This window comes from Bacillus sp. HNG (assembly GCF_003400205.1).
GTDB lineage: Bacteria > Bacillota > Bacilli > Bacillales > Bacillaceae_L > Ferdinandcohnia.
Map to the genome: position 1 here is coordinate 57,672 of NZ_QUQV01000001.1, position 230,686 is coordinate 288,357.

The 230,686-nt window shown below is 37.1% G+C and carries 227 protein-coding genes, 1 tRNA gene, 2 pseudogenes and 2 riboswitches (2 of these 232 only partly in view); of the genes and pseudogenes, 171 read left to right on the forward strand and 59 right to left on the reverse strand.

Features of this window, described 5'->3' with window-relative positions; translation table 11 throughout:
- From DZB84_RS00245 to DZB84_RS00315, 15 genes are all read left to right on the forward strand, one after another.
- On the forward strand, positions 1-954 hold the 3' portion of the coding sequence (locus DZB84_RS00245) for an NAD-dependent epimerase/dehydratase family protein (RefSeq protein ID WP_116350246.1). It extends 63 nt beyond the left edge of the window; the window shows 954 of its 1,017 coding nt (coding positions 64-1,017); its start codon lies beyond the left edge, outside the window; its stop codon occupies positions 952-954.
- Complete coding sequence (locus DZB84_RS00250; protein WP_116350247.1) at positions 954-2,009, forward strand: dihydrodipicolinate synthase family protein; 1,056 nt, start codon at positions 954-956, stop codon at positions 2,007-2,009. Before DZB84_RS00245 ends, DZB84_RS00250 begins: the two co-directional genes overlap by 1 nt.
- A gap of 21 nt (positions 2,010-2,030) precedes the next feature.
- Positions 2,031-3,035: a zinc-dependent alcohol dehydrogenase gene (locus DZB84_RS00255; RefSeq protein WP_116350840.1), complete on the forward strand. Its 1,005-nt coding sequence runs from the start codon at positions 2,031-2,033 to the stop codon at positions 3,033-3,035.
- 39 nt (positions 3,036-3,074) lie between these two features.
- Positions 3,075-4,241: an N-acetylglucosamine-6-phosphate deacetylase gene (gene nagA, locus DZB84_RS00260; protein WP_116350248.1), complete on the forward strand. Its 1,167-nt coding sequence runs from the start codon at positions 3,075-3,077 to the stop codon at positions 4,239-4,241.
- 47 nt (positions 4,242-4,288) lie between these two features.
- Entirely contained in the window at positions 4,289-6,172 is a 1,884-nt protein-coding gene (locus DZB84_RS00265; protein ID WP_116350249.1) for a beta-N-acetylhexosaminidase, read from the forward strand.
- Positions 6,173-6,200: 28 nt separating this feature from the next.
- Positions 6,201-7,544, forward strand: coding sequence for a GH1 family beta-glucosidase (locus DZB84_RS00270; protein ID WP_116350250.1), 1,344 nt, complete (start codon positions 6,201-6,203; stop codon positions 7,542-7,544).
- A gap of 48 nt (positions 7,545-7,592) precedes the next feature.
- Positions 7,593-8,576 (forward strand): Gfo/Idh/MocA family protein, encoded by a 984-nt coding sequence (locus DZB84_RS00275; RefSeq protein ID WP_116350251.1) that lies wholly within the window; start codon positions 7,593-7,595, stop codon positions 8,574-8,576.
- Position 8,577: 1 nt separating this feature from the next.
- Positions 8,578-9,552 carry a Gfo/Idh/MocA family protein gene (locus tag DZB84_RS00280; RefSeq protein WP_116350252.1) on the forward strand — a complete coding sequence of 325 codons (975 nt, stop codon included), beginning with the start codon at positions 8,578-8,580 and terminating at the stop codon, positions 9,550-9,552.
- 22 nt (positions 9,553-9,574) lie between these two features.
- Positions 9,575-11,152: an FAD-dependent oxidoreductase gene (locus DZB84_RS00285; protein WP_116350253.1), complete on the forward strand. Its 1,578-nt coding sequence runs from the start codon at positions 9,575-9,577 to the stop codon at positions 11,150-11,152.
- 26 nt (positions 11,153-11,178) lie between these two features.
- On the forward strand, positions 11,179-13,020 hold the full coding sequence (locus DZB84_RS00290) for a hypothetical protein (protein ID WP_116350254.1): 1,842 nt from the start codon (positions 11,179-11,181) through the stop codon (positions 13,018-13,020).
- 16 nt (positions 13,021-13,036) lie between these two features.
- Positions 13,037-14,626, forward strand: coding sequence for a hypothetical protein (locus DZB84_RS00295; RefSeq protein WP_116350255.1), 1,590 nt, complete (start codon positions 13,037-13,039; stop codon positions 14,624-14,626).
- A 13-nt stretch (positions 14,627-14,639) separates the two neighbouring features.
- Positions 14,640-15,257 carry an SGNH/GDSL hydrolase family protein gene (locus DZB84_RS00300; RefSeq protein WP_116350256.1) on the forward strand — a complete coding sequence of 206 codons (618 nt, stop codon included), beginning with the start codon at positions 14,640-14,642 and terminating at the stop codon, positions 15,255-15,257.
- A gap of 166 nt (positions 15,258-15,423) precedes the next feature.
- Positions 15,424-15,981, forward strand: a complete 558-nt coding sequence (locus DZB84_RS00305) for a hypothetical protein (protein WP_116350257.1) — start codon at positions 15,424-15,426, stop codon at positions 15,979-15,981.
- Positions 15,982-16,515: 534 nt separating this feature from the next.
- Positions 16,516-17,244, forward strand: a complete 729-nt coding sequence (locus DZB84_RS00310) for an ABC transporter ATP-binding protein (protein ID WP_116350258.1) — start codon at positions 16,516-16,518, stop codon at positions 17,242-17,244.
- Positions 17,241-17,993: an ABC transporter permease gene (locus tag DZB84_RS00315; protein ID WP_116350259.1), complete on the forward strand. Its 753-nt coding sequence runs from the start codon at positions 17,241-17,243 to the stop codon at positions 17,991-17,993. The genes DZB84_RS00310 and DZB84_RS00315 overlap by 4 nt, the downstream gene beginning before the upstream one ends.
- A gap of 135 nt (positions 17,994-18,128) precedes the next feature.
- On the opposite strand, the gene DZB84_RS00320 is transcribed toward DZB84_RS00315, so the two are convergent.
- Complete coding sequence (locus DZB84_RS00320; RefSeq protein WP_116350260.1) at positions 18,129-18,830, reverse strand: cell wall hydrolase; 702 nt, start codon at positions 18,828-18,830, stop codon at positions 18,129-18,131.
- 178 nt (positions 18,831-19,008) lie between these two features.
- On the reverse strand, positions 19,009-20,580 hold the full coding sequence (locus tag DZB84_RS00325) for a glucose PTS transporter subunit IIA (protein WP_116350261.1): 1,572 nt from the start codon (positions 20,578-20,580) through the stop codon (positions 19,009-19,011).
- A 143-nt stretch (positions 20,581-20,723) separates the two neighbouring features.
- On the opposite strand from DZB84_RS00325, the gene DZB84_RS00330 reads away from it, so the two are divergent.
- Entirely contained in the window at positions 20,724-21,908 is a 1,185-nt protein-coding gene (locus tag DZB84_RS00330; RefSeq protein ID WP_189655096.1) for a helix-turn-helix domain-containing protein, read from the forward strand.
- A gap of 47 nt (positions 21,909-21,955) precedes the next feature.
- Here DZB84_RS00330 and DZB84_RS00335 read toward each other — a convergent pair whose 3' ends face one another.
- Positions 21,956-23,116: a M20 family metallopeptidase gene (locus DZB84_RS00335; protein ID WP_116350263.1), complete on the reverse strand. Its 1,161-nt coding sequence runs from the start codon at positions 23,114-23,116 to the stop codon at positions 21,956-21,958.
- 199 nt (positions 23,117-23,315) lie between these two features.
- Between DZB84_RS00335 and DZB84_RS00340 the strand changes: the two genes are divergently transcribed.
- The 12 genes from DZB84_RS00340 to DZB84_RS00395 all read left to right on the forward strand — a co-directional run bounded on the left by DZB84_RS00340 (position 23,316) and on the right by DZB84_RS00395 (position 34,503).
- Positions 23,316-23,456, forward strand: a complete 141-nt coding sequence (locus DZB84_RS00340; RefSeq protein WP_116350264.1) for a YjcZ family sporulation protein — start codon at positions 23,316-23,318, stop codon at positions 23,454-23,456.
- Positions 23,457-23,664: 208 nt separating this feature from the next.
- Positions 23,665-24,585: an NAD(P)/FAD-dependent oxidoreductase gene (locus DZB84_RS00345; RefSeq protein ID WP_116350265.1), complete on the forward strand. Its 921-nt coding sequence runs from the start codon at positions 23,665-23,667 to the stop codon at positions 24,583-24,585.
- 500 nt (positions 24,586-25,085) lie between these two features.
- The gene (locus DZB84_RS00350) at positions 25,086-26,441 is read left to right on the forward strand and encodes an aspartate aminotransferase family protein (RefSeq protein ID WP_116350266.1); all 1,356 of its coding nucleotides are present in this window, start codon (positions 25,086-25,088) and stop codon (positions 26,439-26,441) included.
- A 20-nt stretch (positions 26,442-26,461) separates the two neighbouring features.
- Complete coding sequence (locus tag DZB84_RS00355; protein WP_116350841.1) at positions 26,462-27,154, forward strand: CoA transferase subunit A; 693 nt, start codon at positions 26,462-26,464, stop codon at positions 27,152-27,154.
- Positions 27,139-27,780 carry a 3-oxoacid CoA-transferase subunit B gene (locus DZB84_RS00360; protein ID WP_116350267.1) on the forward strand — a complete coding sequence of 214 codons (642 nt, stop codon included), beginning with the start codon at positions 27,139-27,141 and terminating at the stop codon, positions 27,778-27,780. Before DZB84_RS00355 ends, DZB84_RS00360 begins: the two co-directional genes overlap by 16 nt.
- A gap of 14 nt (positions 27,781-27,794) precedes the next feature.
- Positions 27,795-29,066 (forward strand): peptidase, encoded by a 1,272-nt coding sequence (locus DZB84_RS00365; RefSeq protein WP_116350268.1) that lies wholly within the window; start codon positions 27,795-27,797, stop codon positions 29,064-29,066.
- Between the two features lie 35 nt (positions 29,067-29,101).
- Positions 29,102-29,959, forward strand: coding sequence for a putative beta-lysine N-acetyltransferase (gene ablB / locus DZB84_RS00370; RefSeq protein WP_116350269.1), 858 nt, complete (start codon positions 29,102-29,104; stop codon positions 29,957-29,959).
- A 57-nt stretch (positions 29,960-30,016) separates the two neighbouring features.
- Positions 30,017-31,393, forward strand: a complete 1,377-nt coding sequence (locus tag DZB84_RS00375; protein ID WP_116350270.1) for a sigma-54 interaction domain-containing protein — start codon at positions 30,017-30,019, stop codon at positions 31,391-31,393.
- 72 nt (positions 31,394-31,465) lie between these two features.
- Complete coding sequence (gene kamA / locus DZB84_RS00380) at positions 31,466-32,878, forward strand: lysine 2,3-aminomutase (protein WP_116350271.1); 1,413 nt, start codon at positions 31,466-31,468, stop codon at positions 32,876-32,878.
- A gap of 18 nt (positions 32,879-32,896) precedes the next feature.
- Positions 32,897-33,169 (forward strand): YokU family protein, encoded by a 273-nt coding sequence (locus DZB84_RS00385; protein WP_116350272.1) that lies wholly within the window; start codon positions 32,897-32,899, stop codon positions 33,167-33,169.
- A gap of 66 nt (positions 33,170-33,235) precedes the next feature.
- The gene (locus tag DZB84_RS00390) at positions 33,236-33,454 is read left to right on the forward strand and encodes a YozE family protein (protein ID WP_116350273.1); all 219 of its coding nucleotides are present in this window, start codon (positions 33,236-33,238) and stop codon (positions 33,452-33,454) included.
- Between the two features lie 356 nt (positions 33,455-33,810).
- The gene (locus DZB84_RS00395; protein WP_116350274.1) at positions 33,811-34,503 is read left to right on the forward strand and encodes a hypothetical protein; all 693 of its coding nucleotides are present in this window, start codon (positions 33,811-33,813) and stop codon (positions 34,501-34,503) included.
- Here the strand turns inward: DZB84_RS00395 and DZB84_RS00400 are convergent.
- Complete coding sequence (locus DZB84_RS00400) at positions 34,500-34,697, reverse strand: hypothetical protein (RefSeq protein ID WP_116350275.1); 198 nt, start codon at positions 34,695-34,697, stop codon at positions 34,500-34,502. The genes DZB84_RS00395 and DZB84_RS00400 overlap by 4 nt on opposite strands.
- Positions 34,698-34,843: 146 nt before the next feature.
- On the opposite strand from DZB84_RS00400, the gene DZB84_RS00405 reads away from it, so the two are divergent.
- Entirely contained in the window at positions 34,844-35,014 is a 171-nt protein-coding gene (locus tag DZB84_RS00405) for a YozD family protein (RefSeq protein ID WP_116350842.1), read from the forward strand.
- Between the two features lie 120 nt (positions 35,015-35,134).
- A complete protein-coding gene (locus DZB84_RS00410) occupies positions 35,135-35,905 on the forward strand; it encodes a sporulation protein (RefSeq protein ID WP_116350276.1) in 771 nt (256 codons plus the stop codon).
- A gap of 38 nt (positions 35,906-35,943) precedes the next feature.
- On the opposite strand, the gene DZB84_RS24740 is transcribed toward DZB84_RS00410, so the two are convergent.
- Together DZB84_RS24740 and DZB84_RS25400 are read right to left on the reverse strand one after the other, a co-directional pair.
- Entirely contained in the window at positions 35,944-36,090 is a 147-nt protein-coding gene (locus DZB84_RS24740) for a hypothetical protein (RefSeq protein ID WP_010281467.1), read from the reverse strand.
- Positions 36,091-36,104: 14 nt separating this feature from the next.
- Positions 36,105-36,239: a hypothetical protein gene (locus DZB84_RS25400; protein ID WP_262983756.1), complete on the reverse strand. Its 135-nt coding sequence runs from the start codon at positions 36,237-36,239 to the stop codon at positions 36,105-36,107.
- A gap of 130 nt (positions 36,240-36,369) precedes the next feature.
- Between DZB84_RS25400 and deoD the strand changes: the two genes are divergently transcribed.
- The 3 genes from deoD (at position 36,370) to DZB84_RS00425 (ending at position 39,651) form a co-directional block, all read left to right on the forward strand.
- Positions 36,370-37,074 carry a purine-nucleoside phosphorylase gene (gene deoD, locus DZB84_RS00415; protein WP_116350277.1) on the forward strand — a complete coding sequence of 235 codons (705 nt, stop codon included), beginning with the start codon at positions 36,370-36,372 and terminating at the stop codon, positions 37,072-37,074.
- A gap of 61 nt (positions 37,075-37,135) precedes the next feature.
- Positions 37,136-39,328: an amidohydrolase family protein gene (locus DZB84_RS00420; protein ID WP_189655097.1), complete on the forward strand. Its 2,193-nt coding sequence runs from the start codon at positions 37,136-37,138 to the stop codon at positions 39,326-39,328.
- An 83-nt stretch (positions 39,329-39,411) separates the two neighbouring features.
- Positions 39,412-39,651, forward strand: a complete 240-nt coding sequence (locus DZB84_RS00425; RefSeq protein ID WP_116350279.1) for a hypothetical protein — start codon at positions 39,412-39,414, stop codon at positions 39,649-39,651.
- 57 nt (positions 39,652-39,708) lie between these two features.
- Here DZB84_RS00425 and DZB84_RS00430 read toward each other — a convergent pair whose 3' ends face one another.
- Genes DZB84_RS00430 through DZB84_RS00445 form a run of 4 tightly spaced genes read right to left on the reverse strand, consistent with a single transcriptional unit; the run spans position 39,709 to position 40,743 of the window.
- A complete protein-coding gene (locus DZB84_RS00430; protein ID WP_116350280.1) occupies positions 39,709-39,945 on the reverse strand; it encodes a hypothetical protein in 237 nt (78 codons plus the stop codon).
- A 33-nt stretch (positions 39,946-39,978) separates the two neighbouring features.
- Positions 39,979-40,212, reverse strand: a complete 234-nt coding sequence (locus DZB84_RS00435; RefSeq protein ID WP_116350281.1) for a spore germination protein — start codon at positions 40,210-40,212, stop codon at positions 39,979-39,981.
- A 12-nt stretch (positions 40,213-40,224) separates the two neighbouring features.
- The gene (locus DZB84_RS00440; protein WP_116350282.1) at positions 40,225-40,476 is read right to left on the reverse strand and encodes a hypothetical protein; all 252 of its coding nucleotides are present in this window, start codon (positions 40,474-40,476) and stop codon (positions 40,225-40,227) included.
- A 36-nt stretch (positions 40,477-40,512) separates the two neighbouring features.
- Positions 40,513-40,743 (reverse strand): hypothetical protein, encoded by a 231-nt coding sequence (locus DZB84_RS00445; protein ID WP_116350283.1) that lies wholly within the window; start codon positions 40,741-40,743, stop codon positions 40,513-40,515.
- Positions 40,744-40,899: 156 nt separating this feature from the next.
- On the opposite strand from DZB84_RS00445, the gene DZB84_RS00450 reads away from it, so the two are divergent.
- From DZB84_RS00450 to DZB84_RS00465, 4 genes are all read left to right on the forward strand, one after another.
- Positions 40,900-41,367, forward strand: coding sequence for an Hsp20/alpha crystallin family protein (locus tag DZB84_RS00450; RefSeq protein WP_116350284.1), 468 nt, complete (start codon positions 40,900-40,902; stop codon positions 41,365-41,367).
- Between the two features lie 29 nt (positions 41,368-41,396).
- Positions 41,397-42,257, forward strand: coding sequence for a hypothetical protein (locus DZB84_RS00455; protein WP_116350285.1), 861 nt, complete (start codon positions 41,397-41,399; stop codon positions 42,255-42,257).
- Positions 42,258-42,351: 94 nt separating this feature from the next.
- Complete coding sequence (gene mutM / locus DZB84_RS00460) at positions 42,352-43,161, forward strand: bifunctional DNA-formamidopyrimidine glycosylase/DNA-(apurinic or apyrimidinic site) lyase (protein ID WP_116350286.1); 810 nt, start codon at positions 42,352-42,354, stop codon at positions 43,159-43,161.
- A 72-nt stretch (positions 43,162-43,233) separates the two neighbouring features.
- Positions 43,234-43,500: a phosphocarrier protein HPr gene (locus tag DZB84_RS00465; RefSeq protein ID WP_116350287.1), complete on the forward strand. Its 267-nt coding sequence runs from the start codon at positions 43,234-43,236 to the stop codon at positions 43,498-43,500.
- A 44-nt stretch (positions 43,501-43,544) separates the two neighbouring features.
- Here the strand turns inward: DZB84_RS00465 and DZB84_RS00470 are convergent, their stop codons facing one another.
- Complete coding sequence (locus DZB84_RS00470) at positions 43,545-43,778, reverse strand: hypothetical protein (protein ID WP_116350288.1); 234 nt, start codon at positions 43,776-43,778, stop codon at positions 43,545-43,547.
- 173 nt (positions 43,779-43,951) lie between these two features.
- On the opposite strand from DZB84_RS00470, the gene DZB84_RS00475 reads away from it, so the two are divergent.
- From DZB84_RS00475 to DZB84_RS00490, 4 genes are all read left to right on the forward strand, one after another.
- Positions 43,952-44,296, forward strand: a complete 345-nt coding sequence (locus DZB84_RS00475; protein ID WP_116350289.1) for a YojF family protein — start codon at positions 43,952-43,954, stop codon at positions 44,294-44,296.
- A 41-nt stretch (positions 44,297-44,337) separates the two neighbouring features.
- Positions 44,338-45,003, forward strand: a complete 666-nt coding sequence (gene bshB2, locus DZB84_RS00480; RefSeq protein ID WP_116350290.1) for a bacillithiol biosynthesis deacetylase BshB2 — start codon at positions 44,338-44,340, stop codon at positions 45,001-45,003.
- Positions 45,004-45,050: 47 nt separating this feature from the next.
- Positions 45,051-45,335, forward strand: a complete 285-nt coding sequence (locus tag DZB84_RS00485) for a hypothetical protein (protein ID WP_116350291.1) — start codon at positions 45,051-45,053, stop codon at positions 45,333-45,335.
- A 134-nt stretch (positions 45,336-45,469) separates the two neighbouring features.
- Positions 45,470-45,655 (forward strand): hypothetical protein, encoded by a 186-nt coding sequence (locus tag DZB84_RS00490; protein ID WP_116350292.1) that lies wholly within the window; start codon positions 45,470-45,472, stop codon positions 45,653-45,655.
- Between the two features lie 48 nt (positions 45,656-45,703).
- Here DZB84_RS00490 and DZB84_RS25405 read toward each other — a convergent pair whose 3' ends face one another.
- Positions 45,704-45,829: a hypothetical protein gene (locus tag DZB84_RS25405; protein ID WP_262983759.1), complete on the reverse strand. Its 126-nt coding sequence runs from the start codon at positions 45,827-45,829 to the stop codon at positions 45,704-45,706.
- A 293-nt stretch (positions 45,830-46,122) separates the two neighbouring features.
- On the opposite strand from DZB84_RS25405, the gene DZB84_RS00495 reads away from it, so the two are divergent.
- Entirely contained in the window at positions 46,123-46,953 is an 831-nt protein-coding gene (locus DZB84_RS00495; RefSeq protein WP_116350293.1) for a deoxyribonuclease IV, read from the forward strand.
- 412 nt (positions 46,954-47,365) lie between these two features.
- Here DZB84_RS00495 and DZB84_RS00500 read toward each other — a convergent pair whose 3' ends face one another.
- Positions 47,366-48,730, reverse strand: a complete 1,365-nt coding sequence (locus DZB84_RS00500; RefSeq protein WP_116350294.1) for an MATE family efflux transporter — start codon at positions 48,728-48,730, stop codon at positions 47,366-47,368.
- A 182-nt stretch (positions 48,731-48,912) separates the two neighbouring features.
- Here DZB84_RS00500 and DZB84_RS00505 point away from each other — a divergent pair, with 182 nt between their 5' ends.
- The 4 genes from DZB84_RS00505 (at position 48,913) to DZB84_RS00515 (ending at position 53,419) form a co-directional block, all read left to right on the forward strand.
- Complete coding sequence (locus DZB84_RS00505; protein ID WP_116350295.1) at positions 48,913-50,151, forward strand: DHH family phosphoesterase; 1,239 nt, start codon at positions 48,913-48,915, stop codon at positions 50,149-50,151.
- A 104-nt stretch (positions 50,152-50,255) separates the two neighbouring features.
- Positions 50,256-50,342: a putative holin-like toxin gene (locus tag DZB84_RS25595; RefSeq protein ID WP_223254366.1), complete on the forward strand. Its 87-nt coding sequence runs from the start codon at positions 50,256-50,258 to the stop codon at positions 50,340-50,342.
- Between the two features lie 265 nt (positions 50,343-50,607).
- Positions 50,608-51,492 carry an ATP-binding protein gene (locus DZB84_RS00510; protein ID WP_116350296.1) on the forward strand — a complete coding sequence of 295 codons (885 nt, stop codon included), beginning with the start codon at positions 50,608-50,610 and terminating at the stop codon, positions 51,490-51,492.
- Positions 51,493-51,502: 10 nt separating this feature from the next.
- A complete protein-coding gene (locus tag DZB84_RS00515; RefSeq protein ID WP_116350297.1) occupies positions 51,503-53,419 on the forward strand; it encodes a vWA domain-containing protein in 1,917 nt (638 codons plus the stop codon).
- Positions 53,420-53,471: 52 nt separating this feature from the next.
- On the opposite strand, the gene DZB84_RS00520 is transcribed toward DZB84_RS00515, so the two are convergent.
- Positions 53,472-54,335 carry a response regulator transcription factor gene (locus DZB84_RS00520; protein ID WP_116350298.1) on the reverse strand — a complete coding sequence of 288 codons (864 nt, stop codon included), beginning with the start codon at positions 54,333-54,335 and terminating at the stop codon, positions 53,472-53,474.
- A 211-nt stretch (positions 54,336-54,546) separates the two neighbouring features.
- Here DZB84_RS00520 and DZB84_RS00525 point away from each other — a divergent pair, with 211 nt between their 5' ends.
- Positions 54,547-54,945: a hypothetical protein gene (locus DZB84_RS00525; protein WP_116350299.1), complete on the forward strand. Its 399-nt coding sequence runs from the start codon at positions 54,547-54,549 to the stop codon at positions 54,943-54,945.
- A gap of 65 nt (positions 54,946-55,010) precedes the next feature.
- Here DZB84_RS00525 and DZB84_RS00530 read toward each other — a convergent pair whose 3' ends face one another.
- Positions 55,011-55,457, reverse strand: a complete 447-nt coding sequence (locus DZB84_RS00530; protein WP_116350300.1) for a cupredoxin domain-containing protein — start codon at positions 55,455-55,457, stop codon at positions 55,011-55,013.
- A 174-nt stretch (positions 55,458-55,631) separates the two neighbouring features.
- Between DZB84_RS00530 and DZB84_RS00535 the strand changes: the two genes are divergently transcribed.
- Together DZB84_RS00535 and DZB84_RS00540 are read left to right on the forward strand one after the other, a co-directional pair.
- Positions 55,632-56,744, forward strand: a complete 1,113-nt coding sequence (locus tag DZB84_RS00535) for a histidine kinase N-terminal domain-containing protein (protein ID WP_116350301.1) — start codon at positions 55,632-55,634, stop codon at positions 56,742-56,744.
- A gap of 80 nt (positions 56,745-56,824) precedes the next feature.
- Positions 56,825-58,996 carry a DNA topoisomerase III gene (locus tag DZB84_RS00540; protein ID WP_116350302.1) on the forward strand — a complete coding sequence of 724 codons (2,172 nt, stop codon included), beginning with the start codon at positions 56,825-56,827 and terminating at the stop codon, positions 58,994-58,996.
- Positions 58,997-59,109: 113 nt separating this feature from the next.
- Here DZB84_RS00540 and DZB84_RS00545 read toward each other — a convergent pair whose 3' ends face one another.
- Positions 59,110-60,936, reverse strand: a complete 1,827-nt coding sequence (locus tag DZB84_RS00545) for a M6 family metalloprotease domain-containing protein (protein WP_116350303.1) — start codon at positions 60,934-60,936, stop codon at positions 59,110-59,112.
- 252 nt (positions 60,937-61,188) lie between these two features.
- Between DZB84_RS00545 and DZB84_RS00550 the strand changes: the two genes are divergently transcribed.
- The 3 genes from DZB84_RS00550 to DZB84_RS00560 all read left to right on the forward strand — a co-directional run bounded on the left by DZB84_RS00550 (position 61,189) and on the right by DZB84_RS00560 (position 65,161).
- Positions 61,189-62,070: an aminoglycoside 6-adenylyltransferase gene (locus DZB84_RS00550; protein WP_116350304.1), complete on the forward strand. Its 882-nt coding sequence runs from the start codon at positions 61,189-61,191 to the stop codon at positions 62,068-62,070.
- 80 nt (positions 62,071-62,150) lie between these two features.
- Positions 62,151-64,517: a polyprenyl synthetase family protein gene (locus tag DZB84_RS00555; RefSeq protein ID WP_116350305.1), complete on the forward strand. Its 2,367-nt coding sequence runs from the start codon at positions 62,151-62,153 to the stop codon at positions 64,515-64,517.
- Positions 64,518-64,663: 146 nt separating this feature from the next.
- On the forward strand, positions 64,664-65,161 hold the full coding sequence (locus DZB84_RS00560) for a hypothetical protein (protein WP_116350306.1): 498 nt from the start codon (positions 64,664-64,666) through the stop codon (positions 65,159-65,161).
- Positions 65,162-65,382: 221 nt separating this feature from the next.
- Here the strand turns inward: DZB84_RS00560 and DZB84_RS00565 are convergent, their stop codons facing one another.
- Positions 65,383-65,823 (reverse strand): GNAT family N-acetyltransferase, encoded by a 441-nt coding sequence (locus tag DZB84_RS00565; protein ID WP_116350307.1) that lies wholly within the window; start codon positions 65,821-65,823, stop codon positions 65,383-65,385.
- A 162-nt stretch (positions 65,824-65,985) separates the two neighbouring features.
- Between DZB84_RS00565 and DZB84_RS00570 the strand changes: the two are divergent.
- The 5 genes and pseudogenes from DZB84_RS00570 to DZB84_RS00590 all read left to right on the forward strand — a co-directional run bounded on the left by DZB84_RS00570 (position 65,986) and on the right by DZB84_RS00590 (position 69,500).
- Positions 65,986-66,713 (forward strand): annotated as a pseudogene (locus DZB84_RS00570) (nucleotidyltransferase domain-containing protein).
- Complete coding sequence (locus DZB84_RS00575; RefSeq protein ID WP_116350308.1) at positions 66,703-67,458, forward strand: class I SAM-dependent methyltransferase; 756 nt, start codon at positions 66,703-66,705, stop codon at positions 67,456-67,458. The pseudogene DZB84_RS00570 and the gene DZB84_RS00575 overlap by 11 nt, the downstream one beginning before the upstream one ends.
- Positions 67,459-67,475: 17 nt before the next feature.
- Positions 67,476-68,156: an HAD family hydrolase gene (locus DZB84_RS00580; protein ID WP_116350309.1), complete on the forward strand. Its 681-nt coding sequence runs from the start codon at positions 67,476-67,478 to the stop codon at positions 68,154-68,156.
- Positions 68,143-68,532 carry a VOC family protein gene (locus DZB84_RS00585; RefSeq protein WP_116350310.1) on the forward strand — a complete coding sequence of 130 codons (390 nt, stop codon included), beginning with the start codon at positions 68,143-68,145 and terminating at the stop codon, positions 68,530-68,532. The genes DZB84_RS00580 and DZB84_RS00585 overlap by 14 nt, the downstream gene beginning before the upstream one ends.
- A 14-nt stretch (positions 68,533-68,546) precedes the next feature.
- The gene (locus tag DZB84_RS00590) at positions 68,547-69,500 is read left to right on the forward strand and encodes an MBL fold metallo-hydrolase (protein WP_116350311.1); all 954 of its coding nucleotides are present in this window, start codon (positions 68,547-68,549) and stop codon (positions 69,498-69,500) included.
- Between the two features lie 60 nt (positions 69,501-69,560).
- Here the strand turns inward: DZB84_RS00590 and pepF (DZB84_RS00595) are convergent, their stop codons facing one another.
- The gene (gene pepF, locus DZB84_RS00595; RefSeq protein WP_116350312.1) at positions 69,561-71,375 is read right to left on the reverse strand and encodes an oligoendopeptidase F; all 1,815 of its coding nucleotides are present in this window, start codon (positions 71,373-71,375) and stop codon (positions 69,561-69,563) included.
- A 751-nt stretch (positions 71,376-72,126) separates the two neighbouring features.
- Between pepF (DZB84_RS00595) and DZB84_RS00600 the strand changes: the two genes are divergently transcribed.
- A complete protein-coding gene (locus DZB84_RS00600) occupies positions 72,127-74,346 on the forward strand; it encodes a glycoside hydrolase family 3 protein (protein ID WP_116350313.1) in 2,220 nt (739 codons plus the stop codon).
- 57 nt (positions 74,347-74,403) lie between these two features.
- On the opposite strand, the gene corA is transcribed toward DZB84_RS00600, so the two are convergent.
- Positions 74,404-75,354: a magnesium/cobalt transporter CorA gene (corA, locus tag DZB84_RS00605; protein WP_116350314.1), complete on the reverse strand. Its 951-nt coding sequence runs from the start codon at positions 75,352-75,354 to the stop codon at positions 74,404-74,406.
- A gap of 114 nt (positions 75,355-75,468) precedes the next feature.
- Here corA and DZB84_RS00610 point away from each other — a divergent pair, with 114 nt between their 5' ends.
- From DZB84_RS00610 to DZB84_RS00630, 5 genes are all read left to right on the forward strand, one after another.
- The gene (locus DZB84_RS00610; RefSeq protein WP_116350315.1) at positions 75,469-76,803 is read left to right on the forward strand and encodes an MDR family MFS transporter; all 1,335 of its coding nucleotides are present in this window, start codon (positions 75,469-75,471) and stop codon (positions 76,801-76,803) included.
- Between the two features lie 117 nt (positions 76,804-76,920).
- On the forward strand, positions 76,921-78,687 hold the full coding sequence (locus DZB84_RS00615) for an ABC transporter ATP-binding protein (RefSeq protein WP_116350316.1): 1,767 nt from the start codon (positions 76,921-76,923) through the stop codon (positions 78,685-78,687).
- Positions 78,644-80,440: an ABC transporter ATP-binding protein gene (locus DZB84_RS00620; protein WP_116350317.1), complete on the forward strand. Its 1,797-nt coding sequence runs from the start codon at positions 78,644-78,646 to the stop codon at positions 80,438-80,440. Before DZB84_RS00615 ends, DZB84_RS00620 begins: the two co-directional genes overlap by 44 nt.
- A gap of 104 nt (positions 80,441-80,544) precedes the next feature.
- Complete coding sequence (locus tag DZB84_RS00625; RefSeq protein ID WP_116350318.1) at positions 80,545-80,991, forward strand: YndM family protein; 447 nt, start codon at positions 80,545-80,547, stop codon at positions 80,989-80,991.
- A 121-nt stretch (positions 80,992-81,112) separates the two neighbouring features.
- On the forward strand, positions 81,113-83,083 hold the full coding sequence (locus DZB84_RS00630) for a DUF4179 domain-containing protein (RefSeq protein ID WP_116350319.1): 1,971 nt from the start codon (positions 81,113-81,115) through the stop codon (positions 83,081-83,083).
- Between the two features lie 304 nt (positions 83,084-83,387).
- Here the strand turns inward: DZB84_RS00630 and mntR are convergent, their stop codons facing one another.
- Together mntR and DZB84_RS00640 are read right to left on the reverse strand one after the other, a co-directional pair.
- A complete protein-coding gene (mntR, locus tag DZB84_RS00635; RefSeq protein ID WP_411266249.1) occupies positions 83,388-83,810 on the reverse strand; it encodes a transcriptional regulator MntR in 423 nt (140 codons plus the stop codon).
- Positions 83,811-84,054: 244 nt separating this feature from the next.
- Positions 84,055-85,011 (reverse strand): hypothetical protein, encoded by a 957-nt coding sequence (locus tag DZB84_RS00640; RefSeq protein WP_116350320.1) that lies wholly within the window; start codon positions 85,009-85,011, stop codon positions 84,055-84,057.
- 134 nt (positions 85,012-85,145) lie between these two features.
- Between DZB84_RS00640 and DZB84_RS00645 the strand changes: the two genes are divergently transcribed.
- From DZB84_RS00645 to dacB, 5 genes are all read left to right on the forward strand, one after another.
- Positions 85,146-85,880, forward strand: coding sequence for an SDR family NAD(P)-dependent oxidoreductase (locus DZB84_RS00645; protein WP_116350321.1), 735 nt, complete (start codon positions 85,146-85,148; stop codon positions 85,878-85,880).
- A gap of 23 nt (positions 85,881-85,903) precedes the next feature.
- Complete coding sequence (locus DZB84_RS00650) at positions 85,904-86,659, forward strand: exodeoxyribonuclease III (protein ID WP_116350322.1); 756 nt, start codon at positions 85,904-85,906, stop codon at positions 86,657-86,659.
- A gap of 96 nt (positions 86,660-86,755) precedes the next feature.
- A complete protein-coding gene (locus DZB84_RS00655) occupies positions 86,756-87,370 on the forward strand; it encodes a DedA family protein (RefSeq protein ID WP_116350323.1) in 615 nt (204 codons plus the stop codon).
- Positions 87,371-87,396: 26 nt separating this feature from the next.
- On the forward strand, positions 87,397-88,227 hold the full coding sequence (locus tag DZB84_RS00660; protein WP_116350324.1) for an undecaprenyl-diphosphate phosphatase: 831 nt from the start codon (positions 87,397-87,399) through the stop codon (positions 88,225-88,227).
- 178 nt (positions 88,228-88,405) lie between these two features.
- Positions 88,406-89,821 (forward strand): D-alanyl-D-alanine carboxypeptidase/D-alanyl-D-alanine endopeptidase, encoded by a 1,416-nt coding sequence (gene dacB / locus DZB84_RS00665; RefSeq protein ID WP_223254351.1) that lies wholly within the window; start codon positions 88,406-88,408, stop codon positions 89,819-89,821.
- A gap of 33 nt (positions 89,822-89,854) precedes the next feature.
- Here dacB and DZB84_RS00670 read toward each other — a convergent pair whose 3' ends face one another.
- Positions 89,855-90,388, reverse strand: a complete 534-nt coding sequence (locus DZB84_RS00670; protein ID WP_116350326.1) for a YceI family protein — start codon at positions 90,386-90,388, stop codon at positions 89,855-89,857.
- 235 nt (positions 90,389-90,623) lie between these two features.
- On the opposite strand from DZB84_RS00670, the gene DZB84_RS00675 reads away from it, so the two are divergent.
- On the forward strand, positions 90,624-91,961 hold the full coding sequence (locus DZB84_RS00675; RefSeq protein ID WP_116350327.1) for a hemolysin family protein: 1,338 nt from the start codon (positions 90,624-90,626) through the stop codon (positions 91,959-91,961).
- 38 nt (positions 91,962-91,999) lie between these two features.
- Here the strand turns inward: DZB84_RS00675 and DZB84_RS00680 are convergent, their stop codons facing one another.
- Complete coding sequence (locus DZB84_RS00680; protein WP_116350328.1) at positions 92,000-93,343, reverse strand: sodium-dependent transporter; 1,344 nt, start codon at positions 93,341-93,343, stop codon at positions 92,000-92,002.
- A 310-nt stretch (positions 93,344-93,653) separates the two neighbouring features.
- Between DZB84_RS00680 and DZB84_RS00685 the strand changes: the two genes are divergently transcribed.
- Genes DZB84_RS00685 through DZB84_RS00695 form a run of 3 tightly spaced genes read left to right on the forward strand, consistent with a single transcriptional unit; the run spans position 93,654 to position 96,486 of the window.
- A complete protein-coding gene (locus tag DZB84_RS00685; protein ID WP_116350329.1) occupies positions 93,654-94,667 on the forward strand; it encodes an ABC transporter substrate-binding protein in 1,014 nt (337 codons plus the stop codon).
- An 18-nt stretch (positions 94,668-94,685) separates the two neighbouring features.
- A complete protein-coding gene (locus DZB84_RS00690) occupies positions 94,686-95,717 on the forward strand; it encodes an ABC transporter permease (protein WP_116350330.1) in 1,032 nt (343 codons plus the stop codon).
- Positions 95,692-96,486, forward strand: coding sequence for an ABC transporter ATP-binding protein (locus DZB84_RS00695; protein ID WP_116350331.1), 795 nt, complete (start codon positions 95,692-95,694; stop codon positions 96,484-96,486). The genes DZB84_RS00690 and DZB84_RS00695 overlap by 26 nt, the downstream gene beginning before the upstream one ends.
- 88 nt (positions 96,487-96,574) lie before the next feature.
- Here the strand turns inward: DZB84_RS00695 and DZB84_RS00700 are convergent, their stop codons facing one another.
- Positions 96,575-96,775 (reverse strand): hypothetical protein, encoded by a 201-nt coding sequence (locus DZB84_RS00700; RefSeq protein WP_116350332.1) that lies wholly within the window; start codon positions 96,773-96,775, stop codon positions 96,575-96,577.
- 179 nt (positions 96,776-96,954) lie between these two features.
- On the opposite strand from DZB84_RS00700, the gene DZB84_RS00705 reads away from it, so the two are divergent.
- The 3 genes from DZB84_RS00705 (at position 96,955) to DZB84_RS00715 (ending at position 98,643) form a co-directional block, all read left to right on the forward strand.
- Positions 96,955-97,173 carry a hypothetical protein gene (locus DZB84_RS00705; RefSeq protein WP_116350333.1) on the forward strand — a complete coding sequence of 73 codons (219 nt, stop codon included), beginning with the start codon at positions 96,955-96,957 and terminating at the stop codon, positions 97,171-97,173.
- A 155-nt stretch (positions 97,174-97,328) separates the two neighbouring features.
- A complete protein-coding gene (locus DZB84_RS00710) occupies positions 97,329-97,622 on the forward strand; it encodes a DUF6509 family protein (RefSeq protein ID WP_116350334.1) in 294 nt (97 codons plus the stop codon).
- Between the two features lie 88 nt (positions 97,623-97,710).
- Positions 97,711-98,643, forward strand: a complete 933-nt coding sequence (locus DZB84_RS00715; RefSeq protein ID WP_116350335.1) for a manganese-dependent inorganic pyrophosphatase — start codon at positions 97,711-97,713, stop codon at positions 98,641-98,643.
- Between the two features lie 47 nt (positions 98,644-98,690).
- Here DZB84_RS00715 and DZB84_RS00720 read toward each other — a convergent pair whose 3' ends face one another.
- Entirely contained in the window at positions 98,691-99,281 is a 591-nt protein-coding gene (locus DZB84_RS00720; protein WP_116350336.1) for a guanylate kinase, read from the reverse strand.
- Positions 99,282-99,589: 308 nt separating this feature from the next.
- On the opposite strand from DZB84_RS00720, the gene desA reads away from it, so the two are divergent.
- From desA to DZB84_RS00805, 17 genes are all read left to right on the forward strand, one after another.
- Complete coding sequence (desA, locus tag DZB84_RS00725) at positions 99,590-100,627, forward strand: Delta(5) desaturase DesA (RefSeq protein ID WP_116350337.1); 1,038 nt, start codon at positions 99,590-99,592, stop codon at positions 100,625-100,627.
- A 68-nt stretch (positions 100,628-100,695) separates the two neighbouring features.
- Positions 100,696-101,829, forward strand: a complete 1,134-nt coding sequence (locus tag DZB84_RS00730) for a sensor histidine kinase (protein WP_116350338.1) — start codon at positions 100,696-100,698, stop codon at positions 101,827-101,829.
- Positions 101,826-102,425: a response regulator transcription factor gene (locus DZB84_RS00735; protein WP_116350339.1), complete on the forward strand. Its 600-nt coding sequence runs from the start codon at positions 101,826-101,828 to the stop codon at positions 102,423-102,425. Before DZB84_RS00730 ends, DZB84_RS00735 begins: the two co-directional genes overlap by 4 nt.
- A gap of 84 nt (positions 102,426-102,509) precedes the next feature.
- Entirely contained in the window at positions 102,510-102,683 is a 174-nt protein-coding gene (gene tatA, locus DZB84_RS00740) for a twin-arginine translocase TatA/TatE family subunit (RefSeq protein ID WP_309534441.1), read from the forward strand.
- 268 nt (positions 102,684-102,951) lie between these two features.
- Positions 102,952-105,078, forward strand: a complete 2,127-nt coding sequence (locus tag DZB84_RS00745) for a YhgE/Pip domain-containing protein (protein WP_116350341.1) — start codon at positions 102,952-102,954, stop codon at positions 105,076-105,078.
- A 106-nt stretch (positions 105,079-105,184) separates the two neighbouring features.
- The gene (locus tag DZB84_RS00750) at positions 105,185-106,024 is read left to right on the forward strand and encodes an aldo/keto reductase (protein WP_116350342.1); all 840 of its coding nucleotides are present in this window, start codon (positions 105,185-105,187) and stop codon (positions 106,022-106,024) included.
- Positions 106,025-106,193: 169 nt separating this feature from the next.
- Complete coding sequence (locus DZB84_RS00755; protein ID WP_116350343.1) at positions 106,194-106,679, forward strand: DinB family protein; 486 nt, start codon at positions 106,194-106,196, stop codon at positions 106,677-106,679.
- Positions 106,680-106,741: 62 nt separating this feature from the next.
- Positions 106,742-107,191: a MaoC family dehydratase N-terminal domain-containing protein gene (locus DZB84_RS00760; protein WP_116350344.1), complete on the forward strand. Its 450-nt coding sequence runs from the start codon at positions 106,742-106,744 to the stop codon at positions 107,189-107,191.
- Positions 107,188-107,592, forward strand: coding sequence for a MaoC/PaaZ C-terminal domain-containing protein (locus DZB84_RS00765; protein ID WP_116350345.1), 405 nt, complete (start codon positions 107,188-107,190; stop codon positions 107,590-107,592). The genes DZB84_RS00760 and DZB84_RS00765 overlap by 4 nt, the downstream gene beginning before the upstream one ends.
- 156 nt (positions 107,593-107,748) lie before the next feature.
- Positions 107,749-108,186 carry a histidine utilization transcription antiterminator HutP gene (gene hutP, locus DZB84_RS00770; RefSeq protein WP_116350346.1) on the forward strand — a complete coding sequence of 146 codons (438 nt, stop codon included), beginning with the start codon at positions 107,749-107,751 and terminating at the stop codon, positions 108,184-108,186.
- A 148-nt stretch (positions 108,187-108,334) separates the two neighbouring features.
- The gene (hutH, locus tag DZB84_RS00775; protein ID WP_116350347.1) at positions 108,335-109,852 is read left to right on the forward strand and encodes a histidine ammonia-lyase; all 1,518 of its coding nucleotides are present in this window, start codon (positions 108,335-108,337) and stop codon (positions 109,850-109,852) included.
- A 20-nt stretch (positions 109,853-109,872) separates the two neighbouring features.
- Positions 109,873-111,528 (forward strand): urocanate hydratase, encoded by a 1,656-nt coding sequence (gene hutU, locus DZB84_RS00780; RefSeq protein WP_116350348.1) that lies wholly within the window; start codon positions 109,873-109,875, stop codon positions 111,526-111,528.
- A 32-nt stretch (positions 111,529-111,560) separates the two neighbouring features.
- Positions 111,561-112,817 carry an imidazolonepropionase gene (gene hutI / locus DZB84_RS00785; protein ID WP_116350349.1) on the forward strand — a complete coding sequence of 419 codons (1,257 nt, stop codon included), beginning with the start codon at positions 111,561-111,563 and terminating at the stop codon, positions 112,815-112,817.
- Complete coding sequence (gene hutG, locus DZB84_RS00790; protein WP_116350350.1) at positions 112,810-113,751, forward strand: formimidoylglutamase; 942 nt, start codon at positions 112,810-112,812, stop codon at positions 113,749-113,751. Before hutI ends, hutG begins: the two co-directional genes overlap by 8 nt.
- Positions 113,752-113,824: 73 nt before the next feature.
- Positions 113,825-114,613: a nucleotidyltransferase domain-containing protein gene (locus tag DZB84_RS00795; RefSeq protein WP_116350351.1), complete on the forward strand. Its 789-nt coding sequence runs from the start codon at positions 113,825-113,827 to the stop codon at positions 114,611-114,613.
- A gap of 101 nt (positions 114,614-114,714) precedes the next feature.
- Positions 114,715-115,083, forward strand: coding sequence for an ArsR/SmtB family transcription factor (locus DZB84_RS00800; protein ID WP_116350352.1), 369 nt, complete (start codon positions 114,715-114,717; stop codon positions 115,081-115,083).
- Positions 115,076-117,190 (forward strand): heavy metal translocating P-type ATPase, encoded by a 2,115-nt coding sequence (locus DZB84_RS00805; RefSeq protein WP_116350353.1) that lies wholly within the window; start codon positions 115,076-115,078, stop codon positions 117,188-117,190. The genes DZB84_RS00800 and DZB84_RS00805 overlap by 8 nt, the downstream gene beginning before the upstream one ends.
- 17 nt (positions 117,191-117,207) lie before the next feature.
- Here DZB84_RS00805 and DZB84_RS24745 read toward each other — a convergent pair whose 3' ends face one another.
- Positions 117,208-117,363, reverse strand: a complete 156-nt coding sequence (locus DZB84_RS24745) for a hypothetical protein (protein WP_189655098.1) — start codon at positions 117,361-117,363, stop codon at positions 117,208-117,210.
- Positions 117,364-117,516: 153 nt separating this feature from the next.
- Positions 117,517-117,654 (reverse strand): hypothetical protein, encoded by a 138-nt coding sequence (locus DZB84_RS24750; protein WP_189655099.1) that lies wholly within the window; start codon positions 117,652-117,654, stop codon positions 117,517-117,519.
- A gap of 180 nt (positions 117,655-117,834) precedes the next feature.
- Here DZB84_RS24750 and DZB84_RS00810 point away from each other — a divergent pair, with 180 nt between their 5' ends.
- The 6 genes from DZB84_RS00810 to DZB84_RS00835 all read left to right on the forward strand — a co-directional run bounded on the left by DZB84_RS00810 (position 117,835) and on the right by DZB84_RS00835 (position 124,052).
- The gene (locus DZB84_RS00810) at positions 117,835-118,956 is read left to right on the forward strand and encodes an NAD(P)/FAD-dependent oxidoreductase (protein WP_116350354.1); all 1,122 of its coding nucleotides are present in this window, start codon (positions 117,835-117,837) and stop codon (positions 118,954-118,956) included.
- A gap of 162 nt (positions 118,957-119,118) precedes the next feature.
- Entirely contained in the window at positions 119,119-120,033 is a 915-nt protein-coding gene (locus DZB84_RS00815) for a hypothetical protein (protein WP_116350355.1), read from the forward strand.
- 13 nt (positions 120,034-120,046) lie between these two features.
- Entirely contained in the window at positions 120,047-120,703 is a 657-nt protein-coding gene (locus DZB84_RS00820; RefSeq protein WP_116350356.1) for a DUF4129 domain-containing protein, read from the forward strand.
- The gene (locus tag DZB84_RS00825) at positions 120,690-121,817 is read left to right on the forward strand and encodes a DUF4350 domain-containing protein (RefSeq protein ID WP_116350357.1); all 1,128 of its coding nucleotides are present in this window, start codon (positions 120,690-120,692) and stop codon (positions 121,815-121,817) included. Before DZB84_RS00820 ends, DZB84_RS00825 begins: the two co-directional genes overlap by 14 nt.
- Positions 121,814-122,743 carry an AAA family ATPase gene (locus DZB84_RS00830; RefSeq protein ID WP_116350358.1) on the forward strand — a complete coding sequence of 310 codons (930 nt, stop codon included), beginning with the start codon at positions 121,814-121,816 and terminating at the stop codon, positions 122,741-122,743. The genes DZB84_RS00825 and DZB84_RS00830 overlap by 4 nt, the downstream gene beginning before the upstream one ends.
- Positions 122,694-124,052 carry a DUF58 domain-containing protein gene (locus DZB84_RS00835; protein ID WP_116350359.1) on the forward strand — a complete coding sequence of 453 codons (1,359 nt, stop codon included), beginning with the start codon at positions 122,694-122,696 and terminating at the stop codon, positions 124,050-124,052. The genes DZB84_RS00830 and DZB84_RS00835 overlap by 50 nt, the downstream gene beginning before the upstream one ends.
- Here DZB84_RS00835 and DZB84_RS00840 read toward each other — a convergent pair.
- Complete coding sequence (locus DZB84_RS00840; RefSeq protein WP_116350360.1) at positions 124,030-125,010, reverse strand: stage II sporulation protein M; 981 nt, start codon at positions 125,008-125,010, stop codon at positions 124,030-124,032. The genes DZB84_RS00835 and DZB84_RS00840 overlap by 23 nt on opposite strands.
- Before the next feature lie 102 nt (positions 125,011-125,112).
- Between DZB84_RS00840 and DZB84_RS00845 the strand changes: the two genes are divergently transcribed.
- The 3 genes from DZB84_RS00845 (at position 125,113) to DZB84_RS00855 (ending at position 128,518) form a co-directional block, all read left to right on the forward strand.
- A complete protein-coding gene (locus DZB84_RS00845) occupies positions 125,113-125,919 on the forward strand; it encodes an RDD family protein (RefSeq protein WP_116350361.1) in 807 nt (268 codons plus the stop codon).
- A gap of 177 nt (positions 125,920-126,096) precedes the next feature.
- Positions 126,097-126,771 carry an N-acetylmuramoyl-L-alanine amidase gene (locus DZB84_RS00850; RefSeq protein WP_116350362.1) on the forward strand — a complete coding sequence of 225 codons (675 nt, stop codon included), beginning with the start codon at positions 126,097-126,099 and terminating at the stop codon, positions 126,769-126,771.
- 151 nt (positions 126,772-126,922) lie between these two features.
- Positions 126,923-128,518 (forward strand): long-chain-fatty-acid--CoA ligase, encoded by a 1,596-nt coding sequence (locus DZB84_RS00855; protein ID WP_411266250.1) that lies wholly within the window; start codon positions 126,923-126,925, stop codon positions 128,516-128,518.
- A 43-nt stretch (positions 128,519-128,561) separates the two neighbouring features.
- Here the strand turns inward: DZB84_RS00855 and DZB84_RS00860 are convergent, their stop codons facing one another.
- Entirely contained in the window at positions 128,562-129,443 is an 882-nt protein-coding gene (locus tag DZB84_RS00860; RefSeq protein WP_116350364.1) for a DMT family transporter, read from the reverse strand.
- 426 nt (positions 129,444-129,869) lie between these two features.
- Between DZB84_RS00860 and DZB84_RS00865 the strand changes: the two genes are divergently transcribed.
- The 6 genes from DZB84_RS00865 to DZB84_RS00890 all read left to right on the forward strand — a co-directional run bounded on the left by DZB84_RS00865 (position 129,870) and on the right by DZB84_RS00890 (position 135,126).
- Complete coding sequence (locus DZB84_RS00865; protein WP_116350365.1) at positions 129,870-130,148, forward strand: DUF1292 domain-containing protein; 279 nt, start codon at positions 129,870-129,872, stop codon at positions 130,146-130,148.
- 232 nt (positions 130,149-130,380) lie between these two features.
- Entirely contained in the window at positions 130,381-130,929 is a 549-nt protein-coding gene (locus DZB84_RS00870) for a cysteine hydrolase family protein (protein WP_116350366.1), read from the forward strand.
- A 24-nt stretch (positions 130,930-130,953) separates the two neighbouring features.
- Positions 130,954-132,429, forward strand: a complete 1,476-nt coding sequence (locus DZB84_RS00875; RefSeq protein ID WP_116350367.1) for a nicotinate phosphoribosyltransferase — start codon at positions 130,954-130,956, stop codon at positions 132,427-132,429.
- 44 nt (positions 132,430-132,473) lie between these two features.
- Positions 132,474-133,292 (forward strand): ammonia-dependent NAD(+) synthetase, encoded by an 819-nt coding sequence (nadE, locus tag DZB84_RS00880; RefSeq protein WP_116350368.1) that lies wholly within the window; start codon positions 132,474-132,476, stop codon positions 133,290-133,292.
- A 111-nt stretch (positions 133,293-133,403) separates the two neighbouring features.
- Positions 133,404-134,306, forward strand: a complete 903-nt coding sequence (locus DZB84_RS00885) for a WD40/YVTN/BNR-like repeat-containing protein (RefSeq protein WP_116350369.1) — start codon at positions 133,404-133,406, stop codon at positions 134,304-134,306.
- On the forward strand, positions 134,299-135,126 hold the full coding sequence (locus DZB84_RS00890; protein ID WP_116350370.1) for a hypothetical protein: 828 nt from the start codon (positions 134,299-134,301) through the stop codon (positions 135,124-135,126). Before DZB84_RS00885 ends, DZB84_RS00890 begins: the two co-directional genes overlap by 8 nt.
- 31 nt (positions 135,127-135,157) lie before the next feature.
- Here the strand turns inward: DZB84_RS00890 and DZB84_RS00895 are convergent, their stop codons facing one another.
- Positions 135,158-135,373 carry a hypothetical protein gene (locus tag DZB84_RS00895; RefSeq protein ID WP_116350371.1) on the reverse strand — a complete coding sequence of 72 codons (216 nt, stop codon included), beginning with the start codon at positions 135,371-135,373 and terminating at the stop codon, positions 135,158-135,160.
- A 105-nt stretch (positions 135,374-135,478) separates the two neighbouring features.
- Between DZB84_RS00895 and DZB84_RS00900 the strand changes: the two genes are divergently transcribed.
- Positions 135,479-136,057, forward strand: a complete 579-nt coding sequence (locus tag DZB84_RS00900) for a GNAT family N-acetyltransferase (protein ID WP_116350372.1) — start codon at positions 135,479-135,481, stop codon at positions 136,055-136,057.
- A 93-nt stretch (positions 136,058-136,150) separates the two neighbouring features.
- Here the strand turns inward: DZB84_RS00900 and DZB84_RS00905 are convergent, their stop codons facing one another.
- Both DZB84_RS00905 and DZB84_RS00910 read right to left on the reverse strand, forming a co-directional pair.
- A complete protein-coding gene (locus DZB84_RS00905) occupies positions 136,151-136,723 on the reverse strand; it encodes a DUF502 domain-containing protein (RefSeq protein WP_116350373.1) in 573 nt (190 codons plus the stop codon).
- 115 nt (positions 136,724-136,838) lie between these two features.
- Positions 136,839-138,089, reverse strand: a complete 1,251-nt coding sequence (locus DZB84_RS00910) for an MFS transporter (protein ID WP_116350374.1) — start codon at positions 138,087-138,089, stop codon at positions 136,839-136,841.
- 211 nt (positions 138,090-138,300) lie between these two features.
- Here DZB84_RS00910 and DZB84_RS00915 point away from each other — a divergent pair, with 211 nt between their 5' ends.
- A complete protein-coding gene (locus DZB84_RS00915) occupies positions 138,301-138,567 on the forward strand; it encodes a phospholipase A2 family protein (protein WP_116350375.1) in 267 nt (88 codons plus the stop codon).
- A gap of 53 nt (positions 138,568-138,620) precedes the next feature.
- Here DZB84_RS00915 and DZB84_RS00920 read toward each other — a convergent pair whose 3' ends face one another.
- Positions 138,621-139,598, reverse strand: coding sequence for an aromatic ring-hydroxylating oxygenase subunit alpha (locus DZB84_RS00920; protein WP_116350376.1), 978 nt, complete (start codon positions 139,596-139,598; stop codon positions 138,621-138,623).
- Between the two features lie 274 nt (positions 139,599-139,872).
- Between DZB84_RS00920 and DZB84_RS00925 the strand changes: the two genes are divergently transcribed.
- Positions 139,873-141,210: a uracil-xanthine permease family protein gene (locus tag DZB84_RS00925; protein ID WP_116350377.1), complete on the forward strand. Its 1,338-nt coding sequence runs from the start codon at positions 139,873-139,875 to the stop codon at positions 141,208-141,210.
- A 183-nt stretch (positions 141,211-141,393) separates the two neighbouring features.
- Here the strand turns inward: DZB84_RS00925 and hmpA are convergent, their stop codons facing one another.
- Positions 141,394-142,614: an NO-inducible flavohemoprotein gene (hmpA, locus tag DZB84_RS00930; RefSeq protein WP_116350378.1), complete on the reverse strand. Its 1,221-nt coding sequence runs from the start codon at positions 142,612-142,614 to the stop codon at positions 141,394-141,396.
- A 172-nt stretch (positions 142,615-142,786) separates the two neighbouring features.
- Here hmpA and DZB84_RS00935 point away from each other — a divergent pair, with 172 nt between their 5' ends.
- Complete coding sequence (locus DZB84_RS00935) at positions 142,787-143,233, forward strand: RrF2 family transcriptional regulator (RefSeq protein ID WP_116350379.1); 447 nt, start codon at positions 142,787-142,789, stop codon at positions 143,231-143,233.
- Between the two features lie 125 nt (positions 143,234-143,358).
- Positions 143,359-143,805 carry an RlpA-like double-psi beta-barrel domain-containing protein gene (locus DZB84_RS00940; protein WP_116350380.1) on the forward strand — a complete coding sequence of 149 codons (447 nt, stop codon included), beginning with the start codon at positions 143,359-143,361 and terminating at the stop codon, positions 143,803-143,805.
- 47 nt (positions 143,806-143,852) lie between these two features.
- Here the strand turns inward: DZB84_RS00940 and DZB84_RS24755 are convergent, their stop codons facing one another.
- Positions 143,853-143,993 carry a hypothetical protein gene (locus tag DZB84_RS24755; protein WP_189655101.1) on the reverse strand — a complete coding sequence of 47 codons (141 nt, stop codon included), beginning with the start codon at positions 143,991-143,993 and terminating at the stop codon, positions 143,853-143,855.
- Between the two features lie 123 nt (positions 143,994-144,116).
- On the reverse strand, positions 144,117-145,169 hold the full coding sequence (locus tag DZB84_RS00945; RefSeq protein WP_116350381.1) for an alpha/beta fold hydrolase: 1,053 nt from the start codon (positions 145,167-145,169) through the stop codon (positions 144,117-144,119).
- A gap of 189 nt (positions 145,170-145,358) precedes the next feature.
- Between DZB84_RS00945 and DZB84_RS25410 the strand changes: the two genes are divergently transcribed.
- The 4 genes from DZB84_RS25410 (at position 145,359) to thiW (ending at position 147,816) form a co-directional block, all read left to right on the forward strand.
- Positions 145,359-145,490 (forward strand): hypothetical protein, encoded by a 132-nt coding sequence (locus DZB84_RS25410; RefSeq protein WP_262983767.1) that lies wholly within the window; start codon positions 145,359-145,361, stop codon positions 145,488-145,490.
- Between the two features lie 115 nt (positions 145,491-145,605).
- Complete coding sequence (locus DZB84_RS00950) at positions 145,606-146,268, forward strand: DNA alkylation repair protein (protein WP_116350382.1); 663 nt, start codon at positions 145,606-145,608, stop codon at positions 146,266-146,268.
- Between the two features lie 64 nt (positions 146,269-146,332).
- Positions 146,333-146,438, forward strand: a riboswitch (TPP riboswitch).
- Between the two features lie 91 nt (positions 146,439-146,529).
- Positions 146,530-147,291: a 3-oxoacyl-ACP reductase gene (locus DZB84_RS00955; protein ID WP_116350383.1), complete on the forward strand. Its 762-nt coding sequence runs from the start codon at positions 146,530-146,532 to the stop codon at positions 147,289-147,291.
- 21 nt (positions 147,292-147,312) lie between these two features.
- Positions 147,313-147,816 (forward strand): energy coupling factor transporter S component ThiW, encoded by a 504-nt coding sequence (thiW, locus tag DZB84_RS00960; RefSeq protein ID WP_116350384.1) that lies wholly within the window; start codon positions 147,313-147,315, stop codon positions 147,814-147,816.
- Between the two features lie 38 nt (positions 147,817-147,854).
- Here thiW and DZB84_RS00965 read toward each other — a convergent pair whose 3' ends face one another.
- The 3 genes from DZB84_RS00965 to DZB84_RS00975 all read right to left on the reverse strand — a co-directional run bounded on the left by DZB84_RS00965 (position 147,855) and on the right by DZB84_RS00975 (position 151,431).
- A complete protein-coding gene (locus DZB84_RS00965) occupies positions 147,855-149,270 on the reverse strand; it encodes a Na+/H+ antiporter NhaC family protein (protein WP_116350385.1) in 1,416 nt (471 codons plus the stop codon).
- 84 nt (positions 149,271-149,354) lie between these two features.
- Positions 149,355-150,062: a DUF421 domain-containing protein gene (locus DZB84_RS00970; protein WP_116350386.1), complete on the reverse strand. Its 708-nt coding sequence runs from the start codon at positions 150,060-150,062 to the stop codon at positions 149,355-149,357.
- 118 nt (positions 150,063-150,180) lie between these two features.
- Positions 150,181-151,431 (reverse strand): Nramp family divalent metal transporter, encoded by a 1,251-nt coding sequence (locus tag DZB84_RS00975; RefSeq protein WP_116350387.1) that lies wholly within the window; start codon positions 151,429-151,431, stop codon positions 150,181-150,183.
- A 180-nt stretch (positions 151,432-151,611) separates the two neighbouring features.
- Between DZB84_RS00975 and DZB84_RS00980 the strand changes: the two genes are divergently transcribed.
- Both DZB84_RS00980 and DZB84_RS00985 read left to right on the forward strand, forming a co-directional pair.
- A complete protein-coding gene (locus DZB84_RS00980) occupies positions 151,612-152,613 on the forward strand; it encodes an LLM class flavin-dependent oxidoreductase (protein ID WP_116350388.1) in 1,002 nt (333 codons plus the stop codon).
- Positions 152,614-152,731: 118 nt separating this feature from the next.
- A riboswitch (FMN riboswitch) is annotated at positions 152,732-152,861 on the forward strand.
- Positions 152,862-153,027: 166 nt separating this feature from the next.
- Complete coding sequence (locus tag DZB84_RS00985; RefSeq protein ID WP_116350389.1) at positions 153,028-153,600, forward strand: ECF transporter S component; 573 nt, start codon at positions 153,028-153,030, stop codon at positions 153,598-153,600.
- 341 nt (positions 153,601-153,941) lie between these two features.
- On the opposite strand, the gene DZB84_RS00990 is transcribed toward DZB84_RS00985, so the two are convergent.
- Positions 153,942-154,835 carry a nuclease-related domain-containing protein gene (locus DZB84_RS00990; protein ID WP_116350390.1) on the reverse strand — a complete coding sequence of 298 codons (894 nt, stop codon included), beginning with the start codon at positions 154,833-154,835 and terminating at the stop codon, positions 153,942-153,944.
- A gap of 104 nt (positions 154,836-154,939) precedes the next feature.
- On the opposite strand from DZB84_RS00990, the gene DZB84_RS00995 reads away from it, so the two are divergent.
- The 4 genes from DZB84_RS00995 to DZB84_RS01010 all read left to right on the forward strand — a co-directional run bounded on the left by DZB84_RS00995 (position 154,940) and on the right by DZB84_RS01010 (position 157,184).
- A complete protein-coding gene (locus DZB84_RS00995; protein WP_116350391.1) occupies positions 154,940-155,830 on the forward strand; it encodes a TIGR01777 family oxidoreductase in 891 nt (296 codons plus the stop codon).
- 59 nt (positions 155,831-155,889) lie between these two features.
- Positions 155,890-156,093: a zinc ribbon domain-containing protein gene (locus DZB84_RS01000; RefSeq protein ID WP_116350392.1), complete on the forward strand. Its 204-nt coding sequence runs from the start codon at positions 155,890-155,892 to the stop codon at positions 156,091-156,093.
- A gap of 25 nt (positions 156,094-156,118) precedes the next feature.
- Positions 156,119-156,514, forward strand: a complete 396-nt coding sequence (locus DZB84_RS01005; RefSeq protein WP_189655102.1) for a secondary thiamine-phosphate synthase enzyme YjbQ — start codon at positions 156,119-156,121, stop codon at positions 156,512-156,514.
- A 151-nt stretch (positions 156,515-156,665) separates the two neighbouring features.
- On the forward strand, positions 156,666-157,184 hold the full coding sequence (locus DZB84_RS01010) for a YfiT family bacillithiol transferase (protein WP_411266251.1): 519 nt from the start codon (positions 156,666-156,668) through the stop codon (positions 157,182-157,184).
- A 31-nt stretch (positions 157,185-157,215) separates the two neighbouring features.
- On the opposite strand, the gene DZB84_RS01015 is transcribed toward DZB84_RS01010, so the two are convergent.
- Positions 157,216-157,734: a TetR/AcrR family transcriptional regulator gene (locus tag DZB84_RS01015; protein ID WP_116350394.1), complete on the reverse strand. Its 519-nt coding sequence runs from the start codon at positions 157,732-157,734 to the stop codon at positions 157,216-157,218.
- Between the two features lie 106 nt (positions 157,735-157,840).
- On the opposite strand from DZB84_RS01015, the gene DZB84_RS01020 reads away from it, so the two are divergent.
- From DZB84_RS01020 to DZB84_RS01045, 6 genes and pseudogenes are all read left to right on the forward strand, one after another.
- The gene (locus DZB84_RS01020; protein WP_116350395.1) at positions 157,841-158,182 is read left to right on the forward strand and encodes a VOC family protein; all 342 of its coding nucleotides are present in this window, start codon (positions 157,841-157,843) and stop codon (positions 158,180-158,182) included.
- 112 nt (positions 158,183-158,294) lie between these two features.
- Positions 158,295-158,690, forward strand: a complete 396-nt coding sequence (locus DZB84_RS01025; RefSeq protein ID WP_116350396.1) for a VOC family protein — start codon at positions 158,295-158,297, stop codon at positions 158,688-158,690.
- Between the two features lie 14 nt (positions 158,691-158,704).
- Positions 158,705-159,181: a Cys-tRNA(Pro) deacylase gene (gene ybaK, locus DZB84_RS01030; protein ID WP_116350397.1), complete on the forward strand. Its 477-nt coding sequence runs from the start codon at positions 158,705-158,707 to the stop codon at positions 159,179-159,181.
- Positions 159,182-159,516: 335 nt separating this feature from the next.
- On the forward strand, positions 159,517-159,963 hold the full coding sequence (locus DZB84_RS01035; protein WP_116350398.1) for a DUF5392 family protein: 447 nt from the start codon (positions 159,517-159,519) through the stop codon (positions 159,961-159,963).
- 14 nt (positions 159,964-159,977) lie between these two features.
- Entirely contained in the window at positions 159,978-160,136 is a 159-nt protein-coding gene (locus DZB84_RS24760; protein ID WP_189655103.1) for a hypothetical protein, read from the forward strand.
- Positions 160,137-160,471: 335 nt separating this feature from the next.
- Positions 160,472-162,358 (forward strand): annotated as a pseudogene (locus tag DZB84_RS01045) (terpene cyclase/mutase family protein).
- Between the two features lie 13 nt (positions 162,359-162,371).
- On the opposite strand, the gene DZB84_RS01050 reads toward DZB84_RS01045, so the two are convergent.
- A complete protein-coding gene (locus tag DZB84_RS01050) occupies positions 162,372-163,157 on the reverse strand; it encodes a hypothetical protein (protein WP_116350400.1) in 786 nt (261 codons plus the stop codon).
- Between the two features lie 134 nt (positions 163,158-163,291).
- Here DZB84_RS01050 and pepF (DZB84_RS01055) point away from each other — a divergent pair, with 134 nt between their 5' ends.
- Positions 163,292-165,082, forward strand: coding sequence for an oligoendopeptidase F (gene pepF, locus DZB84_RS01055; protein ID WP_116350401.1), 1,791 nt, complete (start codon positions 163,292-163,294; stop codon positions 165,080-165,082).
- Positions 165,083-165,116: 34 nt separating this feature from the next.
- Here pepF (DZB84_RS01055) and fumC read toward each other — a convergent pair whose 3' ends face one another.
- Positions 165,117-166,505: a class II fumarate hydratase gene (gene fumC, locus DZB84_RS01060; RefSeq protein WP_116350402.1), complete on the reverse strand. Its 1,389-nt coding sequence runs from the start codon at positions 166,503-166,505 to the stop codon at positions 165,117-165,119.
- A 146-nt stretch (positions 166,506-166,651) separates the two neighbouring features.
- On the opposite strand from fumC, the gene DZB84_RS01065 reads away from it, so the two are divergent.
- Positions 166,652-168,850, forward strand: coding sequence for an ATP-dependent helicase (locus tag DZB84_RS01065; RefSeq protein ID WP_116350403.1), 2,199 nt, complete (start codon positions 166,652-166,654; stop codon positions 168,848-168,850).
- Positions 168,851-168,882: 32 nt separating this feature from the next.
- Here DZB84_RS01065 and DZB84_RS01070 read toward each other — a convergent pair whose 3' ends face one another.
- On the reverse strand, positions 168,883-169,209 hold the full coding sequence (locus DZB84_RS01070) for a LapA family protein (protein ID WP_223254352.1): 327 nt from the start codon (positions 169,207-169,209) through the stop codon (positions 168,883-168,885).
- A gap of 133 nt (positions 169,210-169,342) precedes the next feature.
- On the opposite strand from DZB84_RS01070, the gene DZB84_RS01075 reads away from it, so the two are divergent.
- Genes DZB84_RS01075 through DZB84_RS01085 form a run of 3 tightly spaced genes read left to right on the forward strand, consistent with a single transcriptional unit; the run spans position 169,343 to position 171,254 of the window.
- Positions 169,343-169,945, forward strand: coding sequence for a class I SAM-dependent methyltransferase (locus DZB84_RS01075; protein WP_116350404.1), 603 nt, complete (start codon positions 169,343-169,345; stop codon positions 169,943-169,945).
- Positions 169,946-169,948: 3 nt separating this feature from the next.
- Complete coding sequence (locus DZB84_RS01080) at positions 169,949-170,233, forward strand: DUF3219 family protein (protein ID WP_116350405.1); 285 nt, start codon at positions 169,949-169,951, stop codon at positions 170,231-170,233.
- A 13-nt stretch (positions 170,234-170,246) separates the two neighbouring features.
- On the forward strand, positions 170,247-171,254 hold the full coding sequence (locus DZB84_RS01085) for an LLM class flavin-dependent oxidoreductase (RefSeq protein ID WP_116350406.1): 1,008 nt from the start codon (positions 170,247-170,249) through the stop codon (positions 171,252-171,254).
- Positions 171,255-171,307: 53 nt separating this feature from the next.
- Here DZB84_RS01085 and DZB84_RS01090 read toward each other — a convergent pair whose 3' ends face one another.
- Complete coding sequence (locus tag DZB84_RS01090) at positions 171,308-171,772, reverse strand: low molecular weight protein-tyrosine-phosphatase (protein WP_116350407.1); 465 nt, start codon at positions 171,770-171,772, stop codon at positions 171,308-171,310.
- A 353-nt stretch (positions 171,773-172,125) separates the two neighbouring features.
- On the opposite strand from DZB84_RS01090, the gene DZB84_RS25145 reads away from it, so the two are divergent.
- Together DZB84_RS25145 and DZB84_RS01100 are read left to right on the forward strand one after the other, a co-directional pair.
- Entirely contained in the window at positions 172,126-172,317 is a 192-nt protein-coding gene (locus DZB84_RS25145) for a hypothetical protein (protein WP_223254353.1), read from the forward strand.
- Between the two features lie 190 nt (positions 172,318-172,507).
- Positions 172,508-172,750 (forward strand): spore germination protein, encoded by a 243-nt coding sequence (locus tag DZB84_RS01100; RefSeq protein WP_116350408.1) that lies wholly within the window; start codon positions 172,508-172,510, stop codon positions 172,748-172,750.
- A gap of 136 nt (positions 172,751-172,886) precedes the next feature.
- Here the strand turns inward: DZB84_RS01100 and DZB84_RS01105 are convergent, their stop codons facing one another.
- From DZB84_RS01105 to selD, 5 genes are all read right to left on the reverse strand, one after another.
- On the reverse strand, positions 172,887-173,987 hold the full coding sequence (locus tag DZB84_RS01105) for an AI-2E family transporter (RefSeq protein WP_116350409.1): 1,101 nt from the start codon (positions 173,985-173,987) through the stop codon (positions 172,887-172,889).
- An 87-nt stretch (positions 173,988-174,074) separates the two neighbouring features.
- On the reverse strand, positions 174,075-174,812 hold the full coding sequence (gene phnC / locus DZB84_RS01110; protein WP_116350410.1) for a phosphonate ABC transporter ATP-binding protein: 738 nt from the start codon (positions 174,810-174,812) through the stop codon (positions 174,075-174,077).
- A gap of 15 nt (positions 174,813-174,827) precedes the next feature.
- Positions 174,828-175,583 carry a phosphonate ABC transporter, permease protein PhnE gene (gene phnE / locus DZB84_RS01115; protein WP_116350411.1) on the reverse strand — a complete coding sequence of 252 codons (756 nt, stop codon included), beginning with the start codon at positions 175,581-175,583 and terminating at the stop codon, positions 174,828-174,830.
- Between the two features lie 11 nt (positions 175,584-175,594).
- Positions 175,595-176,488 (reverse strand): phosphate/phosphite/phosphonate ABC transporter substrate-binding protein, encoded by an 894-nt coding sequence (gene phnD, locus DZB84_RS01120; RefSeq protein WP_486187567.1) that lies wholly within the window; start codon positions 176,486-176,488, stop codon positions 175,595-175,597.
- A gap of 74 nt (positions 176,489-176,562) precedes the next feature.
- Complete coding sequence (gene selD / locus DZB84_RS01125) at positions 176,563-177,615, reverse strand: selenide, water dikinase SelD (protein ID WP_116350412.1); 1,053 nt, start codon at positions 177,613-177,615, stop codon at positions 176,563-176,565.
- 418 nt (positions 177,616-178,033) lie between these two features.
- Between selD and DZB84_RS01130 the strand changes: the two genes are divergently transcribed.
- Positions 178,034-179,059, forward strand: a complete 1,026-nt coding sequence (locus DZB84_RS01130; RefSeq protein WP_116350413.1) for a PTS sugar transporter subunit IIC — start codon at positions 178,034-178,036, stop codon at positions 179,057-179,059.
- A 78-nt stretch (positions 179,060-179,137) separates the two neighbouring features.
- Here the strand turns inward: DZB84_RS01130 and DZB84_RS24730 are convergent.
- Positions 179,138-179,234: transfer RNA gene (locus DZB84_RS24730), tRNA-Sec, on the reverse strand.
- A 421-nt stretch (positions 179,235-179,655) separates the two neighbouring features.
- Between DZB84_RS24730 and DZB84_RS01135 the strand changes: the two genes are divergently transcribed.
- The 5 genes from DZB84_RS01135 (at position 179,656) to htpG (ending at position 186,103) form a co-directional block, all read left to right on the forward strand.
- Positions 179,656-180,759: a type I restriction endonuclease gene (locus tag DZB84_RS01135; protein WP_116350414.1), complete on the forward strand. Its 1,104-nt coding sequence runs from the start codon at positions 179,656-179,658 to the stop codon at positions 180,757-180,759.
- 203 nt (positions 180,760-180,962) lie between these two features.
- Complete coding sequence (selB, locus tag DZB84_RS01140) at positions 180,963-182,846, forward strand: selenocysteine-specific translation elongation factor (RefSeq protein WP_116350415.1); 1,884 nt, start codon at positions 180,963-180,965, stop codon at positions 182,844-182,846.
- Between the two features lie 12 nt (positions 182,847-182,858).
- Positions 182,859-183,092, forward strand: coding sequence for a SelT/SelW/SelH family (seleno)protein (locus tag DZB84_RS25530; RefSeq protein ID WP_116350416.1), 234 nt, complete (start codon positions 182,859-182,861; stop codon positions 183,090-183,092).
- Positions 183,093-183,184: 92 nt separating this feature from the next.
- Positions 183,185-184,108 carry a CBASS cGAMP-activated phospholipase gene (locus tag DZB84_RS01150; RefSeq protein ID WP_116350417.1) on the forward strand — a complete coding sequence of 308 codons (924 nt, stop codon included), beginning with the start codon at positions 183,185-183,187 and terminating at the stop codon, positions 184,106-184,108.
- A gap of 114 nt (positions 184,109-184,222) precedes the next feature.
- A complete protein-coding gene (htpG, locus tag DZB84_RS01155) occupies positions 184,223-186,103 on the forward strand; it encodes a molecular chaperone HtpG (RefSeq protein ID WP_116350418.1) in 1,881 nt (626 codons plus the stop codon).
- 312 nt (positions 186,104-186,415) lie between these two features.
- On the opposite strand, the gene DZB84_RS01160 is transcribed toward htpG, so the two are convergent.
- A complete protein-coding gene (locus tag DZB84_RS01160; RefSeq protein ID WP_116350419.1) occupies positions 186,416-186,958 on the reverse strand; it encodes a transcription repressor NadR in 543 nt (180 codons plus the stop codon).
- Positions 186,959-187,094: 136 nt separating this feature from the next.
- Positions 187,095-188,774, reverse strand: coding sequence for a dihydroxy-acid dehydratase (gene ilvD, locus DZB84_RS01165; RefSeq protein WP_116350420.1), 1,680 nt, complete (start codon positions 188,772-188,774; stop codon positions 187,095-187,097).
- A 348-nt stretch (positions 188,775-189,122) separates the two neighbouring features.
- Here ilvD and gndA point away from each other — a divergent pair, with 348 nt between their 5' ends.
- The 8 genes from gndA (at position 189,123) to DZB84_RS01205 (ending at position 198,384) form a co-directional block, all read left to right on the forward strand.
- Positions 189,123-190,535, forward strand: a complete 1,413-nt coding sequence (gndA, locus tag DZB84_RS01170; RefSeq protein ID WP_116350421.1) for an NADP-dependent phosphogluconate dehydrogenase — start codon at positions 189,123-189,125, stop codon at positions 190,533-190,535.
- A 183-nt stretch (positions 190,536-190,718) separates the two neighbouring features.
- Positions 190,719-191,987: a nickel pincer cofactor-dependent isomerase, group 22 gene (locus tag DZB84_RS01175; RefSeq protein WP_116350422.1), complete on the forward strand. Its 1,269-nt coding sequence runs from the start codon at positions 190,719-190,721 to the stop codon at positions 191,985-191,987.
- Between the two features lie 73 nt (positions 191,988-192,060).
- The gene (locus tag DZB84_RS01180) at positions 192,061-192,831 is read left to right on the forward strand and encodes an SDR family oxidoreductase (protein WP_116350423.1); all 771 of its coding nucleotides are present in this window, start codon (positions 192,061-192,063) and stop codon (positions 192,829-192,831) included.
- A gap of 78 nt (positions 192,832-192,909) precedes the next feature.
- Positions 192,910-193,710: an ATP-dependent sacrificial sulfur transferase LarE gene (gene larE / locus DZB84_RS01185; RefSeq protein WP_116350424.1), complete on the forward strand. Its 801-nt coding sequence runs from the start codon at positions 192,910-192,912 to the stop codon at positions 193,708-193,710.
- A gap of 275 nt (positions 193,711-193,985) precedes the next feature.
- Complete coding sequence (locus DZB84_RS01190; protein WP_116350425.1) at positions 193,986-195,458, forward strand: gluconokinase; 1,473 nt, start codon at positions 193,986-193,988, stop codon at positions 195,456-195,458.
- 72 nt (positions 195,459-195,530) lie between these two features.
- Positions 195,531-196,286, forward strand: a complete 756-nt coding sequence (larB, locus tag DZB84_RS01195) for a nickel pincer cofactor biosynthesis protein LarB (RefSeq protein ID WP_116350426.1) — start codon at positions 195,531-195,533, stop codon at positions 196,284-196,286.
- Entirely contained in the window at positions 196,287-197,210 is a 924-nt protein-coding gene (larC, locus tag DZB84_RS01200) for a nickel pincer cofactor biosynthesis protein LarC (protein ID WP_116350427.1), read from the forward strand.
- Between the two features lie 190 nt (positions 197,211-197,400).
- Entirely contained in the window at positions 197,401-198,384 is a 984-nt protein-coding gene (locus DZB84_RS01205; protein WP_116350428.1) for a ring-cleaving dioxygenase, read from the forward strand.
- A gap of 346 nt (positions 198,385-198,730) precedes the next feature.
- Here the strand turns inward: DZB84_RS01205 and DZB84_RS01210 are convergent, their stop codons facing one another.
- Positions 198,731-199,897, reverse strand: coding sequence for an MGDG synthase family glycosyltransferase (locus tag DZB84_RS01210; protein ID WP_189655104.1), 1,167 nt, complete (start codon positions 199,895-199,897; stop codon positions 198,731-198,733).
- 828 nt (positions 199,898-200,725) lie between these two features.
- Between DZB84_RS01210 and DZB84_RS01215 the strand changes: the two genes are divergently transcribed.
- From DZB84_RS01215 to glgA, 10 genes are all read left to right on the forward strand, one after another.
- Positions 200,726-202,057, forward strand: a complete 1,332-nt coding sequence (locus tag DZB84_RS01215; RefSeq protein ID WP_142759822.1) for a glycosyltransferase — start codon at positions 200,726-200,728, stop codon at positions 202,055-202,057.
- A 45-nt stretch (positions 202,058-202,102) separates the two neighbouring features.
- A complete protein-coding gene (gene galU, locus DZB84_RS01220) occupies positions 202,103-203,011 on the forward strand; it encodes a UTP--glucose-1-phosphate uridylyltransferase GalU (protein WP_116350430.1) in 909 nt (302 codons plus the stop codon).
- 101 nt (positions 203,012-203,112) lie between these two features.
- Positions 203,113-204,429 (forward strand): UDP-glucose dehydrogenase family protein, encoded by a 1,317-nt coding sequence (locus DZB84_RS01225; RefSeq protein WP_116350431.1) that lies wholly within the window; start codon positions 203,113-203,115, stop codon positions 204,427-204,429.
- A 352-nt stretch (positions 204,430-204,781) separates the two neighbouring features.
- Entirely contained in the window at positions 204,782-205,171 is a 390-nt protein-coding gene (locus tag DZB84_RS01230; protein WP_116350432.1) for a hypothetical protein, read from the forward strand.
- Complete coding sequence (locus DZB84_RS01235) at positions 205,161-205,676, forward strand: hypothetical protein (protein WP_116350433.1); 516 nt, start codon at positions 205,161-205,163, stop codon at positions 205,674-205,676. Before DZB84_RS01230 ends, DZB84_RS01235 begins: the two co-directional genes overlap by 11 nt.
- A 289-nt stretch (positions 205,677-205,965) precedes the next feature.
- The gene (locus tag DZB84_RS01240) at positions 205,966-206,979 is read left to right on the forward strand and encodes a glycoside hydrolase family 15 protein (protein WP_116350434.1); all 1,014 of its coding nucleotides are present in this window, start codon (positions 205,966-205,968) and stop codon (positions 206,977-206,979) included.
- Positions 206,980-207,394: 415 nt separating this feature from the next.
- A complete protein-coding gene (glgB, locus tag DZB84_RS01245) occupies positions 207,395-209,338 on the forward strand; it encodes a 1,4-alpha-glucan branching protein GlgB (RefSeq protein WP_189655105.1) in 1,944 nt (647 codons plus the stop codon).
- Positions 209,335-210,492, forward strand: a complete 1,158-nt coding sequence (locus DZB84_RS01250; protein ID WP_116350436.1) for a glucose-1-phosphate adenylyltransferase — start codon at positions 209,335-209,337, stop codon at positions 210,490-210,492. The genes glgB and DZB84_RS01250 overlap by 4 nt, the downstream gene beginning before the upstream one ends.
- Positions 210,493-210,516: 24 nt before the next feature.
- Complete coding sequence (gene glgD / locus DZB84_RS01255) at positions 210,517-211,623, forward strand: glucose-1-phosphate adenylyltransferase subunit GlgD (protein ID WP_116350437.1); 1,107 nt, start codon at positions 210,517-210,519, stop codon at positions 211,621-211,623.
- 350 nt (positions 211,624-211,973) lie between these two features.
- Positions 211,974-213,410 carry a glycogen synthase GlgA gene (gene glgA / locus DZB84_RS01260; RefSeq protein WP_116350438.1) on the forward strand — a complete coding sequence of 479 codons (1,437 nt, stop codon included), beginning with the start codon at positions 211,974-211,976 and terminating at the stop codon, positions 213,408-213,410.
- 36 nt (positions 213,411-213,446) lie between these two features.
- Here the strand turns inward: glgA and DZB84_RS24765 are convergent, their stop codons facing one another.
- A complete protein-coding gene (locus tag DZB84_RS24765; protein ID WP_189655106.1) occupies positions 213,447-213,587 on the reverse strand; it encodes a hypothetical protein in 141 nt (46 codons plus the stop codon).
- Positions 213,588-213,632: 45 nt separating this feature from the next.
- A complete protein-coding gene (locus DZB84_RS24770; protein WP_189655107.1) occupies positions 213,633-213,797 on the reverse strand; it encodes a hypothetical protein in 165 nt (54 codons plus the stop codon).
- A gap of 130 nt (positions 213,798-213,927) precedes the next feature.
- On the opposite strand from DZB84_RS24770, the gene DZB84_RS01265 reads away from it, so the two are divergent.
- Positions 213,928-214,845, forward strand: a complete 918-nt coding sequence (locus DZB84_RS01265) for an SDR family oxidoreductase (RefSeq protein ID WP_116350439.1) — start codon at positions 213,928-213,930, stop codon at positions 214,843-214,845.
- 34 nt (positions 214,846-214,879) lie between these two features.
- Here DZB84_RS01265 and DZB84_RS25415 read toward each other — a convergent pair whose 3' ends face one another.
- Together DZB84_RS25415 and DZB84_RS01270 are read right to left on the reverse strand one after the other, a co-directional pair.
- Positions 214,880-215,014: a hypothetical protein gene (locus DZB84_RS25415; protein ID WP_262983770.1), complete on the reverse strand. Its 135-nt coding sequence runs from the start codon at positions 215,012-215,014 to the stop codon at positions 214,880-214,882.
- Positions 215,015-215,070: 56 nt separating this feature from the next.
- Positions 215,071-216,222, reverse strand: a complete 1,152-nt coding sequence (locus DZB84_RS01270; RefSeq protein WP_189655108.1) for a glycoside hydrolase family 18 protein — start codon at positions 216,220-216,222, stop codon at positions 215,071-215,073.
- A 278-nt stretch (positions 216,223-216,500) separates the two neighbouring features.
- Here DZB84_RS01270 and DZB84_RS01275 point away from each other — a divergent pair, with 278 nt between their 5' ends.
- On the forward strand, positions 216,501-218,990 hold the full coding sequence (locus tag DZB84_RS01275) for a DEAD/DEAH box helicase (RefSeq protein WP_116350440.1): 2,490 nt from the start codon (positions 216,501-216,503) through the stop codon (positions 218,988-218,990).
- Between the two features lie 56 nt (positions 218,991-219,046).
- Here the strand turns inward: DZB84_RS01275 and DZB84_RS01280 are convergent, their stop codons facing one another.
- Positions 219,047-219,679 (reverse strand): LysE family transporter, encoded by a 633-nt coding sequence (locus DZB84_RS01280; protein ID WP_189655109.1) that lies wholly within the window; start codon positions 219,677-219,679, stop codon positions 219,047-219,049.
- Between the two features lie 321 nt (positions 219,680-220,000).
- Between DZB84_RS01280 and DZB84_RS01285 the strand changes: the two genes are divergently transcribed.
- From DZB84_RS01285 to DZB84_RS01330, 10 genes are all read left to right on the forward strand, one after another.
- On the forward strand, positions 220,001-221,263 hold the full coding sequence (locus tag DZB84_RS01285; protein WP_223254354.1) for an HlyD family efflux transporter periplasmic adaptor subunit: 1,263 nt from the start codon (positions 220,001-220,003) through the stop codon (positions 221,261-221,263).
- Complete coding sequence (locus DZB84_RS01290; RefSeq protein WP_116350443.1) at positions 221,247-221,927, forward strand: ABC transporter ATP-binding protein; 681 nt, start codon at positions 221,247-221,249, stop codon at positions 221,925-221,927. Before DZB84_RS01285 ends, DZB84_RS01290 begins: the two co-directional genes overlap by 17 nt.
- The gene (locus DZB84_RS01295) at positions 221,924-223,135 is read left to right on the forward strand and encodes an ABC transporter permease (RefSeq protein WP_116350444.1); all 1,212 of its coding nucleotides are present in this window, start codon (positions 221,924-221,926) and stop codon (positions 223,133-223,135) included. The genes DZB84_RS01290 and DZB84_RS01295 overlap by 4 nt, the downstream gene beginning before the upstream one ends.
- A 91-nt stretch (positions 223,136-223,226) precedes the next feature.
- On the forward strand, positions 223,227-223,679 hold the full coding sequence (locus DZB84_RS01300) for a CBS domain-containing protein (RefSeq protein ID WP_116350445.1): 453 nt from the start codon (positions 223,227-223,229) through the stop codon (positions 223,677-223,679).
- Positions 223,680-223,772: 93 nt separating this feature from the next.
- Complete coding sequence (locus tag DZB84_RS01305) at positions 223,773-224,588, forward strand: alpha/beta hydrolase (RefSeq protein ID WP_116350446.1); 816 nt, start codon at positions 223,773-223,775, stop codon at positions 224,586-224,588.
- A gap of 194 nt (positions 224,589-224,782) precedes the next feature.
- Positions 224,783-226,069: an SPFH domain-containing protein gene (locus DZB84_RS01310; RefSeq protein ID WP_116350447.1), complete on the forward strand. Its 1,287-nt coding sequence runs from the start codon at positions 224,783-224,785 to the stop codon at positions 226,067-226,069.
- Positions 226,070-226,104: 35 nt separating this feature from the next.
- Positions 226,105-227,184: a TFIIB-type zinc ribbon-containing protein gene (locus DZB84_RS01315; protein WP_116350448.1), complete on the forward strand. Its 1,080-nt coding sequence runs from the start codon at positions 226,105-226,107 to the stop codon at positions 227,182-227,184.
- On the forward strand, positions 227,178-228,008 hold the full coding sequence (locus tag DZB84_RS01320; protein WP_116350449.1) for a TPM domain-containing protein: 831 nt from the start codon (positions 227,178-227,180) through the stop codon (positions 228,006-228,008). The genes DZB84_RS01315 and DZB84_RS01320 overlap by 7 nt, the downstream gene beginning before the upstream one ends.
- Before the next feature lie 406 nt (positions 228,009-228,414).
- Entirely contained in the window at positions 228,415-229,950 is a 1,536-nt protein-coding gene (locus DZB84_RS01325) for a carboxypeptidase M32 (RefSeq protein WP_116350450.1), read from the forward strand.
- A 219-nt stretch (positions 229,951-230,169) separates the two neighbouring features.
- On the forward strand, positions 230,170-230,686 hold the 5' end (the start) of the coding sequence (locus DZB84_RS01330; protein WP_223254368.1) for a Na+/H+ antiporter NhaC family protein. The gene runs 770 nt beyond the window's last position; the window shows 517 of its 1,287 coding nt (coding positions 1-517); it begins with the start codon at positions 230,170-230,172; its stop codon lies beyond the right edge, outside the window.

Genomic DNA, 230,686 nt, shown 5'->3' on the forward strand with positions numbered 1-230,686 from the left:
ATTCAACAACTTGATGGAGATATCATGATTTTAGGTGTAAGTGGGAAAATGGGACCGACTTTAGCCAAACTAGCGAAGAGAGCTGTTGATCAGGCAGGTTTACCAAAAAAAGTAATTGGTGTTGCGAGATTCTCAGATGAGAGTTTAATAGAAGAATTAGAGGTATCTGGAATTGAAACAATCAAAGCTGATCTTTTGAAGGAAGAAGACCTCCAAAACCTTCCAAATGTGAAAAACATTATTCTTATGGCAGGAACTAAATTTGGAACAGTCGGGAATGAGCATCATACATGGGCAATGAATGCTTATCTTCCAGGACGGATCGCTGAAAAGTTTAAGGACTCACGAATTGTTGCGTTTTCAACAGGAAATGTCTATCCATTAACCTCTGTATTAAGCAATGGTTGCACGGAGGACGTTTCACCAAACCCTGTAGGTGAATATGCACAATCCTGTTTAGGAAGAGAACGAGTGCTCACGTATTTTTCTCATAAATACAATACACCGGTTGTTCTTTTTAGATTAAATTATGCAATTGATCTTCGATATGGAGTTTTACTCGAAATTGCAAAATCAGTGTTCCAAGGTACCCCTATCGATTTAACAATGGGAAATGTGAATGTGATTTGGCAAGGTGATGCGAATGAATATGCAATTCGCTCCTTATTACATACAAATCATCCGCCACAGATCATCAATGTTACAGGACCTGAAACGCTATCTATAAGATGGTTGGCCAATGAATTCGGAAAACGAATGAAGAAGGACCCATTATTTGTGAATAGTGAGAGTCCTACAGCATTGCTGAATAATGCATCTCACGCCCATAAATTATTTGGTTATCCGAAGGTAACCGTTCAACAGATGATGGACATGATTTCTGAATGGGTTATCAGTGATGGGCAAACCATTAATAAGCCAACCCATTTCCAAGAAAGAGAAGGTGCATTTTAATGCTACAAGAGGCTGTTAAGAAAAAGCTTCATGAGGGCACGGTGATTCCAGCTCATCCGCTTGCATTGACAAAAGAAAGAAAGCTTGATGTAGCAGGTCAGAGAGCATTAACACGCTACTATATTGATGCTGGTGTTGGTGGAATTGCAGTAGGGGTTCATACCACACAATTTGAAATTCGTGATCCTGAATTCAATTTGTATCAACAGGTTCTATCGCTTGCGATTGAGGAAACGAGGAATGCCGATATTCCCGAAGGCTTTATTAAGATAGCTGGTATTTGTGGACCGACAGAACAGGCCATTAGTGAAGCAACGTTTAGTAAAGGGATTGGTTATGATTTAGGACTGTTAAGTATGGGTGGTTTAAATCATCTATCTGAAGAAGAATTACTCGAACGTGCCGAAAAGGTAGCGGATATTATTCCGATATTTGGATTTTATCTACAACCTGCAGTGGGGGGACGAATTTTCTCCTATGAATTTTGGGAGCGTTTTGCCTCCATCCCAAACGTGTATGCGATAAAAATTGCACCATTTGATCGATATTGTTCAATAGACGTTGTCCGTGCCGTTTGTCATTCACCTCGTAATGAGGAGATTGCCTTATACACTGGAAATGATGATAACATCATAAATGATTTACTCACAACATTTGAATTTACTGTTGGAAATCAAGTGGTAGAAAAGAAAATCGTTGGTGGTCTTCTTGGACACTGGTCGGTTTGGACAAAGCGAGTCGTTGAAACATTTGAGGAGATAAAAAAGGTTAGAGATCAGGAGTCTATTCCAAAGAAGCTGTTCACTCTCGGACAACAGATCACGGATGCTAATGCTCCGATATTTGATTCGCGAAATAGTTTTAAAGGCAGCATCGCCGGAATCAATGAAATCTTAGCTAGACAAGGATTGCTTCGAGGAAATTGGTGTTTAGTAGATCGTGAAGTGTTAAGTCCAGGTCAGGCAGAAGAGTTAGACCGTATTTATACTAGCTACCCACATTTGCATGATGATGAGTTTGTAAAAGCGAATTTATCAAAGTGGTTGTCTAAATAATTGACGGAAGAAGGATTTCAAATGAAAAGAATAGTCGCCCACAACAAGAAAGTTGAAATCATTGAGGATGAAATTCCAAGTATAGAAGGAAAACCTTCCTATATTTTAGTTAAAACATTATATTCAGTTATTTCACCAGGCACTGAGCTATCATTATTATCAATTAGTGAAAATAAGCAGGTTCATCTTGGCTACAGTGCAATCGGAGAAGTCGTTGATTGTGGTAATGACATTACCGATGTGAAAAAAGGAGATCTTGTAGCTTGTTACGGCGCACCATATGTTCACCATGATGAATATTTACGAGTACCGAAAACGTTGTATGCTAAGCTTCCCGAAAATCTCGATCCAAAGGAAGCAGCTCTAGGTGGACTTGGTGCGATTGCGATTCATGCTCTGCGTATTGCTAACCTTCAATTTGGTGAAACAGTTGTGATTGTCGGACTAGGCGTTTTAGGACAATTAATTGCCAAAATTGCTAATGCAGCTGCTTACAATGTGATAGCGTATGACCTTCACGAAAGTCGTGTAGAGATGTTAAAGAAAGAAAACATTAAATCATTTGCAACCGTAAAAGAGATGGAAGAAGCCATTCAGGTTGAAACGAAATCTCGTGGGGCAGATGCAGTACTATTGTGTGCAGGTGGAAAACGCTCACCACTCACTCGTGAATGTTTAAAATGGATACGCACCAAAGGCAAAGCAGTTATTGTCGGTGATATTGAGCCAGACTTCCCTAGAGACTTAATGTTTGGTAAAGAAGCTCAGTTGCTTATTTCACGAGCAGGCGGTCCTGGAAGATATGACAGTATATATGAAAAAGAAGCAATCGACTATCCTTATGAATATGTTCGCTGGACAGAAGGAAGGAACCTGGAAGAATATATTCGACTGATTAAGGAAAAACGGATTGATGTCGGACCATTTATTTCAGAAGTAGTCGAATTTGGAGATGCACCACAAGAATTTGAAAAACTATTAAACAAGGAATCTACCACACTAACCAAATTAATTCACTTTACGTAATTTGAGGAACTGGTTGAATATGGAGGATTTCGAAATCTAATGTTGCACAACCACTATTACTTACAAGGAAATGTTGTTTCCGATAAAAGAATATATAAGAATATGGCCATAGAAATTAAAGATGGAAAAATCATTTTCATTGGTAAGAAAGACACCATAAACAATACGGATCTGCCTATCTACCAAGTGGATGGGTGGATCTGTCCAGGTTTTATCGATACGCATATCCACGGTCTTAATGGGTATGATTTTATGGACCGTACAAAGGAAGGTTTTTATCGCATTCAAGATGGGCTCCCATCCTTTGGTGTGACAAGTTTCTTGTCAACATCAAGGGCAGCTACATTAGAGGATATTAAAACCTTCCTTTTATTAAGTAAACAAGTAGTCGCTGAAGAGCGTACTGGTGCCCATCTATTGGGTGTTCATTTAGAAGGACCCTGGATTAATCAAAAATATAAAGGTGCCCAAAAAGCGGAGTATATTGTAGATCCCGTTTTAGAGGAAATACAATCAATCCTTCATTTGTCCGAAGGTTTGATTCGAATTGTAACATTGGCTCCGGAGTTACCTAATGCAGTAGATGTGATTAAGTTATTGCACGAACAAAATGTTTCGATTTCAGCAGGACATACAGCTGCGACCTATGAGGAAGTGGAACAAGCGATTAAGTACGGTTTGTCGAGAGTTACACATTGTTTCAATGGAATGGGTCCGATTACACATCGCAATTTAACAATTTCTTTTGCAGCACTTGATTTACAAGAATTGCATTGTGAAATTATAGCAGATGGGTTTCATGTGCATTCAAAAATGATAGAAATGCTATACAAAATGAAAGGTGTCGATTACATTACATTCATTTCTGATTGTACTGGAACCAATCGATTACCAGATGGATGTCATCAAATTGGTGGGAAAACAGTCTACAAACAGAATGGAAAGGTAACATTGGCAAATGGTAGTCTTGCAGGTAGCTCTTTGACTCTAGACAAGGCGATTCAATTTAGTGTTCACAATTGCAACATTCCCCTTGAAGAGGCTGTGCAAATGGCAACTTATAATCCGGCAATTGTATGCGGGATGAGTGAACACAAAGGAAGAATTGCGGTTGGGTATGATGCAGACCTTGTCATCTTATCAAATGATGTAGAAGTAGAAAGTACGATAATAAATGGAAATTTTGTGTTCGAGCGTAGTGAATAGAGAGAACAACAATGATCGTTTAGTAAAAACGAAAAGAGGTATCGAATATGCAAATTAATTTAGTAGGTGAGATAAGTTCAATTTTGAAAGGATTAGAACTATTAGCCGATGAACTCAGTATTGAATTACATGAAAAAGGGTATCCGATTACCATTACACAAAGGGTAGGTCCGATCCATGTTAGCAATAAGAATGGGAAAGGTAACATCTTTTATCAGGAAAAAATCCATTTCTATCGCGCGATAGGGGTGTGGTTAGAAAATTATCGAAAGTCTGGTGACTTTGAGCTGACTGAACAACCTAATTTCCAAACGAGTGGAGTTATGCTCGATGTTTCTAGGAATGCCGTGTTAAAGGTAGATGAAGTACAAGGGCTACTTAGGAAATTAGCGATCATGGGCTTAAATGTCGTCATGCTTTATACAGAGGATACTTATGAAGTTCCAGATTATCCGTATTTTGGGTATATGCGTGGTAGATACACAGAGGAAGAACTGAGGACTTGTGATGAATATGCAGATCATTTTGGCATCGAAATGATTCCTTGTATTCAAACTCTTGCCCATTTGACAATGGCATTAAAGTGGGGATATGCAAAAGAAATTAGAGATACAGCTGATATTTTATTAGTAGGTGAATCGAAAACATACCAATTTATTGAAAGTATGATTGAGGCCGCTTCTAAACCTTTTAAATCCAAACGAATTCATATTGGTATGGATGAAGCTCATCAGCTTGGGTTAGGACGATATTTAGATTTAAATGGATATGAAAATCGCTTTAATATTATGAACAAGCACCTAGATAAAGTAGTTTCAATCGCTAAACGACATGGTCTGTCACCAATGATTTGGAGTGACATGTATTTTCGTTTGGGTTCAAAACACGGTGAATATTATGATAAAGACGTTCATATTCCAAAAGAAGCAATTGACTCCATACCAGAAAATGTTCAACTTGTTTATTGGGATTATTACCACGCAGATGAAGAGTTTTATCGATCTTATATTCAGAAACATAAAGAATTAGGGAGAGATACCCTTTTTGCGGGTGGCGCATGGACATGGAATGGAATTTCGCCAAACTATGGAAGAGCGTTTATGACAACAGAAGCTGCACTAGCAGCGTGTAAAAAAGACGGTCTCCAAGAAGTCTTTACGACATTATGGGGCGATAATGGAGCGGAAACACCGCTCACAACTGCGCTACCTGTTATTCAACTTTATGCTGAACATACTTATCACGAAACAGTGACAATGGAACAGTTAGCCCAACGTTTCTATTTCTGTACTGGAAATCAACTTGAGGATTTTCTCGTTCTAAATCAATTGGATGAAACGCCAGGTGTGATGAAAAATAATGTAAACTCATCCAATGCATCAAAGTTCTTATTGTGGCAGGATCTTCTTTTCGGCTTATTTGATGAAAATATCCGTGGCCTTGATATGAATGTACATTATCAGAAACTAATTCCAAAAATTACTGCGGCGAAGGAAAGAAATCCTAACGCAGTCCAAATTTTTGAGTTCTATGCGCAACTAGTAAACGTATTAAGTGTAAAGGCAGAGATGGGAATCCACTTAAAAGCAGCTTATGACCAGGGAGATAAGGATTCTATGACAACTCTTTTAAGCAAGATTAATTTATTGACAAACGAGGTTCATAAACTTCACCAAAAACATCGAGAAGTTTGGTTTTCTTTATATAAACCATTTGGTTGGGAAATTATCGAGTTCCGGTATGGGGGACTATCTGCCCGTCTAGCAACCACACAAGTACGGATTCAGCAATGGCTAGAAGGGACAATCGATCGAATTGAAGAATTAGAAGAAACAAGATTAATACATGATGGTCCAAATGGGATACCAGAAGGTTCCTTAGGAAACCACTTTTACCACCGAATCGCAACAGCGGGTAATTTTAATTGGTAAATAGAATGCACGTTAGGAGGTAATAGGTATGCCTATTATTCGTTTTCCGAAAGACATGAAATGGGGTACAGCGACTGCAGCGTATCAAGTAGAAGGTGCAGCATTTAAGGATGGAAGAGGGTTATCCATATGGGATACCTTTTCCCACACCCCTGGAAAAGTGAAGAATGGGGATAATGGTGATATCGCATGTGATAGCTATCATCGTTACCATGAGGATATAAAATTATTGGACCAACTAGGTGCCAAAGTGTATCGCTTTTCTGTTTCTTGGCCAAGGATTTATCCAAATGGAACAGGAAAACTTAACCCCAAAGGCTTGCAATATTATCAGAACTTGGTAGACAAATTAGTGGAAAAAGGGATTGAACCAATGCTTACCCTTTACCACTGGGACCTCCCGCAAGCCCTTCAGGATCAAGGTGGTTGGGCGAGTCGAAATACAGTTGATGCCTTTAGACAATATGCTGAAACTATTTTTAGAGAGTTTAATGGGAAAGTGAAATATTGGCAAACCATTAATGAACCTTTATGTGCCGCTTTTTTATCAAATTATCGAGGTGTACACGCACCAGGATATCAGGATTTACAGCTTGCTGTGGATGTTTCCCACCACTTGGTGTTGGCACATGGAAAAGCAGTTAAGGTATTTCGAGAACTAGGAACCGAAGGTCAAATCGGCACAGCAACGAATACCACATGGAGAGAACCTTTTAGTGATCGAATAGAAGACATCGAAGCTTGTAGGAGAGAAATTGGCCATAACATTGATTGGTTTCTAGATCCTATTTTTAAAGGTGAGTACCCACAATATTTAGTTGATTGGTTTGAAAAAAAGGGTGCAAAACTTCATGTTGAAGACGGGGACATGGAAATCATCCAACAGCCGATTGATTTTATTGGTGTCAACTATTATTCCGGTAATGTCGCACGATTTAAAGAGAATACTGGATTACTAGATATTGAGAATATTGAAATTGATTATAACCACACACATATAGGCTGGCCGATTTATGCAGACGGCTTTTATAAAGTTTTTCAATATCTCGCACAGCGATATGGAAATATTCCATTATTTATTACGGAAAATGGGGCTTGTTGTGTGGATGAACGTGTAAACGGGAAAGTGGATGATCAAGACCGAATCAACTACTACAAGCAGCATCTAACAGCTGTGAGTAGAGCTATAGAATCAGGGATTCCTATTCTTGGTTATCTAGCATGGTCATTATTAGATAACTTTGAGTGGGCAGACGGTTACGGAAAACGATTTGGTCTTGTTTATGTAGACTTTCAAACTTTGGAGCGCATTCAAAAAGAAAGTTACAACTGGTATAAAAAAGTAATTGCCAATGGATGGATAGAAATATAAAACATCTAAATACGCAACTTCCAGAATAAAAGGATAGAGGTGGATTGTATGCAAAACGTTTTATTGATTGGTGCAGGAACAATGGGGAAGGAGCATGCTAGTTCTTATTATGATATGGAAGATGTTCGTGTTGTAGGAATCGTTGACACTCGAATCGATCAAGCCCAGCAAATTATCGGTGAGCATGATACAAAAATTTTTCAAACTTTAGAAGAAGCGGTAAATAATCTCGAACAAATTGATGTGATTGATGTTTGTGTTCCAACTTTCCTGCATAAAGAGTATGTTTTGAAAGCTGCGGATTGTGGAATTGATGTAATATGCGAAAAACCATTAGCTTACACTCTTGAAGATGCACGTGAAATGATAGAGTACTGTGATGAGAAAAATGTGAAATTATTTGTAGGGCATGTTGTTCGTTTCTTCCCACAGTATGCAAAAGCAAAGGAACTTGTTGCAAATGGATCTATTGGTGATATTGGTGTCGTTCGAACAAGGCGCGGCGGGCATTTTCCGGCGGGATGGAGAGATTGGTATTCAGACCAAACCAAAAGTGGTGGTGTCATCTTAGATTTAATCATCCATGATTTTGATTTTCTGCGTTGGAACTTTGGTGAAGTGGAGCGAGTATATGCGAAAGGACTTCCTGATCTCGACTATGCCATTGTGACATTGGTTTTTAAAACAGGAGTCATCGCACATGTAGAAGGTTCATGGAGGCATCAAACGTTTTCCACACAATTTGAAATTGCTGGTAAAAGTGGGATTGTCGAATATGATAGTTTAAAAGAAGAACCGGTTTTACTTTCAATTAATCAATCAATTGATGAAAAAAGTGGAGTTGAAGTACCTCAAAGTCCTTTGAAAAAATCACCATATTATATTGAACTACAGCATTTCCTGAACTGTTTGAAAACAAATGAAACGCCAATTGTGACAGCAAAAGATGCGTATAAAGCAATGGAAATATCAGTCGCTGCCCTTCAATCTATAAAAACAGGTTTACCTGTCATACTAAAGGGGGAAAACTGACATGAAAATTGGAATCATTAGCTTCGCTCATATGCATGCAAATAGTTATGCAGCTGCCATAAATGAAATGGAAGGTGTCACATTAGCTGGAATAGCCGATGAAAATGAGGAAAGAGGGTCGAAAAGTTCACAGCTTTTTGACACAGTTTATTATAAAAATTATCAAGATTTACTTGACTCTGATATTGATGCGGTGATTGTGACATCAGAAAATAGTTTGCACCATCAACATGTAATTGCTGCTGCTAAAGCAGGCAAACATGTTCTATGTGAAAAGCCATTAGCTACCAATTTAAAAGATATCGAAGAAATGATTCGTGTTTGTGAACAAAATGGAATTCTGTTAGGAACAGCTTTCCCTGTCCGATTTAATACACCTATTCAACATGCTAAAAAAGTGTTGGAAGAAGGTGTATTAGGAGATATTTTAGCGATTAAGGGAACAAATCGGGGAACGAATCCAGGTGGCTGGTTTATTGATAAGGCGAAATCAGGCGGTGGAGCGGTACTCGATCATACGGTCCATGTTGTCGATATCATGAGATGGTTTACAGGGGCAGAAGTGAAGGAAGTTTACGCAGAAATTGGAAATATCTATATCGATCATCAGATTGATGATTGTGGGATCCTTACAATTGAATTTACTAACGGAATGTTTGCAACTCTAGATTGTAGTTGGTCAAGGAATAGCGCCTATCCTACCTGGGGCGATGTAACAATGGAAATTATCGGGACAAATGGCACTCTAAAAATTGATGCGTTCTCTCAAAAAATCGATTTCTATTCCAATCAGGAGGGTGTCAATTGGATTGGCTGGGGAGATGATATGGACACTGGTCTGATTGAGGATTTCGTTGCGAGTGTAAGAGAAGGTAGAGCCCCGCTAGCAACCGGGCATTCAGGAATGAAAGCGGTAGAAGTAGCATTAGCAGCCTATCAATCTTTCGAGAAAAAAGCACCTGTAAAATTGATTTAAATGGATAAAAAGAGGTGATAAAATGGCCGTTTCTCATGAACTACAAGCTGATATAGTGATTATAGGTGGGGGATTAGGAGGATGTGCAGCTGCATTATCCGCCTTACAATCTGGAAAAACGGTCCTCTTAACCGAGGAGACAAAATGGATTGGTGGTCAAATAACCAACCAAGGAGTGCCACCAGATGAGCATCCATGGATCGAAAGCTTTGGAGCCACAAGAAGCTATCGTACATTTCGAAAAAAAATTAGAGAATACTATCTTACGAATTTTCCAGTTAAGAACAAGGAACGAATAAATGATCTATTTAATCCTGGATCTGCCATTGTAAGTAAAATAAGTCATGAGCCAAGAGTTGCTTTACGGGTGCTTTACGATATGCTAGCACCCTATATAAGCAATGGGAAACTAACCTTATTATCAGAATATAAAATAATAACAGCTGAAACAGAACAAGATTACGTTCGAGCTGTTACCGTTCAGCATTCTAGTTCAGGAAATACCTACCATTTAAAGGGAAAGTATTTCTTGGATGCAACAGAAATTGGGGATGTATTACCACTTGCTGGTGTAGAGTATGTAATCGGTGCTGAGTCTCAGGATGAAACCGGTGAAGCTCATGCACCAAAGGATGCAGAACCCTTTAATATGCAGGCGTTTACATACTGCTTTGCCATTGATCATATAGATGGAGAAAATCATACAATTGAAAAGCCTGCTCAATATGAGTTTTGGAAAAACTATCAGGCTGAATTCTGGCCAGCCAAACAATTAAGCTGGTGGGGGGTTGTCCCTCATACATTGGAACCGATTGAGTATTCTTTATTTTACGAGCCTAATCGCTTTTCACTTTGGAATTACCGTCGCATTATCGATAAAAATAATTTTGAACAAGGTACGTTTCAAAGTGATATTACAATCGTCAATTGGCCACAAAATGATTACTGGTTAGGTCCTATCATCGACGTAACTGAAGAGGAAAAAGAAAAACATCTATATAATGCTAAACAACTTAGCTTGTCCTTACTATATTGGATGCAAACGGAGGCGCCTCGTCCAGATGGTGGAAAAGGGTATCCTGGAATTCGGTTAAGAAACGATATATTAGGAACAGAAGATGGCTTGGCTATGTATCCATATATCCGTGAATCGAGGAGAATAAAAGCCCAATTTACAGTAAAGGAACAACATGTCAGTGGTGAATTGGAAGGAAAAGAAAGTGCAACTTATTTTCCTGATAGTGTTGGAATTGGAAGTTATCGCTTAGACCTGCATCCGAGTACAGGAATGAATACATACATTGATTTTTCATCTCATCCATTCCAAATTCCACTCGGAAGTTTATTGCCTATTCGAGTTAAAAATTTGTTGCCCGCCAGCAAAAACATTGGAACTACTCATATTACGAATGGTTGTTATCGACTTCATCCGGTGGAATGGAATATCGGGGAAGCAGCCGGTCATTTAGCAGCATATTGTATAGACCATGAAATCATCCCACATGAAGTGAGGCATAAAGAAGAAAAGTTAAAGGATTTTCAATCACGTTTAGTGAAAGCAGGAATCGAACTGGAGTGGCCAAAAATTCATAAAATATGATTAAGAATAAGAGTGAGTGATACGGAATGATCGCACTAGTTGACAAAAGTATGGAAATGAAGAGTCAGGTTCTCTTCAATCATTATTTTTCAAATATCAAAGAACTTTTACATGAAGATCTCCATCAATATACATGTATTTTCATTAATGGTCTTAACAATGGAAAACCAATGAAATTGTCATATGAGATACTTGAAAAGCTATGGACCTTTGTAGAACAAGGTGGGATTTTGTATGGGGAGCTCATCAATTGTGATGACTTCCCATCCTCTCGTCTTTTTGGGTTCAAGCAAGACTTTACGGTAACAAATCACCGCTTAGAAAAACTGGTGATTTCACGTGATAATTCCTTTTGTAAAAAAGGGAAGCTGCTCGAATGGCATGGTCCCTTTTTAACTGGCTTTACATTCGACACCGAAAGACTGCTGAATATCGGTCATTTTAAAGAGACTCATTGTACGGAAGATGAAGGTAAATATCCTGGTATTGTTGTGAAAAATCATGGGGAAGGAAAAGCCATTTTTGCGACTTTTTCGTTTTTGGGCAATGACCAAAATTGGACGTTACGACCAAATTGGGTATGGAACCAAATTATCAAATGGTTGCAAATGGAGTATCACTTGCCACTTAAAAGCAAACATTTGGTTATTCAGCCCTCAAAGGAAAACAATCTTAAAAAAACAATTGAAAAGGGTATGAATTGGTTTTTAACCTCTGGAATTTTGCCGAAGGAAGATGGAAGTCTTGGAATATATGAAAATGTCCATTCCATTCGAAGCGATATTAGTAAGGATTTTCGACCGGATTGTCATGCGCATACGGCGCTTTTATTTTACCTATATGGAAAATATGCGAATGAACCTAAATGGATAGAGAGGTCTCAAAATTTACTAAACTACTTATTTGAAGCAGGGTATCAGGATACAGATTCTGATTCAGCTACGTATGGTTTCTGGAAATGGTTTCAAAGCCCGAAGGAAAAACCAGACCAACTATTTTCCGATGATAATAGTTGGGTAGCTCTTGTTCTATTATATCTATACCGTAAAACCGGTAAAACGGAATACAAAGAGAGAGGCTTATTAACGGCTTATGCTCTTTTACACACTCAAAATAAAAACGGACTTCGACCGGAGTGTATTCGGGAAAAAGAATTACTTGACCACGGCACCACATATTTCAAAAATTCAACCATGGCTAGTATGAATCCTCATTTTGAAGCGATCGTTCATTCGGCATTTATCCAAGCCTATCTTGTCTCAAAGGATGATACCTTTTTACAAACTGCATATCAAGGTACGGTATCATTGCTTGATAATAAACGAGATTTAAAGTTTATGTATAGTAAAACGGCTGGATATAGTAGATTCTTACTGTCCTTAGCACAAGTGTTTGCTGTTACAAAGGATGAAACCATTCTAAAAGGGCTACATGAAGTAATGGATTACTTAGCTAAAAATCAACATGAATTAGGTGGGATTGAGGAACATGATAATCCAGATCCTGATCGCTATGGCACAGAGGACACAGGAGTGTTCCGAATGAACGGAGAAGGAATTGCGGATCAATTGTATACGAATAACTTCTTACTCATGAATGCATGGGAGGCTTGGAAAGCTACGGGCGACCCAACAGTGAAAGAGTTTTATGAAAAGCTTGTTCGTTTTTTATCTAGCATTCAAATTACTTCTCCAAAACTGGAATTTGATGGTGGCTGGATGCGTTCTTTTCATCTAGAGAGTGGGGAGTATTTTGGCAATAATGGTGACACTGGCTGGGGAGCATATGTGATAGAAAGTGGATGGACGAATGCAATCATCCTTTCAGGCCTTATTTTAAAAGAAATAGATCAATCATTACTGGATTAGTGTGAGGAGGTGCACAATGTCGGTTACATGCAGCATTCTTTCTGATAACATATCTGTCGTATTTGCAAAAGAAGAGTTGATCAAGTACATCCAACAAGTCGAGCAGCCCATTCCTTATTCTTTTGTGTTGGGGTTGGAACAAGAATTTATTGAAAAGGGCTTAGTCGAACAAACAACATTAGCGGAAAATCCAACAGTTGATGCTTTTCAAGTTGTACAAAAGGAAAACGAAATTTATATCATCGGTTCAAATCCTAGGTCCGTGCTTTATGGTGTTTATCATACTTGTAAAAAACTGTTTGGATATAAATGGGTTCATTTTTTATCTGAAGAAAAAGTTGAATATAAAGATGTTAGTTTTATAAATTCTTCAAGTCACCGTGGGAAGATGGTTAGAAGAGGCCTAGTTATTGAAAATTATGAAGACACTTCATTCCTGTTACAGATGATCGATTGGGCAGCGAAACACTATATAAATGAGCTGTTTTTTACTTTTATGCTATGGGACAAGGTAAAACCAGGAATAGAAAAAGAGATAGAAAAGCGTGGGCTAACCATTACAATCGGTGGTCATAGTATGCACTACTTATTAAGTGATATCTCAATTTTGGATAAAGAGCAGATTAATTACTCAGATGATAGTTGGAAAGATTTACTGATTGATAAAATAAAAGACGAAATCGACAAGACTTCTTCTATTAAAAGAGTATCCCTATGGCCAGCGGATATAGGGATAAAGGATGACCAAGATTTCTTAACAACATACGTTACATTTACTGAACAATTAAAAAAACAAATTCCTCGTATTGAAGTAGAACATATAGCTTACAATGCCGGATTATCATGGGATATGTTAGAACTACCAGACGGTTTCGATAGTTCGAAAACGGTTGATACGTTATTCGCATTCTGGGGTAGAAACTATCAGCAATCTTTTAAAAATGAGGGAAGAGGATTTGAGGCTTTACATAAATGGTGTCAAGCGACGAAAACTACTCAAAAGGATATAACTATTTTTGAATACTACAGTGACCATTTTATGTTGGGTAATCTATTTCCACCATTATTTCAACGAATTCATGAAGATATTAATCTGTTTTCGAAGTTGGGAATCAACCAAATAGTTAATCTAATCGTTCCATACATTCCTAAAGAAAATGCAAATGAATTAGATTATAAGTATCCATGGGAATCAATACAGCTAATGAATAACTACTATTTTGCACGATTAACATGGGGCGATGGCTTTGATGAAATCGAAGGGGACTTTTACTCTATCTTTAATGAACATCAAAATGTGGCTAAAAAATTACTTAAGAAAATGGAGTCGGTACTATCAGAGGTATCGAAATGGAACTTCCCTTTATTTCCTAGTCGGTTAATAGATCCTGAAAAAGTAACAGAATGTGATGACTTACATCTTATTATCTCCGACCTTAATAAATGGAAAAATGAACTTGAACCATTTAAAGGCGATTTCATATCAGAAATTAAAGATCCATCCAGTATGATAACTTTTTATATTTATTATGTGTGTGAAATGCTAGAACATTACTTAGCTGAATGGACGAAAAAGGTAGAGCAAGTGTCAGATAAACTACAGTAATATGGGGGAAAGTATGAAACAGCGAATTGTTTTAATTGGCGATAGTATTACGTGGTGGGGAATGAGTGAGAGTGATTCGATCGGAACTGGCTATGTACGTTTGCTACATGATTATTTGAAGGTTACCTACCCAAATAGGGATATGGACATTATAAACAAAGGGATTAGTGGTAATCGGATAACAGACCTAGCTGAGCGATGGGACAATGATGTAATTTCCTATCAACCGGACTTTGTTTCGATCTCCATTGGGATCAATGATGTTTGGAGGCAAGTGGATTCTCCTGACATAGAACAAGTTTTACCACATCGGTTTGAAGAAGTGCTTGAGCATCTTCTTATAAATACCAAGCAAAAAACCAATGCATCTATTATTTTAATGGAACCCACTGTTATATCAGAAGATATTCAGGGAAAAGGAAATATGATGTTAAAACCATATGTAGAAATTATCCATGAACTTGGAAAAAAACATAATGCAGTCGTCGTTCCAACCCATCAAGCGTTTCTTTCATTTTTAAAATATAAGAAGGAATTTCCGCTTACTATAGATGGTGTTCATATGAACACGACAGGGAATATGCTCATGGCAAAAACATGGATACAAGCAACAAAAGAGCTACTAGCGTAACCTATGAATATCAAGGAGTAACTTTCTATTTGTGGTAGAGTTACTCCTTTTTATTTGTTTTACATTCTCCTAATTATAAGTTTCATATGTTACCCAGAATCTAACACTTTTCGACACCTCCAAAAAGGTATAATGAGAAAAATGATTGAAATGGGAGGTTCGATTCTTGCTAGATTCTAGTCATGAGTTCTATTTAAGCAGTGCAGAAAAGCAGTTAATTTTAAAAGGGATCAGAAATGGATTAGAGCGTTTTTATAAAGATAGAGAGGGGAAATCCGCCCTCGTCACCGAAAGAAACTTCATCTCTAGACAACGCGCCTCTTATGTTTTCGACTCCGTCTACCATATCGCGAATCAACACCCAGAATTAAATGTATCACCCGAAATTCGAACAGCAGGTCTATCCTATGAATATGTGTCGCTATTTTTTGAAACTCGAAAAATTGTCGTCACCTTCAGCCAAGTGAAGAGACCAGAAGATCTACCAGAATACAGTGAATACCGAAATGAGTACACTGAAGGAAATCGCCTATACAATCCACAGCTTTCCTTTTTTCGGGAAGAGGATGAGTTTAATCTTAACATCTACAAACATCTTGTCGTCACCTTTAATGGTTCTCACGGACCGGATCCATTATTTGTATGGATTGGTGCGACAACTCCTGAACAGAATGCGTGGATTTATCATGAAGAACTAACAGTAGATGTTAGTGTAGGTAGGTAACCTGTGTAACCTTCAAAATCTTACATAAAAACTGGTGTTAAATAAGGGTTTTGGGATTTACCTAGTAAAAGTTACAAAACTAAATTCGTTTATGATAAGGCTTTTGGATGAACCTGGAAAAAGCCACAGCATAAAAGCAGTTTATGATAACACTTTTGGATATGCTTGGAAATAAACCTTACATAAATGGTGTATTTGAAATGACTTTTGGTGATTATTGGTAAAACTTCGATTATAAAAGCAAGTTATCATATAACTTTTGGGGATTTTTGGAAACAGCCTTATTATATATGGCTAATATAAGACGGTTTTTGGGTATTTCTGGTAAATCCGTTTACATAACTATTACCCATTTCCCAACTGTTTCACACCAATAATGAAGGAGACTGTGTTTCATCACAGTCTCCGTTTTTTAGTCCAATTTTAAATTGTGTTTGACAAAAAAGGTACATAATATACAAAATGGATTGAAATTTTTCCAGTAAAGTGACCTATATGATATCTTATAGATATTGAGTTAAAGGAAGTGAACACGTGCAAACATTAAAACCAGCCATTCATTTTAACGGTGTGGATTTTCACGCGGACAATAAACATATTTTAAAAAAGATAACAGGTTCCTTTTACGAAGGAACCATTACGACCTTGGTTGGACCATCTGGAGCAGGGAAAACAACGTTACTAAAGCTTTGTAATGGTCTTTTGTCTCCAAGTAATGGTGAAATTTACGTAAAGGAAAAAAACATTGATACATATGATCCGGTGGCATTGAGGAGAATTGTAGGAATTGCCCTGCAAAATGCTCCAATGATAAACGGGACAGTTTTTCAGAATTTAGCTTTACCACAGACACTTCAAGGTGAAAAGTTGGAAGAACAAACAGCGAAGGATCTATTAGAGGACGTTGGATTAGAAGAGGAGTTTTTACATCGAGATGTTCGAGATTTATCAGGTGGACAGCGTCAAAAGGTATCTATTGCTCGCACGCTGGTGAATCATCCGAAAATCATGTTGTTGGATGAAATCACTTCGGCACTTGATCGAGTCTCTAAAACCGAAATCGAGGAACTGATTGTAAAAATTAATCAGAAGTACAAGGTAACCATGATCTGGATTACCCATAATCTCCAGCAAGCCATCGATATAGGGAACTATGTTTGGGTGTTAATGGAAGGGGAAGTTATTGAAACAGGGGAGAGTACCTTACTGAAATCTCCTACAACAGAAAAAGTACGACAATTTGTGAAGGGGGAGATGGCATGAGTACACTTGCATTGGCTATCGCTCTCATTTTTGTTCTCATCCCGATATTTTTATCGAAAACCTTTAACCTCGGCTTGGAAAAAGACACTACGATTGCAGTTGTTCGTTCCATTATTCAGCTTTTTGCAGTTGGCTATATTTTAAAATTTGTCTTCGAGACGGAAAGTCTAATTTATATTTTTCTGATGGTAGTTGTCATGATTGTTGCGGCTACACAAAATGCAAGGAAAAAGGGAAAGGCAATCAAGGGTATCACTTGGAAAATTGCTGCAACCTTGGTTTTTATGGAAGTTCTCACCCAGGCTATTCTATTAGGATTTAAGATTACACCGGCAACCGCGCAATATATCATTCCAATCAGTGGTATGGTTGTCGGAAATTCGATGGTGCTTGCGATCCTCTTTTTAAACAGATTCACAGCAGAGGTGGATGCACATCAAGAACAGACTGAGCTCATCCTATCCTTAGGTGGTACGCCAAAACAAGCGATTCATACACAGCTCATTACTTCAATTAAGGCGAGTATGATTCCAACCATCGAGAGTCAAAAAACAATCGGGCTTGTTCAGCTTCCAGGGATGATGAGTGGCCAAATTATTGCAGGCGCGAGCCCAATTCAAGCTGTTCAATTTCAATTGCTCGTTCTTTTTTTACTCTTAACAACAGCAGCTGTAACAAGTGTCATGCTCGGATTCTTATCCTATCCAACATTATTTAACCAGCGCTTGCAGTTTCTGAAGATGAGATAGAACAAATTTAAAAACCAAAAATGCCTGAACCCTAGTGATATGAAAGGGATCAGGCATTTAATCTATTATGTAACAGGCAACCTAATCAACCAACTAGGTTTCCTAGCTTATTTTCGAAAGTCAATGAAACACAATTTAATACTTAAACACATGTCGTCCAATTTTCACAGCAGTTGTCCTTGAATCCAGCCAACGACTTGTGGCAATGGTAGGGTTGTAGAAGAACAACGCTTCTTTCGCAATATATCTCATTTCAGTTAGTGCTGCTTGCACAGCTCGTTTCGATTCTTCATCTGCAGGTTTATTAATAGCACCATTTCGTACTGGTTGGAACTGACCACGCTGATAAATGACACCTCGAATTGTGTCAGGGAATTTTGGGCTTTCTAAACGATTTAATACGACCGCCGCCACTGCAACTTTTCCTTCAAATGGTTCCGCTTGAGCCTCAGCTCGTACAATTCTCGCTAATAAGTCTAACTCTTCAGTAGAAAAAGAATAACTACTTGAAACACTTTTAACCTCCGTCACAACTTGCTCTGTTTTTACCGTTTCTTTCGGTGCAACAACAACTTCTTCTATTTTCTCAACATTCATTCCTTCAAATAATGTTGGCCCATGATCATTCGTTACTTCCGTATTTATTTTCTCCCCGACAACAATCAGGTCTAAATTTTCTACTTGTGGGTTCATTACTGCTAATTCATTCAATGTCATACCATGCTTTCGTGCAATTTCAGACATCGTGTCACCTTTTTGAACTGTATAGGCAAACGCTTGATCCGCAAAAAATAGAGATGCTATAAAGATTGCTAGTCCAAATATTATTTTTTTCATAGTCATAGTCCTCCTAGTCATAGTATTACTGGGTAACTCTCTATGACTCATTTCTATGAACTAAAAAAGTAGATTAGTATTACAGTTTCGTTACAGGTAGATTACATCTTGTCTATCTTACAAAAACTAAAAAAAAGGATGGTTCTCTTATGATTAAGAGAACCATCCCAATTCGATATTAAATACTCAATTGTAACAAATCTTCTAACGTATTCACATTGTCCAATTTGGGAGCTTTAACATCCACATATTTTTCTGAGTTCGTTATGACTATAGGAGTGGTCGTTTCATAACCAGCTTCTTTGATTTGTTGTAAGTCAAAGGTAATCAGTAAATCTCCACGTTTCACATGGTCACCTTGTTTTACATGTGGTTGGTAATACTGACCTTTCAACTTTACGGTATCAATCCCGATACAAATTAAAATTTCTGCTCCATCTTTTGATGTGACTCCAATAGCATGACCAGTTGGGAAGATAGTAGTGACAATTCCATCTACTGGAGACACGACTTTTCCATCTTCAGGTTCAATTGCGACTCCTTTTCCGACAGATTCTGTAGAGAAAATAGGGTCTTTGATAGCCGTTAATGGTACTACCTTACCGTGTAATGGGCTACTAATCTTTTCTGGTCTTACAATAATTAAATTATAATTATCTCTTGCTTTTTCTGTTTTACCTTCAAATCCAAATACATAGGTGAAAATAAAACCTAATGCAAACGCAACAGCAATACCAATTAAAAATGGCAAGATAGGGCTGAAAGCAGGAATTGAAAGAACACTTGGAAGAACAAATGAATTCATTGCTACACCTAGGCTACCATTGATTGCCCCACCAACGGCTGATGCAATTAAGACATAAACCATCGTTTTTTTATAACGTAAAATAATTCCATAGTTGATTGCCTCAGTTGTTCCAGCTAAAGAACCTGGAACGATACCGCTTGCAGCAAGTGCTTTCAAATCTTTGTCTATTGTTTTCAGAAAGACCGCAATACCAATTCCAATTTGGGCAAATGGAGCTGCTGCAGCCATCCCGATAATTGGGTCTGGACCTGTTGCAAGGTTTGCGATTGCTAGTGGAATAATTGTCCAATGTAAACCTGCAATCGTTAAGAATGTCCAAGCTCCTCCGAGCACAGCACCTGCTAATAAACCGCTTTTATCACTTAGGAACGTAATCAATGTACCTAGACCTTCTCCTAGTAATGTCCCGATTGGTCCAAATACAATAAGGGTTAGGGGAACAATTATAACAAGAGATATCAATGGATTCATAAATAATTGAATATCTTTATAAATGACTTTTTTCAAGATTCTTTCTAGCCCTGCGTAAGCAAAAATGGCCATAAAAATAGGGAAGACAGTTGACGAATAATCAGAAAGTAAAACAGGTAGTCCAAAAAATTCAAGTGAGTCAACACCATTTTCAACAAGATGAACAATTTCAGGACTTAAAATTGAAACACCAATAACTCCACCCACATAACCGTTTGCACCTAATTTTATTGCGATTGAGATCCCAAGAAAAACGGGAAGAAAGTGGAACACTGCATCACCAGCTGCAGATAGAACAATGTATGAACCGTTTTCTTTAGAAAGCCAACCAAGCATGACAAGTACGGATAACATCGCTTTCAAAAGACCGGCACCCGCAAGAATTCCTATGATAGGAGCAAAGCTTCCGGAAATAACATCTAAAACCATTGATAATTTCGATTGTTCTTTATTTTTCGTTGTATGATTCATAGTAGTACCTCACAATTTTCTAAGATTATCAAGCGTTTTCAAAAGAATTGCTTCTTGTATTATGATATTAGTATAATAAATACGTCATGATACAATGTAGGATTATTTTGATAAAATTAGGACATATTGTGAGGATTCGTGTTTTGGAAACATCTACTATTATTTCAACAGCAATAAAGTTACATTATATTACAGATTTAAATAGTTATGTATTGGATGAGGAGGGCTCGTTGTTGCAGCGTCAGGAACTGGTGCAACTTCCTCTGTTTATGCATGAAACGCGTGATGCAGCTTTTAAAACGTTATCCACAATGAGGGAGAACCAGGTCTATATTTTGCATAATGAATGGGATCTTCAATTTTTCGGATATGCTCTTCGTGGAAATGGAGTGAAATGGTGTATTCTATTAGGACCTTTTTATGAAAAAGCGCCTGATTTTTTTAAGATATCGAGAGAACATCATTTATCTCGAACCGAGAGTGAAGAATTGCGGAATGTTGCTAACAAAATCTCAATTCTTACAGGAGAGAAAATTAAAAGCTTTACAAGTGTTTTACAGCAATTTCGAAGTTTGATGGAGAAGACAGCTCCAGTAGTCATTGATTATAGTCATAAACAAGAGCGGAATGTCAGCCAAACAACAAAGGAGGAAATCAACCAAATTGAATTGGTTGAATTACGCTATAAAATTGAAAAGGATTTTGTGCGAGCGGTGGAAACGGGGAACAAAAAGCAAGCCTTACAATTAATCAATTCAAATAATCTCCTATTTTCGTTTGCAGAGCGATTTCCAAATCAACCAATTAGAAGGGTTAAAAATAATCTAATTGTCTTGAATACACTATTACGTACGGCTGCGAGAAAAGGGCAAGTGGCATCTATATTGGTCCATCGAATTTCTGAGGACTATGCTCTTAAGATAGAACAGGTAGATCAATTGGGAATGCTTTATCAAATCGAAGATCAGATGATCGGGGATTATTGTGATTTAGTACAGTCTCACTCATTAAAACAGTACTCAATTATTATCCAAAAGGTCATTGAACATATAACAAGCTACTACGATCAGCAAATAAATATTGAAAACCTAGCCGAGCAAAATGAGATAAATGTTAGTCATCTTTCAAGGAAGTTTAAACAGGAGACAGGTTATACCATAACAGGCTTTCACCAAATGCTTCGAATTAACCAAGCTAAATTTTTACTTGAAACAGAAAATCTCTCGATTGAGGATATTTCCTGGATGGTGGGATATGATGACCCCTCTTATTTTACGAGAGTTTTTAAAAAGGAAACAGGTATGACACCCACTCAATTTAGAAAATAAAAGGGGCGATTCCTTGGCTAAGGGTGCCAAGAGAACCGTCCCCGTGGTTATTTGTTCGCAAATTCTTTTTTAATCTTTTCTAGAAGTTGTGGCTCGGTTAAAATTTTATAGCCGGTAAGGGCCATGGTTTTGGCACCGAGGATCATGGCTTCTTTCCCTTGATTGCTTAAGGCAGCTTCTCGGAAACCATGTGTGTGACATGCAAATGGTTCATCACATATTTTTATATACGGATGGATGGAAGGGACGACATGGCTTACATTGCCCATATCAAGTGAACCACCTTCAGCGCGTTCATGAATTTCTTCCGGATTTACCCCTAAATCGATTAATGTATCAGTAAAGGCATCTGAAAAAGTTTCATTTGTAACCATGTCATCATAGGAAAATTCATAAAATGACCAATCCATTGTTGCGCCTGTTTGGAGGGCAGCACCTTGGGCACATTTTTTTACTTTTTCCACAAGCTCGTTTACATAAGTACGAGAAGCAGCGCGAACATAGAATTGTGCCACTGCATAATCCGGTACGATATTTGCAGCTTTTCCACCTTCAGAAATTATTCCATGAATACGTGCGTCTGATGTAATATGCTGTCTTAACGCATTGATGCTACTAAATGTTTGGAGGACCGCATCAAGGGCATTGATTCCTTCATGTGGGGCTGCTGCTGCATGTGCCGCTTTTCCGAAAAACTCAAATTGGATGGCATCCATAGCTAGGGATGCACCGCTTTTTTCGTAGTGGCTCAGCGGGTGGACCATCATGGCTACATCGAGATGATCGAAGATACCTTGTTCCGCCATTGTTACCTTTCCACCTTTTGTTTCTTCAGCTGGTGTACCGTACACAATCACTTTACCGCCTGTTTCATGAATTACCTTTGACAAGCCAATTCCAGCCGCAATTCCCATCGTTCCGATTAAGTTGTGTCCGCAAGCATGACCTAGTTCAGGTAAGGCATCATATTCCGACATAATCCCAATTGTTGCACCTGGTTTACCACTGTCAAATGTCGCTTCAAACGCAGTAGGGAGACCAGCAGTTCCAATTTCTACATTAAATTTATGTTTTTTGAGCTCGTCCGTTAATATTTTACAAGCTTTAAATTCTTCATGACCTAGCTCAGGGTTTGCCCCAATATATGCACTGATTTCGTAAAAACGATCTTTATTTTCTTCGATAGCCGCTAGTATTTCTGCTTTCATAATGCCCCTGCTTTCTTTTTATAAGTCTTCTATGGATTATTATAAAACACGATGCATAAAAATTCAACAAAACTACTTGGTTACTATACTATTTTTATATAATTAATGAAAGTTAGTAAAAAATAGGCACTAGCACATACAGTACAACCCATAGGCTCATATCATAAGAGTGTAAAGAAAAAGAAAGGGAGATGACACTATGTACTACGGCGGATGCGGATGCTACGATGGATTTGGGCACGGATATGGATACGGTGGTTATGGTTATCACCATGGCTTTGTATTAATTGTCGTACTATTTATCTTATTAATTATTGTTGGTGCTTCTTGGGTACGTTAAATATATACAAAGCAATGAATAGAAAGGTTCCTTTCACAATTAGTGAAGGGAACCTTTTTTGTTTACGATAAAAATAATATGAAAACTAAAACAGTCAAATACATTTAGGTTAAATATAAAAACATTATGTTAACTTGTTGAATTTTTGAATAGATTATTACCCATAAAACAAATGATAAAAGGTACATGTCTTTATTGAGGTGAGAGTATGGTTAATCAATATGATGTCATCATTGTTGGCGGGGGGATTGCTGGTTTGCAGGCAGCGATTCAACTTGGAAGATATAAACATAAAATCGCCGTCATTGATTCAAATGACGGCCGTTCCACAATTTGTAGGAACTACCACAACATCTTAGGCTGGCCAAATGGAGTCAGTGGAGAAACATTAAGAAATCTAGGGAAAATGCATGCTGAACGTTACGGTGTTTCATTTATTCAAAATGAAGTAGTAAAAATTGAAAAAAACCAAAATGCTTTTCATATCCATTGTCGAGGTGGCGATGCATATTTAGCAAAACGGTTACTGCTTGCAACCGGCGTAAAGGACAATATTCCTTCCATTAAAAACATTTATAAATGCCTTGGTCTAACCGTCTATGTATGTCCTGATTGTGACGGCTATGAAGTGGTTGATAAGCATGTGATCGTGATCGGTTCTGGTAAAACCGGAGCGAATATGGCCTTTACGCTAACCTATTTTACAAGAGATATTACTTTCATCAATCATGACTGGAGTAACCTTGACCATGAAGTGAATTTGATGTTAGACCAAAAGGGGATTACTCATATTCAAGATGAAACGGATGAGATTTTGCTTGATGAAAAAACTTCTGATTTTATCGGAGTACGCTTGAAAAGTGGAAAAATCATTGAGGGAGAACGTGGTTTCTTAGGGTTTGGGGGAAACGAGGTCAGGTCAGATCTGGCTACCCAACTCGGTATTGAACGTCTAGAAAATAAACATATCATCGTAGATCCACGAACCAAAATGACGAATATTGAGCATGTATGGGCAGCTGGAGATATAGCGGTCCATTCCGAGCAAACTACAATCGCCATGGGGGATGGTATGCAGGCAGCTATTTGGATACATAAAAGCCTTTTGGATGAAAAAACATCCGAATAACGAAAGTATCATTCTTTACATACATATGATGTACTAATAGGCTTTTTAAATATTAAAACGCTTACATTTTTTTAAAAAAACTGGGGATTGGGGATAAGCAGGAGTTTATGTATTTATGAAGGGGATAACGATTAGTATTTGGTGTTGTAATGCCTTTCATAAAGCATATGAAAAGGATGATGGTTGGAATTTGGTGTTGATATGCCTTTCATAAAGCATATGAAGAGGATCATGGTTGAAATTTGGTATTGTTATGCCTTTCATCGAACCTATGAAAGGCAACACGATTAAGATTCTCATTTGTTTTGCCCTTCATTTAACTGGACACTACCTCCCGCATCAAGATCGAGCCGCAAAACTAGTAAACGTGTAGACTACTTAGGTTTCACACATCATGCTCACAAACAAAACTAGGAAACCATGTACCGAAAATCAAAACAAGGAGCACTCCGCATATTAAAAAAAGCACTGCAATACCATTTTGGCGAGGAGGGTTCGTAATGGACGAAACCCGCTTGATAAAACCTTTATTGGATAAGGATTATCCGATGATTAGCCATGGGGATGGGATTTATTTATATGATACAAACGGAAAAAGATACATCGACGGCTCATCAGGGGCCATCACGGCAAGTATCGGTCATGGCGTCAAGGAAATCATTGAAGAAATCGAAAAGCAGGCACACAAAATATCATTTGTATACAGGTCACAATTCACAAGTGAGCCCGCTGAACAATTAGCCAAAAAACTAAGTGACCTAGCAAAAGGCGGTGAATACTGGTCTTTTTTTGTGAACAGCGGTTCTGAGGCAACGGAGACAGCAATGAAAATCGCGATTCAATATTGGCAGGAAAAAGGGATCAAAGGAAAAAACAAAATTTTATCCCGCTGGATGAGTTATCATGGAATCACGATCGGTGCGCTTTCAATGTCCGGACATACCGGTAGAAGAGCTCGCTTCGTTCCTTTATTAGAGGACTATCCAACCATTCAGCCACCATATTGTTTTCGCTGCCCGTTTAACACCACATTTCCGTCCTGCAACCATATGTGTGCATCAGAGTTAGAGCAAGCAATTAATCGAATTGGAGCTGAACATATAGCAGCCTTTATCGCTGAACCGATTATTGGAGCAGCGGGTGGGGCGATTGTCCCTCCTGAAGGCTATTATCAAGTCATTAAAGAAATCTGTGAAAAACATCAAATTTTATTTATCGCCGACGAGGTCATGACCGGGATGGGGCGTACCGGTAAAATGTTTGCCCTTGAACATTGGGATACTGAGGCAGACATCATTGCCCTCGGTAAAGGGATGAGCGCAGGGTACACACCGGTTGCCGCAACACTCGTCAGTGAAAAGGTGATGGAACCTATACAAAAAGGGTCAAAGCTCATCATGAGTGGTCACACCTATAGTGCAAACCCTCAATCTGCAGCAGTTGCTTTAGCGGTCGTTGATTACATCGAATCTCATCAACTCGTTGAAAAATCTGAGAAACAAGGAAAATATCTCATTACGAAACTACAAGAATTACAAAAAACACATTCAATTATTGGCGATGTTCGCGGAAAAGGACTGATGTGTGGGATCGAGTTTGTCTCAGACATGATCACGAAGTTTCCTTTTAAAAAGGAAATTGATTTAACATCACTTGTTGTTGCTCAAGGACAGAATAATGGTCTCCTATTATATCCAGCTGCTGCTGGGATCGAAGGTGTTGGTGGTGATGCCATCCTAGTTGCCCCACCATTAACAATTACAAGAAATCAAATCGATGAGCTAATCAAACTGCTTGATCAAACATTAAAAGATGTAGAAATGGAACTAAGGAATAAAGGTGTCATATCAGCCTAATATGGAGGTGTCATGGATTGATTGAAAATCGCTACAATAAGATTTCAACTCTAGAAGAGGCACTTGGACGTATCAATGATGGAACAACCGTAATGTTTGGAGGCTTTGGTGGGATTGGAAGCCCTCCGACATTAATTGATGGATTACTTGAGAGAAATGTCAGAGATTTGACTTTGATTGGAAATGATACTGGTTTTCCAAACATAGGAATTGGAAAACTAGTAAGCCGTGGTCATGCAAAAAAATGCATTGTGTCCCATATTGGTTCAAACCCGGTTGCAGGACAATTAATGACAGAAGGAAAAATGGAAATTGAATTTTCCCCACAAGGGACACTTGCGGAACGAATTCGTGCGGGTGGAGTGGGGCTTGGTGGTATTTTAGTAGATGTCGGAATTGATAATGAAATTGTATCAAATGGGAAACAAATCATTCACGTTGACGGTACTGATTATCTTTTAGAAAAGCCACTAACTGCTGAGGTTTCCATTATTTTTGCGAAAAAGGCCGATCCATTTGGAAACCTCGTCTATGACAAAAGTGCCCGAAATATGAATCCGCTTGTGGCAATGGCAGGTAAATTCACGATAGCCGAGGTTGAAGAAATTGTGCCACTTTCTGAACTTGACCCTGAGGAAATCGTGACGCCTGGAATTTATGTCGATATGATCATCGAAAGTAGAGGGGTGAATTGGAAATGGGTATGGGAGTAGATATTCGTAACGCAATTGCAAAGAGAGCAGCCCAAGAGATTAAGGATGGAATGATTGTTAATCTTGGAATTGGGATTCCTTCCCTCGTTCCAAATCACCTACCTGCTGGCATAAATGTCATGATCCATGCAGAAAACGGAATTTTAGGGATTGGTCCAAGCCCAGAAAAGGGAAAGGAGGACGAGAACCTTTGTAATGCTGCTGGATATCCAGTAACAACTGCAACCGGATCTTCCTATTTTGATAGTTCAATTGCCTTTGGCATGATCCGCCGCGGGTATATTGATATCACCATCTTAGGCTCACTCCAGGTCAGTGAAAAAGGTGACCTAGCAAACTGGATTGTTCCAGGCAAACGCGTTCCAGGTATGGGCGGAGCGATGGAATTAGCGCAAAAAGCGAAGAAAGTCATTGTCTTAATGAATCATATCGACAAGCATGGAAACTCCAAGATTGTCAAGGAATGTAGCCTTCCACTCACCTCGAAAAGCTGTGTCAATCTCATCATCACTGATATGGCTGTGATTGAGGTGAAAGAGGATGGACTTCATTTACTTGAAGTAATGGCTCCTTTTACAGTCGAAGATGTCGTCAAAAATACAAGTGCCGAATTACAACTTGCCTAAGGGAGGAGAAGTGTGTGAGTGACAATAACGCGAATGTGAAAAAGTGGATACAAGAAAACAAGAGTAAAGGGATACGTCTTTTAAAAAAGCTCGTTCAAGAACCAAGTCTACAAGGGAATGAACGATCCTCGCAGGCAATTATTATTGAAAAATGCCGCCAACTAGGAATGGAAATTGATATCTGGGAACCAAATGGTGCAGAACTATTAAAGCATCCTTATTTTGTGTCACCTCGATCCACTTTTCTCGATAGCCCCAATGTTGTTGGTGTCCTAAAAGGGACAGGTGGTGGGAAATCCCTTCTCTTAAATGGTCATATTGATGTCGTTCCAGAAGGCGATATTACACAATGGGAGATGGATCCATATTCTGCTGAAGTGAAGGATGGAAAATTATATGGGCGCGGCTCTACTGATATGAAGGGTGGAAATGTGGCACTCCTTTTAGCGATCCAAGCCATCAAGGATTCAGGTATACAATTAAAAGGAGATGTTATCTTTCAAAGTGTGATTGAAGAGGAAAGTGGTGGAGCTGGTACCCTTGCGTCTATTTTAAGAGGATATAAAGCAGATGGGGCGATTATCCCGGAACCGACAAATATGAAGATTTTTCCTAAACAACAAGGATCCTTATGGTTTAAAATTGATATTTATGGTCGAATTGCGCATGGCGGCACAAGGTATGAGGGTGTTAGTGCGATTGAAAAAGCGATGACTGTTGTCAATCATCTGTTAAAGCTGGAAATGATTCGCAATGGTGCAATTAATGACCCTTTGTATAAAAATACACCCATTCCTGTTCCAATTAATATTGGGAAAATTCAAGGAGGAACATGGCCATCTTCTGTTCCGGACGTTGTCACAATCGAAGGTCGAATGGGAGTTGCACCTGAGGAAACGATCGACCACGCCAAAGCTGAAATGCAACAATGGCTTGAAAAATTAGCCGAGATTGATAAATGGTTCGAGGAACATCCTGTTGAACTTGAATGGTTTGGCGCACGTTGGGTACCAGGCACGATTGAACCCGACCATGAGCTTATGAATCTTTTAAAAAATAGTTATAAACAGGTAAAAGGGAAAGAACCCATTATTGAAGCATCCCCGTGGGGTACAGATGGTGGGCTGTTAACAGCGGTAGGCAAAATTCCAACAATTGTCTTTGGTCCGGGAACAACTGAGGTTGCCCATTATCCAAATGAATATATAGAACTTGAGCGAATGTTTGAAACGGCAGAAATTATAGCTCATACGATTTTAGCATGGTGTGAAGTTTCAGAAGATTAATGATATGATGATAGAAAAGATTTTGAGGAGGTTTGATGTTGTCAGGTCAGAAGTATAGTGAACTAATACAAGTAAATGCCGCTACATATCAAGCAAGCATCGTCATAGATTATTTTAATCGCAGGTTGAGAGTATTAGAATACCGTGGAAATCTACTTTCACTTTTAGATGAGGTTCACGTGATTGCCGTACAGCATTCCTTTGAAAAAATCATTTGTATGGCAAAAAGAGAGGACCTACATCGTTTTATGGCTCACGGTTACATGATCGAAGCGATGATCTCTAAATATTTTAATGGTAGTGATGCCTATTTTGTTACGAAATATTTTTCAAATGAAAGAAGAAACAGTGAAAAATGGATGGAAGAAGAAAAAATAATCACTGACATCTTACGCAATCCACAGGAAACCAAGCATACAGACACCGACTTTTTTATCCGCAAAGCAACGCCGAAAGACGCAGGGCAACTAGCCGCGTTATATAATACTGTGTTTCAAATTTATCCAACACCATTAAACAACCCAGACTATATTGAGCAAGTGATGAAGGAATCGACCATTTTTTATGTAGTCGAGGATAACGGAACGATTATAAGTGCTGCCTCAGCCGAAGTGAACCCTACCTTTTACAATGCAGAACTCACCGACTGTGCGACGCTGGATGCATATCGAAAACATGGTTTAATGAAAAAGCTCTTGGTTCAACTTGAAAAAGAGCTGATAAATAATGGAATCTATTGTGCATACTCGATTGCGAGGGCACTTTCATATGGTATGAATAAAAGCTTCTATCAGTTAGGATACACGTATACTGGCAGACTCACTAACAATTGTTATATTTTTGATAAGATTGAAGATATGAATGTGTGGGTAAAAGATTTAACTAAGAAATAATTGGCCGAATTTTCGGCATCAAACGCCGGAATTTCATCATCCGATTAGGAGGTGGAGATGGTGCAAATCGGGGAAGAACTCGTCATCGCCATTTTAGATAGCATAGATGAAGCCATTCATGTTGTTAATGAGGAAGGAATCACCATCTTCTATAATCAGGTCGCAGCAGAGCACGATGGGCTTAGCCGCGAGGAGGTTCTGGGTAAGCATCTTCTTGAGGTTTTTCCCTCATTAAATGAAGACTCTAGTACTCTATTAAAAGTTATTCGAACAAAACAGCCGATTTTTCATCTCCCCCAAACCTATAAAAATAAATGGGGAAAGCTGATTGACACAGTGAATACGACCCTTCCGATTAAAATAAACGGTACCTTCATTGGGGCTGTCGAGATTGGAAAGGATTACTCTAAAATCAAAGATTTATCAAATAAATTAATGGACCTTCAATCAAAGGTTCGGGGTGTATCAAAAAAACCGAATGAAATTTACGGAGCTAAATACACCTTTCATGACATCCTGACGAAAAATGAGCACTTCACTCATGTGAAGCAACAAGCAACTAAGGTTGCCAACTCTTCATCAACCGTATTGGTGTATGGGGAGACTGGCACAGGAAAAGAGCTACTTGTTCAAGCGATTCATAATGAATCAGCACGAAGACAGGCACCATTTATTGCTCAAAACTGTGCGGCCTTACCTGAAAGCTTGTTAGAAAGCATTTTATTTGGAACCGTAAAAGGCAGTTATACAGGTGCGGTCGACCGTGCCGGGTTATTTGAAATTGCCCATGGTGGAACACTCTTTTTAGACGAAATCAATTCAATGCCACTCGAACTCCAATCACGATTACTTCGTGTACTTGAAGATGGAATGGTACGCAGAATTGGTAGCCCAAAAGCCTTTCAAGTGGATGTCCGAGTGATTGTAGCATTAAATAAATATCCCTCGGAGTGTGTGAAGGCGGGTGAATTACGACCGGATTTGTATTACCGATTAAATGTTTTTTCACTTGAGATTCCACCATTACGCGAACGAATTGGAGATATCCCTTATTTAGTTGATCATTTTATCGGAATTTATAACCATAGCTTTCAAAAAAATGTGTCGAAAGTGGACGATGAGGTATTAGACTTTTTCGTGCAATACAAGTGGCCGGGAAATGTTCGTGAGTTAAAGCATATTATCGAGCATGCGATGATCATGGCAGAAGGTGGGAACTTGACCAAGAAATTACTACCAAATCATCTTGTCAATTCACAGGCGATAGTCTCATCACCTCCGTTAAGGCCACTGCGTGAAGCCGTACAAGAAACGGAAAACACTTTAATTGAAGCTGCAATGAAAAAATCAGGTGGAAATATCAACAAGGCCGCAAAACTACTTGAAATCCCACGTCAAACCTTGCAGTACAAATTGCTAAAAAAGAAATTTTAATCGAAATCTCCTCTCTGCCTTATAAGTTGGCATGCAACTTGCATGTTACTAAAAGTAGGGAGGAGATTTTTTATGCAGATGAACTTATATAAGCCTAAGCGTCATTGGAAAGATATTGAGTTATGGAAGGATGTAACAGAGGAGCAATGGAATGATTGGATTTGGCAACTAACCAATACCATCCGTACAATTGATGATTTACGTAAGGTGATTAACCTTACTCCAGAGGAAGAAGAGGGTGTCTTAATTTCAACAAAGACGATTCCTTTAAATATTACGCCTTATTATGCTTCGTTAATGAATCCAGATGACCCACGCTGTCCAATTCGGATGCAGTCAGTACCAATTGGAAAGGAAATCTACAAGACAAAATACGATTTAGAGGATCCACTTGAAGAAGACGAAGATTCTCCAGTCCCTGGTCTGACCCACCGTTACCCTGACCGCGTCCTCTTTTTAGTAACAAACCAATGCTCGATGTATTGTCGTTATTGTACGAGAAGACGATTTTCCGGCCAAATCGGCATGGGGGTGCCGAAAAAACAGCTTGATGCTGCAATCAGCTATATTGCCAACACGCCTGAGGTACGTGATGTGCTTATATCCGGTGGTGACGGTCTATTAATCAACGACAACACCCTTGAGTATATTTTGAAAAATTTACGGGAGATTCCACATGTCGAAATCATTCGAATTGGCACAAGAGCACCTGTCGTATTTCCGCAGCGAATTACAGAAAATCTGTGCAATATTTTAAAGAAATATCACCCTGTTTGGTTGAATACCCACTTCAATACATCATTGGAAATTACAGAGGAAGCGAAAAAAGCGTGTGAAATGCTAGTAAATGCGGGTGTTCCAGTCGGTAACCAATCCGTTATATTGGCTGGTATTAACGACAGCGTCGAAATCATGAAAAAGTTGATGCATGATTTAGTGAAGATTAGAGTTCGACCTTACTATATTTACCAATGTGATTTATCTGAAGGAATCGGTCACTTTAGAGCGCCTGTTTCAAAGGGCTTGGAAATCATTGAGGGTCTTCGCGGACACACATCAGGCTATGCTGTACCGACATTCGTGGTCGATGCACCTGGTGGGGGTGGAAAAATTGCCTTACAGCCGAATTATCTGCTTTCACAAAGTCCAGACAAAGTGGTCCTTCGTAACTTTGAAGGAGTCATTACCACATATCCTGAGCCAGAAAACTATGTGCCTGGTCGAGCCGATGCATACTTTACTGAGCATTACGGATCGCTTGAAGATAAAAAATCAATAGCTGGAATTGCCGGTTTACTGGGCGAAGGCTTCAACCTTGTCCCAGAAGGAATTAACCGGATTTCACGCAGGAAAAAATACAATGAAGATCCATCTCACAGTACATTAAAGGATAAACGAGAAAAACGGGATGAATTGAAAGAGAAAAAATTTCAATCCACTTTGAAAAAAATGCAGGGAAATCAGGGAGAAGAGGCATCAAGTTAAAGATAGGAGGTTAAATCTTTGAAATGTATGTGGTGTGAATCTGAAAAGGCACGTGAAATTACAAACAGTGTGTTTTGGGAGCTTCCAGATGGTACACGTGCTATTGAAATTACTGAAACACCTAGTGTTAGGTGTGAATCCTGTGGCATGGAATATCAAGAAGAAAACATCATCAATGAAATCGAAGACCAACTCATGCTGATTGATACAAAAAAACTTTCAAAAGCCATTCAATACAAGGAACTCATGAAGATTCCACGATTTTTGAAACATAATTACTTTCGTTTTTAGTTGACAGGACAACATAACGTGATAAAATGACAAAAAAATGGTTCGAGAGAGTAGGATGTGGTTGTCATGGGGAAGTCATTTTATCACTATATTGTGAAGTTTCGTGCTGCGAAAGCAAAAGATGAGATTAGTCAATTTGCAAATGACGTTTATTTAGATCATAGCTTTCCAATTTATTCGAAGGATTACAATGAATTGAGCTCCTATTTAGAGCTAAACGGCCAATATTTAAAAAGTATGTCTATTTTCGATCAAGCTTGGGAGCATTATCAGAACGAAGATTGATTATTAACCACCGTTTTCGGTGGTTTTTTTAGTTTAATTCACTTTTTATTAAATACTGTCACTATCGAATATTTACTGTCACTAATTTAAAAATACTGTCGCTATCAAGATTTTACTGTCACTAATTTAAAAATACTGTCACTACCCAATTATACTGCCGCTGTTTCTATAATACTGCCACTAAATAAACGAACAAATATACCTCTAAATCGAACGCTTAACCCCCATAAATTTTAGGCTCGCCAGCCCTTCTTTTTTCTTATCTCACAAGCCCTAATCCTATGCCGTTTTTTAAAAGACTTGCATATACTATCTCACACCCTTCAAATCGACATAAAAGCTAAAGGGATGAGGATATGGATGGTAAAAGCAAAAAGCCAAAATATAAAATCGGGGATATCGTCGTTGTTACGTTATATGGAACAGTTGGGTCTGTAACAGATATCCGCAAACTCGATGGAAACTTTCTTTATAAAGTAAATAAAGGCGAAGTATTCTATTCGGAAGCAGCATTAACTTTACTTTCTGAATACAAAGCAAAGTCGATGGAAATCGAAAAAATTGAGATTGAATATAAATATTATTTTGGTGACCTTGTCTTTGTTCAAGGATATGAAGACGATGTATTTAAAATTGTCGGGATACACACGGAAATTTGGAGATACAAAGAGGGTGCTTGGGAGGATGTGATTTACGAATTAGCGCGTGTGACAGATGGTGAGTGGCTCGAAGCGGGAGAGGATGAGCTCACACTACTTGCAGATTTTGATCAAGCTGAAACATTCCTTCAAAAATATTCGCTGAAGTATTTTGTGAAAAAGAAAAACAAAAATGTGGGGATGTATGAAAATATGGATATCTATCGTAAATCAGAAAAGGATCATATGCGTATTAAAAAAGAGAAAAAAGAAATCATCGATGGCTTACTTGATGTGTACAACGACTACAAGATCCTGTACGAAATGTTCCAGGATCAGAAATATAAGGACGTTATGGATTTAGCTTTGAAAAATTTACAAAAATTTGAGTCCGGGAAAGGTAACGATTAACCCATGAAGAAAGCTTGCACAAGAACATAAATGAAATAAGGGATCCCTAAAAATAAAATAGTCGAAAATAATCCTTTTGTTACTTTTCCTAACACTTTGTCGAATCCATCTCCATCAATAAATTCAAGGAATTTATTTGTCTCTTTGATTTCTGCTTGTACTGGGAATTTTACGATAACGGTATGTTTTGTCATGAGAACCCCTCCAATAGGCTTGTCCAATCTTTATATTTCATCCTATGTATGAACATGAGGATTCATGACTAAAAAATAAAATACATACAAAACTGACATAGGTGCTGATTTATAAACATACACCTTAAGTAAAGGGGGCGATCATGCTGAAGGAAATTGAGGTTGTTATTGATACCGAGGAAATTGCAGAGTTTTTCTATAACGAACTTGTCCAAAGGGGATTTGCCCCAGGCGAGGAAGAGCTAGAGGAGCTAGCAGATATTACATTTGAATACTTACTTTATAAATGTGTAATTGACGAGGAAAGAGAAGACTAGTACATATCGGCGACGGGAATCCCGTCGTTTTTTTATGTCTAAAAAAATATATTAATGTTTTTTAGAAACTTTTTTAGATACTAACCGTATATTTTTATATCAATATCTAGGGGGAATACGATGTCATTATTTAATAAAATTTTTTCGAGTATTGGAATCGGAAGTGCAAGGGTTGATACGAAACTTTCAACGGATCGATTAAAAGCCGGTGAAAAAGTAACAGGCGTTGTTGAAATTGTGGGTGGGAATATGGAGCAGCAAATTGATGAGATTTATTTGTCTGTCATGACCACATATATCAAAGAATTCAATGAAAGAAATATAAACAAGCAAGCAACGATTGAAAAAATAAAAATTGTAGAACCGTTCAAGATTGGTAGTAATGAAAGACGTGAAATTCCGTTTTCGTTCGTGCTTCCACAAGATACGCCTTCAACACTAGGAAGAACAAAAGTGTGGGTCCATACAGGGTTGGAAATAAAAAATGCCATTGATCCATCTGACAAGGATTATATTTCTGTTTCCCCTTCTCCACTAGCAGCAGGTGTGTTGAATGCCCTCTATGATCTAGGATTTAGCCTTCGTAAGGTAGAGTGTGAAGCTGCGCCATATCGCCTAAGAAGACGTCTTCCTTTTGTTCAGGAATTTGAATTTGTCCCAACAACGGGTGCTTACCGTGGAAAATTAGACGAAGTGGAAGTGATGTTCTTCCCGCAATCAGATCACAAGCTAGAAGTTTTCATGCAGGTGGATAGACGTGCTCGAGGATTAAGTAGCCTTATTGCAGAAGCAATGGATATGGATGAATCTTTTGTTAATTTCACTGTGACAACAGATGATCTTCCAACAATAAAATCAAAAATAAATCAACTTATTAGTCGTTATAGTTAAGAATAAAGGGCGCCCATTATATGGGCGCCTTTATACATTCACTCATTATGACCTGGACCGTTTTTACGACCACCTGCAGCGGAAAATTCTTTTCCATGTGCAATTTGTTCAGCTTCTATTGCTTCAGGTGGTGTATGATTGTTTTTCTTAGGTGCATTTATACGGTTACGATTTTTTTTACCCATTAGGATCCCTCCACTTATTTAGGTTGCATAAATCCTTCTTTTTCTTTTTTTGATGTATTAGGTGGATTACCAACACCTTTTGTAGTGTCAGTAGCGTTTGCATAATCAACAGCTTGTCGCAATTTTTTGCTCATTTTTTCTTTAGCCACGTATGAACCCCCCTTAGGAATTATTACAACCATAGCTTTCCCCATAATTTTGCGTTCATGACTATTTTTAAGTAGAATGTATTTGTGGTAAGATAGAAAAAGTGCAAGATTTTACATAGGAGGAACATGAATGAGTACACATATCGGTGCTAAGCAAGGGGATATCGCTGAAACGATTCTATTACCAGGGGACCCTTTGCGTGCAAAATATATTGCAGAAAACTTTTTAGAAAATGTTACATGTTACAATGAAGTGCGAGGTATGCTCGGATTTACCGGTACATATAAAGGAAAGCGAGTATCTGTGCAAGGGACTGGAATGGGTGTTCCATCCATCTCTATATACATACATGAACTAATGAATGAATACGGTGTTCAAAACCTAATTCGCGTCGGTACTTGCGGTGCGATCCAGAAAGATGTGAAAGTACGTGATGTTATTTTAGCGATGACATCATCAACGAATTCACAGATGAACCGTATCAACTTTGGAACAGTTGATTATGCTCCAACAGCCTCGTTTGATTTATTAAAAAAAGCGTATGATGTAGGTACTGAAAAAGGGCTTAACCTAAAAGTAGGAAATGTCTTCACAAGTGACGTGTTTTACAACGAAAATGCAGAATTAGAAAAGTGGGCACAATATGGCATTCTTGCTATTGAAATGGAAACAACTGCACTATACACATTAGCAGCGAAGTTTGGTCGAAATGCATTATCCGTATTAACGGTTAGCGATCATATATTAACTGGAGAAGAAACAACAGCAGAAGAAAGACAAACAACATTTAATGATATGATTGAGGTTGCTCTAGAAGCAGCATTAAAAGAGTAAAGGTAAGGGGAAAAGATTTCGAGTTTCGAGATTTTTTCCTCTTTTATTAAGGTGATGAATGATGAGAAATCGTATTATTAAATATGGCGTAATGCTTGTAATTGTCCTGTTTGTCGTTTTTTTTGGTTCGAAAATCTTTTCTCCATCTGAGTCTTATACCGATACCGACGAAGCTGTTAAGAGTCAACTGATTGTAAACGGCTTCAAGATAGACGGGATTACGTTTTATGGAAATCAGGTACTCGCCATACTAGAAGAAAAGGGTGAAAAAAAACTTTATATTGGAGACCGCAATCAATCCTTCATTGAAAATGTGAAACCATGGGAGGATTATCAACTGCCAAATAAACCAGATAGTACCTATCAAGGGGTTGAAGTAAATCCTGATTCCCACCTGATGTATTTGTATGGAAAAAAGAAAGATGGTAGTAATTTCATGGAAATCATTAATATTGCGACAAAGGAAACTGTTTCTGAAATTCCTTTTGAGGATACAGCAAAAATCAGCAATATTAAATTCAAAAATGGGTACACGGAAGGGATGTTGTACGCAAAAACGAATTCCGAAAAACAAAATGCGGATATCATTTTTAATACAACTGAATTAAATTCTCATATGGATTTGCTTACCGTGGAGTTACCATCCAAAAAAGCGACACTTGATTGGGTCGATGCCAATCCTGCACTTGAACAAATTGTTTATACCATTAAGGATCAGGGAAAGGTTTCGGCATATGTTCATGACCTAACAACGAATCAAACGACACAGTTAAAAAAAGTAAATGGCGATAAGTTTTTATTCGATGGTGAACAACTTATTGGGTTTAAGTCAAAAAAGGACAAGCTTGCGATTAAAGTCTACGAATACAAGCATTCAGATTCTGCTGATGAGCAGCAGTCTGAAGCATATGACATCGTCATAAAAAATGGAATCGTCCTTGATCCAGATAAAGAGACTATTAAAATTGGCTATGATGTTGGTATTAACGATGACAAAATTGCTACGGTCACAAAAGCAACTATTCAAGGGGAAACCGAAATAGATGCATATCAAAAAATCGTGAGCCCTGGTTTTATTGATATGCTCTCGTTCAATCCAAGTCCGATGGGAGCGAAATATAAAATTGGTGACGGGGTCACGACGAACTTATCGATGCACGGATGTACCGTTGATTTCAATGGTTTCTTTAATCAATACAGCAAATACCCTACATCTGTAAACTATGGCGGTGCGTTGTATGCGGTCAGATTGCGCTATGAGGCAGGTCTTGGTAATCATGGCACACCGACAAAAGAACAAATTGACTATATGGTAAAACGTGCTCGTGAGGAAATAAAAAAGGGGGCACTCTCAGTTGCGTTTAGCCCTGAGTATTATCCTGGAACTACTCCGGAAGAAATTAAAGCTATCATGAAAGTAGCAAAGGAATATGGGCTAGTTACTCATTTTCATGGAAGACATTCAAGTCTAACGGGAGAGCACACGAGTATTGATTCTGTAAAAGAAGTTCTCGGGTATGCAAGGGAGCTCGATGCTCCTGTCCATTTCATGCATCTTCATAGTACAGGTGGAACGGGTGCGATGGAAGAGGCCCTTGCGCTAATTGAAGAAGCTCGTTCTGAAGGTTATCAGGTCACATATGATGTTTACCCATACGATTCTTGGGCGACTAATATCTCGTTTGAACGTATGGCTGGAGACTGGCAATCACGTTTTGGCATTACTTATTCTGATATTCAGGTTGCTGGAACAACCGAGCGACTTACGGCTGAAACATTTCCGATTTATCGAAAAAAAGGTGGCATTGTAATTGTCTATGCGATGGAAGAAAAAGAGCTCATTCAAGCACTTCAAGTTGATCATAGTATGATTGGAAGTGATGCAATAATGGATAATGAGTTTAATCATCCAAGAGGAGCTGGAACCTTTTCGAGGTTTATTGGCCGATATATCCGTGACCTTGATGTTGTACCACTAATGGAAGGTATGAAAAAAATAACAATTCATTCCGCAAGACAGCTGGAGGACATTGCTCCAGCGATGGCAACACGAGGAAGACTTCATGAAGGTGCCACGGCTGATATAACGGTTTTTGATTATCATAAAATCACAGATACAGCAACAGCTGAAAAACCAGCTTCTTTATCAAAAGGCATCGAATATGTAATCGTATCTGGACAAATCGCTAAAGATGACACCGGGGTACTAACAAACGTTAAAAATGGACAACCGATCATTGGCGTTTTTGAATAAGTCTTTGAGCAGGCGCTTTTTAACTAATATTTACAGCCTTATTCTCCTCCAAAACGCAAATACTTCTAATGAGGTGATTTATCATGAATCATGAGAAGGATTATGATCGAGATCATGACCGTGAGGATGCGCTCACAGACGTAGCATTAAAGGGAATTTTGGAAACTGCATACACAGCAGAAACAGAATTGATGAGACGCTATTTGATTACCTCAGAACGTATTTCTAACGATAATGAGCTTAAAGAAAGACTTGCCAATTTCGCTGAAGGAAATGCCAAGCGAACAAAACAGCTTCAAAATGAAATAGAAAAATTACACTAAATACCTAGCCACGGAGGATCTCCCTTCGTGGCTCTTTTTTACTCGATTCTTCTAAAATCAAACGACACTATTTTTAACGGCATTACTGTCAGTGGCATCAGGGTCAAAAACTGCAGCAACTGGAACATTCGTCAGAGAAAAGTCACCATTTTGTTCCCCAAATGCTTGATTTCGCTTGTACGTTACAAACTGATCGACGAGTTGCATAGAACCCATATTGGCAACAGACCCATTATCGATGGTGTTAATTTTAAAACCGAGCACATTTACAACCATTGGTGTGATTAAAACCATAAAAGCACTCCTTTTTCCTTTTTGTTGGTGTTCTTAAATAACACTTGATTTATTAGACAAACTGTCAAGAACATCCGTATCCCATACCCCTGAAAAGGACATCAAATTTTGCTGTAAGTCACCGTTTTTCTCGCCCACTCCCTGGTTTCGCTTGTAGGATACAAACTGATCAAGATGTTGGCTAGGCCCAAGGTTAACAACAGCCCCGTTATCGACAGAATTTATTTTTATCCCTCCTACATTAAGATTCACTGGAGAAAATAGCATCCTATCACATCCTTACAGTTTTGGCAGATTGGCAGCTTCAAAAGAAGAGTTTGAATCCAGTTGATCACGGTCATCGACAAAACTTCTTGTGCCAAAAAAGTCGCTTCCATCCCCCATATTTTGACCAAAACCCATATTTTTCTTGTCCGAGTTATGCCATTCAGCTAAAAGGTTTTGACCCACATTGATAGCCGAGGCATTTTCAAATGAATTTACTTTAATAATATGAATATTTATATTGATGTAAGGAACTGGTCCAGCCATAGTAGCCATCCTTTCTAATCTTATTTGCACTTCGTATTATCGATTAATTTTTTGGGAGTTAGAATCATTGGGCTCATTGTCAATCACACAACTTGTACTGAAAATTTTTAGACTTTCATCTGAAAGTTGCTGACCAAAACCTTGATTTTTCTTTCCTGTGACACTTCGATTTTGTTTGATCGTTGAACCAAAAGAAACAGCCCCTAAATGATCAACATTATTTAGTTTTATATGTTTTATATTTATATTAACTGGTAAAAAAGACATACGGACATGATCCTTTCTCTTATGATAGTTATAAGTATGGCAGCAAAACAGAAATTATGTTAACTAATTTTTATGAATGGAATTTAGAAATAGGTAATAGGATTAATTAGAAGGAATTTATTTTTGATTTTGAATAGAAGGCAAGGAGGATCCATCATGGATATGAATAAAATACTGCAATGGATGGATTTGGCCAAAAAATATCAAACTACTGATTTTTGGAAAGACATATTTGACCAGTCCTCCTTTGAAGATTTGATGAAAGCTCATGGGGGTGAGGGAACAGCCAGCCCATTTGAACCTAATCGTGATAAAAATTTTCCACCAACTGATATTTATATGACGGATAGTGATGTTTTACTCATCGCTGAATTACCTGGATATCAAAAACATGATATTCGTTTGTCTATATCTGGGACAAACCTTTTATTAAAAGGAAATAGCAATATAGTGCATCCTGGACAACCGTTGCAGCAGGAAAGATTTAATGGTTCCTTTGAGCGAAGCATTCAACTCCCTGAAGCCACCTTCCCAGATCAGATCCGGGCAACTTTTAGGAATGGACTACTTCTTATAACCTATAAAAGACAATTTAGGAATGAAGAATACGTCCCGATTGATTAATATGAAAATAAGAGTGAGGAAGAAAATAAATGCCGATTAAAGGGATGTTCAATCAAAAAGGTCCAAGAGAACCGAATATCAATGATCTGGATAAATTGAATTTACGAATGAACGCACTGGAAGTCCAAATAAAAAAATTATTGGACTTTGAAAAGCAACTACGACTTTCCATTTATAACTCAAAGGAGAAACCTCCTGCGTCGAAACATGAAGACAAAAAAAATAGTACAATCCAAGAATTAATTCCTTTAATAGAGAAGATGATTTCAGAAAAGTTTGCGTCTTTTGAACAAAGAGAAGAAAAATTGCAGAAAAAAATTCAACAGTTAGAAAGTCAAATGGTTGTTATAATGAAAAGTGAAAATGACATGTTAAAAAGGAATGAAGGTCAAGAAACAGTTATAGATCCAAGAATCAGCGTGCATCTAGACTCCTTGGAATCTAAACTCCTTTCGTTGGAACAAAATTTTGAATGGATGTGCGAAGAACAAAAGATAATAGTTAAACAAGTAGGGGAACAACAGCAACAAACTTGTGAATGTGCAGATAATCCTATTGATGCAGCGGAGTCAACAGAAGTTCCCTTTCAACCCGTCTATATAGACAAGCTATATGTAGATAAATATGAACAGAATAACAATTTTGCACAACTCGGTATTAATAGTCTGAGTGGTACACTAAATATCGGAGCAACTTATGGAAGTGTACCGCAACAAATAAATGCACAGATGAAAAAAGATTTTGAAAAGATAAGAGCTGCAAAGGAAGAAATGCAAAATCCGAAAAGTCAAGATGAATCTCACCATCAAGAAGAAGTAGAACCATCCTCTGAATTTGAGAATCCCCAACAACAAGAAACCTACACAGAAATTGAGATAGAAGAAGATTGAAGCAAACCCGCCCCAAAAATTATAAAACACTAGATGAATATCCATACATGAAACCTTTACATTAGCTCAAGCTAATGTAAAAGGTGGTGCACCTATGCCTGAATTGCCCGAAATGGAAACGTATAAAAACCTCCTCCAACGAAAACTTGCAGGACATACAATTAAAGACGTCGAGGTAAACCGTGAAAAGTCGATTAATAGCTCGGTTGCCGATTTTAAAAACCAACTTATTGACAATAAAATTACCCACATTCATCGAAGGGGAAAGCACCTCATTTTTAACCTTGCTAGCGGTAAAGCACTCCTGCTACACCTCATGTTGGGTGGATTAATGTACATTGAATCAGATGACGATATCATTTCAAGGACAAAGCAAGTTATTCTTAGCTTCGACTCACACAGGCTTACATTTATCGGACTCCGATTAGGCTACTTACATCTCCTAACTTCAAAAGAAGTAGAAGAAGAATTTGCCGACCTTGGTCCGGAGCCACTTGAGCCAAGTTTTACAGTCCAGACTTTTCAACAATTAACAGAAAGTAAAAAGGGAAAAATAAAGTCAACACTAGTTGATCAACAATTTATCGCTGGAATTGGAAATCGGTATTCTGATGAGATTTGCTTTGCTGCTGGTCTGTTACCAACCCGTAAACTAAACTCACTAGATCAATCTCAGTTTCTAAAGTTGCATGCATCTATTCGTTCTGTTTTACAGGAGGGCATTCGCTATGGTGGATACATCGATTTGCCACTTTTTAAAGGAGATCAACTTACAGGAGGTTTTCAAGGGAAATTTAAAGTGCATGATCGAGAAGGGGAGCCTTGTACCCGCTGTGGTTCGGTGATTGTGAAGAAAGATGTGTCATCTCGTAAAACTTTTTTTTGTGCAAATTGCCAAATCTAAAAATTATACTTGATTATCAGGACGATTAATGGCTATTCTATAGGAGAATGAATATTAGAAAGAGGGATAAATATGGCAGAAAAAACTTTTACCATTACAAGTGATGCTGGCTTACATGCTAGACCAGCTACAAAGCTCGTACATAAAGCAAGTCAATATCAATCAGAAATTACACTAAGCTTTAACGGAAAATCTGTAAATCTTAAATCAATTATGGGTGTAATGTCTTTAGGCGTACCAAAAGGCTCTCAAATTGTGGTACAAGCTGAAGGAAATGATGCAGATGCTGCACTAGAAGGAATCGAATCTGTATTAAAAGAAGAAAATTTAGGTGAATAATCTAAAGTAGAAAAACAACCATCTGTTCGGATGGTTGTTTTCTATTATGCTGTTTCTTCGTCATCATTTTTAGATAATACCAATGCCCCATGACGGATTAAGTATTGAAAATGAGAGATCGGGAAAACACCTTTTTGCTTTGATTCAAGCTCTATTCGTACAGATGATTGATTTATTTCAACAACTCTTAACGTTTTTGCTTCGCATAAGTTCGGAATGAATTTTGATGTAATGCCAAATTCCATATTATTAACAAGTTCAAGGTTTTCTCTTGCCAATTTGTTCACCACCTTCTCCATATAGGTAATATAACCAATAAAAAGAAAATCATACCAGATATACTATGAATTGCAACTTATTTCATTTTTTAATTCGCATTATTGGAATTTTATTGATATAAAAGGTAATATTTAAATAGGATTAATTTATTTAGAGTTTGGAGGATTCACATTTGAAACCGATAAAGAAAGAAGACATACAGGAATTAATTAACCGTTTTGCCAATCAAAACGTTTATATTCACCTTGAAACCACAAACGGTGCATACGCTGTTCATTCAGGTGCTCGAAAAACATCAGCAGGTGCATTTATTCGAAATGCCCTTGTTACGTATACAGAAGGAAAAATCGTCGGAAATGACCCATACCGTGTAGGACTTAAGATGGACCTAGGCTGGATTTATGCGGAAGGACTAACAGATTGGGAATTAGACGAGAAGGATCGATTATTACTCGCTGGACATGATGAAGAAGGTAAGCTAGCTGTCGCTCTTCAAATCAGCAGCACCCCATTCTAGGACAACTTTAAAAGGCATATTTTGAAAAAAGGAGTAGTAAAATGGAACGACATATTTTAATCGTACTACCACATCCAGATGATGAAGCATTTGGAGTGTCAGGTTACATCAGCTTAAACACCCAAAAAGGGGTTCCCGTAACATATGCTTGCTTAACATTAGGGGAAATGGGCAGAAATCTTGGAAATCCGTTTTTTGCAACGAGAGAGACATTACCCGAGATACGTAAAAAAGAGCTTAAAGAAGCTTGTAAGGCATGTGGAATTACAGATCTCCGCATGCTAGGATATCGTGATAAAACATTGGAATTTTTAGATCCTGAAAAAATTGCCGATACCATTGAAAAAATCATCAAGGAAGTAAACCCGTCACTTGTTATTACATTTTATCCTGGACACGGCGTTCACCCTGACCATGACGCGACAGGTGAAGCAACCATTCGGGCGGTGAAGCGAATTCCGAAAGAAAACAGACCAAAGGTTTATTGCAAAGCCATCACCCACGACCGTGTTGAAAAAATCGGTGAGCATGATGTCGAATTCGATGTAAGTGAAGTATTAAACAAGAAAATTGCAACATTAAAAGCACATCGTTCCCAAACAGAGGGACTCATGGGTAATTTACTTCAGAAAATCGATAACAAAGAAAATGAAGTATTGGATTGGCTTCGTACTGAAGTATATTGGACCTATAAATTCGACGACTAGGAAATAGGAGCATTGTGCCATTAGACTTAAAAGGAGCTCTTTAAATCATGGAGAATTATCCAGTTGATTATGATCGACTTTTAAAAGCATACCAATCACTTTGGATGAATAGAAGGCTGTGGCAAAAGGACCTAAGTAGTGAGGATATCCTTCGGTCCACTATTCAGAGGGACTTGCAGGATGAGTTAACCCATCCAAGGTTACGAAAAACGCCGTATGAAAAATTTTTCATGGCGAGTAAACGAGTTTTTGAATCAAGCTTACCAATTGAAGATAAACTTCACATCCAACATGTGTATCTCGAAGAAATGGAAAATGTGAAGAAAATGTAAATAAAATAAGAAAAAATTTACAAATAGTTCAAAAAGCAGTTGTACAACTTCTAGGTTTCCTTTATAATCTGTGCATATACAAGCGGGGCTCGTCAAAATATCTCAGCAAATCGAGTAATGAAAGGGGTATTTTTATGGAGATGAACATGTATATGGAAATTTCAGTCATCTTATTTTTGATCTTTGCATTTTCCTTCGCACATTCGATTTTTAAAGGAACCCACAAAATAGTAGCCAAAATCATTAGTGCAACGGTTATTAGTTTATGTTCATTTGTGATTATTTGGAGAACAGCAAGTCTATTATCATATTTTCATTAAATGTAAAGTGACGACCAACCAAAAGAGCGAACGGAATTTCGCTCTTTTTTATTGCTCTTCTCCCATAATTGAACTAATTTTTTCAGGTGAGACAATATATAAGCCCATCTCTTCTTCTAATTCCTCAATTGATTTATCAATGACTGTCTCTTCTTTGGATGGTAAATTTTCCAAAATTATCACCTCGAAAACTAGTATGCCCATTTTTACCGCTTTAACTGGCAGTAAGCCCCTTTACTTTAGAAAGGATGTATTCAAAAAAGATAGATAAGGAATCAACTTCCAGTAAAAGGCCGATTATATGAACAAAGACTAAGAACGCCACGTCCTGTGACAACGTCTTTGTGACCCACATCATGTGTGCCTCAACTTCCATCAGTGGATCCACTGATGGAAGTTTCACTTTATTGCATAGTTCCTTTCTATATTGAAAAACTAAATGTATATGTAGTATAGGAGACGAAACCATGAGATTTGGAAGTCATATTAGTATCCGGGAAGGGTATTTAAGTGCCGCTCGTCATGCCAAAAAAATTGGTGCAAATGCGTTTCAGTACTTCCCGAAAAACCCACGAAGCCTGACAGTAAAAGAATTTGATCGTCATGATGCAAACGAATGCGCGAAATATTGTAAAGCCCATGATTTATTAACAATTGCTCACACACCATATCCTACAAATTTAGTGGCTGATAAGGATCAAATAGGGCTTGTTATCGATTCTTTATTAAATGATTTGGAGATTGCAAATGAATGCGGTTCAATTGGAGTTGTTGTTCATTTTGGAGTATTAAAAAATGCCACCAATCCTCTTGAAGGCTATCAACGGATGATTGAAACACTTAATGAAGTGCTATCGAGATGGGATGGAGAAGCACTTATCTTGTTAGAAAATAATGCTGGAAAAAGTGGACCAACTGGAACAATGGTAGAGGAGCTTGTTCAAGTTAGACAACTGACTGACTATCCAGAAAAACTAGGTTTTTGTTTAGATACATGTCATCTCTACGCAAGTGGTGTCTGGGATGGTGATAATTGGCGTGAAGTCGAGTCAAAAGGGACAGAGCTCGACTATTTTGCTCATCTTAAGGCTGTCCATTTAAATAATTCCGTCTACCCGACAAGGTCTATGAAAGACCGCCATGCCAATATTCCGTACGGGGAGATAAAAGTGGAGCAAATCAAGGAGTTTTTATCAAGTTCAGTGTTTGGTGATATTCCATTTGTACTTGAAACACCTCATGAAAACAATTTTTCGCATGAAAATGAGATTCAATATTTAAATGAGTTGATGGGGTAAGTTTGCTAACGAATTTATAAATATTGAATAATAGCCATAAATACAAAATAATGACCATAGAGCAATTTTGGTAAGTTAATAATTAAAGGCTCATTTCTAAAAGATTGTTGCTTTTATACATAGTGTGATTTCCGCTCTTGGTACTCGTTTTCCACGGGCGATTCGCAATCCTCCTCGCTTCACTGCGGGGTCTCGCTTGGCTCGCTATTCCCGCAGGATGTTGAGTTTGCTTCCTTGAAACTCCACCGCATGTAGAAAATGCATGCATTTTCTAAGGAACACGTACCATCCGCTAAAATCACAGAAGGTCAGTTATTACTATTTTCCTTCGCGCAATCGGATCCAAATACAACAAAGTTTGCGAAAACAGCCTAAATAAAAAACCAGCCCTTTTAAAAGGCTGGTTTTCCCTCTATTCTTTACCTAATTCGACTTGAGCTACTTTCTTCTGAACAATCAGCAATCGTCCTGATAACGTAATAGCACCAGCGGCAAGTCCGACAATTAATCCTATCCAATATCCGAACGCACCAAGGTTGGTATATTGGGCCAACACATACCCTACCGGTAATCCAATTACCCAATAGGAGATAAGTGTCATTACAAAGGTTGTGTTTACATCTTTATATCCGCGAAGTGCTCCTTGTATCGGTGCTGCGATTGCATCTGAGAGCTGGAAGAAGATTGCATAAATCAAAAATTGAGTTGTTAACTCAATAACGGCTACATTTGTAGAGTACATTTTTGAAATCGGCTCTTGGAATACTAAAATAATCATTGCACAGACAAGTGCCATCACCACTGCAATACATATGCCTAAAACACTATATTGTTTTGCATCCTTAAATCGATTTGCACCGACCTCAAAACCAACCACAATTGTTAAAGCCATTGAAATACTTAACGGAATCATGTAAAGCAAACTCGAAAAATTGATAGCAACCTGATGAGCTGCAATCGTAATCGTATTAAATTGACTCATGAGTAACGTCACAGCAGAGAAAATACTTGTTTCGAAAAAGATTGCAAACCCAATGGGCAAACCGAGCTTCAATATTTCACCCCAACTTGGAAGTGACACAGCATAAAGTTTGCGAAATACGCGATACTCGACAAATGGTGTTCGATTTAAAATAATCCAAACAGCTATAATCACGATCAGCCAATATGTGATTGCAGTAGCATATCCAGCACCAGCACCGCCTAACTCAGGAAAGCCCAATTTCCCAAAAATCAACAAGTAATTAAACAACACATTTATAGGTAATGAAGAAAGAGTGATAATCATCGATACACGCGTGTGACCCAATGCATCAATAAAAGATCTCAATACTGAATACACAAAAAGTGGTACAATTCCAAATGACAACCCGATTATATATTCTTTTGCAATTTCGCGAACCTCGGATTCAAGCTTCATGAGGTCTAAAATCGGATCTAACACAAAGGAGCCAACAATGGCGACGACTAGTGCAATCACAATCGAGATATAAACACCTTGTATGACCGAATAGGGTACTTTATCCCTTTGTTTGGCACCTACATACTGAGCGATTATAGGTGTGATGGCTACTAAAATTCCTGACAATCCAGTATACACTGGTACCCAAAGACTCGATCCAATCGCTACACCGGCAAGATCATTTGCCCCGGCACGCCCTGACATCATCGTATCCACAAAATTGATGAGATTTAGACCTACCTGTGTAATGAGAATAGGAAAGAGGATATGCACAAATAATTTATATTTTTCTGTTAGATTAAATGTTTGGTTCATTACATTTCCTTCTACCTTCCATATTGATTAATGGATTATATCACAAAAATGACATGATTGAAGGAAAAATTTATTCTTACCAACATACAAGACTCGTTCTTTTCTCTTTTTTGGTGTAAAGTAGTAAACGGGTATGAAAATTACCATTATAATCGAAACTAAGAGTGAAGGGGGAATCCAACTTGATAAAGTTATTTTCAGATAGTGATTTAGATGGAGTAGGATGTGGACTTGTTGCCAAGCTAGCATTTGGTGATGAAGTTGATGTCTCCTATTGCTCTTACCGAAACTTAAACGAGCGTGTGGAAAAATATATTGAAAATCCTGATCACAATCAAGCAAAGGTATACATAACTGATCTTGCGGTCAATGACAAAAATGAAAAAGCATTGGAAAAAAGACATAAAGCCGGGCACCATATACAAATGGTAGATCATCACAAAACGGCGATGCATTTTAATAAGTATGATTGGGGTTTTGTCCTGGCTGAATATGAATCAGGCAAGAAGACGTGTGCAACCTCACTTTACTATGAATTTCTTCTTGAAAAAAATCTCATTCAAGAACATAAAGGATTAGAAGAATTTATCGAGCTTGTAAGACTTTATGACACATGGGAGTGGGAGTCTGAAAATCGAGTTGAAGCAAAGCGACTTAATGATTTATTTTTTATTATTGGAATTGAAGAATTTGAGGAAAAAATGCTTGAAAGACTTCAAACGAACAGAGATTCCTTCCAGTTAACAGAGGCTGAAGATTTCTTATTAGATACTGAGGACAAGAAAATTGAGCGTTATATTAATTCGAAAAATAGACAAATCGTTCAGACGTTTATCGAGGATTATTGTGTTGGTGTGGTTCATGCTGAGCAATATATTTCTGAGCTTGGAAATGCACTTGGTAAACTAAATCCACACTTGGACTTGATTGCGCTATTAAATGTTGGTACGAAAAAGATTGGACTTCGTACAATTCACGATGATGTAGACGTATCGGAATTTGCAAAGCGATATGGTGGCGGGGGACATCCAAAGGCTTCTGGCTGTTCACTTGGTGACACGGCATTTGAGCTTTTTGTGAAAAATACGTTTCCATTATATGCGATTCGCCATGATGCACCTGAAAACCAATATAACGTCAAAGGGAACGAACATGGGACTCTTCTTGTGAATCGAAAAGGAGAAAAGTCGTTTGTTTTCAAAAAAGAGGATCGATGGGTTATCCATCATGAGAAGAAAACTCTTGACGCAAAGTTTTCAACATTTGAAGAAGCGGAGCGTTTTGTGAAACGTCAATATGCAAGTGGCTTAGCCTTTGATAATGAACTTGTTTCTTATATAGGAGAGCATTTGAATAAGAAAGAAGATGCCATCAAGGCTAACCTTGACGGTTCACTTGTGAGTCTAAAGAACCAATTTTAAATGAAACGTGTGTTCGTATGGTAAAATGTGCTATAATAAAATGGCAATAGATTGTCCATAAGGGTGGTCGGCTAAGCTCCCAAGTGAAAGGGGGTGATGCCTATATGACGATTTATGAGAGCCTTGTGATTATGCTTTCGTTTGCGTCTCTTGTTGTTGCGATTTTATCTTTTGACAACAATAAAAAATAGACCTCCCTTATTCCGCTAAAAATCGGGTGAGGTCTATTTCATCTTAGGCTGATCCTCTTAGTGGGACCATTCTATTGCTAGACCGTAGATGCTGCCAACATCTGCGGTCTATTTGTATTTTACGAGTATTTATTAATATCATACCATACTTTCAGTAAAAATGGCACAAATACTTGAATTTCAAGGTGTATTGATTGCCCTATAGTCCAAACTTCGATAAAATACATCAGGGTACAAAGATAAGTATGAGAGGATTTGATACTTCATGACAATTCAACTAGACGAATTGAAGTTACCGACAAATATACAAACTGAAATTTCAAATAGAAAGAATCGTGTTTCTGCTGATGAGCTTTTAATCGGCAAAGGGGGATATACACCATCAGATATCAATATTATTCGAGATGCCATCATTGCCCTAAGTATTGGCAAAAACGTGCTCTTAAAGGGTCCAACAGGTTCAGGGAAAACCAAGCTGGCTGAAACCATTTCTCATTTATTTCAACAGCCTATGTACAGTATTAACTGTTCCGTCGACCTGGATGCAGAAGCGTTACTTGGCTATAAAACGATCCAAGAGCAAGAAGGTAAGATGAAAATCGAATTTGTTGCAGGACCTGTTATCAATGCAATGAAAAAAGGATATCTCCTATACATCGATGAAATCAATATGGCGAAGCCAGAAACCTTGCCGATTTTAAACGGGGTGCTTGATTATCGAAAAATGATTACGAATCCGTTTACGGCTGAAGTTGTTCGTGCCGAGAATGGCTTTGGTGTTATTGCTGCGATTAATGAGGGCTATGTTGGAACGGTCCCTTTAAATGAAGCGTTGAAAAACCGCTTTGTTGTCATTGACGTTCCTTATATTCAAGGAGAAACGCTAAAGGAAGTGCTTCAATCACAAACTGCCTTACAGGATGAACAACTAATCAATAGATTTGTTTCCTTATCATCTGATTTAATCACCCAGGTTCGTGGAGGAATGCTGTCTGAAGAGGCGGCATCCATTCGTGCATTGATTGATACTTGTGATTTAGCGATGTATATGCCACCATTGCGTGCCATCGAACGCGGTATTATTGAAAAACTTGAAGATGATCGAGAGAAAGCAGCGGTTAAAAATATAGCAGAAACTCTGTTTGAGTGAGGTTTTACCAATGAGATTTATTCAATTTAATGATAAAAAGGTCGACTCCTTTTTGTTCATGGAATTATCCGACCTTGCCAAAACAATCTCGAAAAATCCTGAACTTGAAGTGGAGTTAGGCTATAAATCATACCTCGATCCGATTCAACAAAAAGTCATCATTAGTCATTTTTGGGACAATCGCCCAACAAACGACAAACGAAATGGATTATTAAGTGATGTCTTTTTACGAACAATTGGCAGTATGAACTACACGGATTTTAAGGAAATTGATCAATATGTGAAGTATTGTAAAAGAAATGACCTTCCAAGTTTTGCAAAACAGCTGTTCATGCTTTTTGAAGATTTTCGATTAGAAGAGCTTTGTATAAAAGAACGGCCGGGAACACGGAAGTCTTTTTCTGAAAGACGAAGAATTTATCGGAAGTATTATGACGATCAGCTTCATGTAAATATGGTTAAGAGCGTTCCAACCGATTCTCTGTTTAATGCACTATTTTTACTGTTAACAGCTGAATCCCCACTTGAGGAGATTCCGTCAATTCAAGAAAAAATTGACCTTGTCATTCCTTTTATACGAGGCCAAATTGCGAAAGTTTTTGATGCAAAATCAACGAAAGACATTATAAAGATTTGTAAAGAAATCATTGATGTGTTAGAGGATGTCCTAGATGAAGATATGTTAAATACCTATTTTCATTTACCAGAGCTTGATTATGCCATCCTTGAGGACGGTTTGACAATCACCGATTTAAAACGCAAGGATAAGTTGAAAAACAATGATGTGCTTGATGATGTAAAAAAAGGGGATGAGGATATCCATGAGGAAAAGTTCGAAACCTGGCATCGTGAAACAAGCACACCAACAAAAAGTTTTTTACAATTTGATTTGGAACAAGGTTCAAGAACGAATTTGATGGGGGAAGGAGCAAGAGAAGGCGAAGAGGGTGACCAAGCGTTAGGGATTGCCCAAGGTTCGTCTCGTCAAAGCAAAAACAGCGATTACTCCAAACTTGAAGCAATGGAAATGATTCATTCCGAAAAGGAAGGTTCCTCAGAATCGGAATTTGGAAAAGATAATCGATTTGCATATCCAGTCTTCAAGAATGCCCGAAAGCCTTTAGATGATGAGGTTATTCAATACGAAAAAAATAAAGCAATCATTGCTCCGTATCAGAAAAAGCTTAAACAAATGATTTTAAAAACATTGGAACATAAAAAGAATCTTCCAAGAGGAGATTTACATTTTGGAAGATTAAATAAAAAGCTTATTCGTATTTTTACGGATGACAATCCAAGATTATTTTATAAAAAAGAACAGCCATCCCATCAAATTGATGCAGTATTCTCGTTATTAGTTGATTGCTCCGCTTCAATGTACGATAAAATGGATCAAACGAAGCTTGGGATTGCACTGTTTCATGAAGCTTTAAAATCAGTTCAGGTTCCTCATGATGTAACAGGTTTCTGGGAGGATACCAATGATGCAGATAGTACGAAGCAACCGAATTATATGCAAACGGTGATTGATTTTGATTCTAGTCTGAAACGAAGCTATGGTGCGGAAATCATGCAGCTTGAACCAGAGGAAGACAATCGTGATGGTTTTTCGATTCGTTTACAAACGAAAAAACTGTTACAGCGTAGTGAAAAACAAAAATTCTTACTTGTTTTTTCTGACGGTGAACCTGCAGCATTTGATTATGAGCAAAATGGAATTATTGATACACATGAAGCTGTTCTAAAAGCACGGAAACACGGCATTGAGGTTATTAATGTTTTCTTATCAAATGGAGAGATTGATGAAGGTCAGAAAACAACGATTCAAAACATTTACGGAAAGTACAGCATTTTAGTCCCTAACATCGACCAACTACCAGATGTACTGTTTCCTTTATTAAAAAAGCTATTGTATAAGAGTATCTAAATTGAAAGGGAGCAAAGCCGCTCGCAAAAGGCTTTGCTCCTTACAATTATGCTTACAGACTAATAATACCCCTTGAAGCCCCAAGTACTGCTGCATGAGTCCGATTTTTCGCACCTAACTTTTTGATGATTGTCGATACATAATCTCTGACAGTATAGCTGCTTAGCTTTAATTCATTTGCAGCCTCTGATATTGATAAACCATTGGCCATTAACTGAAGTACATCGATTTCCCTAGGTGTTAACGGTTTTTCTGTCACTGGTGTCATTGAAGACATTCTACCTTCCCAGTGGGCATCAAGCAATTCTGCAGCACTCTGGCCAAACCTCATCAACGGGATCAAAAATTCCTGTGATAACTCAAAAGACGTATTCTCACCACAATCAAGAATAGCAATTCCGGTTAGTTTATTTTTAGAAGAAACAAATAGCGGGACCATTACGACTGATTTTAGCTTGAATTTTTGAACATATTCAGCAGGGAAATGGTCTTCGGCATTTGCGATGTAAATGGGTTGTAGATTAATGAGCTTTTTGATGTTATGTACGACAGGTAGTATGTTTGAAATGTTTTCAGTAATTTTTTCAATATCCTTTAAACGATAACCCATTAAACCCACGCCATTTTCTCTCTCGTGTGTAAACAACGCACAGCGGGTAAAAGGAAGACAATGGACAAATCCTGAGATAATGTTTTCTACACTTTGCTGAAAGTTCCCTGACCGTATAATCCATTGGTTAAATAAGAGAAGGGCATCATTTTCATAATCATGTGAGGGAGTTGTCTTTTTTTGTTCGGATTCAATTTTTACTTGTAATGTGGAGAGTAAATCTGTAAGTGAGATGTCTGATAACCGAACTGTTTGAAGTTGGTCTATGGAGTATTGAGAATGCCTTGATACTAAATCCTTACTCATTTTTGAGAATAAATACCATCACAAATCATGTACTGCCATTAAATTTAGGAACAAAAACATTATTGAATGTATTAATGGAACCGGTGGATGCATTAAGCGTTAATATTTTAAAACTATGAATCCAGCTGTTTTAGCTGGATTTTTTCTTTAATAGAATGATATATCATCCCTTATCATATGATGAAGTATCAAGGTAAATGGGGTGAAGAGCATGCAAGAATCAAAGCCTTTTACACAAATTCCAGAAGAACTTATTACAAGATATTTTACATTAAGTGAAAAAGCGAAGGAAATTGAGAAAGAATTAAAAGAGATGAAAAAGGTCTTAAATGTTTATTTTGATGAAACTGTAGGAAAACATGAAAAAGGAGAGTCAGTCGTAGGAGATTTCAAGATACAACGACAAATACGTTGGTCTGAAAGCTACCATGATGAAAAAATGGTTAATCGTTTAGAAGAGTTAAATTTGAACGATTGCATTCAAGTTATTAAACAGCCTGATCAACAGAAAATTGAAGCGGCAATTACGCTGGGCCTGCTTGGACAAGCCGATATCGAGGATTGTATTCTGAAAAAGACAACAAATGCAATAACTGTTCGTAAAATCTAAAAACAGGAGAGGCAACTCTCCTGTTTTTCTTTACAGTCCTAGCTGAGATTATCGTCAAATTTCTATTAATCCACAACAATATAACCAATCATCGGACCATTACTGTTTTTGTCAGAGTGATTTAAACAAATAATGCGGTACATGCCTTCATCCTTAAAATTAGCTTTGAGCGAAATTTCTTCTCCTTTTTTCACAGTACCTTTAATGTCTGTACCTTCGATATAGAAGGAGTGCTCCTTGCCATTTACCCCATAAATATTGAAGGTTACATCTTTACCCTGAGGAACATATACCGTTCCTGGATTCCAGAAATAGGACTCGATTTCTTTGCCATCATCCATTTTTGATTTCAGTTCTCCAGTTGTGATATGTATCACAACATCGTTTTTCGCTGCTTGTGGGGCGATTGTAGGTATGATTTCAGGCTTCAGCCATATCCATCCTCCAATTATTACCACTGCAGCAACGAAAGCTGTTACAATCCAACTCCTTTTAATCACGATAAAATTCATCAATCAACCCTCCTATAGTTTATCTCTTTATAATGTATGCTTGGCCCACTATAAAACTTGTCTACTATTTTAATTTTTTAAAAATTCAAAAAGGGAAAATGCGAAGTTTGTAGAATATAATAAATAACTTTGATTTTGTGCCTTTAAAAGATAGATTGAAAGGACTTGACATAAATGAATCCAGTAATTGGTGAACTCGTATATTTCCTCGAAAGCAATTTATCGATATTTTTAAAATCATGGAAAGATAAGACGGTGATGTCCGAGAATGATTTTCATAAAGACAAATTGATATTAAATGGCTTAACTATGTTTGAAATGATCAAAAATTCATTAATTAATCCAATTGATGAAGAAAAACTTAAGACATTTGCCTATAAATTAGCTGAGGAACGCGTTGAGTCGAATATAAATATTGGGGAATTTGTCTATAATGTAAACCTTGGAAGAACTGAAATTTTAAAATACATATATAGATCAAACATTGATCATGATCAACTGGACCCTGTTTTTGAAGAGGTTAATCGGATATTTGATTTATTTTCCTATCATGCTGTATCCAAATATACAGAAATGAAAGAAAAGATGCTTCAGGAAAAGATACAATACATAGACCAGAGCCACCAGGAGCGCCTTACGATTTTAGGGCAAATGGCATCGACCTTTGTTCATGAGTTCCGGAATCCACTAACAGCAGTAATCGGCTTTGTAAAATTAATAGGGAATGAAAACCCAGACATTAAATATTTAGATATTATTAGTCATGAATTAAATCAATTAAACTATAAAATTTCGCAGTTTTTACACGTTTCTAAAAAAGAATTAATTGACAGCAATGAAAATCAAGTATCTTTACTGGATTTATTTACTGAAATCACGGAATTTATTTATGCAAGTATTTTAGATAGTGAGGTAAAAGTTCATATTGATATTGAATCTGATATTGTAATTACCGTAAATAAGGATGAAATCAGACAGGTCTTGCTAAATATTTTAATGAACTCTATAGATGCGTTAAAACAAAGGGATTTCGACCGCAACATCTGGATTAATGGACATCATATAAATAATCAGATTTTACTATCGGTTATGAATAATGGACCCGCCATTCCTAAAGAATCTTTGGCGACCATTTTCGAACCATTTTATACAACAAAAGAATTTGGAACAGGAATTGGTCTTTTCGTTTGTAAAAAAATTATTGAAAAACATGGGGGCACTATTGGATGTATCTCAAATTCAATAATGACTGAATTTAAAATTGTCTTACCCGTACATGAACAGTAAACTCGGCAATCAACCGGGTTTTTTTTATGCCTTGCTAACTGAATCGTGTATAATAGATAGGGTGAATTGGAGGAGTTAAAATGAAATCACTTGTACTTGCAGAAAAACCTTCTGTTGGAAGAGACATTGCCCGAGTATTGAACTGTCATAAAAAAGGCAATGGCTTTTTTGAAGGGGATAAATATATCGTGACATGGGCACTTGGTCATCTAGTCACATTAGCAGACCCTGAAAAATATGGAGACCACTATAAAACATGGAAGCTAGAGGACCTTCCGATTATTCCCAATCCTTTAAGCCTAGTTGTCATTAAACAAACAGGCAAACAATATAGTGCTGTAAAAACGCAAATGAATCGTAAGGATGTCAATGAAATTATTATTGCAACAGATGCTGGTCGTGAAGGAGAACTTGTTGCAAGGTGGATTATTGAAAAATCAAACACTCGTAAGCCAATAAAACGATTATGGATTTCATCTGTTACGGATAAAGCAATTAAACAAGGATTTGCTACCTTAAAAAACGGGAAGGAATATGAGAATCTATATTCATCCGCTGTTGCACGTGCTGAAGCCGATTGGTTGGTGGGCATTAATGCAACAAGAGCATTAACGACAAAATTCAATGCACAACTTTCATGCGGAAGAGTGCAGACTCCGACCTTAGCAATTATCGCAAAACGCGAGGAAGAAATTCGGAATTTTAATCCAATACCTTATTATGAAATAAAAGCAACAACAGACGTCTTAACACTAAAGTGGCAACATGAAAAAACAAAGGAACAGCGAATTTTTAAAAAGGAAATTTCGTCATCTATTGTTCGTTCTCTTCACGGGCAGGATGCGAAAATCATCGATGTTCAAACTTCACAAAAGAAAAGCTATGCGCCACAGCTATATGATTTAACCGAGCTTCAACGTGATGCAAATAAACGGTTCGGTTTTTCAGCAAAGGAGACCTTAAATGTTCTCCAAAAGCTTTATGAACAACATAAACTTGTCACGTACCCAAGGACTGATTCAAAATATCTCTCAACGGATATCATTGATACACTAAAGGATCGTATAGAAGGATGTATGGTGCAGCCATATGCTAAGCTTGGTGCAAAGATCTTGAAAAATGGAATTAAGACAAACAAATCGTTTGTAGACAATAGCAAGGTTACAGATCACCATGCCATTATCCCGACTGAGGAGCGTCCAAATCTACAAGCTTTATCTGCGAAAGAAGAAAAACTTTATGACTTGATCGTCAAGCGGTTTTTGGCTGTTTTTCTTCCACCATATACCTATGAACAAAAAAACGTTCAAGCACATATTGGGAAGGAACTTTTCGTTGCAAAAGGGATTACGGTCACATCATTAGGTTGGAAAGAGGTCATCACTTCAATTGATGAGAATGAGGATGAAGGTCAAATTCCAGCATCCATTCAACCGGGAATGCTCCTTAATATTCTTGCTCTGAAGGAGATTGAAAAAGAAACACAGCCACCGAAGCCATTCAATGAAGGTAGCTTACTTTCAGCGATGGAAAATCCGGCAAAATACATGGCAGGGGAAAGCAAGGATTTAATTGACACAATCGGCAAAACAGGTGGACTAGGTACGGTTGCAACACGTGCAGATATAATTGAAAAATTATTTAATACCTTTTTAATTGAAAAAAGAGGGCAAGACATTCACATCACCAATAAGGGCAAACAGTTACTAGAACTTGTTCCAGATGATATGAAATCTCCAGTGTTATCGGCTGAGTGGGAGCAAAAACTTGAACAAATTGCGAAAGGTCGATTGAAAAAGAATGCGTTCATCTCAGATATTAAGCAATACACAAAAGAAGTAGTTTCAGATATCAAATCAAGCGATTCAAAGTTCAAGCATGACAATATTACAGGTACAAAATGTCCAGAATGCGGAAAGTTGATGCTTGAGGTAAATGGAAAAAAAGGAAAAATGCTTGTCTGTCAAGATCGTGAGTGCGGCCACCGTAAAAACATCGCCAAACTGACTAACGCGAGATGCCCGAACTGTCATAAAAAGATGGAATTGCGCGGGGAAGGGGAAGGACAATTATTCGTGTGTAAATGTGGTCACCGCGAAAAACTATCTGCCTTCAACGAACGTCGCAAAAAGAACCAATCAGGAAAACTATCAAAAAGAGAAGTATCCAATTACATGAAAAAACAACAAAAAGAAGAACCAATCAACACCGCCTTAGCGGACGCCCTCGCGAAACTAAAGCTAGATAAGTAGAACCAGGGGGCCATGGGGACGGTTCCTGTGGTTCCACCGAACTGAATTTTGTCCCAATCCCAATGTAACATAAGAAACCTGAGTCCCATCAAGAGGCTCAGGTTTCTTCAGCATTATTTTTTCTTTCCCTCATTTGTGCTGTAATAGAATTTAGCAGTAAGGGAACCATCTTCATTTTCAACAATATCAGTTACATGGATTCCGGAATTTGCAGGTGTTGAGCCGTAGCCTTTCCAGAAATAATAGGAACCAGTATGAACATTACTTGAGACAGGTGTGATTTCATCTCCTGTTTTGAAGAAATCACCTGCATCTCCACGGTTTACATATTTTTCGAGATCATATTTTCCATCTGCTTGTAGCACTGATAATCCGTAGTGTGTAACTTTTGTACCATTACTAGCTGTTTGGGATTGATTGTATTGGAATCTCTTATTCATCCAGTTGGCTACATTGTTCGGTCGAAAACCGGCAGTTTGGTATAAATTGATAATATTTTCATCAACATGCCATGCAACTAACCCATGTGAATCTTCACCTTGGCGGATTAAGCCTTGGTTAAAGCCGCTTTGTTGGACATTTTCGAATAAGAAATATTCAGTGCCGTTTGAACCAGGTACTTCCATTTTTACAATACCGTTGTTATCGTCAGCTTGATCAATAGAAGGTAATGTGATTTCTTGAACACCATCCTCTGGACTTACTTCGATTGGATGAGCCCAACCTAAGAAAATCTTTGAGAATGGATCGAAATGTGTAGGTGAATTCCCATTGTACTGTAAGGCATCAGGGTATCGCATCCAGGAACCACCCGACATCATTGAATAGTTGCCAGTACCTTCAGAATTATATGCAGTATCATAGAAATCAGGTAAACCTAACGCATGTCCGAATTCATGGGCATATACACCAACCTGTGCAGGGTATGGGCCGGTAATGAACGCATCATCATATTCACCCGTTGCCGCATCAAAACCTGCCACATTTCCACCAATAGCTGGTTGGATGTTATAGTTGTTAACGACTACACCATCATAGGTCATATCTTCTGCAATCGTTCTTTCAATCCATTCCGATTGACTCATGCCTGCATGAACATCTGCTGGTTTACCAGTTTCGTAGTATTTGCCATAATATAAAGCACTTAAAATGTTCCATTTATGGGACCAAAATTGAGCTGGGTCTCGGCTCCATTCGGCTCCAGTACCTTCATGAACGACGAAGACATTAGGAACTTCACCGTCAATTGCGTATTGGGAGAAATCTATTTGATCGTCTGCAGCTTTAAGCAGGTCGCGGACAAATTCTCCCGTATGGGCATCACCATTTACATTTCCTAACACATACTTTCCATTTTCAGCATATGTTCCATCTTGATCCAGATAGTATGAGGCCCCTTTAGGAAGCTCGACCCAAACAAGGTCAGCGCCGTCATGTACAAGATTAACTTTTCCGTAGCTAGATTCTTTATAAGCATTTTGCATGGTGCGATCTTTCGGCACATTTGTTCCATCGTATTCTTTAAACGCATCAAGTTCATACGGATTGTATTCAGTTCCAAAGATTAGGTCCTCATAATACTTTGCTGGAACCTGCCCCTCTAAGTCTCCTAAAGGCTCGTCACCATCCTTATATTTTGCTAGAATAACCAGTACGGGTACATCTCCATTTGCTGCTTTGTAGGCAACATGGTTATCACCAGCTTGTTGGAACTTCTTCCCGTGGTTCGCGATTTGCTCAGCTGGATCTGTCTTTGAAACTTCGAATCCTAGTTCTTTGGCCTTTTCAGCTAGTTCAGGAGTCGCTGCAACATAATGAGCAAGACTCAAGTCATATTTTGTAGATTTTGAAGAAGTAGAATCAATTACTTGAAATCCTGAAAGCAATACACCACCAGCTAAAGCAAGCGTTAATCCTGTTTTTGAAAGTACCTTTAACAATAACACCACTCCTTTATGTATGATAGGAAAAATATAACAGAATATTTAGAAATTCGTAAGAATCCTTAGTCCTATTAGTCCATGTATCCTAATTCCCAATCTTTTACACATCGATAAAAAGTCATAGATTCCTAGTTATAAAGGCTTGGGAGCTTGTTCTTAGTCTGTTCACATCTTTCTTTGTCAAAATGCAGGTGAATACATGATAAAAATAGAAGATAATAGTACACATAAATTTCAAGGAGAATTTTTATGAGAACTGAACAGGAAATGATGGATTTAATTTTGGGTATTGCAAAGAATGATGAACGGATTCGTGCGGTTTATATGAATGGTTCCAGAACTAACCAAAATGTTCCGAAAGACATTTTCCAAGATTACGACATTGTATATGTAGTCACGGAAACTGAATCATTTTTAAAAGAGGAGAACTGGATTCGTATTTTTGGTGAATTAATCATGCTACAAGAACCGGACAAAAATAATCAAACATGGGGTGAACAAGTAGATGTTTATCCATCCTATGGTTATTTAATGCTTTTTAAAGATGGAAATCGAATCGATCTTCATATTGAAACGAAAGAAAATATGCTTATTGAATACGAAAATGACAAACTTACCGTTCCATTATTGGATAAAGACAATATACTACCATCAATTTCTGGCCCAACAGATATTGATTATCATGTTAACAAACCTACTGAGTCACATTATTTAAGTACTTGTAATGATTTTTGGTGGTGTTTGCAAAATGTAGCGAAAGGAATCTGGCGTGACGAATTACCATACGCGAAACAAATGTTTGAACTTGTTATCAGGACACATTTAGATCAAATGGTTTCGTGGTGGATTGGATGTGAAACCAATTTTCAAGTGTCGGTTGGAAAGATGGGGAAGTATTTTAAAAATCATCTTCCTGATACGTATTGGCAGGAGTATGAAAGAACATACTCCGATCATAATTATGAGAGTTTCTGGATTTCTATATTTGACACCTGTGAATTATTTAGAAGATTAGCAAAAGAAGTTGCAGAAAACCTAAGATTTGTATATCCAATTAAGGATGATAGAAACATGACTAACTATTTAAAACATGTGAGAAATTTACCGAAGGATGCAAAGAAGATATATTAATTTATATTAAACAACAACGATATGAATCCCATTTATAGCATATATATTTGGTAATGAACAAAAGTCGAGGTATTTACAATATGGATGATGGATTTAAAAAGAATGCCGAAATTAGGTATAAGCTAGCAGAGAAAAAGGCCGCTCAGTATTTTCAAACGCTATATAGGGATGTCAAGGAAGAGAATTATATTTCAGCCCTCAAAAAAGACATTCATTCTTGGAAGCAGCAGCATATTTATCATTCGCTATTTCCTTTTGGGACGAAGGCGAAGAGAGAAACTCATACAGATGATTATGACAGTTATATAAAATGGCTAAATTACACAGGGAAATTAGAAAAATACTTAGATCGAAGTATTTCCTATATTTTTATGAGAGACATAGGAAAAGACCTAACGTCCATGGATACACAAACAAGAATTCAAAACGTGGTTACCCATTTGAAAGATCAATTGATTCAAACAACATCTAACGATAAAAACGAAGAATCCACTCTTTTTAGTATCACTGGATTGTACAGGTGGGGTCAAAAGGAGGGGATTGAATCCACCATTATTTGGTTAATCGATAAGTTAAAGAATGTATCTAGGAATATACCAGAGGGAATGGATGCTACACATTCCAGAAGGAAGTTACTAAAAATCATCGCTGGAGTTGTCATCAATGAAATGGAAGAACTCGAAAAAAATCTCTCAGGTGATGATCGTTCGAAAAAACTTGATACCGCTATCCGATTAGGCTATGCCTATGGTCTTACTTATCCTTTTATTGATGATCTTTTGGATGCCACGGTTTTATCAAGTGTAGAGAAAAAGAAATATTCTAATCTGATACGTACCACACTGTTAACCGAGTCTGTGCCACCTTTGGGTGAATGGAAAGGAAAAAATAAGGAATTACTAGAATTTATACATTCAGAACTTACAGAAGCCTTTCAGTACATTAAGAACAAGCAGTCCAAAGAAACCGTACATTCTTTTTTCGAACAATCTTTTGTGTTTTTTCATTCCCAAGAAGTCGATCGAGAGAAAAATCTTTCAAATGAAACGTACACAAATGAAGATTTATATATTCCCATTATGATTAAATCCTCTTCTTCACGATTGATTGTTCGTTCTCTACTTCGTGCTCCCAAAGATAAAGATTTAGACAATCGGGTTTTCTATTATGGAATCTATAATCAGCTTGCAGACGATTTTGCCGATATGTTCTCGGACATGGAGGAAGGTGCGGTAACCCCGTATACCTACTATTTAAAATATCACAAGCAGCGTAATGATTTAGTGAACCCATTTGCATTATATTGGGCTGTGATTTCTTATTTGATCCACAACGTATATCGATCCGATTCAAAAGCAATGGAAATCATATTAGACCGAGCCATCAATGGATTAAAACGATTCAAAAAGCGGGTCGGGAGTAAAGTCTATGAAGAGGTTATGGAGATATTTGCTATCAGTCATTCATCCTTTACTCAGTTGATTCAAAAAATGGTGCGAAAAGCAGATGATGTTGATTTCTTTGATAAACTCTTACGTGATCATATGGTCACCAATTTGAAAAACGAACAAAAAGAGCAGGAAGATTTTTCTGAATTGATTGATGATGTCCGTACAAAAATTAATGAACATTTGCACATTAAAGTGATAGATTCTTCTCCGATAACTGATGCCGCAAATTACAGTCTCAATGGAGACGGGAAAAGGTTGAGGCCTATCGTTGCCTGGATGATGGGTGTCAAGGAATATGGATTAACTGAAAAAGCTATTTTTCCACTTTTGAAATCTATTGAGTACATGCATACAGCTTCTTTAATTTATGACGATCTTCCATCACAAGATAATGCAAACTTTCGAAGGGGTCAACCAACTGTCCATCAATCCTACAATACCGCTGTAGCGGAATTAACAGGCCTTTTTCTGACACAAAGAGCGGTAGTTGAGCAAGCCTCACTCACGCATTTTGATACGAAGAGAGTACTTAAACTTATCCAATACTCGGCTGAGAGCACAATGGATATGTGCAAAGGGCAAGTGATGGATTTAGAGTCTAGAGGAAAATCATTATCGCTTGAACAACTCAATCAATTGTGCTTTTTAAAAACGGGAAAGGGATTTGAAGCTGCTCTTATCATGCCTTCTATTCTTGCAAATGTAGATGAAAATCAGATTGAAGCTTTAAAAAGGTTTGCGTATCATGGAGGTATTGCTTTTCAAATCAAAGATGATTTATTAGATGTAGAAGGGACAAAAGATTTAATCGGAAAATCGATTGGTAAAGATGCAGAAAACAATCATTCAACGTTTGTCTCGATTCTTGGAGTGGAAGCTGCAAAAAAAGAAATGTGGGAACATTATTGTCTCGCAATGGAAGCATTGCAAGAAATTCAACTTAAAAGTACATTTTTAAAACAAATATTGAATTATTTTGTACAAAGAGACCGTTAATAGGAATGCCTGCCCTTTGAAACTAGGGCGGGTTTTTTTATTTTCTTGAATACCTAGGTAAAAGCACATTTCATAGGTACAAGTTGAAAGGCATAAGCCTACCGAATAGGATGATAGTAGCCTATGAATAAGGAGTGATTTATAAAATGTATTATCACGATCCAAACACTTTAATGGCGTCATCACTACCATACTATACAGATATTGATTATTATAACGAGTATGAAAGACAAATGGGTTCATTCTTGCCACCATTCGGAGGAGGTTCTATTATGCCTCCATTTGGACCACCAAGTCAAGGCCCAGGGGGAGTGCCACCTTTTGGAACGCCAAGTCAAGGCCCAGGAGGAATGCCACCTTTTGGAACCCCAGGTCAAGGACAGGGAGTAGGAGCACCGACAGCACCGCCACCATCTTTTGTTCCACAGCAAACACAACAAGCACAAGCGTTTGCAGTCGACCCAGGTAGTATTAGAGGATGTTTATTCAGGTACACCTATGTCTGGTTGAAAGGTCGAGATCAATTCTGGTTCTATCCAACATTTGTTGGTAGAAGATCTGTCTCCGGTTATAGATGGACTGGTTTTCGATGGATGTATTTCGGAATTAGCCTAAGACAAATCCAATCTTTTACGTGTTTTTAATGGAATTAGTGTGACACAGAATTTTTCTTCAAGAGAAATATTTCTCTAATCAGAGAACCTATTATTCCGGAAGCTACGATTACCAGAATGAGATTAACCAATCGAACAAAGGCAAAAGGAGAGTATAGGACGATTAAACTATTTAAGATAACAATGATTCCAATAAAAAATCGCTAAAATAGATACTTGTGCGTAATTTCATGTTCAACTCTCCTTGTAACTTAGATTAATTTTTTCACCATCACAATATGTGGACCAATCGGTGGATAATCAAAGACCTCCCCATATGGTCTAAAGCCCAACTTTTCATAATACCCTTGTACATTTGTTCTACCCATGCACCATAGAAGTTCCGTCCCCTTATCCTTTAGTATATTTTCTGCAAAATTAACAACTTCTCGTCCAGCACCTAGCTTTCGATATTCCTCATGTGTTGCCATAGCCCTAAGACGATATTGTTTTCTACTTGAAAATTCTTCGTTTACTACAGCACAAAAGGAAGCAATGCTAATTAAATTCTCCTCATAAAATGCTCCCACATGGAATGCGCCTTCTTGATAATCTGTATCATACATGCAAGATTCCATTGGCTGGTGGGGTCGGAGAATGCTATGTCTTAAATCATAAGTCATTTCTGGTTCGATTTTTTTCATCACTAACATGATTTTCCTCCATTTAAAAATGATTTATATAACAATTCTATTATTATTTTTAATTTCCTTCATACCTTTTGAAAGGAATAAAAAGGAATTTATCAAAAATTGTAGAATGTAGGTTTTGTAGAGTTATGTTTAGAGGTGGTATTCATGACAGCTATTGATAAAATGAAACCAATAAAAGCAGCCCGGCAATTTATTCAAAAATGGTTTTCTGATTGTCAAGCTGCCATTTTAGCTGGAAGTGTAACAAGGGGTGATGCGACAGAAACGTCGGATCTTGACATCATTGTTTTTGAAAGGAACATTCCTTCGTCATATAGAGAGTCCTTATTCGATTTCGGTTGGCCTATTGAGGTTTTTGTACATAATGAAGCATCCTATAAACGGTTTTTTGAAACGGACAAAAAGCGAGCAAAACCGTCAATGGCGAGAATGGTTTACGAAGGCATTGTTCTTAAGAATGATGGGCTAATTGAAGGAATAAAAAAAGAAGCTAAGGAACTTTTAGACACTGGACCGGATGAATGGACTAAGGAAACGGTAGATTTGAAAAGATATTTTATTACAGATACATTAGATGATTTCGTTGGCTGTGTAAAAAGAGAAGAAGCAATATTCATTGCAAATAACCTTGCAGAACTAACAAGTGAATTGTCTTAAGAACTAATCGTAAATGGATTGGCGTTTCCAAGTGGATGTATACAGCCTTAAAAGAATTCGACGAAGAATTTGCAAATTACTTCTTTGCCTCATTTGAATCGTTTTATCGAGACGGCGACAAATCCAAGGTTGTGCAAGTAGTTGACGATGTTTTACAGCCCTATGGAGGACGTTTATTTGAGGGATTTGCTATGGGGAAAGTAAAAACTGGAGGTAAAAGTAATGACAAATGAAATACTCAAGAACAATAAGAAGAGCTGGGACAAGGTAGCACATCATTTTAATGGGAAGGATGCCCTCCCGAGTTACGGTCCTTTTACACAAACAGAAGAAGAGTTAAGGCTGTTTGAGGATGTAACAAATAAAAAAATACTTGATATCGGTTGTGGAAGTGGACATTCCTTACGATACATGGCAGAAAAAAGAGCGAGTGAACTATGGGGAGTAGATTTGTCACAAAGTCAAATTGAAACCGCGAGAGAAACACTAAAGGGAATGAATCCTCAATTGTATTGTGCACCAATGGAAAAAGATATTAATCTTCCAAAGGAATATTTTGATTTCGTTTACTCGATTTATGCGATTGGTTGGACAATGGATTTAGCTGCAACCTTTAAGCTTATCTATTCTTATTTGAAGTCTGGTGGATCTTTCATTTTCAGTTGGGATCATCCATTATATCCATATCTTAAAAGTGAAAATGGGCGAATATTTATAGAAGGCTCATATCAGAATGAGGGAACGGTTACATACGATAATTTCAAAGGTGAAGATGCACCAATGGTCATTCCAACACGAAAAATGAGTACATATATAAATGAATTAATAAAAGCGGGTTTTACAATTGAAAAAGTAATTGAAAGTGATGTGTCAGAGTCTTTTGATTCAATTGAAGAAGAGGTTTCAGACCGTTATTATTCGTTATACAAAGCTCGTAAATTTCCAACAACGATGATTATCAAGGCACGAAAGAAATAATGATTGGCAGGTAAAAGATGATTAAAGCGGCTATTTTTGATTTAGACGGAACATTATTGGATAGAGACGAATCTGTAAAGAAGTTCGTTTCTTATCAATATGATAGGTTATTGGAGTCTCTACATCAGATTCCAAAAGAAACTTATATAAAGAGATTTATCGGATTAGATCGTCGTGGCTATGTTTGGAAAGACAAAGTATATCAACAACTCGTTCAAGAATTTAGTATAAAGGGGATAACTTGGCAAGAACTGCTAGAAGATTATATCTCAATGTTTAAATACAATTGTGTACCATTTCCAAATCTTATACCGATGTTAGGAGAACTAAAGGAAACGGACCTTCAATTAGGAATGATTACAAATGGAAAGGGACAGTTTCAGTTAGATAATATTCGATCACTTGGGATAGAAAAATACTTTGATACTATTTTAGTTTCCGAATGGGAAGGGATTAAAAAGCCAGATTCCCAAATATTTATGAAGGCTGTTGCACAATTAAATGTGCAACCAAATCAATGTATATTTGTAGGCGACCACCCAGATAACGATGTAAAAGCAGCTCGTAATATTGGTATGATAGGAATTTGGAAACGGGATTTTGAATGGGACAATGTAGATGCAGATTATATCATTGATGATTTGGCAGAATTACCAATAATAATAAAAAGGTTGTGTAGTAATAATGAACATATCTAACCAAACACCCATTAAAAACACAATGGGAGGAGTATTCATTCATGTTTCAGATTTAAAAAAGTCAGTTGAATGGTACAGTAACATTTTAGGAATCGAAGCCAATTTAGATAAGGTGAAATCTCCCGTGTATAACATTCCGGTTACTGGTTCCACGGGCTTAACATTAGATGACCATGTTTTTGATCCAACATTCATCCACCGACCTTCACCAAATCCAATCTTTAATTTTCTAGTTGATGATATTGATGCTGCCTACAATTTTATTAAATCAAAAGATATCGAAGTCGTAAGAGAAATTGAAAGAGTGGGAGAGAACTTTGCTTGGTTTAATTTTAAAGATCCGGATGGAAATGTAGTAATGGCTTGTACAGGTTAAAAGGGATTTATAAGATGGAAAGATTAATAAACGAAACTGATTTTTTTAAGTTGTATTCAATTGGCGAAGGAGTGTACGCAACTATAGCAAAACCCGGTAAAGGTGCTTGGAGTAATGCGGGTATTGTTGATTTAGGTGATGAAATCTTAGTTTTCGACTCACTTTCTACCCCCTCGGCAGGTTATAAACTACGTAGACAAGCAGAAATGATAACCAGTAAAAAGGTAAAATATCTGATAAATAGCCATTATCACGGTGACCATGTTTTCGGAAATCAAGCATTCTTAGATGCAACAATTATCTCAACAGCAAGCACTAAAAAGCACTTCAAAGAAAGAAATAAATTACAAGACTTAGAAATTGAAAGAAAAGAAATGGAAAAGTATCTTGACAGTCTTAAAGACCAAATGGCATCTAATACTGATGAAATCATTCAATCTAGTCTAACGAACCAGTATAATGAAATGTCAAAAGTGTTGGAGGATTTACCTAATCTTAGACTTGTATTACCTAAGGTGCTTTTTGAAGAAAAATTAATCATTGAAGGTTCAAAAAGAAAGGTTGAGTTGTACTGCTTTGGTGGAGGGCATACCCCGAGTGATGCAATAATGTTTCTACCAAACGAAAAAATAGCGTTTATGGGAGATTTACTAACTGAAAATTTACATGTACCCATTCAAAATCCAGAAGAATTTTACTCTATTTTAGAGAAGGTTAAAGAAATGGATATCAATTCATTCGTACCAGGGCATGGAAATTTTGGAAACAAACAATCGCTGAAAATAATGTCTAGTTATTTATCGTATATAATTGAGACTTCTAAAGAAGCTATAGGACGTCATGTAACATTAGATTCTTTTTTGTCACACACAACAATACCTGAAAAGTATAGGAAATGGAATGGGATAAATGGAATTAAGGGTAATCTTACAAAGGTCTATACTTTTTATTGCAATACGAATATTTAAAGTTACATAAGGTACAAATTTAAAAATGCCCAGAATAGCTCTGGGCATTTCAATTTCTTATTATTCGTAAAGACCTTCTAATTCCTCAATTAACTGACCAACATAAGCTACCGCTTTGCGAATGGCATCTGGCTTAGACATGTCAACACCTGCATAATTCATTAATTCGAGTGGTTTCATAGTACCTCCAGCTTTTAAAACCTCAATCCAGCGATCAACTACAGGCTGACCTTCTTCTTTGATTAATTGTGCAACAGCAGTTGAAGCAGTTAATCCAGCAGAATACGTATATGGATATAGTCCCATGTAATAATGTGGTTGACGCATCCAAGTTAAGCTTGCTGCATCATCAATTTCCACAGCATCTCCCCAGAAGGATTTTAATACCTCACCTTTAATTGTACTTAACGCAGGAGCTGTGAGTGGTTTTCCGCTTTCAGCTAATGCATATGCACGACGTTGGTACTCGCCTTCAAGTAGGTGGGTTACAAAGTTATGATAATAAGTTCCTAATAATTGAAGTATGACCCATCGCTTCATTCTTTTGTCATCTGTTTTCGATAACAGATGTTCAGCAAGCAGTAACTCGTTCATAGTTGATGGAGCTTCGATAAAGTAAGTTGATGGACGTGTATTTCCAACGCGTTGGTTTCCATTCGCATAATAAAAATGTCCCGCATGCCCTAACTCATGAGCTAATATGAACGCTCCACGCATTGTATCAGTCCACGTAATTAATATAAACGGATGGGCACCATATGGACTTGAACAGAAAGCACCAGTTGATTTACCGACGTTAGCAGGGAGGTCAACCCAGCGCTCTGTGAGACCTTTTTTCATGATTGCACTATACTCAGGACCCATTATCTGTAAAGCCTCAAGGATTGTATTTGATGCTTCTTCATAGGTCGTTTTCGGATTAAAATCAGGATCAAGTGGTGCTTTTAAATCGCTAAAATGCATTTTTTCTAGTCCAAGCACTCGTTGCTTAAGTTTCGCGAATTTGCGCATATGCGGCGCAAGTTCAGTTTGGATAATATCTAACTGATTATTGTACATCTCTAACGTAACCTGTTGTGGATGCAAGAGCATATGGGTAACAGATTCATAGTTGCGAAGTTTAGATAGTGTAACCTGTTTCGTAACTTCTGTTGCATAAGCAGCAGCAAATGTATTTTGATATTTTTTCAACGTATCAGAAAAAGCCTTAAACGCATTTTGTCTAATCGTTGGATTTTCAGATAGTTCATAGCGATCCTCAAATAACGCAAAGGAGAGTGGTAGCTCATTTCCTTCACCGTCCTTAAAAGAAGGGAAGGTCATATCAGATGCTTTGCTTCGTTGATATATCATATAGGGTGCGTTATGGACTTCTCCAAGAGCAGCCAAAGCTTCTTCTGTCTCAGGTGATAGCGTATGTGGCTTTTTCTCCAAAATCACATTTAAATTATTCTGAAAAACTTCTAATTCTTTTTCTTTACTTATGTATTGTTCAATTGTGCCCTCTGGTAAAGCAAGGATTTCAGACTCGATAAACGATAGTGCAGCAGCAATCCCTGAAAAAGTCGACGATACTCTTGCTGCATTTCCTTGATTGTCAGGATTGGTCGCATCCTCATTGAAACGCAAACTAGCATATGTACCTACTAAAATCATTCGTTTGCGAAGTTCTTCCTCAGCAAGTAAACAATCTAAAAATGTCTTAGCATCTTTACCTAATTGACCTTTATATTTTGTAACTGTCGAAACGTCCACTTCAATAGCAGCTAATTCTTGTTCCCATGCGTCAACTGAAGGAAACAAGTCTTCAAGCTTCCAAGTTTGTTCAACAGGTACCTCTGCACGAGTTAATAACTTTTCTTTAACCTTCGTCATGATATTACCCCCTATAAAAATATTTCGATACTCTAACAATTTTCATTATACCTGAAATGATAGAAAAGTTAATAGTATTTTCAGATAGCTTTAATGAAATTTTTTAAAATCCTTATGACTATTTGCATTGAGACACTACTCTTTTCCTATACCATTAGAAATAATTTACAGTCGATAGACCTACTATAAATTGGTAGCTAAGCCTCATGATGATAGATATATTAAAATGGTAATATATTAGTAATTAATTAGTTTAGTAGTCTAATTAATTATAATTTTTTATCAAAAATGGAAGCGTATTCTGAAAGCGCTAACCATATTGCCGTTGTATAAAGCTGTAATCGAGAATGTATACTAACCTCTTGATGATTTTAAAGGCTGTTTTCGTAAACTTTGTTGTTTTTGAATATGATTTGTGCGAAGGGAAGAGTGATTATTGTTCTTTCAGTGATTTCAGTGGATGGTGCGAGTTCCTCGAAAATGCAGGCATTTTCTTCGTGCACTGTAGTTTCAAGGAAGCAAATTCAATGTCCTGAGGGAATATCGTGCCAAGCGAGACCTCGCAGTGAAGCAAGGAGGCTTGCGGATCGCCCGCGGAAAGCAAGTACCAGGAGTGGATATCACTGTGTTTTAATAGCAACAATCTTTTAGAAAAGAGCCATTTTAAAAAAATGTAAGAGGGAGTATTTATTCTATAAATCTTACTATTCTTATAGTAAAACTAATCATTTATTAAAGGGAGGATGGGAAAATGGCATCAGTATCAAAAAAAATCAGAAAAGCTTCAAAGCTACGAAAGAAACTTTTAGTTAGTACACTTGCACTATCACTTGTAGCTCCAACAATAGGTTTTGCAGATGAGCAAGGGTACACAGGTGAAGAGGGAGAAGCCACTCCATATACGGGACGAGGTGCAATAACAACTTATAAAGTTGAAAAAGCGGAAGGACAACCTGAAATTGAAGTTGCTACTCAAGATAGAATTCTTGAAATTGGCGACAAGTATTTTAGAGATGCAAATGGCAGTAGAAGTTTAGATATTTATGAAGACTGGAGAAAACCAGTTTCAGAACGTGTAGCAGATTTGATTAGCAAAATGAGTCTTGAGCAAAAGGCTGGATTAATGTATATCAACACACACACTCCAGTAGCAGATCCAGCAGATGGAAATTTTGTAACTCCTGAAAATAGTAAAATTGTGACTGATAAAAAATTGCGCCATGTTATTTACCGTTTATCGCAAAACTTAGGGGATATTGCCAATTACAATAACCAAATGCAACAATTGGCTGAAGGGCTAGAATTAGGGATTCCGGTTGTTATCACTTCCAATCCAAGAAACTCTCAATCTACGGATTATACAAATATTACAAACGTTCAGGATCAACATACTTTCTGGCCAGGAACATTAGGCTTGGCAGCAGCTAGAGATGTAGATGCTGTTGGCGAATTTGCAGATATTGCACGCCAAGAATGGAGAGCAGCTGGTATTCGTAAGGTTTATGGATATATGGCCGACGTTGCCACAGATCCACTTTGGGCGAGAATTGAAGAGACATTCGGAGAAGATCCAAAAGTAGTTGGAGACATGAATTATGAAATCGTAAAAGGATTCCAGGGTGAAGAACTAGGTACAGACAGTGTAGCCATCACGGTTAAACACTTCCCAGGCGGTGGAGCTCGTGATGATGGACAAGATCCTCACTTTGAAAATGGTAGCTTTAACATCTATCCAACAGAAGGAAGCATGGAAAAGTACCACATTCCTCCGTTCCAAAGAGCAATTGAAGCTGGTGTATCATCTGTAATGCCGTATTACGCATATCCAAGTAATGATAGTGCAGATCAGGGGTTACCACCATATAGTGAGGATCAGCAATTTGAAGAAGTTGGAATGACATTAAATGAGGGAATTATCAAGTACTTACGTGAAGGTCTTGGTTTCAAAGGATATGTTAACTCCGACTCAGGTGCTGTTGCCGGTAGTGCATGGGGTTATATGGATAAAACAGCAGTAGAAAAAGTGGCAAAAGCAATAAATGCAGGAACTAACATTATTTCAGGTGGCGCAACACCGGAGCTAGTTGTTGAGGCAGTTACTAGTGGATTGTTAGATGAATCAAAAGTCGATGAATCCATTATGTATACTTTATCTGAAATGATGACATTAGGTCTGTTTGAGGATCCATATGTCAATCCTGAAGAAGCAATTGCTCTTGCGAACGATGAAGAACACAGAGCATTAGCTTATGAAGCACATCAAAAATCAGTTGTTTTGATGCGAAATGACAAGATTAAAGGTGAAAAGCTATTACCATTAACTGAAGAAAAGTTAGAAAATGTTAAGCTTTATGTGGAAGGATTTGTAGGAGTTGCTGCACCAAGAAGTCATGCTAATCCTGAACAATACGTTATTGAGGAGTCTAAGAAACAATCTGATGCATTTACTGAAGATTTAAAGAATACACTGAATGAAAAATTACCTAACATCGAATTAGTTGATAGTGTAGAGGAAGCAACACATGCTTATGTATATGTGAAACCAACTCAATCTAACTGGGATAATAATCCGCGTATTACAGTTGGTCCAGAAACTGGCGTATCTGAAGTAGATCGAATTGTTGAAATCCAAAAAACGGTTCCAACGATTACTGCTGTAAACTTTACGAACCAATGGCTGATTAATAAGCTAGAACCAAAAGCAGCTGCATTTATTGGTACGTTTGGTACACAACAAGAAGCAGTATTTGACGTAATCACTGGAGCATTCAATCCTGTTGGTAAACTTCCATTTGCTATTCCAGCGAGTGCGAAAGCAGTTGAACGAGAAGTCGGAGATGTTCCAAGTTTTGCACCAGAAGAATATAAACATTTCGTTTATAAAACAAAAGCTGGTGTCAAATATGAGTACGGTTTTGGACTTTCATACGACCAAGAAAAATCAAATAATGGTAAAAAGAAAAATAAATAAAAAAGACAACGAGCAGATCCGATTCATTCGGTCTGCTCGTTTTATCGCCTCTAACATTTACTTAAACCAACCCTTTTGTTTAAACCAAACAAACATCCCAATTCCAATCACAATCATAATTGCTTGGATGATAAAATACCCATATTTATATGTAAGTTCAGGCATATGTGTGAAATTCATGCCATATATTCCTGCGATGAATGTGAGTGGCATAAAAATGGTCGTGATGACGGTTAGAATCCGCATCACTTTATTTGTTTGGTGCGAATTCAAAGACAAATAGCTATCACGAATATCGGCTGTCAATTCTCGACTGGCATCAATTTTTTCGGTAAGTCGTAATAAGTGATCATGGATATCATGGAAATATTCGATCCGATGTTGTAATAAATCAAGGCGATGAGAATTGATAATCCGATACACCAAATCCCGCATCGGTACAACTGTATGCCGTAATGTAAGTAAATGATGTCTTGTTTCAAAAAGCTCATCAAGTAGCTCTTCCATTGATTTTTCATTCGAATTGTCTTCAATTTCATTTAATGTGTCTTCTAACTGGTAAACAAACGGAAAATAATTATCAACAAGCTTGTCAATGATGTGATATAACACAAGGGAGGGATCCCATTTTTCAATTTCTTCAGTTACGATTAAGCGGTTCCACACATCATTCACTTCACTCGATTCCATAAGATGAAAGGTCACAATATATCCTTCGCCAAGAAACATATTAATTTCTTCCTTTTCCATCGTCTCCTGATGAAGGCTGTGCGAAACAAAGAATGTATTTTTTTCATAAAAATCTAATTTTGGCCGTTGTAAGACATGAATGCAATCTTCAATTGCTAGCGGATGAAAATGGAGAGTTCGTGATAATTCTTCGATTTCCGATTCAGATGGTCGATTAAAGTCAATCCAATACCACTTCCATTCGGCGTTTTTTATTTCTGAAATAGGAACATCTGTAATACGCTCATTTTTATGTGTAATAGCTGTAATGCGAATCATGAAATTACCTCATTCATATTGTGTGGCAATGTATTTTTTTGAATAAACAGCATCTTTTCTTTTCCATTTTCTGTAGTATAATAGAGTAATTCTAGGCAAAAAGGGGAAGACAAAATGAAATCAAAACCATTTGTTTTAGTAAGTATTGTGCTTGCAATGCTTATTAGTGCTATGGATACAACAATCCTTCAGACAACAGCCCCAACGATAGCAGAAACGCTAGGTGGGTATAAGTTATATGGATGGATGTTCGCCATATATGTATTATTTTCTACTGTTTCCTTACCAATATTCGGGAAACTTGCAGATATTTACGGAAGAAAAAAAATCTTTAGCATCTCTATTATTCTCTTTACGATAGGTTCATTACTATGCGGTTTAGCTGATTCAATGGTGGAATTAATCGTTTATCGAGGTATTCAAGGACTAGGTGCTGGTGGTGTTTCACCATTAACAATGATTATTGCCGGTGACTTATATTCAATTGAAAAACGCGGAAAAATCCAAGGATTCTTTTCAGCTATGTGGGGAGTTTCTGCTGTCATTGCACCACTTATTGGTGGCTTTTTTGTTGAAACGATGTCATGGCGCTGGATTTTCTTTATCAATATACCAATAGGGATTATTGTTTTATTATGTCTAATACCATATCAAGAAAACATCACGAAGGATAAAAATCCACTGAACTATCTCAGCGCATTTTTTTTCACAGGAAGTATGCTAGCATTTTTAATGAACACCATAACAACAGAAAATTTAGTAATCTATAATTTAATTGGTGTTCTCTTATTAGTGGCATTTATCTTCGCTGAGAATAAATCGGATAAGCGTTTTATCCCAATTGAGATTCTGAAGAATAAAAATATCTCATGGATGAATATTAATGGCCTCTTGATTTTCCTAAGCATTTTCGCGTTTCAGAGTTATGTTCCATTATTTATGCAAAAGGTACAGGGGATTTCAATTATAGTGAGTGGACTCGTTCTATTTGGGATGAGTGCTGCCTGGATGTTTGCATCTGTTCCTTCAGGGAAGCTTATCATGAAATATGGGTACCGCAATACCATTTTCTTTGGAAATGCGTTGCTCGTGCTTTCTGCAATTATGGCACTTTTTATGAATAAAGACACAAGTTTCTTTTATATATTTGCAATTTTAACGATCCAAGGTTTTGCGTTTGGTTTGGTAGTAACGATTGGAACCATCGGCTCACAGGAATTGGCAGAAGCCCATCAAAAAGGAATGTCGACAAGTCTTCATTTCTTTGCAAGAAACATAGGTACAACATTTGGTGCAAGTATCATGGGGATGCTGATCACCAATCAGGTCGATGTTGCTAAAGGTATGCATCATCTTAATTTGTTTATGCTAATTGCTGTCATTGCTGCGACAATCATTAGCTTTTTAGCTAGCCAAAAATTATACTCTCATAATCTACAAAAACAGTAAAACATCAAGGGCTCTTGCTTTTGATGTTTTTTATCTATAATAATAGTAAATTTTATTGTATGATAAAAATAATTCGGATATTGAAATAATTGTTTCGTACATAACTTGGAGGCTCATATGTTAAGAATGCTAGCGTATTTAAAACCTTATCGACTAGCCATTTCAGTCGCTCTTGGATTAACATTTGTTGAACTTGCGGTAGAACTCTTGCAACCGTTGTTAATTGCAAAGGTGATTGACGATGGTATTTTACAAAAAGATCTTTCAGTAGTATTGAAGTGGGGCGGAATTATGGTCGGAATCTCGCTTCTCGCCTTTATTTCTGGAATTACGAATTCCTTTTTTGCTTCGCATACAAGTCAAGGCTTTGCTTTTGACGTAAGAAAAGAATTGTTTGGAAAAATCCAATCTTTTTCCTTCGCCAATCTTCAAAAATTCGATACAGCTTCTTTAATAACTAGAATGACAAATGATGTGACCCAGATACAAAACACGGTGTTTATGAGTTTGCGTATCGCAATGCGCGCACCAATGCTAATCATTTTCGGGATGATCATGGCTTTCCTTGTCAATGCAAAGCTGGCTATGATGATCATTGTTACAACTCCATTTTTAATTTTGTTTCTTATAATCGTCATGACAAAAGCAAGAAAATTGTTCCAAGCAGTCCAAGAGAAATTAGATATCGTGAACGGTGTAATGCGAGAAAATCTTTCTGGCATGAGATTAATAAAAGCCTTTGTACGATGGGGACATGAAACAAAACGATTCTTTAATGCTAATGAAGACTTAAAGAATCGAACAATTACTTCACTACGGCTTATCGAATTAACGATGCCAGTACTTTTACTATTAATGAATGGAAGTATTATCGCGATTCTTTGGTTCGGTAGTATTGATGTTAGCTCAGGAAACGTTCAGGTTGGTGAGGTTGTTGCGGTCATCAATTACACAACCCGGATTACGGGGGCTCTAGGTGTTTTTTCTTGGATTATCATGCATTTTTCACGAGCAAAAGCATCATCAGACCGTCTTGTTGATGTATTAGATACGGAGGTTGATTTAGTCGAATCGAATAATAATCTAGGAACTGTACCACATGCAGAGGGTAGTATATCGTTTAAACATGTTGATTTCAGATATCCAGGAACGAATGCATGGGTGTTACAGGATATCTCATTTTCGATTCAATCAGGTGAAACGGTTGCGATTCTAGGTGCGACAGGCTCAGGAAAAACGTCCTTGTTTCAATTAATTCCACGTTTATATGATGTTGTTCAGGGAAGTGTTCAGATAGACCACATTGATGTAAAGGAACGAAAGCTTGATGAATTACGAAAACAAATTGGCTATGTACCACAGGAGGCATTATTGTTTACCGGAACGATTAAGGATAATATCCGCTGGGGCAAACAGGATGCGACGATGGAAGAGATTATTGAAGCAGCAAAGCGAGCCCAAATTCATGAAACAATTGAGAAACTTCCATTACAATACGAAACTGTCATCGGACAAAAGGGTGTGAATCTTTCTGGTGGGCAAAAGCAACGAATTTCAATCGCAAGAGCACTTGTTCGCAACCCGAAAATCTTATTATTGGACGATAGTACAAGTGCGCTCGACCTTAAAACAGAAGCTGAACTTCTTGAAAATTTAAAAAATTACACATGTACGACCTTAATCATTACGTCAAAAATATACACAGCGATGGCAACCGATACAATTTTACTGATAGAAGATGGAAAATTACTTGCTACTGGAAGTCATGAAGAGCTATTACATTCCTCGCCTTTTTATCAAAAGGTTTATCATACTCAATTTGGAGAGGAGGGACAAGCTTATGTCAGCGCGAATGAATCGTCCGAAACAAAATCATGGGGATAAACCGCAGCAAGCAAAGGATAGAATGGGTACATTAAAAAGAATTTGGTCTTATCTTGCGGTCAATCATACATTATTAATTACCGTACTTGTAATGGTCGTAGCAAGCTCAGGACTTGGTCTCCTCGGTCCATTCTTATTAGGAAAAGGGATCGATGAATACATCGTTTCAAAGGAACATAAAGGGCTCTTTGTTTTATTACTGGGACTAGTAGTTGTTTATATTCTTCATTCCTTATCATTATGGTATCAAGCTTATTGGATGGTTGGCATTGCCCAGAATACCGTATTCTCTATGAGAACGGAGCTTTTTGAACAGTTGCATCGTTTACCGATTCACTTTTTTGATAAAAGGCAACACGGGGAGCTCATGAGTCGAATTACAAATGATATTGAAAATGTCAGCTCAACCTTAAATTCATCAGTCATTCAAATATTTTCAAGCATACTAACCTTAATAGGTACAGTCGGAATTATGCTATGGTTGAGCCCATTATTAACCTTAATCACCATGATTATTATTCCAATCATGTTTATTGGGATTAAGTGGATCACAAAGCGAACAGGGAAGCTATTTAAGGAACAGCAGCGTTATTTGGGAGAATTAAACGGTTATATTGAGGAAACAATTTCAGGTCAGCGAATTGTAAAGACTTTTTCCCAGGAAGAAACCGTAATGAACGACTTCTTAGAAAAAAGTGAAAAGCTAAAGAAAGCGGGCTATTTTGCACAAGCGTATTCTGGTTTTATTCCGAAGCTTATGAACGTATTAAATAACTTAAGTTTTGCAATTATTGCCGGGATTGGCGGGGTACTTGCACTGAATGGCCATATCACGATTGGAACTATTGTCATTTTTGCCGAGTACTCAAGACAATTTACGCGACCACTCAATGACTTGGCTAACCAATTTAATACATTACTTTCTGCTATTGCGGGTGCAGAGCGTGTGTTTGATATTTTAGATGAAGATGTTGAGGCTAAGGATGAAAGAAAAGCGAAAAAAGTGAACCAAATCCAAGGTAATGTCGAATTTGATCACGTCTCTTTTTCTTATCAAAAAGATGGGAACACTATTAAGGATGTGTCATTTGAGGTAAAAGCTGGACAATCTGTTGCTTTTGTCGGTCCAACAGGAGCGGGAAAAACAACAATTATTAATTTATTGTCTCGATTTTATGAACCCGATTCAGGGTCAATTCTTATAGATGGGATAAATACGTCATCGATAACAAGGGAAAGCCTGCGTCAAAATATGGGCTTTGTGCTACAAGATACATATTTGTTTCAAGCATCTATCATGGATAATATTCGTTACGGAAGATTGGATGCGTCCGATGAAGAGGTAATTGAAGCAGCCAAATTAGCAAATGCTCATTCCTTTATCATGATGTTGCCTAATCAATACATGACGGTTTTGAACCAGGATGGTAGCGGGATTAGCCAAGGACAAAAGCAGCTTCTTTCAATTGCAAGAGCAATTCTTGCAAATCCGTCTATTCTTATTCTTGACGAAGCAACAAGTAGTATTGACACGGTTACAGAAATGAAAATTCAAGAGGCACTACAGCGTTTGATGAAGGGAAAGACAAGTGTTATTATTGCCCACCGTTTGAATACGATTGAAAGAGCCGATCAAATCATTGTTTTAAACGAAGGAGAAATTGTGGAAAGAGGAACACAAGCTTCTCTTTTAGAGCAAAAGGGATATTATTACAATCTACACAATCGTCAAATAGAAAATCGGGCAATCTAGTCTCTAAGTTTGCAGAAATTTCACGACCAAAAATTACCTTTTATATTCTATTCATTATCTTCAAAAGATAGGTCTAAATAAGAATAAAAGGGTGATGTCGAAAAATGAGGCATTTTAAAGCTCTCGGAATTAAATTTATTATAATAGCAATTGTTCTCTTGTCGCTATTCGGAATTTTTAGAGGCGCATCTCTCGGTAATTTACTATTAATGAGCCTTCTCGTAACAGGAATTTCATATCTCATAGGTGATTTGTTTACGTTACCTAGAATGGGGAATTTATTTGCTACATTGGCAGACTTCGGGTTATCATTTTTCTCAGTTTGGCTGTTGAGTTATTTGTTTTTGGAAAACACCTCATCTTTAATTACAGCGTCCCTTACGGCAGCGGCGTTAATTACTGCTTGTGAGGCTCTTTTCCATGCATACATGAGAAGTAAGGTGCTCGAAGACGAAAATCGGGAACAAGTAAGACAACAGTTCCACTCAAGCTATCAAACAGAGATTGCTGAAGAATACGAGGTAGAACCAAAAGACCTAAAAAAGAAATAAGGAAGATGAGGCTAAATCGTAACTGATTTAGTCTTTTTTATTGGTTTTTAGAAGGATTCATGCGATATTTGTTGAATATTGAAGAAAAGGAAGATTTCTACCAAAGGGAGAGACAGAAATTGTGATAATAGCGGAAACAGATCCCGTATTAATAAAATTGATAAAAGAAAATAACCTTGCAGCCATCATTAAATGGTTTGAACAAAGGAAAGATAGCTTATACAAACTTGCCAGGACATATTTACATTCTTCCAGTGACATTCAAGATGTGTTTTACACGGTTATGTTTAATATGAAGGCTGACATTCGAAAACTAAAAAAGAACCCTGACTTAGAGAAATGGGTTATCTCTCAACTCCTACAAGAATGTAAAAAAAGGAATAATTTTGAGGAATTGGATGACTCCCTCGTATTAACCTATATTCTAGGGCTTTCACAGAAAGAGGTTTCCGAGATTCTTGGAATCTCAGTTGAATCAGTTAAAGCCCGTCTCCATAAGGGAATCGAAAGTTCAAGTGGTGGTAAGGAAGCTCATTACCAGGATAAATTTATCGATTATTTAAGTCGTACATTAGACCGTCCTGAAAAGATTGAACTAGAAATCCATTTACATACATGTCAGAGTTGCCAGCAAAGTTTAGCGGGTTTTCAGAATACCATTAACTCTTTTATTGAAAGTGCTGATGATATTGAGGTGCCGGAAGAGTTTTTAGACCCTGTAATCACAGCATTAAATAAAATAGAAGAGGATAAAAGAAATAAGCAAAAGAAACGTACAACTATTGGCGTTGGAATCGCCTCTTCACTATTAATCCTTTTCTTAATTGGTTATGCCACCAACGCTTTTGCTTATATATATTATTCCTGGCTAGATTGGCGTGATCTAGAGGATGAGCAATTACTGGATTATTTAAAAAGTGGCATCGGAGAGCCGCTCGATCTTGTGCAAGAATCGAATGGAGTAAAGGTAACCATTAAAAGCGCCATTGCTGATGAATTTCAAACCCTAATCTATTATGAGGTTGAGAACCTTGAGGAAGAAGAACAATATGGTATTAATTTTTGGGATGGTGCATATGTTGAGAATGAATTTGAAACCTTTGATCAACAGGCATATCCTGTCAACCATCTACCAGTTCAGCCTTTGGATAGTGATGGGACCATTTTTAAAGGAACTCTTAGTTTATTGCCTGTTACGTCCGAAGCAAAATCAATAAAGTTAAATATCTCGAAGCTTCAAAAAATTGGCGAAGACCCTAAAAATCCTGTATGGATGGCTTATAATGGACAGGCGAGTTTTAAAAACGGAAAATGGGACTTCGAAATACCTGTTAAAAAGCAAGCGTCCATTGAGCGTCCTCTTAATAAAAAAGTGACAGTAGATGGTGTGCCTATTGAGTTTGAAAAATTGATTATTGCTCCAACTTTAACAGCTCTTCAATACAGATTTAAACCATATACTGTCGATAAAAATATTAATGAACTATTTTTTGAAGGTATCCAAACGAAAGAAAAGACGGCAAAACCAATTTCATATGGATGGAACTTCCCAATTGAGAGTAATATGAATGAATATTTTACATTTCACTCTGTTTTTGATTCACTATATTTTGATAATCCAAAAGAGGTTCGTATACCTTTACATTCATTATCGTACTATATGAATGATTTTTATAATGTGGATATTGATATGAATCAACCATTTCCTCAAACCTTTGAATATCTCGGTAGCAAAATTTCAATTGATATAGTTGAGCTTGGCACTCCTACAAAAATTGAAATAACAACTGAAATGAGTGAAGGACGAAAATTTGAGTCAATCGATTTTAGTGTAGTAAATAATGATGCAATGGGGATTACGGGTATTGAGGGCGTATTGGTAGACAGAAAGGGTAACATATATAACAGAGAGGAATACGACTATTATGCAAATATGGATGTGATTGATAAACCACGCCATTATCAAACGAAAATGTTCATCGAGCTTCAAAACGAAATTTCGGCAGAAGAAATCATTCCTGGTTGGCTCTCTGTTCGTGGATATCAGGGAACAACTTATTTAGATGAAGTCATTAACTTAGAATTAAAATAATAGAGGCTGGGACATAACGATAATCATCTTAATGAATGGCGAACATTAAAATTGTGAAAACCACAAAAAGAAAAATTCTTCTTTTAAAGATTGATGCATGTTTATAAAATGGAAACTATGTTGATTGAAGCGAAGGGCGGCGACTCCCGCGGAAAGCGTCCGCCTGTAGCGCAGATCAACAGTGTAAAAAACAAAAATGTTTGCGAAAACTCAAAGAAAAAATCCGAACTAACGAAATTCAAATTTGAATTTCGAATAATAGTTCGGAATTTTCTTTGCTTAAAAACCTTTTGTCCCAGCCTCTTTACATTTTTTCTTTTCGAAATTGTAAGTATTGCTTTCTAACTAAAGGATTCTCTTCAAAAAAGTCAATTAAAGTAGACAAACAAAGAGAAGTTTCCTTGCTGATATAATGCTCGAGTTTTTCGACTTCTTCATAAATATTTTTATCTTGTACGCCAATCATTTTTAAAAAGTCCTCTAGCATTTCATGCTTTTCTACTAGTTTTTTTGCGATTGTTGTTCCTTTATCTGTAAGTACAAATCCTCTATATTTTTCATATATTCCGAAGCCTTCCTCGTCCAATTTTTGCATCATCTTTGTAACAGAAGAAGGGAGGACATTTAATGAAGAAGCAATATCTACGCTTCGAGCGTAGCCTTTTTGCTGAATGGATAAATAAATTTTCTCTAAATAATCTTCCATACTCGGTGTCGGGATCGTCATTACCGCCTTTCAATCAAATACACCACGGCGTATTTGCGCCCAGATTTTTTTAGGTCCACGTGATGTGGGTCATAAAGACGTTGCCACAGGAAGTGGCGTTCTTAGTCTTTGATCTTCTTTTTGAAAATTCCTTTGAAATGTCTGAGGCATCCGCCGGAGGCTTGTAGTTAATTCTATAGATTATCTACAGAATAACTACAACGTCTTCTCTTATTATATAATGAAACGCGGGTAATTTTCTATCTTAATCCTCTACTTGTAGTCGAATATCTTTTGAGCGAAAGCCAATCGATGTGTTTAAATCAAGAACATCTAGAGAAACTACAGCATTTTCGGGTAAATCAATATTTGAAAAAGTAATTAAGCCACTTTGGTCCTGTGAAATTTTATAGTATTCGTAGTCTTCTAGATTCAACCGGTAGGCAACGTCTTCCTTTTTCTCCACCGAAAAAGACAAACTGTTGTCAGAAACTGATGACAATACTGGGGTTTTTAATTTACGGTCCTTATCAATCTTAATTCCAGTTTGTTTCTCAATAAAGTTTAGTAAATCATCGTTACCAAGTATATTTTCTAGATTTTGATTTTCATGCTCCGTTCGCATATAGAAACCTTCATTCGTATAGACATCGTCTGGATCTGCCTCATCAGCTGGTCCGTATAGTAGAACATAATCATCTGCAAAAATTTCCTGAGGATACCATTCATGAGCCGAAACTGAATAATTCAAAAACGAATTCCAGTTGACAGGAAAGTCATGTAATCCTCTAAGTTTTGCCCATTTTGAAAATGGAAAATGATGAGACGGAAAATAATAATAGGCAAAATGATGCCCGTATTCATGTGATAATGTATCTCGGTATTCCCGCGCACTATTGTATTCATTACCTTTATATAGGGTAATGCTACTTATAAATGGGTGATAGATTCCTGTAATCATACGATTTGAAGGTGATGGACCTTCCATTACTCGAACTTCCTGCAATAGGTTAATTTCATCACCATGTTTATTTTTTATTAATTCTTTATATAAATCTGCTAATTTGACCTCGTTCCAGTTTTGTGAGTAGCTAAGGAAGAGAATTCCTTCTGGGGATTCATATTTGGCAAAAAAAGAGGAGTCATACATGATAGGGTCTAAGCTTAGCAAAACCGGAAGACTACATAACAATAATAGAAAAATCAACACTTTTTTTCTCATAACCTTTATCACCCCATACGTCATTTTATCATTCTTAGAACCAATGAATCTCTGTTTTATTTTGCCAGATTGTTATAGTCGATTATAATGGGAGAGGTAGAAATTAAATTTTTGTTTTAGGTTGGTGAAGTAAAATGAGTCGTGTGGTAATCGTAACGGGAGCGGCAAATGGAATTGGAAAAGGGATTGCAAAAGCTTATGCGGAAAACGGAGATAAAGTTGTTTTAGCAGATATGGATATTGTAGCCGGTAACAAGCTATCAAGTGAACTTAACAAACAAGGTGCGGAAGCTATTTTTATCAATACAGATGTAAGAAACGAACAGGATATCCTCCAATTGGTAAACCAAACCTATCAAACTTATGGTAAAATTGATATTTTAATAAACAATGCGGGTAAAAATTTATTCAAGTCACCATTCGATGTAACAGTTGAAGAATGGGATGATGTGATTAATACAAATCTACGAAGTGTATTCTTATGTTCGAGAGAAGTTGCAAAATATATGAAGAAATCAGGTGGCTCAATCGTCAATATTGCTTCAACTAGAGCGATTATGTCTGAGCCGCATTCAGAAGGGTATGCAGCCACAAAAGGCGGGATCGTTGCGATTACTCATGCACTTGCTGCTTCATTTTCAGAATATCAGATTACCGTTAATGCAATTTCACCCGGATGGATTGAAACTGGGAACTATGAGGAACTTTGTGAAGTTGATCACGGTCAGCATTTTGCGAAGCGAGTCGGAAAACCAGCGGATATCGCTAATTCATGTCTCTATTTAACTGATCCGAAAAATAATTTCGTGACAGGAATTAATCTTATCGTAGATGGCGGAATGACTAGAAAAATGATTTATGAGGAGTAACATAGAGAGGAAGCTTTAAAATTATGAAACTTATATCGTGGAATGTTAATGGATTACGGGCTTGTGTAAAGAAAGGATTTTTAGATTATTTTCACGAAATGGATGCTGATATCTTTTGCTTACAGGAAACCAAGCTCCAGGAAGGTCAAATTGAACTAGATCTTGAAGGATATCATCAGTATTGGAATTACGCGCTTAAAAAAGGCTATTCTGGAACTGCAGTTTTTACGAAGGAAAAGCCTCTTTCCGTTTCATATGGTGTTGGTGATGAAAATGAGCAGGATGAGGGAAGAATTCTCACATTGGAATTCGCCGACTTTTATTTAATCAATGTTTACACACCGAATTCACAAAGAGATCTTGCACGTCTCGGTTATCGACTTGACTGGGAAGATCGTATGCGTGAATATCTCCTTGATTTAAATAAAATGAAGCCAATTGTTCTTTGTGGCGATTTGAATGTCGCACATGCCGATATTGATTTAAAGAATGCGAAATCGAATCGAGGAAATTCTGGTTTCACCGATGAAGAGCGTGGAAAAATGACGGATTTGCTCAACTCTGGTTTTATTGATTCCTTCAGATATTTTTATCCAGACGTAACGGATCAATATACATGGTGGAGTTACATGCGAAATGTGCGTGAAAAAAATATTGGATGGAGAATTGATTATTTTATTGTTTCCGAACAATTAAAAGACAGATTGAAAGATTCTCAAATCCACTCGCACGTAATGGGAAGCGATCATTGCCCAGTCGTACTGGAAATACAGGAATAAGAAAATTTTTAAGGAATACTTTAAAGTAGGACAAACATAGATTACAATAAGTATGCTTATCGATTTAGTGAAATAGCATCTTATTTGGAGGTAAACATGCAAAACTGGATAACAGAATTTATGGATCAATTTGGGTATATAGGGATTTTTCTATTAATTGCTTTAGAAAACATCTTTCCACCTATTCCATCTGAGGTTATTTTAACAGCAGGTGGATTTATGACGACAAAAACAAATTTAACCGTGACAGGAGTCATCATCGCCGCAACACTTGGTTCAGTCGTAGGTGCAATCATTCTTTACGGAATTGGCCGCTTACTTGATGTGGAGCGTTTGGAGAAAATCGTTGACCGCTATGGTCGCATTTTACGGGTAACAAAAGAAGATATCCATAAAGCAGATGCGTGGTTTGATAAATATGGATATTGGACTGTATTTTTCTGCAGAATGGTACCATTAATTAGAAGCTTGATTTCCATTCCAGCTGGAATGTCCAATATGAATTTTTGGATGTTTATTTTATTTACAACACTAGGAACATTAATCTGGAATGTAATCCTTGTAATGCTAGGCGCTGCTTTTGGTGAATCTTGGGATGTTATTGTTCACTACATGGACATTTACTCCAATATTACGTATGCATTAATCGCCTTAGCGGGAATTGGATTTCTTGTTATATTTTTCACCAAGAGAAAATCAAAAACGAGATAAAGTGAAAAAGGAGTATATTATATCTGATGGAAATTATTGAAATTATAAAAGCCATACTATTAGGAATGGTTGAGGGACTTACAGAATTTGCACCGGTTTCCTCAACGGGTCACATGATTATTGTTGATGATATGTGGCTAAAAACACAGGAATTTCTTGGAAAATACCCAGCAAATACATTTAAGGTTGTCATCCAACTTGGCTCCATTTTGGCCGTTGTTGTTGTGTTTAAGGACAGGTTTATTGATTTATTAGGACTTAATCGAAAAAATAAAATTGTACCCGTTGGGGCTAAACACCTACGTTTAACTCATATCATAGTAGGACTAATTCCTGCAGGTGTTCTAGGTGTGTTATTTGAGGATATGATTGATGAGCATTTATTCACAACGGAAACGGTATTAATAGGGCTCGTAATTGGAGCTATTTTAATGATTATTGCAGACCGTTATAGCAATAACCACCCAAATACACAAACAGTCGATCAGATTACGTATAAACAAGCTTTAACAGTCGGACTTATTCAATGTTTATCACTATGGCCAGGATTTTCACGTTCAGGTGCCACTATATCAGGCGGTGTACTAGTAGGATTAAGCCATAGAGCAGCTGCAGACTTTACTTTTATCATGGCTGTGCCGATTATGGCCGGAGCAAGTGGTATCTCGCTTTTAAAAAACATCGAGTATTTTTCAGTGGACGCACTTCCAATATTTATTGCAGGATTCATTAGTGCGTTTGTATTCGCACTTATTTCAATTCGATTTTTCTTACGTTTAATCGATAAAATTAAGCTATTACCATTTGCTATTTACCGCATTGTATTAGCGGCTGTCATTTATTTTGTATTTTTATAAGTTAGTAAGCATCTCTGCAAAGGGATGCTTTTTTTCTTGGTTCTTCATATTACGCTTGTTTTTGTGTAAAATATGGTAATAGTTCCAAACTTGTACAAAAGTACTAAATGAGGAGGAATTAGTTATTAGCTCTCGAAACTATTTTCTGTTTGCGATTATGCTGTTGGTAATTGTCATCATGCCACAACAAGAAAAAGCAGATGCAAATGCGAGCCAAAAGCAAGTGTTCGTGCAACTGAATCAGCTTGTCATGAATGAACCGAAATTAAAAGGAGCAATCGCCGGGATAAGTGTACGGTCAGCAAAAAGTGGAGAAATCCTATATCAACACGCTGGCGATGTCAGGCTTAGACCTGCTTCGAATTTAAAACTCATCACGGCCGCCACAGCTTTATCGGCTCTTGGTGAAAATTATCAATTTTCAACCGAGATTCTGACAGATGGAAAACTCGAAGAAAACAAACTAATAGGAAATCTTTATCTGAAGGGAAAAGGAGATCCTACATTGCTTCAGGAAGATTTGGATTTACTTGCGAAAAAAATTAAGAAATCTGGAGTCGATGTGATTTTCGGAAATGTAATTGCGGATGATACTTGGTATGACGATGAGCGGTATTCGATGGATTTAACCTGGAGCGATGAAACTTATTATTATGGTTCAGCTGTTTCGGGATTAACCGCATCTCCAAATAAGGATTATGATTCCGGAACAATAATTGTGGAGGTTTCACCTGGGAAGAAAGCGGGGACCAAAGCAGTAATTTCCTTACAACCATCGAGCAATTACATAAAAATCATCAATAACACAAAAACCGTTCAAAAAGAAGAAAAGAAAGACATTTCTATCATTCGCGAGCATGGGGAGAATGTGATTACGATTGAAGGAACAATCCCTGTTCAGGCAAAACCTATTCAAGAGTGGATGACCGTGTGGGAGCCTACAGCATATGCGTTAGATTTATTTAAGCAATCATTAGCGAAGCAGGGAATCCACGTGATGGGAACGGAAGGCATTGCAAAAACACCTGATAAGGCAGCACTCCTTGTAACAGATAAATCGATTCCATTAAATGAACTTCTTATTCCTTTTATGAAGTTAAGCAATAATGGCCACGGAGAAACATTAGTTAAGGAGATTGGACGGGTCCGTTATGACGAAGGTAGCTGGGAAAAAGGGATAAATGTCGTGAAGGAAGAACTACGAAAGATAGGTGTTGACCCTGGTAGTATGGTGATTAGAGACGGGTCTGGAATTTCACACGTGAATTTGGTTTCTGCTAATGATATCTCAAAACTTCTCTATTCCGCCCAAAACCAAGAATGGTTTCCAACATTTTTACACTCATTACCGATTGCTGGAAACAGTGAACGACTTGTTGGTGGTTCTTTACGATATCGATTAAAAAATCCAGAGATGGCGGGAAAGGTAAAAGCAAAAACAGGGACAATCACAACGGTTAGTTCTCTATCAGGCTATTTGAAAACAAGAAGTGGGGAAGATCTGATCTTTTCAATCCTATTGAATAATCTAATGAATGATGCACACGGAAAACCAATTGAAGATAAAATCGTTACATTGTTATATGAATATTAAAAAGCAGGCTCATTATGGCCTGCTTTGCATGGTTTATTCAGCTTTTGCTGCTTCAATTTCGATTGAAATTTTTACTTGGTCTCCAACTAGAACGCCACCAGTTTCAAGTGCTGCATTCCAGACTAAACCATAATCACTTCGATTTAGGCTGCCAGTTGCGCTGAATCCAGCTTTTTCATTTCCCCAAGGATCTTTTCCTGCACCTTCAAAAACAACTTGGAATGTTTCAGGTTTTGTTGTGCCACGGATTGTTAAATCACCCGTTACATCGTATTCACCATTATCCGTTTTAACAATCGATGTTGATTTGAACGTCATTGATGGATGGTTTTCAACATCAAAGAAGTCAGCTGAACGAAGGTGGTTATCGCGATCTTCATTCTTTGTGTTAATACTTGTAAGGTCGATTTTAAATTCAATATTTGCTGTTGTTAGGTCAGCTGGATCTGCTTCAATTGTAGCTTCAAAGTTCTCGAATGAACCTTTTACCTTTGCAATCATCATGTGTTTTACTGAAAAATCAATACTGCTGTGTGATGCATCTACTGCCCATTTAGTATTTGCCATTTTTAATTCCTCCATAAAAATATTATTTTACTATCATTTATCTCGAATTCAAGATATCTTACTTTAAGACAAATTATAATGGTGATTTTTGTTAATGTCAACATAAATGTAAAAAAAATTTAAGCATGATTCCCACCAGATTTCGTATCTCATAGTAAAATAAGCATAATGGGAATAAGAGAAGGGGAATTTAATAAAATGATGTTCGTTCTTTTGATCATTGGAGGTATATATTATGGTAGTTGAGATTTTAATCCTTGTCATTTTAATTTTGTTGAATTCATTTTTTGCGGCTTCAGAAATGGCAATGGTTTCATTAAATGACAACAAAGTAAAAATGATGGCTGACAGTGGGGATAAAAAAGCAATTTTATTACATAGACTTCTGTCAAATCCGAGTCGGTTTTTAGCGACCATTCAAATCGGAATTACTTTAGCCGGCTTTCTTGCCAGTGCTTTTGCAGCCGGAAGCTTTGCTACTTACTTAACAAACTGGCTTGTAGACATTGGTGTTCCGGTGGCACCCAGTATTATTGATTCTCTTTCTGTGATAATCATTACACTTATTTTATCCTACTTCACATTAGTAATAGGTGAATTAGTACCGAAGAGGCTTGCCCTACAGAAGGCAGAGGAAATCTCCTTAATTGCTGCAAGGCCATTAACGATTTTATCAAAAGTAACCTCACCGTTTGTAAAGTTATTAACGTTATCAACGAATGGACTCGTACGATTATTTGGAGTCGATCCAAATGCGGATGATGAAAATGTAACTGAAGAAGAAATTCGAATGATGGTTGATGTAGGAAAAGAAAGAGGGACTATACAAGAATCTGAAAAATTTATGATCAATAATATTTTTGAATTTGATAATAAAACCGTTTCAGACATCATGACACATCGGACGAACATTATTGCAATCCCACTTGATTACACATTAAAAGAAATCATTCATCTAGTTACAGTGGAGAAATATACACGATTTCCCGTATATGATGAAAGTATTGATCAAATTGTGGGAATCTTACATTCAAAAGAGCTGATAAAATTCGTTGATGATTGTGATGACATTGCTTTTAACTTAAAAGACTTACTAAGAGATCCTTATTTTGTTTTAGAATCAAAGCATACTAATGAATTATTTAAGGAAATGCAAAAAAACAATATCCATATGGCCATTGTGATTGATGAATATGGTGGGACAGATGGGATTGTTACAATTGAGGATTTAATTGAAGAAATTGTTGGGAATATATTTGACGAGTACGATGAATACACCATTGAGGACGAAGAATATATCCAGCTTGATGAAAATACTTATTCTATGGCTGGGACAATTAATTTATATGAAGTTGAGGATCTTTTGAAAATTGACTTTCCAACAGATGAATATGATACTTTAAGTGGTTTTGTAATTGGCCAGTTAGGGTATATTCCTTCAGGGGATGTACATCCACAAATTGACTACAAAAATCATACATTTAAAGTAATCGAAATGGATGAAAAACGAATTATGAGAATAAAGGTTATGAAAAATGCAGCTCCATCTGAAATCGAAGAAGAACAAGAGTAAGACTAAAGGGTGTTCCAAATAAAACTGGAACACCCTTTTTAAATAACACCTAAACTATCCAAGAAAACTATTGCAATCACAACCGGCACCACATATCGAATGAGAAAGAACCAAGTCTTTAACAGAGAAATGTGAATGCTACTGCCCATTTGCATTTCTTTATAAAGAATTGTACGTGGAAATTTAAACGAAATAAAAAGAGATATAAAGAAAGCTCCAATCGGTAATAGAATATTACTTACAAGGTAATCTGCAAGGTCAAAAATAGATTTTCCAAATAAATGAACATCACTAAGTACCCCGTAAGAAAGAGCCGATGGAACGCCCACTAAAAAAATAATAAGCCCTGACATCCATGCGTAAAACTTTCGCTTTTGAACATTACCTTTAGTTAAAATCGCTACTATTAATTCAAGCATTGAAAATGCCGAGGTGAGTGTAGCAAATAAAAATAAGAGAAGGAAAGCAACTAAAAAGAGCATTCCAAATGGCATGTTGTTAAAAACAGTCGGTAGTACATTAAATAAAAGAACAGGTCCTGCGTCCGGCTCTAAGTCAAAAGCAAACACCGCTGGAAAAATGGCCAATCCAGCTAAAAGGGTTACAAGTATATTTAATAACACAATTGAAAACGCGGACTGTACCAAATCTTCCTTTTTCGAAAGATAAGAACTATAGGTTAACATCGTACTGGCACCAACACTAAGGGCGAAAAAAGATTGACCTAATGCAAATAGAATCGTTTCGGAAGTTAAAGAAGAAAGGGAAGGCTTCAAAATAAACAAAATTCCCTCAAGTGAGTTTTCAAGAGTAATCGAGCGTATGATAATGATTAAAAATAGGATGAAAAGTGCTGGCATCATCCATTTACTTGCTTTTTCGATCCCAGATTGGACCCCTTTAGCAACTACAATAATTGTAATGAACATAAATACAAGTTGCGCAAATATTACGAGGAAGGGATTTGAAATTGTTTCTCCAAAATAACGTCCATACTCTGTTTCCGTTAAACCGTTCAATCTTCCTATACTTCCGCTAACCAAATAAATTAAGATCCAGCCACCCACCACACTATAAAATGAGAGTAATATAGCGTTAGTAAAGAAACCTAAACGGCCAACGATGTGCCAATTTGTTTTTGGAGCCAATTCTTTAAAGGCTTCTATAGCGTTTTTTTGTGTGCTTCTGCCAATTACAAATTCAGCTAATAAAAGTGGTAAACCGATTAATAGGGTGAAAATAAGAAAAATAATGAAAAAAATGCCGCCACCACTAGTACCAGCCACATAAGGGAATTTCCAAATAGCCCCTAATCCAATAGCAGATCCTGCAGCAGCTAAAATAAAGCTAATTTTTGAAGACCATTGTTCAGATTGCTTCAAGCAAATACCCCCATCACAACTTCATATTTTTTAGTCTTTGTTAACAAAAAAAATTAAAACGTATTATCACAGGAAAACAAAAATTTGTATTTTGCTTTACAAAAAAAATATAACCTGAAAGTGTAAAATGTTCAGAAAATAATTGACGCAATGTACCTAGAGTGATAATATAACGATTAAACAATGACATACATTAACGCTTTTTTGCTTTACTGCAGTAAAATGAATGTGCGCAAAAAACATTATTCTAGTAAAGTAATAGAATACTAGAATAAACAAAAAGTGTAAAGAAAATTAAGGGGGATTATGCATGAAAAGTTCAAGTAAATTTGTAGGAGTGTTATTGGCTGGTTTTCTTGCTTTAGCAGGTTGTGCTTCGTCAGATGACACATCAGGCGATGCGGGAGGAAACAATGACAAAGAGCAGGTTGTAGTTGGTATTTCACAATATGCACCACACACATCATTAGATGCAGCGACTGAAGGCTTCATTAAGGCATTAGAAGATGAAGGATTTAAAGAAGGCGAAAATTTAAAAATTGATTCCCAAAATGCACAAGGAGAGCAAAGTAATACTGCAACAATTGCCCAAAACCTTGTAGGGAACAAAGTAGATTTGATTTTTGCGAACGCAACACCAAGTGCAATGGCTGCACTTAATGCAACAAGTGACATTCCAATTATTTTCACTTCTGTCACAGATCCAGTTGGTGCTGGCTTAGTAGAATCATTTGACAAGCCAGGTGACAACATTACGGGTACAACAGATAATCATCCAGATGCTACAAAAACAACAATCAACTTTATAACAGAGGAAATGGGAGCAAAGAAGATTGGTGTTATCTATAACTCTGGTGAACAAAATTCTGTCGTTCAGGTTGAGCAGGTAAAAGAGTTTGCTGAACAAGGTGGTGCGGAATTAGTTGAAGTTTCCGTTTCTACAACTGCTGAAGTAAAGCAAGCGGCTGAAAGCTTAGTTGGGCGTGTAGATGCCATTTATATTCCAACTGATAACACTGCAGTTCAAGCGTTAGATTCTATTATTTCAGTGGCAAATGAAAAAGATATTCCATTATTCGTTGGTGAGCTTGACTCAATGAAAGCAGGGGGATTTGCTGCAAGCGGATTTGAATACTATGATATTGGATATCAATCTGGACTAATGGCTGCTAAGATTCTAAAAGGTGAGAAGAAGGCTTCTGAAATTCCAGTTGAACTTCCTGATAGCCTACAGCTTTTCATTAACAAAAAAGCAGCGGAAGAACAAGGTATTGAAATTAAACCTGAATGGGAAAAGATTGCTGAGATCTACGAAGGGCAATAAAAGAAAGGATGATTCAACATGTTTACGGCATTATTTGGGGCATTTGAATCAGGAATCATCTATGCAATCATGGCAATTGGTGTTTACCTGTCCTTCCGTATACTAGATTTTCCAGACTTGACGGTTGACGGCAGCTTCGTTACAGGAGCTGCTGTTTCCGCCATTTTGATCACAAATGGAGTAAATCCTTTTATCGCAACTCTTCTAGCACTTGTTGCTGGTTTTATTGCAGGTAGTATCACAGGATTACTACACACGGTTGGAAAAATAAATGCATTACTATCTGGTATTTTGATGATGATCGCCCTATATTCAATAAATTTACGAATAATGGGGAAATCAAATGTCTCATTATTAAATATTGATACCACTTTTACAAACGTATCAGGAGTATCGGCTTCATCAGGATTAGATTCATTTTTTAATTCTGTATTATCAGCAATTGGTTTAGGTAATAGCCTGCCTAAAACATGGGGTATCTTGCTATTCATGATTGTTGTTACATTTGTCATAAAATTATTGATTGACCTCTTCTTACGTACGGAAATTGGTCTTGCAGTTAGAGCAACGGGAGATAATAAAAAGATGATTTCCAGCTTTTCTGCTAATACAAACTTAATGACAATCCTTGGACTAGGTCTATCTAATGCCCTTGTAGCATTTTCGGGATCATTGATCGCGCAACAAGGTGGATTTGCTGATGTCGGAATGGGTATAGGGATGATCGTAATTGGCTTAGCTTCCGTTATAATTGGTGAGGCCTTATTTGGTGCCAAAACGATTGCAAGGGCAACACTTGCAGTTATTGGGGGAGCTATCATTTATCGTATCGTTGTTTCGCTTGCGTTACGTGTGGAGTTCCTACAGCCAGGAGATATGAAATTAATTACAGCGATTATCGTAATCATTGCGCTTGTCCTTCCTAAAATACTCGAAGGAACAAAAGAAAAAAGCAGAAGAGCGAAACGACAACAACAACTAGTTCAAATGAATAGTGTACCTTCAGAAAGAAAGGGTGAGTCAAGTGCTACACTTAAATCAAATTCATAAAATCTTTAATGAAGGTACACCTGATGAAAAGATTGCCCTTGATTGGACCAATTTACACTTAAAAGAAGGCGACTTTGTGACTGTCATTGGTAGTAATGGTGCCGGTAAATCTACGTTAATGAATGTAATATCCGGTGTGCTCATTCCTGATGCAGGTGCTGTTGAAATTGCTGGGAAAGATGTTACATTTTTACCTGAACATAAACGCGCTAAGCTAATCGGGCGTGTATTCCAGGACCCAATGGCGGGTACTGCACCAAACATGACCATTGAGGAAAACCTAGCCATGGCATACTCACGAAATAAGACTCGTAACTTGCGTAAAGGGGTTACTAAGAAACGTAAGGACTACTTTAAAGAAGTTCTAGAAACCCTTAACCTTGGGTTAGAGAATCGACTTTCTGCTAAGGTAGGCTTATTATCTGGGGGAGAGCGCCAAGCACTATCACTTTTAATGGCGACATTTACAGAGCCTTCTATTTTGTTACTTGATGAACATACGGCAGCACTTGACCCAGCACGTGCTGACTTGATCACAAACTTAACAAAAGAAATCGTGCAGAAATACAACCTAACTACATTAATGGTCACACATAATATGCAACAAGCCCTTGATTTAGGGAACCGTCTGATTATGATGGATAAGGGACAAATTATTTTAGAAGTAGATGAACAGGAAAAAACAAATTTGACTGTTGATCGACTGCTAGAAGAGTTCCAAAGAATTAGGGGTGCAAAGCTGACAAATGACCGTGCATTACTTTCATAAACTAATACCTCAATCAGTATAGGTTTGATGCCCAATTACGTGCAGGTTAAATAAAAAAACGGCCGCTTTATCACGAAGCGGTCGTTTTTTACGATGTTGAACGATTTTCGACAAGCTGTTGCTTTTCTCTTTCCGTTTCAATCGCAGTTACAATATATGCAAATCCGTTTAATACAAAAATAACCACATTTGATTGTACTCGTTCTGTTTCCCCTAAATACGTATTCATCAAAATAATGCCGGAGTAAAGTACGACAAAAAATAATGCCATTCTATTCATTACTGCCATTCGACGACAACTCCTTTGCGACTGGGATTATTATTATTCTATTTGGATTCGGTGTGTCCTATGAATTAAAATCCCATTAATCCATGTTAAAAATAGATAAATGTCCTGTCATACGCGTCCAATCAAGTCGTTCACTTTCCCATATTTTAATGTATAAGCTTGAAGGGAGTGAAACCGACATGAGTGAAAATAGAAGTGAAAATAGAAGACGCCAAGTAATCAATGCAGACAGAGTAATTATCAATGCTGATGAGGTAATTATCATTGAAACAAATGACAAAAGAAGACATAAAAGACGTGACTTTGATGATGTAGGTGGTGTTGAAGACCACAGACGTAATCACGATCATGAAGAAGGTGCTCAAGAAAATGAGCGCAGAAGAATGTTTCCATGGTAGTTTTTAAGAATCATATGGGTGTTCCAAAACTTTGGAATACCTTTTTTAGTTGTATTGAAAATTTAGTCTTAAGATGAGAAACTTTTTCACGGATCAGGAAAGAATGTGTATAATAGGTACGGATTGTAATCATTAAGAAGGGTGGCAATATAAGGATGAATATTACCGGATATTCGGTCGAAAAATTAAATGATCCAACGGGAATCTTAGAAGGTGATCGCTATGAGTTCTTTTTGGATATCGAAGTTCCAGTGGATGATGAACTATATTCTGAAAATGGAATAGAATTAAAAGTGATTTATGCAGTGGATCAGAAGGGAGAACGAATTGCCCAATATTATTTTTACGAAAGAGGTACTGAAAAAGTACTTGATTTTGAGCTTGAAGAAGATGAAGAAATAGCCGTGAATATGTTTTGTAAAGAACATTTAGAAGATGAAAATGAATAAATATGTCCAAAATTGTTTAATCCATTCCAATCTTTGTGTAAAATGAGAGAGTACATCATACATATTAAGCAATAAGGAGTAATGCAAAATGGAAAAAGTACTAGTTTTTGGCCACAAGAATCCAGATACTGATACCATCTGTTCAGCAATTGCATATGCAGAACTAAAAAAGAATCTAGGTTTAGATGCTGAGCCTGTGCGCTTAGGTGAAGTAAACAGTGAAACCGAATACGCATTGAATTATTTTAAAGCTGAAGCACCACGTTTAGTGGAAAATGTAGGTAATGAAGTTCAATCGGTTATTTTAGTGGACCACAACGAACGTCAACAGAGTGCAGACGGACTAGAAAATGTAAAAATCAAAGAAGTAATCGACCATCACCGTGTTGCTAACTTCGAAACAAGTGATCCATTGTATTTCCGTGTAGAGCCAGTTGGTTGTACAGCAACTATACTTAACAAGCTATATAAAGAAAACAATGTTGAAATTAAAAAAGAGATTGCTGGCTTGATGCTATCAGCGATCATCTCTGACTCCCTATTATTCAAATCACCAACGTGTACGGATGAAGATGTTCAAGCAGCACGTGAATTAGCAGAAATCGCAGGTGTTGACGCTGAAAGCTATGGTCTTGAAATGTTAAAAGCCGGTGCAAATGTTAGTGATAAAACGGCCGAACAATTGGTTTCATTAGATTCAAAAGAATTCTCAATGAATGAAAACAAAGTTCAAATTGCTCAAGTAAACGTAGTTGATCCAAAGGACGTACTTTCAAGACAAAGCGAGCTTGAAGAAGTAATGAATCAACAAATCAATGATAACGGACTTGATTTATTCTTACTTGTTATTACTGATATTTTGAACAATGACTCTGTTGGACTTGCGGTGGGTGAGAAAACAACTGCAGTAGAAAAAGCATTTAATGTTACACTTCTAAACAAAACAGCAGAATTAAAAGGTGTGGTTTCTCGTAAGAAACAGGTTGTACCAGTACTTACAGAAGCATTTAATAGTCTATAATCATAATTTTAATGCCCCAAGAGTTTCTTCGCTTGGGGCATTACATGTTAATAGTCATCAGCAATTAGCTGTCGATCTAGATAAGTTTCAATCATTTCACTAATCTGATAAGAGACTTGAGGTAGGTCGTAGTTTTCAAAGATGTGCTCACATGAAGTTTTATAATCCATTGTTTCATCATAATGGTTCATATGCCTTTCAATATCTTCAACACTATCCCCGCGTTCTTTTTGGCGTTCATGTACCGTATCGCGATCAGCATACACAAAAATTCGGATCGCTTTATCTCCATACATTTGCTTCAATAGGTCAGCCCCTTCTGGGTTGAGTGTTAAGTAAACCACCTTATACTTCTTAAAGATGTTTACTATGTCAATTTCACGTATTCCATAAAAGTGTCCATCAATCTCAACACTCTCTAGAAATTCATTTTGCTGCATCATTTGTTGAAAGGTTTCTTTACTTACAAAGTGGTAATCTTCTCCGTTGTTTTCAAAAGGGCGGGGGCTTCGAGTTGTGAATGAGGGAACGGTTTGCATATCAAATGCAGTAGCAACCATTTTGCCTAATGTTTTTCTACCAGAACCATCTGGACCGGTATAAATAAATATCCTCTCTTTGTCTTTTAATTTGTACATAGATTTCCTCCTTTTAGAAAAAAATTTCACAAGAGTATTAGTTTAAATATTCTGTTTTTTAATTATAGCATAAAAATTGGAGTTTAGCCCATTTAGAATGTTAATTTTTTGTATATTTTAAATATTTGTAACGACATATGACATTTATCATGTAATTCACATGACACCTATGTCTAGTGGAAATCTTTTTTCTCCTATAACATTAAAAATGTAAAAAACACTTGTTGACATTTTGTCAGCAAAATACCTTATTATTTTTAAATTCAAATTAAAAAATATGAAACGAGAAAAAAGAAAGGAAAGATGATATGAACAAATTAGATCAGCGAAGTTTACGAAAACAAGTTGCACCATTTGAAAAGTCAAACTTTAAGGCTAGTCTTTTTCAGCTTTTCAACACATTAATTCCCTATCTTGGATTATGGGTACTTGCATATTATTCATTAAATATTTCTTATGTCTTGACATTTGTATTTGGAGTGATTGCAGCAGGGTTTCTTGTTAGGATGTTTATCATTTTCCATGACTGTTGCCATCATTCATTCTTTAAAAATCGGAAGGCAAATAAAATCATTGGTACCATCTTTGGGATCTTAACATTATTTCCTTATAGTAAATGGGGACATGACCATTCCGTCCATCATGCCACTAGCTCAAATTTAGATAAACGTGGAACGGGTGATATTTGGGTAATGACGGTTGCAGAGTACATGGAAGCATCTACTTGGAAGCGTCTTTGCTACAGAATTTACCGTAATCCGTTTGTTATGTTTATTTTAGGACCAATTTTTGTGTTCTTAATTGAAAATCGTTTTAACAGAAGAAAAGCGAGAAAAAATGAACGTCTCAACACCTATATAACGAATGTAGGAATCGTAGGTCTGGCCACTATTTTATGTTGGACAATTGGCTGGCAGTCGTTTCTAATTGTTCAAGGAACGATTTTTATGGTTTCTGGAATTGCAGGTGTATGGTTATTTTATGTTCAGCATACATTTGAAGATTCCTATTTTGAGGAAGATGAAAATTGGGAATATGTAAAGGCTGCCGTAGAAGGTAGTTCGTTTTATAAGCTTCCCAAACCATTACAGTGGTTAACAGGAAATATCGGCTATCACCATGTGCATCACCTCAGTCCGCGAGTTCCGAATTACAAGCTTGAAGAAGTGCACAACCAGACAGCTCCACTACAGCATGTACCAACGATTACGTTAAAAACAAGCTTAAAATCACTTAAATTCCGATTATGGGATGAAGACGAAAAAGTTTTTGTAGGCTATGGTAAAATAAAAGAAATGGTTGCAGACCAAAAGAATGTAAAAGAAATTCCCAGCTTAGAAAAATAAGCTGGGTTTTCCTGTAGGTTAATATGATATGATACAGAATAATCACGAATAAAATGAGGGTATATCCTATGAAGAAATATTCACTTTTTCAAAAATGGTCAGGAGTCTCACCTTATATTTGGGCAGTCATGAGTATACTACCGTTTTATTTTATCTTTCAATCATCATCGACACCTGAAATTATCGCTGGACTTATCCTAACGGTCATTTTCTTTCTTTCATTAAGATTTGCTTTTATCTCGAAAACATGGCCCGTTTATTTATGGACTTCAATCTTAATTGGTATTTCGTTAACCATGTCCATACTTTTTGCCTTTATTTATTTTGCTTTCTATATTGCATATTACAATGGACATATTAAAAATCGGGTTGCTTTCTTAACGTTATACATCATACACCTTATAGCCACAACATTCTCGATCAATTATAATCTCGTGATTCAGGATGAGGTGTTTATAACCCAATTGCCATTTAACATCATTATTTGGATTAGCGTTATTCTGTTGCCTTTTAATATTTATAATAAAAAGAAACAAGAGAAGTTAGAAGAACAACTTGAGGATGCTAACAAACGAATTGCCGAATTGGTAAAACAAGAAGAACGGCAAAGAATTGCACGTGACCTACATGATACATTAGGACAAAAACTCTCCATGATTGGTCTAAAAAGTGACTTAGCAAGGAAACTCATACAAAAAGATCCAGATAAAGCACGACATGAATTAATCGATGTCCAGCAAACCGCAAGGACAGCATTAAATGAAGTTCGAAAAATGGTATCCCAAATGAGGGGTATTCGTATTAGTGAAGAAATTGCCCGTGTAAAAGAAATACTGCGTGCAGCTGATATTGAATTTAAGTATATAGTGAATGAATCGTTAAAGGATATATCATTATTCTACGAGAATATCATTAGTATGTTAATAAAAGAGGCAATTAACAATGTGGTGAAACATAGTAAAGCAACTCAGTGTACAATAGAAATCACCCAGTTTGAAGAAGAGATCCGATTAGTGATTAAGGACAATGGGATTGGGATCATTCCAGATAAAGATGTGAACGATGGTCATGGATTACAAGGAATGAGGGAACGTTTAGAATTTGTAAATGGAAGCCTCGATATTAGAACGAATGATGGAACAACGTTAATCATTCATATTCCAAATGTACGTAAACAGGTCGAAGTGGAGGGACTCTTATGATTCGAATCGTAATTGCGGAAGACCAAAGAATGGTCCTCGGGGCACTAGGCTCACTTTTAAACTTAGAGGATGATATGGAAGTAGTTGGTATGGCTAATAATGGGCAGGAAGCGATTTCGCTTGTAAAGGAGCTTCAACCTGATATTTGTATGATGGATATTGAGATGCCTTTGAAAACAGGACTTGAAGCTGCTGAGGAGCTTAAAAAAACGGACTGTAAAGTAATCATTTTAACTACTTTCGCCCGCACTGGATATTTTCAACGTGCACTAAAAGCTGGTGTGAAGGGTTACCTCTTAAAAGACAGTCCTAGTGACGAATTGGCTGATTCGATTCGTAGTGTGATGAGTGGTAAACGTGTATATGCTCCTGAATTAATGGATGATTTATATGCTGATGAAAACCCGTTAACGGATCGTGAACTTGAAGTACTCGAACTTGTTGCTGATGGGAAAAATACGAAGGAAATTGCCGACGAGCTGCGAATTAAAACTGGCACTGTCCGAAATTATATTTCTACTATTTTAGACAAGCTTGAAGTGAAGAATCGTATTGAAGCAATCACACAGTCAAAAGAAAAAGGTTGGTTTAAGTAGGAGAACTAAAAAATTGAATTGAAAAAATAACATAAGAGGAATAAAATAAGGTTGCAATACATTTCGTTTTAGGGTGGAATGATTATGGGAAACCTTGGTTTCGGAGAATTATTATTAATTATCTTTTTTGCGTTGCTTGTATTCGGACCTAAAAAATTGCCTGAGCTCGGAAAGGCAGCTGGAACAACACTTCGAGAATTTAAAAAGGCTACAAAAGGCATCCTTGAGGATGACGATATTGAAACAAAATCAAAATAAGAACTGGATTTAGAGAGGGAGTGAACCTCTCTTTTTTATTGCAAAGAAATGTATGATGTTTTGTTCTAGTACTTTCAAATTCTTTTTACTCCTACATCCCCAAAAGGACTACAACCATTGTTATCCTCTCTATACTCCATTTTTCGTAATTTTACATCCTGAACAAGTTTTTGCTATTTTTTACTAATAATTCGTAATATTATGAGTATTAGAAAGAGGTAATGAATGGTCGTTCAGTTTTTCGGTAAATTGAATTGGAGGTTGAACAATGAATTTGAAGCAATTGCTTTCTAGCGAATTCGGAAAATTAAAAGCGAATAAGGCGATTCTTGTATCCGTAGTTGCCGCATTATTAGTTCCCATTGTATATGCAGGCATTTTATTATCAGCGACATGGGGGCCTTATGACCATTTATCCAACTTGCCAGTGGCCTTTGTGAACAATGACAAAGGTGCAGTGTCAGGAGATGAACCGATAAATGTAGGAGATGATTTAGTAGACGAACTTAAAGCGGGTGAAGATTTAGGGTGGGATTTTGTAACTTCCACTGAAGCAATGAAAGGACTCCAAAACAATGATTACTATATGGTCATTGTTATTCCGGAGGATTTCTCAAATCGAGTAACAACAGTCATGGAACCTGCCCCTACAAAACTTGAGTTAGAGTATATTCAAAACCAAGGCTTGAACTTTTTGGCTTCACAGGTGACCAATAGTGCAATCGAAAAAATTCGAGAAAAATTGGCAAATAAGATTACTGCTGAATATACCTCGCAAGTATTTGCAAGTCTTGATGAGGTAGCAGACGGATTCGAAAAAGCAGCAGATGGCTCAAAGCAGCTAGCTGATGGTACAACACAGCTACATAATGGAACTGCACAATTAAACACATCCGTTACAGCAAAAATGGGTGATATTACAAAATTAGCTGATGGCACTCAAGAATTAAAAACTGGAACGGCCTTACTATTGCAAACTCTCAAGGAGAAGTCAGGAGATATTTCGAAGCTTTCAGATGGCTCAAAGGAGCTTCATGCAGGTACTGTCACATTAAAAGATGGCACTAACCAGATATTTGATGGTTTAGTCCAGGCTGAAAAAGGGAGTGAGGATCTCAAAACAGGAATTGATAGACGACTCGTTCCAGGAAGCAAAAAAGTAGCAGATGGTACAGTTGCTGTTCGTGATGGTTCAGGGCAACTCGCGGCGGGAGCAAAGGAGTTAATTGAGGGATTGGAACAGTATCGGATGGTTAATCCGACCGTACGAGTTGGCCCATATTATCAGCAGATTATCGATGGCGCTAAGCAAATCTCTGAAGGTTTAGATAAGTTATCTGTATCGTCTGAAGGATTAGCGGATGGAGCTAATCAAATAGCAGTTGGCTTACGTGACAGTATTTCACCTGGGATTGATCGACTCCACACGGGGTTAAACAAACTTGTTGAAGGTCAGCAGCAGGTGGTGGCTGGAGCAACACAATTAGAAGCTGGTGCTAGACAACTAGCCGATGGAAATACACAAGTAAGAAGTGGGTGGAGTGAATTAACAAATGGGGTAGCAGCCCTAGACAATGGAGCTTCCCAAATTTCCTACGGTAATATGGCTGTTAAGGAAGGGTGGCAAACATTAGCAACGGGAACTACAGAATTGAATAATGGAGCAAAACAAATCAATGAAGGTAGTGAAGAGTTAGCTACCGGTTTAAGAGATGGAGCAGAAAAAACGAGCAATATCAACACGGGGCAAAAAAATGTTGAAATGTTCTCTTCACCTGTTGAACTCACAAATGGAAAAGTGAATGGATACGAGTATTATCGTGACTCAACTGCACCTTATATCATTACACTTGGATTATTTGTGGGAATATTAATCATGTCGTTGTTTATTGATTTTCAGAAACCGGCAAATGTCTCAGGCATGACATGGTTTATTGTAAAATTCGCAAAGCTTGCATCATTAGCAATTGCTCAAGCGGTTCTTTTATTATTTGTCGTTTTGCTCATCCTACAACTAAGTGTGTCAAATCTCTTTGGATTCATTATTTTCACAATGCTTACGAGTATCGTCTTTTCAGCTATTGTCATGTTCCTTACAGCGATTGGAGGAAATATCGGACGTTTTGTTGCCCTTGCTTTAGTCGTTCTACAGTTATCAACTACAGGGGCAAACTTACCCATTGAAATGCTCCCTGATGGATTAAGGGCATTAAGCAGCTACCTACCATTCACGTATTCTATCGAAGGTTTAAAATCACTCATTACCCTCAATGATTTTGGTAACGGAATGTTTAATCTAGCCATTTTACTTGGCTATGCAGTAATAGCAGTTACTTTAACATTGACAGTATCCTTTATTAAATATCGTAAAGAACGCCAATACTGGGAAGTGTAATTAACTCGAACATGTGCTGTCAAAAGCACATGTTTCTTATTTGAAAAATTGTTAATCGTGTGAGAAACTATTAATGGTAAATCTTTCAATTACGAGGAGGATACATATGGTAAAAAGTCTTCAAGATACAACGACCCTTCATAATGGTGTCAAAATGCCATGGTTTGGCCTAGGAGTTTTTAAAGTGCAAGAGGGGCAAGAAGTCATTGATTCTGTAAAATGGGCAATCAAGCACGGCTATATAAGTATAGATACGGCTGCTGTCTATAAAAATGAAGAAGGTGTAGGACAGGCTATTCGAGAGTCCGGTATTAACAGAGATGAGTTGTTTGTTACATCTAAGGTCTGGAACAGTGACCAAGGCTATGAATCTACACTACAAGCATTTGAAACAAGCCTACAAAAACTAGGTCTTGACTACTTAGACTTATATCTCATCCACTGGCCAGGTAAAGACAAGTATATTGAAACATGGCATGCCCTTGAAAAGCTATACAAGGACGGACGTGTACGCGCGATTGGCGTAAGTAATTTCCATGTTCATCATCTTGAAAATCTTATCAAAAATTCTGAGATTAAGCCTATGGTAAACCAAGTTGAATACCATCCACATCTGACACAGACAGAATTACATGAATTCTGTAAAAAAGAAGGAATTCAATTAGAAGCGTGGTCTCCACTTAAGCGCGGTGAATTACTAAATGATCCAACTCTTGTAGGAATTAGCCAAAAATACAATAAATCCGTTGCACAGGTTATTTTACGCTGGGATCTTCAAAACGAAGTTGTAACCATTCCAAAATCGATTAAAGAACAACGAATTCAAGAAAATGCGGATGTCTTTGACTTTGAACTTACACAAGAAGACATGGAAAAAATCAGTGCACTAAATAAAAATGACAGAATCGGTTCAAATCCAGATACAAATATGACTGATTTTGTGTGATTACCAATTTAAGCCATACGGATTAATTCCGTGTGGCTTTTTTGATTAAAGAAGTGATGTATAAAGGAGGAAATCATCCTTTATTTGTTGAATTGGTAATATTTACGAATAAATATTTTTATAGTTTATTAACAGTTCAATAATTTTCTAGAAACGGGAGGTCGCTTTCGTGCAAATGTTTTTTAAATATAACTGGATGGTAAGAGAAGAGTGGTATCGTTGGTGTGAAGAATTAAGTGATGAGGAACTTCTGCAAAATCGAACGGGTGGAGTGGGGTGTATATTGCATACACTCTTCCATATTGTTGATGTCGAGTGGAGCTGGATACGTCTTATACAAGGTAAACCGGACTTTCAAGAGAGTTTCAATGATTATAATAGCTTAATTAAGATTCGAGAATTAGATGCCAAACTGCATGTTGAGGTAGAAAGATTCGTAAACAACTGGGATTCGAACATGGAAAATCGTTTATTTTACGATACACTACCTGACGGAAAAATTATAACGGATACCTGGGGGGAAATCGTGCGACATATCATTGCCCATGAAATTCACCATGTCGGACAATTATCCATTTGGGCAAGGGAAATCGGAAAAAAGCCTATTTCTGCAAACGTCATCGGTCGAGGTCTTTCCTCTTATTCAAATACCTAATTCAAATTTAAATTTGGTTTTTAGGTTTATTTATAATCCAAGAGTTTAAAGGGGTGTTGTATATGTATAAAGATTTTATCGGTAAACAATCAGCAAAAGTAAAAAATGTCGTGGAAAGAGGAGCGGTCAAAAAATTTGCAGAGGCAATTGGTGACCCTCATCCCATATTTATGGATGAAGAGTTTGGAAAAGCGTCTAGATATAAAACAAATATTGCTCCCCCGACATTTCCTCGAGTATTTGAATTCGGAAAGATTGAGGGGTTCGTTTTACCTGAAAAAGGACTCATCCATGGTGAACAGATTTACAATTATGAAAGACCTTTATTAGTAGGAGAAGAGATTTATTGTTACACAAAGGTAGAAAAATACGTGGAGAAAAAAGGTTCTACAGGGTCAATGGGCTTTTTAACCATTAGTGAAAATGGGGAGGACTTAAATGGGGATCTGATTTTTACTTCTAAGCTTGTGGTTATTATTACAGAAGCGGTTAGAAAGGGGATGTTGACATGAGTACGTTAACGGAAATTGAAATTGGTTCATCGTTAGAAAGCATACAGCTTCCTGCTGTTTCGAGAATGGACTTAATTAAATATTCTGGTGCTTCCGGCGATTACAATCCAATACATACCATTGATGATGAAGCACTGAAAGCCGGGTTACCTGGTGTGATTGCACATGGCATGTGGACAATGGGGAACCTTGCAAAGCTTTTTACACCATTCTATGAAGAAGGCTTTATCAAAACCTATAACATCCGCTTTCGTAACATGGTTTTTTTAGAAGACATCATTACGCTGAAAGCCTCAGTGAAAAGGAAGGACGGAAACGAACTGATTTTTGATGTTGCTGCAGTAAACCAACATGAAAAAGATGTGATCAAGGGTAGTATCGTGTTTCAAAAATATGCTTAAACCTATTATTCATTTAATTCGACTTTAACATGGTAGATTACTACTATAGTAATATACTAAAATTTACCAAATTCATTGACAATTGGATTGGCTGACCATTACAATAAAAGTAGTTAATAGATATTAGGAAAATTCAGAAACTAGAGGTTCTTAGTTATGAGTCAAAAAATAGCAATTGGTAAAATTGCTGTACTACTTGCAACCTTAACCGAAGATGAAATGGAAGCTTTTTCTCTTTCATTACAGGATATTAAATACTGTCAAGGAAAAGTTGGTTCGATGAATATGCAGAAGGTGATCGCTGCTGTTGAAACAGCTGCTAAGCGTCATGGTCTTATTCACGAGTCACAATACCGTGAAACTCATGCGTTGTACCACGCAATTATCGAGGGAATCGAAGGAGTTACCAGGGGGCAAACGGCGATCGGGGAAATCAGTCGTACTGTTGGTCTTCGTTTTGCAATCGTTCGAGGGACACCTTATACAAACGAGGAAGAAGGCGAATGGATTGCAGTAGCCTTTTATGGAACAATCGGTGCTCCTATTAAAGGTCTCGAACACGAAACAATTGGTCTCGGAATCAATCATATTTAAAACTATAATACTTGTTTACATTGCCTATAGTCCTTTAGTCAATAGGAGGCGATGATGGTATCTCTATACCATTATCGCCTCTTTTCTTATTTTCATGACTCATTTACTAGAACAAGTAACGGACACATAAATAGTTAGGAGGTTGCGTATGGTTGAGTTAACAGGACAGTCGTTAACGTTAGAACAAGTCAAACGGATTTGTTATGACTTTGAACAAGTAACAATAAGCAAGCAATCGCTTCAAAAAGTAGAACAGAGCCGCAAAGCGGTTGAGAAAATTGTGACTGATAAAAAGACTATTTACGGAATTAATACGGGATTTGGTAAGTTTAGTGATGTCATCATTGCCGATGATGATGTAAATGATCTACAGCTTAATTTAATTCGCTCCCATGCCTGTGGAGTTGGCGAACCTTTCCCTGAAGTTGTTTCACGCGCCATGGTTTTACTCCGGTTGAATGCACTACTGAAAGGTTTTTCGGGGAACCGTCCTGTCATTGCTGAAAGTCTAGTAACTTTATTAAACATGAAAATACATCCAGTTATTCCACAGCAGGGTTCACTTGGGGCTTCTGGAGATTTAGCGCCCCTCTCACATTTAGCCTTTGTTCTCCTTGGAGAAGGAAAAGTCCATTACAATGGAAAGATTTTCCCGACAAAGGATGTTTTGTTAAAAGAGGGTATTCAGCCAGTTGTTCTGCAGGCGAAAGAAGGTCTTGCACTCATTAATGGTACCCAAGCAATGACTGCAATGGGTGTGGTGAATTGGTTAGAAGCCACACAACTAGCCCTACAAAGTGAAATGATTGCAGCATTAACACTTGAGGGACTTGAAGGAATTATTGATGCCTTTCATCCAGCTATACATGAGGCACGTGGATATCAACAGCAAATAGATGTTGCAAAAAGAATTCGTGACCTCTTATCAGGAAGTCAATTGATTACAAGACAAGGAGAAAAGCGAGTGCAGGATGCCTATTCATTACGTTGCATTCCACAGGTGCATGGAGCTTCCTGGCAGGCATTAGACTATGTAAAAGAAAAACTAGAAATTGAAATGAATGCTGCCACGGATAACCCGTTAATTTTTGATGATGGCAACTTGGTAATTTCAGGAGGAAACTTCCATGGGCAGCCAATCGCCATTGCGATGGATTTTATGAAAATTGCAGTTGCGGAGTTTGCGAGTATTTCTGAGCGTCGGATTGAAAGACTGGTGAACCCACAGCTAAATGATTTGCCACCATTTTTAAGTGCTCAACCTGGTTTACAATCGGGGGCAATGATTATGCAGTATGTGGCTGCATCACTCGTATCTGAGAATAAAACACTCGCACACCCTGCAAGTGTTGACTCCATACCATCTTCAGCCAACCAAGAGGATCATGTGAGTATGGGGACTATCGGGTCACGCCATGCCTATCAAATTATACAGAATGTACGACGAGTATTAGCGATTGAATGTATTTGTGCTTTGCAGGCAGTCGAATATCGTGGCACACATAAAATGGCACCAGCTACTCAAGCCTTTTTTGAGGAAGCAAGAAAGATTGTTCCATCGATAACTGAAGACCGCATTTTTGCTGAAGATATAGAGAAGGTAACGGAATGGCTTAAAAAAAATAATCTAGTGTGGACAGCCAATCTAGAACTAATTGGAAATTAACTTTGAAAGGGGAAGAAGCCATGTCAATTCAGAATCGTGTCGTTCATGTAAAAAAAGGAACAGAGCTTGAGTGTAAAGGTTGGGAGCAGGAAGCTGCGTTACGAATGCTATATAACAATTTAGATCCTGCTGTTGCGGAGAAACCAGAAGAACTTGTAGTGTATGGTGGTATTGGAAAAGCCGCAAGAAATTGGGAAGCTTTTGATGCGATTGTATCCACCCTCCGTCGTTTAGAAAATGATGAAACAATGTTAATTCAGTCTGGAAAACCAATCGCAGTGTTTAAGACTCACAAAAGCGCACCACGCGTTTTACTTTCAAACTCTGTTCTCGTACCGAAGTGGGCAAACTGGGAGCATTTCCATGAGCTTGATAAAAAGGGCTTAATGATGTATGGGCAAATGACAGCTGGAAGCTGGATCTATATCGGTTCTCAAGGAATTTTACAAGGAACCTATGAAACTTTCGCCGAAGTTGCACGCCAGCATTTTAACGGCTCATTAAAAGGAACGATTACTCTTACAGCTGGATTAGGCGGGATGGGTGGTGCTCAGCCACTTGCAGTTACCATGAATGGTGGTGTTTGCATCGCAGTGGATGTTGACAAGTCTCGTATTCAAAAACGTCTTGATACAAAGTACTGTGATCGAATGACAGATTCAATTGAAGAAGCAATCAAATGGGCCGTTGAAGCCAAACACACTGGGGATGCTTTATCGATTGGATTAATTGGAAATGCTGCCGAAGTGCATCATGAAATCCTAAATTGTAATATCCAAATTGATGTGATGACTGACCAAACTTCTGCCCACGACCCGTTAAATGGGTATGTTCCCGAAGGATATTCGGTTAACGAAGCAAATATACTGCGTGTGGAAGATCCTAAGAAATATGTGGACTTGTCAACTGCCTCCATGGCAAACCATGTTCGGGCAATGCTAGAATTTCAACGTAGAGGTACCGTGACATTTGACTATGGAAACAATATTCGTCAAGTAGCAAAAGACGAGGGTGTTCATCATGCATTTGATTTTCCTGGCTTTGTTCCTGCTTACATTCGTCCATTATTCTGCGAAGGAAAAGGACCATTCCGCTGGGCCGCTCTATCCGGGGACCCGCAAGATATCTATCGAACAGATGACTTAATTAAGGAACTATTCCCAGAAAATAAAGCATTGCTTCGCTGGATTGAAATGGCTCAGGAAAAAGTGGAGTTTCAAGGACTACCAGCTCGAATCTGCTGGCTCGGGTACGGGGAACGTGTAAAAATGGGTCTAGCCATTAATGAATTGGTTCGAAAAGGTGAATTGAAAGCACCAATAGTAATTGGTCGGGATCACTTAGACTGCGGTTCTGTTGCTTCGCCAAACCGTGAAACGGAAAGCATGAAGGATGGTAGTGATGCGGTAGGTGACTGGGCTATATTAAATGCTTTAATCAATGTTGCTGCTGGTGGTTCATGGATTTCTGTCCATCATGGCGGTGGTGTAGGTATGGGTTATTCCCTACACGCGGGAATGGTTGTGGTTGCTGACGGAACAGATTTAGCGGAAGAACGACTACGTAGAGTCCTAACAACTGACCCGGGCATGGGTATTGTACGCCATGCGGATGCCGGTTATGAAAAGGCGATAGAAGTAGCAAAGGAAAAAGGCGTTGATATACCGATGTTATAAGACTATCAATCTGCCAGGAAAGGAGCACTATCATGCAATACGATTTACTTATTCACAATATAGGACAATTGATTTTACCAAAAGAAACAACTAAACCCCTTAAAGGGGAAGAAATGAAGCAGCTTAAGGTTAAAAAAAATGCAGCATTGGCAATCAAGGATGGAAAAATAGCATGGATTGGAACAAATATTGAAGCCAACCATTTACAAACTAAAGAAAGTCTTGATGCGAAGCAAAAGGTAGTATCTCCTGGACTTGTCGACCCCCATACCCATTTGGTGTTTGGTGGTTCGCGTGAAAAAGAGCTCGCTTTAAAGCAAGCAGGTGTTCCTTATCTTGACATCCTTGCAAAAGGTGGAGGCATTTTATCCACTGTTGAGGCAACAAGAAAGGCAACAGAGGAAGAACTAGGTGAAAAGGCATCCTTCCATCTAAAACGCATCCTTTCATACGGTGTGACAACGTTGGAGGCTAAAAGCGGGTATGGTTTAGACCCAGAAACTGAACTAAAACAACTAAAAGTTGTAAAAAAACTAAATGAAAAATACCCAATATCAATTATTTCTACCTTTTTAGGACCACACGCCATTCCTCCAACCTATAAAGGGAAAGAATCTGAATTCTTGGATGAGATGGTTCGGCTACTTGATACTGTTAAAGAGGAAAACCTTGGAGAGTTTGCTGATATTTTCTGCGAAACAGGTGTATTCACAACAGAGCAATCAGAATATTTTTTACAAAAAGCAAAGGAAAAGGGGTTTGGCTTAAAAATTCACGCGGATGAAATTGACTCATTAGGGGGAACAGAGTTAGCAGTTAAACTGGGAGCAACAAGTGCAGACCACTTAGTGGCTGCATCTGATGAAGCAATAACTATGCTTTCCAACAGCGATACTGTTGCTGTTTTGTTACCTGGAACAACATTTTATCTTGGTAAGGACAGCTATGCTCGTGCTCGAAAAATGATCGATGAAGGAGTAGCTGTAGCTCTTGCAACTGATTTTAATCCTGGAAGCTGCGTAACTGAAAACTTGCAACTTATCATGTCACTTGCTGCCCTAAAATTACGAATGACACCAGAAGAAATTTGGAATGCAGTTACTGTCAATGCCGCATTTGCAATCGGTAAAGGGGAAGAAGCTGGAACACTTACGATCGGTCATAACGCAAATTTTGTCCTATGGGATATTCCGAATTATATGTACCTTCCATACCATTTTGGTGTTAACCACACAAATAGTGTATATGTGAGTGGTAAAAAAGTGTGGGGGAGAAACGAAAATGTCTGATTTTCATTTTCTTACACCAGGTCATCCTGCCGTTTTTAAAGATCAATATGTAACGAAGGTAACAGAATGCATAAAGGCATATCAAAATGGAACAAAAGCTGATTTTGGTATTATTGGTCTTCCAGCATCAAAGTCGTCAATCTCACCATCGTTCGCAGCAGACGCGCCTAAAACGATACGAAACGCATTGAACGCATATTCAACATATTCAGGGGAAAAGAATAAAGATTACGAGGGTACATCAATATTAGACTTTGGTGATGTACTTATCCATCCAACAAACCTTGAAGAAACCACTGAACGTTTATATGTAAGTGTCAAAGAAATGCTACAAACCAATTCATGTGATAAGTATATCATCCTAGGCGGCGACCACGGTGTGAGCTATCCATCGATTCGTGCCTTTCAGGAATATTACGGAAGAGTCGGTGTCATCCAATGGGATGCCCACCATGATGTACGAAATTTAGAGGATGGTGGTCGAACAAACGGTACACCTTTCCGTAGTTTACTGGAGGGTGGCTTTCTAAACGGAGAAGATCTTACCCAAATTGGAATTCGTGACTTTGCAAATGCACGTGAATATCATCAATATGTAAAAAACAAAGGAGTCACGGTTTACACAATGGATGATGTAGACCGCATTGGAATTGTTCCTATTATACAAAAAGAAATAGAACGACTATCGCAAAAGGTCGATCTTATCTATCTTTCTGTAGATATGGACGTGGTTGATCAAGCATTTGCACCAGGCTGTCCAGCGATTGGACCTGGTGGTTTGACATCAAGAGAGCTTCTTTCAAGTATAACAGCCGCCGCAGACCATCCGAAAGTAAAAGCAATGGATATTGTTGAAATTGACCCATCTAAAGATATTCGCGATATCACTAGTAGACTTGCCGCACATACAATGTTGCGTTTTATGTATACGTAAATAGTGAATACTATTAATAATAGGAGATGAGATTCACATCTCCTTTTCTCATGTAAAGAAAAGGAGGATCACTATGGAAGAACATATCATAGAAGTCCTTAAACAAATTGAAAAGGAATACGAAGTTAGAATCCTCTATGCATGTGAAGTTGGGAGCCGAACCTGGGGTGTTTCATCAGAAGTAAGTGACTATGATGTCCGGTTTATTTATATCCATAAAACGGATTGGTATCTTTCGATTGATCAAAAGCGAGATGTGCTTGAAATTCCGAAACACGAAAAAGTAAACATTCCATTAGATCCTATAGTAGACATGAGTGGTTGGGAGCTTACAAAGGCACTTCGTCTATTACGAAAATCAAATCCGGGACTTTTAGAATGGTTACATTCGAATATCATCTATACTCAGACATATTCCTTCGTCGCAAAAATGCAACAACTTGAACCCTTAATTTTTTCACCAAATGCTTGTATCTATCATTACGTCAAAATGGCAAAGGGAAATTTTAAAACCATTCGGGAGAAAGAGCCTAATATTAAAACGTATATAAATGTAATCCGCCCTCTTTTAATGGCTAAATATATACAAAAATACAATCGCATGGGCAATCTTGATATGAATAGTTTAATTAAAGAACTCTTGCCAAATGGCGTATTAAAAACAAACATTGAAAACATCATGAAATTAAAATCTACAGGTGAAAATGTAAAAAAGCAAAACTTACTAATTGATACGTTTATTGATGAACAATTCACAGATTTAAAGCATTATGTATCTAAACATAAACACAACATACCAAATCCAACACCGCAACTTAATCAACTCTTTCGAGAGACATTATCAAAAGCATGGGATAACTGAGCGCGTTTTTTGATTATACCCATTATTCAAATGTTCACTTGAATATCAAATAATTAAATTATATACTATATTCAAAAGAATACTTTAATGAGGGGATATAAATGTCTAAAAAGGATACCTGTGAAATTTATTGCTATGACGAAGAGAAGGTAAAGCGGATACAGAGTGAGTTAAAAACAGTTGATATTTTAAGTGTAGCCCAATTATTCAAAGCCATAGCGGATGAAAACAGGGCCAAAATCGCTTTTGCTTTAACTCAGGATGATGAATTATGTGTATGCGACATAGCCAATGCAGTTAGTGTTACAATTGCAAATGCTTCTCACCATCTTCGGACACTGCATAAACAGGGTGTTGTAAAATATAGAAAAGAAGGAAAGTTAGTCTTTTATTCTTTAGATGATGATCATATTAGACAATTACTAAAAATTGCCCTCGTTCATAAAGAAGAGGTGAATAATTATGTCTGAACAAGCTACAAAGACTTACCGAGTTCAAGGCTTTTCCTGAGCAGGCTGTGCAAAGACGTTCGAAACGAACGTAAAACACCTGGATGGTGTTATAGATGCTAATGTAAACTTTGCTGCTTCAAAAATAACGGTAACAGGTAATACAACAATTGAAGAACTTGAAAAGGCAGGTGCTTTTGAAAATTTAAAGCTGCGAGATGAGCATGAAAAAGCAGCACCGCATATCCCATTTTGGAAGCAAAAACAAACTATTAAAGTCTATATATCTGCCGTTTTTCTCTTATTGAGTTGGCTTTTAGCAGAAGCATATGGAGAAGGGCATATCGCTTCAACAATCGGCTATGCTGCAGCCATTATCATCGGGGGCTATACACTGTTTCAAAAGGGATTTAAAAACTTACTTCGCTTCAATTTTGACATGAATACTCTCATGACCGTAGCCATTATTGGGGCTGCCCTTATTGGAGAATGGGGTGAAGGGGCAACTGTTGTGATTTTATTTGCAATAAGCGAAGCCTTGGAACGTTATTCAATGGACAAAGCCCGAAAATCAATTGAGTCATTGATGGATATAGCACCAAGTGAAGCGTTGATCCGTCGCGGAACTGAAGAAAAGATGATTCATGTCGAGGAAATTCAAATCGGGGACATCATGATTGTGAAGCCTGGCCAAAAGATTGCGATGGATGGAATCGTAATGAAGGGTAACTCTTCCATTAATCAAGCTTCAATAACTGGTGAAAGTGTTCCAGTTAGCAAAACTATAAATGATGAGGTATTTGCAGGTACTCTGAATGAAGAAGGACTTCTTGAAGTCAAAGTAACGAAACGTGTTGAAGATACAACAATTGCAAAAATCATCCATTTGGTTGAGGAAGCACAGGCTGAACGTGCCCCTTCTCAGGCATTTGTAGATAAATTCGCGAAATACTATACACCTGCAATCATCGTATTAGCTATTTTAATAGCGGTTATTCCTCCATTGTTCTTTGAAGCAAGTTGGAACGTATGGATCTATCAAGGATTGGCTGCCCTAGTCGTAGGATGTCCATGTGCCTTAGTCGTATCTACTCCAGTTGCAGTTGTAACAGCAATCGGTAACGCTGCACGACATGGTGTACTGATTAAGGGCGGTATTTACCTTGAGGAAGCAGGTTCACTTAAAGTTATTGCATTTGACAAAACGGGTACATTAACAAAAGGAGTTCCTGCTGTTACTGAAATCGTTTCTTACGATGAAAATGACCAAAAATGGCTAACACTTACTGCTGCCATTGAAAAAGGATCCCAACATCCACTAGCTACTGCTATCCTAAAAAAAGCTGAGGGACTTCCTTATAAAGAAGTAAAGATAGAAAACTTCCAATCTATTACAGGTAGAGGTTTAAAAGCTAAAATTGGTGAAGTACTGTATTATGTTGGTAGTCCTGCTCTATTTGAAGAAGTGCACAAAGATAGTTTAAAAGAAAAACAAGAGAAGATTGTTGACATGCAAAGTCAAGGAAAAACGGTAATAATCCTAGGAACTGAGGAAAAAATTCTTTTACTCATCGCCGTAGCCGATGAATTAAGGGAATCATCAAAAGAGGTCATTCGCAACTTACATGAAGCAGGCATTAAAAAAACGATTATGCTCACCGGTGATAATCAATTAACAGCTAATGCGATTGGAAATGAAGTGGGTGTAACTGAAATTAAAGCGGATTTACTTCCTGAGGACAAACTAGCTTCTATTACAGAGCTTCAAGCCAGTTACCAAAATGTTGCGATGGTTGGAGATGGGGTAAATGATGCTCCGGCACTAGCTGCTGCGACTGTTGGTGTTGCGATGGGAGGAGCCGGAACGGACACCGCCCTTGAAACAGCTGACATTGCGTTAATGTCTGATGACCTTCGAAAATTGCCGTTTACAATTAAATTGAGTCGAAAAGCATTATGGATCATTAAGCAAAACATCACTTTTTCATTAGCAATAAAAGCTTTAGCTTTGTTATTGGTTGTCCCAGGTTGGCTCACACTTTGGATTGCCATTTTTGCTGATATGGGTGCAACACTGATTGTGACATTAAACAGCTTGCGACTATTAAAGGTTAAGGAACAGGGGTAACATCGTTATCCCTTTTCTTATGCAATTTTTTCATCAGAATCTTCTTCTGTTTTCTTGAAATGAGTATGCCTGACGTCCCAAAAATATACTCTAGGAAGACCCCAATGTTGCCAGTATTCATGAACGAGAGTTACTCCAACAAATAAAATCATTTGAAGATCCAATTGTTTCAATCAAATCACCCCTTAAAACAATATACGGGTGCCTGCGGTTGTCCAATAACCGCTATTATAACCAATCGTTCAAAAAAGAAAAAACCCGTTCCAAAAAGTCAAATCAAGGAACAGGTCAAATATGTACCGGTACGAAAATTTGTTACTTAACTATTATTTGTTTTTGCGTTTTTCGCGAGCTGCTTTCTTTCTTGCCTTTTTACTCATGCCTTGATCTGCACCAAATTCCGTGTCCATACTATTTGCTCCTGTTTGTGGCTGGTTATTTTTATTTTTGTTTTTGTTGGCCATTCGCCTTACCTCCTTTCATTTCTTGAAAATGCGCTGTATATATTTTTCCCTATATTTTACAGCATCATCTATATACTGTATAAAAAAACAGAAAAATATACAAATTTCGACAAAAAGCTGTTTTAAATCAACATTTTTAGTAAAATAATTTACATATCGTATAGAAGGGATTTTGAAAACATGACAAACTATCTTGTAATTGGTGCTGGGATTCTTGGTGCATCAACAGCCTATCATCTTGCTAAAGCAGGTGCACAAGTAACAATTGTCGACCGACAAGACCAAGGACAAGCTACTGATGCCGCCGCAGGTATTGTCTGTCCGTGGTTATCCCAACGTAGAAATAAGGCGTGGTACAATTTAGCGAAAGCAGGGGCAAAATATTACGAAACATTAATAAGTGAGCTAGAGGCATTGGGCGAGACTAACACTGGTTATAAAAAGGTTGGAGCGGTTAGTCTTCATTTAGATGAAAGCAAGCTTGATAAAATGGAAGAGAGAGCGCAATCTCGACGGGAGGATGCACCAGAAATTGGAGAAATTACACGTTTACCCTCTGCGGAAACAACAGCCCTGTTTCCACCATTGTCTGATCAATACTCAGCGGTACATGTAAGTGGTGCTGCAAGAGTAAATGGACGCGAACTCCGAAATGCCTTAATTCGTGCAGCCAAGCAATATGGTGCTTTAGAGCGAAAAGGAAGTGCATCTTTAGTTAAAGAGGGTGGCAATGTAATAGGTGTTAAAATAGAGGATGAAATTTTAACAGCAAATAAAATCATCGTAACAGCAGGTATTTGGGCTAAAGAATTACTAAAGTCACTCGAAATTGAATTTCTAGTTTCCTCACAAAAGGCCCAAATTGTCCATTTAGGTCTTGAAAATACAAACACAGACAGTTGGCCGGTTGTCATGCCACCAAATGATCAATATATTTTAGCATTTGATGGGGGAAGAGTTGTCGTGGGTGCAACCCATGAAAATGATAAAGGAATCGATTATCGAGTAACCGCAGGTGGACTTCATGAAATTTTTGATAAAGCCTTACATATTGCTCCAGGTTTATCGGAAGGAACGGTTTTAGAAACAAGAGTTGGATTTCGACCTTTCACTCCAGAATTTTTACCAGTAATTGGAGTTATGCCAAACTATGAAAACATTTTTGTTGCTAACGGTCTCGGAGCGTCTGGTTTAACTGTTGGTCCATTTTTAGGTGGTGAATTAGCCAAGCTTTCTATGGGGAAAACGCTCGAAATTGACTTGAATCTATATGATATAAAAGGGGCAATTAAACCTCATTAGTGTAATAAGTTTTCGCCAGATTCCTTAAAAGGGATTTGGCTTTTTTTAAAATTCAAGCACCCACTAATTAGAAAAAATTTCTAAAATAATACAGAAAAACTTCCAGAATAATGTTAAAATAGGCGATATTAGTATTTGATTACATAATAGGGGGATGGCAGATTGAACACAAAATTTTCACAGCCTAAGGGGTTTGGGGAAATCCTTGACCTCACCTTTAGTTTGAGCAAAAAACGGTTTCGGGACTTTTTTACGATATTACTCATTTTTATGGGACCGGTATATATACTTGAGGCGGTCATTTTATTAGCATCAGGAACAAGCTTTTTTAGAGAAGTCGGTCCTGGTGATGACTGGATTTCCCAAATCGCGAATAGCTTTGATGAAACAGTTGTTGCCGAAAATATAGGATTGGGTGGGGCATTAGGAACAATGTTTATCGCTATTCTAGGCTTGATTCTATTTCCTGTTGCCGAAGCTGCACTTCTTATGGCATTAAACCATATCCGTAAGAATGAGGAATATACAATCAGTTCGGTGATTAAGAAAGCTTTTTCGCGATTTTGGGCTATGCTTGGAAGCAATATAGTATTTGGGCTGATTGTATTTGGGTTCTTTTTTGTTTCAGTTTTAATTATAGTTCCTATTGGTATTTTCGGTGCCATTGCGTTTCCAATTATCGGGGTTCTTTTCGCGATTGTATTAGGGTTGGGCTTATTTGTTGGACTCGGTTATTTACTGACACGCTGGGGCTTTTATTTTGGTTCGGTTGTACTAGATTATGAATCTCCTGGATTATCTAGAAGTTGGCATCTTTCTAAGAAACGTGGCTGGGTTCTTTTTGGTCTATATATTGTTTTCTTCTTAATTATCAGCGCGATTAGCTTTGCAATTGAGACAACATTTAGCATCTTTTTAGGAAATAGTGTTTTACTCTCTTTAATTGTTAACTTTACAACCATTTTTACTACCTTACTTTTTGCCGTTGGGTATGGTGTAATGTACCTTGATGCAAAGGTTCGACATGATGCTGAGGATTTGGATGAAATGATTGAGGGGTTTAATGAACCAAGATAAGTGGTGATCAACTATGGGACAAATGAATGAAGCAAGGGACCGGATAGAAGAAATTCTGAATGGAAAAGAATATCGAATTTACTATGATGATTCAAGGAACGTGTTTCAGGAATGGTGGGTTCAAATAAAAAAATGGCTGGCTGACTTTATCGAAAATTTATTCCCTGCACTTGAGTCTGGGAGCGGTGCTGCTGAAGTGGTGCTAGTCCTTATTATTCTTGGAGCACTCCTGCTATTCGGTATTGCGTTCTTTTTACTAGTACGAAATAAAAGAAGAAATACAAATTTAAGTAATCATAATCCACTTCATTCAGCAGAGGAATTAAGCTGGACATATCAAAAGCATGTACAAGAGGCGTTAAAATATGAAAAAAATCAGGATTTTTCACCTGCAACTAGACATTTATTTTTGGCACTTCTCCTGTTTTTCCATGATAAAGAATGGCTAGAGGCAAAATTATGGAAAACAAATTGGGAGTATTATGATGAACTACGTAAAGTAAAACAGGCTTGGGCCGATGAATTTTATGATTTAGCATTGGTGTTCGATGAAGTTGCATATGGGGAATATGAGATTGATCAAGTAGAATTCAATCAATTTCGAGAAAAAACATTTGCTTGGCTAGAACACTCAGAAGGAGGAAAGGAGAAGCAGCATGCAAAACCGTAAAGTATGGATTACCTTAATTGGGCTCATCGCGCTCCTGCTCTTTCTATCGTATTTTATTGAATCATACAACCCAAAGGTGTATCCGCATTATGTATCTGATTCTCCTTCTCCAACCGGTGTAAAAGCGATTTATACATATTTAAACGATGAGCATAAGGTTAAAAGATGGTCACATTCACCAAACCTTCTTACCAACCAAGATGCAAATCAAGTTCTAATAATGGTGGAACCTTATTTCACTCCAGAACAGGAAGAAGTAAATGGGTATCTTGATTTTATAGAGTCTGGAAACAAAATTATTTTGTTTAAATCAAATCCACGAGGGATGTTTGATATTAAAACCCTTCCAGTAAAAACCGATTCTTTTAATGAGGAAGCAATTACTATCAAAAACAAAGAAGGGAAAGAATTTGATGCATTTTTCCAAGCCGCAAATAGAATCATTCCTAGTGAAAAAGAGATGGTACTTTTAGAAGATGACGTCGGTGTAATAGCAACAAGTCGAAAAATAGGTGAAGGTAAACTGATCACAACCATTTCACCAGAGTGGATGTTGAATGGCAATCTATCAAACTATGATCATATTCCTCTGGTATTATCATTGATTGAACATAAAGATGTCTCCGTTTATTATTTTGATGAATATGTTCACGGGGCGAAAAATGCCTCTACAGTTACAACCTTATACCCTGCTTGGTTTTTAGTGTTCCTTTTACAAGGTGGAATGATCGTTATACTATGGGTTTGGTACAAAGGTAAACGGTTTGGCCCAGTTATTGTTCCCCGCGAAGAAACGGTTCGATTTAGTGACGAAAGTATTCAAGCATTGAGCGCATGGTATTTAAGAGGACGTTACTACCATGAATCTATCAATATTCAAGCAGAATACGTAAAGCAACTTTTACAGGAGAAATGGGGAATTCCATTCCAGCGGGATTGGTCGGACCTTTCTAACAAATTGATTCAACGGTGGACTGGAAAAAATGAAAGGGAAATTAAACGATATCTTGATGACCTCACAAACATATTAAAGACTGAAAAACTATCCAAACAAGATTATTTGTTATGGTCAAATAAATTAGATGAATTACGAAAAGAGGTGGAGAAAGGATGAGACCGGAACTTGCATCCTTACTAGAGAAATACGAACAACGAATATTAGGTCAAAATATGAATCTCAGACTTTTACTCTCTGCTATTCTAGCGGGCGGTCATGTCTTGATTGAAGGTGTTCCAGGAACTGGAAAAACGCGAATGGTACGAACTCTTGCCACCTTACTTGGTGGGGATTTTAACCGAATCCAATTTACACCAGATCTTTTACCAAGCGACATTACAGGAAGTATGATCTACAACATGAAAGAAGGTCGTTTTGAAACATTACAAGGACCTGTTTTTACAAATGTCCTTTTAGCTGATGAAATTAACCGTACACCTGCTAAAACCCAAGCAGCCTTATTAGAAGCCATGGAGGAAAAACAGGTTACGATTCAAGGTGAGACATACAAGTTACCTGAAGTATTCTTTGTTGTAGCCACACAGAACCCTATTGAGTTTGAGGGAACCTACCGATTACCAGAGGCTCAACAGGACCGTTTTCTATTTAAACTTTCAATTGATTTTCCTGCTTTTAATGATGAAAAAAATGTTGTTAAACAAGTAGTAGAGCAAAAATTCTATAATGATGTAGCATCTAATGTTCTTGATTTGAACACTTTCTTGTCTATTCGCAGTGAAATAGAAAAAGTTACACTGGGTGACGGAGTTCTCGATTACATTATGCAAATTGTACGGAAAACACGGGAATCTGAAACCATTCGATTTGGAGCAAGCACAAGGGCAGCTATTTCAATTGCGAAGGCAGCTCAGGCTTGGGCATATTTGGCTGGTCGAGATTATATCACACCAGATGATGTGAAATTGGTTTCAAAGCCTGCGTTAAGGCATCGGATTCAGTTATCTCCACATGCAGAATTGGAGGGAATCACCATTGACGAAATCATTGAAGAACTTGTGGGATCGGTTCCTGTTCCTCGATAGGGGGATACTGCCTACAACTCGGTTGATTTTAGCTTTACTTTTACTTTCAATTGGATTTTTGGTGTTGACATCATTTAAGTTATCATGGGAAATCATCATTGGTCTTAATCTATTTATTCTTTTTGGAAGTTTAGTTGACTTATTTTTTTCACCAAGGAAAAAGAATTTATCTGCCATTCGCAAATTACCGCCTGAGGTGGAGAGAGGACTTACCACTCAGATTGAGGTTGAAGTTACCAACAATTCCACATATGGTCTTTCCTATCGACTAGTAGATGGAATTCCAGATTCCTTCACTAAATCATTTCCTATCAAAGGAAAGATTTCTGGTGAAACAACTTCACGAATCATTTACCAAACAGAAGCAATGGATCGCGGTGATTATCAAATCAATAAACTATATTTCCGATACAAGAGTTTACTGGGATTATGGGAAAAGCAACTCACGTTTTCCATAGAAGACCACGTAAAAGTAATTCCCAATCTCTCAGAAAGTAGGAAGTACCTTGAAAATGCACAGAAATTTCTGTTGTATGAAGGTGTGAAAATTCGCAAGCAACAAACGGGAACAGGTGAGTTTTCTAAAATCAGAAGTTATGTAGTCGGTGATGATCCGCGAACAATTAATTGGAGACAAACTGCTAAATTACATGAAGTCATGACAAATGAGTATGAACCAGAGCATGGAAAGTATATTACGATATTACTTGATTGTGGCAGAATGATGGGTGCTGAGTTAGAAAAGGGAAATCGTCTTGAAAGAGCGATTGAATCCGCTATTACCGTTGCGACTGCAGCGCTTCAAAATGGAGATTATGTATCCATGCTAGCTTTTTCAACAGATGTAAAAGTTTTTGTCCCAGCTGGAAAAGGAATCACACATCTTCAAACTATTTTACAAGCGGTTTATAATCTTAAGGTAGATGCTGTTGAATCCAATTATGGTGCTGTTCTATCATATTTAGAAACAGTCCAAAAGAAGCGCAGTCTGCTTTTAATGTTTAGCGATGTGCAAACGTTTGTTCGTGAAGAAAGTGCGTTGGTATATTTACGAAAATTACGAAAACGGCATTATTTTCTAATGATTGGTGTAGAGGATGCAACTCTAAACCAGAGGATTGATGAGAAGCCGACCACTATTCAAAAAGCGATGCTAAAAAGTATGGCACAGCAGCAAATGCTTGTAAAAAAGAGAGAAAAACAAAAATGGGAAAACCAAGGCCTCATGATGGTAGAGGCCAAAGAGGATAAGTTAGCAGTTACAGCGGTCTCCTATTATATTAATATTATGAATCGGAATTTGCTGTAGCTTCTTTTCTCATTAAAAAGAGTTTCCCAGTCAAGATGTAGAGGATTAACCCGATAACTGTAATGAATGCAACGGCGTATTTAGCTTCTAGCGATATGGTCGCAGGTGTAATAAAGCCTTCGATGATACCAGCTATGACAAATAAAGGAATTGTGCCTAGAAGTAGTTGAACAGAGCGTTTCGCTTGAATCTTTAGCTGATAACCTCTTGTGTACGGACCGGGCACGAGTAACTTGTATCCCATTAACAGACCGGCTCCACCTGCTATAAATATAGCGGTAAGCTCGATCATCCCATGTGGAACGATATATGCCCAAAAATCATACGTTTTTCCATAATGCCAAAACAAACCAGCCAAGGCCCCGACGATAATACCGTTGTAGATTAAAATATAGACTGTTAACAAGCCAAAGGTTATTCCGCTTGCGAACGCAAGGATCGCCACCTGAATATTATTCGTCATAATACTTGCTGACATGAGGGATGAATCAACTTCACCATCTTGACTACCCAAATAGTCTGGATCAACACCTTGAGCTATTTCTGCGGGTAAAATAGAAAACAGATGGAGCGGATCCTGTAGGACTGAAAAAAAGCTACCGACGGCGCCTAAAGTAAACAAAACAAAAGCAACAACGACAAATTTCCATTGTTCAAGTAAGAGTCCGATAAATTTCGTACTAAAGAAATAGCGAATTTGTTGAAAACTCGAAACCTGATCCTTATACAAAAGATTATGTGCCTTTGATACAAGACCGTTTAAATAAGGGGTAATCTCCTCATTTGGAAAATAGGTTTGACTGTAGGAAAGATGCCCGGCGCATTTTTGGTAAAGTCTATGAAACTCGTTAATTTCATTGCTGCTATTAGATTTTCTACGTTTATGTAAAGTGAATATCATTTGCTCAAGCTGCTTCCACTCATCTCGGTGCTGTTTGACAAATTGCTTCATGTTCAATGTCTAATCACCTCTTGAAATAGCAATAACCTTATTATAGTAATTTTAGAGAAAAATAGAAACTCCTAATGTAAAAAACAACCAGAAAAGGGGGGAGCTTTTTTGAATCAAGAACTGACCAAAATTAGAACACCTGAGTTTGTTTCCATCCAATTTCAGTTAGCAGGGGTAGGAAGTCGGGCCGCAGCTTTTTTACTTGATACATTGATTTTGTCAATTGCAAGTTTTCTTATTTTACTTAGCTTATTACTTATTTTACACGGGTTCTCCGATTTTTGGCTGCTAGGAGATACGTTTTTTTCTGGGCCAGTAGCTATTACCATTATATTGTTATTTTTATTAAATTGGTGTTATTTTTTTCTGCTTGAATTTTTTGCTGGAGGCAAGACCATTGGAAAAAAACTTGTTGGCATACGTGTTATTCAAGAAAACGGCCATAGTATAACATTGTTATCAAGCTTTATTCGAAACTTTCTACGCATCATTGATTCTTTACCAGCTTCCTACTTTTTAGGGATTATCATGGTCTTCTTTCACCCAAAGCATAAACGGTTGGGAGACCTTGTTGCTGGTACAATTGTTATACATGAAAGGCGAGCAAAAAGTCTAAAAAAACAAAGTCCACTTGATAAGGAAATTCAAAGACGTGGACTTAGGAAAGATTCAATTACAATCGATCAGTGGACAATTAAATCATTTGGAAACAAGGAATGGAAGCTTTTGCAAACTTATTGCAATCGATTTTTACAACTAAAAAATGATGTGAAAGACAGAAGGACAATACAAATTGCTGATATTTTGTTACCAAAGGCGGGAATTGACGTAGCAGGTAAAACACTTGAACAATTAGAAAATGAACTATTAGTCTTATATCTAATTTTACGTGACGAATGGGAATTTGAACTATAAACTCTTCAGTCAGTAGGTTTTGTAATACCCGTTAATTTGAAAAAACCTCCTACTTTAGACTGACATCCTAGTAATTACACTGTATAATAAATCTCGTAAAATAAAAAAATGTAGTACATATAGGTGATTATACCCACAAAAACTAGGATTAAGTTGAAAACAGGAGATTTAGAAAACATGGAATTTAAAAAAATTTGTATGGGCTGCATACTTACAACTCTGTTGTTCGGCTGTTCAGCGCAAACTAAGGAAGTAAAAGTGGAGAATACGGAGGTAGAAGTGGCCACAGAAGAGATCATTGCAACTACCAATAAATCCTTACCTCTCGATCATTCAGAAAAACGCTTAAACGAAATTACACATCTAATGATCCATTTTATTAGTAATGCCGGACTTAAACCTGAAGATCCATACAATGTAGATGATGTCTATTCCATATTTGAAGAATATGGTCTTTCGGTTCATTATCTAATCGATCGAGAGGGAGAAATCTATAGTCTGGTACCTGAAGATAGAGTCGCATATCATGCTGGAAAAGGGAGTTTACCTGATTTCCCTGAATACGATGATAAAATGAATCAATATTCGATCGGGATTGAGCTAATTGCGATAGGAACTAAAGAAGAGATGACAGGGATTATAGATGCAGAGACGTATAACCAAATCGACCCTGAGCTTACTGGCTACACAGATGCACAATACCAATCATTGCAGCAGTTAGTAGATAATATTTTGAAGAGAAATACATCAATTTTACGAGACAGACGCCACGTGATTGGGCACGACGAATATGCACCTGGGAGAAAAACAGACCCTGGTTCCCTATTTAACTGGACAAGAATCGGATTTTGACATTATGTATTTTACTTTAGAAAACCTCTTCTTTAAAGGACACTTCAATTTAAAGAAGAGGTTTTTATTTCGAAATAATTTGAAAATAGTATAAATATTCCTTATAATGTAAGTGTTTACACGTATCGTTTTATACTCACTAAAGGGGGAAATGAACTTGTATGTACCTTTGCTTTTATCTCAATTTTTAGATCGTGCTGTCAAACTGTATGGTGAAAAAACTGCACTAATTGATGATAACAAAAGCTTTACGTATGCTGAAGTAAACGATAGAGTGAATCAACTTTCCCGAGGATTAAGACATCTTGGTGTTGAGAAAGGGAATCGTGTTGCTTATTTAGCTCCAAATACTTCAGAAATGTTTGAGGGATTTTATGGAGTGTTTCAAATTGGCGCCATCATTGTTCCATTAAACACAAGATTGATTCCATCTGATTATGAGTACATATTAAATCATAGTGAAACGAAAATCTTGTTTGTCGACCATGAGCTAGTAGGACAAATTGAGCCGATTCGTAAAAGATTAAAAACGGTAGAAAAGATTATTGTCCATGGTGGGAAGGATAACACAGAATGGACGATTTCATATGAGGAATGGCTCGAATGCTTTAAAAAAGAACCGATTGAACGCCCTGAAATGGATGAGAAAGACATTGCAACACTTTTATATACAAGTGGAACAACTGGAAAACCAAAGGGTGTTATGCTCTCACATCGCAGTAATTACCTCCATGCCTTAACAACTATGCACCACCTTCGCGTATCAGATCGTGATATACTACTTCATGTTTTACCGATGTTTCATGTCAATGGCTGGGGCTCACCTTTTTACTACACAGCTAACGGAGCTACACAGGTTTGCTTACGAAAGGTAAAGCCTGAGGAGATTTTTAGAAAAATAGATACGTATAAAGTTACCGTTATGCATATGGCACCAACAGTTCTGAATACGTTATTACAATATACGGCATCAAATGAATTTACAAAGCAAGAACAAAATATCCGAATTGTCATCGCTGGTTCTGCACCTCCACCAGCATTTGTAAAACGAGTTGAAGAGGAGCTCGAATGGGAATTTATCCAAGTATATGGTATGACTGAGGCATCACCACTTATCACAACATCCATAATCCGAGATACACAGGATAATGTTTCGAAAGAAGAAAAGTATCGCTTAAAAGCAAAAGCTGGCTATGAATTTATAGGAGCAAAGGTACATGTTGTCAATCAATACGGGGAAGATGTAGCTCAGGATGGGAAAGAGATTGGGGAAGTAATCGTACGTAGTAATACTGTTATGGAAGGATATTTGAACAATAAAGAAGGTACGGACGAAGTGATTCGAAATGGCTATTATCACACAGGTGATATGGCGATTGTAGATGCAAATGGCAATATCGAAATAGCCGATCGTAAAAAAGATATTATTATTAGTGGTGGGGAAAACATCTCTTCCATCGAGGTTGAAAGTGCATTATACGATCATCCTGCTGTTTTAGAGGTTGCGGTTATTTCCATTCCTCATGAGAAGTGGGGAGAGACACCACAGGCAATTGTGGTCAAACGTGAAGGGCATGATGTGACCGAAGAAGAGTTAATTGCATTCTCTCGTAGTCGTCTGGCACACTTTAAGGCTCCGACAAAGGTAGTCTTTAGAAATGAACTACCCAAAACTGCGTCTGGTAAAATTCAAAAGGTTCATCTTCGGAAGGAATACTGGCAGGAAAAAGAAAAATTTATTAACTAAAAGGATGGACCCTATTCCCCAATTGGAGAATGGGGTCCTCCATTTACGCCTCAAGATTTTGTTCTGTTTTTTTATCTTTTGCAAACGTCCAATTAACCAAAAAGATACCTAGGAAAATAAGTAAGGCTCCCCCATATACAAACCATTCAACAACCTCATTTAAAATTATCCAGCCTGAGAGAACTCCAAAGAATGGAGCAAGAAACAAGAATGCAGACGTTTTACCAGGGTCACCTTTATTAATTAAGTAAAACCAAATGGCAAATTGAACGATTGAAGCCATGATTGCAAGCCATAATATGATAAATACCGATGTGGAAGTAATCGAGATTGTAGGTTCTTCAAACGTGAAGCTCATCAATAGCAGTAAGATACCACCGAATAACATTTGATAAGCTGTTAGCACCCAAATATTAAAACGAACGCCCCATTTTTTAATTAACAATGTCCCTATCGACCAGGAAATAGCCGAGCCAAGACCTAAAACTACTCCAATTTCTAATTGAAGATGAAAGCCAAGCGTAATGAAAACTCCTGTAAACCCAATGATTACCCCAGTCCAATGAAAAAAGTGATAGCGAATTCCTAGAAACAACGTGCTTAAAATGACAACAAGTAAAGGATTGCTAAATGTGAGGATAGAAGATTCACCAGCAGTGATCGTTCGTAAGCTTAAAAAGATACACCCCATCACACCAGTTGTTTGAAAAAGTCCGATGGTGAATATTCGCAACCAATCATAAAGTTGGTTCGGAAGTGTTTTTTTCCATACAAATAACGCCATGAGAATACCTGCAATTGTAAAGCGTAGACCAACGAGAAGAAGTGGCGAAACATAATCTAAACCGATTTTTCCAACCGCAAAAGAAGAGCCCATTAACGCAGTAGTGGTGACAACAAGAACACCAAATAGGAAAGGATTCATTTCATTACTCCCACTTTTTTCCTCATCATAGCATAAATTCAGGTTATACAGATACGATTTTTAGCTAAAAAACCAAATGAAAAAGGCAAGCTACAAGTGCTTACCTTTTTCAAATATCAATGAGAATTTGACAATACAAATTGAATATCCCTTCTACGCAAGAGTTGGAATTCGTACCAAGTACTGAAGTCTAAAAATTATTTTTTTCATGAAAATCGTCATTTTCACGAAAGTATAATACAACTCTGGGAATAAGCGAAATAGAATATTCAATGTATATCCCTCCACATTGATTAGTAGTGAGAGTAAAAACTCTTCACAGAATTATTATTTACAAACTACGAATTATCATGTGTACAAGGTATGTTTTAATCGGTACAATGAAAAGATAAAATAGTACATAACCTATTTGGGGAGGAAAAGATTATGGAAAAAGTAATTGTTGGAGAAGTTTTTTCTATCAGTGATGAATCAGGTGAAGATCAAGATGTTGAGGTACTCGGCGTCGTAACAATTGAAGGTACTGATTATGCTGCAGTTGGTTTTCTAGACGATTTAGAAGAAGATACCGAGGATGATATCGATGTTTTCTTTTTAAAGATTGATGAAGAGGGAGATTTTTCAGCGATTGAAAGCGATGAAGAATTTGATAAAGTTTCCGCAGCCTTTGACGAAATCTTTGATGAAGAGTTAGACGAAGAATAAAAACACCTGAACCCCACGAAACTCAGTGGGGTTCTTTACGTTCAACCCTTTGATTCTTTAAATATTCCAAAACATATAACAAAAATGTGCAATTCTATTCAATATTCCACAAAATTCATATAAAATGAACTATGGGCGAAAAACTTTACACAAATGTAAACCAAACTAAATAAAGTTTATCTTTTTGATATGAACTCAGACGGAATGATTATATTAAAGAGGAGGAAGTACTTTGAAAAAAGCATTGTTAAATGTAGATTACACAAATGATTTTGTTGCAAGTGACGGGGCATTAACTTGTGGGAAACCAGGGCAAGATATTGAAAAAGAAATTGTTCGTATCACTGAGGAATTTATCTCAAACGGTGATTATGTTGTATTTGCAATTGATCTTCATAAAGAAGGCGATGACCTACATCCTGAAACAAAGTTATTCCCACCTCACAATATAGAAGATACATCAGGAAGATTTCTATATGGGGATCTTCAAAGAGCTTTCAATGAACAACAAACAAATCCGAATGTATATTGGATGGATAAAACGAGATATTCTGCGTTTGCTGGAACAGACCTCGAGATTAAGTTGCGTGAACGTGGTATCAATGAAGTTCATATAGTGGGTGTTTGTACAGATATTTGTGTCCTCCACACGGCTGTTGATGCATATAACCGTGGATTTAAAATTGTGATCCACAGTTCAGCAGTGGCGAGCTTTAACCAAGCAGGTCATGAGTGGGCACTCGGACATTTTAAAGATTCAATCGGCGCAGAAGTTCGTTAGGTTATTTACTGGAGGTTATTTTTGATGAACAAACATTTTAACGATGACAGCATAGCATTACATACAGATTTATATCAAATAAACATGGCAGAAATTTATTGGCGGGAAGGATTACATAACCGTAGAGCAGTCTTTGAGGTAAACTTTCGGAAGCTTCCGTTTGGGAATGGATATGCAGTTTATGCTGGACTTGAGAGAATTATCCATTTTCTAGAAAACTTCTCATTCAGTGAAACGGACATCGCCTATTTAAAGGAAGAAGGATATAAAGAAGATTTTCTTAATTATCTAAAGGAACTTCGTTTTACTGGAACTTTACGTTCAATGAAGGAAGGAGAAGTCGTTTTTGCAAATGAACCTCTTCTTCGTATTGAAGGCCCCATTTGTGAAGTTGTATTATTAGAAACTCCAATCTTAAATATTATTAATTACCAAACGCTGATTGCCACAAAGGCTTCCCGTATTAAGCAGGTTGTTGGAGACCAAAATGCTATGGAATTCGGTACAAGACGAGCACAAGAAATGGATGCGGCGATTTGGGGAACAAGAGCTGCATATATCGCTGGATTTGATTCAACCTCAAATGTACGAGCAGGCAAATTATTTGGTATACCCATTTCTGGTACACATGCTCATTCATTAGTACAAGCATATCGAGATGAGTATCAAGCGTTTAAACATTATGCAAGCACACATAAAGATTGTGTTTTTCTCGTTGATACATATGATACATTGAAATCCGGTGTTCCGAATGCCATTAGAGTTGCCAAGGAAGAAGGAGACAATATTAATTTCATTGGAATACGCCTTGATAGTGGTGACTTGTCCTATTTATCAAAAGAAGCACGAAAAATGCTTGATGAAGCAGGATTTAAGGACGCAATAATTGTGGCTTCGAATGATCTTGATGAACATACGATTATCAACTTAAAATCCCAAGGGGCTAAAATCGACTCATGGGGGATCGGAACAAAGCTAATTACTGCTTATGACCAACCAGCTCTTGGTGCTGTCTACAAACTTGTGTCAATTGAAGATAAAAATGGGGATATGGTAGACACTATAAAAATAAGCGGGAACCCTGAAAAGGTTTCAACACCAGGATTAAAGCGAGTATATAGAATCATTAATAAAAATAGTCGAAAATCTGAAGGTGACTATATTACTCTTGAACACGAGGAACCACAGAATGAGAAGCGAATCAAAATGTTCCATCCGGTTCATACATTTATAAGTAAATTTGTTACGAATTTTGAAGCACGTGAATTGCAGTATACAATTTTTGATCATGGTAAACTTGTGTATGAGATTCCAACTTTACAGGAAATTCGCTCGTTTTTAAATGAAAATCTGGAATTACTATGGGATGAGTACAAGCGCCCGACGATGCCAGAGGAATATCCAGTCGACCTAAGCCAGGAATGCTGGAATAATAAAATGAAACGAATTGAAGAAGTAAAGGAAAATATCGAAGAAATGATTGGGAAAATGAACAATTAACCAGTTTGTTGCGAAAAGACCATTTTAAAATGGAGGGATCTTTCATGAGTATTCAGCAACAGATAATCAAAGAATTACATGTAAAGCCAACAATTGACCCAAAAGAAGAAATTAAACGTAGGGTAAACTTTTTAAAGGAATATGTCATAAAAAGCAAAACGAATGGATTTGTACTAGGAATAAGTGGTGGACAGGATTCTACTTTAGCAGGGAAGCTTTGTCAAATGGCTGCCATGGAACTTCGAAATGAGGGGCATGAGGCCACATTTATTGCTGTTCGTTTGCCTTATCGTGTTCAAAAGGACGAAGAGGATGCAAAAGCAGCTCTTGCATTTATCAATCCAGACCGTGCAATCACCTTTGATATTGCAACTACTGTTGATGCCTTTGTGATGGAGTACAAGAAATCGACTTCTGAAGAGATCAATGATTTTAATAAGGGAAATGTAAAGGCAAGAGAAAGAATGATTGCTCAATATGCAGTTGGTGGGATGCATAATTTATTAGTGGTAGGAACCGACCATGCCGCTGAAGCAGTCACTGGTTTCTTCACTAAATATGGGGATGGGGGAGCCGACATCCTTCCATTAACAGGGTTAACCAAACGACAAGGACGTGCCCTTTTACAGGAGCTAGGTGCAGAGGAACGTCTGTATTTAAAGGTTCCAACAGCTGATTTATTAGACGTAAAACCATTGCAGGCTGATGAAACGGAGTTAGGGATTAGCTATGAAATTCTTGACGATTATTTGGAAGGAAAAACAGTTTCAAAAGAAGATGCAGAAAAAATAGAAAAACGCTATCAAATATCCAAACATAAACGACATTTGCCAGCAAGTATGTTTGATGACTGGTGGAAATAGTTCCGAGCCTGTTTCTGAAAAATTAGAGACAGGCTTTTTTCTATATGTGGCTATTGCTCGTTGGAAACTTTTGTTAAAATAAAGGGATAAAAGAACAAAGGAGTTTATCTTTTGAAAAATCTAATGATCGTGGTTTCAAGTTTAGTCATTCTGATTTTACTTATTTCCATTTTTCAATATGAAAAATCTTTTGATGAAACACAGCCTATGCAGGAGGATATTTCAAGTCCATCTAAAAATCGAGAGAGACCTGAGTCTTTACAACCAACCATTGTGACGGATTCAATTGGTTACACACTGCAAAATAATGAATTAAAGATTACATATGACAACGGGCAGGAGTGGGTTACAGTTCCAGTAGAAGTAGAGCAACTATTTAGTGGAGAATATAACGGAAACAAAACAGAACTTATGAATGACAGCTTTATTCTAACAGATAAAAGAGCATCTTTTATCTATATAGAAGATAGTATTAAACTAATTACATCACACGACAAGGGTGTAACATGGCAGGAATCAACGATCTATCAACATGCTCCAGCCATCAGATTTCGGAAAGTGGATTTCCTCAATGAAAAATTTGGATATGTTATTGTTTCTGGGGATCGAACAATGTCTCAGGAATGGTCAGCTGCATTCATCACAAATGACGGGGGAAAAACGTGGAGAGAAACAGCGTACCCAGGTACAACCAGGCTTTTATATAATGGTGGCTTTGTCGATGAAAACACTGGCTTCTTATCATACGGAATCATTAATCCGGAAGAACCTGATTTTTATATAACGTCAGATGCTGGATTTTCATGGAATAAAGCCACATTTTCTATCCCAGAAAAATTTGCTAAGGTTTTTGTAACGGCAGAGGTTCCATTCAAAGAAGATGGTCATCTTGCTGTTCTTCTTAACCAAGGACCTAATGGAGATTATATGGGTGGAAAGGTGAAAGGGAAATTTGTTTCATTTGATCGAGGATTGTCGTGGGAGTTCACATCGGAGGTAGCATCAAATGAATAATCATAAAAAAACAATAGGATCGTTCTTTTTTGTAATCGCAATCGGATTTTTTCTTCTTCAAATTGGCTATCTTTACCTCCATTCCAAATTTCTAATTGAGTATAGTGATAATCGATTATTTTACGTGATTAATATTTTCGTTGGTATTTTGTTAAGTCTGTCATTTTGGATGGTCCTGAACATAAAAAAGAAAGTAAGGATTCTTTACTCATTTGTATTTCTGTTGTTTATTATTTTTAATGTCATCATGCTTTTTAAACATCCGATCACCCAAATCATAAGTGTTTCACCTGATTTTGAGCATATATTCATAGTAAAAGAAAATAGGGAGGAAGCACATTATTATCGAACTTATTATGGAATTTTCGCTCGCCAAAAGGAGAATCTTCCATATCAAATGAATGGTGAATATAAAATTGATTGGCTAGCACCTGATGTTGCAGCGATGACCTATAAGGCGAAAGACAATTCAATTCACCAATATATTGGTACATATGGTGACCGAGGTAGAGGTGGATCGTATTATTATGTGGGTTCTGCCATACATGGCGAATGGAAGGGTACCAATTCTAAAATATGGACTGGCACAGATGGAATTTCCATCGAACATTCTGGAAATACGGAAACCTTTAGCTGGGATCATGTTATTCAATTTGGTACTATAGCAGTTGTTTTAGTTGAAAATAAAGAAGCTAAATGGACAATTGCGTTAAATGATGATTTTAAAATAGATCCTTCTACAGGAATAGGTGTATCAGGAACGATTAGTCTGTACAAGGCATCAATGGGGGACATTGAACTTATTACGCTTCAAAGATAAGAACGCACTCCTTTGGTGCGTTCCCTGTTTATTATCGTCTTTTCTTTTTCGAATCGTCAACTGCTTTCTTTTTCACAATCCGGTCTAACTCAACCTGGACATGAATATTTCTTTCATCAATATCGATTACTTTGGAAACTTTTCCTTTTTTTCCTTTTATTTTGATTGCGTCATCAACAGATGGCACCGTTTGCACTAGTTGGGTTAATAAAAGATTTTTATTTTCAAAGTAATGAACAACATACATGCTTATCACCTCTTAGAATTAGTTATAAGAGCCCAAATATTTACGTGATAATATATGTTTAAAAAATGTTTTGGTACATAAAATTCAAAATAAATTTAGGTGGGGATGAATTTGATTATAAGAGAATACAAGAGTACTGATGAGGTAGGATGGGTTCGCTGCAGGGTGTTGTCATTTTTAGATACTGCGTATTTTGATAATGTTCTGCAGGGGAAAGAAAAATACGAAAACCCGGCAATTGAATTAGTTGCGGTTGAAAATGGGCAAGTTCTTGGATTGTTGGACATTGAGTATGAAATTGAGGAAAGAACGATTTGTTCAAGAGGTAGTGGACTTGGAGGAATGTTATGGCACATTGCTGTTCATCCCGATTTTAGGAGGGAGGGAATAGGTGCACAATTGCTCAGAGAGGCTGAACAAATAGCAAAAATAAAGAATTTAAATCGACTTGAAGCATGGACGAGAAATGACAAGTGGGTTCAAAATTGGTACGAAAAATTTGGATTTCGAAGGGTAGATTCCTATTTGCATGTTTATCTTGAAGGGAATGAAGAACTTCAGAGCAATATTCCTGACCTAATCCCAATGCATACGTTCGCCCATTATGTAGGAAAGAATCATCAAATGATAAAAGGAAAGTTTTCCCGAGTTCATGAATGTGTTTGTTATGAAAAAACGTTGTAGTTTTACATAATAATATTATGTAAACAAGCATAATGAACGTACAAATTATTCCTGTTTGTACGTTCACTTTTGATTGATAAAAGCTATATCGTTTTATTTTGATGTCATCCCACCAGAAACTACAAATTTCATTGCATCCTCAGGCTTAACGTCAATAATTTCCACTTCATCCTTGGGAATTAAAAAGGTGAAACCAGCAATTTGAAAAGTTTGCTGAATATAAACAGCGACATAGTCCTTCAATGGATCATAAAAACTTTCGACATCTTCAGTCGTAATAAAACCAATTGCTTTTACGTCTGTACCTGGTATTGTCACAAGTGCAACCTTTGAAAATGACTTCTTTTCACCAAGAAAGGAATTGAATGTATCCTTAATAACAGAGTATAGAGTTTTAATTAACGGAATTCTTTCTAACAATCTGTCAATCAAACGGAAAATAGCTCCCGCAAATACTTTCGTTGATAACCAGCCTAGAATCGTAATGACGACAAACGTGAGTACTAATCCAATTCCGGGGATATAATCCTCTCTCAAATACGGCTTCAGGAAATTCCCTAAAATCCCATCTAAAAACAAAAAGACTTTAAAAACTACATACACAACTAAAATAATCGGAACAATTGTCAAAATTCCATTAATAAAATTTCGTAAGATGCTTTTCATTTATATTTCTCCTTAAATCCCTTTTGTGTTGCTTAAAGATTTTACACCATGGTCAAACCAGAATACAAATGTCCATAGTTCTATTTTTAGGCGTTTTTAAAGGGCAAACTTTGGATTAGCTTGCCCTATTATCAACTAATTTTATTCGATTCGGTTCAGGCAATAAAAGATTCATAATGGCTGCTGCCAGAACAATTAAGATTGATATATAAAGAGATAACTCATAATTACCATGATTACTATATAATAGTCCTGGAATATAGGCACCTAATGCCGATCCAATTTGATGGCTAAGAGATAAACACCCCACAATAAATCCAATTGAATAGTTTTTAAAATATTGAGTTAACAATAATTGAGTGGGTGCAACAGTAGCAAAATCAACGAATCCAAAAATAGCTGCAAATATTAACAATAACACAGTGTTGTGAGAGTAAACTAGAATACCTATTGATAAAGCACGTGTAAAATAAATAAAAACTAATAGTTTACGGCTACTCCAATAATCAATGATAACACCAGAAAGCAAGATTCCAACAATATTACAAGCAGCTAAAATACTTACTGCTGTGCCTGTTACAGTTGCCGAAAAGCCATGGTGGTGGGATAAAGGAATTAGGTGTGTATCCATCAAACCCGTTGTCGTAAATCCACAGACAGCAAAAGGTAACATTAAAAACCAGAATTGGCGCATTTTAAACAGAACTTTAAGTGAGACAGATTTCTTTACAGGTTCAGTCTCAGATTCTTCTTTCTCATTGATTTTTCCGCCCAAAGGCTCCATTTCTTTTTCATCGGGATGGTTGCGTAAAAAGAAGAATACGACAGGGAATACGATGACGATTAACAGAGCACCTAAAATAAAGATTGTGGTCCTCCAATCAAACCAAAGAATTAACATAAGAGAGCCAGGAACAAGGAGCATTTGTCCAAATCCAAAGCCAGCTTCCATAATCCCTAACGCTAGACCACGTTTTTTATTAAACCAATTCATAATAAGAACTGTGCCAGCTACGTTCGATGCACCGCCAACACCCACTGATACTAGCGAATAAAGTACGAATAATTGCCAAGGCTGCGTAACAAAAGTGATGAAAAAGAAGCTGATTCCTACAATAAACGTACTAATAGATAAAATAAGGCGCGCACCATATCTGTCTATGAATCTCCCAATAAAAGGTTGTGATAGACCATAAATGACAAAACTTATGGTTGAAATGAGAGAAGTTGTCGCCCTGTCCATATGTAAGTCCTGCTCCCAAGGCTCAACAAACGCTCCGAATGCTAATCTTCCTCCTTGAACTGCTAAAAATGCGAGGAATGTCACAAATACAATCATCCACGCATAATGAAATTTTCCCTTCATCTTGATCTCCTTCGTCTGATGTAAAAGTATAGGGACAATGTTTAAGATTCTATTTGCCCTTGATAATATTAATGTTATACTATCAAATTTTTATCAGACTTTTCAATTCTTTTTTAATAGTCTTAAAGCTATCCGTTGTAAAAGCCCTTCCTTTCCAAAAACAAACACATATTTTAGTAATATAATTTGTACTAAAAAGGAGGGGAGAGTGATGAGAGACAGAAGAGGATTACGTTTTTGTATGCCTGGCTATAGATGGTGTGGTCCAGGCTGTGGTGGCTCTGGTCCACCGACGAATCAGGTAGATTCATGTTGTATGAGACATGACCTATGCTATCGACGATATGGCCCGTCACGGGAATGTGACCTAGCATTTATGGAGTGTTTACAAAAACAAAGAAACCAATATACAAAAGAGGGAAGAGATGCAGCATTATTTTATCGTGTAATTAGATTTCGAAATATATTTAGGCAATAAAAAAGGGTGCCAATCAAATCCTATAAAAATAGGGATTGGCACTTTTTTCTAGATTAGGCAGTTCCAAGAGTAACGCCGATTTTTTTCAAATATTGACGATATGCAATACTCATACGATCAGATTTTAAGGAAAGCTCAACCTGTAGATCTAATGGAAGATCTTCCGGCTTTTGATTTTCAACAATGGGCTTGTCCTGTGCAAAAATCATATCCTGGAACTTAACCGTTTCTTCATCAGTTGTTCCCGTGTCATAGTTAAAGGAAATAATACCATGTGCAATTGATTTTCCTTCTGTTACAGGTTGAATCATTAGCACAATTGACATTTTATTATCATTATCAGGGTCTCTCTTCGTAAATTGAACAACAAGAGGATTGAATATTTCATACGTATAATAAACATCCTTAGCCACCCCAGTTCCATCTGGATCTGGTTGGAAGATCGCAATCTCATCAGAATAGATAGTCTCTTCATCTTGGTGAACATTATAATCACCAATTACAGGTTTCTCTTGAACACCTAGAAACCCTTCATGAACAAATGCCAGATGACCAACATCAAGGAAGTTCTCTACAACCCTTGGTGGGTTCGCCTTGATTTCGGTTTGCCCCCATAACACATTATGGTAACTTTCATCAAGGAATGGACGATAAGTAAACATTTTTGGATTATTATTATTTAAATTCACCCATACATAGCCATATTCTTCACGGCAAGAATACTTAATTGCCTTCGCTTTTAATGGAATCTTTCTTCCTTCAGGTAATTGAGGAATCTTTGTACAATCTCCTTTAGAGTTATATTCCCAACCATGGTATGGACAAACGAGCTGTCCGTCTTTTACACATCCTAATGAAAGAGCAGCACCACGGTGTATACAAAGGTCTTTAAAAGCATGAACACCTTCTTCTGTTCTAAATAAAACAATTCTTTCACCTAACACGATCACTTGTTGTGGTTCTTCTTTAATATCAACAGCTTTTGCTGCAACTACCCATTGATCTCTTAATACTTGGTCTTCAACTAACATGACCAATCCTCCTTAATTTGTGTATTCCCTCATTACATTTTATATAGGGAAAGGATTGAAGTCAACAAAAACCGAACATTAATAAAATAATAAAATAAAATATTCGTATTTAGTATTTACATTTTTAAAAACCTTTTTTATAATGCAAATATGTTATACAACATGTGAATAGTGGTATCACCTAAATTTATGCTTGTATTGCATGGTCGTAGGAGTTTTTACTCTAAAACAAAATTATTTAAGATTACTAATTTCATAAAATGGGGGAAGAAAAGTGGACCAAAATTCACAAAATCCGAACTTAGCCGTCGGAGTCAATGACAAAATTAGTGTTGGGAAATCACTGTTACTAGGTTTTCAACACGTTCTAGCAATGGATCTATACATTGCTCCAATTATTATTGCAGGCCTTCTAGCATTGAACACAATGAATACAACATACTTTATTCAAATGTGTTTTCTTGCAGCTGGTATTGCCACACTTATTCAAACAATTGGTGGTTTAAAGTTACCTGTTGTTCAAGGTCCATCATATGTTCCAATTGGTGCCCTTGCAGCGATCGGTGGAAAGTTGGGGCTAGGAGCTGTATTCGGAAGTTTAATACCAGGGGCTTTATTAATTGCCATTCTAGGTTACCCACTAAAAGTCTTTGCAAAAACAGTGAGAAAAATTATTCCTCCACTAGTAGGGGGTACTGTAATTGTCATAGTTGGAATTTCATTAATGCCGAGTGCATTTAATAGCATTTACACTTCTCCAGGAAATGTGGGACATAATGTGATTGTCGCCGCTGTTTCAGCAGGAGTTTTATTGGTGTTTATGTTACTTGGTCGGAAAAAATCGGGGTATGGAACATTTTTCCGTTTAGTATCCGTTATTTTGGCGATTCTAGTCGGAACTATCACAGCGTCATTCTTTGGGACTGTAGATTTTTCAGTTGTTAAGGAAGCAAAGTGGATTTCATTACCAAGCTTCTTCCCATTTGGACAACCTATTTTTGATCTTCAAGCGATATTAACAATGGTATTTATCTATATGATTATTTTGATTGAAACAACTGGGACTTGGTTTGTTGTATCAACAGTAACAGGTGAAGAGTTAGATGACCAACGTTTGAATCGAGGGTCTGTAGGCGAAGGGATTGGCTGTTTTGTAGGTTCTTTAGTTGGTGGAACACCAGTAACAGGTTATTCGTCTAATGCTGGTATAATTGCAATTACTGGTGTTGCTAGCCGTATGGCAATCATTGCGGCAGGGGTTATTTTAATTTTCTTAGGGCTTATACCGAAGCTTTCTGCAATTATTACTTGTATTCCTCAGCCTGTTATCCAAGGTATTTTTGGAGTAGTTTGTGTGGCAATCGTAATGAACGGTTTAAAGGTAATTCAACATGTTACGATTGATGACCGTAATATGATTGTAATCGGCGTTCCTATTCTTTTAACGGTTGGAACAATTGTATTACCAAAAGAGATTCTTTACAGTGTTCCTGATTTTGCAAACTATATTCTTTCTTCTGGTACAGCTGTTGGTGCAATCGCGGTATTGATCCTCAATTTGCTCATTCCTGAGGAAAGGAAGAAAAAGATTAAAACTGAATCCTTATCATAGTCGTAAAAGCCATCTAGTAAAAGCTAGGTGGCTTTTTCTAATTTAAATAGGCTGTTTTCACAAAAACTTTGTTGTTTTTGACACATTTGTTTTAACCAATACCAACAATCTTTTAGAAAAAAGCCTTTTAAAAAAACCTCCATTTCATCTTAGAAATGGAGAGTTTTAAAAAGAATATTTATTTTATGCGGTTACTGCTTCTGAGGATTCTTCTAATTCACTAGCAGGACCAAAGAATTCGAAGTGAATATTTTCAGATACAACTCCCCATTCTTTTAATGAGCGATACATCATTTTCATAAATGGTTCCGGTCCACAGAAGTAGAAGTCTGCTTCTGTTGTTCCAACAGTTGCTTTTAACCAATCAAGGTCAACGAATCCTTCCTTATCATAGTTCATGTCTTGACGATCTTGGTCAGAAGGGGCAGAATAAGCAACGAAATTCTTCACATTCTCATTTTTTGATGCAAGTTCTGCAACCTCATCTTTTAATGCGTGAACCTCACTATTAAGTGCACCATGAATAAACATAACCTCACGTTCAGGCTGTTGCTCTACAATTGTATTTAACATACTGACCATTGGTGTTAATCCAACACCACCACTTAATAAAATTGCAGGTGATTCTTTTGCTTGAAGAACGAAATCACCAGCTGGAGCACTTACTGTGATCACATCGCCTTTGTTAATTTCCTGGTGTAAGTAATTTGAAACAACACCATGTTCTTCACGTTTGACACTAATTCTGTAATAGTCTTTACCCGGTGCGTCTGAAAGGCTATAGTGGCGGATATGTGTATATTCATCACCTTCAGGCTGAACTTTAACAGTTAAGTATTGACCGGCTTGATAAGATGCAATTTCTTTTCCATCCTCAGGCTTTAAATAGAAGGAAGTAATAACTTCACTTTCTTTCACTTTACGGTCTACAACAAAGTTTTTGAAACCTTCCCAACCTCCAGGCTGTTTCTTTGCTTCTTTATACATTTCTTTTTCCACTCCGATGAACGCATCTGCAATTGCTCCATAAGCTTCAGCCCAAGCGTTGATGTTTTCATCTGTTGCGGCATCGCCTAATACTTCTTTAATTGCACCAAGTAGGTTTTCACCGACGATTGGATAATGTTCAGGTTGGATACCTAACGCGCGGTGTTTTTGTGCAATTTGTTTAACAACAGGAAGAATAGCTCCTAAGTTATCAATATGAGCAGCTGCAGCATAAACTGCGTTTGCTAAAGCTGTTTGCTGACGGCCTTGTCTTTGATTGGCATGGTTGAAAATATTTAATAATTCTGGGTTATTTTTAAACATACGCTTATAAAAATGAGTTGTAATATCTTTACCGTATTTTTCAAGTACTGGAACTGTGCTTTTTACGATTTCAATTGTTTGTTGAGTTAGCATGATATGACGTCCTTTCAAAACAAATATTTAAAATACATGTTTATAATATAACGACAGTGCAAATAAAAGATACCTTTTTAATACATCTTTTAAAAAGTTGTCACATTTACAGTGAAAACAGGACTTTCGTGCTATACTTATTAAGAACTCATCAATATAAGGAGTTTTTTAAATGAAGTTAACTAATTATACGGATTATTCGTTACGCGTTTTAATGTATTTGGCAATGAAAAATGAAGAAGAATTGTGTACAATTCAAGAAATCGCAGAAGCTTATAATATATCAAAAAACCATTTAATGAAAATCATTCATCATCTAGGAAAACTAGGGTACATCAAAACCATTCGTGGACGGAATGGGGGCTTTAGGCTTGCGAAGCATCCAAAAGATATTAATATTGGGGAAGTCGTTTCGAATACAGAGGACGACTTCAATATCGTGGACTGCTTTAAAGAGGGAGGGGGCTACTGCTCCATTTCACCATCTTGTAAACTAAAACATGCTTTAAATGAAGCATTACAGGCATTCATAAATGTATTAAATGGCTATACGTTAGAAGATTTAGTGACGAATAAATCAGACTTGCTCAATTTATTTCACATTCAGGATCAGAAATAAAGAAATTCCATGTCCACAAAGAGGTCTAAGTAGAACTCTCCAACAGGAACCAATAGTAGTCGTTTTACATACATTTAAGTAGACGAAGTAATTAGAAAATTGGTTTTTAAAGGAGAAGGAGAGAGATGATAAATCAGACGTCTGGTTTTTACTGCCCTTATTGTCACGGATACTTAGAACCACGGAACATGTATGATGAATATTACTATCACCAGTACGTACAACAGTACCCAACACCTTACTATGGCTGGGATTGGAATCGAAATCCCGATACGATTTTAGGAAAAGCTACTTGGACATGGGGAGGAACACCAACAAAATGTGAAATGGGTTGGTCCTATGACAACAACATGACTGTAGCGGTAGGAGAAAATAGTCCATTTAAATGTGGTCAGCGTTTACGAATCCGAAATGTTTCTTTTGTTCCGAATCAAGACGTAATCGTAACAGTAGTTGATCAGGTGAAGAAATATCCAGCAAATCGAATTAACCTTCACCGCAAAGCATTTGAAGCATTGGGTGCATCACCAAGTGTTGGCGTCTTAAATGTAGAAATTACACCCCTCGACTAATATTGACTAAAGGAGAACAATAACCATTGTCCTCCTTTTTCAATTTATTACTCTACATCCGTTTTATTGATGGGTTTGCGATGATTTTCCTCATCATTTTCCTCAAGAAGATGCTCTGAATGCAAGGCATCATAAGCAGGGTTTGTAATATAAAGAACCTGGTTCTTTACATGTTCATCTTTCTTCATAGATTTCCATCCTTTCCCATATGTTATTTTATTAATATGGCTTTTTGGAGTTCATTTTACACATTCTAATCACATAAAAAAGCCATCTCGAAAGATGGCTAAATTTTATTAAACTGTACTATTTTATACCGGTGTGTTTAATAGTTCGTTAAGATGTTTGTCAATCTGGTCAAAGTAATCCGGTCCTTCTACACCAAATAAGGCAAAATGACCGCAAATACTTTTGATTAATCGAAGTTCACTGTTCGGAATCATTTTTTGTTCGTCCTCACAGTCTCGTGGAGGGAAGAACATGTCCTCATCTACCGGCATAACAAAGGTTTTTGCTTTGATTCTTCCAAGTGCCTCTTCTAGATTTCCGTTTGTCATTCGACTTACATCCCCACGTTGCCATTTCCATGCCATCGTTAGCAACGCATTTGGGTCCATAGCCGCAAAAAGTGGCTGTAAAAAGTCGTTAACAAATTCGTTAACCGAATTGACTCCAAATAGGCGCCATTTTTCTTGTTTATAAAATTCTGTGCTAAGCCCCATAACAGCCCATATTTTTGCATGTCTATTTAATCCTTCGACTACATCCGTACAAGACTGATAGTTTCCGTTATTCCAGCCTGGATCTGAAGTGATGGATTCTATTAAAGTTTCTGTAAAGATGAAATCGTGTGTCGTATTTTTAGCAGTTCCAGCAATTGGTGCAGCACGTTTGACCATATCCGGATATCTCACAGCCCATTCATATGTCTGTTGGGCTCCCATCGAACCACCAACAACTAACGCAATTTCTTGAATACCGTATTTTTCAGTTAGGAATTGATGCTGAGCACGCACATCATCACTAATTCTAACCTTCGGGAAGTTTTCCATACTAATCGGAGCAGGACTGTTATGTGGGGAACTTGATAGTCCATTTCCAATTTGGTTGATAATTACAATAAAGGATTTACTAGGATCTAGTGCTCTTCCTTCGCCTATATATGGCTCATAGGCCTTGTTTGTACCGGAAAACCAAGTAGGGACGACAATTACATTATCCTTCGCATCGTTTAGTTCACCGAATGTCGCATAGGCAAGTTGACAGTTTGGAATCATTCCACCATCTTCTAGCGTAAAATCCCCTAAATTATGAAGTTCATAAGGACCGTGGAATTCTTGGCTATAAAATGAATTCTCAATCAAAGTGGGAACCACCTTTCTTTTTTGATTCTACTAATACAATATATATAAAAGAAATCTATGCTTAAGAACTACTAGGTGGACAAACTTTTTAATAATCTTAAATATTTTTTTGAAAAGTAAGCACATTTTCGTTTCCCCTTCATATACTACTTATTGTGTGAGAAAACTGTTAGAAGGGAAGTACGGAAGATGAGCAACGAGATTAAAACACCTGTTTCAAATGATTACAAAGACAAAGAGGGCTACAAAGTTATCGAAGTAAACCTTAACAATCCAACAGAAAATTTATTTGCTGTTGTTACTCCTATAAAGATGCAGTGATGTACTCTAAATACTATCTTTTCGTACGTATTCTACATAGAAAAGATGGTATTTTTTATTTTGCTTATAAAAGGCAATAAAGTACAATAAAGGAAACGTACTAAGGGAGTATGATATGAACAAATTAAATGAACTTGTTGACTTATTTGAAACTAATAGAAATGAAGAAAATGCAGAACCAATGAAGAAATATATGAAAAACCTTTTCCCATTCCTTGGAATAAAAACACCGTTAAGAAGACAATTAATGCGTGACTTTTATAAAGAAACAGGTATTTTACAGCAAGAAATTAATCTCGAGCTTGTCAAGCAATTGTGGATGAAAGAAGAACGCGAATATCAATATGCAGCTTTAGACTATTTAGTCAGGTCTATAAAGAAAATAAATTACAGCCATTTGCTATTTATAGAGAATCTCATTATCACAAAATCTTGGTGGGATACGGTCGATGTTCTTGCCCCACATCTTATTGGAAAAATCGCTAAAGATACACCCAGCATAATTGAGGAAAAAATTGAAATATGGGCATTTAGTGACAACATATGGCTAAAACGTTCATCGGTATTATTTCAATTAAAATATAAACTAGAAACAAATGAAACATACCTATACAAATACATAAGAGCCAATGCAGATAGTAAGGAATTTTTCATTCAAAAGGCAATCGGTTGGGCATTAAGTGAATACTCAAAGACGAACCCAGATTCAGTTCGTGAATTTATAAATGAAACAACATTGGCGAAGTTGAGCATTAGAGAGGGGAGTAAATATATTTAAGGGATGGTAATCAAATACCTTTACATTTTTGTCCGAACATACTATGCTTATAGAAAGAATATTCGCAAACTACTAGGGGTGCCCGATTGGGCTGAGAGAAAAACGACGTTTTTTAACCCTTTGGACCTGATCCGGGTAATACCGGCGGAGGAAAGTAGAGTGGAAAACTTCCATTTTTTCTTGCTACCTAAGCCAGGTCCATTTATGTGGGTCTGGCTTTTTTGCGTATTTCTTATCTTACCATATTAGGAGGCTACTAGAATGAAGTTACAAAATCAGGTTGTTCTCGTTACCGGTGGTGCACGTGGACTGGGAATGGAAATTGTAAAAGGATTTGCAAATGAAGGAGCGAAAGTGGTTATCAATTACTTCAAAAGTGAAGCCAAAGCTCATTCTCTAAAAGAAGAAATTGGTGAAAACGCGCTTGCGATTCAAGCAGATGTGAGAAATCGTGAGCAGGTAGAGAACTTGTTTATTGAAGCGAAAAAGCATTTTGATCAACCTATAACAACAGTTGTTAATAACGCTTTAATTAATTTCCGTTTTGACCCCATTGCAAGAAAAAACGCAGAAGATATTTCTTGGGAGGATTATCACACACAGCTTGAAGGTGCAATACGAGGAGCTTTACATACGACTCAGGCTGCGGTTACTGACATGAAGGAATTAGGCTTTGGTCGAATTGTGACAATTGGTACAAATCTCTTTCAAAATCCTGTCGTTGCTTATCACGATTACAACACCAGTAAGGCAGCACTTTTAGGATTTACTCGGAACATGGCAAAAGACCTTGGTGTATATGGCATTAACGTAAACATGATATCAGGAGGTTTACTTCAAACAACAGATGCAAGTTCAGCAACTTCTGAAGAGGTTTTCCAATTAATTAAGAATTCTACACCCCTTCAAAAAGTCACGACACCAGAGGATGTTGCGAATGCGGTTCTTTTCTTTGCATCTTCATGGAGTAAAGGAGTAACTGGGCAGAACCTTGTCGTTGATGGTGGATTAGTAATGGACTAACATTTCAAAGGAGGATTCACAATGAATAAAACTTTAAAAATGACAATCACAGCGATGTTTGTCGCAATAGGAACAGTTACAAGCCATTTGTTTGCGATACCAATCGGATTTACAAAAGTGTTTCCAATGCAGCATTTTATTAACGTATTGTCGGCAGTCATTTTGGGCCCAGCATACGCAGTACTTCAAGCTTTTTCAGTATCTTTACTTCGAAACATGCTAGGTACGGGTTCGTTATTTGCTTTTCCAGGAAGTATGATTGGAGCCTTTTTAGCAGCCTATTTATATTCAAAAACAAAGAAAGTTTCTATGGCAATGACCGGTGAAATCGTCGGAACCGGACTATTGGGCGCGATGGCTTGTTATCCAATCGCCACACTCATTCTTGGTCAAGATGCTGCGCTTTTTGGATTCGTACCATCGTTTATTTTTAGCTCAATTGCAGGTTCTATCTTTGGGTTTATTATCGTTGGCATCGTATTAAAAAACCCTGCCTTTAAAACATACCAAGAACGTAATCTTTAACATCGGAAAAAGACTAAACAGTTAGCGTTTAGTCTTTTTTAAATCATTAAACCACCTACGATATATAGAGCTGTTGCAAGTATCCCACCAATCGCTGAAACTTTTAATTTGTATTGAGCATAGTCAACTAGGTCCAAATCTAAAATCGATGCTGTTGTAATGGTTGTATCACCAAGAGGGGAAGTCAACGCCCCAAATGCTCCACTCGCAAAAACAGCTCCAACGGTTAATGGGATCGAGGCACCTGTCGACAAAGCTAGCGCAATCCCAAGCGGCATAAATAAACCCCATGTTCCCCAAGAGGATCCAATAAAATAGCCAACAACAGAGCCGATTATAAAAATCGTTGCAGGAGTTAAAAAGCCGGGTAGAAATGAACCTAAGGTTGAACTAATAAATACAGAAAAACCGAGTTCTTCAGCTGATAAAGTTAGGGCCCATATTAGGATAAGGAGGCTAATCGCCTGCATCATTTGATTCCCGCCATCGTAAAAATGATACATAATTTCATGTAATTTCTGTTTTCGAATCACATAAAAGACAAATGTAAAAATGAGGGTGATGAAGACAGCTAACAGCATCACAAAAGTAGCATCAGCCATCGAAAATGCCTCAAAAACCGTTTCGGCTCCGAGTGATTTACCATCCTCCCATAATAGATAAAGCGATAATCCTAATAATAGAAATACTGGAACTATTAAATTCCAAGGCTGAGCTTTTACAAGCGATAACTCTTTTTTTATCCCCATACGGTGAAATTCGTGCTCATTTTCTTCTTGGTCCTGATTTTTATCAGAATTGGACTTTGTTTTGGATGGCCATAATGTTTGAATGATTCCAATAAGAAGCATTGCAATTGCATAAAAATTGAAAAGGATGCTTAATAGGAAAACTTCATAAGCGGACATACCTAAGTCAAGACCTTTGATACCACCTTCAACAAGTGAAACCATAAAGCCAACAAACGCAGTAGCAACTGGTAAAAGTACGATTACCGATTCGGTGGAAATATCTAATGTCATGCCGACCTTCTGTTTTGATAGGTTCATTTTTTTGATGAGTTGTTTAATTATAGGCCCAATCATCATAATCCGAAACATTGGCATCATAAAAGTAAAAGGGAGGGTGAGCCAAATTAAACCAAGCAAGCCTCGCTCGCTTTTAATTTTTTCCCCAATCCATTCTGTAAATCCTTTAATACCTCCAGCGATATTCATCATTCCAACTAAACCACCGAACACATACAAAAAACTTACGATTTTAATATTGGTTGGATCTGATAAAGTGGTCACGATATATGTTATCGATTGCTGCGTTCCAGCTAATAAATCAGATGTAACAAGAATCGCACCAACTAATAATCCTAAAATAAGTCCAGGTAAAATATCCTTTAACCAAATCGCCATACCGATTACAATTAAAAAAGGAATTAGAGAGAGCCATGAATATTCCAAACCAATATCCTCCAATATATAAAAATGTTCATTTGGTTAGTATGACCAATTTTGGATGGGAGTATTTTGAATGCGTTAGTCTCTCTAATGATATAGAAATAATCTAACATTTTCATTTTCATCTATTGTTCCAAGTAAAATTTCATTAAGTGTTATATTCTTAATGGTTGCTTGGAGTTTTTGCAATAGCCAATCTTCGTTTTTTCCAATTTCGTTTAATACATTTTGATCGATCTTTTTCTCCTTAATAATGGTCTTAGGATATTGAAATGGTTGAATAGGGGCATTAAAGGAATTCGGAGTTAACGGTTGGTGTTCACTTTTTAAAAAAATCGATACAGATCCGCCAGGCTCCCAAGAAGCTAAAGCAACCTTCTGAATATCTTCTATTTTATCCATCCTTAATTCTGATAAAAGAACATCGATTGAAATCCTAGCTTTGTTCAAATTTTTATAAAGCACCTTCCCGTTTTCAATTAGTGGAATCGGTGCAGGAATAAACAACTTTCTTATCCTATTTGACCGTAGACTTAATAAAATACCAATCAAATAAAGAATCAAGATAACGGTCATCGTAATCATCGACCCTTTTAAACCTAACCCCTCATCTGATAATGGATGAGCAATTATATTTCCAATTAGTAACACAATCACAAAGTCGAGCAGACCGACCTGTGAAATCGTTCGTTGCCCCATCATTCTAGCTACTACGATAAAAAACACGAAGCCGACAATTGCTCTAAGAATCCATTCAACAGCAGTGAGATGGTCTTGCGAGGCAAAAAAATGCATAAATACTCCACCTTAACCTAAATTTTCCTAATTAGTTTTTACCTATTTCATGATTACTATTAAAATTTGCAACCAAGTAAAAAACACTTTCTTTTCAAATAGAAAGTGTTTTTATGCTTTAAAATAATCCTACTAATTGTTGAATAGCTAAAATAACGAATAAAACCAAACATGCAGATAATACAATATTGGACAGTAAACGATTACTATACTCTTTTCCAATGCGTTTGGAATTCAGCAACCACAATAAACTTATCGATAAAAATGGCATAAACAAAGCTCCAAGTGCACCATATAAAATAATTAATTCAACAGGTTTACCAAAGAATAAAAGGAGCATAGGAGGGAAGGTTAGCCACGCTAAAAATGCACGGTATGCCGGATCTTTTTCAGTAACTGAGCGATGGTGTTCCTTTTTCATAATGCGTACAAAGTCTGCAAATAGATAAGGAACGCCATTCCAGACTCCTAATAAAGAAGAAAATGCTGCAGACCAAAAACCAATTAAAAATAGCCAAGTAAAAACACTTCCGAATTTGTCACCAATCATCTCTGATAATTGATATAACCCTTGTTCGCCTTGTATTTCAATTCCAGTTCCATAAAGGAACTGACTTCCTACTATTAAAAGAGAAAGAGTGAACAATGCAGTCATAAAATATGCTGCCTTTGAATCCAATCTCATCATTGGAATCCAGTCTTTCCCTTTCCACCCTTTTTCTTTTAACCAATAGCCATAGGATGCCATCGTTATGGTACCACCTACACCACCGATAAGACCTAGAGCAAGCATAAAAGAGCCTTTTGGAATAGTTGGAACAAAACCTTTAAAAAGGTCACCAATAGTAGGTAAGAATAATACTGCAGAACCAATTACTGTAACAAACATTAATCCTATTAGAACCATCATTACTTTTTCAAATAGGAGATAACGACCACTCCATATGAGAAGAAACCCTACAATTGCATGAATTACGGCCCAAACCCAAAAGGGGAGAACAGGAACCATCGCAGTCATCGCCATAGCACAAGCAGATGTTGCGGCTGCTCCGTACACAAATCCCCAAATAACAGAATAAATTCCGAAATAACCAGTAGCCCATTTTCCCATTTGCTGCCAGCCTTCAATGATCGTTTTTCCTGTAGCAAGATGCAAACGACCTACACCTTCATTTAAGAAATATTTAAAAATAGAACCAAGAATAATTGCCCAAACGAATACAAGTCCAAAGCCTGCCCCCGCAACTAATGCTGCGACAAGGTCACCTGTTCCGACCCCCGTTGCTGCAGCGACAAAACCCGGACCAATCATCGCGAGTTTCTTTTTATAACTCGTTGGTGCCTGTATTGGCGTATGTAGATTTGACATAAAGTAACCCCTTTCATGATGAAATAAAAATATATTTCAAAATTATATCACAATTTAAATAAATACTCTTGGTCAAATAGTCTGAATTTTTTCTCGAACTTCAGTCGAGCAACATTGTTTGTTTCTTTACTTACAATTGATAAGATAGTAATGAAACAAAATGGAAGAGAGGTCATACACATGACAAATATAAATATTCCTGTCTCGGTTCTTAACCTTGCTCCAATTCGTAAAGGACAGAATCAGAAAGACGCAATTGATGCTATGGTTAACTTAGCTCAAACTACTGAAAAAATGGGATACACACGATATTGGATTGCCGAACATCACAATTCACCAACATTAGTCAGTTCTGCTACGTCCATTTTAATTAAGCATACTTTAGAGCACACAGAAAAAATCAGAGTTGGTTCCGGTGGGGTTATGCTTCCTAACCATTCACCACTAGTTGTAGCTGAACAGTTCGGAACAATGGCCACCATTTATCCAAACCGTCTTGATCTAGGTCTGGGAAGAGCACCAGGAACCGATATGATGACAGCAAGTGCATTAAGACGTTCAAATAATGATTCTGTTTACACTTTTCCTAATGATGTAAATGCTTTACTCACCTACTTTGGACCGATGGAACGACAAGGGTATGTAAAAGCTTATCCTGGAGTAGATACAAATGTACCAATCTATATTCTAGGTTCTTCAACGGATTCCGCTTATTTGGCCGCGAAATTAGGGCTTCCGTATGTATTTGCATCACATTTTGCACCTAGATATATGGAAGAGGCGATTTCCATTTATCGCAAACGTTTTGAACCATCCGAATATTTAAGCTCACCATACATGATGGTTTGCCTCAATGTAGTTGCAACAGAAACTGATGAAGAGGCTAAACGAGAAATCACAACCATGCAGCAATTTTTCTTAAACGTTGTACGTGGTTCACAAAACCCATTACAACCACCAGTTGACAACATGGATGAGCTATGGAACGTACATGAAAAAGAAATGGCAAAATCCATGTCTAGTGTCACATTATTAGGAAGCAAAGATTCCATACGGAAGCAATTAACCAGCTTCCAGGAAAAATATAATGTCGATGAGCTCATGGCTGTTTCTTACATCTATGATCAGGATAAACAAAAGCGTTCATATGAGATCTTAAAAGAAGTTGTCGATGGAAAGTGAGTTTTGATGTGCATTTTACTAATTGTGCAGGTGAAATTTATACAAAATTGGGTGATGTGAAGCAAATTGCTTCACAATATCCCATATACTTGCTAAAATAAAGTGAAACTAAATATTGATCTATCTTCGGGGCTGGGTGAAAATCCCGACCGGCGGTGATGAGAGTAATCTCTAAGCCCGCGAGCCGAAAGGCAGGATTTGGTGCGATTCCAAAGCCGACAGTATAGTCTGGATGGGAGAAGATGGAGGTTCTGCGCGTTCAAAAATTTTACAATGATTGGACGTTTATTAAGCATGCCTTTTACATTAACTCCCTCAAGAAGCTATTCTTGGGGGTTTTTATTTGGGTATGTCTTATAAGCTGAACCTTTCTTCTTTTGAGGTGGATCGACAAAAGAGGAGAGGAAAGAAAAAATGAAGAAAATACCTTTACGTCAATTTGTGGCAATTGCAATGCTGAGTACGATTTCGTACATCCTAATGTTTTTAAACTTCCCATTGCCAACATTCCCAAGCTTTTTGAACGTCGACTTTAGCGATGTTCCTGCATTACTAGCAGCACTTATTTTTGGACCGATGGCCGGAATCCTGGTTGAATTATTCAAAAACATGATTGATTATTTCATCACCGGAAGTGAAACTGGCGTACCTGTTGGTCATATTTCAAACTTTGTAGCAGGGATTATATTCGTTCTAACAACCTACTATATTTTTAAACTATTAAAAACGAAATTAGGCTTAACAATCGGATTAATTGGCGGTACAGCGATGATGGCAATCATCATGAGTGTTCTTAACTACTATGTATTCCTACCGGCATTCAACTTTTTCTTGAATATACCAGCCATGTCAGCACCAGAAACACTCAAAATGGTGGTTTACGCCATTCTTCCTTTTAACATTCTAAAAGGATTGATCGTTGCAACAATCTTCATGTTGTTGTATGCACGTCTACATCCGTGGATTAATAAACAAGCGTCGATATAAATGATTAGATATGGCAAGCACCCGAGAGCGGGTGCTTGTTTTTGGTTTTAACAACAATTCACAAGTATAAAATTATGATCTTTTGAATGTGAAATGTCCCTGAGACTAGCTCTCGAGGACAAACCACAGCTAACTCCCTGACCAAATGTCTCTGACACGAGTTCTCAAAGACAAAAGCGAGTGAGTCCACGTTTAAAATGTCTCTGAAACTAGCTCTCGAGGAAAAACCGCAGCTAACTCACCGACCAAATGTCTCTGACACGAGTTCTCAAAGACAAAAGTAATTGAGCACTCTTTATCTTTAATATGTCTCTGAGACACTCTTTTACATACAATCTTTATTATTCATAATACATCCACCGATTTTTTCTTACAATCTGATAATTCTTATCTAGAATTCTTTGAATTCTCTTCTTCGACTCCACCACACAACACCATTCCTGAACCAAATTCGTTGTAATCCTATTTTCAGGAAACAAGAGTTTCAATTCATCAGTATTACGTGGTACTGCATCAGTAACTAATTCCTCATGTCCACAGCGTCTGCAAACACAATTTCTTCCAACAATCTCTACCGTCAAAGACCCACACTCCACACAACAAATCCCTTTTCGTAACTGCTCATAAGTATATTCCGGTAACTGACCATACGGAGACTCCTGCATGTGCATTGAAACTAATTTTTCCGCTAGCACTTTATGTTTATTATTTATTTTTGCATTAGACTTATTAAGATTTTGAAAAAAAGAGATTAGTTGAGTTGGAAGGATAATGGGTTTAAGAAGCGGTGCTTGAAATAGAGTAAAACCTGGATTTACAAAGACTACGTAAGCATCAATTTCGAGACTTTGGAGAAGTTGTCGAAGTAAGGATTCGCTGCGATGGAGTTGAATGAGTGGGTTGTTCCTTTCTATTTTAGGCATCTTGTAAAGCCGGTCTGATTCATAATAAAAATCACCCTCGTAATTGTTCACTTCAAAGAAATAGAGTACCTCAGCTGTAATCAACAGGGAATCAATTTGAAATGTAGTGTTATTAAATTGGAGCAATAAATTATTTAAAACTAAATAATCAGATCCAAGATTTTTTATGAAAGAATCAAATGACAGTTCTCCTTCATAACCCTTAATTTGATTTAAAAAATACTGTCTTTCTGCTTTGTTCAAATCCATTCGAGCATTCTGGGCTTTCATTATTTTGATGTTAATCGATTCAATTCGTTCCTTGTAAATCATATGCCACAACCTTTCTTATAGTTTCTAATCTTATACTCGTATTTCACAAGTTTCACCAGATAATGGTAAACTAGTAAAAGAATGATAAAGAGGGGATGGAAACTATGAAGAAGGTGGTCCTTGCTGGTGGTACTGGTTTTGTGGGTACCTATTTTTCAAAAAGGTTTACTGAACTTGGGTATGTAGTAAACGTGATTTCAAGAAATGCATCAAACATCACTTGGGATGATAAAGAAGGAATTATACAGGCACTCGAGGATTCCGAGATACTTATCAATCTTGCTGGGAAATCCGTCAATTGCAGATATAACGAAAAAAACAGACAAGAAATTCTCCACTCTCGAACGAAGACTACGAAAATATTAGGTGATGCCCTCAAAGAATGTAAAAACCCGCCAGAATTATGGATTAATTCTAGCACAGCAACGATCTATCGGCATGCTGAAGATAGACCAATGTCAGAAGAATCTGGGGAAATTGGTACTGGTTTTTCAGTAGATGTTGCAAAAAGATGGGAGGAAGCCTTTTTTTCTTATCAATTCCAGAGCACTAGGCAGGTTGCGCTAAGAATCTCGATTGTACTTGGAGCCGGTGGGGGTGTTATGATTCCATATAAAAACCTAGTTCGCTTTGGGCTAGGGGGAATCCAAGGACCTGGTACTCAAAAATTCAGTTGGATTCATATTGAGGATTTGTTCAATATTGTTCTTTATATTCGGGATCATCCCCATCTAACTGGGGTCTTTAACTGTTCAACCCCGAATCCTATTACAAATCGCGAGTTAATGAATAGTCTCCGAGTCGCATATAATCGAAAATTCGGATTACCTTCCCCAGCTTGGCTTCTTGAACTTGGTGCAATTTTTATTAGAACGGAAACAGAATTAATTTTAAAGAGCAGATGGGTTATTCCAGATCGACTGAGTAAGGAAGGATATATTTTTTCTTATCCAACAATCGAGGACGCACTTACACAAATAACAAAAAATAATTGAAACTATTTTCCTATAAATTCGTAAATAATAGTGTTAGAACTAAAATTGGAGGGGATTTTGTGGAAGGTAAAGGCTGTGTTAAATGCGGAAGCACAAATGCTGGTACGAAAGATGTATCGATGACTGGTTCTGGACTTACTAAAATGTTAGATATTCAAAACAATCGTTTTACTGTAGTGTATTGTAAGAATTGCGGATACTCTGAGTTCTATAACAAGAATTCTTCAACCGCATCAAATATCCTTGATTTATTCTTTGGATAATGTGATGAAAGGGGACACATACATCTTGCTGCACAAGCTCACTATACAAACTAATAATCGTGACCAAATGGTAGATGTAACAGAAAAAGTTCAAGCCATTATTGAAGAAAAGGGGATAAGAGAGGGCGCTGTGATTGTCTATTGTCCACATACAACAGCCGGGATAACGATTAATGAGAATGCGGATCCCGATGTAAAACGTGACATGATTCGCCGTTTTGATGAAGTATATCCTTGGCATCATAAACTTGACCGTCACATGGAAGGTAACACCGCAGCTCATATGAAAGCTAGTACTGTCGGCGCATCGCAACATGTTATTGTCACAAATGGACGTTTACTCCTTGGTACGTGGCAAGGAATCTATTTTTGCGAATTTGATGGTCCTCGAACTCGGACATTTTATGTGAAAATCTTGTAAATACGCGAATCCAACTGGTTCGCCTATTTCATTTAGAAAACACAATTCATTCTGCTTTTATATTAAACCCGTAGAAGCAGAAAAGTCCCCTTACTTTTGTTAAAATAATACTAAGCATTTTAGTATTCGAAATTTTAAGGAGGGGAATATAATGGATGAACGTTATCCGATTGGAGAATTCCGATTTGATGGAGATTTGACAGAAGAATTAGCAGCCGGCTGGATAAAAGAAATTGAGAATTTGCCATCTTTACTAAAAGATGCGGTGAAAGATTTAACAGATCAACAGCTCGATACACCTTATCGTAACGGTGGATGGACACTTCGCCAGGTTGTTCATCATATTGCAGATGCATCGATGAATTCATATATTCGTTTTAAGTTAGCTGTAACTGAAGGTAATCCAGTTATTAAACCATATGATGAAGCAAAATGGGCTGTACTTTCAGACTCGACTTTACCGGTAAATGCTTCAATAGCAATCATCGAAGGTGTTCACAAACGTTGGGTCACACTTTTACGAAGCTTTTCAATGGATGATTATGAATTGTCATATGTTCACCCAGAAGGTGGCGAAATGAAATTAGGCATCTTTTTAGGCTTTTCCGCTTGGCATGGAAACCATCATCTAGCACATATCACGACTTTAGTGAAAAATAAAAATTGGTAAATGGAAAAGCAATGCACGATGCATTGCTTTTTTAATGCGTTTCTTTATTAAACATCCATTTGATTAATTGCTTACCTTGTTCAAGTGACATTTCACCTTCAGCAAGTGATTTTAAGATTGATCTCCATGAAGCGATAACAACAATATTTATAGGAAGAGAAGATTCTGAAATCATTCCGTTAAAAAAAGATTCCACTTTATCTTTATTTGTTCCAGGAGATTCCTCACAAAGTAAGCGACAAATATGAACCTTCACTGCAAAATCTAATCCAATTAGCATTGCTGCTTCAATTTTTCTAAATGTATCTTCAAATAAAGATACGGCACCCTCCATTCTATCTAAAATCCTTTGTTCCATTTCAGCCCGAATAACTTCATAGAGCTTTGTTTTTGACCCAAAGTGATGATAAATAGCACCAGTAGTTACATTCGCTTTTTCAGCAAGTTCTGTGATACTTACCGCTTTGTATCCTTTTTTACTAAATTCCTCTAAAGCCACTTTTAGTATGGTATCTTTATTAGTTCCTGGTATTGGTATCCACTCTTTCATATTTTGATCATACCATATTGACAAGAATCCGTAAATGACTTACGCTTAACGTAACTAACTTACGTATTACATAAATTTATTATCCTAATAAGAAGGAGGAAAAGAAATGAAACTACTATTTTTATATCACCCTGTAAAAAACCTTAAAGAATCTCTTACATTTTACCGTGAAAATCTTGGATTCGAAGAAGCATGGAGAGAAGGGGAACATACTGCGGCCATTCATTTACCAGACACCGATATTCGCCTTATGATTGAGGATGAAGACGAAGGGCTTTCTGCAGGAGGAGTATTCCTGGTCGATAGTGTGGACGAATTTTATCATCAAAAAAAAGAGAATCTAAACTTTGTTAGAGAACCTCATGACATCCCACCAGGACGTTATGCCATTTATTTAGACAATTCTGGGAACCCTATCCGCATATTAGATTTTTCAAAAGAAAAATAGCTTCAATTTTGGCAGACAGTCAAAGGAACTGTCTGCTTTTTATTATGAAAAAGAGGAATCTGTGATTTAATTAAAGAATACTTATGGATAAAATATTTTAGGAGGGTTTTGGTTGATTTATGAAATGACAATTCAATTTCGTGTTAGTGACATATCTAAGGGACAACATTGGTACGAAACACTCCTCAATAAAAAACCTGATTTTATTCCGCATGATGGGTTTGCTGAGTGGGAACTTCTTCCTGGTTGTTGGCTTCAGATTGCTGAGGGAATTCCCTCCATCGGTTCCGGTCCATTAAGATTAGGGATAGACAATCTTGAAATAGAGCGTGATAGACTAATCAATGATTTAAAAATAGAGCCATTTGATATATATTCAAGGGAAGAGGTCCCGGTTAAATGGGCCACATTTTCAGACCCTTGGGGAAATAAAGTTGGCTTATTTGAATATCATAATCAATCAGAAAAGGAAGATCGAAAGAAAACCATTGTTGGTAAACAACAATAAAGGAGGACAATCGAATGGCAAAAGGTAAGACAAATGCCATGAGGATTTTAGATTCTAGAAAAATTGAATACAAGATTCATACATATGAAAGCAATGACGGAAAAATTGATGGAGTATCTGTCGCACAAAAGATAGGATTAGATACGAAAAAGGTTTACAAAACATTGGTTGCTCAAGGAAACAACAAAGATATTTTTGTGTTTGTCATTCCAGTTGAAGAAGAACTTGATCTAAAAAAAGCAGCAAGAGCAGCTAATGTTAAAAAAGTCGAAATGGTACCCGTAAAGGATATCCAAAAACATACCGGTTACATTAGAGGCGGTTGCTCACCAATCGGTATGAAAAAAGCATATCCTACATTGATTGATGCTCAGGCTTCGAACCTTGACAGCATTATTATTAGCGCAGGAAAAATCGGAATGCAAGTCGAACTAACAGTGGCCGATTTAACATCTGCAACAGAGGGACAAATTGTAGACATCATTAAATAATATTATTTTTCCTCGAAAGAAGAAATCGCATGATTAATTAGAAACGATTCAAGTATCTTTGTTTAAGATTATAGTAGAATGGTTACTATGGGTTGTTTGGTTTTAGTCTATATGTTAAAATGGTTGTATAATTAACTGGATACTCTAAGGGGAGTAGCTTTAACAGCAAAGTCGTCAATACAGAGATGTACTCTCTCGGCTTTGTTGGCAACTATAACGTTGTTAGCAAGACCTTACCAATAACAATGGTATAGGTCTTTTTTGCTTTTTTAAGGCCTATATCAAACGTGATATAGGCCTTTTCTCATCCAACAAAAAGGAAGGGGAGTTAATAAATGAATATCATTACAACAAAGAATTTGCCAGTATTTATCACAAAGGAACTTGAGGAGCTACATAAAAAAATTGCTCCAATCATGATGAAGACATCTAAATACATGTTTTGGTCATTTCCAATGATCATGATTTCACTTATTAATTTAGTATTTTTACTATTTTTCATGCCGTTTACCAATGAAGCTATTCCGTCACTTCTCATTTATGCGATCATTGGTGCAATTGGATTCGCCTTAGCGAAGGAAGCAAAGTTGAAGAAAAAGGAAATAGAAGCCATTTCTTCTAAATATATTATTGAAAGAATTAAAAAGAGTGATGTAGTTACAGCAGGACGTCAGCAAGACTATATAACGCGACTTAAAAACCAACCAAAGCTTGCTCTACACTACTTTATTGAATTCTTAGATGAGGAAAACAAAAGAGAAAAGCGAAATCTTTATTCCTAAGGAGTTTAAAATATATGAAACCCTCAAATCGCGAAACAATAACGCAGGAAGAAAGACCAGTTAAAAAAGCAAAGCATAAAAAGTCAATCCACCAAATTCTTTTACAGCTGCAAAGCCAGGGAGTGAATGCATCCCTTTGCAAAAAAAGAAGTAAGCTTGTTTTAGGATCGTAATAGGAAAACCTGACCCTTACAGAGTCAGGTTTTTTTCATACCTGCAAAAGACTAGACAATGAGCATAACTGACAAGTAGATGGTATACCCAACAAGTGAGTACGTATGTTTCCATACTGGATTTGCTGAATGAGTGAACGTTCTTCCAAAGTCAGCGGTGGCAAAAATGCGGGTCTTTTTTGCCGTTTCTTTAAATTTTTTTTGATTTTTAATAGAGATTCAGAGAGTGGGAGTTTTTTCTTTTTAAACAGTTTGCACATCAATGATGACCTCCTCAATGAATGCTCTTGCATTACGATGAATATGTATCTAGTAGGCTATAGGGGAGGTTACTTATGTTAAACAAGGTGAATGACGGTATAGGTCAGTTAATTGACACCATTAGAAAAGACCAGTCATCAAATGGGGCATGGAAGTACTCCTTTGAAACAGGCATTTCAACCGATTGTTATATGATTATCTTATTAAGGAGTCTTGAAATAAATGATGAGAAATTAATCCAACAATTAGTTGAACGGATTTTAAGTCGGCAAGAAGATAATGGGGCATGGAAGCTTTTTTATGATGAAGGGGATGGTAATATATCTGCAACAGTGGAGGCATATTATGCACTCCTATATTCAGGTAATATTGAAAGACTGGATCCAAAAATGAAACAAGCAAAATCCTTTATCATAAAAAATGGGGGACTTACAAACATCCATATGCTTACTAAATTTATGCTTGCGTTAACAGGCCAACATAGATGGCCAGCCTTTTTTCCGCTGCCAATTGAACTCATCCTGTTACCTCACTCATGTCCGATTCATTTTTATCGTTAATCTGTATTCGGAAGAGCTAATCTTACCCCTATTATGGTTCTTGCTGACAAAAAGTTTAGCCTAACAACAAATAGGAGTCCTGATTTATCTGATTTAACTAATAAGAGAGACGAAGACGAATTTAATTTTGGGAATTCACGGGAATGGCGTTCATTTTATTCAAATGTTAAACAATTAATCGATCGGTTAATTGGATTACCATCCCACCTTCACCAACTCGCAACCGAACAAGCAAAGCAATATATGCTGCAAAGGATTGAACCCGATGGAACCTTACTAGGTTATTTTAGCTCCACATTTTTGTTGATTTTTGCTTTACTGAGCCTTGGTTATTCAAAAACCCATCCCATTATTATAAATGCAGTAAATGGGCTAAAGGAAATGAAAACAGTGATTAATGGTCATGTTCATATGCAGTACACGACTTCTGATGTATGGAATACTTCACTCCTTGGATATGCCCTCCAAGAAGCAGGTGTGCCATCAAGTGATTCCATGATTAAAAAGGCTAATCACTATTTATTAAATCGACAACATATGAAATATGGTGACTGGGCCGTTCAAAATCCGTCAGGTGTTCCTGGAGGGTGGGGATTTGCAGACATGAACACGATTCATCCAGATGTCGATGATACGACTGCATCCTTACGTTCAATTGCAAGAATGGTAAAAAAAGTACCAGTCTATAGGCAATCGTGGGACAGAGGCTTAGTGTGGTTATTGACTATGCAAAATGATGAAGGAGCCTGGCCGGCATTTGAGAAAAATACAGATAGTAAGCTACTTAGCTTTTTACCAATTGAAAAAGCTGAGTACATCTTAACTGATCCTTCGTCCGCAGATTTAACTGGACGTACACTTGAGTATCTTGGTAACTTTACGAATTTAAAAAATAACCAACCATCTGTTAAATCAGCGATTCAATGGCTGTATAAAGATCAAGAAGACAATGGTTCATGGTATGGCAGATGGGGAATTTGCTATATATATGGAACATGGGCTGCCGTAACAGGTTTACGTGCTGTTGACGTTTTGCCAACACACTCATCAATTAAGCGGGCTGTCACATGGCTTGAATCTATTCAAAATTCGGATGGTGGCTGGGGAGAATCATGTAATAGTGATCGTAAGCATAAATATGTTCCCTTAAAAGCAAGCACATTAACACATTCCGCTTGGGCAGTGGACGCCCTTATCTCAGTAAGTGATAAACCTAGCAATTCCATAAACAAAGGGGTAGATTTTCTATTAACGAATTTGGATCGAGATGACTGGACCACAACCTATCCAAAAGGGCAGGGGATGGCAGGGGACTTTTACATACACTACCACAGCTACCGTTATATTTTCCCGCTCTTGGCACTTGCGCATTACAAAAAGAAATATATAGAAAAAAGCTAAAAGATATGCTCTTTTAGCTTTTCTTAAGTTTTGAGGGGTTATTGATTTTATAGTGAACTGGTTCTTCAATGATGAACTCTTCATCAACATCCTTGCCTTTTGCTAACTTCTTTTTCACAATTTTCGCATCAAATTCAAGCGCATTCCCTGGCTCAAGCTCTAGTTTCTTTAAAGTCTTTGAATAGGAGCACCAAGCAAGTCCAATCTGAATGGGTTCTTCCTGTTGAATGACTACATCTTCAAGTACGACAACCTCATCATTATCTTCGTTAAAATGGTTCCATGTAAGCGCAAATTGTTTAACCGTAGCGGTAAAATGAACCTTGTCAGTTGGTAACTCAATTTTGGGTGCTTTTTCCTTTTTTACTTGTTTTGTTGGTTGTTCCTTCTTAACAGCTGTTTTTGATTCTGCCGATGCAGGTTTTTCAACATTACTCGTACTCGTGGTTTCCTTTTTCTTCTCCTTCACTACAGCTGTGTCTGAAATAGCACTTTTTGCAAAGCTAGGTGATTGCATTTCTTTTAAATATGCCGGGTGAATACAGGTTAGATTGCCATCCTCAAACTCAAGTACAATTGTATTGTGTTCTTGTGCTTTACCGTACACTTCATAACCTTTTATTGTAACAATTCGTTGGTGGGTTCTTTCTTTGTACCAGTATTCTTTTTTAACAGAAAGACCCCATTCTCGAACCTTTTCTTCATAGTGGGCTTCGTCTACAAAAGTTTCGTATTCTCCTTTTGGAGGGAGATATGTTGTACTGGCCAAATCCTCTACATGAGGCAATTTATTCGCCATGTATGAACATCCTTTCGTTTTTTACAAATTTATGTAATTCATATACAATAAAATGAAACATATCTATTTCTTATCATATATTTCTTTCCTACATAATAAAAGGTTTTTTCAATTTTAACAAAAGGAGAATTGCGATGACAACTACGTATACGTCTCGAAATGAAGTACCTGAACAAGAAAAATGGAACTTAGATGATCTCTATTCTGACCTAAATAAATGGGAAGAAGATTATCAACTTATTGAAAAGATGGGGGAGGAACTCGCTACGTTTGATGGTAATATTCATGATGGACATTCATTGTGTGAGTATTTAACGTTGAGTGAAAAAATGTCTTTCCATTTTAATAAACTCTTTGCGTATGCAATGTTAAAGGTAGATGAAGATACTCGGGTAACGAAATCCCAATCTTATTTGGATCGCGCCAAACAACTTAGCGTGAAGGTAAGTTCAGCAAATTCATTTTTCATGCCATATTTATTAAGCTTAGATGAAGAAACATTAAAGCGATACATTGCCGAAGAAGAAGGTCTTCAGTATTTTGAAAAGGAATTATTGGAATCCTTTCGTTATAAGCCACATGTTTTAAATAAGGACCAAGAAGAAATTTTATCTCGATTAGGTGAAGCGCTTTCTGCACCAAGTACTACGTATGGAATGATTAATAATGCAGATATCCGCTTTGGCAAGGTTACGAAGGATAATGGTGAGAAAGTTGAACTTACAAGAGGGATGTATGCAAAGTTGATTGAGGATGAAGATCGTGATAAGCGAAAAGAAGCTTATAAAGCCTATTACGAGCCCTATGTACATTTGAAGAATTCAATCGCTTCGACCTTATCTGCAGCTATAAAAAATAATGTAACGCTTTCGAAGTTGAGACATTATCCATCAGCCCTTGAAAAAGCACTATTTGGAGATAATGTTCCAAAAGACGTCTATGAAAATCTAATTGAAACCACGAAAAAAAATATCAGAACGGTGCACAAATATACAAGCATTCGCAAGGAACAATTAGGGCTTGATGAGCTTCGTCAATATGACTTGAGTGTACCGCTCGTTAGTGGAGCAAAAAAAGATATATCGTATGATGAAGCATTTGAAACGATGTGTAAAGCACTTGCTCCTTTAGGTGAAGAGTATATTCAAACACTAAAAGATTTTAGAAAATCACGTTATTTCGATGTTAGAGAGACACCCGGAAAACGGTCTGGCGCCTATAACCTTGGTGTGTATGGCGTCCATCCATATATCCTTTTAAATCATCAGGATGACTTAGATAGTTTATTTACGTTGGTTCATGAATGTGGCCATGGGGTTCACAGTAAATTAAGCTCAGAGCACCAGCCACAAATTACGGCTCGGTATAGTATTTTTGTTGCTGAGGTAGCTTCAACAGTTAATGAAGTACTGTTAATTAATTATTTATTGAACAATGAGGAAAATGAAGAAGTAAAGAAATTCTTAATTAATCATTTTATTGATAAATTTAAAGGCACATTCTTTACTCAGGTGATGTTTGCAGAGTTTGAAAAGAAGACACATGAAATGGCTGAACAAGGACTTCCATTAAATGTAGAATCTTTTAGCGAAGTGTATGAAGGGTTATTTAGAGAATACCATGGTGAAGATCTTGTGTTTGATGATGAAGTAAAATATGGCTGGGCACGTATCCCACATTTTTACCGCCCGTTTTATGTTTATAAATACGCGACGGGATTTGCTTCCGCCATTCATATCGCTACGAAGATTCTTGAAGGGGACGAAACAGCGTTAACCTCTTATCTTGAATTCTTAAAAAGTGGTAGTTCTGATTATCCACTTGAATTGTTGAAAAAGACTGGAGTAGACCTTACAACCCCATATCCAATCGAAAATTCATTGAAAAAGTTTAATGAATTAGTAGAAGAATTTTCAAAACTGTAAGAAGGGGAGCCTTCCAAATTTGGAAGGCTCTTTTTCATTCTTTTGGATGAACCATATCCTCAGGTTGTACGTATTGGTCAAATTGTTCTTCTGTTAAAAATCCTAACTGTAGGGCTGCATCTTTTAAGGTAGTACCGTGTTTATGTGCATGTTTTGCGATGGCCGCGGCCTTTTCATAGCCAATATAAGGATTAAGGGCTGTCACAAGCATTAAGGAATCTTGTAGGTTTTTAGCGATGATTTTTTCGTTTGCTTGAATTCCAACTGCACAGTGTTTATTAAAGGATTCCATTGAATCCGCTAACAGGCGAACCGATTGAAGGAAATTATAGATAATTACTGGCTTAAACACATTTAGTTCGAAATTTCCTTGGCTTGCCGCCATTCCGATTGTAGCATCATTGCCCATTACTTGAACCGCAACCATCGTAAGTGCTTCACTTTGGGTAGGATTCACTTTCCCAGGCATGATCGAACTACCAGGTTCATTTTCAGGAATCGTAATTTCTCCAATACCACAGCGTGGACCACTTGCAAGCCATCTTACATCATTTGCTATTTTCATTAAATCAGCTGCTAATCCTTTTAAAGCCCCATGGGCAAACACAATCTCATCATGACTAGTAAGCGCATGGAATTTATTTTCCGATGAGATGAAGGAAAGCTTTGTGAACTTCGAGATTTCCTTTGTCACATTCTCACCAAACTTCGGATGAGCATTAATCCCAGTTCCTACTGCAGTGCCACCTATCGCAAGGGCAAGCATTTTTTCAGTCGATTCTATAATCATTTCCTTCGAACGCTTTAACATATGGACCCAGCCGCTAATTTCTTGACCAAGCGTTAATGGAGTAGCATCTTGAAGATGAGTTCTTCCAATTTTTACGATGTTTTTAAATTCTTTTTCTTTTGCTTGCAAAGTTGCTTGTAATGTCTCAAGTGTTGGCACAAGACGTTCCTTAACTGCTTTCACAGCGGCAATGTGCATTGCTGTAGGAAATGTGTCATTAGAGCTTTGACTCATATTGACGTCATCATTTGGATGAACTTTTTCATTAATGCCTTGATCCTTTAACCATCGGTTAGCACGATTTGCAACGACCTCATTCATATTCATATTACTCTGTGTTCCGCTACCAGTTTGCCATACAACTAGTGGAAAATGCTCAAATATACCACCTGCTAATATCTCATCACAAGCATCAGAAATGGCTTTAGCTTTATTTGTACTTAATTTACCAAGCTTTTCGTTCGTAATCGCCGCACTTCTTTTTAATATGGCGAAGGCTTCTATCACTTCTTGGGGCATCTTTTCTGTCCCAATTCGAAAATTTTCTTTACTCCGTTGAGTTTGAGCAGCCCAGTAGGCATCTACCGGGACTTTAATTTCACCCATTGTGTCTTTTTCAATTCTATATTCCAAGATGATCACCTCTCATTTTCTCTTTATATAAGGTACCAATTATTCCCTCGTATTATGTCTTTGTAATTCATATGGAACACAACATCCTTGTCCATAAAAATGATAGAATTTATAATGGAGTTTTAATGAAAGGTAGGTGGGCTACCGTGAATACAGAGGAAAGCTTTTTTAATCGAAAAAAACAACAGCTCGGTGTACAACTAAATAACGTTCAGAAAAAGGCCGTCCTTCACACAAGGGGACCATTACTCTTATTAGCTTCACCTGGTTCGGGTAAAACAACAACAACGATTATGCGAATTGGTTATTTAATCGAGGAAGTGGGGGTAGAACCTTCACGCATAAAGGCTGTAACCTTTAGTCGTGCATCTGCAGCCGATATGAAAGAAAGATTTGCTCGCTTCTTTCCTGAACACACCACTACTCCTGTAGACTTTTCAACGATTCATAGTCTTGCATTTCAGGTGGTTCGGGATTATTTTTATAAACAAAAAGTTTCCTACCAGTTAATAGAAGGTAGTCTAGATGGTGGTCCTAATAAAAAACTACTTTTGCGTAACATTTATAAAGCTATGAATGATGAGATTATCACCGAAGAACAGCTTGAGGATCTCACAACGTATATTAGTTTTATTAAAAATAAGCTTCTCCCACAGAATGAGTGGCAAAATATTGACTGTGACATTCCATTTGTTGAGGCCATTTTTGAGGAATATGAAAAAATTAAGAATGCAGACCCAAGTAATCTATTACTCGATTATGATGACATGCTCACCATTGCAAATGACGTATTTAATAAAGATACATTGATTCTGCAAAAATACCAAAAGCGCTATGATTATGTCCTTACTGATGAAAGCCAGGATACTTCACTCGTTCAGCATAAAATCATTAAAAAGCTTGTAAAACCACATCATAATTTATTTGTCGTTGCAGACGATGATCAATCCATATACTCCTGGCGCGGAGCAGAGCCAACGTATTTGTTAGATTTTAAAAAAGTTTATCACAATGCAGTAATTCTTAAAATGGAGCAGAACTATCGTTCGTCAAAGGATATCGTCGACGTTGCCAATCGATTCATTAAACGGAATAAAAACCGCTACGACAAAAATATGTTCACAGAAAATAACAGCCATAAGCCAATTCAAATCACACAGTTTGAGGACTATCGGAACCAAGCAAAATATCTTGTCCAAGAAATTGACTTGGTAGAGAAGAAGAAGGATGTCGCTGTATTATATCGAAACAACTCTTCATCCATCATGTTAATAAATGAGCTTGATCGAAATCAAATTCCTTTCTATATAAAGGATTCTGATAATCGCTTTTTCTCACATTGGGTAGTAAAAGACATATTGAATTTCATGAGAATGTCCTTTACGGATAGACGAGTTGATATTTTTCAGCAAATTTACACGAAATGTGGGTTTTACTTATCGAGAGAACAATTGTTCAAACTCACTAAAAAGAAACCATCTGAATCCATTTTTGAACGACTATTACAAAATAAAGGCTTAAAAGACTATCAACAGAAGCAAATTCAAGCATGTCAGAAAACCTTTCAAGAAATGAAGGGGGGTAAGCCACTTAAGGCGATTAAGCTAATAAGGAACCAACTTAGTTACGACAAAACGCTTAAAGACATGAGTAAGAAACTGGGATTTAATACGGAATATATCTTTAGTGTGCTTCAAACTCTCGAGGAAATTGCTGATTCACTTGACACGATGGAGCAATTTGCTGAACGATTAAATCATCTCGAAGAACTAATGAAAGTCTCTAAATTTAATAAAAACAAAGATGCCATTACCCTTTCCACATTTCATAGTTCAAAAGGGCTTGAGTTTAAAAAGGTTTATATGATTGATCTGATCGAAGGAGTATTTCCTTCACATGATGAGATTAATAAATATAAAGATGGCGAACGAGATCTCATGGAAGAGGCAGTTCGACTATTTTATGTTGGGATGACACGTGCTGAACAAGAGCTTGAACTTTTGACTTATAAAAAACAAAATGGAAAAGAGGTTTCTCAGTCTCGATTTGTGGCAAATGTGAAAAATATCGTTTCAACTCCCGTTAAGGTACAGACGTCTGAGCCAAAGAAAAAGTTGAAAACTGAAAAACCAATGGTTCCTTATAATCCAGATGCGATTATAAAAGCGGAAGACATTCAAGAGGGAATGACCATAAAACACCGTGTTTTCGGGCAAGGAACAGTTGTTTCTATCAATGGGGAAAAAATCGAAATCCAATTTCAAAAAGTGCGGAAAGCTTTACTACTTGAAACCTGTCTTGAAATGGGGTTATTGGAACTAGCAAATGAGCTTTCTGTCAATTAGGAAGAAGATAGGGAAAGGTACTGTACCTTTCCTTATTTATCACTTTCTGCTTTAATAGTAGTCACAATTTTAGAATTTGACTCTTTTGGTGACTCCTGAATCTTCTCTTCTTTTATCTGCTCGATTTCTATTTCAAGTCTTTTTATATGCCTTTGCTGCTTGTATTGACGGAGAATACCAAACATACCAACAATCAGACCACCAAGTAAAGCGGAACCTAAAATGATTAAAATAAGCGGGATCTCTGTATAACCCAATACAAAGTTTACTTTTACAGAATCCACATTCACAACCGCAAATATCGCGACTATCAGTGCAAATAAAAGTCCCAAAATTAAATTCCACTGAAATCTCACCATACACAACTCCTTAGTTCTACTTCTTTTTAGTTTACCCATTTATGTCATTCATGTTCCCACCATACCTATAATTCGATATCCATGTAAAAACTATTATATAATTGACGTATTGAAGATTATTGGAGTTGAAACAATGGGTACGTTATTTCCAACACTTTACGATTTTTTTATGAAACCACTTGAAAAGAGAAAATTCATTTCAATTCGGCGCAAATTGCTAAACAGAGCAACCGGACATGTGCTTGAATTAGGTTCAGGTACAGGCATAAATTTCCCGTTATATCGAAATGTCCACCATGTAACGGCAATTGAACCTAATCCGCAAATGACAAACAGAGCCCATGAAAATAAAGAACAAGCTATTGTTCCGATTGAAATTGTTCAGACAGGTGCTGAAAAATTACCATTTGAGGATAATACATATGACACCGTTGTAGCAACGCTTGTATTTTGTACAATACCAGAACCAGAAATGGCTTTACAAGAAATGAAACGGGTTTGTAAACCAAACGGAACCATTCTTATGTTTGAGCATGTGAAAATGCAGAACCTTTTTTTATCAAAACTACAGGATTGGCTTACACCTGTTTGGAAAAAAGTATGTGATGGTTGTTGTTTAAATCGAGAAACAGAAAATCTTGTAAAACGAAGTGGATTAAAAATTATAGGTAAAGAAGAATTTTATAATGGACTATTCATTACATTGCAATTACGAAATATTAAAGAGGAGAGCTAATCTATGGTTACTGAAATATACTTAAATGAGTACAAAATGAACGTAACGAATTACTATGAAGAAACAAAAAATCATCTCTTGTTAGTGAAAGTTGAGTTTAAAGTATCAAGTGGGGATTATCATGATATTACAACCCTTTTATATAAAGGGAATTTCGATTTAAACGTTCCAGAGAGGAATATTGTATGTAAAGTAATGCTCCAAGAGTATTCAACCTCTATCACGAATCTCTATGAAAAAGATCAAGTCGGGGACTTCACGCTAACTCTTCGTGAAACAAGAGAATAGGAGGAGGCTCTAAATGAAGTTAAGTATTTTAGATCAAGCGCCCATCTCTGCTAATCAAACACCACAAGAAGCATTATTACAGTCAATGAAGCTAGCACAAGCAGGGGAACGCTTTGGCTACACTAGATATTGGATAGCTGAACACCATGACTTAGCAGGACTAGCTTGCCCTGCACCAGAGGTCATGCTTGGATACATTGGGGCACAAACAAAAACAATTCGTATTGGTTCAGGTGCCGTTTTACTGCCTCACTATAAACCATACAAGGTGGCTGAGCTTCATAATATGCTTGCGACCTTATTTCCAAATCGAATCGACATCGGAATTGGAAGGGCACCTGGTGGTTCAGCAGAAGCGACAAATGCTTTATCCGATAATTTTCTGCAACAGGTTTGGAAAATGCCAGAATTAATTGATATGCTGCTTCACTTTATACATAATGATTTTCCCGATGACCATGAATTTGCTAACCTGAAAGCAGCTCCAATCCCGATAACACCGCCAGTTCCTTGGCTTTTAGGAACAAGCAAAAAGAGTGCTATACTTGCAGCAGAAAAAGGGTTAGCATACACATTCGGACTATTCATGAGCGATAACGATGGCGAAGAAATCGTCAAGAGATATATTCATACCTTTACACCACGAAATGAAGGCGACAAACCACAAGTGATTGTTACTGTTTCTGCTATTTGTGCTGAAACAAAGGAGAAAGCAGAAGAGATTGCGTTAAGTTCTTATATATGGGGCAAACAAAGAGAACGGGGAGAAGGAGAAGGGGTTCCGTCCATTTCAGATGCAATGGAGTACCTTGAAAATGAGAAACTTCACGATGGCTTTGGAAAAATGAAACAAAAAGTCATCATCGGAAATCCAAAAGAAGTGAAGGATAAACTCCTAGAACTTCAAGAAACCTACCAAACCGATGAAATCATGATTGTCACAATTACACACTCTCATGAGGACCGACTAAAATCCTATGAACTTATTGCAAAAGAGATGGGACTTACTACAAGAATCTAATAACATACCTAAGCACACGTTATTTTTAAAAAGATTGCGTGTGCTTTTTGATTTTATACGTTTTTTTCACTGCGTATTTTATCGAGTAATGCCCGGCAGCCAACTGAAACAAGACGATAGGTTTCGTCAAAATCACCAGTGTAAAATGGATCGGGTACATCTATACTGTTTTTGGTAAGGTCGAGTAACTTATTAATTTTTGGATGATTAGGTTTGCCGGTTATCCTATAGATATTTTTTATATTGCTATCGTCCATACCAATAATATAATCGAACTTCCCAAAGTCTTCTCTCTTTAGTTTGCGTCCAATAAGCCTACCGGAAGAGATATTGTATTTCTTAAGAATATCAAGAGTGCCCTCATGCGGAGGAAATCCAATTTGCCATGGACTGGTTGCAGCGGAATCAACTGCGATTTTGTTTGTCAGATTTTCTTTTTTGACTAAGTGACGAAACAAGGCTTCGGCCATCGGTGAACGGCAAATATTTCCCCGGCACACAAATAAAACGTTGATCATGTACTACAAACCTCCAGCCATATTGGGGTCTTATATAACCAAACTGCTCCTACGATGTTAAGGAGTATACACATTCATAATTAGAGCAAAAGCAGCTCGGTATGTACCATTTTGCTATGCACAGAACTCCTTTACCGTCTTTTCATAATCACAACATATGTACAAAACAGAAATAGGGAACGGCATTAGTCTTAATTTTAAAGGGGCTATCATTTTATAGGAAGATTGCTTTTTTCAAAATTAGTGCTCATTATGATATCCTCGTAAATTTGTTCCAATTGGACACAATATGTTACAGGACAGTGCTGCTAAAACATTAGCACTTCCCTATAATGAACGAGGGAGTGAAATAGATGGATGAGATCAACGAACATAAACGGGAAGACAATGATACCAACTATGCAAAAGAAACTGGTGATACTATAGCTTCTGCTCTTGATCCATTTGGTTCGAATGCTGGTCCTATTGCTGGTGGTGCGATCGAAAACAAGTCTGGGAAAGATTCAATCGATGACGACAAACAAGACTCCAAAACGAGAGCTTAGACATTATTTAATCGAAGTACTATAGCATATCCAAAGGACTTTCCTATCAGGAGTCCTTTTATTTAATCGCTTTTGTTTACTCAAGTAAGAAATGATAGATACAATATATACTAAATTCCATGTTTGTCTATTTCGAATAATGCCTGTTTAACATACCTTGTATCAAATCGTTTTAAATTTGGAGGAGCTTATGTTTAATCTAATTAAAATTGGTAACTTTAAGGTCAACGCGATGACACAAAATTCAAACATCAATTTTGGAGGAACGTTACAAAACAGCCATACTGCGAACATAAAAATATACGGTGCAAGTTTTTCAATGGGTGATTTTTCACCTACCAATTCCCTGAATATGTCGAAGGTAAATGATTCCGATATAAGTGATCAAGATCAAATCGAAAATCCATCTGCACCAGAAGAAAATAACCAATGAAGTTTAGTTAATTATAGGAATCTGGCTAGCCAATGTATTCGCAAAGATAGTTAGGGTGAGTTAGTTCAATAAAATATAAAAAATAGGCTTAAAAGATTTTTTTCTTTTAAGCCTTTTTTATTAAGCGTTGTCTCGGTTATAAATCTGCCGTTAGTTCGGCCTTTTTCTTTGCTTTTAAGAATTTCACGATATTGATGACAATTGTTTTGATAACGGCATAGGTTGGAATTGCTAGAATCATTCCCAACACACCTGCTAGATTTCCTGCTGCCAACAAAAGAATAATAATCGTCGCCGGATGGGTATCAAGCGTCTTGCCAAGAATAAGAGGGGAAAGGACATTCCCTTCAATTTGCTGGGCTATGACAATTACCAAAACCACTAATAATGCCTTCGTAGGGGAGTCAAATAGAGCCACAATTACGGCTGGTGCTCCGCCAAGAAATGGTCCAACATACGGAATAATATTCGTTACAGCTACAATTAATGCCATCACAAGAGCAAACGGTAAGTCAATAATCAAGTATCCAATAAAGGATAAGGTGCCGACCGCTAACGCCACCGTTACCTGTCCTTGAATATAGGCTGAAAGTGTTTCGCCAGTTTCTTTTAAAATCGTGAGGGCTTCGTCTCTATAGACAGTAGGAAAAAATCTTGCAATTGCATGCGGGAAACGATCTCCATCCTTAAACATATAAAATAAAAGGAACGGCACAGTCACAAGGATGATTGCAATATTTGTAACAAAACCAATGATTTGCGAAATTCCACCCGTAATACGATTTGGAAGTGTATTGGCAAAAGCTATTACTTTTTCTTCAATCGTATTGATTAGTTGTTGTTGTTCATCTTGAATCCACTTGAATTCTGAGGAATTTGTGAAATCCTCAAAGAAGTCCATCACTTGGTTAGCATAACCAGGCAATGCATTTCCGAGTGCTGTAAATTGTTTTGAAATAATCGGAACTAAATTCCCAACTGCTAACCCAACAAGCCCGAAGAATGCGATGTAAATAATTAAAATCCCAAGGCTTTTAGGAACCTTATGGCGATGAAGAAATTTGACGACCGGATTTAAGAGAAAATAAAGAAATCCAGTAATCAAGATTGGAAAAAAGATAGTTGAGAAAAACACCCCAATTGGTTCAAATAAAAATGTAATTTTCGTTGAAACAAAGATAATCGTTAAAATTAACAGGATTTGAATGAGCCAGTATTGTAATTTCGTTTTCGACAATGCATTGTACCTTCTTTTCTATTAATATAAAAAAATTATAGCAATTCACGAAAAAGAATACAATTACTTCCTACATAGGGATTCTTTTCATGAATTGTACGTCTGCTCAAACATTTCCTGTGCAAAGTCTTCCGGTTTACCGTCAAAAATGACTGTTCCATTCCTTAATGCAATCAGTCTTGTTGCAAACTGTTTAGCAAGGTTTACATCGTGAAGATTCATTACCGATAAAAGATTATGACGGTTATGTAACACCTTAAGTAATGAAAAAATACGATTGGCTGTTCCTGGATCTAAGCTTGCCACAGGCTCATCCCCAAGAAAAACACGAGGTTTCTGGATTAGGGCACGGGCGATCCCAACCCGTTGCTTTTGACCACCACTTAAATATTCGATCCGACGGTTTTTAAATTCTAACAGACCGACAAATTCCAACACTTGTGTCGCTTTTTGTATTTCTTCCTTTGAAAAAATCCCAAGTAAGTTCTTAACTGAATTCCGATACCCGAACATGCCTGTTAACACATTTTGCAACACCGTCAAGCGGGGAATTAAATTAAAATGTTGAAAAATCATTCCGATTTCCCTCCGTATTAGGCGTTGTTGTTCCTTATTTTTATTTGTAAATAGCTCGCCATCCCAAAATACTTCACCACTTGTTGGCTGTTGGAGGCCATTCATGCACCGTATCAGTGTTGATTTACCCGCTCCGCTTTTTCCGAGGACACAGACAAATTCCCCCTTATTAAATGTAAGATTGACAGAGGATAGAGCAGGCTTTTCAGTATTAGGATAGTAAACAGTAACATCCTTTAATTTTATCATTTCATGTCTCTCCATTTAAATCACTTTATTCCGTACATAGCTTCCAAAGGAATCTACAATAATAACAATCAACATAATTAAGAACACATCCAATGACACCGAAGAATACTGAAAGCTTTTAAAATCATTAAAAAGACGCTGCCCTATTCCTCCACCACCAATGAAACCAAGGATGAGGGAGGTTCTAATCGCAACCTCAAACCGATAAAAATATTGAGACAAGACATTCGGCCAAATTTGTGGAAGAATGCTAAAAAGAGACGCCAACCATTTTTTTGAACCCACTGCTTTCATCGCTTCGTGTGGACCGGATTCTGCTGATTCAATCAGTTCAGAGATTAATTTGCCGAGTACCCCTATATTATGAAACATGATTGCTAGAACGGCAGGGAAGGGACCCAGTCCTAAAGCCGTTAATAAAATTAATCCGAATACAATTTCTGGAATGGAACGGACAAAGCTCAATACTATTCTTGTAAGATTGAAAACAAAGGCAGAAGGGGAAGTATTTTTTGCGGCAAGAAAGCTAATCGGTAAAGCAATCATAAGACCAAAAATACTACCCAAGAACCCCATCGCAAGTGTCTCTGCACTATCTCGTAGCATTCGGGGCAAAGCTGAATAATTCATCGGAAACCATTGTGAGAGAAAATCAATCATATTACGAAAATCACGAAATTTCGAAAGGTCAAATTCGGTTAACCTCATGCTAACCAAAATTGCAGATACTAATAGAACTATAGTTAGTAGAGTAGTTCGTTTAAACCACATGTAGATCAGCTCTATTCATTTATAATTCCTTGTTTAATTGCAGCTTGGCGTATACTTTCATAATCCTCATTTGTTGCTTCTGTAAATCCGCTTGCTCCAAACGCAGCTAAAATTTCTTCATCTTCAATAGCCAAGAACGCATCTTTAAGCTTTTGAATAGTCACGTCATCGGTATCCTTATGGACAGCCCATGGATATTGAAATAATTTTTCAGATTGCCAGATCGTTTTAAATAATGAACCATCAATTTTTCCTGAGTCAACAAGTTGATTATAAATTGCACTATCAATTGCACCGGCGCCAACCTGTTGATTTTGAACAGCCAAAGCAGTTGCATCGTGGGACCCCGTATAACGTACAGATTTAAATTGATTCACATCCTCAGATTCGAAAACTCCTCGATCCTTGAGTTCAATCGAAGGGATGAGAGAGCCGGATGTTGAATTAATATCACCAAAGGCAAAATCAATATCCTTGGAGTTTGCTACTAAATCATTGATTGAGTTCAATGAGCTATCTTTATGAGTAATAATATAGGAATGATAGAAGGGTTCACCGTCAATTAATTGAGTAATAATCGCTTTAGCGCCACTTTTTTCATGAGCCACAACATAGGTTAATGGACCAAAATAGGCCATATCAATTTTATTATAATTCATTGCCTCAACAACACCGTTGTAATCAGGATACACCTCTACTGATACTTCACGATTTAATTCCTTCGTTAAAATAGTTTGAAGCTTATCCATAGCCGTTTCCATTTCACCAACTGTCTGTACTGGAATAACTCCAATAGTAAAAGCTTCTTCTTTGTCATTCTTATTTTCATCGTTCGCATTTGACCCACACCCAGTTAAAAGAAGAGTAAAAACTAGGAACAGTACATATATCATTTTCTTTTTCAAATTAAGCACCTCATTAATCTTTTTGTAGTAGATATTCTTTCCTAACAACCTAAAAAGGACTCAACATCGAGTCCTTAAATAACTTTAATAAAACCTGGGTTTTCGCTTGTTACGTCACCAATGATGCGAGCATCAACATGATTTTCCTGCAGTTGTTGCAGCAATTTTTCAGCTTCATTTTCTGGGACAGAAACAAGTAGTCCACCAGAGGTAATTGCATCACATAAAATAAGTTGATCAAGTTCATCTAGGTTGGAACTATACTCAACCCGGTCGGCAAGCCACGCATGATTTTTCTTTGTACCACCTGGAACTACCTTTTGTTCAGCCAGCTCTTTAGTTCTTGATAAAACATGGACATTTTCATAGTGTATCGTCATCCCAACCTGGCTTCCTTCTGCCATTTCCATTGCATGCCCTAATAGACCGAACCCAGTTACATCCGTGCAGGCATGGACATTATAATCATCCATTACTTCAGCTGCATTTTTATTTAACGTTGCCATAACCTCTGTTACTTTATCAATATCTTCTTGTACTAACAGTTCTCTTTTAATCGCTGTGGTTAAAATTCCAACACCAATTGGCTTCGTTAAAATTAGTCGGTCACCAGGTTTTGCACCAGCATTTGCGCGAATTCGATTAGGATGCACGGTACCCGTTACCGATAAACCGAATTTCGGCTCTTTGTCATCGATAGAGTGACCCCCAACTAGAGATGCTCCTGATTCTCTTACTTTTTCGGCAGCTCCTGCTAGAATGTCTGCTAAGATACTCTTATCTAATGTATTAATAGGGAAGGCGACGATATTCATAACCGTAATCGGTTTTCCTCCCATTGCATAGACATCACTTAAAGCATTAGCAGCGGCAATCTGTCCAAACATGTATGGATCATCCACAATTGGGGTGAAAAAGTCAAGTGTTTGCACAAGTGCAAGTTCATCATTGATTTTATATACGCCTGCATCATCAGGATTATCAAGACCAACTAATAGGTTTGGATTCGGTGTAGCTTTTGGTAAATGACGCAGAACCTGCGTCAGGTCCTCAGGACCGATTTTGCATCCTCAGCCAGCTTTTGTTGAAAGGGAGGTCAATTTAATGATTTCTTCCTTCTTAGACATCAACGTCACTCCTTCCATACTTTGTATTTTGGCACTGATTTTAGCGCCTCATTTCCAAAACTAATTTTAGCATAAGAATCTTAGGATTAGAAATGAATATACTTTTTTCACCTTCTTCTATTAAATACAACATAATTATACTTAAATAATAAATAATTTAGGGATTTCAAGAATATTTTATGTTTTAAATCTATTTATGAAAGCGTTATTAAAGATTCAGAATTAATGTAATTGTTGACACTATCTGAAAACAACTATATTATTATAACAATTAACTAAAAAAGAGAATTCAAGATATTCAAACAAAAACAAAGATTCATAGTCAAATCATTATCATTAACTAGGTAATGATCAAACCTTATTTTCTAATATGATTTGATTAAGGACACAGAAACTATCGCATCAGGGGGATTACACAATGAAACAAGCAACAAAAAATTATTTGATTGATCGAATGTATAAAGCTTCACAAGGACTTGCAAATGCTGTTTTAGTAACACTTGGAATCGGTCTTCTTATGGAGTCACTTGGAACATTTACTGGTTGGGATGGTTTTACTATAATCGGTGTTTCGGCACAGCTCATGTTAGCTCCAGCGCTTGGAGCAGGGATAGCGTACCAACTAGGAGGGAATACACTTGTCATTTTCAGTGCAATGGCCTGTTCTACGGTGGGTGCAAGTGCCGTTCAACTAACTGAAAATGGCGTTACATTAGTAACAGGACAACCTTTAAGTGCGGTTATGGCCGCTGTTATCGCTACATGGGTAGGTAAGCGTGTTGCAGGTAAAACAAAACTCGATATGATGGCAATACCTTTTGCAGCTATATTAGTAGGGGGAATCGCTGGTGTATTTTTATCAATCATAACAACTCCATTACTTGAATGGTTAAGTGCACAAATAGCGACATCTGTTGCTGGTTCTCCTATTATTGGTCCTATGGTCATATCTCTTGTTTGGAGTATTTTTCTCATGTCGCCAGCATCTTCAGCAGCTATTGCGATTGCGTTACAGCTTGATCCTGTTTCTAGTGCCGCTGCTTTAATTGGTTGTACAGTTCAATTTGCTGGATTCACCGCAATGTCATTTAAACAGAACGACGCTGGTGCTAACATTGCACAATCTTTAATTACACCTAAGGTACAATTTCCAAACTTGGTCAAAAATCCAAGGCTTGCGATTCCGCCATTTATCGCTGCGGTCATTTGTGCTCCAATCGCAACTTTGATTTTTGATTTTCAAGTACCGTATCAATTAGCTGGTCTAGGTCTTAATTCATTAATCGCACCTATTAATATTTTAGCTGAACAGGGTGCAATTGTTTTATCCATTTACATCGCTGTTGGAATCATCCTTCCAATTATTATAACTCTGGCTATCTACCACGGTTTGAAAGTAATCGGATGGACAAAAGCATCTGACTTAAAAATGGAACTACAATAAATAAAAAAACTGGGTGGAAAGGAGATTCCTTTTTCCACCCAGTTTTTTTGTATTTTAAAGTATATAGAATATCAATATTGGCGGGACTGTGTGGGAATCGAACCCACCGGAGACGACACGCGCCTCCCTCAGGGTTTTGAAGACCCAGGGGGACACCAGCACCCCAGCCAACCCCATTTAAATACAGCTATTTCAACGTTTTAACGGATACCTACAGGGTTTTACACATGAGCCACTAGGTTTTAATTATGAATTAAAAAATTTTTTTTATCAAGTAATAAGTGCACCCTAATGTGCTTGAAATTCATAAATAAAAAACTTAGTACGGTAGGGGCAGTTACACCTAACCATCTAACTAGTTCTGTGCAGTTGAAATTTTTCATTTTGAAACAAACTCAAGTACAAACATATCCATCTATAGAAGATAAATAAATTACACAGAGAAAAGAATTACCTCTGCATCCCTTTTCTATAATGATTTAATAATTTCTAAAAAATAAGTAAAATTGATTTTGTGTTTTTTCAGAATCTTTCGTACGGTTATTGATTTCTCTGATATAATAGATGGTAATATATAGAAATGGGGAGTGAATTACATGGAAGAATTCAAACAGCAGATTAAATCGTTAGCGAATAGAATTGAGAGAATAAAAGGAAATATACAAACTGAAGAAGCTACTAAAACATCATTGATAATGCCATTGATTCAAGCTTTAGGTTACGATATTTTTAACCCCGAAGAACTGATACCGGAATTTGTTGCTGATGTTGGGATAAAAAAAGGTGAAAAAATAGACTATGCTATCATGCAAGGCGAAGAGCCTGTTATTTTAATTGAAGCAAAAAGCATTAATGAACAACTAGCTAAGCACGATTCACAACTTTTTAGATATTTTGGTACCACTAAAGCCAAATTTGCAATTCTTACAAATGGAATTGAATACAAATTCTTTACGGATTTGGAAGAACAAAATAGGATGGACCAGAAACCATTCTTTGTGATTGATATGTTAGACCTTAAGGATGTTGACATTATTGAACTTGCTAAGTTCCGTAAAGCGGACTTCGATGTAAATAATGTATTGACAACAGCATCAGAACTAAAATATACAGGTGAAATTAAACAATATCTTACGACTCAATGGGAAGAACCTTCGGATGACTTTATCAGAGTTGTTTTAAACGATATTTATCAGGGTGTAAAAACGAAAAAGGTAATAGATAACTTTAGGGACTTAGTTAAGAAGTCCTTAAATCAATACGTTAATGAAAAAGTAAATGATAAACTGCAAAAGGCATTAAACTCATCTACAGAAAATATTGTAAATACTCCACCGATTGTATCCATTGAAGCTCAAGAGGAAAAAGAGGAAACACAGGTAGAGGTAAAAAGAGATGATGAAATACATACAACTGAAGAAGAAATCGAAGGTTATGTCTTAGTTAAGTTAATTCTTAAAGACGTGATTGATCCTTCGAGGGTTTTTTATAGAGATAACAAAAGCTATTTTAATGTTTTGTTAGACGACACAATCAGAAAATGGATATGCAGATTGGGGTTAAACAGTTCAAATAAATATATTCAATTAAATGATGTAAACAGAACAAGTATTAAGATAAATACTATAAATGACATCTTAGACTACAAGGATGAGATTTTGGAAGTTGCTAGACAATTTGACCAAGTTTCGGTTAAATAGCTTCTTAAAAATCAAAGGTGCTACCTAATGCGGTAACACCTTTTTTTATTATAATCCAACCTTTTTCATATGATAGGAAACACTTGTCTGCTTATGCCTATTTTTATTGAAATGGCAAATAAAAATCAACATACTTGAATTGGTCTCATGCTTCTTAGTAAAGTAGAAGATAGATTATACGGAAATAAGAGAGGAGGGAGAAAGTGGCTGATGTTTATTACACAATTGGTATGGCAGGTCATATTGACCACGGAAAAACAACACTTACAAAAGCACTAACAGGTGTAGACACTGACCGACTAAAAGAAGAAAAAGAACGCCATATCTCGATCGAACCTGGCTACGCACCTCTCAAATTAGAAAACGGAATACATGTATCCATTGTTGATGTACCCGGACACGAACGTTTCATTAGACAAATGATAGCGGGCGTTGCAGGGATTGACCTGGTGTTACTCGTTATAGCCGCTGATGAAGGTGTCATGCCACAGACAAAGGAACACCTCCAAATATTGAAATTTTTAGGGATAAAAAAATGTATGGTCGTTGTTTCAAAAACGGACAGAGTGGAAGACGAATTGCTCGAACTCGCTGCCGAAGAAATAAAAGAGTTACTTGAAGAAACAGATTATAAAAATGCTCCAATTCTTTATGTTGATAGTATATCAGGAAAAGGAATTTCCGAACTAAAACATGCCATCCAAAAGGAAATCGCAGATCTCGAACAAAGAGATAGCAACGGCTCGTTCCGATTACCGATTGATCAAGCTTTTACAGTTCAAGGACATGGAACTGTTGTGAGAGGAACCGTTTTTGAGGGGGGTGTGACAAAAGACAGCCCACTGACATTATTGCCTTCAGGTAAAAATATAAAAATACGGCAAATCCAAGTACATAACAAAGAGACTGAAAAAGCACAAGCAGGACAACGAGTAGCTCTAAACATTGCCGGTACGACAAAGGGTGAAATAAAACGCGGTGATGTTCTTGTCGATTCAGAAAACTTCCATGTGACAAGGACGGTTGATATTTCCCTACAGCTCGTTTCGAAACTAGCAATCCCACTTAAACAACGTACGCCTGTCAAGCTGCATATTGGAACGACTGAAGCTTACGGAAAAATAGTCTTTTTTGACCGAAATGAGGTTAAGGAATCTACGGAAGAAATACTTTGTCAGGTACGGTTAGAAGAAGAGATCGTTGTTCGTCGCGGTGATCGATTCATATTACGAAGACCGACCCCAATTGAAACCCTTGGTGGAGGATGGATTATTCAACCACAAGGAGGAAAATATCGTTTTGGTGAAGAAACAATTACTATGCTCAAAAAACAAATAGAAAGCTCGCCTACTGAAATTTTGGATGAATACCTTCGGAAAAATCAGCTATTATCTAAATCTCAACTCATCCAGCTTTCCTCATTGCAAGAGGATAAGGTAGACGAAATTGTTTCTAATGCTGTTAATTCTGGAAATTACATCGAAATCACTCAACATGTCTATAGTTTAAAAAGAACGATTTCCAAAGTTAATGAAATGATCGTAAATAAATTGATAGAATATCACGAAGAATTCCCATTACGAATAGGTATGAGTAAAGCTGAACTTATTCAAGTACTTGGACAAAACAAAAATGTAATCGAATACTGTATTAATGATCAGATAGAAAGCAATCTCATAAAGAAGGAAGATCAATATTTAGCAGTTTCTAGTTTTAAACCCAGCCTTCCAACCAGGAAGATGGAAAATATTGTTTCATCTCTTATAAATGACGGTATCCAACCTAAGAAATGGACAGATTATATAAAACAGGGTAGTCTCTCCAATCAAGAGGCAAATGAACTAAAGGTATTTCTACTTAAAACAAATCAAGCACTCACACTTAATGAGGAAACATTAATTTACAAAATCGCTTTTGATAAAGCTGTTAATGAGTTAAAAGCAGGAACCGATGCATCTTTTAGTTTGTCAGAAGCAAAAGAGATTCTATCCCTTTCTCGTAAATATCTCATTCCTTTCTTAGAATTATTGGATCAAAACCAATACACAAGAAGAGATGAAGGGAATCGAGTATGGATAAATAAATAGGAGGTTTTCCTGATGTACAAGGTATCTATTGAATTTTGCATGCAGTGAAACTACGCACCAAAAGCCGCAGGTCTTGCGGAAAAACTATTAACACATTTCAGACAGAAAATATCAAGCTTAGAGCTTGTCCCTTCATCGGGTGGGATATTTGAAGTTACCGTGGATGGTGAGAAGGTTTTTTCAAAAAAAGAAATAGGACGATTCCCACTACCAGAAGAAATCATTTCAACGATGGAACAAGCATAAGATGCCTTTTTACGAGGCATCTTTTTTTCACTTATACTGTAATAGTTCAAAGGGAATACTAATAGGAAAACTCTTTTTAATAGGTGAAAAATATGAAAATCCTTTGTATTGATGGGGGCGGAATCCGCGGTGTATACGCGGTTACCATTTTACGTGCAATAGAAAAAGAATATAAGAGACCCATTTCAGATATGTTTGATATGATTGCCGGCACTAGTACCGGTGCGATTGTCGCTGCTTCTGCAGCTCTTGAACTAGACATGGGAGAAGTTCAAGAAAGCTATATCAAATTTGGTGAAAAAATTTTTACGAAACAATCGAGAGTCGGGTTTCTAAGAAGTTTTTACAGTGATCGGTACTTACGTCGCTATATCCAAGATACATTTGGTGAAACAACTTTATTTGATATTAAGAAACCACTGCTAATCCCAACAGTTGATATTACACACGGCAATCCATTTGTCCATCGATCGAATTATGGGAATGCCGAACAGGACGATCACTCTATAAAGCTTTGGGATGTTGTTCTTTCTTCTTGTTCAGCGCCTGTCTTTTTCCCACCCAACAATATTAATAATCACTATTTAGCCATAGATGGGGGACTGTGGGCTAATAATCCTTCACTCGTTTGTATAACGGAAGCCCAACATTTTTTTAAAAAGAACTTACACGACATTCATATTATGTCAATTGGTACTGGTCTGCAAAAAATTGATTTCTCAATCGAAACGCAAAAAGAGTGGGGCGTAACGAAGTGGCTACCATTTCATCTACCTTCAATGAGAATGACACCAAAGTTACTGGACCTTGCCCTACACCTTTCATCGGAATCTGTAACCTATCATTGTCAGCATTTGCTTGGAGACCACTATTTTCGGATTAATGAAAGTCTCGGTCGAGAGGTTCCGTTTGACGCTCCGGAATTTGTAGATTTTTTGATTGAATTAGGGGAGAGATCCTATCAAAAGCATGAGGAAGAAATCGCAGCGTTTCTGAGCAAAGATATAACGTCTTGATTGACAGAGAAATAAATATATGATATTTAAAAAATGGGTGTTAGCACTCCGTAATCGAGAGTGCTAATCTGAATAAAAGAAGAATTAACAATTTTATTGGAAAGGGGAATTTTTATGGCGAAAAAGCAGTTTAAAGCAGAATCTAAAAGATTATTAGAAATGATGATCAACTCTATTTATTCGCAACGTGAAGTATTTTTACGTGAATTAATTTCAAACGCCAGCGATGCAATTGATAAAATTTATTATAAGGCATTAACGGATGACAGGTATGAATTCGATAAGGACAGCTATCACATCAAAGTCTTGCCTAATAAAGAAAACAGAACTCTTACCATTTCTGATACTGGTATTGGCATGACAAAGGAAGAACTTGAAACAAACCTTGGAACTATTGCAAAAAGTGGTTCATTAGCTTTTAAAAAGGAAACTGAAATCAAAGATGGACATGATATTATCGGACAATTTGGTGTCGGATTTTATGCCGCTTTTATGGTAGCTGATGTAGTAACCGTTATTAGTAAAGCACTTGGCAGTGAAGAAGCATTCAAATGGGAATCCAAAGGTGCAGATGGTTATACCATTGAAACAGTTGAGAAGGATTCAGTAGGAACTGAAATCAGTTTAAAAATAAAAGAAAATACAGAAGATGAATCCTATGATGAGTTTTTAGATGAATACCGCTTAAAATCAATCATTAAAAAGTATTCTGATTTCATCCGCTATCCAATTAAAATGGATATCACAACAAGTAAACTTAAAGAAGGTAGTGAATCTGAATACGAGCAGTTGACAGAAGAACAGGTCATCAACAGCATGGTCCCAATTTGGAGAAAGAACAAAGGTGAACTAACTGATGAAGACTATGAAAAATTCTATAATGAAAAGCATTATGGATTTGATAAGCCTTTAAAACATATTCATATAAGTGTTGATGGTACAATTCGCTACAATGCCATTTTATATATTCCTGAAAATATTCCATTTGATTACTACTCAAAGGAGTATGAAAAAGGGCTAGAGCTATACTCAAACGGTGTTCTAATTATGAACAAATGTGCAGAACTGCTTCCAGATTATTTTAGTTTTGTAAAAGGGTTAGTAGACTCTGAAGATTTATCGCTTAATATTTCACGTGAAATGCTTCAGCAAGACCGTCAATTAAAGCTGATTTCGAAAAATATCAATAAGAAAATCAAAAGTGAATTACAGAGCATGTTAAAGAATGAACGTGAACAGTACGAAAAGTTCTATGATAGCTTTGGCCGTCAATTAAAATTTGGTGTGTATAGCGATTTTGGAAGCAATAAAGATACCTTACAAGATCTGTTGCTTTTCTATTCTTCGAAAGAGAAAAAGCTAGTTACCTTAGATGAATATGTTTCAAGAATGCCAGAGGATCAAAAATTCATTTATTATGCAACTGGTGATTCTGTAGAACGTATCGATAAACTACCACAAACTGAATTAGTAGCGGATAAGGGGTATGAAATCCTATATTTCACTGAGGATATTGACGAGTTTGCCATTAAAATGCTGATAAATTACAAGGAAAAAGAATTCAAATCTGTATCAAGCAGTGATCTAGGCTTCGAGCCAAATGAAAGCGACAAAGCAACAGAAGAAGAACAAAACGAAAATAAAGAACTCTTTGAGTACATGAAAAATGCGTTAGCTGGAAAAGTAACCGATGTAAGAATCTCAAAACGTCTAAAAACACATCCAGTTTGTCTATCTACCGATGGAGAAATCTCGATTGAAATGGAGAAAATCTTGAACGCGATGCCCGATAATCAAAATATTAAGGCTGATAAAGTATTAGAGATTAACGTACATCATGAGGTGTTCCAATCATTGAAGAATGCGTTCGAACATGATAAAACAAAGCTCGATTTGTACACGCATTTATTGTACAACCAAGCACTTCTTATCGAAGGTCTACCAATTCAAGACCCAGTTGAATTTACAAATGATATTTGTAAGATTATGGTTTGATTTTTGAGTGAGGTGGGTAGATTGGTTTCGCACCCTCACCAAGGAATTTTTCAGTGGGTGAGGGTATGATTAAGCTGTTTTCGCACCGTCACTTGGGCTTTTTGCAATGGATGGGGGTACGATTACACCGGTTTCGTACCCTTACTTAGTTTCAAATCAATGAGTGGAGGTATGTTAAAAAGGTTTCATACCATCACTTGGGTTAAGATTGCTCTGTGGAGGTACGATTATTTTTTAATCCTGCCCATTTCTACCCGCAAAATCTAAAAAAGCAACAGTCCCACCATGAATGAGACTGTTGCTTTTTTGTTCTTACTGATCACTTAATAAAATATTCACTTCAAGCAAGGCTTCACAAGCCGCGTCTAGTTTTTCAACTGAATCAGCCTCAATCGTATGTAAGTGCACACCATTCGTCAACAATGAAAGGAGGGAGGCATTGGTTTCTGATAATTTTTCAATAAACCGTTTTACTTCAAATCGATTCTTAATCATTAATGATCCAGTAATTTCCCCATATACAGGATGCTCGACAATCACATCCCTAACAGTTACACCATGATCGACCAATGTATTAAGCTCATCGGCAGTTTGATCAGATGTATGTTTCACTGCAATAATTCTTGAAATGGTATCTTGTTTTGGTTGTTCCTGTAAATAAATATAACCCTGACTAGTAGCAACAATGGGTTCATTTTTCGCCTTCAATAACGAGATATCCTGAACGATTACCTGACGGCTCACATTAGCTCGTTTTGAAAGTTCCTCACCGATGATGGGAGTAGGGCTTTCCTTTAACCATTTGATAATCGATTCTCTTCGTTTTTCCCCTAGTAGTTTTTTATCTGCAGTCATTTTTTTCACTCCAATTAAAGCTGTAAGAGCTTTCGCTTACCATTTATTTTATCAGCAAGTACATTCGGATACAATTTTTAGAACCATAAAAAACAGCCTCATTCAAAAGAATAAGGCTGTTTAATAGGTAATTGGATTAGATTTTCATTACTCCACCAGTACTTGCATTTGTTACAAGTTTGGAATAGCGAGCTAGGTATCCTTTTTTCACTTTTGGTTCAAAGCCTTTCCATTCAGCTTTACGTCTTTCGAATTCTTCATCCGAAATTTCTAAAGTGATCGAACGATTATTTAAATCAAGCTCAATCATATCGCCATCTTGAACGAACGCGATAGGTCCGCCTTCAGCAGCTTCTGGTGAGATGTGCCCGATTGAGATACCTCTAGATGCACCAGAGAATCTTCCATCTGTAATTAAGCCGACTTTTGCACCAAGGCCTCTACCAACGATTTGAGATGTTGGGGCAAGCATCTCCGGCATTCCTGGACCACCTTTTGGACCTTCATAGCGAATGACAACAACGTCGCCTTCTTTTACTTTCCCAACGATGATAGCAGATAGTGCATCTTCTTGTGAATCATAGCAAACTGCAGGGCCTCTATGGTATCCACCAACCTCTGGATCAACCGCACCAACCTTAACAACAGCACCCTCAGGAGCTAAGTTACCAAATAGGATAGCCAATCCTCCTGTTTCAGAATGAGGATTCTCAAGTGGACGAATGACGTTGTGATCGGTAATTTCACAGCCTTCTACATTTTCTCTTAATGTTTTACCTGTAACAGTCAAACAATCTCCATTAATAGCACCTGGCTTTTTAAGCAATTCATTAATAATGGCACTAACGCCACCCGCATTATGAACATCTTCAATATGATGATCGGAGGCAGGAGCAATTTTCGCTAAGTGTGGAACACGAGCTGCGATATCATTAATTCGTTCTAATGAATAATCAATTTCTGCTTCATTTGCTAATGCAAGAGTATGAAGCACTGTGTTCGTAGATCCACCCATTGCCATGTCTAATGCAAATGCATTATCAATTGTATCAACAGTTACGATATCACGTGGCTTAATATCTTTTTCTATTAAATACATTAATTGTTTTGCTGATTTTTTAACAAATTCTTTTCTTTCTTCGGAAACAGCCAGGATTGTACCGTTACCTGGTAGAGCCAGACCAAGTCCTTCAGCTAAACAGTTCATGGAGTTTGCTGTAAACATACCAGAACAAGAACCACATGTAGGACAAGCAAATTGTTCGATTTCTGTTAACCTTGCTTCATCAATTTTACCAGATTGATAGGCACCCACACCTTCAAATACGGAATTCAGGTTAAGTGGATTTCCAGCTGCATCACGACCAGCCTTCATCGGTCCACCACTAACAAAGATAGTAGGGATGTTTAGACGCATTGCCGCCATCATCATTCCTGGAGTAATTTTGTCACAGTTCGGGATACATACCATTCCATCAAACCAGTGTGCAGAAACAACTGTTTCAACAGAGTCAGCAATGATTTCACGGCTTGGTAGGGAATACCTCATTCCGATATGACCCATCGCAATTCCATCATCAACACCAATTGTGTTCATTTCAAATGGAACACCACCAGCCTCACGAATGGCTTCCTTAACGATTTTTCCAAACTCTTGTAAATGAACATGCCCAGGAACAATATCAATATACGAATTGACAACTGCTATAAAAGGTTTGTTAAAATCTTCATCTTTAACACCAGCTGCACGAAGTAAACTTCTATGTGGAGCTCGATCGATTCCTGATTTAATCATATTACTACGTAAATCTGACATAAATACTACCTCCAAATCTTTAAGTCGACAAAATCTAAAAATTTAAATTATTACTCATTGTAACACTATTTCTAAGATAATCAATTAATAAATTTTATAGTTTTTATGAGAATTTTTAAAAATATAGTTTAAAATCTTCATAGATTCTACAAATTTCAACAGTTGACTGATTGATTAAAAGAGTATATTCTTCTATAATATAAATAGTTAGTTTAGGAAACAAATTAATTATTTTATGAAGACACCATCTTTTAAAATTAAATGTTATAATCACTTTAAAAGATACACAATATAACATTATGATTTGTTTTCTATCTTTATTACATAAGTAGAAAGGTTTGATTTTAAATGTCTAAGCAACAAATAGGTGTAGTTGGTTTAGCAGTAATGGGTAAAAACTTAGCGTTAAATATAGAAAGTAGAGGATACTCTGTTGCAGTTTTTAACCGTTCATACGAAAAAACAGAAGAGTTCCTTCAAAATGAAGCAGTTGGCAAAAACTTTGTTGGTGCAAAAACAATTGAGGAATTTGTTAATTCCCTAGAAAAGCCACGCAAAATCTTATTAATGGTTAAAGCTGGTCCAGCAACTGATGCTACAATCGATTCTTTAAAGCCTTATCTTGAAGAAAATGATATTCTAATTGATGGTGGTAATACATTCTTCCAAGATACAATTCGACGTAACAAAGAATTAGAATCTACTGGCATCCACTTCATCGGAACAGGCGTTTCTGGTGGTGAAGAGGGAGCTTTAAAGGGTCCTTCAATCATGCCTGGCGGACAAAAAGAAGCTTACGAGCTTGTTGAACCAATTTTAACAGCTATCTCTGCAAAAGTTTCAGGTGACCCTTGTTGTACATATATTGGACCAAATGGTGCTGGTCATTACGTAAAAATGGTTCACAATGGTATCGAATATGGCGATATGCAATTAATCTGTGAAGCATATTTCATCCTTAAAAATGTTCTAGGTTTAAGCACAGATGAACTTCATGAAGTATTTGCTGAATGGAATAAAGGTGAACTAGATAGTTACTTAATTGAAATCACTGCAGATATTTTCAAGAAAAAAGACGAAGAGACAGGTAAGCCGCTTGTTGACGTAATCCTTGATACTGCAGGTCAAAAAGGAACTGGTAAATGGACTAGTCAAAACGCTCTTGATTTAGGTGTTCCACTACCAATTATTACTGAATCTGTTTTTGCTCGCTTTATTTCAGCAATGAAGGATGAGCGTGTGAAAGCAAGCAAAGTTCTTTCAGGCCCATCAGCAAGCGGATTTGATGGAGACAAGCAAGAACTTATTGAAGCAGTACGTAAAGCTTTATACTTAAGCAAAATTATTTCTTATGCTCAAGGTTTCGCACAAATGCGTGTAGCATCTGAAGAATATAATTGGAATTTAAATTACGGCGAAATTGCAATGATTTTCCGTGGCGGATGTATCATTCGTGCTCAATTCCTACAAAAAATCAAAGATGCATATGACCGTGATGAGCAATTAGCTAATCTATTATTAGATCCTTACTTTAAGGAAATTGCAGAAGGTTACCAAACATCATTACGTAAGGTAATTTCAGTAGCTGTAGAGAAAGGAATTCCTGTTCCATGTTTCTCTAGTGCAATTGCATACTATGATAGCTACCGTACTGAAACATTACCTGCAAACCTTCTTCAAGCACAACGCGATTACTTTGGTGCGCACACTTACCAACGTGTGGACAAAGGTGGAGTCTTCCATACAAACTGGATGGAATAAAAACATTGTTGGGGTTTCAACGTTGAAACCCCGGCTTTTATTGTAGATAAATCCCATATTAGATGTAAGGGATTACACCTACATTATTTCGGCTTCCATTTTCCAGTGCAAAAAAAGAGACATCGCTTTCAAAAATGCGTAAACTGTTCTTAGGTATTAGTTTTTATAGAAGGGAGTCTTATCATGGGTATTCTCCAAGAGTTACTAAAGGATATTCCAGTTCCTAAAATGCTCAAAGTCAAACAGCATTTTGATGATTCAAAAGTTGAAAATCTTGTAGAAGAATTAACAAACAAATTACATCGAGAAGACGTGAAGCAAACCATTAAACCAGGCATGGAAATTGCAATTGCAGTAGGAAGTCGTGGTATTGACGCTTTAGTTGACATTACGAAAACAACTGTTCAATTCATTAAAGACATGGGCGGCAAACCTTTTATCGTACCTAGCATGGGTAGTCATGGTGGTGCCACTGGTGAAGGACAACGAGATGTTTTAAAACATCTTGGAGTAACAGAAGAAAGTGTAGGTTGTGAAATACGCTCTTCTATGGAAGTTATTAAGCTAGGTGAACTACCAAATGGCTTACCAGTTTATATTGATAAATATGCTTCTCAAGCTGACGGAATTGTTGTAATTAATCGTGTCAAACCACATACTGCTTTCCGTGGCTCTGTAGAAAGTGGCATTCAAAAAATGATCAGTATAGGTCTTGGAAAGCAAAAAGGTGCGGAAGCTTGTCATCAACTAGGCTTTAAATATATGGCCGAAAATGTTCCAGCAATGGCACAAATGATTATGGAAAAAACACCGTTTCTTTTTGGTGTTGCAACTGTAGAAAATGCCTTTGATAGAGTGGCCAGAATTGAAGTTATGCTAACCAATGAAATTATTGTGAAAGAGCCTGAACTTCAAGCTCAAGCAAAGCAATTACTTCCAAAGCTTTTCTTTGACCAAATCGACGTTCTTGTCATTGATCAAATTGGTAAAAATATAAGTGGAGACGGAATGGACCCAAATATCACAGGTCGCTACCCAACTCCATATGCACACGGTGGTCCTGAAGTGAACAAAATGGTTGTGTTAAACCTAACGCCAGAAACAGAAGGTAATGCGAATGGTGTTGGTACAGCAGATTTTACAACTCAACGACTAGTAGACAAAATGGACCTTGAATTCACATATGCAAACGGATTGACATCGACTGTGGTTGCTCCGACAAAAATTGCAACAACACTACCAAATGATAAAGAAGCAATCCAAGCGGCCATTAAAACTTGCAATATCTTAGATTTCACAAAGGTAAAAATGGTTCGTATCAAAGATACACTGCATGTGAGTGAAATCGAAGTTTCGGAAGCCTTATTAGATTACATTAAGCAACATCCAAATATTGAACAGGCATCAGACCTTTACGAATTTGACTTCGATGAAAAAGGAAACCTATTTTAAATGATTCAGTAAGGGACAATCTCATTACCTTGACGAAATAAGACCTAATTCATAGTAAAAGTGGGGAATAGACATGACAAAATTATTTGACTTAACTGGAAAAACAGCTGTTGCTATTGGCGGAAATAGTGTTCTAGGCTCTTCTATCTGTAAAGGATTCGCTGAACATGGCGCAAAAGTTGCTATCGTTGGACGAAACCTTGAAAAAACAGAAGCTGTTGTAAAAGAAATCGAAGCAGAAGGTGGAGTAGCGAAAGCTTTCACAGCGGACGTACTTTCACGTGAATCACTTGAAAATGCAGCAAAAGAAATCGAAGCATGGTCTGGTGGAATTGACATCCTTCTTAATGCACCAGGTATGAACAGCCCAACTCCATTCTTCGAGCTTGAAATGGATGAGTATGACAAAATCATGGATGTTAACCTTAAAGGTTATGTTGTAGCTACTCAAATTTTTGCAAAGAAAATGATTGATCTAGGACGCAAAGGAAGCATCATCAATATTTCTTCTGTGTCATCAACAACACCACTATCTAAAGTATTTACATACTCAGTTTCAAAAGCTGGTGTGAACAGCATGACTCAGTTCTTAGCAAGAGAGTTTGCACCAAATGGAATTCGTGTAAATGCAATTATTCCAGGATTCTTCCCAGCTGAACAAAACCGTAAAATCTTAAGCGAAGAGCGTGTAGCATCCATCATGGGTCACACTCCAATGAATCGTTTCGGTAACCCTGATGAACTAAAAGGAGCAGCTGTATTCTTAGCTTCAGAAAATGCTTCAAGTTTCGTAACTGGTACTTTCATTCGCGTTGATGGCGGATTTGGAAGCATGACCATCTAATAAAGTACTTCTGTAACGCAATATATATGATATAAATAGAAAGAGAACAATTAAACCGGGAGAGAAGGGGAGAAGACAATGATTGAGGAAAAGTATCAAAAGCTTGTGTCAATTCTCCGCGAGATGGAATCGGTTGTCGTTGCTTTTTCCGGTGGTGTTGACAGTACCTTTTTACTCAAGGTTGCTGTCGACACACTTGGAAAGGACAATGTGTTAGCGGTAACTGCTGATTCAGAAACATATCCTTCAACTGAGCTAAAGGAAGCTCAAGTCCTTGCAAAACAAATTGGGGCTAACCATCGTGTGATTGAAACTTCGGAGTTAGCCATTCCTGGATATACAGAAAATGATCGAAATCGTTGTTATTTCTGTAAGAGCAGTCTTTTTGATCATCTCATTCCAGTTATGGAACGTGAAGGGTATCACAATGTTGTGTATGGTGTCATCGCTGATGATATGAATGAATTCCGTCCCGGTATGAAGGCTGCAAAGGAAAAAGGTATTCGTGGACCATTGCAAGAGGCAAATCTGTTTAAAGACGAAATTAGGGAATTATCCCGTGAATTCGATTTGCCAACTTGGAACAAACCATCATTTGCATGTCTGTCATCACGGATTGCTTATGGTGAAAAAATCACGATTGAAAAACTAACAAAGGTTGAACGAGCAGAGGCATACCTTAAATCTCTTCAAATTCGTCAGGTTCGTGTTCGTACCCATCAAGAAATTGCAAGGATTGAAGTTGAACCTAACGATATGAAAATTGTCTTAGAACATCATGAAGCCATTACAAAAGAACTAAATTCAATTGGCTATAAATATATAACACTAGATTTAGTAGGATACAAGAGTGGAAGTATGAATAAAGTACTTTCTTAAGAGGATGTTCAAAAAGTCCGGTGAAAATGACACATCGAATTTCTTCGTTGGCTTGTTTTTCCGTTGCTCACGTATCAAGTAAATACGTTCCGCTACTCAAAACTGCGCCGCCTCGAACTTCTCGGTCCTTTTCATCCTCCTTTTGAACATATCACCTTAAGTAGAGAATGCTTTGGAATCTTTCCAAAGCTTTTTCTTTGTGAAGAATAATATGATAACATGAAGTCACAAACTACTTAGTATTAACGATAGAACGTGTAAAGGAAGATGTAGGTATGTCACACGAATATGTCATTGGTCTCGATCTAGGGACAACCAGTGCAAAAGCAGTTATTTTCACCTTAAATGGTAAGGTAGTTGCAGAAGCAGAGGATCTTGTTACCTCTTACTACCCTAAGCAAGGATGGGTTGAACAAGACCCTGATGAAATTGAGCGATCCGCTGTAAAAGCAATCAATATGGCCATTCAACAAGCGAAAGTAAATAAAGAAGACATCATTAGCTTAGGGATTTCAGCTGCCATGCATTCCATCATATGTATGGCGGATAATGGGGAAGCTCTTTCTCAAGCATTAATTTGGGCTGACGGTAGAAGTACTAAACAAGCAAATGAACTTATGGAATCAGATGGTCTAGAAATTTTTTCAAGAACAGGTATGCCGATTCATCCAATGTCACCTTTAGCAAAGCTCATTTGGATGAAGGAAATTGATTATATTCCATATACCCAATCAAGCTATTTCTTATCTATTAAAGAATATTTACTTTTAAAATGGTTTAATCAACGAGTAATTGATTATTCAATGGCATCTGCAACTGGTATGTTTAACGGAAAAACATTTCAATGGGATCCTGAAGTACTTTCAAAAGCAGGAATCACAGAGGACATGCTTTCAAAAATTGTCCCACCAACTTATCGATTAACCGACATTAACCCAAAAATTGCAGATGAAATGGGCATCTCAAGTGAAATGCCATTTATCATCGGAGCAGCCGATGGTCAGTTTGCTAATTTAGGAATTGGAGCTATTTCTCCAGGCGAAGTGGCTGTAACAGCTGGCACAAGTGGAGCCATCCGCCAATTTACAAAAGGATTCCAATCAAATACAAAGCATGAAACTTTTTGTTATGCTTTTACTGATGAACATTTTATTGTAGGTGGGCCAACTAATAACGGTGGAATAGCCCTTCAATGGTTAAAAGAACTACTTAATTATCAGGAAAGCTTTGATCATTTTACTGCTGAAGCTAAAAAAGTTGGACCTGGTGCTGAAGGCTTATTTTTCCATCCATATATAAATGGAGAACGCGCTCCATTATGGAACCAACAAGCTCGTGGTAACTTCTTTGGAATGTCTGTTACCCATAAAACGGAGCACTTTGTTCGTGCCGTATTAGAGGGTATTACATTTAATCTATACCAAATTGGACAAGCGTTAGAAAAACAAGCCGGAGAAACTGAAAAGCTTTATGTAAACGGCGGATTGGCACGTTCACCATTGTGGCTTCAAATGCTTGCTGATGTGTTCGGTAAAGAAGTTTATGTCCCAGAGACTCATCATAGTGCGGCATGGGGTGCAGCTTGGACAGCATTGGTAGGCATCGGTAAAGTGAATTCCTTTGAAGAGATCAAGAACAATATCCCAATGGGAGAGCCCGTTGTACCAAATCAAGAAAACCATGAGAAATACAAGGCTATATACGCAAAATATGAAGCAATTGGAAAAGATATTATAAAACATTTTTAAAAAATTCAGCGTCAGTTCTTACTGACGCTGTGGCTATTCATCGATTCTAAAGTCGATTAAGGTGTGTGAAACATGGTAGAAGAAATTTTAAAGCAAGTAAAACAAGGAACATTAAGTATTGAGGATGCAAAAAAAGAATTAGCAACCTACGAAAATTTAGGATTTGCCAAAATCGATCATCATCGAAAAAACAGACAAGGATTCCCAGAAATTGTTTTTGGTGAGGGTAAGACGAAGGAACAAATTTTATCAATTGTTAATGTAATAAAGGAACGCGGAGACAATGTTCTTGTGACACGAATCTCAAAGGAAAAAGCAGACTTTATTTTACAATCGAACTCTGAGTTTGTGTACAATGAAATAGCTCAAATTCTGTATTGGAAAGATGTTACACGAGAAAACAAACAAAGGAACGGCTATATTGCAATTGTGTGTGCCGGTACCTCAGATTTACGGGTCGCTGAAGAAGCAGCTATTACAGCTGAAGTGTTAGGTAGTAACATTCGTCGCTTCTACGATGTCGGGGTGGCTGGCATCCATCGTTTATTAGATAATATAGAAGAAATCCGAAATGCGAATGTTTCAGTAATTGTCGCAGGCATGGAGGGTGCTTTGCCAAGTGTGGTTGGTGGTCTTGTTTCCCATCCAATTATTGCAGTCCCAACAAGTATTGGATATGGGGCCAATTTTCAAGGATTATCAGCTTTATTAACGATGCTTAATTCCTGTGCGTCTGGAATCAGTGTAGTGAACATCGACAACGGTTTCGGCGGTGCTTATAATGCGGTCTTAATTGATCAACTTGCACAAAAAGGAGAACTAGATTAAATGAGAACACTTTATTTTGATTGTTTTTCAGGAATTAGTGGGGATATGGTAATTGGGGCATTACTTGATGCAGGTGGGGACCCAAAAAAATTAGTTGAGGAATTAAAGAAACTCCATTTTGAGGATGAATACGAATTAGCATGGAAAAAGGTCGTAAAAAACGGAATCACATCTACGAAATTTGATGTCATTTTAAAAAACGAAAGCAATACGCTCACACATCATCATGACCATGAACATTCTCACGACCAAGAACACCAACATCATCATGATCACGAACATACTCATGACCATGAACACCAACATCATCATGATCATGATCATGAACATACTCATGACCATGTACACGAACATATACATACACATGAACATAGCCATGATCATCACCACGATCATGACCATCATCACCATCACTCACATCGTGCATACAAAGACATTGTGAGGATGATTGAGGAATCTGAATTGGCTCCTGAAGTAAAAAAAATAGCACTAAAAATTTTCAAGAAAATCGGGGAAGCAGAAGGCCTAATCCATGGACTTCCGTTAGAAAACGTGCATTTTCATGAAGTTGGTGCGGTTGATTCAATAATTGATATTGTAGGAACAGCCATTTTACTACAACAATTAGAAATCACTACGATTAAATCGTCATCTGTACCAGTTGGAACAGGGAAAATCCATATTGATCATGGAATTTATCCAGTTCCAGCACCTGCGACACTTGAAATTTTAAAAGGGGTACCGATTGAGCAAAGTGATATCCGATTTGAACTCACAACTCCGACTGGAGCCGGAATTATCTCCGTACTTACAGATGAATTTTGCAGTTTTCCTTCAATGAAGGTAACAGCAATAGGCTACGGGGCTGGTACAAAAACGTTCAAAGATCGTCCAAATGTTCTCCGTGTTATTATAGGAGAATAAATATTTATTTAGTCCTCACAAAAAAGTGGGGACTCTTCTTTTTTATAAATCCTTTTATTGACAAAGGTTATATTGCGCAGTATAATTATCTTGAATTAAAGATATTTTACTTTAAGATATTTTTGTATATAGTAATTTAACATCGCTTGGAAAAACAAAAAAACATGTAACTATATTGGAGGCATAAATGATGAACGGATTAAAAGGAATACACCATGTCACTGCAATCACTAGTAGCGCAGAAAAAAACTATGAATTTTTCACCTATGTACTTGGTATGCGTCTCGTAAAGAAAACAGTAAACCAAGATGATATTCAAACATATCACTTATTTTTCGCAGATGATACAGGTAGTCCAGGTACAGACATGACCTTCTTTGATTTTCCTGGAATCCCGAAAGGTATCCATGGGACAAATGAAATCTCAAAAACATCTTTCCGTGTTCCAACCTATGCTGCGATTGATTATTGGGAAAAACGTTTTGACCGACTAGATGTTAAGCATTTTGGTGTGAAAGAACAATTCGGGGTAAAAACATTATCATTCGTTGATTTTGATGATCAACAGTATCAATTAGTTTCTGACGAAAATAACAAAGGTGTTCCTGGAGGAACTCCTTGGCAGAAAGGACCTATCCCATTAGAATATGCAATCACTGGCTTAGGACCATTATTTGTTCGAACTGCTCATTTTGATTTCTTTAAGGAAATGCTTGAAAAAGTATTACAATTTAAAGAAATTGCAGCGGAAGGCTCTTTTCACTTATTTGAAGTAGGTGAAGGTGGTAATGGCGCTCAGGTTGTCGTCGAAAATAACACTGTTCTCCCACAAGCACAACAAGGCTTTGGAACAGTCCACCACGCCGCTTTTCGTGTAGAAGACAAATCAGTCTTAGACGAGTGGGATAAGCATTTACGCGGATTCGGTTTCCAAACATCTGGGTTTGTTGATCGTTTCTTCTTCGGTTCACTCTATTCAAGAGTGGCGCCTGGAATTCTATTTGAGTTTGCGACAGATGGTCCTGGGTTTATGGGGGATGAACCATACGAAACACTTGGTGAAAAGTTATCTTTACCACCATTCTTAGAGTCAAAACGTGAAGCTATTGAAAGCTATGTTCGACCTATTGATACCGTTAGAAGTACCAAAGAAATTACAAAAGAATATGAATAAAAAGTTCTTTATTGCAAGGAAATTATAGAATAGGACATTGTTGATACCACAATAAAGAATGAACTACGTCAAGCGCCTAGCCTCAGGGTAAGCAACCAGAGCAAAGAAAATTTTAGACAGAATTTTATTGCTGCAAATTTGTTTGCTAATCGGGGTTGACTGGCGCTGACGTATTTCTTATGACTACTTTACATTCCAAACAAACAGGTTTTTCACGTGTAAAGTGGAAGAGTTGGTAACAGAATCGGATATATACTAATGTTCTTAAACATTATTGTGAATATATATCAAGCAAATCTTTGATACCAATCAAAATTTTATTAATTTCCAATTAGGTAAAGAAGTTTTAAAGACTGCAATAGATTCTGGAAAGGATTTGATCAAGGTATTGAATGCGCTTATTTGAGTTCTTGCTTGTCACTTTTTCTAAAATATAATTTGCTACTTCTAGACAGCTGTTCATCTCAATCTCGCTAAGAAAGAGCTCGTTTGCTTTATTCATTTTTATTAATGCAACAGGATTTTTTAGAGCTGTTACCACTTGTTCCTCCACTGTTCTAGCCTTATTCAGTTTTCGAACCAATCCTTTTTTTTCTAAATAATTCATATTAATTTCTTCTTGACCTGGGAGAACCGAATAGATAAAGATTGGAATTCTTTTCTTTATTGCTTCACTAATGGTCACACCACCCGGTTTTGTAATAAGTGCATCAGCCCAGTTATATAAATGATTCATCTGTTCAGGACACGTAATATAGGGTAGAGGTTTTATTAAATTTAAATTTAATGAAGAAATTTCTCTATATAATTTTGCGTTTAAACCGCAAAGAACACGATATTCAATTAAGTCTTTATTTACGGATTGTTTTAGAAAGAATAGCTGATTTCCTAAACCTAAGCTTCCCCCGGAAACAAGAATACGAATTTTCCTCTTATTCGTCGACCTACATTTTCTTTTCGATGCTAAATCGGAAGTAATAATTCCAGTTATGATAATGTTTTCTTCAGGAACCGATGCTTTGATCAGTTCAGCTTTTATTTCTTTAGAAGGGACAAAATGCATATCTACTTGACTAATCCCCCACAGATCATTAACGAAAAAATCTGTGTATACATTGATCATTGGCGTACTACAAACACCGTATTCTTTGAGTTTATTTACGAGAAACGATGGGAAGCTATGTGTACATATAACTAAATCTGGCAGTTTTTCTTCAAGTAACTGCTCCATTTTTTCTAAAAAGAGTGCTTCGTATAAAGAATGAAGGATGTCAGACTTTTTGCTAAAGAATCGCTTGTAAAATCTGCTGTAATTCACAGGCCAATTTGATATCCATTTTAAGTACAAATTGGAAATGGACTTTTCAAGTACTGGATTCATATAGGTGAGAAAATCAACTTTTTCACAATTAATATAAGAGTCCTGTTTCTTAAAAGAAGAGATTAGCACGTCAGCCGTTCTATGATGACCGGATTCCATCGTAAATAGTGGTAAAACCAGTATGTTTTTCATTTCTATCCTCCAAAAAACTACAAGGTCTATGAAAATGGCTATTTTCCAAAATGATAGTATGCTAACAAGTATTTCATTTTCCTGAAATTGAAATAGAGAGCCAACATTCATTCTTTACCTCAAAATTTTTTAACTTATTATTAATTTTGGTCTTACCCTGATTTTTGTAATTACTTCTGTTTCCTCTTTGAAAAAAATAGAGATGTTTTCTACTACCGGTGACTTATCTAAGGGTAGGTCTATGATATCTATATGTTGTACATTTTGATGAGTGACTATTGATATATATGATGTATTAGTAAAGTGGACCTGAGGATTACGAATGAATAGTGCCACATTTACCTATTTTATTAATTTCCAATTGAGAGGTTTCTGGTGAAATATTCCCTAGTAATTTGCCAAAAAAAGGATGTAGTTTTAGAAAATAATAAATTTTTGTAGTCAATAATTATTATTTTTTCAAAAAAACTTTTACCTAGAAGATTTTTTCTAGCAAAATTGGTTTTTTGCCTATATTTTCGTTTTTTTTAATTAAATTTTTCGTAATTTTCTTTACATGTGTACAAATAGTACCCTCATCAATACGGAAAACTTTTTGGACAAGTTCAACCAACATCAAAAGATTACAAACGTTACAGATTTTACAAGATTGAAATTATTCATAAAAACGCTTATATTGCTGTTGTTTTGCGCTTCTCAGTCAACGAAACAAACAGGAATGAATTTTGACATAGGAAAAACGACACAATGAACGAAACAAGTTTTATTCAATAACCTATTGTGGGGGAAAACAGAAAGCAAAATAATGAGAATTGTGAGGAGAAAAGGATGGCAAAAGAAGGAGAAGGTGTTCAATCTCGATCGAACACAAAAAGTATTGAAACAAGGAAAAGGTTATCAAAAAAGGAAAAAGTCTTTGTAGTCACATTATTTGTGATGATTGTATCATGCCTTTTCATTGTGAACTGGACAGCAACAAACACATTAAATTTAACGATTGGAGTTTATGGGTCTGTTATGATTTCATACCTATTGGGGAAAATGCTACTTTCGTTTAAATATGCGGAAATCACAATGGAACCACCAGATGTAAAAGTATCCGTTGTGATTCCCTCTTATAATGAAGCCCCAGATGCTGTATTAGGAACAGTCGAAAGCATATTAAAACAAGACTATCCAATTCATGAAATCTTCGTAATTGATGATGGCAGTAAAGATGATTCAGCCTATAAAGCGGTTTTACAACTTAGGGATAATCTTGAATCAATGGAGTCGTTCTCGAATCAAATGCCAAACTTAATTGTTCACCGTCTGCCGCAAAACAAAGGCAAACGACATGCTCAAATTTGGGCATTTGAACGAGCAACAGGCGATGTTTATATAACAGTGGATTCTGACTGTACAGTGTTCCCTGATGCTATTCGAGAATTATTAAAGCCTTTGAATGATTCTGAAGTAACTGCTACGACGGGTCATGTGAATATTCGGAATCGGACAGATAATATTCTTACTCGCTTAATTGATATGCGCTATGATAATGCATTCCGTATTGAGCGTGCTGCTCATTCTGTTACGAGTAATGTACTGGTTTGTAGTGGTCCATTAAGTGCATATCGAAAGGAAATTGTCATGAAAAACCTAGAGCATTATGGAAATCAAACCTTTCTAGGTCAACAAGTACAATTAGGTGATGACCGTTGTCTAACAAACTATGCAATCCGTGAAGGAAAAACATTATATCAATCTACTGCCCGTTGTATTACTGACGCTCCGACTAAATTAAAGACATTAATAAAACAGCAATCCCGTTGGAACAAATCATTTTTTCGAGAAAGCTTAATTGCTTTTAAAATTGGTTTAAAAAAGCCGAACGTATTAATATGGGTAATGCTAGAAATGTTTCTATGGATTGCTTTTGGCGTTTCTTTAATAATGGCTTTTTATATTGCGTCTTCGACGATGGGCTGGATCATTTTAATCTATTACCTTGCCTATGTTATGATTTCAGCCTATGCCCGAAATGTCTTTTATGCGTATAAAAGACCACTAACATTTTTAATGGCACCACTGTATGGATTGTTATTCTTAATCTTGCTATGTCCTCTACGTATTTGGGCATTGCTCACTCTTCGTTCATCTTCTTGGGGAACTAGAGGTTAATAGTTTTTTAAATATAAGCAATTTTTATGATTGGAGATGTTTTGATTGAAGGTTCGTAAAGCCATTATTCCTGCTGCTGGTTTAGGCACACGATTTCTCCCCGCAACAAAAGCACAACCAAAGGAAATGCTTCCAATTGTAGATAAGCCAACCATTCAATATATTGTGGAAGAAGCGATTCAGTCAGGTATTGAAGATATTCTTATCATTAGCGGGCGTAATAAGCGAGCAATAGAAGATCACTTTGATAAATCATATGAGTTAGAAGAAACCCTTTATAAAAATAAAAAGTATGAAAAACTTCAAGAAATACAAGAAATTTCAAATTTAGCAAACATCCATTATATCCGCCAAAAAGACCCTCTTGGCTTAGGTCATGCCATTTACTGTGCCAACCGTTTTATAGGAAATGAACCATTTGCAGTTCTTCTCGGGGATGACATCGTAAAGTCCGACATACCTTGCCTAAAACAACTCATCGATGTTTTTGACCACTATCACGAATCTATTCTTGGAGTACAGATAGTGGACCCTAATGATGTTTCTAAGTATGGAATTATTGGTCTGAATAAAAGTAAAACGTTTAATAACGGCGTGATGCCAGTTGCTTCGGTTGTTGAAAAACCAGCTATTAAAGAAGCACCCTCCAATTATGCCATTATGGGGCGTTACATTCTTACACCGGAAATTTTTGAAATCTTGGCTACTTTACCTCCCGGATCAGGTAATGAGATTCAATTAACAGATGCGATCACACAATTGAACAAAAAACAAACTGTATTAGCCTATAATTTTGAAGGTAAACGTTATGATGTTGGAGATAAATCCGGCTTCGTTAAAGCAACAATAGACTTTGCATTAGACAGATCTGAAATAAGTGAAAATATCGAATCCTATTTAAAAAATCTAGTAATCGATATGGGGCATGATATTTCTGAAAAAATAGGAGATTAGACTAGAACACGATGTATGGGATTAGAATCTCCCAATCTCTTTATCAAAAATTGAACATTCATCCTAATAATTATTAGAGCTTTTCGAAAGGAGGAGTTTTAATGAAAATTGCAATTATCGGAACAGGTTATGTTGGGTTGGTAACAGGTGTTTGTTTGTCTGAAATTGGCCATGATGTTACTTGTCTCGATATTAACAACGAAAAAATAGAAATGCTCAAGCAAGGTGTCTCTCCTATTTATGAACCAGGGTTAGATGAGTTAATAGCTAAGAACTTAAAGAAGGGAACACTTCAATTTGTTACAAATCATGTTGATGGCTTGAAAGCTGCGGAGGTTATCTACATTGCTGTTGGTACGCCACAAGCGGAAGATGGGGCTGCTGATCTTTCATTTATTTTTCAAGCTGCAAGAGACATCGGTCTAAATATAACACGAGATGTTAATGTAGTGACAAAAAGTACCGTTCCGCTTGGTACGAATTATAAAATAAAAGAATTGATTATCGCTAATTCACAAGGTAACCATCGTATTGAAGTTGTTTCAAATCCTGAATTTTTACGAGAAGGATCAGCTGCTTATGATACTTTTCATGGTGATCGTATTGTAATTGGAGCACAAGACCCAGAAGCAGCTGATCTAGTGGAGGAAATTAATAAACCGTTTGGTCTTCCAGTAATAAAAACTAGTATCAGTAGTGCAGAAATGATTAAATATGCGGCTAATGCATTTCTAGCAACAAAAATTTCTTTTATTAATGAAATTGCTACTCTTTCTGAAAAAGTTGGTGCCGATATTATGGAGGTTGCAAAAGGGATTGGGATGGATGCACGTATCGGTTCAAAATTCCTGAATGCGGGTATAGGTTACGGTGGATCCTGCTTCCCTAAAGATACAAAGGCATTGATAAAAATTGCGGAAGCTGTCAATCATGATTTTTCCTTACTAAAATCGGTCATTCACATTAATGAAGAACAAAAAACAGTATTGGTAAAAAAAGCAAAGGAACGCTTTGGTTCTCTTAAAGGAAAACGAATTGCCCTGATTGGTCTTTCCTTTAAACCAAACACTGATGATATGAGAGAGTCTGCCTCTATAAATATTTCTTATGCTCTAGTTGATGAAGGTGCTGAATTGGTTGCCTATGATCCAATTGCAACTGAAAACGCTAAGGAAATTCTTCCAGACAACGTTAAATATGTAGAACAGATCGAAGAGGCTATAAAAATGGCAGATATCATTTTTCTATTAACGGATTGGAAAGAGATTGTAGAAAAAACGTTAATCTTTTCAAGTCTCTTTATGGAAAAGCCAATTATCTTCGATGGTCGAAACTGTTATACCCAAGAAGAGGCTGGTAAATATAAGGTCGAATACGTATCGATTGGTAGAGAACCAGTAAAACCCAATGGTAAATGAACAACTCATCATTTTTTCATCTATTGCATGATTTGCAAATAATATGAAGGTAGTTTTGAAATTTAAAAGATAACCATTTTTGTTAATGAAACGGGTTCCTCTATGGAATCCGTTTTTTAACATTCGCAACATTTTTAGAGTCAAGCGTAATGACTGGTTATTCGGGAAATCAAACATTTACCAATTGCCTATTGTATATAGGTCAAAAGGCGTAAAACCAATCTTTTTCTTCGTTAATTTTTTCCATCATGAATGACCATGGAAGTATTTTATCGAATTCAATCGAAATTTGTCCTATTTCATTGTATAATTATCTGTTGTAAGATATTAAGCTTGGAAAGGATGATGTCCAATGATGGAATGGGCGTTAGTCATATTATTTGGGGTAGCAGCGGTGTTGCTTATTTTATCCTATACACTTACGAAAAAAGCAAAAAAGGCCGAACAGCGTGAGCTTGAATTATATTCAGTAAGTTTTATGGAGGAAATAAATAAGCTACAACAGCAAATGAGAAACCTTGAATTAGACAATGAAATTCTTGCAAACCAGGCAGGGATTGACACCACAAATAAAGAACAACGTGAGTTACTTCGTGATGCGCTTGATTTATATAAAAGAGGATATTCCGTAACAAGCATTGCGAATGAGAAAGAAATAAGTGAAATCGAAGTCCAAGGTTTGCTATCTCCTTTTATGAAACAAACAGAAACAGAAGGGAGAAAAGTAGCAAATGACCGCTAAAACATTAACTAGCTTCGCTTCTGGACTTTTACTTGCTGCAGTGGTTTGCGCGGTTGTTTACTTTTTCGGACCAGAACAAGCAACAACTACAAAGGCAGGAGAAAAACCAACTGTAGAAGAGCTCAAAAGTCTTCTAACTGACGAAGGTTATGTTGTCCATACTGAAGAAGAATGGAATCAAGCAATTGCTGAAGCGAAGAATCCAGTGGAAAAACCTCAGGAACAGCCTAAAGAGGAAGTAAAAGAAGAGGCAGCAGAGGAACCTAAGGAAGAACCTGCCGAACCAGAGGTCAAGAAAACGGTGATCAATGTCACCGAAGGTATGACAAGTTATGAAGTCGGAAAAGCACTTATTTCAGCTCAAATCATTAGTGGAAATGCTTGGGATTTTGCAAACCTAGTTGAGAAAAAAGGTGTGGCTAAATACTTAAAGCTTGGCACATTTGAAATTAACAGCAATATGACAACAGACGAAATCATTTCAATTATTTTCAAGAAAAAATAAACCTACAGAAAAGACCAAAACCACTAAAAAGGGATTTGGTCTTTTTTATTTTCTGTGAAACATTTTTTGTGGAACAAGAAAAATCGGCAGTGACATGCACAAAAAGATAGGCATTTCACACAAAAAGGAGACAATTGTTATCATTTTAGCTGTGCTTACATATTATAGAATATAAATTAATAAATCATATTAATTTATTAAATGACCTAAAATTACGTTGATGTGTTTTATAGATATGATTTCTGTCAAGAATGAATGTGTAGTAAATAAGCTAATGGGGTGATACGAAATGTATACCAATAAAGCAATTCAGGTTCTTGACCGTATGCGTTTATCAAATGGTGCTTATACAGCAAGTTTATCAAATGATTATAGCTATGTATGGATTCGAGATATCGTATATACAGTACTTCCATTTATCAATGAACCATCAGATAGATATGCAAAGGCTTATCATGCTTTATTTGATATGTTTAAGACGTATGAGTGGAAAATTGATATCCATCGGAAAAAGAAACCAATCTATTTGTTTGAATACATCCATTCACGATACTCTACCGACTTAAGGGAAATGCCGGTCGAATGGGGGCATGCCCAAAATGACGCAATTGGAGCATTTTTATGGGGGGTTGGTGAAGGATACCGCTTAGGACAAAAAGTAATTCGAGATAAAAAGGATATTGAAATCGTCCAAAAGCTCGTTGATTATTTAGAATGCCTTCAATATTGGCAATCAAAGGATAATGGTATGTGGGAAGAGAATATGGAAGTTCATGCTTCAAGTATAGGTGCTTGTGTAGCTGGACTTAATGCCGTCAAAATCCTTGTTAATGTCAAAGAAGATTTAATCAAAAAGGGAGAAAAGGCCCTCCGAGATCTTTTACCTCGTGAAAGCGAAACAAAGGATACTGATTTAGCATTGCTCTCCCTTGTATTCCCATACCGGGTCGTTGATCGAGACCATGCGCTTAAGATTGTTGAAACCGTTTCCTCGAAATTAGAGCGCACATATGGTGTGATTCGCTATGAAAATGATCAGTATTATAATGAAGGAAGTGAGGCTGAATGGTGCTTCGGTTTTCCGTGGCTTGGCCTTTGCTACCTTGAACTAGGACAATTTCAAAAAGCCAGTGAGTATATAGAAAAAACAAAAAGGATTGTGCCAGATAATTGGGAGGTTCCTGAGCTGTATGTAGGTGGAACCAATAAACCAAATGGAAACACTCCATTAGCATGGTCAGTTGCGATGTCCTATATTTTTCTCACGAAAATGGAGGATTTAGCACAACAAAAAATATCTTAAAAAGCTGCTTAGGCAGCTTTTTTGTTTGAACCTTTTAATTGCCAATACAAACAATAACGAAAATTATTCCAATATAACAAAAACATTAAACAACCAACCCTCGTTTATATTATTTCGCAATATCAAATTTCTCCCTAAAAAAGTAAAAACCCCACACATATCAACCATAAATTGTAAACGGTTACATAATTCTTTTTAAAAATATTCTCTGTAAAATAATAATTTTCTGCCTATTCTACCTTATTTGACAATAAAAAACATTATTCGCTAAAGGAATAAATCTCACTCTCCACGAATTAATATAATAAAGTGAGAAAGTAATAGCCAACTTCAGTTTTATTATTTTTATACAAAAGTCATAAATTTTTGGTATTACTAACATTCTACTCACATATATCAAAAGGAGGATATGGTAGTGAATTCTACGCTAGAAAATGAAGCTGAACTTTTACCAAGTGAGTTCGATTTGTATTTATTTCACGAAGGAACATTATTAGAAGGCTATAACATGCTTGGTGCACATGTGATGTCCTATAAAGGGATCGACGGTGTACGTTTTTCTGTATGGGCACCCCATGCCACGGCCGTGTCCGTCGTTGGAGATTTTAATAACTGGGCTGGTAATGCGAATAGCCTTGGATTGATTCCAAACTCTGGTGTATGGATTGGATTTATTCCAGGGTTAAAAGAGGGTGAACTTTATAAATACGAAATCACAACTGCAAACGGCGAAAAGAAACTAAAAGCTGATCCATATGCCTTCTTCTCTGAAGTAAGACCAAATACTGCATCTGTGATAACGAGACTCGACCAATTTAAATGGAATGATAAAAAATGGCTAAACAATCGTGACAAAGCAGATTCTTACAATAATCCAATGATGATTTACGAATTACATACGGGTTCTTGGAAAAAGAAAGAAGATGGAAGCTTTTATACATACCGGGAATTAGCGGATGAAGTCATTGATTATGTAGTGGAGCATGGTTTTACACATATTGAATTAATGCCGATTATGGAGCACCCATTTGACTTATCATGGGGCTATCAAATAACTGGCTTTTATTCCGTAACTAGCAGACATGGTAACCCTATTGATTTCATGTATTTTGTGGACCAATGCCATCAAAAAGGCATTGGCGTCATACTTGATTGGGTTCCCGTTCATTTCTGCCGTGATGTCCACGGACTTGGAAGATTTGATGGAACTCCCCTTTACGAGCATACCGAATCAAAACGTGCTGACAGACCATTATGGGGGACGTACAGCTTTGATTTTACAAAACCAGAGATTCATAGTTTCTTACTTTCCAATCTTACTTTTTGGATGGATATATACCATATTGATGGCTTTCGAATCGACGCCGTATCTTCATTAATTTACCTCAATCACGATAATCCGCAACAAGAAAAGCTAATCAATCAATTTGGTGGCGAAGAAAATCTGGAAGCAATCGATTTTATTAAAAAGGCAAATGAAGCCATATTCAAACGATATCCGGGGGTATTGATGATTGCCGAAGAGGCAACTGATTATCCTCTTGTAACTGCACCAACCTCTGTAGGCGGATTAGGCTTTAATTATAAATGGAATATGGGATGGGTAAATGATGTCCTTAAATACATGCGAATGCATCCGTCCGACAGACGTTATCACCATAATTTATTAACTTTTTCCTTCTTCTATGCGTTTTCAGAAAACTTTATTTTACCTTTTTCACATGATGATGTTGTTCACGGCAAGAAATCACTTTTAGATAAAATGCCGGGCGATTACTGGCAAAAGTTTGCGAATTTGCGTTTATTATACGGATATTTAATGACCCATCCCGGAAAAAAGCTTCTCTTCATGGGTGGGGAGTTCGGTCAATTTTCCGAATGGAAGGAACTTGAGGAACTAGATTGGATGCTTCAAGACTATGATTCCCACGCTAACCTTCAAGCCTATTTTAAAGAGCTCCAACATTTTTATCGCATGAATTCAAGTCTATGGAGACTTGATCATGAACAAGAGGGCTTCGAATGGATTGACCCTGATAACCATGCTCAATCTGTGATTACATTTATGAGGCATGGGAAGCGCAAGGGTGATTACTCGATCATCGTTTGCAACTTCTCTACAGAAGTCTTTGAAAATTATCGTATTGGCGTCCCGTCAACAGGGAGTTATATAGAAATGTTTAATAGTGATTCAGTAGAATTTGGAGGTTCTGGTCAGATAAACGCAGCTGCTATAACCGTTGATAAGACGCCAGCACATAATCAGCCATACAGTATGACCATTAAAGTTCCGCCATTAGCAATTAGTATCTTTAGAAAAGAGACAAAAAAGAGAAAAAGAGGTGTCGTCAAAAAATGAGATCAAAGAAGTGGATTGCAGTTGTTTTAGCAGGTGGTCAAGGGTCAAGATTGGGGGAATTAACAACAACCCTTGCCAAACCCGCTGTTCCATTTGGTGGAAAATACCGAATTATTGATTTTCCTTTAAGTAATTGTACTCATTCTGGTATTGATACTGTCGGTGTCATTACTCAATATCGCCCACATGTGCTTAATAATTATGTAAGCAATGGGCGTCCTTGGGATTTAGACCGGAACAATGGGGGAGTAACCGTCCTTCCGCCGTATATTGGAAAGAATGGTGGGGATTGGTATAAAGGAACAGCTAATGCAGTCTACCAAAATATCCATTATATCGAGCAATATGATCCAGAATATGTGCTTATCTTATCTGGTGACCATATTTACAAAATGGATTATAGTAAGATGCTTCGCTTCCACCTTGAAAAAGATGCAGCTGCTACAATTGCTGTCATTGAAGTGCCTTGGGCAGAAGCAAGTCGCTTTGGAATCATGAATACAAACGATGAGAAAAAAATTGTTGAATTTGATGAAAAACCTGCCAATCCAAAAAGCAATCTCGCGTCAATGGGGATTTACTTGTTCAAATGGAAGTTATTAAAACAATATTTAATCGAAGATGAAGGAAATATTCATTCTTCCAACGACTTTGGGAAAGACATCATTCCTAAATTACTTAAAGACGATAATCAGTTATATGCCTATCAGTTTGATAGCTATTGGAAAGATGTAGGTACAATCGAAAGCCTATGGGAAGCCCATATGGACTTATTAGATGATGATGCTCCTGGCTTTGATTTACATGATTCTAGTTGGCCATTCTTTACTGGAATCGCGACTCATCCACCACAATATATATCACCGACCGCGGAAATATCCCAGTCATTAATCAACGAAGGTTGTATTGTGCAAGGAACGGTTGACCACTCGGTTCTTTCATACAATGTACAGGTTGGAGAGAATTCGCTTATTCGAGACTCGGTTATCATGCCGAATGTTCAAATCGGCAAAAATGTGACCATTCACAAAGCGATTATCGCTAGTGATTTATGCATTCCAGATGGAGCACATATTGGGTCAGATGCCCCGAATGCCACCATTACATTAGTTGGAGATGAAAGCACAGTAAGACCCTTAACCGTAAGTAAATAAATATCACATGAGGAGCGATTGGGATTGGAACGAGTAATTGGTGTTATTAACTTAGTGAATGATAAACAATATTTAAAAGAGTTAACCCAGCATCGTTGTTTGGCAGCTGTGCCATTTGGAGGAAGATATCGACTAATCGATTTTACAATGTCCAATTTTATTAATGCCCAAATTAAGAAGGTTGCTATTTTTACGAAAGACAAATATCGTTCTATCATGGATCATCTCGGTAATGGCAAGGAATGGGACCTCGATCGACGTAATGGGGGATTATTTATTTTACCTCCCATTCACCCGGATAAAAGTATAGTCGGTGATATTCAGCAATTTTATGATCATCTTGAGTTTTTTAAGCGATCCCATGAGGACACCGTCCTTTTTTCTCCTGGTCACCATGTCTATAAGATTAATTTTAATGAGGTCATTAAAAGTCATCGAGAAAGTGGTGCAGACCTTACTATTGTTTACAAGCAATATGATGGAGAACCTGTTGAAAAACCAATCTATCATAAATGTATCCTAAACGCTGATGATAAAGTAACAAATCTAGAACTCTATACTTCTCCAAAACAGGGTGACCCTGTATGTACAGAAACCTTTGTATTTTCAAAAAAGCTATTAGTTGAACTCATTACGAAATGCCATGAAAATGGGGAATATGATTTTATTCGAGATTTGGTGAAAGCAAATCTACATCGTCTTAAAGTAAACAGCTATCATTTTAAAGGTTATATGCCATTTATTCATTCAATTACAAGCTATTATAAAACAAATATGGAATTCTTAAATCCACAGGTAACTAAGGAATTTTTCTTTGACAACTGGGAGATTTATACGAAAACAAAGCATGAACCTCCCGTTAAATATGCCACTACTTCAAATGTCAGCAATTCGTTAATTGCGAACGGTAGTGATATTGAGGGGACGGTTGAAAATAGTATTATCTTCCGCGGAGTAAAAATTCGTAAAGGTGCCACTGTTAAAAACAGCATTATTATGCAAAAATGCGTCATTGACGAAGGAACCTACCTTGAAAATGTGATAACAGATAAACAAGTCAATGTCACATCTGAAAAAGTAATCATTGGAGAATTTACTCCAACTGTCATAAAAAAAGCTGAGATTATTTAATAAAACTTGTTCAAAAAGGAGGATAAAAAGGACCGCGTCGACAAAAACGCCACATCCTGTGGCATTGTCGACACTAGCACGTCCTGTGCGTCGAAAGTTCGAGGCGGTGTAGCTTTGAGTAGCGGAGCGTATGTTCTTAATACGTGAGCACGAGAAATACCTCTTCCTTGAATCCGCTTCACACGCCGGAAAAGTGGTTTCTTTTCCAAGGAACGGAAAAGCAAGCCAACGAGCTTCCACAGGATGTGGTGACTTCGACGTTCGACACAGGACGTGTCGGTATTTAGTCGAAGTACCTCTGTGTGTCATTTTTACCGGACTTTTTGAACATCAACTAATGGGGGAAGGTCATGAACATATTATTCGCAGCATCAGAGTGCGCTCCATTTATTAAAACAGGCGGACTAGGGGATGTAATAGGGGCATTGCCCAACGCTCTACAGCAGGAAGGAATCCATGTAAATGTGATTCTGCCGAAATATGGTGATTTAGATGATACATACAAGGAGCAGCTTGTATTAGAGCGGATTATTGAGGTGCCATTAGGATGGCGGAAACAATATTGTGGTATTGAAAAATTAGTCCATAACGGTATTAGCTATTATTTTTTAGATAATGAGTATTATTTTAAGCGGTATGGAAGTTATGGTTTTTATGATGATGGAGAGCGTTTTGCATTTTTCTCTAGAGCGGTTTTGGAAGCAATCCCATATGTAGATAGAAAGCCAGATATCATTCATTGTCATGATTGGCAAGCAGGACCTATTCCACTCTTGTTAAACGCACATTATTCCAACCATCCTGACTATCGGGGGATTAAAACAGTATTTACCATACACAATTTACGCTATCAAGGAGTTTTTCCAAGATCGGTTTTAGGTGAACTACTTGATGTAAGTGAACGCTATTTTCATATCGATGGTGTCGAGTTTTTTGGAAATGTCAGTTATATGAAGGCTGGATTAGCCTTTGCTGAGGCGCTTACAACCGTAAGTCCAACCTATGCAAGTGAAATTCAAACAGCTTATTACGGGGAACAGTTAGATGGCTTTTTACGAAACCGAAATGCTGACTTGCAAGGTATAGTAAATGGGATTGATCATGAAAATTATAATCCCGCTACAGACAAAGCAATGTTTCACTTATATGATTCGTATGATGGGAAAATGAAAAATAAACGAGCATTACAGGAGCATCTCGGACTTCCCGTAAATGAAGAAGTTCCTGTAATCTCCATGATTACACGCCTCGTTGAACAAAAGGGCATTGATCTAGTTTTGCATGTATTTGAAGAAATCCTTAATCAAAATGTACAGTTTGTTTTACTAGGGACAGGGGAAAGCCATTATGAGGATGCCTTTCGTGAATTAGCATACCGATATCCAACAAAAGTATCAGCAAATATCTTTTTTGATGAAGCACTTTCTAGGAAAGTTTATGCAGGTTCCGATTTGTTTTTAATGCCATCACAATTTGAGCCTTGTGGAATCGGTCAATTACTCGCCTTTCGCTACGGGACACTGCCACTTGTAAGAGAGACAGGCGGACTTAAGGATACGGTTCAACCATACAATGAATTTACCGGCCAAGGTAATGGCTTTAGCTTCACCAATTACAACGCACATGACATGTTATATACAATCGAGCGCGCAATATGGTTATATCGTTTCCAGCCAAAGAAATGGAAAGAGTTATCAGAAAAGGCATTAAAACTAGATTTTAGTTGGAAAGCATCATCAAAGGAATATCTAAAACTGTATGAAGAACTACAATTTGCAATCGTATAAGTAAAAACGTTAGGGATTTGTTTACCCTAACGTTTTTTAGCGTTTTCGGCTTAATTGACTAAGCGCAATTCTCCTTAGCGAAGAACTACTAAAATCAGTGGCATTTCTTTTCTTCATTCGTTCACGTATGGGATTGTCATTCATTAAAGGATGCTGGTAATCATTGTTGTTTTCCATCAGGGACTCCTCCTTATAGGATTACTATCCCCGATTAAGGAATTTTTAAATCAACGGATAGTGATGCTCATAACGAGGGTTATAGTAATAGGGCGGTCTGACTCCAATTTGAGGAAGTTCAAAGCTCTGATTTAAATAATGAACTTGAACACGTTCCTTGGATTCATTCATGAGTAAAAATTTCACTTCCGGACTGTAATAATAGCGCATCGATTTAACCTCCTTGGTGATTCATTGTTAGTCTATTCAGGTTTTCTAAAAATTGAGCCCGTCTCTTTTTATCACTGTTCCACCCGAACTTCATAGACTAAAGCAAATTGAGTTTACAGGAGGTTTACCTATGTCTACCTATAGAGAGAATGAAAATTACCCCAAGCATCCGAATTATGGGAAAATTACAGAGTACAAGGATGTTGCCCTAACAGTTCCAGAGCAGCGGCAATATCGTCAGCCTGGTGTTGAAGGACTAATGGTACCACAGCCTATTGTTGAAAATCCACACTATAAAGGAAGTGGAAAGCTAGAAGGGAAAGTGGCGTTACTTACTGGTGGAGATAGCGGAATTGGCGCTGCTTGCGCAATTGCTTTTGCAAAAGAGGGAGCAGATGTGGCGGTTTCTTATTTAGATGAGCATGAGGATGCGAATCGAACAAAAACAAGAATTGAACAGATTGGTCAGCGGTGTTTACTTTTACCTGGAGACTTACGAGAAAAGCAAAAATGTGTAGAGATTGTTGAAAAAACAGTTCAATTCTTTGGAAAACTTGACATTCTAGTAAACCATGTTGGCATTCAATTCCAACAACTTAGTCTGCTTGATATTTCTGATGAGCAGTTTGATGATACGTTTAAAGTCAATGTATATTCTCACTTTTATACAACAAGAGCTGCGTTAAAGCATTTAAAAGCTGGAAGCTCGATCGTAAATACAGCTTCTGTTGTGGCCTACTATGGAAATGATCAACTGATTGATTATTCGATGACGAAAGCAGCAAATGTTGGATTTACTCGAGCACTTGCTAATAATCTTGTGAAAAAGGGGATACGAGTCAACGCTGTTGCACCTGGTCGGGTTTGGACACCACTCATTCCATCGAGTTTCTCTGCAGATCAAGTTCCGCTTGCAGGAAATCCAATGGATAGGCAAGGACAGCCCTTTGAGTTAGCTCCAGGCTATGTGTATCTTGCTTCTGATGATTCCCGCTTTGTTACTGGGCAAACGATTCATGTGAATGGGGGGCAAATTACTTCATCCTAAAAAAAGTGATTCTCATCGAATCACTTTTTTGACATTATTTTTCTTTATCTATCGGAACATTTTGCGGACGTTTTGGATGTCCAACTTTGTGTTCATCATCAGGACCTGTTAATGTATTCCGTTTATCTAACACCTTACCTGTAAATTCAACCGGGTTACTATTTGCCATGTTTTTCACCTCCATCTTTTAGGATGGTTGAAAAACAAAATAACATGACATCTATTTTACTTCTTCAATGTATAATAGTTCTTTATACGTGTAGCTGCTATAGACTCATATAGTGAATTGGTTAAACTGTTTCCACCCTTTGCATCAAGACCAAGTTCCCATATCATCATGCCGCCAAAACCATGATTCAAGGAAAGCTCTGTTTTTCTTGTCATCATTGTTTGGCCATTATAATAATAGGTTGTACCATTCATATTGACGGTATCTTTTACGGCATTTTCAGGGTTGTTTTCAATAATTGCATCATATGATACTGGCTTGATAGATGAATCAGCAGGTTGCCCATAAAATGGAACACCTAAAACAAGTTTACTCTTAGGGAGTTTGTGGGAATCAAACAACGTTGACCAGTAGTTCACAATACTCTCGGTAAATGGGTAGGGAGATAAATTCTCGGCATGATAACCGCCATCCCATTGGCCATCATAAGCCATAATGTTGACATGGTCGACATATTGAAACATGGTCGGCTCATATTTTACATAACCAAGCTCTGTTAATGTTTGTCCATGAATTTTTGAGTGTACAGCAATTGATAATTCCTTGTTATTTGCATGTAGCTTATCACCTAGAATTTTAATAAATTGATGAAGATTCTTGGCATCTGCATCAGTACGTGGATGTTCAAAATCGATATCAATACCATCCAGATTTTCTCGTTCAACTACTCCAATTAACGCATTGACGAGCTTTGTTTGGGAATTAGTATTTGAGAGAGCTGCTGAAAAATAATCATACGATTCGCCGCCATTCATATGGAACCAACCACCAACAGCAAGCATTGCCTTCGTATGATGCTTATGTGCATTTGTAACCATATTTCTTAGATTATCTACTGCGTGTTCACCTGTAAAAAGGATCTGACCATCCTTTGTTGGATGAACAAAGGAAAAGATGATATGCGTTAATTTCGAATAATCGATTTGATTAGGATCTCGAAAATCCTGGATATACCCGACTAAAACCTTTGACTGAGCTTTATCTAGTTTAGGCATTTCTTTAGGAACAGGTGTTTTGGAAGATTGCGGTGCATTCTTTGTTATTTTATTTTCAGGTTGATTTTCGGTCGATCGTATCGTACCTGTTAAAAATCCACCAATGAATATCACAACTAATAAAATAGGTAGGATGAAAAATTGTTTTTTCAAGATGCTGTCCTCCTGTTACTTTATCCTTAAAATTGTATCAAACAGTTTATGCTTGTGGATGTGGTAATATCATCCTATATAAAGATGTTCAAAAAGTAACCAAATGATAAGCTGCGAACCTCGGCGTCACTCGGTCTCTCCGGTCCTCGAGCCGCGAGTTCCTTGCTCTTCTTGCTTTGCAATTCATCGACTTTTTGAACACATATTATATACATAATATTTTTTGTCAGTCCTATATAAACTAAAAACATTACGTCATGTTGGCAAGGAGCAAATAAATGAGCATTCAACTCGAGCCGTACTATAATCAAGCAGTCGAACGAGCAAAACAGATGATAATCGATGATATCCAGCATTATTTAGAACAAAAAGAAACGTTCCCCTCTTATGAACAATATGTACGTGAACGCGGGGACTTTATCGAACAACTTTGGCTAAATGCTTGGTTGAATACCGCAGTGCAGGCACCTATTTCAGAAAAAAAAGCCTATTTAGAGGAACACGGTTTTGATGTAGAAGGCGTCGCAAAAAAACTGCTTAATAAATTATTTCGAACAGAGATTCGTGATGTCGAGCCTTATGACTTTATTTCCTGGCTTGAGGACAAATTTGCAAATCAACCGAATGAATGGGAGAAAAAATACCAATCAGCAAGAGAAAATTTTGAAGCTCGAATGAAGAAACAACAGGAGAGAGAAGAAAAGAGAAAATTCATTCTTAAGCTCAATTTTTATCTTAACGAGATTTTAAGTGACAACTACGAAGAACTATACCTAAGAATTCGATATTTACTTGGTAGCCATTTATCCATTGAAATTGATCAAAAAGGAATGGTTTTATCCTCAGAAGATATAACCTTTGCTTCTTATTTATATAAAGAAACAGAACTCGCTCATAACCGTTATTTCTACCAAGAAAACTTGATTGAGCAATACGAAGATCTCATTTTACATCAACTCATAGATTTCGGTCCTAATTGGTTAAAATCTCACTTTCCAGAACACTTGTTTGAAGAATGTAAAATTAGCTTCCAGGAACCATTATCTGATGCATTTTTACAGGAAGTGGCATATGAGTACTTCCTAGATGTTCGTGATGATTTATTTGAGGATATTTTAGAGGAATATGTTTCTGATCTTGTGAAGTTGATTGATATTCCCTTTGATTTGGACACTCATAAAGAAATATTTGAACGAAATATTACCGAGCGAAAAGAACGAGTCGAAAAGGAAAAAGAGGAACTTAGACGTCAGAAGGAAGAAGAACAAAGGATGATTGAAAATATTTTCGGACAGGCCTATCATTTATCTCCTGGACGAAATATCCAATATATTCTTCATGTTGGAGAAACAAACACGGGTAAGACGTTTCAAGCAATTCAAAGAATGAAGGAAGCAAATAGCGGGATCTATTTAGCTCCATTACGATTATTAGCACTTGAAATCTTTGAGAAATTGAACAATGAAGGTGTACCTTGTAATTTAAAAACAGGTGAGGAAGAAAAGGTTGTAGAGGGTGCAAATCATCTATCAGCAACTGTTGAAATGCTAAGAGAAAAAGACTTTTATGAAATTGTTGTAATTGATGAGGCACAGATGATTTCCGATAAAGACCGTGGCTTCTCGTGGTATAAAGCTATTACAAATGCAAATGCAAAAGAGGTTCATATTATTTGTAGCTTTCATGCAAAATGGATGATCCTTCAGTTGCTTGGAAACTCAAATGTAGAAGTGCACGAATATCATCGGGATGTTCCACTAGAGATAGAAACTCAATTATTTCGTTTAAATCAAAGTCGAAAAGGGGATGCACTTGTTTGCTTTTCAAGAAGAAGGGTGCTTGAAACAGCTTCTGAGCTACAACGAAATGGACGTCGAGTGAGTATGATCTACGGTAGTATGCCTCCAGAAACGAGGAAAAAGCAGATTGAACGTTTCAATAACGGCGAAACAACTGTAATAGTAGCTACGGATGCAATCGGAATGGGATTAAACTTACCAATTCGACGGATTGTTTTTTTAGAAAATGATAAATTTGATGGAACAAGAAGAAGATTATTAACCTCTCAGGAAGTGAAGCAAATTGCAGGACGTGCAGGGAGACGAGGAATTTACGATATTGGGAAAGTGGCGTTTACAAGTGATATTAAGACAATGACACGTCTATTAGAGCAAGAAGATGAACCACTTAGAGGCTTTGCAATTGCACCAACAAATGCGGTTCTGGAACGTTTTCAAAAATACTCGCGAAAAATGAGAATGTTCTTCTACCTTTGGGATCAATTTAAAAGTCCAGAAGGTACAAAAAAAGCAAGTCTTTACGAGGAACGAATGCTGTATGAATTAGTTGAGGACACAATCATTGAGGCAAAGCTTTCATTACCAGACCTATACGGCTTTTTGCATTTGCCTTTTTCGTCAAATGAACCCTCACTAAGAGCGCAGTGGAAGAAAACTCTCGAGGCGATTGTCGATGGAGCGCCCTTACCTGATCCAATTTTAAAGGAATCTGGACTTGAGGAACTTGAACTTTCTTATAAAGCGGTGGGTCTTCATTTGTTATTCCTTTATAAATTAGAAAAGCACACAGAAGCTCATTATTGGGAAAGAGTTAGGGTAGAAATTAGTGATAAAATCCATGAACATATAAAATCAGGTATCCAGACAACTAAAAGAGTATGTAAACGTTGCGGTAAAAACCTTCCAATCGGATTCTCGTTTGCTATATGTAATGAATGCTATTTCGAACGACCAAGAAGAAGAGGATAAAACAAGCATGTATTTCAAAAAGTAGCTTAACGGCTACTTTTTTTGTTTCTATATTTTTATCCCCATAAGGTCTTGATACCCTGATAGGCAAAATAAACCCCGAAGCCAACTAAAGATAAACCAGATAAAACGGAAATCCAAATGAGAACTATACTATTAAGAAACTTACGAAATACAGTTGTAAGTGCTGCCACAAAAAGATCCCACAGGGTTAAGCCAAGAAAAATCATAGAGCTATAAATTAACAAATCACTTGTTCCGTTTTCTTGTGCTGTTTTAGCTAAAACGGATCCATAGATTCCAAGCCAAAATAAAATCGATAACGGACTTGTAATTGACATGATAAACCCCGTTAAAAAGCACTTTAATAGAGACTCTTTGTCGCGGTTATATTCAAGTTCAAGTGAATTAGCTCCAAGCATACTTTCCATTCCCGAATAAAGCAGAATAAAGCCACCAAATAACCACAAAAACACTTGTACCGGTGGTATTTCAAGAAAATGAACTAGACCTAGGTAAACGATTAACATAAAGATAGCATCGGCAATCATTGAGCCGAAGCCCACCACCCAGGCATGCCAAAATCCATTTTTAATTCCTTTATCTAAGCGTGCCGAATTAACCGGACCGATTGGAGCAGCTAGTGTCAAACCTAGAAGTATATAGCTAAATAAAATCGTTACATTCAAATGCATTCACTCCATCTACAACGAAATACAACTTGTACATTTTATGAAAAACTTTTGAACGTATTACTGTTTGTCCAAAAAAATGGGATTTGTACGCAAAACAATTGTTCTTATCAATCAACTAGTTCTATCAGAGTGGGTCTTTTTATGTAAAAAAGGTATAAAATTTGTAAAAAATTGAAACCTTTTGGCAATCTTTGCCGTCTTAATGATTAGGGATAAATTTGATATTTTTAATCACATTCAGCTTTGTTAAACAAAAAGTTTGTAGATAGAGAGATTCAGAATTTACCCGAAGAAATGAAAACAATAGGGGGAAATATGGTGAAGAAAAAGAAGGTTTTAATTTGGGTCTTGTCGATTGTGGGTGTCTTGGCAATCGCGGGTGGAGCAGCTGCCTTCTTGCTGAAAGAGCGAAGCGTTGCATCGGTTGGAAATCAAATGGAAGAAGTGAATGTAACCGTACAAAAAGCAAAAGAGCAAGAATTAATTGAAACGATTCTAGTAACAGGTGAAATCGTACCTGAGGGCGAGCAGAAGGTTTTCTTAAATCCAGAGCATGGGGAAATCAATGAATATAAAGTAGATGAGAATCAAACTGTAAAAGCTGGTGACCCGCTGTTTGTCTATGATTCTTCAAAGTTAGATACAGAACTAGCTCGAGCAACGAGAGAAAGAGATTTAATCCAGACACGAGCAAAAACGGAACAAAACCAAATTGCGGCATTAAATAAACGGATTGAACAAGCGAAAAAAGCTCTTGCCGCTCAAAAAAACAAACCAAAAACTGAAACTGAAGAAGGCACAGAACCACAAACAGTAGAAGAAGTTCCAGTTGAAGATGTGAACCAGCTTACAAGTGAAAAGGTACAAATGGAGCTTCAATACGAAAATACGAAATCAGAAATTACAGCAGCGAATGAACGAATCACAGAAATTACGAATCAGAAAAAAGAATTGACCGTTGTCAGTAAAATTGACGGCATCATTGTTAAAGTTAATAAAAATGTGGCTGCTACCGAAGCGGGTGCTAATGAGCCTGTTATACATATCATTTCTAGTAAACCTTATAAAGTGATTGGGACAATGAGTGAGTTTGATGCAGTTAAAATCCAACAAGGACAAGAAGTCATTGTCCGTCCAAAGGTTTATAAGGATCGCGAATGGAAAGGTGTTGTCGAATCCGTTTCCCATTTTCCAAATGATAATGGCGGTGGAGGAGAAGGTGAGTTTTATGGAATGGGTGGTGGCGGAAATGTCACAATGTACCCTTTCAAGGTGGGAATAACAGACGACACATCTGAACTACGGCAAGGGTTTCACGTTTCTCTTGAGGTACGAATTCCCGGAACTGAAATTCTCCCTGTTATCCCACATACCGCTATTTTAGATGAAGGTGGAGTAGCGGTTGTATATGTGTTAGCCGACGGGCTCTTACAAAGAAGAGAAGTTCAAACTGGATCAATGAACGATGAATTTATCCAAGTTACAGAAGGTGTTACAAAGGATGAACTTGTTGTTTTAACACCATACGAAGGAATGTACGACGGAATGGAAGTGACCTCCTTTGATGAAGTTGAGTAAGATTACAAAGATATATGGAAATGGTGCACTTGAAGTACCGGTTTTACACGGAATTGATTTAACGATTGAAGATGGGGAATTCATTGCCATTATGGGTCCATCTGGTTCAGGGAAATCCACTTTAATGAATATTATTGGATTTCTAGACTCGCCAACTTCAGGTACGTTTGAATTAAATGAGGAGAAAATTGGCTTGGTCAAGGATAACAAGCTTGCAAAATTAAGAAACGAGCATGTCGGTTTCGTTTTTCAGCAATTCTTTCTGTTGCCAAGACATAATGCACTAAAAAATGTCGAATCTCCACTTATATATGCAGGCGTGCCGAAGCGGGAACGCACCGAAAGAGCTAAACAAATGTTAGACAAGGTTGGACTCGGGGATCGGGTCAAACATTTACCGAATCAGCTTTCAGGTGGACAAAAACAAAGGGTGGCGATTGCAAGAGCACTTGTAAATAATCCTTCGATTGTATTAGCAGACGAACCAACTGGTGCTCTTGACTCTAAAACGAGTGAACAAATCATGGAACTAATGGTTCAACTAAACAAAGAAGGTAGAACCGTCATCATCGTCACGCACGAGGAAGAAGTGGCAGCATATGCAAATAGGGTTATCACCTTAAAAGACGGGATGATAACGGATGATCAGAGGAGAAGTCTATGAGTCTATTAGAAAGCTTCAAAGTAGCATTGTCCTCGATATGGAATCATAAGATTCGGTCTATTTTAACGATGCTCGGGATTATCATTGGCGTAGCCGCTGTTATTATAATTGTAGCTATTGGACAAGGCGCCAAAACGAAAATGACAGAGGAACTATTTAGCCTTGAAAAAAATGCGGTCGATATTTGGTATCAGCCAATGCCTAAAGAGGGAGAAGAAGAATCCGAAATGTTCTGGGTAGAACCTGAATTAACCTCTGAAGATGTTGAAACTCTTTCCCAAGTTCCTGGTGTAAAAGCTGTAATTGCCACAAACCAAGGCTGGGGACCCATGACTTATAATGATAAACAGGGCGAAATGGAAATTACCGGGGTTGGACCTGAATTCTTTACAGCTCGCGATATTCAAATTGTCGAGGGTCGACCAATCAATGCTCGCGACAACGATGGAAGAAATCGTGTCGTAATGATTGATACTGTAGCAAGAGAAAAATTCTTTAAAGACAAAATAGATGTAATCGGTGAAATTGTCGACCTAAATGGGAACCCCTATAAGTTGGTCGGTGTCTATGAATCGCCGATTCCTGAACAATATCGTTACAATGAATCAGGCGAAATGCTCATGCCGCGAGGAGTTATTTCGATGATGTTTGGAAATCGAGAAATCGAGCGCTTAGCTATTATTGCTGATGATCCAGAACGAATATCTGAAATCGGTCGCTCTGCCGCTGATACATTAACTAGAGCAAAAAAGCTCGAAGACGGGATGTACACAGTAAACGATTTCTCACAATATGAACAAGAAGTGGATACCGTCCTTACCATTATGACTTTGGTAATCGGAAGTATTGCAGGGATTTCCTTGTTAGTAGGTGGAATCGGTGTGATGAACATTATGCTCGTTTCTGTTACAGAAAGAACGAGAGAAATTGGTTTGCGAAAAGCACTTGGTGCAACACGTGGACGTATTTTACTTCAATTTTTAATTGAATCGATGACATTAACCTCATTAGGAGGTCTACTTGGAATTGGACTTGCAGCACTAGGAACCATTATCGTATCAATTTATTCACCAATCTCCGCGAGCGTGAGTCCACTTGTCGTGATCATTGGCGTTGGATTTTCCGCATTCATTGGGATTATTTTTGGTATCTTACCGGCAAACAAAGCTTCAAAGCTTAGTCCAATTGATGCATTACGTTATGAATAAGGCTGGATCTCCAGCCTTTTTTTATTTTTAAATAATAATGAAAATATCTGGTAAACTAAGATTGGATAAAGGTACCAAGAGGAGGATTCATTTGCAGGCTCAACATATCATGAAACGAGATGTAATCACCGTAAAGAATACGGACACGGTCAAAACTGTCGTCGAGAAATTTATACAATACGGAATAAGTGGGCTTCCTGTAATCGATGATAATAATCATATAATTGGATATATAAGTGATGGAGACATCATGCGTTTTATCGGAAAACATAAAGACATTATGATAAACACATTTGACTATATGGCAGTTATTAAGGATCAGGATGAATATGAGGAACGGGCCCAGAAATTACTTGAACTAAACGTAATGGAGGTTGCCAAAACATCCGTTTTAAAGATAGCTTATAGCGAAAAAGTGGAAAATATTGCAGCCATCCTTGGAAAAAAGCATATCAAGAAACTGCCTGTTGAAAGAGATGGAAAGTTAGTTGGAATTATTAGCCGTGGTGACGTCATTCGAGAATCATTTAGAAGTTTGTTGTAAAAAGGAGACCCCTCCTTTTTTTATTTTTCCTAGAGGAAGTTACCAAAAAATGTCGAAATTTTATAGATAGACATTCAAAAAGGTGGGAGAAGAATGATTCATGAAAAGTATGAATTACAACATAATGATGAAAAAGCTGAGCTATACACGTATATCTTAGATAATTCCCCAAGTATTGACCCAGACCGGAGAAGGCCAATGATTGTCATCTGCCCCGGTGGTGGCTATGTACATACATCTGACCGTGAAGCAGAACCTGTTGCCATAGAGATGCTCAGTAAAGGATTTCACGCAAGTATTCTCAGGTATAGTGTGGAACCAGCTGTTTTTCCAACATCCTTGGGCCAATTAGCAAGTGCAATTGGCTTAATTCGTGACCATGCTGAGAGCTGGAATGTAGATCCCGATAAGATCATGGTTATGGGTTTTTCGGCTGGTGGCCATTTAACAGCAAGTTTAGGCGTTTTCTGGAATCGGGAGTTTCTAACAGAACAACTCACATATTCAAAAGAGCAAATTAAACCAAATGGATTAATTTTAAGCTATCCGGTTATTTCTTCAGGCGCTTATGCACACGAAGGGAGCTTCAAAGCATTATTGGGAGAAAAGTTCGAAGACCAACATAGTCGTGACTTTTTATCACTGGAAAACCAAGTATCAAATGAAACTCCACCGACTTTTTTATGGCATACGGTATCAGACACTGCTGTCCCAGTGGAAAACAGCATGCTATTTGCACAAAGCTTATTAAAACACAACGTCCCGCTCGAAATGCATATCTATCCTAATGGTGTCCATGGATTATCTCTCGGAACAGAGGAAACACAATCAAACGGACGAGCTGATCATATTCAACCAGAGATAGAAAATTGGATTGAGATGGCAGCTAGATGGATAAAAGGATTATAAAAAACTGGCTGGACGTTTCCATCCAGTTTTTCTTATGAATTTTTTCCACCTTCACAAATTGCCTTATAAAATGAAACCATTTGCCTATTAAAACCGTATTACAATAGTAACTGGTACAATACAGTAGAACTATAAACTGATATTATGAGTATATATCGTTGTAAGACTTTAGCTTTACGCAGGAGGGGTTATAAATGGGAATTATTAAAGCTGCAGTTGGTGCGGTAACAGGAAACATAGCGGATCAATGGCTTGAGGTAATTGAACCTCAGGAAATGAGTGATACAACCGTTATGTCGGTTGGTGTAAAAGTTCGCGCTAAAGATCGTCGAAATCAAAATTTTAAAGGGACAGATTCAACAATTACTAACGGTTCGATCATTCACGTGTACCCTAATCAATTTATGATTTTAGTTGATAGTGGAAAAATTATTGATTATACAGCGGAAGAAGGCTATTACCAAGTTGTAAACTCTTCACAGCCGTCCTTATTCAATGGTCAATTTGAAGAAGCATTGCACGAAACCTTCAATCGTTTTAAATTTGGCGGTGTGCCATCTACATCGCAAAAAGTGTATTTTATCAATCTTCAAGAAATCAAGGGAATCAAATTCGGTACGCGAAACCCAATCAATTACTTTGATAATTTTTATAATGCGGAATTATTTTTACGTGCACATGGGACCTATTCAATTAAAATTGTTGACCCCATTAAATTTTACATGGAAGCCATTCCACGAAATAAATCAAACGTCGATATCAATGACATAAATAGTCAATACTTATCTGAATATATGAATGCATTACAGACTGCTATCAATAAAATGTCCGCAGATGGCATTCGAATTTCACATGTCACTTCGAAAGGGATGGAGCTTGCAAAATACATGGCAGAAGTCCTTGATGAAGATTGGACCCGAATGCGCGGGATGCAGATTGAATCTGTTGGAATCAACAGTATTACGTACGATCAGGAATCACAAAAGCTCATAAACATGAGAAACCAAGGGGCTATGCTCCAGGACGCATCCGTTCGTGAAGGATATGTTCAAGGTGCGATTGCAAGAGGTTTAGAAGCCGCTGGATCCAATGAAGGTGGTTCTATGCAAGGTTTTTTAGGCATGGGGATGGGAATGCAAGGTAGTAGCGGTTTTATGGGTGCTGCTTCTGAAACCAATCGTCAGCAAATGCAGCAACAGATGCAACGCCAGGAAAGCCAACCGTCGACTAACCCAAATGAATGGAAATGCTCATGTGGGCATACGAACACTGGCAACTTCTGTTCAGAATGTGGTTCACCGAAACAGGAAGCTAAAAAAGACACATGGAAATGCCAATGCGGCCAAGAAAATAGCGGGAAGTTCTGTTCAAACTGTGGCAGCAAAAAGCCTGAGGAACTAACATGTAAAAAATGTGGGTTTAAACCGTCTAATCAAAACGCAAAATTCTGCCCGGAATGTGGAACCCGTTTTGAGAATTAATCAACCATATACAAAAGAAGAAGAGGTGATATTGGTTGGGGGTTGTAGTATATAAATGTATAAACTGTGGCGGACCATTAGCATTTAAGGCAGACACCCAAAACTGGACCTGTGATTATTGCTTAAGTGAATTCACGGAAGAAGATGTCAAGAATTTTATTGATAACGAAAAGGCTAATGAAGAAGCGGATACAAGTGAAGATGCATTACATCAAGCAAAGGAATTGGATCAAGAATTCAACGAGAAAGCAACAGGCTACACATGCAGCAGTTGTGGCGCTGAAATCGTAACGGATGACACCACTGCTGCAACTTTTTGCTATTATTGTCATAATCCAACGATTATCCCTAGGCAGTTAGAAGGAGAATTCCGTCCTGAAAAAGTCATTCCATTTAAAATTGATCGTAAAAAAGCGGAAGAGTTATTTGTAAAATGGTGTAAAGGGAAACCACTACTCCCTAAGCTTTTTACTTCAAATTCACAGCTAGAAAAATTATCAGGAATCTATGTTCCATTTTGGTTGTTTGATAGTAACACTTCCGGAAAAATCGAAGGTGAAGCTAGAAGAGTCAGAACCTACACTAGAGGGGATACAAGGTATACCGAAACAAAGTATTATAAGGTCATGCGGGAAGGAATAGCAAAATTCCACGATGTACCCGCTGACGGTTCAAAGAAAATGGATGATGAACTGATGACCATTCTTGAACCCTATGATTATAGGGATTTAACCGATTTTTCAATGTCCTATTTGTCTGGTTTCTTTGCAGAAAAATATGATATGAACCAAAATGACGTTTACGGCAGAATTTCTAGTCTACTCCGTGAAAATTTAGGAACGTTACTCCAGGGGACCATTCATGGGTACAGCTCGGTTTCCATCAACAATACAAATGTAAGGCTATCAGGTGTTAAAGCTAGATACGTATTATTACCAGTTTGGATGTTTACTTATCAATTTAAAGGCAAGACCTATGTCTTTGCGATGAATGGTCAAACCGGAAAAATCGCAGGGAACTTGCCTATTAGTATTGGAAGAGCAAGTAAGTGGTTTGGTATGATCTCGGCAAGTGTTTTTGCAGTCTTGTCGTTAGGAGGGTTATTTTTATGGTAAAGAAAAAAGTTATCATTCTACCATTTTTCCTCCTGATCATGTTAGCTTTTGCGACTGTTGCATTTGCTAACACTGAGTATGTTTTTGACCAAGCAAATTTATTTTCAGAAACAGAGATAGTAGAGTTACAGGAACAAGCTAATAGTTTAACCGAACAATTCCAGATGGATATCCGGATTGTCACTTCCAATGATAGTGAAGGAAAATCAGCAAGACAATATGCTAGTAATTTTTATGACAGTCATGGATTCGGTTACGGTGAGACGGAGGACGGAATTTTATACTTAATCGATATGGATAATCGTGAAGTGTATATCTTTACGAGAGACCGGATTGTTGATTACTTTCCAGACTATACTATAGAGGAGATTCTCGACCACATCTATCCTTATCTTACTGAGGAAGCATTTGGTGAAAGTGCGAAAGTATTCCTGTCAGATTTGGAAGCAACGATGAATGCTGGGATTCCAGAAGGATCATCCTCAAGTGGAGATGGAGGTTACGCACAAACAGATCCTTCTTATTCATCCTCTTCAGGTACCTCACAAGGAGAATTAGTTCAAGAACTCTTAATCTATTTTGCAATTGCGATTGGGGTTGGGGTGATTTCGGTTGGAGTGATGGCGATGTATAACAAAGGGCGCTCCACTACAACTGCTAGTACTTATTTAGAGTCCAATTCTTTTACTGTGACGAATAAAATGGACCGACATTACAATACAAGAGTAACACAGCAAAAAATTCAACGTAACACAAATAGTGGGGGAGGCTCTTTTTCCGGTGGCGGTGGTGGCAGATCTGGTGGCGGGGGAAGAGGATTCTAGGAAGCATGAGGAGATATGTCCTCATGCTTTTTTATTTGTCAAGGGGATGAAATGTCATTGTTATTTCACAATAACACCCGAATTAGAGAAGAATAATTTATTTCCCGAGGTTATTTTAATATATACTTCTGTGAGGTTTATTAAAAGCGCTCAAATTGGTTTTTAGAGCAAAAAATATTTGCGCTTGCCAGCTTAGAAAAGGCACCGCAAAGAATTTTTTCTATGACAATGTAGGTTTGTACATTTTGAAACTGTTGATAGGGGATTATGCTGATTTTTTCTGGATTTATATTTTAACAAAAGGTTATTTTTTATTACTAATTTTCTAAATTTTTATTTATAATAGGTGATATAGACTATACAGTCGATTTTATTTTCGAGATGAATCTCGAAAAGGGGGAGTAATATGTCTGATCAACAAGTATTAAATACTGAACTACAGGAAAAGGTAAGTCAATTTAAAAAATTAGACGAAAAAATTACGCATCTAAATAGCGTATTAGCTCTTGCGGACTGGGATCAAAAAGTAATGGCCCCTAAAAAAGGGCGTTCCTTGTTTGCAAATTCAATTGGAACGCTATCTACCGAGATATTTAAGTTATCGATCTCGAAAGAAATGGGAGAGCTATTAGAAGTATTAACAGCTGAGGATTTAAATGAGCAACTAGATGACGTCACAAAAGCAATTGTTCGTGAACGAAATAACTTCTATAAACAATCAAAAAGCATTCCAACGGAACTTTACAATGAATATATCGTGTTGACTTCAAATGCGAATGACGCATGGGAGGAAGCTAGAGAAAGGAATAATTTTGAAGTTTTTCTACCTTATCTTGAACGAATAGTCGAAATCAAAAAGCGATTTACTGAGTATTACGGGTATGAAGGTCATCCATATAACGCCTTACTAAATGAATATGAGCCTGGATTAACAGTTGAAAAGCTTGACCCACTTTTTGAAGAATTACGAAGAAGCAGTATTGATTTGTTAAATCGTATCAAATCGTCCACATCTAAACCAAATGGCGACATTTTTGAAAGGCTTTACAATCCTGAAGTTCAGAAAGAGTTTAATAAATTCATACTGCCGCTAATTGGATTTGACATGAATGCTGGAAGACTTGATGAAACTGTTCATCCATTTGCTCAATCCATTAATACGGGTGATGTCCGAATCACAACTCGCTATTTGGAAGATAATGTTCGTTCTGCAATCTTTGGTACAATCCATGAAGCAGGACATGGTATTTATGAGCAAAATATTAACCCTGAATTAGATGGTACATCCATCTGCAACGGGGCATCATTTGGAATTCATGAATCACAATCAAGATTTTTAGAGAATATGGTTGGACGTAGTGAAGAATTCTGGAATTGCTTCTATCAAGATCTACAGGATCACTTCCCTGACCAATTAGGAAAACTAGATGTAAAAGATTTTTATCGAGCAATTAATATTGTGGAGCCATCTTATATTCGAGTTGAGGCAGACGAATTAACATACAACCTACATATTATGCTTCGTTACGAAATTGAAAAAGGACTTATCAGTGGGGAAATTGCAGTAAAGGACCTTCCTAAGGTGTGGAATGAGAAAATGAATGAGTATTTGGGGATTGTTCCCCCAACTGACATATTAGGTGTGCTTCAAGATGTTCACTGGTCATTTGGTGGTCTAGGGTACTTTCCATCTTACTCACTTGGAAATTTATATGCTGCCCAAATTTTGAATACCATCAACAAGGAGCTTCCTAATTTCTACGGTCATATTGAAAGAGGAGAATTTGGTGCCATTCAATCTTGGCTTAAAGAGAAAATCCACCAATACGGTGGTATTTACACACCTGATGAATTAATCAAGAAAGTCACTGGTGAAAGCTTAAATGCTACATATCTTGTGAACTATTTAGAAGATAAATATTCAAAGATTTACAAGCTATAAACGAAATTTCTTTTTGAAATTGTAAAAACAGAAAGTAAAACCCCGTTCCTATATTGGGACGGGGTTAGTTGTATTAAATCAGGATATGCTAACCGAATATAATTTTTTAAGGTAAAATGGTATAATCCTTAATGGAAAATACAGTTAAGGAAGTAGTAGGAGTGAAGAAAACTGAACAACGATATATTTACAATTAGTCAAATATGTAACCTCGTCATTATTACACTTACAGGAGTATTATTGTCTGTAAGCTTTCATATACCATTATTTATTGGATTTTCACCTGGATTTTTATTTCTCCTTTCATTAATAAAAGGAAAGGGAACGCCTGTTCGAGAGATATGGAAAGTATGTAAAAGGGGAGTAAGCAAAACACAAACAGTCATTCTTATTCTTTTTCTAGTAAGTTTTATTCTTCCTTCGTGGTACGAAGCAGGTACAATTAACCTATTAGTTTCGATTGCATTACAAATTATTAAACCTGATCATTTCTTTTTGTTCTCCTTTTTGATTGCTATGCTTTTTTCAATGACGTTAGGTACTTCTATTGGAACACTAAGTGCTGTTGGAATTCCAATCATGAGCAGTGCAATTTCGATAGATTTGGCACCGCATATAGTAGCAGGAGCTTTACTGTCTGGAGCATTTGTTGGGGACCGTACCTCACCTTTTTCTAGCGCATTCCAATTATTATCGCATACGGTTGAGATTTCTAATAAAAAGCAATTTAATGCAT

Coding starts and splice junctions, on each gene's coding strand:
- DZB84_RS00490 (WP_116350292.1), top strand. CDS start 45,470: ATGGAGATGAACATGTATATGGAAATTTCAGTCATCTTATTTTTGATC.
- DZB84_RS01090 (WP_116350407.1), bottom strand. CDS start 171,772: ATGATCAACGTTTTATTTGTGTGCCGGGGAAATATTTGCCGTTCACCG.
- DZB84_RS00560 (WP_116350306.1), top strand. CDS start 64,664: ATGTATTATCACGATCCAAACACTTTAATGGCGTCATCACTACCATAC.
- DZB84_RS00915 (WP_116350375.1), top strand. CDS start 138,301: ATGAGAGACAGAAGAGGATTACGTTTTTGTATGCCTGGCTATAGATGG.
- phnC (WP_116350410.1), bottom strand. CDS start 174,812: ATGATAAAATTAAAGGATGTTACTGTTTACTATCCTAATACTGAAAAG.
- DZB84_RS00675 (WP_116350327.1), top strand. CDS start 90,624: ATGGTAGTTGAGATTTTAATCCTTGTCATTTTAATTTTGTTGAATTCA.
- DZB84_RS00495 (WP_116350293.1), top strand. CDS start 46,123: ATGAGATTTGGAAGTCATATTAGTATCCGGGAAGGGTATTTAAGTGCC.
- DZB84_RS00285 (WP_116350253.1), top strand. CDS start 9,575: ATGGCCGTTTCTCATGAACTACAAGCTGATATAGTGATTATAGGTGGG.
- DZB84_RS00890 (WP_116350370.1), top strand. CDS start 134,299: ATGAATAATCATAAAAAAACAATAGGATCGTTCTTTTTTGTAATCGCA.
- DZB84_RS00295 (WP_116350255.1), top strand. CDS start 13,037: ATGTCGGTTACATGCAGCATTCTTTCTGATAACATATCTGTCGTATTT.
- DZB84_RS25595 (WP_223254366.1), top strand. CDS start 50,256: ATGACGATTTATGAGAGCCTTGTGATTATGCTTTCGTTTGCGTCTCTT.
- DZB84_RS01160 (WP_116350419.1), bottom strand. CDS start 186,958: ATGACTGCAGATAAAAAACTACTAGGGGAAAAACGAAGAGAATCGATT.
- DZB84_RS00860 (WP_116350364.1), bottom strand. CDS start 129,443: ATGAATCCTTTCCTATTTGGTGTTCTTGTTGTCACCACTACTGCGTTA.
- DZB84_RS00825 (WP_116350357.1), top strand. CDS start 120,690: ATGCAAAACCGTAAAGTATGGATTACCTTAATTGGGCTCATCGCGCTC.
- DZB84_RS01305 (WP_116350446.1), top strand. CDS start 223,773: ATGATTCATGAAAAGTATGAATTACAACATAATGATGAAAAAGCTGAG.
- DZB84_RS00575 (WP_116350308.1), top strand. CDS start 66,703: ATGACAAATGAAATACTCAAGAACAATAAGAAGAGCTGGGACAAGGTA.
- DZB84_RS01135 (WP_116350414.1), top strand. CDS start 179,656: ATGGAAGAATTCAAACAGCAGATTAAATCGTTAGCGAATAGAATTGAG.
- DZB84_RS00465 (WP_116350287.1), top strand. CDS start 43,234: ATGGCAGAAAAAACTTTTACCATTACAAGTGATGCTGGCTTACATGCT.
- DZB84_RS01215 (WP_142759822.1), top strand. CDS start 200,726: ATGGCAAAAGAAGGAGAAGGTGTTCAATCTCGATCGAACACAAAAAGT.
- DZB84_RS00420 (WP_189655097.1), top strand. CDS start 37,136: ATGAGAAATCGTATTATTAAATATGGCGTAATGCTTGTAATTGTCCTG.
- DZB84_RS00895 (WP_116350371.1), bottom strand. CDS start 135,373: ATGTATGTTGTTCATTACTTTGAAAATAAAAATCTTTTATTAACCCAA.
- DZB84_RS00850 (WP_116350362.1), top strand. CDS start 126,097: ATGGAATTTAAAAAAATTTGTATGGGCTGCATACTTACAACTCTGTTG.
- DZB84_RS00865 (WP_116350365.1), top strand. CDS start 129,870: ATGGAAAAAGTAATTGTTGGAGAAGTTTTTTCTATCAGTGATGAATCA.
- DZB84_RS00510 (WP_116350296.1), top strand. CDS start 50,608: ATGACAATTCAACTAGACGAATTGAAGTTACCGACAAATATACAAACT.
- DZB84_RS01310 (WP_116350447.1), top strand. CDS start 224,783: ATGGGAATTATTAAAGCTGCAGTTGGTGCGGTAACAGGAAACATAGCG.
- DZB84_RS00540 (WP_116350302.1), top strand. CDS start 56,825: ATGAAATCACTTGTACTTGCAGAAAAACCTTCTGTTGGAAGAGACATT.
- ilvD (WP_116350420.1), bottom strand. CDS start 188,774: ATGTCAGATTTACGTAGTAATATGATTAAATCAGGAATCGATCGAGCT.
- DZB84_RS00710 (WP_116350334.1), top strand. CDS start 97,329: ATGAATATTACCGGATATTCGGTCGAAAAATTAAATGATCCAACGGGA.
- DZB84_RS00645 (WP_116350321.1), top strand. CDS start 85,146: ATGAGTCGTGTGGTAATCGTAACGGGAGCGGCAAATGGAATTGGAAAA.
- DZB84_RS00990 (WP_116350390.1), bottom strand. CDS start 154,835: ATGATTTACAAGGAACGAATTGAATCGATTAACATCAAAATAATGAAA.
- DZB84_RS00335 (WP_116350263.1), bottom strand. CDS start 23,116: ATGAAAGCAGAAATACTAGCGGCTATCGAAGAAAATAAAGATCGTTTT.
- DZB84_RS25410 (WP_262983767.1), top strand. CDS start 145,359: ATGAGCAACGAGATTAAAACACCTGTTTCAAATGATTACAAAGACAAA.
- DZB84_RS01010 (WP_411266251.1), top strand. CDS start 156,666: ATGGATGAACGTTATCCGATTGGAGAATTCCGATTTGATGGAGATTTG.
- DZB84_RS00590 (WP_116350311.1), top strand. CDS start 68,547: ATGGAAAGATTAATAAACGAAACTGATTTTTTTAAGTTGTATTCAATT.
- DZB84_RS00955 (WP_116350383.1), top strand. CDS start 146,530: ATGAAGTTACAAAATCAGGTTGTTCTCGTTACCGGTGGTGCACGTGGA.
- DZB84_RS00315 (WP_116350259.1), top strand. CDS start 17,241: ATGAGTACACTTGCATTGGCTATCGCTCTCATTTTTGTTCTCATCCCG.
- DZB84_RS00650 (WP_116350322.1), top strand. CDS start 85,904: ATGAAACTTATATCGTGGAATGTTAATGGATTACGGGCTTGTGTAAAG.
- DZB84_RS00255 (WP_116350840.1), top strand. CDS start 2,031: ATGAAAAGAATAGTCGCCCACAACAAGAAAGTTGAAATCATTGAGGAT.
- DZB84_RS00580 (WP_116350309.1), top strand. CDS start 67,476: ATGATTAAAGCGGCTATTTTTGATTTAGACGGAACATTATTGGATAGA.
- DZB84_RS00440 (WP_116350282.1), bottom strand. CDS start 40,476: ATGGCTGGACCAGTTCCTTACATCAATATAAATATTCATATTATTAAA.
- DZB84_RS24765 (WP_189655106.1), bottom strand. CDS start 213,587: ATGGAAAACAACAATGATTACCAGCATCCTTTAATGAATGACAATCCC.
- DZB84_RS00340 (WP_116350264.1), top strand. CDS start 23,316: ATGTACTACGGCGGATGCGGATGCTACGATGGATTTGGGCACGGATAT.
- DZB84_RS01130 (WP_116350413.1), top strand. CDS start 178,034: ATGAAACAAGCAACAAAAAATTATTTGATTGATCGAATGTATAAAGCT.
- pepF (WP_116350312.1), bottom strand. CDS start 71,375: ATGACGAAGGTTAAAGAAAAGTTATTAACTCGTGCAGAGGTACCTGTT.
- DZB84_RS25145 (WP_223254353.1), top strand. CDS start 172,126: ATGGATGAGATCAACGAACATAAACGGGAAGACAATGATACCAACTAT.
- larE (WP_116350424.1), top strand. CDS start 192,910: ATGATTGAGGAAAAGTATCAAAAGCTTGTGTCAATTCTCCGCGAGATG.
- DZB84_RS00290 (WP_116350254.1), top strand. CDS start 11,179: ATGATCGCACTAGTTGACAAAAGTATGGAAATGAAGAGTCAGGTTCTC.
- tatA (WP_309534441.1), top strand. CDS start 102,510: ATGGGAAACCTTGGTTTCGGAGAATTATTATTAATTATCTTTTTTGCG.
- DZB84_RS00735 (WP_116350339.1), top strand. CDS start 101,826: ATGATTCGAATCGTAATTGCGGAAGACCAAAGAATGGTCCTCGGGGCA.
- dacB (WP_223254351.1), top strand. CDS start 88,406: ATGCCACAACAAGAAAAAGCAGATGCAAATGCGAGCCAAAAGCAAGTG.
- DZB84_RS00550 (WP_116350304.1), top strand. CDS start 61,189: ATGAGAACTGAACAGGAAATGATGGATTTAATTTTGGGTATTGCAAAG.
- DZB84_RS01240 (WP_116350434.1), top strand. CDS start 205,966: ATGTATACCAATAAAGCAATTCAGGTTCTTGACCGTATGCGTTTATCA.
- DZB84_RS00360 (WP_116350267.1), top strand. CDS start 27,139: ATGGGTATGGGAGTAGATATTCGTAACGCAATTGCAAAGAGAGCAGCC.
- DZB84_RS00500 (WP_116350294.1), bottom strand. CDS start 48,730: ATGAACCAAACATTTAATCTAACAGAAAAATATAAATTATTTGTGCAT.
- DZB84_RS01275 (WP_116350440.1), top strand. CDS start 216,501: ATGAGCATTCAACTCGAGCCGTACTATAATCAAGCAGTCGAACGAGCA.
- DZB84_RS00555 (WP_116350305.1), top strand. CDS start 62,151: ATGGATGATGGATTTAAAAAGAATGCCGAAATTAGGTATAAGCTAGCA.
- DZB84_RS01285 (WP_223254354.1), top strand. CDS start 220,001: ATGGTGAAGAAAAAGAAGGTTTTAATTTGGGTCTTGTCGATTGTGGGT.
- kamA (WP_116350271.1), top strand. CDS start 31,466: ATGCAGATGAACTTATATAAGCCTAAGCGTCATTGGAAAGATATTGAG.
- DZB84_RS00730 (WP_116350338.1), top strand. CDS start 100,696: ATGAAGAAATATTCACTTTTTCAAAAATGGTCAGGAGTCTCACCTTAT.
- DZB84_RS00745 (WP_116350341.1), top strand. CDS start 102,952: ATGAATTTGAAGCAATTGCTTTCTAGCGAATTCGGAAAATTAAAAGCG.
- DZB84_RS01235 (WP_116350433.1), top strand. CDS start 205,161: ATGACCGCTAAAACATTAACTAGCTTCGCTTCTGGACTTTTACTTGCT.
- DZB84_RS00800 (WP_116350352.1), top strand. CDS start 114,715: ATGTCTAAAAAGGATACCTGTGAAATTTATTGCTATGACGAAGAGAAG.
- DZB84_RS01070 (WP_223254352.1), bottom strand. CDS start 169,209: ATGGTGAGATTTCAGTGGAATTTAATTTTGGGACTTTTATTTGCACTG.
- DZB84_RS00455 (WP_116350285.1), top strand. CDS start 41,397: ATGCCGATTAAAGGGATGTTCAATCAAAAAGGTCCAAGAGAACCGAAT.
- DZB84_RS00620 (WP_116350317.1), top strand. CDS start 78,644: ATGTCAGCGCGAATGAATCGTCCGAAACAAAATCATGGGGATAAACCG.
- DZB84_RS00655 (WP_116350323.1), top strand. CDS start 86,756: ATGCAAAACTGGATAACAGAATTTATGGATCAATTTGGGTATATAGGG.
- DZB84_RS01050 (WP_116350400.1), bottom strand. CDS start 163,157: ATGGCGAATAAATTGCCTCATGTAGAGGATTTGGCCAGTACAACATAT.
- larC (WP_116350427.1), top strand. CDS start 196,287: ATGAGAACACTTTATTTTGATTGTTTTTCAGGAATTAGTGGGGATATG.
- DZB84_RS01250 (WP_116350436.1), top strand. CDS start 209,335: ATGAGATCAAAGAAGTGGATTGCAGTTGTTTTAGCAGGTGGTCAAGGG.
- DZB84_RS24755 (WP_189655101.1), bottom strand. CDS start 143,993: ATGAAGAAAGATGAACATGTAAAGAACCAGGTTCTTTATATTACAAAC.
- ablB (WP_116350269.1), top strand. CDS start 29,102: ATGTTGTCAGGTCAGAAGTATAGTGAACTAATACAAGTAAATGCCGCT.
- DZB84_RS00485 (WP_116350291.1), top strand. CDS start 45,051: ATGGAGAATTATCCAGTTGATTATGATCGACTTTTAAAAGCATACCAA.
- DZB84_RS00660 (WP_116350324.1), top strand. CDS start 87,397: ATGGAAATTATTGAAATTATAAAAGCCATACTATTAGGAATGGTTGAG.
- DZB84_RS24740 (WP_010281467.1), bottom strand. CDS start 36,090: ATGGGTAAAAAAAATCGTAACCGTATAAATGCACCTAAGAAAAACAAT.
- DZB84_RS00390 (WP_116350273.1), top strand. CDS start 33,236: ATGGGGAAGTCATTTTATCACTATATTGTGAAGTTTCGTGCTGCGAAA.
- DZB84_RS00320 (WP_116350260.1), bottom strand. CDS start 18,830: ATGAAAAAAATAATATTTGGACTAGCAATCTTTATAGCATCTCTATTT.
- gndA (WP_116350421.1), top strand. CDS start 189,123: ATGTCTAAGCAACAAATAGGTGTAGTTGGTTTAGCAGTAATGGGTAAA.
- mutM (WP_116350286.1), top strand. CDS start 42,352: ATGCCTGAATTGCCCGAAATGGAAACGTATAAAAACCTCCTCCAACGA.
- DZB84_RS01080 (WP_116350405.1), top strand. CDS start 169,949: ATGGTTACTGAAATATACTTAAATGAGTACAAAATGAACGTAACGAAT.
- DZB84_RS01015 (WP_116350394.1), bottom strand. CDS start 157,734: ATGAAAGAGTGGATACCAATACCAGGAACTAATAAAGATACCATACTA.
- DZB84_RS00525 (WP_116350299.1), top strand. CDS start 54,547: ATGCAAGAATCAAAGCCTTTTACACAAATTCCAGAAGAACTTATTACA.
- DZB84_RS00985 (WP_116350389.1), top strand. CDS start 153,028: ATGAAGAAAATACCTTTACGTCAATTTGTGGCAATTGCAATGCTGAGT.
- DZB84_RS00600 (WP_116350313.1), top strand. CDS start 72,127: ATGGCATCAGTATCAAAAAAAATCAGAAAAGCTTCAAAGCTACGAAAG.
- DZB84_RS00905 (WP_116350373.1), bottom strand. CDS start 136,723: ATGAAAAGCATCTTACGAAATTTTATTAATGGAATTTTGACAATTGTT.
- corA (WP_116350314.1), bottom strand. CDS start 75,354: ATGATTCGCATTACAGCTATTACACATAAAAATGAGCGTATTACAGAT.
- DZB84_RS00705 (WP_116350333.1), top strand. CDS start 96,955: ATGAGTGAAAATAGAAGTGAAAATAGAAGACGCCAAGTAATCAATGCA.
- hmpA (WP_116350378.1), bottom strand. CDS start 142,614: ATGCTAACTCAACAAACAATTGAAATCGTAAAAAGCACAGTTCCAGTA.
- DZB84_RS00980 (WP_116350388.1), top strand. CDS start 151,612: ATGACAAATATAAATATTCCTGTCTCGGTTCTTAACCTTGCTCCAATT.
- DZB84_RS01205 (WP_116350428.1), top strand. CDS start 197,401: ATGAACGGATTAAAAGGAATACACCATGTCACTGCAATCACTAGTAGC.
- DZB84_RS01225 (WP_116350431.1), top strand. CDS start 203,113: ATGAAAATTGCAATTATCGGAACAGGTTATGTTGGGTTGGTAACAGGT.
- DZB84_RS00375 (WP_116350270.1), top strand. CDS start 30,017: ATGGTGCAAATCGGGGAAGAACTCGTCATCGCCATTTTAGATAGCATA.
- DZB84_RS00450 (WP_116350284.1), top strand. CDS start 40,900: ATGGATATGAATAAAATACTGCAATGGATGGATTTGGCCAAAAAATAT.
- DZB84_RS00810 (WP_116350354.1), top strand. CDS start 117,835: ATGACAAACTATCTTGTAATTGGTGCTGGGATTCTTGGTGCATCAACA.
- DZB84_RS01190 (WP_116350425.1), top strand. CDS start 193,986: ATGTCACACGAATATGTCATTGGTCTCGATCTAGGGACAACCAGTGCA.
- DZB84_RS00270 (WP_116350250.1), top strand. CDS start 6,201: ATGCCTATTATTCGTTTTCCGAAAGACATGAAATGGGGTACAGCGACT.
- hutG (WP_116350350.1), top strand. CDS start 112,810: ATGTCTGATTTTCATTTTCTTACACCAGGTCATCCTGCCGTTTTTAAA.
- DZB84_RS00900 (WP_116350372.1), top strand. CDS start 135,479: ATGAATTTGATTATAAGAGAATACAAGAGTACTGATGAGGTAGGATGG.
- DZB84_RS00520 (WP_116350298.1), bottom strand. CDS start 54,335: ATGAGTAAGGATTTAGTATCAAGGCATTCTCAATACTCCATAGACCAA.
- DZB84_RS00535 (WP_116350301.1), top strand. CDS start 55,632: ATGAATCCAGTAATTGGTGAACTCGTATATTTCCTCGAAAGCAATTTA.
- DZB84_RS00265 (WP_116350249.1), top strand. CDS start 4,289: ATGCAAATTAATTTAGTAGGTGAGATAAGTTCAATTTTGAAAGGATTA.
- DZB84_RS01085 (WP_116350406.1), top strand. CDS start 170,247: ATGAAGTTAAGTATTTTAGATCAAGCGCCCATCTCTGCTAATCAAACA.
- DZB84_RS00685 (WP_116350329.1), top strand. CDS start 93,654: ATGAAAAGTTCAAGTAAATTTGTAGGAGTGTTATTGGCTGGTTTTCTT.
- nagA (WP_116350248.1), top strand. CDS start 3,075: ATGTTGCACAACCACTATTACTTACAAGGAAATGTTGTTTCCGATAAA.
- DZB84_RS00325 (WP_116350261.1), bottom strand. CDS start 20,580: ATGAATCATACAACGAAAAATAAAGAACAATCGAAATTATCAATGGTT.
- DZB84_RS00920 (WP_116350376.1), bottom strand. CDS start 139,598: ATGTTAGTTGAAGACCAAGTATTAAGAGATCAATGGGTAGTTGCAGCA.
- DZB84_RS25415 (WP_262983770.1), bottom strand. CDS start 215,014: ATGGCAAATAGTAACCCGGTTGAATTTACAGGTAAGGTGTTAGATAAA.
- DZB84_RS01180 (WP_116350423.1), top strand. CDS start 192,061: ATGACAAAATTATTTGACTTAACTGGAAAAACAGCTGTTGCTATTGGC.
- DZB84_RS01265 (WP_116350439.1), top strand. CDS start 213,928: ATGTCTACCTATAGAGAGAATGAAAATTACCCCAAGCATCCGAATTAT.
- DZB84_RS00275 (WP_116350251.1), top strand. CDS start 7,593: ATGCAAAACGTTTTATTGATTGGTGCAGGAACAATGGGGAAGGAGCAT.
- DZB84_RS01325 (WP_116350450.1), top strand. CDS start 228,415: ATGTCTGATCAACAAGTATTAAATACTGAACTACAGGAAAAGGTAAGT.
- DZB84_RS00345 (WP_116350265.1), top strand. CDS start 23,665: ATGGTTAATCAATATGATGTCATCATTGTTGGCGGGGGGATTGCTGGT.
- DZB84_RS24770 (WP_189655107.1), bottom strand. CDS start 213,797: ATGCGCTATTATTACAGTCCGGAAGTGAAATTTTTACTCATGAATGAA.
- DZB84_RS00975 (WP_116350387.1), bottom strand. CDS start 151,431: ATGTCAAATCTACATACGCCAATACAGGCACCAACGAGTTATAAAAAG.
- DZB84_RS00400 (WP_116350275.1), bottom strand. CDS start 34,697: ATGACAAAACATACCGTTATCGTAAAATTCCCAGTACAAGCAGAAATC.
- DZB84_RS00435 (WP_116350281.1), bottom strand. CDS start 40,212: ATGCTATTTTCTCCAGTGAATCTTAATGTAGGAGGGATAAAAATAAAT.
- DZB84_RS00515 (WP_116350297.1), top strand. CDS start 51,503: ATGAGATTTATTCAATTTAATGATAAAAAGGTCGACTCCTTTTTGTTC.
- DZB84_RS01175 (WP_116350422.1), top strand. CDS start 190,719: ATGGGTATTCTCCAAGAGTTACTAAAGGATATTCCAGTTCCTAAAATG.
- DZB84_RS01210 (WP_189655104.1), bottom strand. CDS start 199,897: ATGAAAAACATACTGGTTTTACCACTATTTACGATGGAATCCGGTCAT.
- DZB84_RS00430 (WP_116350280.1), bottom strand. CDS start 39,945: ATGGTTTTAATCACACCAATGGTTGTAAATGTGCTCGGTTTTAAAATT.
- DZB84_RS00875 (WP_116350367.1), top strand. CDS start 130,954: ATGAACAAACATTTTAACGATGACAGCATAGCATTACATACAGATTTA.
- DZB84_RS00715 (WP_116350335.1), top strand. CDS start 97,711: ATGGAAAAAGTACTAGTTTTTGGCCACAAGAATCCAGATACTGATACC.
- desA (WP_116350337.1), top strand. CDS start 99,590: ATGAACAAATTAGATCAGCGAAGTTTACGAAAACAAGTTGCACCATTT.
- DZB84_RS00830 (WP_116350358.1), top strand. CDS start 121,814: ATGAGACCGGAACTTGCATCCTTACTAGAGAAATACGAACAACGAATA.
- hutP (WP_116350346.1), top strand. CDS start 107,749: ATGAGTCAAAAAATAGCAATTGGTAAAATTGCTGTACTACTTGCAACC.
- DZB84_RS00910 (WP_116350374.1), bottom strand. CDS start 138,089: ATGAAGGGAAAATTTCATTATGCGTGGATGATTGTATTTGTGACATTC.
- larB (WP_116350426.1), top strand. CDS start 195,531: ATGGTAGAAGAAATTTTAAAGCAAGTAAAACAAGGAACATTAAGTATT.
- DZB84_RS00765 (WP_116350345.1), top strand. CDS start 107,188: ATGAGTACGTTAACGGAAATTGAAATTGGTTCATCGTTAGAAAGCATA.
- thiW (WP_116350384.1), top strand. CDS start 147,313: ATGAATAAAACTTTAAAAATGACAATCACAGCGATGTTTGTCGCAATA.
- hutH (WP_116350347.1), top strand. CDS start 108,335: ATGGTTGAGTTAACAGGACAGTCGTTAACGTTAGAACAAGTCAAACGG.
- DZB84_RS00410 (WP_116350276.1), top strand. CDS start 35,135: ATGTCATTATTTAATAAAATTTTTTCGAGTATTGGAATCGGAAGTGCA.
- glgA (WP_116350438.1), top strand. CDS start 211,974: ATGAACATATTATTCGCAGCATCAGAGTGCGCTCCATTTATTAAAACA.
- DZB84_RS00615 (WP_116350316.1), top strand. CDS start 76,921: ATGTTAAGAATGCTAGCGTATTTAAAACCTTATCGACTAGCCATTTCA.
- DZB84_RS00750 (WP_116350342.1), top strand. CDS start 105,185: ATGGTAAAAAGTCTTCAAGATACAACGACCCTTCATAATGGTGTCAAA.
- deoD (WP_116350277.1), top strand. CDS start 36,370: ATGAGTACACATATCGGTGCTAAGCAAGGGGATATCGCTGAAACGATT.
- phnE (WP_116350411.1), bottom strand. CDS start 175,583: ATGTGGTTTAAACGAACTACTCTACTAACTATAGTTCTATTAGTATCT.
- ybaK (WP_116350397.1), top strand. CDS start 158,705: ATGGCAAAAGGTAAGACAAATGCCATGAGGATTTTAGATTCTAGAAAA.
- mntR (WP_411266249.1), bottom strand. CDS start 83,810: ATGACGATCCCGACACCGAGTATGGAAGATTATTTAGAGAAAATTTAT.
- pepF (WP_116350401.1), top strand. CDS start 163,292: ATGACAACTACGTATACGTCTCGAAATGAAGTACCTGAACAAGAAAAA.
- DZB84_RS00300 (WP_116350256.1), top strand. CDS start 14,640: ATGAAACAGCGAATTGTTTTAATTGGCGATAGTATTACGTGGTGGGGA.
- DZB84_RS00670 (WP_116350326.1), bottom strand. CDS start 90,388: ATGGCAAATACTAAATGGGCAGTAGATGCATCACACAGCAGTATTGAT.
- DZB84_RS00350 (WP_116350266.1), top strand. CDS start 25,086: ATGGACGAAACCCGCTTGATAAAACCTTTATTGGATAAGGATTATCCG.
- DZB84_RS00760 (WP_116350344.1), top strand. CDS start 106,742: ATGTATAAAGATTTTATCGGTAAACAATCAGCAAAAGTAAAAAATGTC.
- DZB84_RS00625 (WP_116350318.1), top strand. CDS start 80,545: ATGAGGCATTTTAAAGCTCTCGGAATTAAATTTATTATAATAGCAATT.
- DZB84_RS00530 (WP_116350300.1), bottom strand. CDS start 55,457: ATGAATTTTATCGTGATTAAAAGGAGTTGGATTGTAACAGCTTTCGTT.
- DZB84_RS00585 (WP_116350310.1), top strand. CDS start 68,143: ATGAACATATCTAACCAAACACCCATTAAAAACACAATGGGAGGAGTA.
- DZB84_RS01230 (WP_116350432.1), top strand. CDS start 204,782: ATGATGGAATGGGCGTTAGTCATATTATTTGGGGTAGCAGCGGTGTTG.
- DZB84_RS00445 (WP_116350283.1), bottom strand. CDS start 40,743: ATGTCTTTTTTACCAGTTAATATAAATATAAAACATATAAAACTAAAT.
- htpG (WP_116350418.1), top strand. CDS start 184,223: ATGGCGAAAAAGCAGTTTAAAGCAGAATCTAAAAGATTATTAGAAATG.
- DZB84_RS00940 (WP_116350380.1), top strand. CDS start 143,359: ATGATAAATCAGACGTCTGGTTTTTACTGCCCTTATTGTCACGGATAC.
- DZB84_RS01150 (WP_116350417.1), top strand. CDS start 183,185: ATGAAAATCCTTTGTATTGATGGGGGCGGAATCCGCGGTGTATACGCG.
- DZB84_RS00820 (WP_116350356.1), top strand. CDS start 120,047: ATGGGACAAATGAATGAAGCAAGGGACCGGATAGAAGAAATTCTGAAT.
- DZB84_RS00970 (WP_116350386.1), bottom strand. CDS start 150,062: ATGCATTTTTTTGCCTCGCAAGACCATCTCACTGCTGTTGAATGGATT.
- DZB84_RS00855 (WP_411266250.1), top strand. CDS start 126,923: ATGAACTTGTATGTACCTTTGCTTTTATCTCAATTTTTAGATCGTGCT.
- bshB2 (WP_116350290.1), top strand. CDS start 44,338: ATGGAACGACATATTTTAATCGTACTACCACATCCAGATGATGAAGCA.
- DZB84_RS00700 (WP_116350332.1), bottom strand. CDS start 96,775: ATGGCAGTAATGAATAGAATGGCATTATTTTTTGTCGTACTTTACTCC.
- DZB84_RS01020 (WP_116350395.1), top strand. CDS start 157,841: ATGAAACTACTATTTTTATATCACCCTGTAAAAAACCTTAAAGAATCT.
- DZB84_RS00640 (WP_116350320.1), bottom strand. CDS start 85,011: ATGAGAAAAAAAGTGTTGATTTTTCTATTATTGTTATGTAGTCTTCCG.
- DZB84_RS00795 (WP_116350351.1), top strand. CDS start 113,825: ATGGAAGAACATATCATAGAAGTCCTTAAACAAATTGAAAAGGAATAC.
- DZB84_RS01035 (WP_116350398.1), top strand. CDS start 159,517: ATGAATATCATTACAACAAAGAATTTGCCAGTATTTATCACAAAGGAA.
- DZB84_RS00720 (WP_116350336.1), bottom strand. CDS start 99,281: ATGTACAAATTAAAAGACAAAGAGAGGATATTTATTTATACCGGTCCA.
- DZB84_RS00250 (WP_116350247.1), top strand. CDS start 954: ATGCTACAAGAGGCTGTTAAGAAAAAGCTTCATGAGGGCACGGTGATT.
- DZB84_RS24760 (WP_189655103.1), top strand. CDS start 159,978: ATGAAACCCTCAAATCGCGAAACAATAACGCAGGAAGAAAGACCAGTT.
- DZB84_RS01295 (WP_116350444.1), top strand. CDS start 221,924: ATGAGTCTATTAGAAAGCTTCAAAGTAGCATTGTCCTCGATATGGAAT.
- DZB84_RS00995 (WP_116350391.1), top strand. CDS start 154,940: ATGAAGAAGGTGGTCCTTGCTGGTGGTACTGGTTTTGTGGGTACCTAT.
- DZB84_RS00425 (WP_116350279.1), top strand. CDS start 39,412: ATGAATCATGAGAAGGATTATGATCGAGATCATGACCGTGAGGATGCG.
- DZB84_RS01075 (WP_116350404.1), top strand. CDS start 169,343: ATGGGTACGTTATTTCCAACACTTTACGATTTTTTTATGAAACCACTT.
- DZB84_RS00690 (WP_116350330.1), top strand. CDS start 94,686: ATGTTTACGGCATTATTTGGGGCATTTGAATCAGGAATCATCTATGCA.
- DZB84_RS01320 (WP_116350449.1), top strand. CDS start 227,178: ATGGTAAAGAAAAAAGTTATCATTCTACCATTTTTCCTCCTGATCATG.
- DZB84_RS00935 (WP_116350379.1), top strand. CDS start 142,787: ATGAAGTTAACTAATTATACGGATTATTCGTTACGCGTTTTAATGTAT.
- nadE (WP_116350368.1), top strand. CDS start 132,474: ATGAGTATTCAGCAACAGATAATCAAAGAATTACATGTAAAGCCAACA.
- DZB84_RS00610 (WP_116350315.1), top strand. CDS start 75,469: ATGAAATCAAAACCATTTGTTTTAGTAAGTATTGTGCTTGCAATGCTT.
- DZB84_RS00395 (WP_116350274.1), top strand. CDS start 33,811: ATGGATGGTAAAAGCAAAAAGCCAAAATATAAAATCGGGGATATCGTC.
- DZB84_RS00280 (WP_116350252.1), top strand. CDS start 8,578: ATGAAAATTGGAATCATTAGCTTCGCTCATATGCATGCAAATAGTTAT.
- hutU (WP_116350348.1), top strand. CDS start 109,873: ATGTCAATTCAGAATCGTGTCGTTCATGTAAAAAAAGGAACAGAGCTT.
- DZB84_RS00565 (WP_116350307.1), bottom strand. CDS start 65,823: ATGTTAGTGATGAAAAAAATCGAACCAGAAATGACTTATGATTTAAGA.
- hutI (WP_116350349.1), top strand. CDS start 111,561: ATGCAATACGATTTACTTATTCACAATATAGGACAATTGATTTTACCA.
- DZB84_RS00950 (WP_116350382.1), top strand. CDS start 145,606: ATGAACAAATTAAATGAACTTGTTGACTTATTTGAAACTAATAGAAAT.
- DZB84_RS01100 (WP_116350408.1), top strand. CDS start 172,508: ATGTTTAATCTAATTAAAATTGGTAACTTTAAGGTCAACGCGATGACA.
- DZB84_RS24750 (WP_189655099.1), bottom strand. CDS start 117,654: ATGGCCAACAAAAACAAAAATAAAAATAACCAGCCACAAACAGGAGCA.